We start from the raw sequence: 222016 nt of genomic DNA, 5'->3' as shown, positions 1-222016 counted from the left end.
GCGGGCGGGGGCGGCGGAGGCATCGGTATGCGCGGGGACATGGAGAGCAAGCCTAGAGGAGCAGCCGATGAGGGGACCTTCAGAGATAGTCCTCCAGGCGCGCCACCGTGAAGCCCTGTGCCTGGATGTGCCGCAGCAGGTTGGCCGTCATCTCGGTCATGGTCGTGCCCTTGAGCTCCGAGGGGCCGCGGAAGTGGGCCAGGATGATGTCGCCGGGGTGGAGCTTCCGGTCGCCGCGCTGGTACTGCATGTTCTTGATCTGCATGGACTCGCGCCAGAGCACGATCGCGTCGACCCCGCACTGCGCGGCGGCGGTCCTGGTGGCCTCGTTCCAGTTGCCGTAGGGCGGGCGGAAGAGCCGCGGGCGCTTGCCGTAGCGCTCGGTCAGGCGGTCCTGCTGGCCGCAGATCTCCTTGCGCTGGGCCTCCGGGGAGAGGGTGCGCAGGTTGGGGTGGGTGAGGGTGTGGTTGGCGAGGCCGTGCCCCTGGGCGACGAGCGGGGCGAAGTACGGGTAGTCGCCGCGGATGGCGGAGTCGGTGAGGAACATCGTCACCGGCACCTTCAGGTCCCGCAGCATCGCGACGAACTCGGGGTCCTTCTCCGCGCCGTCGTCGATCGTGAGGAAGACGACCTTGTCGGTGGTGGGGATGTCACTGACGACCGGGACGGGTTCGCCGGGCTTGCGCACGACCGGCTTGACCGCGGGCGGCGCCGGCGCCGGCGCGAAGGGCTTCAGGCCCCACCTGCCGTAGGCCGCGGCGCGCGCGTCCGGGGCGGCGGGCGCGTCGGGGGCCTTCTGCCCGGCGGACGGGGCCGCCTTCGTGGGCGCCGCGGTCGGGGGCGCCTCCTTCGGGACGGAGGTGTCGGCGTCACCGGCCGTGCAGCCGGTCGCGAACAGAGCCACGGCGGTCAGCGCCGCCCACAGCGCGAGGGTCTTCTTCACGCGCTGTGGGATGCCCGTTTCGAACGAAAGGTTGCCCCCGGTACGCCTATCCGACTGATTCGAAGCGCCAGCGGTGCACCGGACGGGTGATCAGCTCCGCGTCCGGCTCCGGCAGCTCGGGCAGCTCCGCGTCGAGCCCCGCCCCGTCCGCCGTGTCCCACCACGTCATCACCAGGACCCGGTCCTCGGGGGCGCGGAAGGTCTCGCGGCGCACCGGCTCGCCCGCCAGGACCCGCGTCCTCGCCCACTCCAGGAGCTCCGCGCCGCGGCCCCGGGCGGCGCGGGCCTCCCACATCAGGGTGATCCTCACGAGTAGAGGTTCTCCTTGCTGACCTCGTGCACGTGGTCGTGGTCGTGCGCGTGCGCCGCCCCCGGCACGTGCGACTCGGTCACCGGCAGCGAGGAGTCCGCCGACAGCTCCAGGTCGGACGCGGCCCGGCCGCGCGCGACCATCTCGGCGCCCAGGGCCGCCACCATGGCGCCGTTGTCGGTGCACAGGCCGGGCCGCGGCACCCGCAGCCGGATGCCGGCCCGCTCGCACCGCTCCTCGGCGAGCGCCCGCAGCCGCGAGTTGGCGGCCACGCCACCGCCGATCATCAGGTGGTCGACGCCCTCGTCCTTGCAGGCCCGGACGGCCTTGCGGGTGAGCACGTCGACGACGGCCTCCTGGAAGGACGCGGCGACGTCCCGTACGGGCACCTCCTCACCGGCCTTCCGCCTGGCCTCGATCCAGCGGGCCACGGCGGTCTTCAGGCCGGAGAAGGAGAAGTCGTACGCCGGGTCCTTCGAGCCGGTCAGGCCGCGCGGGAAGGCGATGGCCGCCGGGTCGCCCTCCTTGGCGAGCCGGTCGATCACCGGGCCGCCGGGGAAGCCGAGGTCGAGCACCCGGGCGATCTTGTCGAAGGCCTCGCCCGCGGCGTCGTCGATGGTCGCGCCCAGCGGACGGACGTCGCTGGTGATGTCGCTGGACAGCAGCAGCGAGGAGTGGCCGCCGGAGACGAGCAGGGCCATCGTCGGCTCGGGCAGCCGGCCGTGCTCCAGCTGGTCGACGCAGATGTGCGAGGCCAGGTGGTTGACGCCGTAGAGCGGCTTGCCGAGGGCGTACGCGTACGCCTTGGCGGCCGAGACGCCGACGAGCAGCGCGCCCGCGAGGCCGGGACCGGCGGTGACGGCGATGCCGTCGAGGTCCTTGGCCGACACCCCGGCCTGCTTCAGGGCGCGTTCGATGGTCGGGACCATCGCCTCCAGGTGGGCGCGGGAGGCGATCTCGGGCACGACGCCGCCGAAGCGGGCGTGGGTGTCGACGCTGGAGGCGACGGCGTCGGCGAGAAGGGTCGTTCCGTGGACGATGCCGACCCCGGTCTCGTCGCAGGAGGTCTCGATGCCGAGTACGAGCGGTTCGTCAGCAGCCATCTGAATCAGTCTCTGTTCCTTGAACGGTGTGTCGCATCACGAGCGCGTCCACGTTGCCGGGCTGGTAGTAGCCGCGGCGGAAGCCGATGGGCTCGAAGCCGAAGCGCTCGTAGAGCTTCTGGGCCCGGGTGTTGTCCACGCGCACCTCGAGGAGGACCTCGTCGCACTCGAAGGCGGTGGCGGCGTGGAGGAGTTCGGTGAGCAGCCGGGCGCCGAGGCCGGTGCCCCACTGGTCGCGGGCGACGGCGATGGTCTGGACGTCGCCGAGTCCGCCGGCGGCGGCGAGCCCCGCGTAACCGACGAGCCGCCCGTCGGCCGGGTCCTCGGCGACGACGTAGTGCCGGGTCGCGCGCGGGCCGCGGGCGTGGGCGAGCTCGGACCAGAACATGCCCTCCGACCAGGCGTCCTCGGGGAACAGCTCCGCTTCGAGCGCGAGCACCGGCTCGATGTCCCACCAGCGCATCCCGCGCAGCACGGCCTCGGTCACGGCGCCGCTCACGTCGGTGTGACCACCTTGTAGTTCTTGGGCACCTGCGCGTCGGGGCGGCGCAGGTACATCGGCAGCGGGTCGAGGAAGCCGTCGCCGCCCGCCGCCAGCTTCTCGGCCGCGAGGGCGGCGAGCGCGGCGGCCGACTGGTGCTCGGGGCCGCGGGCGTCCGGGAAGGCCTCGGGGTAGAGGCGGGCGCCGGCGCCGACGACGGGCAGCCCGGCGAGCTCCTCGGCGATGTCGGCCGGCCGGTCGACGGCCGCCTCCGTCACCCGCGTACGGGAGTCGTCGTACCGCGCCCAGTAGACCTCCTTGCGGCGCGCGTCGGTGGCGACGGCGAAGGGCTGGTCGATCCCGGAGGCGTACGCGAGTCCGTCGAGCGTGCACAGGCCGTGCACCGGGACGCCGAGCGCGGAGGCGAAGGTGGCGGCGGTGACGAGACCGACGCGCAGTCCGGTGTACGGGCCGGGGCCGACACCGACGACGAGTCCCGTCACGGCGTCGAGCTTCAGCCCCGCCTCGGCGAGGACCCGGTCGACGGCGGGCAGCAGCAGCTCCCCGTGGCGACGGGCGTCGACCTGGCTCGACTCGGCGACGACGGTCTCGCCGTCGTGGAGGGCGACGGTGACGGCGGGTGTGGCGGTATCCATGGCGAGCAAGAGCACGCGAACAGCCTACGGCGCCCGGCCGGGGGGTGCGGCGCCCCGCCTCCCGCTGCCTCGCGGCTGCTACCGTCGGGCCACCAATACATCCATGCCGTAGATACGACAGAGATACGACAGAAGGTGGGCGCACGGTGGCTAGGAGCAGCTCGGGATTCGTGGCCGGGCTCACCGCGGCGGCGCTCGCGGCGGTCGCCTTCCTCGCCTATCAGGCCTCGGCGGTGGCGCCGTCCCCGGCCGAGCTCGCGGAGCGGCCCGGCGCGCCGAGCGCGGTGCCGTCGGCGCCGGCCACGGGCGCGCCGCAGCAGCCGAGGAAGGACCCGCTGGCGCTGCCCGCGAACTCGGGCAAGGGTGAGCGCGTGGTGTACGGGCTGACCGACCGCCGGGTGTGGCTGGTCGACGGGCGGGACCGGGTGACCCACACCTTCTCCGTCATGCCGAGCACGGTGTCCCCGCCGCCCGGGACGTACGCGGTGACCTCGCGCTCCGGCGCGGTGCGCGGCTCGGACGGGGTGCAGATCGAGCACGTGGTGCGGTTCGCGACGGTCCAGGACGTGTCGATCGGCTTCAGCGCGGCGGTGGACGGCTCGACGCCGTCGCCGGATCCGTCGCGGAAGACCGGCGGGATCCGGATGAAGCGGGCGGACGGCGACGCGATGTGGCGGTTCGCGGTGATCGGCGAGAAGGTCGTCGTCGTCCCCTAGCGGGGCCCTGGCAAGGGTTGCGTACGGGCTCAGGCCGCCTCGTCGCGCACGACGGGTGCGCGTTCCTCGGCGGCCTCGGCCTCGGGGCCGGTCGCGCGCGGCGGCGTGGACACGGCGCTGGCCGCGACACAGGAAGCGAGCAGGTCCCTCATCGAGACGCGCTCCTCCGTACGGTCCGCCTGACCGGTGTGCTCCGGCGTCGCCATGCATGCCTCCCGTAGGTTAGGTACACCTAACCAGTTCGTGGTTCCATGTCACCACGCCCGGGAGTACGGACGCAACATTTTCCCGACACGTTGTCGGAACCTACGGACACGCGGCGGTCCGTCGCCCGCGTCCGGCTCAGTCCAGCCGCAGGTCCTCGTCCGCCCACCGGGCGCCGATCCCGTTGAGGACGACCGTGCGGCGGTCGTCGTCCGCGTCGGCCGTGTCGCCGACCACGCGGTGGATCAGCACGTGCAGCCGGTCGTCGGTCAGCTCCTCGACCTTGCCGTCGCCCCACTCGACCACCACGACCGAGTCGGGCAGCGAGACGTCGAGGTCCAGGTCCTCCATCTCCTCCAGACCGCCGCCGAGACGGTACGCGTCGACGTGGACCAGCGCCGGACCGTCGACCAGCGAGGGGTGGACGCGGGCGATCACGAAGGTCGGCGAGGTGACGGCGCCCCGGACGCCCAGACCCTCGCCGAGGCCGCGGGTCAGGGTGGTCTTGCCGGCGCCGAGTTCGCCGGTGAGCATCACGAGGTCGCCGGGGCGCAGGCGCTTCGCGAGGCGGCGGCCGAGCTCCTGCATCCGCTCGGGCGAGTCGACGGCGAGGGTGGCCTGGTTGTGCGGTGTGTCCATGCCCGCCAACCTACCGATTCGCCGGGCCCGCCATCCCCCCGCCTGTCCCTCGCCCTATCCCCCGGCCGGGCCCCCGGACCGTCCCCCGGACCGGACGGCCCCCGCCCGCACCAGGAGGTCCGCGATCCGGTCGGTGACCGCCTCCGGGTGCTCCAGCATCACCAGGTGGCCGGCGTCGGGCACGATCACCAGCTCCGCGTCGGGGAGCAGATCGGCGATGGCCTCGGTGTGCGAGCTGGGGGTGACCAGGTCGCGGTCGCCGGCGAGGGCGAGCACCGGCAGCGTGCCGAGGGCGGCCAGGGCCGCCGTCTTGTCGTGCTCGGCGAAGGCCGGATAGAACTCGGCGACCACGTCGATCGGCGTCGACTCGATCATCCGCTCGGCGAACCGGGCGACCGCCGGGTCCACGTCCTTCGACGAGAAGGAGTACTTCTTGATCAGCCCGGCGAACAGGTCGGCGGTGGCCCGCCGTCCCCGCTCGACCAGCTCGGCCCGCGCGCCGAGCGCCCTGAGCACCCCGGGCAGTACCCGGCGCACCGCGTTCACCCCGGCCGTCGGCAGCCCGTAGTTGACCTCCCCGAGCCGGCCCGCCGAGGTCCCCACGAAGGCGACGCCGGCCACCCGGTCCCGGATCAGCTCCGGGTACCGGTCGGCGAGCGCCATGATCGTCATCCCGCCCATCGAGTGCCCGACCAGGACCAGTGGGCCCTCGGGCGCGGCGGCGTCGAGGACGGTCTTCAGGTCGCGCCCCAGCCGGTCGATCGAGACCGGCACCCCGTCGGGACCGGCCTGGGCGGCGCCGCGCCCCGACCGGCCGTGGCTGCGCTGGTCCCAGTGGACGGTGCGGACGAGCCCGCGCAGCGCCGCCCGCTGGAAGTGCCAGGCGTCCTGGTTGAGGCAGTAGCCGTGGCTGAAGACGACGGTGACCGGGGCGGGCGCCTTGCGCCCGAAGAGCCTGCGCCGCCGCGTGGCCGAGGGATCCGCCTCGACCTCGTCCACCTCGTAGTAGAGCTCGGTGCCGTCGTCGGCGACCGCCCGCCCGGGCGTGCCGCGCAGGGCGCCGTACGGGCCCTCGGCGTCCAGCGCGAGCCGCGCCTTCTCCCGTACCGAACGGCCCACCGTGAGCCGCTCGACGGCGACCCCGGCCGCCGCGCCCGCGGCCAGCACGCCTATCGCGGCACCGGCCCAGCCGGCCCGCCGCCAGGTCTCGTCCCCCACGGCCGCCCCCTTCACTCCCCCACGTAGACGCGCGGCACGCGGGCGCCGATGCGGGTGACGATCTCGTACGCGATGGTGTCGGCGGCCTCCGCCCAGTCCTGGGCGGTCGGCTCGCCGCGGTCGCCGGGCCCGAAGAGCACCGCCTCGGTGCCGGGCTCGGGGGTGTCGCCGCCGAGGTCGACGACGAACTGGTCCATGGCGACCCGTCCGGCCACCGTACGGACCCGGTCGCCGACCAGGACGGGCCCGCGGCCCGAGGCGTGCCGGGGGACGCCGTCGGCGTATCCGAGGGGGATCAGGCCGAGGGTCGTCTCGCCCGGGGTGGTGTAGTGATGCCCGTACGAGACTCCGTGGCCGCCCGGCACGTGCTTGACCAGGGCGACGCTCGCCTTCAGCGACATCACCGGCCGCAGCCCCAGCTCGGCGGAGGTGCCGACCGCCGGGTCGGGCGACACGCCGTACAGGGCGATGCCGGGCCGGACCAGGTCGAAGTGGGCCTCGGGGAGGGTGAGGGTGGCCGGCGAGTTGGCGATGTGCCGCACCTCCGGCTCGACGCCGGCCTTCTCCGCGTAGTCGAGCATGGTGCGGAAGACGTCCAGCTGACCGGCGATGGACGGATGGCCCGGCTCGTCCGCGCACGCGAGGTGGGACCAGAGGCCGGTGATCTTCACCAGGCCCTGTGCCTCGGCCTTGAGGGCCTCGCCGACCAGCTCGGGCCAGTCGGCGGGCTGGCAGCCGTTGCGCCCGAGCCCGGTGTCGGCCTTCAGCTGGATCCTGGCCCGCCGCCCGGTTCGCCGCGCCGCCTCGAAAACCTCCTCCAGCGCCCACATCGCGCTGACGGACATGTCGAGCCCGGCCTCGATCCCCTCGGCCCACGGGTCGCCCGGCGTCCACAGCCAGCACATGATCCGCGCCTCGGTCAGCCCGGCGGCCCGCAGCGCGAGCGCCTCGTGCGGGGTAGCCGTGCCGAGCCAGGTCGCCCCCGCGTCCAGGGCGGCGCGGGCGCAGCGCACGGCACCGTGGCCGTACGCGTCGGCCTTGACCACGGCCATGAGCTGGACGTGGGGCGCGACGCGGGCGCGCAGCGTGCGGACGTTCGCACGCAGCGCACCGAGGTCGATCTCGGCGCGGGCTCGTCGGGGCTGTGGTGTCTGAGTCATCGCGCCCCAGTCTCTCAGGTCTCAGCTTTCGGGCCGCTTACCCCAGATGTAGACCCGGTCACCCTTGCGCAGCGCGTCCCACAGCTTCTTGGCGTTCGCGTACGAAAGGTTCACGCAGCCGCGGCTGCCGACGGGCGTGGCGATCTGGCCGTAGACGCCGTGGAAGGCCTGGCCGCCGTCGAAGAACTGGGAGAAGGGCATGGGGGTGTCGTAGATGGACGACCAGTGGTCCTTGTTCCGCCAGTAGACGGAGTGCCATCCGGTGCGGGTGCGGTATCCGGGCCGGCCGCTGCGGATGTTCACCACCGCGTACGTCACCCGGGTGCCCTTCTGCACCCACATCAGCTCGCGGTCGAGGTCGACGCACGCGACGACGTACGAGCGGACGGGGCACCGGCCGGCGGCGTTGGGGTTGGGGCGGGCGGCGAGGAGCTCGGCGCGGGACCAGGTGACGGGCCCGGCATAGCCGTTGGCGGGCTTGATGCCCTGCTTCGTCTGGAAGGCGCGGATGGCCTCGCAGTCGGCGCGGGACTGCTTGCCGTCGACCTTCAGCTTCAACAGCCGCTCGACGCGGCGCTGGTGGGGACCGGCCTTGGCGGTGCAGGCGGCCGCGGCGGCGCTGCGGGGCAGGTACTCGACGAGCTCCTCGACCTCACCGGCGGGCACGGGCACGGGCTCCCCGCCGCCCGACCGGTCGGGGGGCAGGACCTGGTCGGGCGTGTCCATCGGGTACTCGGCGCGGCCGGCGCCGGGGATGCCGGGGAGGAGGGGCTCGGGGGGCGTCGGGGCGTCGGCGAGGGCGGGGTGGGGCAGGGCGACGGTCAGGGCGAACAGCAGCGCGACGGCGCTGGAGCGGCGTGTTCTGATCACCCGCCCATCCCACGCCGCCCACCCACGGGGCGCCTGCGCTGGCCCACCTGCGGAGCAACGGGTTCCCTCATGCGGCCCACCGCGCGGCGGGGGCGGGGCGTGCGTGCGTGGCCGCCGTCCCCGCCCTGCCGGGCCCGGACCCCCCGCCCGTGCGGGCCGCCCCCTGCTGGGGCCGGTGCCCTGCCCGTGAGAGCCACGCCCCGCGTGGGCAATCGTCCCGCTTGGGGGTCCCCCCAGGGCGGAGCCCTAGGGGGAGGGACGGGTGGGCACACGGGACGGCGCCCATGCGGGCGCGTTCCGCACCTGCACCTGCCCGCACCACGACGGCCCCGCCCCCGCGGTGCGGGTCAGAGCAACAGGAGCCTAGGCCCGGCAAGGGGCGCCTTCCGTTGTGCCACCCGTTCCGCCTGGGGGCACCCCCGGACGAAGTCTGGGGGAGGAACGAATGCCCACAACGGGGGGGCGGGAGGGGCAACGCCCCAGCGCGGCGCAGCCCGCATGGGGCGCGCCGCGCCGGGGGGCGGGCGGGCGCCGGCCCGGCGGGGCCAGGTCCCGGAGGGGCGCCGGCCCGGCGGGGCGAAGCCCCGGGGGTCAGGAGGTGACGTCGCGCCAGGCCGCGGGGATCGCGTGGGAGACGTCGGTCGCCGTGATGGGGGTGCGGTCGTGGGAGGCGCGGCGGGCGGCCAGGCCGTGGAGGTAGGCGGCGGCGGAGCCGGCGTCCAGGGCGGTCAGACCCGCGGCGAGGAGCGAGCCGGCGAGGCCGGACAGGACGTCGCCGCTGCCGGCCGTGGCCAGCCAGGACGTACCGGTGGGGTTCACCCGGACCGGCCCCGCCCCACCCGCCCCGCACACCAGCGTCGTCGAGCCCTTGAGCAGCACCGTCGCACCGAAGCGCCCCGCCAGTTCGCGGACCGCCGCGAGCCGCCCGGCCTCCACCTCCTCCCGGGACGCGCCCAGGAGCGCCGCGGCCTCGCCCGCGTGCGGGGTGAGCAGCGTGGGGGCGGTGCGCGCCTTGACCGCCTCGGGGGAAAGGTCCCGCAGCCCGTCCGCGTCCACCAGGACCGGCACGTCGGACGCGAGGACCTCCGCCACCCCGGGCCCGTCGCCGAGGCCGGGCCCGACCACCCACGCCTGGACGCGGCCGGCCCTGGCCGGAGGCCCCGCGTGCACCAGGGTCTCGGGGTGGGCTGCGACGACCGCGTCGCCGGCGGGGCCGACGTACCGTACGGCGCCCGCACCGCCCCGCAGCGCGCCCTCGACCGCGAGGACGGCGGCGCCGGGATAGCGGGCGGAGCCGGCGACGACACCGACGACACCGCGCCGGTACTTGTCGCTCTCGGCTCCCGGCACCGGCAGCAGCCGGGCCACGTCCTCGTGCTGGAGCGCCTCCAGGTCCGGCACCGACGGCAGGGTGGCGCCGAGCCCGATGTCGACGAGGCGCAGCGCCCCGGCGTACTCCCGCGCCGGGTCGACGAGCAGCCCGGGCTTGTACGTGCCGAAGGTGACGGTCGCGTCGGCCCGCAGCGCCTCCCCCGCCACCTCACCGGTGTCGGCGTCCACGCCGCTCGGCAGGTCGACGGCGACGACGACCGCGTCGGAGCCGCGCGCGGCCCGGGCGACGGGCACCGCGCCGGGCCGCAGCCCGCTCCGCCCGCCGATGCCGGTGATCCCGTCGAGGACGAGATCGGCGCCGGCCAGCACCTCGTACGGATCGTCGTGCGGGCCGACCACCCGCCCGCCGGCGGCCCGCAGCGCCGCGAGGCCGCCCTCGTGCGTCCGCGAGCCGAGCGGCACGGCCGTGACCCCGGCCCCGCGCCGGGCGAGCCGGGCGCCGGCGTACAGCGCGTCGCCGCCGTTGTCGCCGGAGCCGACGAGGAGGACGACCCGCGCCCCGTACACCCGCCCCCGCCCGAGCAGCGAGACGCAGGCGGCGGCGAGCCCGGCCGCGGCCCGCTGCATCAGCGCGCCCTCGGGAAGGCGGGCCATCAGTTCGGCCTCTGCGGCCCGTACGGTCTCCACGCGGTAAGCGGTACGCATGCCCAGCAGTCTGCCGCAGTCCCCAGGGGCCCGCCCGGAGGTCCCCGCCCCCGGTCCCGTCGGCCCGGCCTCAGCCCTCCGCGATCACCACCGCCGACGCCACTCCCGCGTCATGGCTGAGGGACACGTGCCAGTTCCGTACGCCCAGCTCGGCGGCCCGGGCCGCGACCGTCCCCCGCACCCGCAGCCTTGGTCGGCCGCTGTCCTCCACGTACACCTCGGCGTCCGTCCAGTGCAGTCCGCCGGGCGCGCCCAGTGCCTTGGCCAGGGCCTCCTTGGCGGCGAAGCGCACCGCCAGGGAGGCGGGTCCGCGCCGCTCGCCGCTCGGCAGCAGCACCTCGCGCTCCACGAAGAGGCGGCCGATCAGCCCCGGCGTCCGTTCCAGCGACGCGGCGAAGCGGTCGATCTCCGCCACGTCGATCCCCACCCCGATGATCATCTGTTCACTCCACCGTCACGGATTTGGCCAGGTTGCGCGGCTGGTCGACCTCGTTGCCCCGCGCCGTCGCCAGTTCGCAGGCGAAGACCTGGAGCGGCACGGTGGAGACCAGCGGCTGGAGCAGCGTAGGCGTCGCGGGGATGCGGATGAGGTGGTCGGCGTACGGGACCACGGCCTCGTCGCCCTCCTCCGCGATGACGATCGTCCGCGCTCCCCGGGCCCGGATCTCCTGGATGTTGGAGACGATCTTGTCATGGAGGACGGAACGGCCCCGGGGCGAAGGCACCACCACGACGACCGGCAGGTCCTCCTCGATGAGGGCGATCGGCCCGTGCTTGAGCTCGCCGGCGGCGAAGCCCTCGGCGTGCATGTACGCCAGTTCCTTGAGTTTCAGCGCGCCTTCGAGGGCGACGGGGTGGCCGACGTGCCGCCCGAGGAACAGCACGGTGTTCTTGTCGGCGAGCGACCGGGCGAGGGCGCGCACCGGCTCCATGGTCTCCAGGACCCGCTCCACCTCGTCGGCGATCCGCGCCAGCTCGCGGATGACGGCGTGGATCTCGTCGCCCCACTTGGTGCCGCGCACCTGCCCCAGGTAGAGGGCGAGCAGATAGCAGGCGACGAGCTGGGTGAGGAAGGCCTTGGTGGAGGCGACGGCGACCTCGGGGCCGGCGTGGGTGTAGAGCACGGCGTCGGATTCGCGCGGGATCGTCGAGCCGTTGGTGTTGCACACGGCGAGGACCTTGGCGCCCTGTTCGCGGGCGTGCCGCAGGGCCATCAGGGTGTCCATGGTCTCGCCGGACTGGGAGATGGCGATGACCAGGGTGCGCTGGCCGAGGATGGGGTCCCGGTAGCGGAACTCGCTGGCCAGCTCGACCTCGCAGGGGATGCGGGTCCAGTGCTCGATGGCGTACTTGGCGATCAGTCCGGCGTGGAAGGCGGTGCCGCACGCGATGATGACGATCTTGTCGGCCTCGCGGAGCACGGCGTCGGGGATGCGCACCTCGTCGAGGCGCAGGTGTCCCCCGGCGTCGATCCGGCCGAGGAGGGTGTCGGCGACCGCCTTGGGCTGCTCGGCGATCTCCTTGAGCATGAAGTAGTCGTAGCCGCCCTTCTCGGCGGCGGAGGCGTCCCAGTCGATGTGGTACGCCCGGACGTCGGCGGGGGCCCCGTCGAAGTCGGTGACGGTGACGCCCTCGCGGGTGAGCTCGACGACCTGGTCCTGGCCGAGCTCGATGGCCGAGCGGGTGTGGGCGATGAAGGCGGAGACGTCGGAGGCGAGAAAGTTCTCGCCCTCGCCGACGCCGACGACGAGCGGGGAGTTGCGGCGGGCGCCGACGACGACGTCCGGCTGGTCGGCGTGGACGGCGACGAGGGTGAACGCCCCGTCGAGCCGCCGGCAGACCAGGCGCATGGCCTCGGCGAGGTCGCCGACGGAGGAGAACTCCTCGGCGAGCAGATGGGCCACGACCTCGGTGTCCGTCTCGGACAGCAGGTCGTGGCCCCGCTCGGTGAGCTCCGCGCGCAGGGCGGCGAAGTTCTCGATGATGCCGTTGTGGACGACGGCGACGCGGCCCGCGTTGTCGAGGTGCGGATGCGCGTTGGCGTCGGTGGGGCCGCCGTGGGTGGCCCACCGGGTGTGTCCGATGCCGGTGGACCCGCTCGACAGCGGGCGGTCCACCAGCTCCTTCTCCAGGTTGATCAGCTTCCCGGCTCTCTTGGCCGCGGCGAGCCCTCCGTCGGAGAGCACGGCGACTCCCGCCGAGTCGTAGCCGCGGTACTCGAGCCGCTTGAGGCCGGCGATCACCACATCGAGCGCCGACTGTCCGCCGACGTATCCCACGATTCCGCACATGGCGGCAGCCTACGGCTCGGCGGCCGCCGGGGCCCGGACTCAGCCCAGCTTGGCCGCCTGCGCGTCGACCACGGCCTTGGGAAGCTCCTTGACCTCACCGGCGAGGCTGATGGTGCTGAAGCCGGCGATGTTGTTGCCCTTGCGGAGGACGACGAGCTTGCTGACGAACGGCTTGCCCTCCATGTCGCTGGTGACGGTCCAGGCCAGGGCCTCCTCGCCGGCGGTCACGGTCTCCGGGGCGACCTTGGTGACCTTGGTCTTCTCGCCGGAGGCGATGATGGTGAAGCCGCCGGCGCAGTCGGACCCGGCGGTCTTGAGGGACGCCAGGGCCTGCTGGGCGCCCTCACCCGCGTACGAACCGAGCGTCACCGTGGTCGCGGGCGCCCCGAAGGCCCCCAGGATGTCCTCCGGGGAGTCGGCCTTCTTCTTCTTGACCTCGATCGCCTGGATCTGCGTGCTGGCGCCCGGGGTGCCCGGCGCGACCCCGGACATGGCCTCGGCGAGCGGCTCGCAGGCGGACTTGTCGGCGCTGACGTCACCGGGGTTCACCGCGGCCGTGGCCTCGGCCTTCTGCACCTTGTGGTTCTTGAGGTCGGCCTGCGCCACCAGCAGCTTCTCCAGCTCGGCGGCGGTCAGCGCCTTCACGTCGGGCTTGGCGGCGGCGGAGGCGGACGCGTCGGCCTTGCCGGTGTCCTCGGTCTTCTTCTCCTCGCCGCCGCAGGCGGTCAGGAGCAGGGCCAGCGAGGCGGCGGCGGTCGCGGCGGTCACGGTACGTACAGTCATGCGCATGACGGCATGATCAGGCCCGGGGCCGACGCCCCACAAGCGGATTCCCACGTGACCCACCCCACGGGCCCCGGTCACCCACGATCGGCCCGCACCCACGACAATGGCGGGGTGATCAGTTCGCCGCCACGAAGCCCCAACGGAAACGGCGCCGGCCCCCGGCGGGCCGCCGAGCCGACGCCGTACGTCGATCTCACGCGGGCCGAGTGGAGCGCACTGCGCGACAAGACTCCGCTGCCGCTCAGCGCCGACGAGGTCGAGCGGCTGCGCGGACTCGGGGACGTCATCGACCTCGACGAGGTGCGGGACATCTATCTGCCGCTGTCGCGGCTGCTCAACCTGTACGTGCAGGCCACCAGCGGGCTGCGCGGCGCCCTGAACACCTTCCTCGGGGAGCGCGGCGAGCAGCGCGGCACCCCGTTCGTCATAGGGGTGGCCGGCTCGGTCGCCGTCGGCAAGTCGACCGTGGCCCGCCTCCTGGAGGCCCTGCTGGCCCGCTGGCCCGAGCACCCGAGGGTGGAGCGGGTGACCACCGACGGCTTCCTCTACCCGATGGAGGAGCTGAAGGCGCGCGGGCTGATGTCCCGCAAGGGCTTCCCCGAGTCGTACGACCGCCGGGCCCTCACCCGCTTCGTCGCGGACGTCAAGGCGGGCAAGGACGAGGTCACCGCGCCCGTCTACTCCCACCTGATCTACGACCGGGTCCCGGACGAGCGGCTCGTGGTGCGCCGTCCGGACATCCTCATCGTGGAGGGCCTGAACGTCCTCCAGCCCGCCCTGCCCGGCAAGGACGGCCGCACCCGGGTCGGTCTGGCCGACTACTTCGACTTCTCCGTGTACGTGGACGCCCGGCCCGAGGACATCGAGGTCTGGTACCTCAACCGCTTCCGCAAGCTGCGCGAGACCGCGTTCCAGGACCCGTCCTCGTACTTCCGGCGCTGGACCCAGGTCTCCGAGGAGGAGGCCCTGGACTACGCCCGCACGATGTGGCGGACCGTCAACAAGGTCAACCTCCTGGAGAACGTGGCCCCGACGCGCGGTCGGGCGACGCTCGTGGTCCGCAAGGGACCGGATCACAAGGTGCAGCGACTGAGCCTCCGCAAGCTCTGAGCTCCGTAGGCTCCGGGCCTCCGTAAGCTCGGAGGATGCTGCATCTGCGACTGATCGTTCCGCCCGACCGCACCGAAGCGGCCGTCGACCTCATCGAGCGGACGGTCGGGACCACCCACGTGGTGGTCCTGCCGGGCGCCGCCCGCGACCCGGCCGGCGACCTCGTGCTGTGCGACGTGGCACGCGAGGCCGGACAGGAACTGCTCCACGGCATACGGGAGCTGAAGATCGACCAGGACGGGTCGATCGCCATCGAGAACATCGACCTCTCCCTCTCCCAGCGGGCCGAGGAGGCAGAGGAGGAGGCCCCCGGCGAGGCCGCGGACGCGGTGATCTGGGAACAGCTGACCGACGCCACCCACGAGGAGTCGACCCTCAGCATCACCTACAGCGCCTTCATGATGCTGGCGACGATGATCGCGGCCTGCGGTGTCGTCCTCGACAACGCGGTCCTGATCGTGGGCGCGATGGCGGTCGGCCCGGAGTTCGGCCCGCTCGCCGGCGTCTGTACGGGGATCGTGCGGCGCGCCCCGAGACTGGTGCTGCGCTCGCTCACCGCGCTGCTCGTCGGCTTCGCGGCGGCGATCTGCGCGACGACCGTGTTCAGCGTGTGCATGGACGGGCTCGACCTGTTCAGCCGCGATCTGCTGGACGGCGACCGCCCCAACACCGGCTTCATCTGGCAGCCGGACCCGTTCTCCTTCGTCGTCGCCCTGCTCGCCGGCGCGGCCGGCACGCTGTCGCTGACCTCGACGAAGTCCGGGGCGCTGATCGGCGTCGCGATCTCCGTGACGACGGTCCCGGCCGCCGCGAACGCGGCCGTGGCGCTCTCGTACGGCGAGTTCGGGCAGATGTGGGGCTCGGTCGAGCAGCTGCTGCTCAATCTGCTGGGCATCGTCCTCGCCGGCACCGTGACCCTCTTCGCCCAGAAGCTGCTGTGGCGCACCCAGCGCGGCCACTGGCTGCGGAGCAACCGCAAGGCGTGAGACGCCGTCGGCCCCCTTCCGCGAGGGAAGGGGGCCGACGGGTCGTCATCCGGCCCGCGCGCGCGTCAGCGCATCAGCCCGCCCCGGCCGCCCGGCCGCCCGGCGGAGACGCCGTCGGGGCTGGCCGCGTGTCAGCCGGTCTGTCCGAGCGCCGACTTCACGACGTCGGCGAGCTGCCCGGCCACCGACCGGGCCTGCTCGATGTCGGCCGCCTCGACCATGACCCGCACCAGCGGCTCGGTGCCCGAGGGGCGCAGCAGCACACGGCCCGTGGAGCCCAGCTCGCGCTCGGCCTCGGCGACGGCGTGGGCCAGCTCGGCGGAGGTGCCGACCCGGGACTTGTCCACGTCCGGCACGTTGACCAGGACCTGCGGCAGGCGCTCCATGACCGCGGCGAGCTCGGCGAGGGACCTGCCGGTGGCGGCGACCCGGGCCGCCAGCATCAGACCGGTCAGGGTGCCGTCGCCGGTGGTGGCGTGGTCGAGCACGATGACGTGGCCGGACTGCTCGCCGCCGAGGGCGTAGCCGTGCTCCTTCATGGACTCCAGGACGTAGCGGTCGCCGACCGCGGTCTGCACCAGCGAGAGCCCCTCGCGCTCCATCGCCAGCTTGAAACCGAGGTTCGACATGACGGTGGCGACGACCGTGTCGCCGCGCAGCGTCCCGGCCTCGCGCATGGCGAGGGCGAGCACCGCGAGGATCTGGTCGCCGTCGACCTCCTCGCCGCGGTGGTCCACGGCCAGGCAGCGGTCGGCGTCGCCGTCGTGGGCGATGCCGAAGTCGGCGCCGTGCTCGACGACGGCGGCCTTCAGCAGGCCGAGGTGGGTGGAGCCGCAGCCGTCGTTGATGTTGAGGCCGTCGGGCTGGGCGCCGATGGTGACGACCTGGGCGCCGGCCCGGGCGAAGGCCTCGGGCGAGACGCGGGCGGCGGCGCCGTGGGCCTCGTCGAGGACGATCTTCAGCCCGTCGAGCCGGTTGGGGAGGACGGCGATCAGATGGGCGACGTATTTGTCGAAGCCCTCGTCGTAGTCACGGACCCGGCCGACGCCCGCGCCGGTGGGCCGGTCCCAGGGGGCGCCGGTGCGGTGCTCCTCGTAGACGGCCTCGATGCGGTCCTCCAGCTCGTCGGCGAGCTTGTGGCCGCCGCGGGCGAAGAACTTGATCCCGTTGTCCGGCATGGCGTTGTGCGAGGCGGACAGCATCACGCCGAGGTCGGCGCCGAGCGCGCCGGTGAGGTACGCCACGGCCGGGGTGGGCAGCACGCCGACGCGCAGCACGTCCACACCGGCGCTGGCGAGGCCCGCCACGACGGCGGCTTCCAGGAACTCTCCCGAGGCGCGCGGGTCGCGCCCCACCACAGCGGTCGGCCGATGCCCTTCGAAGGTGCCCGCCTCGGCGAGCACGTGCGCGGCCGCGACCGACAGGCCGAGCGCCAGCTCCGCCGTCAGGTCCGCGTTGGCCACGCCGCGTACCCCGTCCGTGCCGAAGAGTCGTCCCACAGCTGTCCTCCGAGATTGCTCCGAAATGCGATCCCCTGCACGTGCGATGCCCGAGGGGACGTCCAGGGTGTGCTCAAGATTATGAAAGCAAGATGTGAAAAAGCCGTACGCCCCGGCAGCACGAGCAGTGCCGCCGGGGCGTACGGACCAAGCAGACCGAGCAGGCGATTAGCGCTTGCTGTACTGCGGGGCCTTGCGGGCCTTCTTGAGACCGGCCTTCTTGCGCTCGACCGCACGGTCGTCGCGGGAGAGGAAGCCGGCCTTCTTCAGCGGGCCGCGGTTGTTCTCCACGTCCGCCTCGTTGAGGGCGCGGGCCACGCCGAGGCGCAGGGCGCCGGCCTGGCCGGAGACGCCGCCACCCGCGATGCGGGCGATGACGTCGTAGCGGTTGTCGAGCTCGAGCACCTTGAAGGGCTCGTTGACTTCCTGCTGGTGCACCTTGTTCGGGAAGTAGTCCTCGAGGGTGCGACCGTTGATCTTCCACTTGCCGGTGCCCGGAACGATCCGGACGCGGGCGATGGCGTTCTTGCGACGGCCCAGGCCGGCGGCCGGCTGCGGGTCGCCGAAGCGGGACGCGAGGGACTCGGAGGTGTAGTCGCCCTCGACGGTCTCGGTCTCGGTGGTGTACTCCTCGACGCCCTCGAACTCGTCGACGGGGGTCTCGGGGGTGGTCTCGGCCACGATGCTCCTCAGATTTCTTTCGTTCTTAGGGGGTGGCCGGAATTACTGCGCGACCTGGGTGATCTCGAACGGGACCGGCTGCTGAGCAGCGTGCGGGTGGTTCTCACCCGCGTAGACCTTGAGCTTCGAGATCATCTGACGGCCCAGGGTGTTCTTCGGGAGCATGCCCTTGACGGCCTTCTCGACGGCCTTCTCGGGGTTCTTGTCCAGCAGCTCGTCGTAACGGACGGAGCGCAGACCACCCGGGTAGCCAGAGTGGCGGTAGGCCATCTTCTGGGTCTTCTTGTTGCCGGACAGGTGGACCTTGTCAGCGTTGATGATGATGACGAAGTCGCCCATGTCCATGTGCGGCGCGTAGACGGGCTTGTGCTTGCCTCGCAGGAGGTTCGCAGCCGTCGTCGCCAGACGGCCCAGGACGATGTCCCGCGCGTCGATGATGTGCCACTGGCGAGTGACATCGCCGGGCTTGGGGCTGTACGTACGCACTTCGTAGCCTTCGCTTCTTCAGTGGATGGAGTCCAGACACACCTGAAGCGATCATGCAGCTGGGGCCCACACTGCCGGGACACCGCCCGTATGCGAGCCACTGGTAACTGCTCCAGGGAACCTGCGTAGGGCCCCTTCGCGTGAGAACGACGAAGCCGATACGCATAACAAACGGCTACGGTACCCGCGCCACCCCCGGCCGGTCAAAATGCCGGGAGCCCTCGGGCCCCGGCCCCGGGCCTCAGACCCCAGGCCCCCGGCCCCAGGTCACCGCGCGCGCTCCACCCGCCGCTCGTCCCACACGGGCTCCGGCGTCTCCCGGACCACACCGTCCGAGCCGAAGACCAGGTAGCGGTCGAAGCTCTTCGCGAACCAGCGGTCGTGGGTGACGGCCAGGACCGTGCCGTCGTAGGACTCCAGGCCGTCCTGGAGGGCCTCCGCCGACTCCAGGTCCAGGTTGTCCGTCGGCTCGTCCAGGAGGAGGGCGGTCGTGCCGGCCAGCTCCAGGAGGAGGATCTGGAAGCGGGCCTGCTGGCCGCCGGAGAGCTTCTCGAAGGGCTGGTCGCCCTGGCGCTCCAGCTCGTAGCGCCGCAGCACCGACATCGCCCCGCCCCGGTCCTTGGCGTGCTCGGTCCACAGGATGTCCACCAGTGACCGGCCGAAGAGCTCGGGGTGGGCGTGGGTCTGGGCGAAGTGGCCGGGCACCACCCGGGCGCCCAGCTTCCACGTGCCCGTGTGGGCCACGCTCCCGTCGCCGGCCAGCAGCCGCAGGAAGTGCGACTTGCCGGACCCGTTCGAGCCGAGCACGGCCACCCGCTCCCCGTAGAAGATCTCCAGGGAGAACGGCTTCATCAGCCCAGTGAGCTCCAGGTTCTCGCAGGTCACCGCCCGGACCCCGGTCCGGCCGCCGCGCAGCCGCATCCGGATGTCCTGCTCGCGCGGCGGCTCCGGCGGCGGACCGGCCTCCTCGAACTTCCGCAGCCGGGTCTGCGCCGCCGCGTACCGCGAGGCCATCTCGTGGCTGACCGCGGCCGCCTGCCGCAGCGTGACCACCAGCTTCTTCAGCTGCGCGTGCTTCTCCTCCCAGCGACGCTTCAGCTCCTCGAAGCGGGCGAACCGCTCCCGCCGCGCCTCGTGGAAGGTGTCGAAGCCGCCGCCGTGGACCCACACGTCCGACCCGGCCGGGCCAGGCTCCACGGCCACGATCTTCTGCGCCGCACGGGCGAGCAGCTCCCGGTCGTGGGAGATGAACAGCACGGTCTTGCGGGTCTCCCGCAGCCGCTCCTCCAGCCACCGCTTGCCGGGCACGTCCAGATAGTTGTCCGGCTCGTCGAGCAGCAGCACCTCGTCGGTCCCGCGCAGCAGGTACTCCAGGACCAGCCGCTTCTGCTCGCCGCCGCTGAGCGTGCGCACCTGCCGGAACTGCGCCTTGTCGTACGGCACGCCCATCGCGGCCATGGTGCACATGTCCCACAGGGTCTCGAACTCGTACCCCTGCACCTCGGCCCAGTCGCTCAGCGCCTGCGCGTACGCCATCTGCGCGGCCTCGTCGTCGACCGTCATGATCCGGTGCTCGGCCTCGTCGACCGCCTTCGCGGCCTGGCGGATGCGCGCCGGGGCGACGGACACCAGCAGGTCACGGACGGTGGACTCGTCCCGCACCGAGCCGATGAACTGCGGCATCACGCCGAGGCCGCCGCTGACGGTGACGGTGCCGCCGTGCGGCTGGAGCTCCCCCGAGATCAGCCGGAGCAGGGTCGTCTTGCCCGCCCCGTTCGCGCCGACCAGGGCGACCACGGCGCCCTCGCCGACCCGGAAGGAGGCGTCGCCCAGGAGCACCCTCCCGTCCGGCAGGTAGTACTCGAGGTGCGCGGCTTCGACATGTCCCATGGAGGGCATTGTCACCGCCGCCGGCCCGGGATCCCAAGCGGATTAGGATGCGCGGCATGAGCTTTGGGGGACCGCAGCCGGGCGGCGAGCAGCAGGGACAGCAGGGGTACGGGTACGGCTACCCGCAGCAGCAGCCGTACGGATACGGGTATCCACCGCCGCAGCAGCCGGCGTACGGGCAGCAGCAGCCGGACCCGTTCCCGGGCGCCCAGGCCGCCCACACCCCCGACTGGGGCGCCCTCGCCGAGGCCTCCGAGGCCCGGGGCAAGCGCAAGCGCTGGCTGATGATCGGCGGCGCGGCCGTCGCCGCACTCGCCGTGGGAGCGGTCGTCGCCACCGCCGTCGTCGCCACCAACAAGAGCAACGACCAGGCGAAGAACGGCGGCCCCACCGCGACCGGCTCCGCCGCCCCGACCGACACCGCGAGCCCCGCGCCCACGTTCTCCTCGGTCGCCCCGCTGCCGCCGCCGGACCCGATGGACTTCATCTCCGACGCGAAGAAGGACAAGGCGCCGCTGAGCGCCGAGGGCCTCTTCCCGGGCAAGAAGCTGACCATGAACGGCCGCGCCTACCAGAAGGGCGCGACCTCCTCCACGAACAACTGCGCGGCGGTCTCCCAGGGCGGCCTCGGCCAGGTCCTGAAGAACAACGGCTGCACGCGGGTGATCCGCGCCACCTATGTGAAGGACGGCGTCGCCGTCACCGTCGGCATCGCCGTCTTCCCCACCGACGAGCAGGCCACGAAGGCGAAGAAGCAGGCGAGCGGCGGCATCGCACCGCTCGCCGGCGCGGGCGTCGGCGACTTCTGCCGCAAGACGGTGTGCCTGCGGCGCACCAACTCGATCGGCCGCTACGTGTACCTGACCCAGACCGGCTTCACCAATGGCAAGAAGGTCACCACGGCCGACCAGCCCGTCTTCCAGACCGCCGACGACCTCGGCACCTTCTCCTTCAACCAGATCTACGCCCGCGGCCGCGCCCAGGCCTCAACAGCAGCCGGCGCCCCCGGCGAGTGACCGCTTGTTGCGGGCCTCCCGGCTGCGGCGGCGGCAGGGCCACCGCCCGGCGGACGGAGTCCGCCGCAGCAGGCCGAAGCTTGTGAGGCGCCCAGGCGCCGAGCCCGCGAGGGCTGCGTCGAGAAGGACAGCCCAGATCTACGCCCGCGGCCGCGCCCAGGCCTCAACAGCAGCCGGCGCCCCCGGCGAGTGACCTCAGCAGCAGCCGGCGCTCCCGGGAAGTGACCGCTTGTTGCGGGCCTCGCGGCTGCGGGCGGCGAGCTGGTCGTCGGCGGGGTAGCCGACCTCCTCGAGGGTGAGGCCGTGCGGCCGGACGACGTGGACGGCCGAGTCCCGTACGCCCGCGGCCAGCACCTTGCCCGGCCACTCCACCGGCCGGTGGCCGTCGCCGACGAACAGCAGGGCGCCGACCAGCGAGCGGACCATGTTGTGGCAGAAGGCGTCGGCCTTGACCGTGGCCTCCAGGATGCCGTCGGGGCGGCGCCGCCAGCGCAGCTCCTGGAGGGTGCGGATGGTGGTGGCGCCGTCGCGCTTCTTGCAGTAGGCGGCGAAGTCGTGCTCGCCGACGAGCCGCTCGGCGGCGGCGTTCATGGCGTCCATGTCGAGCGCCCAGTCGTGCCACAGGACGTGTCCGCGCAGCAGCGGGTCCACCCCGCCGGGGTGGTCGGTGACCCGGTAGGCGTAGCGGCGCCAGATCGCCGAGAAACGGGCGTTGAAGCCCGCGGGCGCCTCGGCCACGCTCCACACCCGCACGTCGTGCGGGAGTCGCCCGGCGAGCCGCCTGAGCAGCTTCTCGCGGTGCTCCTCCCACAGGGTCACCGGCAGGTCGACGTGCGCGACCTGGCCGCGGGCGTGCACACCGGCGTCGGTGCGGCCGGCGACGGTCAGCTCGTACGTCTCCTGGGAGCGGGTGACGGTGCGCAGGGCGTCCTCGATCTCGCCCTGGACGGTCCGCTGCCCGCGGGCCTGCTTGGCCCAGCCGGAGAAGTCCTTGCCGTCGTACGACAGGTCGAGCCGTACGCGTACAAAGCCGGGCCGCACGTCGTCACGCTGGTCAGTCACGCCGTAAATCCTCTCAAACACACGGGAACGGGCCCGCACCCCTGGGGATGCGGGCCCGCACACGAGACGGGAACGTCAGAACGCTCAGGCGTCCTGCGCGTCCTCGGCCTTGGTCTCCTCGGCCTTGGGGGCCTCGTCGGCCTCCTTGACGGCGCGCTTGGTGGCGGCCTCGGCCTCGGCGACGGTCGCCTTCTTGGCGATCTCGCCCTCGACCAGCTCGATCACGGCCATCGGGGCGTTGTCGCCACGACGGTTGCCGATCTTGGTGATGCGGGTGTAGCCACCCGGACGCTCGGCGTAGCGCGGAGCGATCTCGGTGAAGAGCGTGTGGACGATGCCCTTGTCCGTGATCGTCTGCAGCACCAGGCGACGGTTGTGGATGTCGCCCTTCTTCGCCTTGGTGATCAGGCGCTCGGCGACCGGACGCAGGCGGCGGGCCTTGGCCTCGGTCGTGGTGATGCGGCCGTGCTCGAAGAGCGACTTCGCCAGGTTGGCGAGGAGCAGCTTCTCGTGCGCGGCGGAGCCGCCGAGGCGGGCGCCCTTAGCGGGACGCGGCATGGTGTTTCTCCTTGAGATCTGCACCGGCCGTATCAGGTACCGGTGTCAGGGCCCCGCAGGCGGATGCCTACGGGCAGCTATCAGTACTGCTCGGTCTCGACGAAGCCCGCGTCCGCGTCGTCGTCGGCGCCGAAGGCGTCGGCGGCGGCGGTCGGGTCGAATCCGGGCGGGCTGTCCTTGAGGGCCAGGCCCATGCCGGCCAGCTTCGCCTTGACCTCGTCGATCGACTTCGCACCGAAGTTGCGGATGTCGAGCAGGTCGGCCTCGGAGCGCGCCACGAGCTCACCCACGGAGTGGATGCCCTCACGCTTGAGGCAGTTGTAGGACCGAACGGTGAGCTCCAGCTCCTCGATCGGCAGCGCCAGGTCGGCGGCGAGGGCGGCGTCCGTCGGGGACGGGCCCATGTCGATGCCCTCGGCGTCGATGTTGAGCTCGCGGGCCAGACCGAACAGCTCGACCAGGGTCTTGCCGGCGGACGCCATGGCGTCACGCGGGCGCATGGCCTGCTTGGTCTCGACGTCGACGATCAGCTTGTCGAAGTCGGTGCGCTGCTCGACTCGGGTCGCCTCGACCTTGTAGGTGACCTTGAGAACCGGCGAGTAGATGGAGTCGACCGGGATACGGCCGATCTCCTGGCCCACCTGCTTGTTCTGCACGGCGGAGACGTAGCCGCGACCGCGCTCGACGGTCAGCTCCATCTCCAGCTTGCCCTTGCCGTTGAGCGTGGCGAGCACGAGGTCGGGGTTGTGCACCTCGACACCGGCCGGGGGCGCGATGTCGGCGGCGGTGACCAGACCCGGGCCCTGCTTGCGCAGGTACATCACGACCGGCTCGTCGTGCTCCGAGGAGACGACCAGCTGCTTGATGTTCAGGATGAGGTCGGTGACGTCCTCCTTGACGCCCGGCACGGTGGTGAACTCGTGCAGGACGCCGTCGATGCGGATGCTGGTGACAGCAGCGCCGGGGATCGACGACAGGAGGGTGCGGCGGAGGGAGTTGCCGAGGGTGTAGCCGAAGCCCGGCTCCAGCGGCTCGATGACGAACCGGGAGCGGAACTCGTCGACGACCTCTTCGGTCAGCGAAGGACGCTGAGCGATAAGCATGTCTGTGTTCCTTCAGTCGTGGACGCCCACTATTTGACGTCCTACAGGTACTGCAAGGGTACGGGCGGCACGGCCCCTTTCGGAGCCGTACCGCCCGGACACTCAAAGACGCACAGGCGTCGCTGCGTCAGACGCGGCGGCGCTTCGGCGGGCGGCAGCCGTTGTGCGGGGTGGGGGTGACGTCCTGGATCGAGCCGACCTCGAGGCCGGTGGCCTGGAGGGAGCGGATCGCGGTCTCACGGCCGGAGCCGGGACCCTTGACGAAGACGTCGACCTTGCGCATGCCGTGCTCCTGCGCGCGGCGGGCGGCCGACTCGGCGGCCATCTGCGCGGCGAAGGGGGTGGACTTGCGCGAGCCCTTGAAGCCGACGTGGCCGGCGGAGGCCCAGGAGATCACGTTGCCCGAGGGGTCCGTGATCGAGACGATCGTGTTGTTGAACGTGCTCTTGATGTGCGCGTGGCCGTGAGCGACGTTCTTCTTTTCCTTGCGGCGCACCTTCTTGACGGCGCCCTGACGTCCCTTGGGGGGCATCTATTTTCTCCTACGGGAGGTGGTCGGTCCTACAGCGAAGACCGTGGACAGGTGTCCGCTGTGGACTACTTCTTGCCCGGCTTCTTCTTGCCGGCGATGGCGCGACGCGGGCCCTTGCGGGTACGAGCGTTCGTGCTGGTGCGCTGACCGCGGACGGGCAGGCCACGACGGTGACGCAGACCCTGGTAGCAGCCGATCTCGACCTTGCGGCGGATGTCGGCCGCGATCTCGCGGCGGAGGTCACCCTCGGTCTGGAGGTTGGCGTCCACGTACTCGCGGATCTTGACGAGGTCGTCCTCGCCGAGGTCGCGGACACGGGTGGACGGGTTCACGCCGGTAGCGGCGAGGATCTCCTCGGACCGGGTGCGCCCGATACCGAAGACGTAGGTGAGTGCGACCACCACACGCTTTTCACGCGGGATGTCAACACCGGAAACGCGTGCCATTCAATGGCTCCTGTGTTCTCGGGGGTCTGCCGCAGAACCGCTCCCGACCGCCGTACGAGGTACGAATCGGGTCCCCGGCCCCCGCCGGAGGTGTCGCCGACCCTGAACGGGCTGGGCGGGTTCTGCGTATGTACGTATCGCTATGCGTCGCGCGAAGAAACTGCGAGATGCAGGTAGGTCGGCGTGCGTCAGCCCTGGCGCTGCTTGTGGCGCAGGTTGTCGCAGATGACCATGACCCGGCCGTGGCGGCGGATCACCTTGCACTTGTCGCAGATCTTCTTGACGCTCGGCTTGACCTTCATGGGATGTGAGGTTCTCCGGGTCAGTGCCACCACCCGCGCGCGGAGGCGGGGTGCGGGCAAGATCTACTTGTACCGGTAGACGATCCGGCCACGCGTCAGGTCGTACGGAGACAGCTCCACGACGACCCGGTCGTCCGGGAGGATACGGATGTAGTGCATCCGCATCTTGCCGGAGATGTGCGCGAGGACCTTGTGACCGTTCTGGAGCTCCACCTTGAACATGGCGTTCGGGAGGGACTCGATCACGGTGCCCTCGATTTCGATGGCACCTTGCTTCTTGGCCACGCTTCGCCTTTCGAATCGGCTACCTTGATCGACTCTCGCCACCGCATGCGGACACACGGGTACACGAGAGCCGACGCATCAGTCTACGTCAGGCACCTGGAAAAGACGAATCCGGGAAGTGTGCCCACCGAGGGAGATCGTTACGCCGCCGGGGCGCCCCGGGGCGAGCCGGCGGCGGGGCCTCCGCGGACCGGCCGCCGCGCCGGGGCGCCCCGCTACGCCAGCGGATCCGGGCCATCTACGCCAGCGGGTCCGGCGCCGCCTCGACGCCCAGCTCCGCGAGCTTCGCCTTGCCGCCGTCGACCGCCGTCAGGACCAGGGGGCCGGCCTCGGTGAGGGCGACGCTGTGTTCCCAGTGGGAGGACCAGGTGCCGTCGGTGGTGATGACGGTCCAGTCGTCGGCGAGGACCTCGGTCTTCGGGGTGCCGAGGGAGACCATGGGCTCGATGGCCAGGCAGAAGCCGGGGACCAGCTTCGGGCCCTTGCCGCGCTTGCGGGAGACGTAGTTCAGCAGGTGCGGGTCCATGTGCATCTCGGTGCCGATGCCGTGGCCGCCGTAGTCCTCGATGATCCCGTAGCGGCCCAGGCTGTGGTCACCGACCGCCGGGCGCGGCTGGCGCTTGATGTACGTCTCGATCGCCTTGGAGATGTCGACCAGGCGGTTGCCGAGCCGCATCGCCGCGATGCCGGCCCACATCGACTCCTCCGTCACCCGTGACAGCTCGACCAGCTCCGGCGCGTGGCCGGTGCCCACGAAGGCCGTGTACGCCGCGTCGCCGTGCCAGCCGTCGACGATGGCGCCGCAGTCAATGGAGATGATGTCGCCGTCCTTGAGGACGGTCTTCTCGTCCGGGATGCCGTGGACGACGACCTCGTTCACCGAGGTGCAGATGGTGGCGGGGAAGCCGCCGTACCCGAGGAAGTTCGACTTCGCGCCGTGGTCGGCGATCACCTTGCGGGCGACCTCGTCCAGATCCCGGGTGGTCGCCCCCGGCACCGCCGCCTCGCGCGTCGCCGCGTGGATGGCCGCGACGACCAGCCCCGCCTCGCGCATCTTCGCGATCTGCTCGGGGGTCTTGATCTGCACCATCGTGGCGAGGGCCTTTCCTTGCGTGTACGGGGTCAGAACAACGATACGGCCGCGGCGCCCTTCCCGGGCACCGCGGCCGTATCGCACCAACCGTGGGTTACTTCTTCAGCGCGGCCATCGCACGCGCCGTGACCTCGTCCACCTTGCCGAGCGCCGAGATCGTCACGACCAGGTTCTGCGCCCGGTAGTAGTCGATGATCGGCTCGGTCTGCGTGTGGTAGACCTCCAGGCGCCGGCGGACGGTCTCCTCGGAGTCGTCGTCGCGCTGGAACAGCTCGCCGCCGCAGACGTCGCAGACGCCCTCGGCCTTCGGAGCGTTGTACGTCACGTGGAACACGTGCGAGGAGTCGTTGCGGCAGATGCGGCGGCCCGCGATCCGCTTCACGACCTCGTCCTCGGGGACCTCCAGGTCCAGGACCGCGTCCAGCTGCATGTCCTCGGCCTTGAGGACCACATCCAGAGCCTCGGCCTGGGCCACGTTGCGCGGGAACCCGTCGAGCAGGAAGCCGTTGGCGGCGTCGTCCTGCTCCATGCGGTCCTTGGCCATCCCGATGGTCACCTCGTCCGGTACGAGGTCACCGGCGTCCATGAACGCCTTCGCCTTGCGCCCCAGCTCCGTGCCCTGCGAGATGTTGGCACGGAACAGGTCGCCCGTGGAGATGTGCGGGATGTCCAGGTTCTTGGCAAGGAACGCGGCCTGCGTTCCCTTGCCGGCCCCGGGCGGTCCGACGAGGACGATTCGCATCAGCGGAGGAACCCTTCGTAATTGCGCTGCTGGAGCTGGCTCTCGATCTGCTTCACGGTCTCGAGCCCCACGCCCACGATGATGAGGATGCTCGTCCCGCCGAACGGGAAGTTGGCATTGGCGCCACCGAAGCCTGCCAACGCCATCGTCGGCACAAGAGCGATCAGACCCAGATACAGCGAGCCCGGCCAAGTGATCCGGTTGAGCACGTAGCTCAGGTACTCGGCAGTAGGTCGACCAGCCCGGATACCCGGGATGAAGCCACCATACTTCTTCATGTTGTCGGCGACTTCCTCGGGGTTGAACGAGATCGCCACGTAGAAGAAGGCGAAGAACACGATCAGAAGGAAGTACGTGGCGATGTAGTAGGGGTGGTCACCCTTGACGAAGTGGGCTTCGATCCAGGTCTTCCAGCCGGAGGTGCTGTTCGAGAACTGCGAGATGAGTGCCGGGATGTAGAGCAGCGACGACGCGAAGATGACAGGAATCACACCTGCCTGGTTCACCTTCAACGGGATGTAAGTGGACGTACCGCCGTACGACCTGCGGCCGATCATCCGCTTCGCGTACTGCACCGGGATGCGGCGCTGGGCCTGCTCGACGAAGACGACGAGGGCCACCATGACGAAGCCGATGAGGATGACGGTGCCGAACTCGATCCAGCCCTTGGCGAGCTTGCCGCTCTCCTTGATGGCCCACAGGGCGCCGGGGAAGCCGGCGGCGATCGAGATGAACATGAGGATCGACATGCCCTGGCCGATGCCACGGTCGGTGATGAGCTCACCGAGCCACATGGTGACGGCGGTGCCCGCGGTCATGGTGATGACCATGGTGACGGTGACGAAGATCGACTGGTCCGGGACGACCTGGTTCGCGACCGTGCAGCCGCTGAAGAGCGCGCCGGTGCGGGCGGTGGCGACGAGGCCGGTGCCCTGGAGGATGGCGAGGGCGACCGTCAGATAACGCGTGTACTGCGTGATCTTGGCGGTGCCGGACTGCCCCTCCTTCTTCAGGGCTTCCAGGCGGGGGATCACGACGGTCAGCAGCTGCAGGATGATGCTCGCCGTGATGTACGGCATGATGCCGAGCGCGAAGATGGTGATCTGGAGCAGCGCCCCGCCACTGAACATGTTGACCAGGCCGAACAGGCTGTTGTTGCCCTGGCTCGCCTGATCCACACACTGCTGGACGGCCTCGTAGCTGACACCGGGGACGGGGATGTGTGCCCCGAGCCGGTACAGCACGATGATGCCGAGCGTGAAGAGCAGCTTCTTGCGCAGGTCGGGCGTCTTGAACGCCCGGGCGAACGCGGTGAGCACGGTGCCTCCTGCGACCCCCGCGCACGTGCGTCAGAGGTGACGGTCTTGAGGTTCGACGATGAGAGTTGCCGTCTCGAGCACCCGCGGGCATACCGCACGCACTCTAGACAGTGGACGCCACCTTACCGGCGACCATGGCCCCCTAGGAACGACCAACCGGGGATGCCCCTTTTGAGAGGCATCCCCGGTGGGATGTTCAGGCCATCGAGTCGTCTCAGACGAGCTCGGTGACGGTGCCGCCGGCGGCGGCGATCTTCTCCTTGGCGGAGCCGGAGACGGCGTCGACCGTCACCTGCAGCGCCACGGTGATCTCGCCCTGGCCCAGGACCTTGACGAGCTGGTTCTTGCGCACCGCGCCCTTGGCGACCAGATCGGCCACCGTGACCTCGCCACCCTGCGGGTAGAGCGCGGCCAGCTTGTCCAGGTTCACGACCTGGTACTCGGTGCGGAAGGGGTTCTTGAAGCCCTTCAGCTTCGGGAGGCGCATGTGGAGGGGCATCTGCCCACCCTCGAAGCGCTCCGGAACCTGGTAACGGGCCTTCGTGCCCTTCGTACCACGACCGGCCGTCTTACCCTTCGACGCCTCACCACGACCCACACGGGTCTTGGCGGTCTTGGCGCCCGGGGCGGGACGGAGGTTGTGGACCTTCAGCGGGTTGTTCTCCGCCATGTCAGTCGACCTCCTCGACCGTCACGAGGTGGCGGACGGTGTGCACCATTCCGCGGAACTCGGGGCGGTCCTCCTTGACGACCACGTCGTTCAGGCGCTTGAGCCCGAGCGAACGCAGCGTGTCGCGGTGGTTCTGCTTGCTGCCGATGTACGACTTCGTCTGCGTGATCTTGAGGCGAGCCATTACGCACCCGCCCCGGCACGCGCACGGAGCAGAGCCGCGGGGGCGACGTCCTCGAGGGGCAGACCGCGGCGGGCCGCGATCTCCTCGGGACGCTGCAGGCCCTTCAGGGCCTCCACGGTCGCGTGCACGATGTTGATCGCGTTGTCGGAGCCGAGCGACTTCGACAGGATGTCGTGAACGCCGGCGCACTCGAGCACGGCGCGCACCGGGCCACCGGCGATAACACCGGTACCGGGGGAAGCCGGCTTGAGCAGGACGACGCCCGCGGCCTTCTCACCCTGGATCGGGTGCGGGATGGTGCCCTGGATACGGGGGACCTTGAAGAAGTGCTTCTTGGCCTCCTCCACACCCTTGGCGATGGCGGCCGGCACCTCCTTGGCCTTGCCGTAACCGACACCCACGGTGCCGTCACCGTCGCCCACCACGACCAGCGCGGTGAAGCTGAAACGACGACCACCCTTGACAACCTTGGCGACGCGGTTGATCGCGACTACGCGCTCAACGTACGCGGTCTTCTCGGCGGCGGCAGCGCCACCGTCGCGGCCCTTCCGGTCCCGCCGCTCGCCGCCACCGGCACCGCTACCGCGGCGCTGGGGTCCAGCCATTGGAATACCTCTCTCTGTTACGTCCGTTAGTCCCGGAACCGGGGCTTAGAACTTCAGCCCGGCTTCGCGGGCGGCGTCAGCCAGAGCGGCAATGCGCCCGGCGTACCTGTTGCCACCACGGTCGAACACGACGGCCTCGACGCCGGCGGCCTTGGCGCGCTCGGCGACCAGGGCGCCGACCTGCTTGGCCTGCGAGGACTTGTCGCCCTCGCCACCGCGGATCGAAGCGTCCAGGTGGGACGCCGACGCCAGGGTGTGGCCCTTCAGGTCGTCGATGACCTGCGCGGTGATACCGCGGTTGGAGCGCGTCACGACGAGGCGCGGACGCTCCGCCGTACCCGAAACGCTCTTACGGATGCGCAGGTGACGGCGCGCCTTGGCAGCGCGCTTGTAAGCGTCGCCCTTGGCGATCTTCACACCGTATGCCATGGCTTACTTACCAGCCTTTCCGACCTTGCGGCGGATGACCTCGCCCGCGTACTTCACGCCCTTGGCCTTGTACGGGTCGGGCTTGCGAAGCTTGCGGATGTTCGCGGCGACCTCGCCGACCTTCTGCTTGTCGATGCCCTCGACCGAGAACTTGGTCGGCGACTCGACCTTGAAGGAGATCCCCTCGGGGGCCTCCACCAGGATCGGGTGGCTGTAGCCGAGCTGGAACTCCAGGTTGGAGCCCTTCGCGGCCACGCGGTAACCGACACCGCTGATCTCGAGCGCCTTCGTGTACCCCTGGGTCACACCGGTGATCATGTTGGCCACCAGCGTGCGGGACAGGCCGTGAAGGGCCTTGTTCTGACGCTCGTCGTTGGGGCGGGTGACGTTCAGAACGCCGTCCTCACCCTTGACGATCTCGATCGGCGCGGCGACGGTGTGGCTCAGGGTTCCCTTGGAACCCTTGACCGTGACCGTGCGGCCCTCGATGGTGACGTCCACGCCGGCGGGAACCGTGATGGGGAGCTTGCCGATACGCGACATTGGCTTTTCCTCCGTTCCCGACTACCAGACGTAGGCGAGGACTTCCCCACCCACGCCCTTCTTCTGAGCCTGCTGGCCGGTCAGGAGACCGTGGGACGTGGAGATGATCGCCACGCCCAGGCCGCCGAGGACCTTCGGCAGGTTGGTGGACTTCGCGTAAACCCGGAGGCCCGGCTTCGAGATCCGCTTGATGCCCGCGATGGAGCGCTCACGGTTCGGACCGAACTTGAGGTCGAGCACGAGGTTCTTGCCGACCTCGGCGTCCTCGACCTTCCAGCCCGTGATGAAGCCCTCCTGCTGGAGGATTTCCGCGATGTGGGACTTGATCTTGCTGTGCGGCATCGTCACGGAGTCGTGGTACGCCGAGTTCGCGTTACGCAGACGCGTGAGCATGTCTGCGATCGGATCAGTCATGGTCATGAATTGGCCTTCGGCCTCTCTCGCCGGGGTTTCCTGGTGCACCATCCCTCTCCCCGATCCGAGACGGGGCGGGTGCGGTGCGGTGGACCTACGGCGTAGTAAGTCGTACGGGCGGCGGACGCCCAACCCCACAAGCCTAAGCCATGCGGGGATGGGCCTCCGCCAACCCAATGCTTACCGAGAGACTCCTGTGGTTCCCTAACGCCCTACGGGCGAGGGGGAATTACCAGGAGCTCTTGGTCACGCCCGGCAGCTCGCCACGGTGAGCCATCTCACGAAGGCAGACGCGGCACAGGCCGAACTTGCGGTACACGGAGTGGGGGCGACCGCAGCGCTGGCAGCGGGTGTACGCACGCACACCGAACTTGGGCTTGCGGGCAGCCTTCGCGATGAGAGCCTTCTTCGCCATCTCGCTTACGCCTCCTTGAACGGGAAGCCGAGGTGACGCAGAAGGGCACGGCCCTCGTCGTCGTTGGTCGCCGTGGTGACCACGGTGATGTCCATACCCCGGACGCGGTCGATCTTGTCCTGGTCGATCTCGTGGAACATGACCTGCTCCGTGAGACCGAAGGTGTAGTTGCCACGGCCGTCGAACTGCTTCGGGGACAGGCCGCGGAAGTCGCGGATGCGCGGCAGCGCGAGCGACAGGGTGCGGTCCAGGAACTCCCACATGCGGTCGCCACGGAGCGTGACGTGGGCACCGATCGGCTGACCCTCACGCAGCTTGAACTGCGCGATGGACTTGCGGGCCTTGGTGACGGCCGGCTTCTGACCGGTGATCGTGGTGAGGTCGCGGATCGCGCCCTCGATCAGCTTCGAGTCACGGGCGGCGTCGCCGACACCCATGTTGACCACGATCTTCACGAGGCCGGGGATCTGCATGACGTTCTCGTACTTGAACTCGTCACGCAGCTTGCCCGCGATCTCCTCGCGGTACTTCGTCTTGAGACGCGGAGTGGTGGTAGCCATCAGATGTCCTCACCCGTCCGCTTGGCAACGCGGATCTTGTTGCCCTCGTCGTCGAAGCGGAAACCGACACGCGTGACGACCTTCTTGCCGTCCTTCTCCACGACCAGCTGGACGTTGGAGACGTGGACCGGAGCCTCGGTGGTCACGATGCCGCCGGCCTGGTTCGGGCCGGCCTTGGTGTGCTTCTTGACCCGGTTGACACCCTCGACCAGGACGCGGGACTCGGCGGGGAAGGCCGCGATGACCTTGCCCTGCTTGCCCTTGTCCTTGCCGGTGATGACCTGGACCAGGTCGCCCTTCTTGATCTTCATGCTTACAGCACCTCCGGCGCGAGCGAGATGATCTTCATGAACTTCTTCTCGCGCAGCTCACGGCCCACCGGGCCGAAGATACGGGTGCCGCGAGGGTCGCCGTCGTTCTTCAGAATGACGGCGGCGTTCTCGTCGAAGCGGATGTACGAGCCGTCCTGGCGGCGGCGCTCCTTCACGGTGCGAACGATGACCGCCTTGACGACGTCACCCTTCTTCACGTTGCCACCGGGGATCGCGTCCTTGACGGTGGCGACGATGACGTCACCGATGCCCGCGTAGCGGCGACCCGAGCCACCGAGCACACGGATGCAAAGGATTTCCTTCGCACCAGTGTTGTCGGCGACGCGAAGTCGCGACTCCTGCTGGATCACGTCTATCTCCTGATTGTCTGCCGGTTCCCGGTGGGGGACTCACGTACGCGAGTCCCCACACCGAGCCTGGCGGAACTGTTCCTAGGGGGTCCCCCTAGGAGGGATTACTTGGCCTTCTCGAGGATCTCGACGACGCGCCAGTGCTTCGTCGACGACAGCTTCCGGGTCTCCATCAGGAGGACGCGGTCGCCGACGCCGGCAGCGTTCTGCTCGTCGTGAGCCTTGAGCTTGTTCGTACGGCGGATGACCTTGCCGTACAGCGCGTGCTTGACGCGGTCCTCGACAGCGACGACGACGGTCTTGTCCATCTTGTCGCTGACGACGAGGCCCTCACGGACCTTGCGGGCGTTGCGCTCGGTCTTCTCAGTCACGTTGTTCTCGCTCATCAGGCGTTCTCCACCGTCTCGATGCCCAGCTCGCGCTCACGCATCAGGGTGTAGATCCGGGCGATGTCCTTACGGACGGACTTGAGCCGACCGTGGTTCTCGAGCTGGCCCGTCGCCGCCTGGAAGCGGAGGTTGAACAGCTCTTCCTTGGCCTCGCGGAGCTTGGCGACAAGCTCCTCGTTGCCCAGCTCGCGCAGCTCGGACGCCTTGGTACCGGCCGACATCACAGCTCACCTGCCTCGCGCTTAACGATCTTGCACTTCATCGGCAGCTTGTGAGCAGCACGAGTCAGAGCCTCACGCGCGATCTTCTCGTTCGGGTAGGACAGCTCGAACATCACCCGACCGGGCTTGACGTTCGCGATCCACCACTCCGGAGAACCCTTACCGGAACCCATGCGGGTCTCGGCAGGCTTCTTCGTGAGCGGGCGGTCCGGGTAGATGTTGATCCAGACCTTGCCGCCACGCTTGATGTGGCGGGTCATCGCGATACGCGCGGCCTCGATCTGGCGGTTGGTCACGTAGGCCGGGGTGAGGGCCTGAATGCCGTACTCGCCGAACGCAACCTGCGTGCCACCCTTGGACATACCGTTGCGCTTCGGGTGGTGCTGCTTGCGGTGCTTGACCCTACGGGGGATCAGCATTTCGGTCAGGCCTCCGTTCCGGTGCTCTCAGCAGCCGGAGCGGCGGCGGGAGCCTCGGCCTTGGGGGCCTCGGCAGCCTGAGCCTGCTGCGGCTTGCGACCGCGACCGCCACGCTCGCCACCGCGGCCACCACGGCCGGCCGGGCGGTCAGCGCCGCCACGGGCCGGGCGGTTGCCGGCGCGGGCAGCGGCGTTCTCGGCGCGGACCTCGGCGATGTTCTTGACGTCGCCCTTGTAGATCCAGACCTTCACGCCGATGCGGCCGAAGGTCGTCTTGGCCTCGAAGAAGCCGTACTCGACGTTCGCGCGGAGCGTGTGCAGCGGCACACGACCCTCGCGGTAGAACTCCGAGCGGGACATCTCGGCGCCGCCGAGACGGCCACCACACTGGATCTTGATGCCCTTGGCGCCGGCCTTCATGGCGGACTGCATGCTCTTGCGCATGGCCCGACGGAAGGAGACGCGGGAGGACAGCTGCTCGGCGACGGCCTGGGCCACCAGCTGAGCGTCGACCTCGGGGTTCTTGACCTCGAGGATGTTCAGCTGGACCTGCTTGCCGGTCAGCTTCTCGAGCTGGCCACGGATCTTGTCGGCCTCGGCGCCACGGCGACCGATGACAATGCCCGGGCGAGCGGTGTGGATGTCCACGCGGACACGGTCACGGGTGCGCTCGATCTCCACCTTCGAGATGCCGGCGCGCTCCATGCCGGACGTCAGCATCCGACGGATGGCGACGTCTTCCTTGACGTAGTCCTTGTACAGCTTGTCGGCGTACCAACGCGACTTGAAGTCGGTGGTGATGCCGAGCCGGAACCCGTGCGGGTTTACCTTCTGGCCCATTACCGGGTTCCTTCCTTGCTGCTGACGACCACGGTGATGTGGCTGGTCCGCTTGCGGATCCGGTAGGCACGGCCCTGAGCACGCGGACGGAACCGCTTCAGGGTCGGGCCCTCGTCGACGTACGCCTCGCTGATGAACAGCGAAGAGGCGTCCGTGTGGTCGTAGTTGTGCGCGGCGTTGGCGATGGCGCTGTCAAGCACCTTGCCGACCGGCACGGAGGCGGCCTGCGGGGCGAATCGCAGGACGGCCTGGGCCTCCGTGGCGTCCATGCCACGGATGAGGTCCACCACGCGGCGGGCCTTCATGGGCGTGACGCGGATGTACCGCGCCTGGGCCCTGGCTTCCATGGTTGTCCTTCCAGTTACTTACGTGTCTGTTGCGATCCGCGCCTTAGCGGCGCTTCGACTTCCGGTCTTCCTTGACGTGACCCCGGAAGGTGCGCGTCGGCGAGAACTCGCCGAGCTTGTGGCCGACCATCGACTCGGTGACGAACACCGGGACGTGGGTCTTGCCGTTGTGCACCGCGATCGTGTGGCCCAGCATGGCCGGGACGATCATCGAGCGACGGGACCAGGTCTTGATGACGTTCTTGGTGCCGGCTTCGTTCTGGGCGTCCACCTTCTTGATGAGGTGGTCGTCGACGAAGGGCCCCTTCTTGAGACTGCGCGGCATCTAAACCCGCTCCTAGCGCTTCTTGTTCGTCTTGCGGCGGCGGACGATGTACTTGTTCGACGCCTTCTTGGGCGAACGAGTACGGCCTTCCTTCTGGCCCCACGGGGACACCGGGTGGCGACCACCGGAGGTCTTGCCCTCACCACCACCGTGCGGGTGGTCAACCGGGTTCATCGCCACACCGCGAACGGTCGGGCGAACGCCCAGCCAGCGCTTACGGCCGGCCTTACCCCAGTTGATGTTCGACTGCTCGGCGTTGCCGACCTCACCGATGGTGGCGCGGCAGCGGGCGTCGACCAGGCGGATCTCGCCCGACGGCATGCGGAGGTGGGCCATCGAGCCCTCCTTCGCGAGCAGCTGCACGGAGGCACCTGCGGAGCGGGCGAACTTGGCGCCGCCGCCGGGACGGAGCTCGATCGCGTGGATCGTGGTACCGACCGGGATGTTGCGGAGGGCCAGGTTGTTGCCGGGCTTGATGTCGGCCGTGGGGCCGTTCTCCACCCGGTCACCCTGCGCCAGACCACGCGGGGCGATGATGTAGCGCTTCTCGCCGTCCGCGTAGTGGAGCAGCGCGATGCGCGCGGTGCGGTTGGGGTCGTACTCGATGTGAGCGACCTTGGCCGGCACGCCGTCCTTGTCGTGACGACGGAAGTCGATCACGCGGTAGGCACGCTTGTGGCCACCGCCCTGGTGACGGACGGTCACACGACCGGTGTTGTTACGGCCGCCCTTGCTGTGCAGGGGGCGGACCAGCGACTTCTCCGGCGTGGACCGCGTGATCTCGACGAAGTCGGCGACGGAGGAGCCACGGCGGCCCGGCGTCGTCGGCTTGTACTTGCGGATACCCATTTCTCAGTCCTCGTCCGATATCGGACGACTCGACCGCCGTCAGGCGGTCGGGCCGCCGAAGATGTCGATTCGGTTGCCCTCGGCAAGGGTCACGATGGCGCGCTTGGTGTTGGCGCGCTTGCCGAAACCGGTGCGGGTGCGCTTGCGCTTGCCCTGGCGGTTGATCGTGTTGACCCCGGTGACCTTGACCGAGAAGACCGCCTCGACGGCCTGCTTGATCTGGGTCTTGTTGGCGCCGGGCGCGACGATGAACGTGTACTTGTTCTCGTCAAGGAGTGCGTAGCTCTTCTCGGAGACAACCGGCTTGACGAGGACGTCGCGCGGGTCCGTGAAGGTCTTGCTGGTGATCGTGGCCTCGGACATCAGGCCTCGCTCCCTTCGGTCTCAACGGCCTTGGGGCCAGACACGAAGGACTCGAGGGCGGCCTGGGTGAAGACCACGTCGTCGGATCGCATCACGTCGTACGTGTTCAGCTGGCCCGGCTCCAGGATGTGCACCTGGGGCAGGTTGCGGGCGGACAGCCACGCGGCCTCGTCGGAGCGCTCGACGACCAGGAGCAGGTTCTTGCGCTCCGAGATCTTGCCGAACAGCGTCTTGGCGGCCTTGGTGGAGATGCCACCCTCGACCACGCCGGTGACGACGTGGATGCGGGAGTGGTTCGCCCGGTCGGAGAGGGCACCGCGGAGGGCGGCGGCCTTCATCTTCTTGGGGGTCCGCTGCGAGTAGTCACGCGGCACGGGACCGTGCACGACGCCACCACCGGCGAACTGCGGGGCGCGGGTCGAACCCTGACGGGCGCGGCCGGTGCCCTTCTGGCGGTACGGCTTCCGGCCACCACCGCGGACCTCGCCACGCGACTTGACCTTGTGCGTACCCTGACGGGCGGCGGCCAGCTGCGCGACGACGACCTGGTGGATCAGCGGGATGCTGACCTTGGCCTCGAAGATCTCGGCCGGGAGCTCGACGGTCCCGGTCTTGTCGCCGGAGGGCGACAGAATGTCAATGGTGCTCATATCCTCAGGCCCCCTTGGCCGCGGTGCGGACCAGGACGAGGCCGCCGTTCGGACCAGGAACCGCGCCCTTGATCAGGAGCAGGCCCTTCTCCGCGTCAACGGCGTGAACGGTCAGGTTCTGGGTGGTCACGCGCTCGTTGCCCATACGGCCGGCCATGCGCATGCCCTTGAAGACGCGGCCCGGGGTGGCGCAGCCACCGATCGAACCGGGCTTGCGGTGCACGCGGTGGGCACCGTGCGACGCCTTGCCACCACGGAAGTTGTGGCGCTTCATGGCACCGGCGAAGCCCTTGCCCTTGCTCTTGCCGGTGACGTCGACCTTCACGCCGGCCTCGAAGACCTCGGCGGTGATCTCCTGGCCGAGCGTGTACTCGGAGGCGTCAGCGGTGCGGAGCTCCACCAGGTGGCGGCGCGGGGTGACGTCGGCCTTGGCGAAGTGACCCTTGAGGGGCTTGTTCACCTTGCGCGGGTCGATCTCGCCGAAGGCGATCTGGACCGACTCGTAGCCGTCGATGTCGTTCGTACGCACCTGGGTCACGACATTCGGGCCGGCCTTGACGACGGTCACCGGGACGACCCGGTTGTTCTCGTCCCAGACCTGCGTCATGCCGAGCTTCTCGCCCAGGATGCCCTTGATGTTCTTAGCCATCTCGCGCGTCACCTCAGAGCTTGATCTCGATGTCGACGCCCGCCGGCAGGTCGAGGCGCATGAGCGAGTCAACCGTCTTCGGCGTGGGGTCGAGGATGTCGATGAGGCGCTTGTGCGTGCGCATCTCGAAGTGCTCGCGCGAGTCCTTGTACTTGTGCGGCGACTTGATGACGCAGTACACGTTCTTCTCAGTGGGCAGCGGCACCGGGCCCGCGACCGACGCACCAGTGCGCGTCACCGTCTCGACGATCTTCTTCGCCGAGGAGTCGATGACCTCGTGGTCGTAGGCCTTGAGCCGGATGCGGATCTTCTGTCCCGCCATGGCTACTCAGTAGTCCTGTCTCTCGTAACGCTCTGGAACCCGGGGGTTCTCTTGACTCCTCCTCCGACCCACGCGGTCGGGCGTGTCGCACTCCCTCTACGAAGAAGTCCCGAAGGATTTCCCAACCAAGGGGGTGCGGGCCCACAAACCCGCGAAGCCGGGGGCGGAACACCCACCGGGTGCCTGGTCGGCGCCCCGCTGACACTTCCCGGAAGATTCCCGTACGTCCGCCCCTGAGAAGGGACGACGAGTACTGTGGGACTCGCTTCCGGTCCTCCCGGCGGGAGGCGCGCAGCATCGGCACTCAACCGAGCAACCCCGACAGTCTGCCATACGGGACCTACCGGCCGCCAATCGGGGTCGAAGACTGTACCCCACGTCACGCGTGGGTACACACGGGGGCGCGCCCAGTGAGCGGCCGCGCCCCCCTCGACGGGCCGCGTGATCAGGTCCGGGACGAGGTGGTGCACTCCTGCGGCAGCTCGTCGATGCCCTTGCTCCGGTCGTACGGGTCGACGGCGGGACCGGTCGGCGAGGGTGCGTCGGGGTCCGCCATCAGGTCCGAGTCGAAGACGGGGTGGAGGAAGCCGTCCAGAGGCTCGTCGCAGTCGTCGTTGCCGACGTTCGCCTGCCACTCGTACAGGAACAGCCTGCCCCTGGTCGCCACGTACCTGGCCGGGTCGGCTATCGCGAACGTGACCTGGCGGCGGACGATCGTACGGGCCACCTCGTCGGCGCCCGGGCGGGCCTTCACCACGGGGTAGACGAAGGTGTAGTCGGCGCGGATCAGCACCAGGCCGGCGTCCTCGCCCCTGCCGTTCTCCACGGTCATCCGGCCCCGGGTCTTCACCACGGTGCCGACCTGCCGCACGTCGTGCGGGCTGAACCGGGTGAACAGCGCCGTGGGGTCGTTCTCCTCCGTCGGAAGCTCCAGGGACCGCTCCAGCTCCTCCCGGGTGTCCGGGTCCTTCGGGTCGAGCAGCCCCAGCGCCGCTGCGGGCTTTCCGCCCTTGATCACCGCCGGGTCCAGGTTGGCCGCGACCAGGAACCGCTTGGACTTCTTCAGCGCCTCGGCGACCTGCGCCTTCGACATCCAGCCGGTCGCCTTCGCCGCGGGCGGTTCGATCCCCGCCGCGCCGTCCGCCCAGCGCAGCGCCGGGGAGCCCTTGAACGGCTCCCGGAGCGTCGGCCGGTCCGGGAAGGTCTCCTCCGACGGCGCGACGGACGGCCGCTCGGTCTCGACGGCGAGCGGACTCGTGTCCCCGGCGTCCCGCCACGGCATCAGCTCGGGCCGCAGCACCAGGATCGCGAGGCCCACGGCCACGACGATCCCGAGGGCCCCGGAGGCCATCCGGGCGCCGGGGCTCTGTCTCTGTCCCCCGGCGCCGTAGCCGTCGTAGTCCCACCCCATGTACGTACTCCTGCTCGTCGTTCTGTGCTGCGGCTCAGGTACGGGTGACCGTGTGGCACGCCTTCGCCTCTTCGTCGAGATCCCGGCTCCGGTCGTACGGATCGACGTGGGGCCCGCTCCGGGGCGCCTGGGTGGCCCAGTCCTCGCTGAACTCCGGATGCAGGAACCCGGTGGCGCGCCGGGAGCAGGCGTCGTTGCCCACGGACGCGTCCCAACGGAGCACGTAGAGCTTGCCCGGGGTCGCCTGGATCCTGGTCGGGTCGTACAGGGCGAAGGTCATCTGCCGGCGCACGATGGAGCGCGCCACCTCGTCGGATCCCGGGCGGGTCTTCACCACCGGGTACACGAAGGTGTAGTCGGCCCGGACGAGCACCTCCCCCGGCCGCTTCCCCTCGGCCAGCGTCATGTGGCCGCGCGTCTTGACCACGTCGCCGACCATCCGCACCTCGGCGGAATCGAAGCGGCTGAACAGCCAGATCGGATTGTGCTTCTCGCTCGGCGCGGCGAGCATGCGGTCGACGCTCCCCCGGACGTCCTCCTGCCTCGGATCGAGCAGGGCGATCGCCTTGACCGGTCGCTTCCCGCTCAGCACCGCCGGATCCAGGTTCGCCGCCACCAGGAAGTCCTTGGAGCGCTTCAGCGCGGCCTCGACCTGCGACTTCGACATCCAGCCGGTCGCCTTCGCCGCCGGCGGCACGATTCCCGCGGCCCCGTCGGCCCAGCGCAGGGCCGGGGAGCCGCGGAAGGGCTCCTTCAGGGTCGGGCGGTCGGGGTCGACGTACTCCGGGGCCGCCGTCGGAGCGGCCGTCTCGGCGGCGAGGGGCGTGGTGTCCTCGGGGCGGTCGGTCCAGCTCGACGGCAGGGCCGAGGTGGCGCTGTCCGGGAGGAGGCCGGTGACCAGCTGGGGCCGTACGGCGACCAGGGCGAGCGCGGCCGCCAGCGAGACGCCGAGGATCGCCTTGACCCGGCGCCGACGGGTCGCGCGGCCGTTCATCTCCTGCCAGGCGGGGCCGGTGCGCCAGCCCGCCGGCTCCTGCCGCTTCGGCGCCTTGGGCCGCTTCGGCGGCTTCGGCGGCTTCGGTCGCTTCGGCGGCCGGGCCTTGCGCAGCGCCCGATCCTGCTCCTCGGTGCCGAGGCCCTGCTCGCGCGCGGCCTCGACGAACGCGGCCCATTCCGCGTCGGAGACCGACGGCTTGTCCGACGGCTTGTCGTCCATGTTCCCCACCCCTGTGCTGCACGTTGCGATCCGGACGTTCTCATGCCGCCCGACGGGCGGAAGAGGCAGGCCAGGGCTCTTGATCTGTTCGTGACCGATCCGTTCGTGACCGGCGGGGCCCGGGCAGAGGCGGGGCATGCGCACCAGCGACGAGATCTACCACCGGGTGCTGTGGGACCCGCGCCTCGACGCCGAGCGCTTCGTCATGGGCATCGCCGAGCGCGGAACGGACCGGCCGACCCGGATCGACCTGGTGGACTTCGTGCCCGGCGGGGACATCCCCTGGCACCGCGTACTCTTCTTCGAGGCCGACGGCGAGCTCCTCTGGGACCGGACGAGCGGGCTCGACCGGCTCGACGCGTCACCCGCGGGCCGGGTCCACGCCGATGTGCTGGCCGTCGCACCCACCTATCGGACGGCCCTGGCATGGCTGCCGCCTCCCGGCCTGTGGGAGCCGATCCAGAGCATCCGGCGCGTCCACGACCGGCAGATCCGGCGCTGGCCGCCGCACGTCAACGTCGTCTACGGGTTCGTGGCCGAGGCCGACTTCCTGCGGGCGATCCCGGTGGTCGCGGCCGCCCTGCGGACCGTCCCGCCGTTCCGGGCCCGCCTCCAGGGGGTGCGCTGGTTCCGGCACCGTACGGACGCCACCGTCTGGCTCGACCCGGCGGCGGCCGGCCCCGAGCCGTGGCAGCGGATGCGGGAGGCACTGGAGGAGCGGTTCCCGCTGTGCGTCGACGACCGCGGTTTCACCCCGCACCTGTCGCTCGGCCGCAGCCGTGAGCCCGCCGCCCTGGCGGCACGGTGCGAGGAGCTGCTGGGGACGATGAGCGTCCGGGTCGAGGAGCTGGTGCTGCTGGCCCGGCGCGGCGACGGGCCCATGCGGGTGAGGGCGACCGTCCCGCTCGGCGGTACCGCCGCGTCCGCGTGAACCCCGGTCACCGAAAATCCGTCTAGCCAGACGCACGGACACACGACACGCACACGAGCTGCGCACACGCACGGGGGATCGACGACCGGTGGACAACAGAAGAGTGGCGCGGCGCACCGTTCTCGCCGGATCGGTCGCCGTCGCCGCGGCCGTCGCCGGCTGCACCGTACCCGCGCCACCGAGCAGCGCGGCCACCGCCGACCCGGCGCCCGGCCGCCCGATAGCGCACAGCGCCGGCCGGGCGCTGCTCATGCAGTTCGCCGCGCACCCGGACGACGACCTGTACTTCATGAACCCCGACACCCAGCGGCTGCTCGACGCCGGGGTCCCGCTCGTCTCCGTGTACGTCACCGCGGGCGAGCACACCGGCAAGAACTGGATCAAGGGCATGCCGGAGACACCGCCCGACAAGGCCGCGTACTCCTCCGCCCGGCACCAGGGGCTGCGGCAGGCGTACGCGGAAGCGCTCGGCGCGGAGAAGTTCGCGCCCTGGCACAAGCGGGTGGTCTCCCTGGCCGGCGGGCGGCACGGCGAGGTCGACACCCTCGTCCACGGCGGGCGCCGGGTCGAGCTGGTCTTCCTCGGCCTGCCCATGCACACCACCCGCCGCTACATGGCGCTGCCCGCCCTGTGGGAGGACCGGGCCCTCGAACTGCGCACCCATCTGTCCGCCGACTCCCCGGTCACCCGCGCCTCCACCTACGACCACGGTCAGCTGATCGAGGTCCTCGCCGGTCTCCTCGCCCGCTACCGGCCCACCGTCGTGCACACGCTCGACCCCGATCCCGACATCCAGATCAGCGACGAGGCCACCCGCAAGCGGGACAGCGAGCAGCCCGGCTACTCCGACCACGGCGATCACACCGCCGTCGCCTGCTTCACCTGGGCCGCGCTGCTGCGCCGGGTCGCCGACGCCACCGCCGCCGGCGACCCGGTGCCGTCCTTCACCACCACCGCCTTCCGCGGCTACTACAACCGCCACTGGCCCAAGAACCTCCCGCCCCAGGCCCTCGCCGAGAAGGCCGCCCACCTCGTCCCGTACGGCGGCGACCCGTCCTGGGACTGCGGCAACCCCTCCGGCTGCGGCGACTACGGCGTCGGCGGCGACCGGCCGCTCACCAACAAGAAGGGATGGGTGCGGTCCACCCACTATCGCTGGCCCGCCGCCGGCCCGGCCGTCGCCGAGGAGCCGGGCGGGCGGCTCGCCGCGTACGGCGTGCTCGGGCTGCGCGCGGTCCGCTGGCGCGAGGTCTCCCCCGGCTCCGGCCGGTTCGCCGAGCCCGAGGATCTGGGCGGCGGCCCGCTGGCGCCCGCGCTCGCCACGGCGTCCCTCGCCGACGGCCGGGTGCTGCTCTTCGGGGTGCGCTTCGCGGCCCTCTCCGGCCGTGGCGGCGCCAACCGGCGCGAGCTCGTCCTCCTGGAGCAGCGCTCCCCCGGCGGCCCGTTCCTCGCCTGGCGGGGCCTCGGCAATCCCGAGCGCGGTGACGACCGCGGGCGGCGGATCGGCGCGCCGGTGGCCGTCACCGCCCCCGACGGACGGGTCCATCTCTTCGTACGGAACGCGGACAAGGGCGTCTCGACGCGGGTACGGGCGGCCGACGGCACCTGGGGCCCGTGGCGGGCGCTGCCCGCCCAGGAGGAGGTCCAGGACGGCCTGACGGCGCTGGTCGACGCCTCGGGCCGGGTGCACGTGCTGGCGGCGGGCGGCACGGCCGTACGGCACTGGGTCGACGGCGCCCCCGAGGAGCCGCTGCCCCTGGCCGGCGACCCGGTCGCGGCGGTCCCCTCCCCCGGCCCGGCCGGCATCCAGGTGTTCTCCCGCGCGCCTGCCGAGGCCGCCCTCCGGGCCACGCCCGGCACGGCGCCCGCCTTCGACGGCTACGGCCTGCTCACCGCCGCCCCCGGCGCCACGGGCCCCGTCCTCCTGGGCCGCGACCAGCGCCACCGGGTCCAGCTGCACCGCGACGGCCGGCTCCACACCCGTACGCAAGGGGCCGTCCCGGCCGGCGATCCGGTCCTGCACCGGGGCGCGGTCGCGGTCGGCATGGGCGCGGACGCGCGCCCGTGGGTGTGGCGGCCCTGACCGTGCCGGGTCGTGCCGGGTCGTGCCGGGGCATGCGAAGGGCCCGCCTCCCGGAAGGGAGGCGGGCCCGAACGCGCCCTGGAATCAGGTCACATGACTACTTCACGAAGTAGCCGGTGATGTCCGCGAGCAGGTCGACCGAACCGGCGTGGTTGTAGAAGCTGACCTTGCCGTCCGCGCTGACCGGGACGACCACCAGGTTCGGGATCGTCAGTCCGGCGGTGAAGTTCAGGTTCGACACCGGCGGCCGGACCTGGTCGCTCGGGTAGACCGACACCCAGCCGGAGCTGGTCGGGTTGGTCGCCGTCACGTTGATCACGACCGCCGTGACACCGCTGGCGGGGATGCCGTTGGCGCCGGTGACCTGGAGGGTCACGGCCTGCTGCGCACCGACCTTGGCCTTCGGCACGCCGAGACCGGCCATCGTGTTCAGCAGTCGCTTCGGACCGTGGTTGACGTGCTTCGCCTGGGTGGTGTCCGTGGTGAAGTAACCGGTGACATCACCGAGCAGTTCGACCGTGCCGGCGTGGTTGTAGAAGCTGACCTTGCCGTCCGCACCGACCGGGACGATCACCAGGTTGGGGATCGACTGGCCCGCCTTGAAGTTCAGGTTCGAGGTGCTGGGCCGGGGGGTCCCGCTGGGGAAGACCGAGACGTAGCCGTTGTTGGTCGGCTTGGTCGCCGTCACGTTCATGACGACGGCGGCGGCGTTGGCCGGGATCCCCGCGACGCCCGTGACCTGGAGGGAGGCCGTGGCGGCCGGGCCGAGCTTCGTCGGCACACCCAGTCCCGCCATGGTGTTCATGATCCGGGAGGGCCCGGTGGTGACGAACGTCGAGCCGGCGGCGTCCTTGCTGTAGTAGCCGGTGACGTCGGCGAGCAGGTCGACGGAGCCGGCGTGGTTGTAGAACCGCACCTTGCCGTCGACGACCGGGACGACCACGAGGTTCGGGATCGACACCCCGGCCTTGAAGTTCAGGTTCGACGTGGCCGGACGGGGCATCCCGTTCGGGTACACCGACACGTAGCCGGTCGTGGTCGGGTTGGTCACCGTCACGTTGAGCGCGACCGCCCCGACACCGGTGACCGGGATGCCCTGCACGCCGGCGACCTGAAGGACGACCTCCTGACCGGGACCGACCTTGGCCTTCGGCACGCCGACACCCGCGAGGGTGTTCATGAGGCGCTTGGGCGCCACGGGGTAGAAGGTCTTGTTACCGGCGGCGGTGACGCTGACCGCGGGGGAGACGGTGGTGCTGCCGGTCTTGTACGTCGAGCGAACGGCGACCGTGTGGGCGGCGGTGCCGCTGACGTTGATCTCCGTGCTGCGCACGTGGCCGTAGGTCGTCACGGCGGGCTGACCGTCGACCAGCACCTCGAACTTGCTGATGGAGGTGCTCGGCGTGGTGGTCGACCAGTTCACGGTGACCGGCCCGGTCGCCTCGTACGCCGTGCCGTTCTTGACCGCGCCGCCGAGGGAGTCGATCTTGAGGTTGGCGTTGAAGCCCGTGGCCAGGGAACGGATGGTCGGCAGCTGCGGGTAGAGCTTGGTGCCGGGGCAGGCCGTGTTGAAGCCGTCGCGGTGACCGGAGACGGCGTTGAACGAGTACGACTGGCCGGACGTGTAGCTGATGCCCGTTCCGCTCGTCTGCGTCGCGCCCGCGACCAGCGTGGTCTTGCCCGCGGGGTTCACGCCGTACTGGCCGAGCTTGTACGCGATGACCTTCGCGGCCGACGTGAGCGCGGCGCTCGACGCCGACTGCTCCATGTAGTTGCCGATGATCGCGACGCCGGTCGACTCCGAGTTGAAGCCGTAGGTGTGCGCGCCCAGGACCGGCTGGTCGATGCCGCCCTCGCGGCCCTCGAAGATCGTGCCGCACTTGTCGACGAGGAAGTTGTAGCCGATGTCGCGCCACGGCGGGTTCTGACCCGTGACGTGGTAGACGAGGATGCTGCGGACGATGGCCGCCGATTCCGAGCAGTCGTAGTCGGCGCTCGTCGTGTGGTGCACGAAGGCGGCCTTGATCTTGCCGCCGGGCAGGTAGACGGGCTCCTCGGGGGTGGCGACCGCGGTGTCCGCTCCCCACTGCTCGCGCGTGACGACGCTCGGCCGGGGAGCGGTCGACGGCGGGCCGGGAACGCTCGGCGGCACTTCGGCGACGAAGGCGACAGGCTCGGCGTTCAGTTCGCCGTTCTCCTTGGCCTCCGCGCCGGCACCGTTCGGGTCCACCATGACCAGCTGCAGGCCGTCGGGCAGCGTGCCCGCGGCGGCGCCGTCACTGACGCGCACCTCGGCACCGTCGGAGGCACCCACCCAGATGGGCTCGGTGGCACCGCCCGCGCCGGGACGCTTGCCGTCCATGCCGACCGGGTACGGCTCGAGGTCGACCCACTCGGACCACTCGCCGGTCTCGACGCTGCGGGTCCGGGCCTCGATCGTGCCCTTGATCTTCGCGTTCGCTTCCGTCCAGGTCACGCCGAGCAGGCCGAAGGGCTCCGTCGCCCGCTTGGACAGGACCGCTTCGCCCTTGCCCTTGTCGGTGAGGGCCAGCTTGTGCAGCTCGGTCTTGCCCGACGGGCGCTCGCCGGCTTCCGCGCTGTACGGGCTGGGCTTCTCACCCTGCCCGTTGTCGTCCTCGGTCCCGAAGACCGCACCGTTCGCCGCGGCCTGGAAGGCGAGGACGGTGACGCCCGCGAGGGCGGCGCCTATCGCCGTACGACGTATTCGCGTACTCGTCTTACGACGTGCTCGACGTCCCGATCTCAAGTTGTCTCCACCCCTAATGGTCATGACACAACTGACCGGCGCACTCTACGGGACATCAGGTTTGCGTCTGCCACCGGGGGGTAAAGCAGAGGACCCCGCACCGCCGAAGCGGTGCGGGGTCCTCGTGGAGCTCTGTCGAGCTACCAGGTCAAACCACCGAAGTTCGGAAGAACTTACTTGGTGATCTTGACGACCTGGCCGGCGCCGACGGTCCGGCCACCCTCACGGATGGCGAACTTGAGGCCCTCCTCCATGGCGACCGGCTGGATCAGCTGGACGGACATGGAGGTGTTGTCGCCCGGCATGACCATCTCGGTGCCCTCGGGGAGGGTCACGACGCCGGTCACGTCCGTGGTACGGAAGTAGAACTGCGGGCGGTAGTTGTTGAAGAACGGGGTGTGACGGCCGCCCTCGTCCTTCGACAGGATGTAGGCCTGGGCCTCGAACTCGGTGTGCGGCGTGACCGAACCGGGCTTGATGATGACCTGGCCGCGCTCGACGTCCTCGCGCTTGATGCCACGGAGGAGCAGACCGACGTTCTCACCGGCCTGGCCCTCGTCGAGCAGCTTGCGGAACATCTCGATGCCGGTGACCGTGGTGGTGGTCTTCTCGGTCTTGATGCCGATGATGTCGACGGTCTCGTTGACCTTGAGGACACCACGCTCGATACGACCGGTGACGACGGTGCCACGACCGGTGATCGTGAAGACGTCCTCGATCGGCATCAGGAACGGCTTGTCGACGTCACGCTCGGGCTGCGGGATGGACTCGTCCACGGCCTTCATGAGGCCGAGGAGCTTCTCGCCCCACTCCTTGTCGCCCTCGAGCGCCTTGAGCGCCGAGACGCGGACGACCGGCAGGTCGTCGCCCGGGAACTCGTACTCGGTGAGGAGCTCACGGACCTCGAGCTCGACGAGCTCCAGGATCTCCTCGTCGTCCACCATGTCGGCCTTGTTCAGGGCGACGACGATGTACGGAACGCCGACCTGGCGGGCCAGGAGCACGTGCTCCTTGGTCTGCGGCATCGGGCCGTCGGTGGCGGCGACCACGAGGATGGCGCCGTCCATCTGCGCCGCACCCGTGATCATGTTCTTGATGTAGTCCGCGTGACCGGGGCAGTCGACGTGGGCGTAGTGACGCGACTCGGTCTGGTACTCGACGTGCGCGATGGAGATGGTGATACCGCGCTGGCGCTCCTCAGGAGCCTTGTCGATCTGGTCGAAGGCCGAGGCCTCGTTCAGGTCCGGGTACGCGTCGTGCAGCACCTTGGTAATGGCGGCCGTGAGGGTCGTCTTACCGTGGTCGATGTGACCGATGGTGCCGATGTTGACGTGCGGCTTAGTCCGCTCGAACTTCGCCTTCGCCACTGGGGTCCTCCTGGAGTGGTTCTGAACGCCTTGCTTCATCGGCGCCAGGTGATCTTTGCTGGGATGCCAGGCGCCGGGGCCCGATCCCTCGGGTTTCGGGGGGCTGAGCCCCGGCGACTGGTGTCAAGCCTAAAGCGTGAACTCGGGAGAGTTACTCGCCCTTGGCCTTCGCGATGATCTCCTCGGCGACGTTCCGCGGAACCTCGGCGTAGGAGTCGAACTGCATCGAGTAGCTTGCGCGACCCGAGGTCTTGCTGCGGAGGTCGCCGACGTAGCCGAACATCTCCGAAAGGGGCACGAGGCCCTTCACGATGCGGGCACCGTGACGCTCCTCCATGGCCTGGATCTGGCCACGGCGGGAGTTGATGTCGCCGATGACCTCACCCATGTAGTCCTCGGGCGTGGTGACCTCGACGGCCATCATCGGCTCGAGCAGCACGGGCGAAGCCTTGCGCGCGGCCTCCTTGAAGGCCTGCGAGCCGGCGATCTTGAAGGCGAGCTCGGAGGAGTCGACCTCGTGGTACGCACCGTCGTGCAGGATCACGCGAACGCCGGTCATCTCGTAGCCGGCGAGGATGCCGAACTGCATGGCCTCCTGCGCACCCGCGTCGACCGAAGGGATGTACTCCTTCGGGATGCGGCCACCGGTGACCTTGTTCACGAACTCGTACGAGGACTCGCCGCCCTCGATCGGCTCGATGCCGATCTGGACCTTGGCGAACTGACCCGTACCACCGGTCTGCTTCTTGTGCGTGTAGTCCACGCGCTCGACGGCCTTGCGGATCGTCTCGCGGTAGGCCACCTGCGGCTTGCCGACGTTGGCCTCGACCTTGAACTCACGGCGCATGCGGTCGACCAGCACCTCGAGGTGCAGCTCGCCCATACCGCCGATGATGGTCTGGCCGGTCTCCTCGTCCGAGTGGACCTGGAAGGAGGGGTCCTCCTCCGCGAGACGCTGGATGGCGACACCCAGCTTCTCCTGGTCGCCCTTGGACTTGGGCTCGATGGCGACCTGGATGACCGGGGCCGGGAAGTCCATGGACTCCAGGATGACCGGGGCCTTGTCGTCACAGAGCGTCTCACCGGTGGTGGTCTGCTTGAGACCCATCACGGCGATGATGTCGCCGGCGCCCACCGAGTCGATCTCCTCACGCTTGTTCGCGTGCATGCGGTAGATCTTGCCGATGCGCTCCTTCTTGCCCTTCACGGAGTTCAGGACAGAAGAACCGGAGTCCAGGCGACCGGAGTACACGCGGACGAAGGTGAGCTTACCGAGGTGCGGGTCGCTCATGATCTTGAACGCGAGGGCCGACAGCGGCTCGTCGTCGGACGGCTTGCGCTTGACGACCTCCTCCGGGTCCTTGACGTCGTGGCCCTCGATGGCCTCGACGTCGAGCGGGGAGGGGAGGTAGCGCACGACCGCGTCGAGCAGGGGCTGAACACCCTTGTTCTTGAACGCGGTACCGCAGAACACCGGGGTGACCGTGGTGTCCTTGGACTTGCCGGAGGCGATCGTGATGCGGCGGACGGCCGCGTACAGCTGCTCCTCGGTGGGCTCTTCGCCCTCGAGGTAGAGCTCCATGATCGCTTCGTCGTTCTCGGCGACGGCCTCGATCAGCTTGCCGCGGTACTCCTCGGCGAGCTCGGTGTGCGAAGCCGGGATGTCGACGATGTCGTACATCTCGCCCTTGGTGGCCTCGGCGGACCAGACAAGAGCCTTCATGCGGACGAGGTCGACGACGCCCTGGAAGTCGGCCTCGGCACCGATCGGGAGCTGCATGACGATCGGCTGGGCGCCGAGGCGGTCCTCGATCATGCCGACGCAGCGGAAGAACTCGGCACCGGTCCGGTCGAGCTTGTTGACGAAGCAGATACGCGGAACGCCGTAGCGGTCCGCCTGACGCCACACGGTCTCGGACTGGGGCTCGACGCCGGCCACGCCGTCGAACACGGTCACGGCACCGTCGAGCACGCGCAGGGAACGCTCCACCTCGACGGTGAAGTCGACGTGGCCCGGCGTGTCGATGATGTTGATCGTGTGGTCGACGTCCTCGAGCGGCCAGTGGCAGGTGGTGGCAGCAGAGGTGATCGTGATGCCACGCTCCTGCTCCTGCTCCATCCAGTCCATCGTGGCGGCGCCGTCGTGGACCTCACCGATCTTGTACGAAACGCCGGTGTAGAACAGGATCCGCTCGGTGGTGGTCGTCTTGCCCGCGTCGATGTGGGCCATGATGCCGATGTTGCGCACCTTGGCCAGGTCAAGCGAAGTGGTAGCCATAAGGCTTCAGTCTTCTCTCGGTCTCGATGTGGGTTGCGACTACCAGCGGTAGTGCGCGAAGGCCTTGTTGGACTCGGCCATCTTGTGCGTGTCCTCACGCTTCTTGACCGAAGCACCGAGGCCGTTCGAGGCGTCCAGGAGCTCGTTCATGAGGCGCTCGGTCATGGTCTTCTCGCGACGGGCGCGGGAGTAGCCGACCAGCCAGCGCAGCGCGAGGGTGGAGGCGCGACCGGGCTTGACCTCGATCGGCACCTGGTAGGTGGCGCCACCGACACGACGGGACTTGACCTCGAGGGACGGCTTGACGTTCTCGAGAGCGCGCTTCAGCGTGATGACCGGGTCCTGGCCGGTCTTCTCGCGAAGACCCTCCATGGCGCCGTACACGATGCGCTCGGCGGTGGAACGCTTGCCGTCAAGCAGGATCTTGTTGATCAGCGAGGTGACAAGAGGAGAGCTGTAGACCGGGTCGATGATGACCGGGCGCTTCGGGGCGGGGCCCTTACGAGGCATTCTTACTTCTCCTTCTTGGCGCCGTAGCGGCTGCGAGCCTGCTTACGGTTCTTGACGCCCTGCGTGTCGAGGGAACCGCGGATGATCTTGTAACGAACACCCGGCAGGTCCTTCACACGGCCACCGCGCACGAGCACGATGGAGTGCTCCTGCAGGTTGTGACCCTCACCCGGGATGTAGGCCGTGACCTCGATGCCGGAGGTCAGACGCACACGCGCGACCTTACGGAGGGCCGAGTTCGGCTTCTTCGGGGTGGTCGTGAACACACGCGTGCAGACGCCGCGGCGCTGAGGGGAACCCTCGAGTGCGGGCGTCTTGTTCTTCTCGACCTTGTCCTGCCGGCCCTTGCGGACCAGCTGCTGGATCGTAGGCACTACTTCTCCGGTTTCTGTGTGCCGTCGGTAAAACTAACCTGGAACGTCGCCGACCCACGCGGTCGGGTGTGTCGAATCGCGCGGACCTCCGCCGTGGGCGGAGAAGGGCGCGGATTGCGGTGGCCGGTCTCGGACTCAGCGTGCGGTTGAGGACACGCACACGACTCCGGGCACACCCCAGGCACAAGGCATGAGCGTACCTATCGCATGGACTCCGGTCAAAACAAATGCCCACGCGCAAGGCAGCCCGGTCGACGTGGGAGAACGCCGCCGCGAGCGGTCGGGGCGCTGCGGTGGCGGCGGGGCCGTGGCGGTGGTACGCGGCGGGGCACGCGGCCGGTGGTGACGGCGGGACCCGACGCGGCGGATTCGGTCGGTCGGGGTCGGGCCGGCGGTGGCGTCGATTGCCGGGCAGGGCCGGTCACGGCCGGCCGTCGATGGCGTCGGGGCGCGGTCGGCCCGCGGGCCGGGGCCGGGGCCGGGCAGCGGTCGGTTCGGCGACCGGGCCGGGGCCGGGCAGCCGTCGGTTCGCCCGCCGGGCCGGGGCCGGGCAGCGGTCGGTTCCGCGCTCGAGCCGGGGTCGGTCGCGGCCGGGCCGGCGATGGCGACGGGCGCGGTCGGTCCGCCGGCCTGGCCGGGGGCCGGGCATGGTGGAGCCGGTGGCCGGCCGGCCACGGTCGGCGCGGGACCTGGGGGTGTCACGCCGACGTGGCCCGGGGTGCGTGGCCGGTGCGGTCCCGGACGGATCCGGGACCGCACTCAGTCCTGTGCCGCGCGGCGGGACTCGCCCGTGACCCGGACGTCGCCGTCCTCGGGCTCGGGCTCCAGGAACTGCGTGACGACCTTGACGAAGACGTCCATCCGCTCGTCCGGGACACCGAGCCAGCGCGCGAAGTCCTCCATGGTCGGCTGCCAGTCGCCCGGCGGCAGCAGATCCGCCGCGAGCGGCAGCTCCTCCGGCGTCACGCGCCCGGACCGAATGAGCATGTCGCGGACGGAGACCCCGAGAAGCGGGGCGATCCTGCGCATGGTCTCCAGGTCGGGCATGCTCTGCCGCTGCAGCAGCCGGGTCACGGCGGCGCGATGGACGCCGGCCTCGTCCGCGATCCGGGACTTCCCTCCACCGCGGGGGCTGTCGATGTCGTAGCCACGGGCCCGCATCAGGCCTTCGACCCATCCCGCGAACTCGTCGAGCCCTTGAGTGCTCATGTGAATACCGCTCCCTCTAATTCCCCCACCCATCGGGCCCCTTACTTTAGCGTGCTTGCGCGCACGGAATTACGTGCTTTCGGGCACGCAATCGTGTCGAATCGGTGAAGGCATCTCCACCGGCACCCCAGAAGATAGTTGCGAGCTCGCACGCAACATGTCTATCTTGCTCATCGCCGCACTCGTCGGCCTCCTGAGTCCCAAGGGCCCCACACGCCCCATGGGCCCCGGGGCCCCGGAACGTGGAGACCCACCTTGCACCTGTCCGACACCTCCCCCTGGCAAGCCGCCGCCGCGTGCGCCGGCCTCTCGCCGACCGTTGTCTTCTCCCGTCGGGGCAAGGAGGCGGCCCCGGCCCTGCGGGCCTGCGCCGTCTGCCCCGTCAGCCGCGAGTGCGAGGCGGCCGTGGCCCCCGCCGAGAGCTGGTTCGACGGAGTCTGCGCGGGCCGCCTGTGGCGCAACGGCCGCCCGGTGAAGCCGCGCCGCCGTCCTGGCGAGGCCGCCGCGGAGGCCGCGCGAGCGACCGAGGCCGCGGAGCTGGCGGCCGCCCTGGACGCGGCCGACCTGGCGACCGACGCCACGGCCCTGACCGCGGCTCCGTCCACGGAACCGATGCGTACCGAGGCCACCGGTCCGCGGGACCTGACCGGCCTGGCCGACCTGAACGACCTGAACGACCTGGCCGAGGCGCTCGACGCCGCCGGCACCGGCGACCGCGCCCTCGCCGGCGCCGGTGCCGTTCTCACCGGAGGCCCCCGTGGCTGAGCGCCTGCCGGAGTCCGCCGACCACTCCGGAACCGCCGCGGCCGCCGCGGGCAACGGGGCCGCCGACGAGCGGGTCCTGCGGGACATCACGCTCTGGGCCGCCTCCCTCGTACGACAGTTCCCGGAGCTCGCCGAGGAGCTCGCGCCCGGTCGGCGGGCGCCGGCGGGCAGCGCGCCGACCGCGCCGCACCCGGGGCGCGACGAGCTGATCCGCGCCGAGCGGCGCGAGGCGCTGCTGCTCGAACAGCGGCACGGCCTGGTCGTGCCCGGCCACGGCGCCGCGCCGATCCGGCTGCACATCTCCGACGCCATCCGGGACATCACCGACGGCGTGGTGGAGCTGGAGGAGGCGGTCTGCGCACGGCTCGGACTGCCGCGGCCCCGCCGGGCCGGGGTGGTGGAGCGGCTGCGCCGGGTGGTCGGCCTGCTGGACGCGATCGCCGGTCACGCCGTGCTCGCCCGGCACGTACGGGACGAGATCCGCCGCATGGCGCGCCGCTGCGCGCGGACCCTGGGCGAGGCGGAGACGGTCGTACGGGTGTCGGGGCGCTGCCCCTGGTGCGACTCGGTGTCGCTGCGGGCCTTCCCCGACCGGCGCGCGGTGCTGTGCGTGAACCCGGCGTGCGTGTGCACGGACGCGGCGTGCGGCTGCCAGGACGATCCGTCCTACCGGCACCTGTGGCCGGAGGAGGAGTGGGCCGAGCTCGCGGACGCGTCGGGGGCGCGTACGGAGGAGATCGAAGCGGCGATGGACGACACCAAGGAGACCTCATGCTGAGCTCGACCGCCCTGCCGCTGTCCCTGCCGGCCCTGATCCCGGGCCCGCTCGCCGCCGAGGAGGCGGGAGTCGCCCCGGCGACCATCCGCAAGTGGGTCCAGCTGGGCCACCTGCGGGCGGCGGGCAAGGCGGGCCGGGCGCAGCTGTTCCGCCTGGAGGACGTCTTCGCTGCGGAGCGGGCGGCCCGCCGAAGGCCCCGTACCGCCTGAACCACCCGTTCGAACGATTCGAACCGAGCGCCCCGTGCCTCTCCTCGAGAGACACGGGGCGCTTCGTCATGCCTGCAGGAAGTCGTGGAGGGAGCGGGTCATCTCCGCGACGAATCGGTCCCTGACCTCCTCCGCCACCCGGTCGAGCGACAGATATGGGTTGAGGTCCTCCAGCTCGACCAGGAGCAGCTCGCCGTCGGGGGTGCGGCAGGCGTCGACCCGCTGGATGCCGTGGTCGAGGGTGTTCCAGTCGACGAAGCGGCGGGCGAAGGCGAGGTCCGCCTCGGTGGCGTCGTACGGCTCCAGGACCCAGCGGCGCTCGGGGTCGGGGGCGTGGAGGGCGTACTGGAAGCGGTCGTCGACGAAGTAGAAGGACACCTCGTAGCGGAAGTCGATCCGCGGCTGGACGAGGATCCCGCCGTACGAGAGCCCCGCGAGACGCTCGTACGGCACGAACTCCAGCCCTATGGAGTCGGCGCCCGCCTTGGGCTTGACGACGTATTCCGCCGCCTCGGGGAGCTGCCCCAGGTCGGCGGCGCGGTCGACGGTGGGGATGACGGGGAGGCCGGCGGCGGTGAGGTCGAGCAGGTACTGCTTGCCGGCCATGTCGCCGCGGCCGTGGAGCGGGTTGTAGACGCGGGTGCCGAGGGCGGTCGCCTTGGCGCGGAAGGCGTCGTAGGTCTCCTGGTAGTGCAGGACGGGTCCGCTGTTGCGGACGACGACGGCGTCGAAGCCGTCCATGAGGGCGGCGGCGTCGCGCGGGTGGCAGAGGGCGAGGTCGAAGTCGGTGCGCAGGCGCGCGGTGAGGTCGATGTCCTCGTCGCAGTAGCGGCGCCCGCGGGCGGGGTAGGCGAGGTCGGTGACATAGAGGAGACGGGGTCGGGGGCGGGCTGCGGCGGGCACGGGCGGCTCCTCTGGTTCGGGTGCGCCCAACCTACCTGGCTCCCATTTCATGGAAATCCCCAGGTCAGAGGGCCTGCGTCTCCCTCACCCGGGAGGAAAAACGAAACCGATCACCGAACTAGTTGCGTGCGCGCACGCTCTCTGTCACAGTTGGTGCAGCGGCGGAGCTGTGCCCGCGAGACGGGCCGCAGGCTCCGCCGTTCGCCGTCCGGGAGCGCTCCGCGCCCCTTCCCCCTTCGCCCGCGTCGAGCGCCCCGGACGGCCCCCGCGCCACCCGCACCGCCCGCACCACCCCGTCCCGCCCTCCCCCTCCACCGAGGAGATCCGTCATGACCACTCCCCCGAGTGCTTTCCCAGACGTCGAGAAGCTGGTCGTCGACGTCCTCAAGGCCGACCCGGCCCTGGCCGGCGTCACGGTCGCCGTCCAGGCGCCGGCCGGCTTCGACGGCACGCAGAACGCCGTCCTGGTGAACCGCCGCGGCGGCGCCTGGATCGGCGACCTGCACGTCGACAAGCCGCTGATCGAGTTCGAGGTGTACGGCCCGACCAAGAACGCGGCCCACATCACCGCCAACGCCGCCCGGCGCGCCCTGCTCGCCACCATCGGCAAGAAGATCGGCGTGAACTTCGTCAGCGACGTCGAGGAGCAGGACGGGCCCCGCTGGCTGCCCGACTACCTCTACCGGGGCGCCAACCGCTACCTCTGCGTCATCCAGCTCTCCCTGAACGTCTTCTAGACGCTCCCGGAGCGCTCCCCCGGCGTCGTCCTCGGACGCCGCCCCCACAGACCAGGCCTCGCCGTCCGGCGGGGCCTTTGCCGTACCCGGACCCGGAATTCCTCCGGCCGGGACGGCGCCCTCACCCCCTCATCAAGGAGAAACCCCACCATGGCAGGAAACAACTCCGCCGAGATCCGCGTCGCCGGCGTCGGCAAGCTCTTCGTCGCCAAGGTCGGCACCGCCGCCCCCGGCTTCGGCGCCGACTCCGCCACCGACTGGGCGTCCTGGACGAACCTCGGCTTCACCACCGGTGACGGCGTCACGTTCTCGAAGAAGGACAAGCTGGAGGCCATCGACTCGTGGCAGTCGGTGTCCCCCGTCCACTACATCTACTCGGCCCGCGACCTGTCGCTGAAGTTCTCGATGCTGCAGTTCAACGAGGACACGCTGCCGTTCTTCATGGGCGGTGGCAAGGTCGAGGCGGAGCCGGCCCCGGCCGTCGACACCTACAAGTACGAGATCGCCGAGCGTCCGTTCGCGGACGTCCGTGCCCTCGGCCTGGAGTTCACCGACGTCAAGGCCGGTGGCACCACCGCGGTGACGTACCGCTTCATCATCCCGCGCGGTCAGGTCACCGCCTCCGACGACATCAAGCTGTCCCGTAAGGGTGCCGCCCAGCTGGGCATCACCTTCAGCGCGATGTCGGCGGGCGACGGCAAGCCGCTGGCCACCTTCATCATGAAGGACAACCAGTACTCCGCGTCCGTCTGATCCAGCACCACCCGGGGCGGGACGGCCCATCGCCGTCCCGCCCCGCCCCCTCTCCTCATTCACCCACGCGAACCACGCGAACAAGGAGTACGCACACCATGGCCCGTTTCGACGTCAACGCCGCTCGCGCCCAGCGACTGGAGGCCCACGGCCGCACCTGGTCCTTCGAGCTGGACGGCGAGTCCTTCACGCTTCCCACCGAGCTGTCCCGCAAGACCGCGAAGGCGCTGCGCAAGCTCGACGACAACGACGTGGACGGTCTGCTCGCGCTCCTGATGGGTGAGGAGCAGTTCGCCCGCTTCGAAGAGCACGACATCACGATGCAGGACATCGCCGCGATCCTCGAGGCCTACGGCAAGGAGACCGGGCTCGGCCTGGGGGAAGACTGAGCCTCGTCGAGTTCGTCGACGAACACGCCGAGGCCCTTGAAGCGGATCTCCTCCGCTATTACAGCGTCGACCTCCTCGACTGGTACCGGGGCAAGCTGTCCAGCCGTCGGCTGTCGACACTGATCACACATCTGCCGCAGGACAGCTCCGTCCAGCGGGAGTTGCACGGAGACACCGCGGAGTGGTCGCTCACCGACCACCTCCTCGCGGCGGTGGTGGACCATCTGGCCGTGTCCAACTGGATGTTCCAGTGCGTCAACACGGGCGAGGACGACGAGCAGCCCGAGTATCCGAAACCCGTCCCACGTCCGGGGAATGACGACGAGGACGAAGACGACGGCGACTCGGAGGCCGACGGCTCGACGGAGAGCATGGGCGAGGCGATCAGCCCCTCCACCCTCGCCCGGTTCTTCGGCTGACGGCCCGACCGCGCCGAAGACGCACCTAAGCCACATCCCCGCAGCCCCCGGAGCCCGTTCCCGTCAGGGAGCGGGCTCCGGGGGCTCTTCCTGTGCTCGCTCGGCGGCCAGGTCCTGTTCCAGGGCCCTGGCTCGATCGGAGAGCCGGCGCCCACGCGCGCCCGCGCGCGCGTCCGACTCTCCGGACTCGGCGCCGCGCCGGTCGGGCCCCGTTCCGGCCTGACCGGGTACGCCGGCGAGCGGCGGCACGATCGGACGGCCGCCCTTGCGGCGGACGACCTTTCGCACCGGCTGGGCGTTCCTTCGGGCGCGGCTCTCCTGGGCCGTCAGCAGGACGTCCGGTTCGGGATCGGGGGCAGCCGGTTCGGGATCGGACTCGTGCACCGGCTCGGGATCGGGATCGGCTCGGCGTTCCGGCCCGGACTCGGACTCAGGCGGCGAATCCGACTCGTACGCGGGCCCGGGATCGGGCTCGGAGCGCTGGTCGAAGAGCTCGCGCTCCCGGCGGACCCGTTCCTCGGCCTCGACGACCACGGCCGGCGGTTCGAGCAGCCGGGCGAAGGGCAGCGGGATGACCCGGGCACCCTCGAAGTTTGCATTCGCGTCCGTACGCCGCTGGGGGCGCCGGATTCCACGCGCGTCACCCTGTCCTTGAGCGTAGGCGTCGGCGACGCGCTTCTCGTACTCACGGCGGATGCGCGGGAGTTCGTCGGAAACGGCCTCGGCCCAGCCGGCGGTGAAGGCGGCCGTCTCACGGCGGTCCACCTCGGAGCGGGGCATGACCACCAGGTCCTCGGGGGAGTACCCGTGGACGTGGACCAGCTCCGCGAGGCGCGCGAAGAGATGGGGCAGGTCCGGGTGGGACTCGAGCCAGTCGGTGACTCGCTCCCGCCGGTTAGCGCCCGGCTCCGATTCCATGCGTCCGCACTGCCTTCCAACCCCCTGGGGTCCCCACGCGCCCCTCGCGCCCCTCGCCCCCCGACTGTGTCAGGTCCGGGAACGCGTCCTCCAGAGTACCCCGGTCGAACACACGCACCGTGCGTGGACCAACCCACACGGCATATGGCCGAGAAGACACGCCGTCAGAGGTTTCCGACTCGACAAAGCTCGAACTTTTGTTCGACAATGCTTCGCACGCACGTTCGATCGCCGGAAGGCAGGGCACCATGACGTCTCAGACCGGGGAAAGCCACACCGGGAGCACGCTCCACGATCGCCTCAACGCGTTGCTCCAAGGCCCCGGTCCCCTCGACAAGCGCGCACTGCTCGCCACCCTCGACGCAGAGGTCGCGGCTCGCGAGACCCGCGCGTACACGGCGGGGTGGAATGACGCCCTCGCCGAACTACGCCGCCGCCGCTGACCTCCCGACACACACGCGCCACGCCGGCGGGTCGAACCCCGCCGCCCGCGCACACGAGCCGCCTGCACCCCCTCGGGGCAGGCGGCTCCTGCGTTTCCGGGTGCGCTGCGGCACGACATCTCCGAATGGAGTACAGCCATGTCAGTCGTTCCCGATCCGGTACAAGAACTCTCCGCGACCCTGGTCAAACTGCCCCCGTGGGTTGCCCTGGCGAAGCAATACGACGAGACCAAGGTGGTGGTCTCGAACCTGTCGAGCACCATCTCCGGCATCAAGGGTGACATCACCCTCATGAAGTTCGAGATGGCCGGCCTCTTCGCCGCTTCGGTCGGCCTCTTCAAGGTCGACTACACCTGGTTCAAGATCGACGACAAGGGCATCACGATCAACGGCCGCCAGCGTCTGGGCTGGCCGTGGGCCGACAAGGCCAAGGCCTTCCAGGTGCGTGTCGAGAACAAGCAGCGGGATCTCTACGCCAAGCAGAACCGGCTGAAGCGGAAGCTCACCCGTCTCACCGACCGTCAGGACGAGCTGACACGCGCGCAAGCCCGTCTGCGGCACCAGGAGAGTGCTCAGCGGGCCGCCCAGGACCGCCTCGACGCAGGACGTGGGTCCCAGGCAGCCGTCGACCGACACGCGGCGAAAGTGAAGGAGACCAGGGACCAGATCGCGGACCTGCAGAAGAAGCTCGACCGCGCGAAGAAGTCGGCGCGACGAACTTCCAAGAGCGCAGCCAAGCTGGTGACCAAGATCAACGACCTGAGCGCCAAGGAAACGGCCGCCAAGAACCTGTGGAAGGGCAACGCCGCAACGGCGGTCGCCGACCTCAACTCCCTGCGCACCGCCCTCGGGCAGACGACGGTCGCGCTCGCCTCGACCTCCTGACCACGCGTCGCCGCGCTCGCCACCCGGCCTCGCTCCCCTCCACGAAACCAGGTGATCATGTCTCTCGCCAAAGCACTCGGCAGCGCCTCGGGGGCGCTGAGAAAGCTCAAGACCGACGCTCAGCAGAGCGCCCAGGCCGTCACCCGTGTCGGCACCGGCAGCAACTCCGCCTCCAACGGGGTCAAGCAGCTGAAGTCCTCGGCACAGTCCACCACGTCCCAGCTCAAGAGCCTCAAGACGGCGACGGACCAGGCCGAACGGTCCATGACCAAGGCGGGTCAGACCGGCCAGTCCGCCGGAACCAAGCTCGGCAAGTACGAGTCCGGCGCCGGCAAGGCCGCCAAGGGCCAGGACAAGCTCAACAAGTCCATGAAGGGCAACTTCCTCGCCCGCCTGATCGAGCTGTTCATGCCGCTCATCGAGAAGGTCGTCGAGATGGCGACGCGCTCGAAGACCATGCAGACGATCATGAAGAAGGCCTTCAGCGCCATCAAGACCGTGATCAGCTCGGTCATGAAGGCCATCGGCCCGATCATGAAGAAGGCCGGCCAGCTGATCAAGACGGTCTGGAACGGCATCAAGAAGGCCATCTCCACCGTCGTGAAGGCGGTCGCCACCGTCATCAAGACCTACGTGAAGATCTGGAAGACGGTCATCACCACGGTCATGAAGGCGATCAAGACGGTCATCAGCGCCGTCTGGAACGGCATCAAGGCAGTCATCACCCCCGTGGTCAACTGGATCAAGACCGCGATCCCGAACGCCTTCCGGGCCGTCAAGGACAAGATGTCGTCCATCTGGAACGGCCTCAAGGACATCGCGTCCCGCGCGTTCAACGGCATCAAGAGCGGTGTGTCCGGCCCGATCAACGCCGTCATCGGCCTCATCAACCGGATGATCGGCAGCCTGAACCGCGTCAAGGTCAGCGTCCCCGGCTGGGTACCGCTCGTCGGAGGCAAGACCTTCGGCGTCAACATCCCGACCATCCCGATGCTCGCCACCGGTGGTGTCGTCATGCCACGCGCCGGCGGTGTCCCGGCGATCCTCGCCGAGGCCGGCGAGGCCGAGGCCGTCCTGCCGCTGTCCAAGCTGGACCGGCTGCTCGCCCTCACGGCCCGCCGCGCCCGCATGGCGGCGCACGCCCAGGGCGGTAACGGAAAGGGCGTCGGGCTGCACATCGAGCACTATCACGCGGCCCGTGGCAGCGACCCGCAGTCCACGGCGGACGCGCTGATGTACCTGGCGAAGGCACGCGGATGATCGCGGTCGCGCCGTCGGTCGTCTTCAGCCACCGGCTGCTCGCCGGTGCGCCCGAAGCCTTCCGCAACTTCAGCCGGAGCATACGGCCGACCACGACCACGTTGCAGGCGCTGACCCGAGTCCTGCGCGACACCGCAGGCAAGACCGACCGATTCGCCCGTGAAGTGCGGGGCGCGACCTCCTCGGTGGCCCGGATCCGCGCCGACGCCACCTCCGCCTCCGGCTCCGTCACTAAACTCGGCCGCTCCACTGCCCACCGCGGCGTCAAGTCCTTCGGCGACAAGGCGGGCAAGTCCAAGGGCACACTCGGGAAGCTCGCCCAAGGCGTCGGCGGCATCCTCACCCTCCTGCTCCCGCTGCTGCCTGTCACCGACATCCTCACCAAGCTGATGGAGAACTTCGGCACCGTCATGGCCATCGCCGCCGTCGCCATGACCGGCATCAACCTCGCCATGCGCGCCAACCCGATCGGCTTCCTCATCGGCATCCTGCTGCCGGTCGCGGCCTGGCTCATCGAGTTCGCCATGAACAGCGAGACCGGGCAGAAGATCATGAAGCAGGTCTTCGACCAAGCCCTCAAGGGCTTCCAGTCGGTCTGGAAGTTCCTCCAGCCGATCATCACGCTCATCGGTCAGGCCGTCGGGACCTACTTCAAGGGTTACATCGCCCTGTTCACCGCCGCACTCAAGATCATCGGTTCAGGGATCAGCGGATTCTCCAACGTCCGCTCCTCCGTGACCTCCGCCTCCAACGCGCTGCGCGGCATCGCCTCCAGCACCATCGGCGGCATCCGGAACAGCATCCAGCCGCTCCTGTCCTTCTTCACCAGCACGGTTCCCGGCTTCTTCCGCACCGCCAAGGACGCCTTCAGTGGTGCCCTGCGCGGCATCGGCGACCTCATCAAGGGCGCACTGAGCACGGTGATCGGCGTCGTCAAGGGCCCCATCAACGGTCTCATCGCCTTCGCCAACTGGATCATCGACGGCCTCAACGAGCTGAGCTTCGAACTACTCGGCAAGAAGTTCGGCGTCGACCTCGACAAGATCCCGATGCTCGCCGAGGGCGGTGTCGTCTTCCCCGGCTCCACCGAGGGCTGGCGCATCGACCCGCTCACCGTGCTCGAGAACCGTCGCGTCCCGGCCGTCACCGAGGCTCCCCGACAGCCCCGCCGCATCCGAGAGTTCCACGAAAAGCAGGGCGCCGGACCGCGGTCGACCGCCGAGGACCTGCTCTTCCTCGCCGGCGCCCACTGCTGAAGCCCGTACCGCTCCAGCCGCCCACCCTGACACCCCCTCAGAAGTGAGGTGACGGCCCCATGGCCGAGACCACAACCGCATACGCCGGAAGCAACAGCTACATCGCCGACCTCGCGCCCGGCTCGCTCATCACCCAGGACGGGCAGATGCAGTGGGCCGGGCTTCTCATCGGCCCCGGTACGCCGTTCAACGTCGACCGCTCCGGCCTGTCCGGCTGGGAGGACCTGCCGGAGTACGACTCCTCCGACGCCGAACGGCCCACCTCGCACGGCGCCTGGCCCGGCTCGCGCTTCGCCAAGCCGCGCAAGATCGGCGGCACCATCGTCCTGATGCCGGAGTACGGCGCGGCCGCCGAGGCCATCCGCGCGCTGCGCCAGGCCCTCGCGCTGCTCGACGAGGAGCGCTGGCTCACCGTCCGGCTGCACGGCGAGATGCTCACCGTCCGCGCCCGGATCGCCCAGCGGGTCGTCCCGGCCGACCAGGGCTTCGCCACCCAGGGCAGCTCGAAGATGTCCGTCCAGTGGCTGGCCGCCGACCCGCGCCGCTACGGCGTCGAGGAGCAGACCACCACGACCACGGCTCCGCAGCCGGAGTCCGGTCTGAACTGGCTGCCGAACGGGCTGACCTGGCCCCTCGACTGGGGCCAGGCCACGTCCACCGGCGACGCCGTCGTCGAGAACACCGGCTCGGCGGCCACCCACCCGCTGATCACCTTCCGCGGCCCGTGCTCCATGCCCACCGTCACCGAGCGGGGAAGCAGGCGCCGGCTGCGGTACGCGATCGACCTGGCCGCCGGTGACGAGCTCGTCGTCGACACCGCCAACGGCACGGTGACGCTCAACAACTCCGCCTCCCGCCGCCACACCGCCATGGCGGACTCCACCCCGGAGGAGCTGTTCCTCCTGGATCCGGGCCGCAGGGAGCTGGCGTTCCGGCCCGACGAGGCGACCCCGGAGGCCCAGATGACGGTCCGCTGGCGCAGCGCCGAGTGGTGACCGCGGCCGGCTGACGTCCCCCACCCGACCCGCTTCTCCCACGAAGAGGTGAACCCATGACCGTACGGGCCGCCTGGCTCCACTCCAACGGCCAGACACGCGAGGACACCCGGATCACCCTGTCCGCTCTCCTCACCCCCAACGGGCAGAGCGCCGACGAGACCCCGCTGCGCTCGCGCCCCGGCATCGTGCCCGGCGGCCTCGGCCTGACCAGCGCCGGTGCGATGCAGTGCACGATCGGCACCGGCCGGGCCGTCATCCAGGGCAACGACACCGCCCAGGGCGCCTACATGATCGCGGTGACCTCCCCCGAGACGCTCACCGTCACCGACGGCGACGCGCAGTACGACCGGATCGACCTCGTCGAACTGGCCGTCCTCGACGACGCGTACGACAAGAGCGGGGCGACCGAGGCCGTGATCCGGCTCGTCAAGGGCGCGCCCGATGCCACCCCGGTCGCCCCCGCCTCCGGGCCGGGCAGCGCCTTCCCGCTCTACTCGATCCGGGTGCCGGCCGGCACCTCGGCCGGCACCGGCGGCATCAACTGGCAGACCGCCGTCACCACCCTGCACTACCCGATGACGGCGCTCGGCGGCATCATCCCGACCAGCGGCTTCAAGGGCGCCTATGTCGGCCAGTACCGCGATGTGGTGGGCCTTCTCCAGCGCTGGGACGGCACGACCTGGGTCTCGTACCCGAAGCCGATCGGCGGCATCGCCCCGCACGGGACCACGACGACCGGCTCGTACACCGGCCAGTACCGCGACAACGCCGGCGTCCTCCAGCGCTGGGACGGCGCGGCCTGGCAGTACGCCGAGGGCAAGGCGACCGTCCTCTTCAGCGCCTCGCAGACGGCGATGCAGAGCGTGCCGGCCGGCGCCTGGACGCCGATCACCCTCCAGACCGTGGACACCGACGACTTCAACGGCTGGAACGGCACCAACAGCTACGTCGTCCCGCGCACCGGCTGGTGGCGGGTCTCCGGCCATGTCGCCTGGTACGGCGACTCCAACACCGGTCTGCGCGGCGCCCGCATCCACCTCGGCGGCGTCGGCGTGCCCCGGATGACCTGGATGAACCAGGCGTCCAGCGGCGCCGTCACCGTCGGCGGCGAAGGCCTGATCAAGCTGACCGCCGGCAATGTGCTCCAGCTCGCCGGCTACCACAACCACACCGCCGCCATTCGCACCCTCGGCGGGTCCGGCTACTCCTGCAACCTCTCCGCCCAGTGGATCCGGTCCTGACGCCGTCCTTTTCGTAACCCCGATTGGAGAAACCTCATGAACCTGCGCAGCAGCTGGGTCGCCGAGACCGGCCAGACCCGCGAGGACACCCGTCTCACTCAGATGGGCGCGACGAACGCGCTCAACCCCGTCCAGGTCCGTTCCGGCATCCTGCCCGGCTCCTACGAGGGCAAGTACCGGCTCTCCGGCTTCTGGATGACGAACTCCTCCGCCATGTCGGCGGTCGTCTCCGAGGGCCGGGCCGTCATCCAGGGCGACATCTCCCAGGGTGCCTACCCGGTGACCCTGCCGGCCTCCGAGGTCGTCACCTTCTCGCCGGGCAACGCCCAGTACGACCGGATCGACCTGGTCGTGCTGCGGATCCGCGACAAGCTGTACGGGGACGACCGCAACGAGGCCGTCATCGAGGTCATCGAGGGCGTTCCCGAGGCGGCACCGAAGGCGCAGCCGGCCCCGGCGCGCAGCCTCCCGCTGTACGAGGTGCGGGTCCCGGTCGGTGTCAGCGCGGGCACCGGCGGCATCCCGTGGGCCACGGCCCTGAAGGACCTGCGGACCAGCATCGTCTCCGCCGGCGGCATCCTCCCGGTCGAGGGAGCGGTCCTGCCCGGCGCCTACCCGGGCCAGTACCAGGACACCCCGGACGCGCAGCTGCAGCGCTGGGACGGCGGCAAGTGGGTGGCGTACCCGCAGGCCATCGGCGGCGTCGTGCCGAGCACCGTCGGCTCTGCGATCCCGGGCAGCTACACCGGCCAGTACCGGGACGGCCTGGGCGGCCGGCTCGAGCGCTGGAACGGCACGGCGTGGGCGCCGGCCTTCCCCGGCCCGTACTTCAACGACTCGCTGTACGACGGCTACACCACCTCGACGACCTGGGTGAACACGCTCTCGGGCAACCGGGCCACCGCGCTGTCGCTCACCTTCGTCGCCCCCGGCTCCCGCCAGGCCATCCTCACCTTCGGTTCGCGGATCCAGCTCGTCGGCACGGGCTCCGGCGTCGGCTTCATGGGCGTGCGGATCATGCAGGGCACGACCCTCTACCGGGACAACAACGACTCGTACGCGGTGGTCTGCCAGAGCCCCGGCAACATCTCGGTGTCCACCACCCAGCGACTGCACACCCTGACCGCGGGCGCCACCTACACGGTCACGGCCTACTACCGGACGTCCAACACCGCCCTGCAGGCCTGGTTCGACAACACGTTCCTGCAGGTCGACCCGCAGCACTGAGTCCAGCGCCGCCGCACCGCCGCCGCCCGACCGTCCTTCATTCCCAGGAGAACTCATGCCCGTACGCTCCGGCTGGCTGCTGCCCACCGGGCAGACCCGCCAGAACACCCGTATCACCAACATCGGCGCCACCGTCCCCGTCAACCCGCTGGGCGTGCGCTCCGGCATCCTGCCCGGAACGTTCGACGGCAAGTACCGGGTCGGCGGCCTGTGGATGAGCAACACCGGGCCGATGACGGCCACCATCTACGCCGGCAAGGCCGTCGTCCAGGGCGGCACCTCCGACGGCGCCTACCCCGTCGCCCTCGACCAGGACATGACCATCACCTTCGGCGACGGCGACGCCCTCAACCCGCGCATCGACCTCGTCGTGCTGCGGGTGTGGGACGCCGACGCCGACCAGCAGGGCCGGTACGAGGCCGTCGTCGAGATCGTGAAGGGCGAGCCGAAGGCCGTCCCCGTGGCACCGCAGGTCCCGGCCCGGGCACTGGCCCTGTTCAGCGTCAAGGTGAAGGCAGGCGCCTCCGCGGGCAACGGCGGCATCGACTGGTCGGGCACGGGCACGGTCACCGATCTGCGCACCACGACCGTCGCGGTCGGCGGCATCCTGCCGGTCTACAACAACGCCGGTGTGGCCGGGTCCTACCCGGGCCAGTACCAGGACAACGACAGCACCCACTACCTCCAGCGGTGGGACGGCAGCGGCTGGATCCCCTACCCGAAGGAGATCGGCGGCATCGCTCCCAGCGGCGCGGTGTCCACGGGCAGCTACCCGGGCCAGTTCCGCGAGAACTCCGGGGTGCTCCAGCGCTGGAACGGCAACACCTGGGTGAACTACCAGCCGCCGGTCGAGGTGGAAAGCACCACGACCGGGGCCACCGCCCTCGCCAACTGGACCGTGGTGGCCTTCGAAGCCCGCCGGAACAAGGCCGGCCTGTGCACCATGGCCGTCACCGTCACCCGCACCTCCCGGGTCGACGTGGACAGCGCCGGCAATCTGGCCGACGAACCGCTGTGCACCCTGCCCGCGGGCTGGCGCCCGGCCATCAGCGTCGAGGCCCCCGCCTGTGACGGCTACGGCAGCGGCGGGGCGAATGTGACCACCTCCGGTCAGATCACCCTGCGCACCTGGGACTACCCGGGCGCACTCGTCCCCGGCCGCAACATCCGTGTCAGCGCCACCTACATCCTTCCGTGAGGTCCGCCGCATGAGTCTCGACACGCCCTACCGGGCGATCTTCTGCGATCTGCTCTCCGATCAGACCCTGGACATCCTGCCCCTGCGGGACGTCTCCTTCGACGACTACATAGGCAAGGCCGGCTCCCTCTCCGGCACGATCCCGATCCCCAACACGGACATCGCCCAGCGCGTCAAGCAGGTCCGGGAAGGCCGCACGGCGGTCTACCTGGAGCGCGGCGGCGACCTGTGGTGGGGCGGCATCGTGTGGACCACCACCCTGCAGTCCAGCGGCCGCGGGGTGCTGACCCTCGGCATCCAGGCCGCCACCTTCGACTCGTACGCGGGCCGCCGGCGCATCCGCGAGGACATCGAGTACGCCACCCCGACCCCTCAGCTGGAGATCGCGCGCCGGCTGTGGGCCGAGCTCGACGTCCAGACCTACCCGAACGCCCCCGAGAACCGGGAGCCGAAGCGGCTCGGCATCAGCTTCGGCGACGAGGATTCCAAGGTCCTCCGCACCGTCTCGTGGCGCGACGGCGACGAGGTCGTCTACCTCGACGCGCTCAATCAGATCGCGTCCATGAAGGACGGCTTCGAGCACCAGATCATGATCTACCGCGACCCGATCTCCGGGCAGCGGATCCGGCAGCTGCGGCTCGGCGAACCGAAGATCGTCAACGGCGCCACGGACCTGCTGTTCGACCGGCCCGGCGCGATCCTGTCGTACTCCTTCCCGTACGACGCCACCCGTGGCGGCACCACCGCCGTGGCCCGTGGTGCTTCGGTGAACTCGAACGCGGGCACCGAGTCCCACCCGCTGGTCGGCGAACAGCGGTTCGACGAACCGCTGCTCCTGGACGACTGGCCACTGATCGACCTGTCCTCGGACCACAACGAGGTCACGGACGCGCTGACCCTGAGCGCGCTGGCCGCCGCCGAACTGGCCCAGGCCCGCGGCGCCGTGGTGATCCCGGCGATCACGATCCACCTGGGCGGCATGGTCCCGCCCGCTCTCATCGGACGCATGGCCCGCATCCGAATCCACGACGAGTGGTTCTCGCAGGGCCTCGACGCCCGCTACCGCATCATCGGTGTCAAGGTCACTCCCCCGGAGCGCGGCCGCCCCGACACCGCCGAGCTCTACCTTGAGGAGGCCTGATGCCCCAGCTGCCCGAGGACATCATCGACCGGCTCAACAAGATGGAACGCCGGTTGAAGGCGCTGTCCACGGCCGTCAACACCCGGCCGGCGGTCAGCGAGATCCGCCCGAAGCCGCAGACCGACGGCGTCACCATCAGTCGGCCGCTGTTCCGGATCTTCGACGGCTACAGCCACGAGATCTTCGCCGACGACATCATGACCGGCGGTCTCGCCCGGCCGTGGCTGCAGCTGATGCCGCCGCTGCCCGTCGACGTGACCAAGTGGCCGTCGACCACCAACACCTCCTTCACCACCATCGCCCGCTGCCACAACCCCGTCTGGCAGCCGAAGATGCGGCTCAGCATCCGCACGAGCGGCGCCGGCAATGTGCGGGTCCTCGTCGACAACGTGCAGTTCGGCCCCACGGTCGCCGCGCCCGGGGACTTCGACCACCTCGGTCTGATCCCCGGGGACATGAAGACCAAGTTCGGCCAGACCATGGACATCCAGATCCAGGCCCAGGCCACCAGCGGCACGGTCTACGCCCAGCCGGTGCTCATCCACGGCGCCCAGACCTGATGTGACCTGACCGCCCCCGCCCCTGCCTCCGGGCAACAAAGCCGTACGAGGAGCACACCATGAACATCGACCCCACCCAGCCCTGGGGCGTGGCCATCGACTACGCGGGCCGCACCGTCGTCACCGAGAACGGCCACACCCTCAACATCCGCGTCTACGACAACAGCCTCGGCTACACGCTGGAGCGCGACCCGATCACCGGCCAGTACCCGTCGGTGTACGTCACCGCCGAGTTCTCCGAGAAGGGGGCCGGCGACGCGTCCCTGCGCGGCTCCGGCACGGTGACGGTGGTTGCCAAGGACGGCGCTCCCGCCGTGCCCGACGCGACCGCCGTCCAGCAGGCCGTGACCGACGCCCTCGCCGACTTCGAGACCCGCCGTGCCGCCTACGCCGCGCTCTGCGCGAGCTGGGCCCCGGCCCCCGCTCCGGAAACGCCGCGAACCCCGGAGAGCCCGGAGACGCCCGCCGAGCCGGCCCCGGCCCAGCCCGCCCCGGAGACCCCGGTCACCGAGCCCGCCGCGTAACCGGAGCCCCCGCCCCACCCCGTACGCCCCCGTACGCCCGCCCCGTGCCGACGACCCGGCCGGGGTTTTCTCATGCCCGGAATCCATGCCCCGGAGGACACAGATGGCAGCCCCCCTCTCCGCGGACCGGCTCGTGGCCGCGCTCCGCGCCGAAGGCGTCACCGTCGTCGAGCACGACGGCTGGCGCACCCACCACCGCAACCAGACCGGCTCCTGGGGGCCCGTGGTCGGCGTGATGATCCACCACACCGTCTCCAGCGGCACCGCGCACACCGTCGAGCTCTGCTACAACGGCTACGAGGGTCTGCCCGGCCCGCTGTGCCACGGCGTCATCGCCAAGGACGGCACCGTCCACCTCGTCGGCAACGGCCGCGCCAACCACGCGGGCGGCGGCGACCCGTCCGTCCTCCAGGCCGTGATCAGCGAGACGTACGGGGTCCGCCCGCCCGTCCCGCGCGAGCACCAGGGCAGCCGCGGCGCCGTCGACGGCAACTCCCGCTTCTACGGCTTCGAGTGCATCAACCTCGGCAACGGCACCGACCCCTGGCCGGCCGCCCAGCTCGACGCCATCGAGCGGGTCTCGGCGGCGCTCTGCCGGGCGCACGACTGGGGCGCCAGGTCCGTCATCGGCCACTCCGAGTGGTCCGACTGGAAGAGCGACCCGCGCGGCTTCGGCATGCCGGGCATGCGCGACCGCGTCCAGAAGCGGCTCGGCAAGGCCCCCGCCCCGAAGCCGACCACCCCCGCCAAGCCCGCGACCCCGCGCTACCAGCCCTTCCCCGGGACCGCGTTCTTCAAGACCACCCCGAGCTCCCCCGTCGTCACCGCGATGGGCCGCCGGCTGGTCGCCGAGGGCTGCGGCCGCTACAAGGTCGGGCCCGGCCCGCGCTGGTCCGAGGCGGACCGCCAGTCGTACGCCGCCTGGCAGCGCAAGCTCGGCTTCTCCGGCTCCGACGCCGACGGCTGGCCGGGCCGCAGCTCCTGGAACGCGCTGAAGGTCCCGTACGTGCAGTAGCCCCCACCTTCGCCACAGCTCCCCCACGCAAGGAGAACCACCCATGTCCGAAGCCGCCAAGCGCACGATCCGCACGATCGTGCAGACCGCCGTCGGCATCGCCGTCGTGCTGCCGGCGCTCGTCGACGCCTCCGGGATCCCCGCCACCCTCCCCTGGGTCGCCGGGGCGCTCGCCGTCGCCGGTGCCCTCACCCGGGTCATGGCCGTCCCGGCCTTCCAGGTCCTGCTGCCGTCCTGGCTCCGCACCACCCCGGAGGATGGGGCCGATGACCGAGCCTGACCCGAACGACCCGGTCGCCGTCGCCCTCGAACTGGAGCGGCTGCGCGGCACCCTGGAGGCCGGCTTCGCCCGCGTCGACGGCTCCCTCGCGCTGCTCGTCCAGCGCAGTGACCAGACCGACAAGCAGCTCGCCGACCACGAGGCACGGCTCGACGCCCTGGAACGGGCGCGCTGGCCGGTGGCCTCGGTCGCCGCGCTGACGGCCACCGCCGGCCTCGGGCTCGCCCTGTGGGAGCTGGCCGGCCGCTAGCGGGCCCCGGACGCGCCGAAGGGCGGCACCCCTCGCGGGGTGCCGCCCTTCTTCGCTTTCACCGCACTACTTACTGGTTGTACGGACCGTAGTCGTAGTCCTCCAGCGGAACGGCCTGGCCGGAGCCGGTGCCGAACGGCGAGTAGTCGATGTCGTCGTAGCCGACGGCCGAGTACATCGCGGCCTTGGCCTCCTCGGTCGGCTCGACCCGGATGTTGCGGTAGCGGGACAGACCCGTACCGGCCGGGATGAGCTTACCGATGATGACGTTCTCCTTGAGGCCGATCAGGGAGTCCGACTTGGCGTTGATCGCCGCGTCGGTCAGGACCCTGGTCGTCTCCTGGAAGGACGCCGCCGACAGCCACGACTCGGTGGCGAGCGAGGCCTTGGTGATACCCATCAGCTGCGGACGGCCGGAGGCCGGGTGGCCGCCTTCCTGGACCACACGACGGTTCTCCTGCTCGAAGCGCGAGCGCTCCACGAGCTCACCCGGCAGCAGCTCCGCGTCGCCGGACTCGATGATCGTCACACGGCGCAGCATCTGCCGGATGATGATCTCGATGTGCTTGTCGTGGATCGACACACCCTGCGAGTTGTAGACCTTCTGGACCTCGCCGACCAGGTGGACCTGGACCGCGCGCTGACCGAGGATCCGCAGCACGTCGTGCGGGTTGGTGGCACCCACGGTGAGCTTCTGGCCCACCTCGACGTGGTCGCCCTCGCCCACCAGCAGACGGGCACGCTTCGAGATCGGGAACGCCGTCTCGTCGCTGCCGTCGTCCGGGGTGACGACGATCTTCTTGGTCTTCTCGGTCTCCTCGATGCGGACGCGACCGGCCGCCTCGGAGATCGGGGCGACACCCTTGGGCTGACGGGCCTCGAAGAGCTCGACGACACGCGGCAGACCCTGGGTGATGTCGTCACCGGCCACACCACCGGTGTGGAAGGTACGCATCGTCAGCTGGGTACCGGGCTCACCGATGGACTGGGCGGCGATGATGCCGACCGCCTCACCGATGTCGACCAGCTTGCCGGTGGCCAGCGAACGGCCGTAGCACATGGCGCAGGTGCCGACGGCGGACTCACAGGTCAGGACCGAGCGGGTCTTGACCTCCTCGACGCCCGCGTTGACGAGCTGCTCGATGAGCACGTCACCGAGGTCGACACCGGCCGGGGCCAGCACCTTGCCGTCGACGACGACGTCCTCGGCGAGGCAGCGCGCGTACACGCTGGTCTCGACGTCCTCGGCCTTGCGCAGCACGCCGGCCTCGTCCTTGGAGGCGATCCGCAGCTTCAGACCGCGCTCGGTGCCACAGTCCTCCTCGCGGATGATCACGTCCTGCGAGACGTCCACCAGACGACGGGTCAGGTAACCCGAGTCGGCGGTACGCAGGGCGGTGTCGGCGAGACCCTTACGGGCACCGTGGGTCGAGATGAAGTACTCGAGCACGGAGAGGCCCTCGCGGAAGGACGCCTTGATGGGACGCGGGATCGTCTCGTTCTTGGCGTTCGACACCAGACCACGCATACCGGCGATCTGCCGCATCTGCATCATGTTTCCTCGGGCACCCGAGTCAACCATCATGAAGATGGGGTTCGTCTTGGGGAAGTTCTCGTTCATGGCCTCGGCAACCTCGTTGGTCGCCTTGGTCCAGATCGCGATGAGCTCCTGAGTGCGCTCTTCCTTGGTGATCAGACCGCGCTCATACTGCTTCTGGACCTTCTCGTCCAGAGCCTCGTAGCCCGCGACGATCGCCTTCTTCGCCTCGGGGACGACGACGTCGGAGATGGCCACGGTGACACCGGAACGGGTCGCCCAGTAGAAGCCCGCCGCCTTCAGGTTGTCGAGCGTCGCCGCCACGATGACCTTGGGGTAGCGCTCGGCGAGGTCGTTGACGATCTCGGAGAGCTGCTTCTTGCCGACGGAGTAGTCGACGAACGGGTAGTCCTCGGGCAGCAGCTCGTTGAAGAGCGCACGGCCCAGGGTCGTCCGCAGGCGGAACGAGTCACCCTGCTGCCACTCCGGCTCGCCCTCCTCCGCGACCGGGGGAACCCAGCCGCGCGGCGGAACGGTGCCGATCGGGAAGCGGATGTCGATCTGCGACTGCAGCGACAGCTCGCCGGCGTCGAAGGCCATGATCGCCTCGGCCGTGGAGCCGAACGCGCGGCCCTCGCCCTTGACGTCACGCAGCTCGCCGTCGGTGGTGAGGAAGAACAGACCGAGGACCATGTCCTGGGTCGGCATCGTCACCGGACGGCCGTCGGCGGGCTTGAGGATGTTGTTCGAGGACAGCATCAGGATGCGGGCCTCGGCCTGCGCCTCCGCGGAGAGCGGCAGGTGGACGGCCATCTGGTCACCGTCGAAGTCCGCGTTGAACGCGGTGCAGACGAGCGGGTGGATCTGGATGGCCTTGCCCTCGACCAGCTGCGGCTCGAAGGCCTGGATGCCGAGGCGGTGCAGCGTGGGCGCACGGTTCAGCAGAACCGGGTGCTCGGCGATGACCTCTTCGAGGACGTCGTACACGACCGTGCGGCCGCGCTCGACCATCCGCTTGGCCGACTTGATGTTCTGCGCGTGGTTCAGGTCGACCAGGCGCTTCATCACGAACGGCTTGAAGAGCTCCAGCGCCATGGCCTTCGGCAGACCGCACTGGTGCAGCTTGAGCTGCGGGCCGACGACGATGACGGAACGCGCGGAGTAGTCCACACGCTTGCCGAGCAGGTTCTGACGGAATCGACCCTGCTTGCCCTTCAGCATGTCGCTGAGGGACTTCAGCGGACGGTTGCCGGGGCCCGTGACCGGGCGACCGCGACGGCCGTTGTCGAAGAGGGCGTCGACCGCCTCCTGGAGCATGCGCTTCTCGTTGTTCACGATGATCTCGGGCGCACCGAGGTCGAGAAGGCGCTTCAGACGGTTGTTGCGGTTGATCACACGGCGGTACAGGTCGTTCAGGTCGGAGGTCGCGAAGCGGCCACCGTCCAGCTGCACCATCGGACGCAGGTCCGGCGGGATGACCGGCACGCAGTCGAGAACCATGCCCTTGGGGCTGTTCGCGGTCTGCAGGAACGCGGAGACGACCTTGAGGCGCTTGAGCGCACGGGTCTTCTTCTGGCCCTTGCCGGTACGGATGATCTCGCGGAGCTTCTCCGCCTCCTCCTCCAGGTCGAAGGACTCGAGGCGCTTCTGCAGCGCCGCGGCACCCATCGAGCCGTCGAAGTACGTGCCGAAGCGGTCACGCAGCTCGCGGTAGAGGAGCTCGTCGCCCTCCAGGTCCTGGACCTTGAGGTTCTTGAAGCGGTTCCAGACCTCGTCGAGGCGGTCGATCTCGCGCTGCGCGCGGTCGCGCAGCTGCTTCATCTCACGCTCGGCGCCCTCGCGCACCTTGCGGCGCACGTCGGCCTTGGCGCCCTCGGCCTCCAGCTCGGCCAGGTCGGTCTCGAGCTTCTTGGCACGGGCCTCGAGGTCGGCGTCGCGGCGGTTCTCGATCTGCTGACGCTCGACGGAGACGTGGGCCTCCAGCGACGGCAGGTCACGCGTACGGCGCTCGTCGTCGACGTACGTGATCATGTACGCCGCGAAGTAGATGACCTTCTCCAGGTCCTTCGGGGCGAGGTCGAGCAGGTAGCCCAGACGCGACGGAACGCCCTTGAAGTACCAGATGTGGGTGACGGGAGCGGCGAGCTCGATGTGGCCCATCCGCTCACGGCGCACCTTGGCACGGGTGACCTCGACGCCACACCGCTCACAGATGATGCCCTTGAAGCGGACGCGCTTGTACTTGCCGCAGTAGCACTCCCAGTCCCGGGTCGGACCGAAGATCTTCTCGCAGAAGAGTCCGTCCTTCTCGGGCTTGAGCGTGCGGTAGTTGATGGTCTCCGGCTTCTTGACCTCGCCGTGGCTCCACTGACGGATGTCGTCAGCGGTGGCCAGACCGATCCGGAGCTCGTCGAAGAAGTTGACGTCGAGCACTATGCGTCAATCCCTCTCAGGGTTGTAAGGCTGTGGGTCTGATACGGGGGTCCTGGGGCCGGCCGGGGACTCAGGGGTTCGCCTGAGTCCCCGTACCGGACTCCCGTCAGACCTCTTCGACGCTGCTCGGCTCGCGCCGGGACAGGTCGATACCGAGCTCCTCCGCAGCGCGGAAGACGTCCTCGTCGGTGTCGCGCATCTCGATGGACATGCCGTCCGAGGACAGCACCTCCACGTTGAGGCACAGGGACTGCATCTCCTTGATGAGCACCTTGAAGGACTCGGGGATGCCGGGCTCAGGGATGTTCTCGCCCTTGACGATGGCCTCGTAGACCTTCACGCGGCCGGTCACGTCGTCGGACTTGATCGTCAGCAGCTCCTGGAGGGCGTACGCGGCGCCGTAAGCCTCCAGCGCCCACACCTCCATCTCACCGAAGCGCTGGCCACCGAACTGGGCCTTACCACCCAGCGGCTGCTGGGTGATCATCGAGTACGGGCCGGTCGAACGGGCGTGCAGCTTGTCGTCGACCAGGTGGTGGAGCTTGAGGATGTACATGTACCCGACCGAGATCGGGTCCGGGAACGGCTCGCCGGAGCGGCCGTCGAACAGACGCGCCTTGCCGGAGGGGAGCACCATGCGCTCGCCGTCGCGGTTCGGGATGGTGTGCTGGAGCAGACCCGCGAGCTCGTCCTCACGCGCACCGTCGAAGACCGGGGTGGCGACGTTGGTGCCGGGGGCGACCTGGTCGGCACCGATGGCCTGGAGGCGCTGCGCCCACTCGTCGGCGAGGCCGGAGACGTCCCAGCCGCGGCTGGCGAGCCAGCCGAGGTGGATCTCCAGGACCTGTCCCGGGTTCATTCGGGACGGGACGCCGAGCGGGTTGAGGATGATGTCGACCGGAGTTCCGTCCTCGAGGAACGGCATGTCCTCGATCGGAAGGATCTTCGAGATGACACCCTTGTTGCCGTGACGGCCGGCGAGCTTGTCACCGTCGGTGATCTTGCGCTTCTGGGCGACGTAGACGCGGACCAGCTGGTTCACGCCCGGGGGAAGCTCGTCGCCCTCCTCGCGGTCGAAGACGCGGACGCCGATGACCTTGCCGGTCTCGCCGTGCGGGACCTTCAGCGAGGTGTCACGGACCTCACGGGCCTTCTCACCGAAGATCGCGCGGAGCAGGCGCTCCTCCGGGGTCAGCTCGGTCTCACCCTTCGGGGTGACCTTGCCGACCAGGATGTCGCCGGCGACGACCTCGGCACCGATGCGGATGATGCCGCGCTCGTCGAGGTCGGCGAGGACCTCCTCGGAGACGTTCGGGATGTCCCGGGTGATCTCCTCGGGGCCGAGCTTGGTGTCACGGGCGTCGACCTCGTGCTCCTCGATGTGGATCGAGGAGAGGACGTCGTCCTGCACGAGGCGCTGCGACAGGATGATCGCGTCCTCGTAGTTGTGACCCTCCCACGGCATGAACGCGACGAGCAGGTTCTTGCCGAGCGCCATCTCACCGTTCTCGGTGGCGGGGCCGTCGGCGAGGACCTGGCCCTCGATCACGCGGTCGCCCTCGGAGACGACGACCTTCTGGTTGACCGAGGTGCCCTGGTTGGAGCGGGAGAACTTGGCCAGGCGGTACGTGATGTAGGTGCCGTCGTCGTTGGCCACGGTGATGTAGTCCGCGGACAGCTCCTGGATCACACCGTCCTTCTCGGCCTTGAGCACGTCGCCGGCGTCGGTGGCGCAGCGGTACTCCATGCCGGTGCCGACGAGCGGGGCCTCCGACTTAATCAGCGGGACGGCCTGACGCATCATGTTCGCGCCCATGAGGGCACGGTTGGCGTCGTCGTGCTCGAGGAACGGGATCATGGCGGTCGCGACCGACACCATCTGGCGCGGCGAGACGTCCATGTAGTCCACGTCCGTCGGCGGGACGTAGTCGACCTCGCCACCACGGCGGCGGACCAGAACGCGCGGCTCGGTGAACTGGAGCTCGTCGTTCAGGGTCGCGTTCGCCTGGGCGATGACGAAGCGGTCCTCCTCGTCGGCGGTCAGGTAGTCGACCTCGTCGGTGACCTGGCCCTCGACGACCTTGCGGTACGGCGTCTCGACGAAGCCGAACGCGTTGACGCGGCCGTACGAGGCGAGCGAACCGATCAGACCGATGTTCGGGCCTTCGGGGGTCTCGATCGGGCACATGCGTCCGTAGTGGGACGGGTGCACGTCTCGGACCTCGAAGCCGGCCCGCTCACGGGAGAGACCACCCGGGCCAAGAGCCGACAGACGGCGCTTGTGGGTGAGACCCGACAGCGGGTTGTTCTGGTCCATGAACTGCGACAGCTGGCTGGTGCCGAAGAACTCCTTGATGGAGGCGACGACCGGCCGGATGTTGATCAGGGTCTGCGGCGTGATCGCCTCGACGTCCTGGGTGGTCATGCGCTCGCGGACGACGCGCTCCATGCGCGCCAGACCGGTGCGGACCTGGTTCTGGATCAGCTCGCCGACGTTGCGCAGACGACGGTTGCCGAAGTGGTCGATGTCGTCGGTCTCGACGACGATCTGGTTGCCGTTCTCGCCGACCGTCTCGGTCTCGCCGGCGTGCAGCTTCACCAGGTACTTGATGGTCGCGATGATGTCGTCGGTGGTGAGGACACCGGCGTCCAGCGGCTCGTCGGCCCCGAGCTTCTTGTTGACCTTGTAGCGGCCGACCTTCGCGAGGTCGTAGCGCTTCGGGTTGAAGTACAGGTTCTCGAGCAGCGTCTGGGCGGCCTCGCGCGTCGGCGGCTCGCCCGGACGGAGCTTGCGGTAGATGTCGAGCAGCGCGTCGTCCTGGCCCTGGGTGTGGTCCTTCTCCAGGGTGGCGCGCATGGACTCGTACTCGCCGAACTCCTGCAGGATCTGCTCGGTGGTCCAGCCGAGCGCCTTGAGGAGGACGGTGACGGACTGCTTGCGCTTGCGGTCGATGCGGACGCCGACCATGTCGCGCTTGTCGATCTCCATCTCCAGCCAGGCACCCCGGGACGGGATGATCTTGGCGGAGAAGATGTCCTTGTCGGACGTCTTGTCGATGGAGGAGTCGAAGTAGACACCGGGCGAACGGACCAGCTGCGACACCACGACACGCTCGGTGCCGTTGATGACGAAGGTGCCCTTGTTCGTCATGAGCGGGAAGTCGCCCATGAAGACCGTCTGGGACTTGATCTCGCCGGTCTCGTTGTTGGTGAACTCGGCGGTGACGAAGAGCGGGGCACCGTAGGTGAAGTCACGGTCCTTGCACTCGTCGATCGAGTTCTTCGGCGGCTCGAAGCGGTGGTCGCGGAAGGTCAGCGACATCGACCCGGAGAAGTCCTCGATCGGGGAGATCTCCTCGAAGATCTCCTCCAGACCGGACTTCGTGGGGACGTCCTGTCCCGACTCAAGGGCGGCCTCGACGCGAGCCTTCCACGCGGCGTTGCCGAGCAGCCAGTCGAAGCTCTCGGTCTGGAGCGCGAGGAGGTTCGGAACCTCGAGGGGCTCCTTGATCTTTGCAAAGGAGATGCGCAGCGGGGCGGTGCTGGCGCCGTTGTTCGTATTGGTCGAGGCGTTGCGCGAGGCGGCCAAGAGGGGGTCCTTCCGAGGGCTCGGACTCACTACGCGCGTACCGGTCCCTAGCGGAGCCCCCTGGGCGAAGAACCCTGAAACGGCTGGAAGGCCAGGTCAGGGGCTATGGGCCCAGGACGCGGATGCGAGGGGATGCCCCTGGTGACGGGCAGGGGGCAGCTAACAGGCAGCGCAAAGGGTCAGTGTAGCCACTTGGCCCACTGATGTCCAGGGCGAGTAATTCGCGACCCTCGTTGTTCTCAACTCCGCGCTACCTCGCGCCGTGCGGCGCACCTCGATACTGCCCGTTCGGTCGTCGATCCATGCCTCGGAAACGGATCGTTGTGACGACGCGTCCTGAGAATTGCGCGCTGCGTGCGGTTCGTCAAGGCCCCTGCCTCTGCGCGGCGCACGGCGAAGATCACCATACTCCGCTTCCACGGGCCCGTACGACCGCCGCCACGCGGGTCCCCGGGAACGCCGAAGGGCGACCACCCAGATGGATGATCGCCCTTCGGTGCTCCCGCGTTACACGGGGGCAGGAGTCAGCTTCAGCGACTCGAAACGGCCTTACTTGACCGTGACGGAGGCGCCGGCGGCCTTGAGGGACTCGGCAGCCTTCTCGGCGGCCTCCTTCGCGACCTTCTCGAGGACCGGCTTCGGGGTGCCGTCGACGAGGTCCTTGGCCTCCTTGAGGCCCAGGGAGGTGAGCTCGCGCACGACCTTGATGACCTGGATCTTCTTGTCGCCGGCACCCTCGAGGATGACGTCGAACTCGTCCTGCTCGGCCTCGGCCTCGGCCGGGGCACCGGCGGCGGCCGGGCCGGCAACGGCGACGGCGGCAGCGGCGGTGACGTCGAACTTCTCCTCGAAGGCCTTCACGAACTCGGAGAGCTCGATGAGGGTCATCTCCTCGAACTGGGCGAGGAGGTCGTCCTGAGAGAGCTTCGCCATGATGGGCGATCCTTCCACTAATTCGGCAGGTGCCGGATGTTCATGTGAGGCGGGCGTACAGTCGGCCCGCTGCGACCCGCCGCGCCGTGCAGGCGCCGCGGATCAATGCGCGAGCCGAATTACTCGGCACCGCCCTGCTCGGCCTGCTTGGCACGGAGCGCGTCCACGGTGCGGACGAGCTTCGAGGGCAGCGCCTGGAAGAGCTGAGCAGCCTGAGACTGCTTGCCCTTGAAGGCACCGGCCAGCTTGCTGAGCAGAACCTCGCGGGACTCGAGGTCCGCAAGCTTCTTGATGTCGTCGGCGGAGAGAGCCTTACCGTCAAGGACACCGGCCTTGATGATGAGGTTCGGGTTCTCCTTGGCGAAGTCACGCAGGGCCTTCGCCGACTCCACCGGGTCACCGGTGACGAAGGCGACCGCGGTCGGACCAGCGAAGTGCTCGTCCAGTGCGGTGATCCCGGCCTCGTTGGCCGCAATCTTGGTCAGCGTGTTCTTCACCACGGCGTACTGGGCGTTCTCACCGAGCGAACGACGCAGCGTCTTGAGCTGCGCGACGGTGAGACCCCGGTACTCGGTCAGCACGGCGGCGTTGGAGCTCTGGAACGCGTCCTTGAGCTCGGCCACCGATGCAGCCTTGTTGGGCGTCGGCATAGTGCGTCAGCCTCCTTCCGGGTGATGAGGACCGCTCAGAAGGGGCTGAACAAACGAAAACGCCCCGGGCGCAGGCGCACGGGGCTCAGCTCGACCGAATCGAGAACGATCCGGGAACTCATCCACAGTCACCTGCGCGGGTCGCTCGCATCTCTCAGCGAATCCTTCGGCCTCCGCACCCTTACGGGCACAGCGACGACCAGCGGTCTTTGGCTTCTGTGGAAGAGTACGCGACGGGGTCGCCCAGGAGCAAATCAGCCCTCCCCGGCCCCCTGCCCGGCCTGCTCCAGCATCGCGAACAGGTCGACGGTGTCCGCGGCGCGCGGCGCCTGGACGGCGTCCCGGGCGCCGTAGTCGCCTTAGTCGGCGGTGACGGTGGTCATGCCCCGGGTCCTTGTCCCCGCTCCGCCAGGAGGGTCGCATCGGGCACCGACGGTCCCGCCAGGAAACAAAACCGCCCCCCGCACCTCGGAGGGTGCGGGGGGCGGTTTCAGGACGCTGGAGCCGCGAGGGGCTCCTGAGCCTTCAGAGGGCTCAGACCGCGGCCGGGTCCTCCTCGACGAGGAGGTTGCGGGTGCGGTTCGGGTCGACCGGAATGCCGGGGCCCATCGTGGTGGCGATGGCGGCCTTCTTGATGTAGCGACCCTTGGCGGCGGACGGCTTCAGACGGAGGATCTCCTCCAGCGCGGCGCCGTAGTTCTCCACCAGCTTGGTCTCGTCGAAGGAGACCTTGCCGATGATGAAGTGCAGGTTCGAGTGCTTGTCGACGCGGAACTCGATCTTGCCGCCCTTGATGTCGTTGACAGCCTTGGCGACATCGGGGGTGACGGTGCCGGTCTTCGGGTTCGGCATGAGACCACGCGGGCCGAGGACGCGGCCGAGGCGGCCGACCTTGCCCATGAGGTCCGGGGTGGCCACCACGGCGTCGAACTCGTTCAGGCGGTTGCCCTTGGAGATCTCGTCGATGAGCTCGTCGGAGCCGACGATGTCGGCGCCCGCGGCGATCGCGGCCTCGGCACGGTCACCGGTCGCGAAGACCAGGACCCGGGCGGTCTTACCGGTGCCGTGCGGAAGGTTCACGGTGCCACGGACCATCTGGTCGGCCTTGCGCGGGTCGACACCCAGGCGGAAGGCGACCTCGACGGTGCCGTCGAACTTCGTGGTGGAGGTCTCCTTGGCCAGACGCACGGCCTCGAGCGGGGCGTAGAGCTTCTCCCGGTCGATCTTCGCGTCGGCAGCGCGGAGAGACTTGCTGCGCTTCACTTCTGCTCCTGTGTTCGTTTCAGGTGTGGAGTCGTGGTGCGGGCCAGCGCTGGCCCTGCCACTGAGGTCTTACGGGGAGCTGATCAGCCCTCGACCGTGATGCCCATGGAACGGGCGGTGCCGGCGATGATCTTCTCGGCGGCGTCCAGGTCGTTGGCGTTCAGGTCGGGCAGCTTGACCGTGGCGATCTCGCGGACCTGGGCGCTCGTGAGCTTGGCGACCTTGGTCTTGTGCGGCTCGCCGGAGCCCTTGTCCACACCCGCGGCCTTGAGGATCAGCTTGGCGGCCGGCGGAGTCTTGGTGATGAAGGTGAAGGAACGGTCCTCGTAGACCGTGATCTCCACCGGCACGACCATGCCACGCTGCGACTCGGTCGCGGCGTTGTAGGCCTTGCAGAACTCCATGATGTTGACGCCGTGCTGACCGAGCGCGGGGCCGACCGGCGGGGCCGGGTTGGCCGCACCGGCGTTGATCTGGAGCTTGATAAGCCCCGTGACCTTCTTCTTCTTGGGAGGCATAGCTCTCTCCGGGTCCTAGTGAGAGTTTTCAGCCGGTCCATCCGGTCATCCGGATGGAGGCATACCGCACAACGATAACGGGTATAGCTGCGCGGCCAAAAACCGAGCAGGTCAGAGCGGCTCTGAGAGCCACTCTGACCTGTCCGGAAACCTGTGGTGTCAGTTCTTCTGGATCTGGTCGAAGCTGAGCTCGACCGGGGTCTCGCGACCGAAGATCTCGACGAGGCCCTTGACCTTCTTCGAGTCGGCGTTGATCTCGTTGATCGTGGCCTGGAGGGTGGCGAAGGGACCGTCGGTGACGGTGACCGAGTCGCCGACCTCGAAGTCGAGCACCTGGACCTCGACCTTGCGGGCCGGAGCCGGCTTGCCCTCGGCCTCGGCGGCCTCGCGGGCGGCCTTCTCCTCGGCCTCCGGGGCGAGCATCTTGACGATCTCGTCCAGGGTCAGCGGGTACGGGTCGTAGGCGTTGCCCACGAAGCCGGTGACGCCCGGCGTGTTGCGGACGACGCCCCAGGACTCGTTCGTCAGGTCCATGCGGACGAGCACGTAACCGGGCAGCTTGTTCTGCCGGACGTTCTTGCGCTCGCCGTTCTTGATCTGGACGATCTCTTCCTCGGGGACCTCGGCCTGGTAGATGAAGTCCTCGACGTTCAGCGAGACGGCGCGCTGCTCCAGGTTGGCCTTCACGCGCTTCTCGTAGCCCGCGTAGGTGTGGATCACGTACCACTCGCCGGGCAGACCGCGCAGCTCGTCACGGAGCGCGGCGACGGGGTCGACCGGAGCGGCGGGCTCGACGGCCTCCTCCGCTTCCTCGGTCTCCTCGGCCTCGCCGGACTCCTCGGCCTCGCCGGACTCCTCGGCCTCGGCCTCTTCCTCGGCGGCCTCGACGTCGGCCGTCTCGGTGCCGTCGTCCTCGGTGTCCTCGACCTCGACCTCGTCGGCCTCGACCTCGTCGGCCTCGACGTCCGCAGCCTCGGCCTGGTCCTCGTCGGCCGCCTCGACGATGTCGAGCTCGTCCTCGACGGACTCGGACTCGAAGGCGTCGTTCAGGTTCGCGTCAGACACGGTGGCTGCTTCTTCCTGCGATACAGATGGGGTGGAACAAAAAGTCAGCCGAAGACGTACTTGACTGCTTCCTGGAAGCCATAGTCAATCACGGTCACGAGGCCGATCATGATGACAACGAAGACAATCACCACGGTGGTGTACGTCGTCAGCTGGCCTCGCGTGGGCCAGACGACCTTGCGGAGTTCCGCGACGACCTGGCGGTAGAACAGCGCGAGGCGCCCCAGAGGGCCCTTCTTTCCGCGCTTGCCGCCCTTGCGGGACTTCTTCTTCGAGTCCGGGGAGGCGTCTTCGGCATCAGGCATGTCGATGGAGCCTACGGCGTCCGTCACGATCTCTCACCTGATTCCGGGTCGTGGCCGTGCCGCGCCCGGGGTGGAGCCGCACGGCGGTGCAATGAAGTACGTACATGCGCACACAACCTGGCGGTGTGTGTAGCAGGGCCGGAGGGACTTGAACCCCCAACCGCCGGTTTTGGAGACCGGTGCTCTACCAATTGAGCTACGACCCTTTGTGGCTTCCCCAACCTACCGCATCGTGAGATGTGGTCGGTGCGGGCCAACGAGCAGTGAGTGTACGTGGTCATGGGCCCTCACGTCGAACAGAAACGGCTCCGACCTGCTCCAGGGCGCGCGTACGACCGGGAATGACCGGTCCTGTCCGCTCCGTGAAACCTGTGTGCCGGGCCAGGACGGGGTCTGGGACGATGGGCCGCATGAGCGCTGCTACCCCTCCCACCGAGCGCCGGGTCTCCGCCCGGATCGGTGCGATCTCCGAGTCCGCGACCCTCGCCGTCGACGCCAAGGCCAAGGCCCTCAAGGCCGCCGGGCGCCCGGTGATCGGTTTCGGCGCGGGTGAGCCCGACTTCCCGACGCCGGACTACATCGTCGAGGCGGCCGTAGAGGCCTGCAAGAACCCGAAGTACCACCGCTACACGCCGGCCGGCGGTCTGCCCGAGCTCAAGGCCGCCATCGCCGCCAAGACGCTGCGCGACTCCGGCTACGAGATCGACGCCTCCCAGGTACTGGTCACCAACGGCGGCAAGCAGGCCATCTACGAGGCGTTCGCCGCGATCCTCGACCCGGGCGACGAGGTCATCGTCCCGGCCCCGTACTGGACCACGTACCCGGAGTCGATCCGCCTGGCCGGCGGTGTGCCGGTCGAGGTCGTGGCCGACGAGACGACCGGCTACCGCGTGTCGGTGGAGCAGCTGGAGGCGGCGCGCACGGAGCGGACCAAGGTCGTCCTCTTCGTCTCCCCCTCGAACCCGACCGGCGCCGTCTACAGCGAGGCCGAGACCGAGGCGATCGGCCGCTGGGCCGTCGAGCACGGCCTGTGGGTGCTGACCGACGAGATCTACGAGCACCTGGTCTACGGCGGTGCCTCCGCCGTGTCCCTGCCGTCGGTCCTGCCGGAGCTGCGCGACAAGTGCATCGTGGTCAACGGCGTGGCGAAGACGTACGCCATGACGGGCTGGCGGGTGGGCTGGATCATCGGCCCGAAGGACGTCGTGAAGGCCGCGACCAACCTGCAGTCCCACGCCACCTCCAACGTCAGCAACGTGGCGCAGGTCGCGGCGCTGGCCGCCGTGTCGGGCGACCTGGACGCGGTCGCGGAGATGGGCCGCGCCTTCGACCGCCGCCGCCAGACGATCGTGCGGATGCTCAACGAGATCGAGGGCGTGTACTGCCCGACGCCGGAGGGCGCGTTCTACGTGTACCCGTCGGTGAAGGAGCTGCTCGGCAAGGAGATCCGCGGCAAGCGCCCGCAGAGCTCGGTCGAGCTGGCCGCGCTGATCCTGGACGAGGCCGAGGTCGCGGTCGTCCCGGGCGAGGCCTTCGGTACGCCGGGCTACCTGCGCCTGTCGTACGCGCTGGGTGACGAGGACCTGGTGGAGGGCGTGTCCCGGATGCAGAAGCTGCTCGCCGAGGCTCGGGACTGAGCACTCGGACCACCGAGTGACGTCGCTCGGTGGTGCGGGCCCCCGGTTCTCCGGAACCGGGGGCCCGTTTTTGCGTTCTAGCGAGGTCCCGATCGGGGAAACGGGCTGTATTCGGCCGTTCGGGTGCGGCAAGATCGGCCGATGGAGCACCGTTACCGCGACCTCGCCACTCTCCCCAAGGCCCATCTGCACCTGCACTTCACCGGTTCGATGCGGCCCTCGACCCTGCTCGAACTGGCCGACAAGTACGGAGTGCACCTCCCCGAGGCGTTGAGCAGCGGTACTCCGCCGAAGCTGCGGGCCACGGACGAGCGCGGCTGGTTCCGCTTCCAGCGGCTCTACGACATCGCCCGGTCCTGCCTGCGCGAGCCGGAGGACATCCGGCGGCTCGTGCGGGAAGCGGCCGAGGAGGACGTCAGGGACGGCTCCGGCTGGCTGGAGATCCAGGTCGACCCGACCTCGTACGCGCCGCTGCTCGGCGGTCTGATCCCGGCGATGGAGATCATCCTGGACGCGGTCGACGCGGCCGCGAGGGAGACCGGGCTCGGGATGCGGGTGCTGGTGGCGGCGAACCGGATGAAGCACCCCCTGGAGGCGCGCACCCTGGCCCGGCTCGCGGTGCGCTACGCGGACCGGGGCGTGGTCGGCTTCGGGCTCTCCAACGACGAGCGGCGCGGCCTCGCCCGTGACTTCGACCGGGCCTTCGCGATCGCCCGTGACGGCGGTCTGCTCGCGGCGCCGCACGGCGGCGAGCTGACCGGCCCCTCGTCCGTGCGGGACTGCCTGGACGACCTGCGGGCGTCCCGCGTCGGGCACGGCGTACGGGCGGCGGAGGATCCGCGGCTGCTGCGGAAGCTGGCGGAGCGCGAGGTGACCTGCGAGGTGTGCCCGTCGTCCAACGTGGCGCTTGGGGTGTACGAGAAGCCGGAGGACGTGCCGCTGCGCACCCTCTTCGACGCGGGGGTGCCGATGGCGCTCGGCGCGGACGACCCGCTGCTCTTCGGCTCCCGGCTCGCGGCGCAGTACGAGATCGCCCGCGAGCACCACGGCTTCACGGACGCGGAGCTGGCGGAGCTGGCCCGGCAGTCCGTGCGGGGCTCGGCGGCCCCGGAGGACGTACGGCGAAAGCTCCTGGCGGGGATCGACGACTGGCTGGCGGTGCCAGGGGAAGCGGCTAGCCGAGTCCGCCCATGAGGGTGCGGGCGATCGCGGCGGCGAACTCGTCCACGGGCGGCTTGAGCCCGGGCGCCGTCTCGTAGGCGAAGGCCCGCTGGGCGCAGGCGCCGAGGAGGAGCGAGGCGGCGGCGAGGGTGTCGGCGTCGGCGCGGATGCGACCGTGCGCCCGTTCGGCGCGCAGATAGGCGTCGACGCCCTCGATCGGCTTGTGGGGGCCGGCGCCGAGTTCGCGGACGGCCTCCTCGTGGCGTGCCTTGAGCTGGGGGTCGGCGTAGAGGGAGGCGACCATCGGGAAGGTCTGGTCGTAGAAGTGCGCGGCCCGGCGGGCGATCTCCGTGAGGTTCTCCTCGACTCCGCGGCCCCGGGGGTCGACGGCGAGGCTGCCGAGGAGGTCGCCGAGCGGTGGCAGCCGTTCGCCGAGGACGGTGACGAAGAGCTCCTCCTTGCTCGGGAAGTACTTGTAGAGCGCCGCCTCCGAGCAGCCGGCGGCCTTGGCGATCTCCTTGGTGGTGGTGCGGGCCAGGCCGGCCGTGCGCATGAGGTCGCGGGCGGCATCGACGATCCGGGTCCGGGTCGGCTTCTGATCCACAGGAACTCCCGATAAGGGCTTGACGGGTGAGTGAGTGCCCACCCACTCTAGAGCGAGCAGGGGTGAGTGAGTACTCACTTACCTCACGATCCCGAGAGAAACCTGGAGCGTGCGACATGAAGCTCACCGTCTTCGGTGCGACCGGCGGCATCGGCCAGGAGATCGTCCGGCAGGCCCTGGCCGCCGGACACCACGTGACGGCGGTCGTACGGGACCCGGCACGGTTCGCGGTCGACGGCGAGCGGCTGGAGGTCTTCCGCGCCGATCTCACCGACCCCGCGGCCCTGCGCGCCGCGGTGGCCGGCCGGGACGCCGTCCTGTCTGGCCTGGGCGCCCGCAACAAGGCGGACGCGGCGACGGGTCTGGCGGCCCGGCTGACGCGCTCGGTGCTCGCGGCGATGGACGCCGAGGGCACGCGGCGGCTCCTGGTGGTCAGCGCGGCCCCCGTGGGGCCCCACGCGGAGGGCGACGGCCTGCTGGACAAGGCCGTCCTCGCGGTGATCGGCAACGTCCTCAAGGACGTCTACGCCGATCTGCGCGTGATGGAGTCCGAGCTCGCCGCGAGCGCCACCGACTGGACCTCGGTCCGGCCGCCGAAGCTGACCGACAAGCCGGTCACCGGCCGGTACCGCAAGGTCGTCGGCGGCAACCCGCCCAAGGGCCGCACCCTGGCCCGCGCGGACGTGGCCCACGCGATGCTGGCCATGATCGACGACCGGGCGACGGTGAAGCAGGGTGTGGGAGTGGCGTACTGAGCGCCGGGCGCCGGGGCCGCGGCGCCCGAAGCCGGGGCCGGGGCCTGGGCCTGGGCCTGGGCTTGAGCCTGGGCTTGAGCCTCGGCCCTCAGAGCCCGACGCCTACCATCACGGGCTCGTTGACGAGGGTGATCCCGAAGGCGGCCTCGACCCCGGCGACGACCTCGCGGGCGAGCGCGAGCAGGTCCTCGGTGGTCGCCTCGCCCCGGTTGGTGAGGGCGAGGGTGTGCTTGGTGGAGATCCGGGCGGGCCCGGAGCCGTACCCCTTCACGAAGCCGGCCTTGTCGATCAGCCAGGCCGCGGAGGTCTTGACCGAGCCGTCCTCGCCCGCCGGATAGGCGGGCGGGGCGACCTCGGGGCCGAGCCGGTCGGCGACGCGCGCGAGGAAGGCGGCATGCTGCTCCGGCGTCAGGATCGGGTTGGTGAAGAACGACCCCGCCGACCACGTGTCGTGGTCCTCCGGGTCGAGGACCATGCCCTTGCCGGCCCGCAGCTTCAGGACGGTCTCCCGCGCCCGCTCCAGCGGCACCCGGTCGCCGGCCTCGACACCGAGGGCACGGGCCGTCTCGGGGTACGCGAGGGGCGCGGACAGCCCGCCCGCGTCCTCCAGCTCGAAGCGGACCCGGAGGACCACATAGCGGTCGGGGTCCTGCTTGAAGCGGCTGTGCCGGTACGAGAAGGCGCACTCGGCGTTGGTGAGGGTGACCGTCTCCTCGGCCCGGCGGTCGTAGACGACGACCTCGGTGATGGTGGCGGAGACGTCCTGGCCGTAGGCGCCGACGTTCTGGATGGGGGTCGCGCCGGCGGAGCCGGGGATGCCGGCCAGGCATTCGATCCCGGCGAGCCCGGCCTCGACGGTCCGCGCCACGGCGTCCGTCCAGACCTCGCCGGCGGCGAGCTCCAGACGGGTCCCGTCGAGGGCGAAGCCGCGGGTGGCGATGTGCAGGGCCGTGCCGTCGAAGCCCTTGTCGCCGATCACCAGGTTGGAACCGCCGCCGACGACCAGCAGCGGAGTCCCGGCGGCGTCGGCCTCGCGGACCGCGGCGATCACCTCGTCGTCCGTGGTGGCGGTGACGAGCCGGGTGGCGGGCCCGCCGAGCCGGAAGGTGGTCAGGGGGGCGAGGGGGGCGTCGTGGAGGAGCTGCACGGGCACAAGAGTACGGGCCCCTCCCGTACGGAAGGGGCCCGTGGCGCTCTCGGCGTCAGGCGAGGCGGACCACGGCCCGGCTCATGCCCAGCACCTTCTGCCCGGCGCTGGTCGCCGTGAGGTCGACCCGCACCCGCTGGTCGTCCAGCTTGGCGGCCACCTTCGCGGAGACCTCGATCACGGCGCCCTCGTCGTCGTTGGGGACGACGACCGGCTTGGTGAAGCGGACGCCGTACTCGACGACGGCGGCCGGGTCGCCGGCCCAGTCCGTCACGACGCGGATCGCCTGGGCCATGGTGAACATGCCGTGGGCGATGACGTCGGGCAGGCCGACCTCGCGGGCGAACTTCTCGTTCCAGTGGATCGGGTTGAAGTCACCGGAGGCACCCGCGTAGCGGACGAGCGTGGCGCGGGTCACGGGAAAGGTCTGCGCGGGCAGCTCGGTGCCGACCTCGACCTCGGCGTAGGCGATCTTCGCGGTCACGGTCAGGCCTCCTCGGGGGCGCGGGACACGAGCTTGGTCCAGGCGGTCACGACGTGCTCGCCGCTCTCGTCGTGGACCTCGCCGCGGATGTCCAGGATGTCGTTGCCGGCGAGCGACTTGATGGCCTCGATGGTGCTGGTCACGGAGAGGCGGTCGCCGGCGCGCACCGGGCGGGTGTAGGCGAACTTCTGGTCGCCGTGGACCACTCGGCTGTAGTCCAGGCCCAGCTGGGGGTCCTCGACGACCTGGCCCGCGGCCTTGAAGGTGATCGCGAACACGAAGGTCGGCGGGGCGACGACGTCGGGGTGGCCGAGGGTCTTGGCCGCCTCCTGGTCGGTGTACGCGGGGTTGGCGTCACCGATCGCCTCGGCGAATTCGCGGATCTTCTCGCGGCCGACCTCGTAGGGCGCGGTGGGCGGATAGGTCCGGCCCACGAAGGACTGGTCGAGCGCCATGGACTCGATACCTCCTGCTGGTCCTGCTGGATGTGGTGCGAAATTCTGTTGCGGCACAACGACGCGAGGCCGCCCCCGGCTGGGGACGGCCTCGTGTACGAGCCTGTTTAGCGCGTCTCGCGGTGCGCGGTGTGCGAGTTGCAGCGAGGGCAGTGCTTCTTCATCTCAAGACGGTCCGGGTTGTTACGCCGGTTCTTCTTGGTGATGTAGTTCCGCTCCTTGCACTCCACGCAGGCCAGCGTGATCTTCGGGCGGACGTCGGTGGCAGCCACGTGAGTGCTCCTTGACGGACGGATGGACGGATGAACGCAGAAAAGAGTAGCCGATCGTAGGACCGACCCCACAATCGGCTACTGAGGGTAGCGGTGACCGGACTTGAACCGGTGACACAGCGATTATGAGCCGCTTGCTCTACCGACTGAGCTACACCGCTTTGATGATCCGGTCCCGCCCGAAGGCGGGTCCTTCTCACCAGAGCCCCAATACGGAATCGAACCGTAGACCTTCTCCTTACCATGGAGACGCTCTGCCGACTGAGCTATTGGGGCGAGCAGGGAAGACATTACACGGTCCTCGGCCCATCGCCCAAATCCGTTTCCCCGGGCACCCGCGGGCCCCCGCGCGCACGCGTCCCCACCGCCTCCTAGGCCACTCGTGCGCTGACCAGTACGACTATTTCGCTCCTCCTCGAAGGCGGGTGTGGGCGCCCCTAGGCTCGGGCCCACGCTGCGTGATCTTGATCTTGGCGAGCCCGTGAGGAGCCCGATGTCAGCCGACAGCAAGCAGCCCCAGCCGCCGCCCGACGACCGGGCCGCGGCCACCGCCGCGGACGCCACGTCGCTGTTGCTCTCCAACGCGCGGCTCGCCGACGGGCGCACCGTCGACGTGCGGCTCGTCGGCGGCCGGATCGAGGCCGTCGGCACCGCGGGCAGCCTCACCGCCGTCGCCGCCCGCGTCGACCTCTCCGGCTATCTCCTGCTGCCCGCCCCCGCCGAGCCCCACGCGCACGCCGACACCGCGCTCACCGCCGACTCCCCCGGCCCCGTCTCGTACACCGCCGAGGAGGTCCAGCGCCGGGCCACCGAGGCGGCGCTGCTCCAGCTCGGACACGGGGCGACCGCGCTGCGCGCCCAGGTGCGGATCGGTGACGTGCACGGCCTCGGACCGCTGGAAGCCGTCCTGCAGGCCCGGCGCTCGCTGCGCGGCCTCGCCGACCTGACGGCCGTGGCGGTGCCCCGGCTGCTCACCGGCGCGGCGGGCGCCGACGGGCTCGCGATGCTGCGGGACGCGGTGAAGATGGGCGCCGGGGTGGTCGGCGGCCGCCCCGACCTGGACCCGGACCCGACGGGTTACGTGGAGGCGGTCCTGGACGTGGCCGCCGAGCACGGCTGCCCGGTGGACCTTCACCTCGACGGCGACGACCCGGCCCGGCTCACTCGGCTGGCCGCGATGGCCGGCGGGCTGCGGCCCGGGGTGACCATCGGGCCCTGCGCCGGGCTCGGCCGGCTGCCGGCCGACCAGGCACGGCGGGCGGCGGACCAGCTGGCGGCGGCCGGCGTGACCGTGGTGTGCCTGCCCCAGGGCGGCTGCGGGGGCACCGAACTGCGCGGCGCGGCCCCGGTGCGGCTGCTGCGGGCCGCCGGGGTGCGGGTCGCGGCGGGCGGCGGGGCGCTGCGCGACCTCTCCAACCCGGTGGGGCGGGGCGATCCGCTGGAGGCGGCCTACCTGCTGGCCTCGCTGGGCGGGCTGCCGCCCCAGGAGGCGTACGGGGCGGTGAGCACGGGCGCGCGGGCGGCGATGGGCCTTGCCGAGGTACGGGTGGAGGCGGGCTTCCCGGCGGAGCTGCTCGCGGTGCGGGGCGAGCGGCTCGCGGGCGTGCTCTCCCTCGCGTACAGCCGGATCGTGGTGCACCGGGGGCGGGTGGTGGCCAGGACCAGCGCGGTGCGGGAGTACTGCGACTCGGCGGCGGCGCTCGACCTGCCGCGGCAGGCGCGGCCGGACTCGGGAGGCCCGGCCGGGCCGGGGGCCGTACGGTCGTGAGTATGCGCGTAGTCATCGCTGGAGGACACGGAAAGATCGCCCTGCGTCTGGAGCGGCTGCTCACCGCGGGCGGACACGAACCGGTGGGGATCATCCGCCGCCCCGACCAGGCCGACGACCTGCGGGAGGCGGGCGCCGAACCGGCCCTCATGGACCTGGAGTCGGCCTCCGTGGAGGAGGTCGCGGGCATCCTCCAGGGCGCCGACGCGGCCGTCTTCGCCGCCGGCGCGGGCCCGGGCAGCGACGCGGCCCGCAAGGAGACCGTGGACCGGGGCGCGTGCGTCCTGCTCGCCGACGCGGCGGAACGCGCGGGCGTACGCCGTTTCCTCGTCGTCTCCTCGATGGGCGCCCAGGCCGGCCACGAGGGGGACGCGGTCTTCGACGCCTACCTGCGCGCCAAGGGCGCCGCGGACGACGACGTCCGCGCCCGCCCGGGGCTGGACTGGACGATCCTGCGCCCCGGCATGCTCACCGACGACGCCGGCACGGGCCTCGTCCGCCTGGAGGCCCACACCGGCCGCGGCCCGATCCCCCGCGACGACGTCGCCGCGGTCCTCGCCGAACTCCTCGACACTCCCGCGACGGCGGGCCTCACCCTGGAACTGGTCTCCGGCTCCACCCCGGTGGCGGTCGCGGTCCGGGACGTCGCGGGCAACTGAGCGACGGGCGACGGAAACGAGCGAACGCAAGGCTCGTGACGCGACTGGTCCGGTCAGCTAGCCGAACACGAGGTCGCCCAGTTCCTCCAGCCAGTACCGCACCCGGTGCCACCTGCTGCAGAAACGCTTGGGGCGCCCCCACCGGCGCTCATCGAGCGGGCGGTGGCACTGCTTGCACCGCCTCGTACGCCTCGCCTGTTCCCCCATGGCCGCGACTCTAGCCGCCCCTGCCCGACCGGCGAGAAGGGACCGTCACGACCCGGTCGCAAGTGCTGCCGCGGCCTCGGGCACGAAGCGGAGCCGACGGCGCCCGTCATCCGGTCCCGCCCTGTCCGACTATCACAACAAAACGGCCCCTGCTCTGCGTTTCCGCAGTTCAGGGGCCGTTCTCATCGCGTGGCGGCGCCAGGATTCGAACCTGGGTAGGCTAAGCCGACGGATTTACAGACTTCTGGTCGTCATTGCGCGAGACGTGTTCTGACCTGCCACGCAGCACCAAGTGCGCCACTAGTGCCAGCCTTTCGTCCAGAGGTCGTCCACAGGCCCATGGCACCCCGCCTAGGCGTTCCTGCCTTGCGGGCATCCGCAGGCGTGTGGGTGACCGCCCAAGGGGTTCGCGTCTGACACAGCCGCAGGCGCGGCGTGAGGCTCGCGCGCGAGGAGCTTCGGAACCGTCTGGAGGCTACAGCTCTCTACGCGGCTGCGGAACGATGCTTTGTAGTTGCTGGAGACCGTGCATCGCAGCATGGAACGCTGCCGCGATGTCACGAGCTTTCTCCTCGGTCTTGATCGGCCACATCGAGATGTAGTCAGCGCCGATGTTGGCTTGCGCCACGAGGCCATCCACGACCAACGCTTCGGCTGCGGCCTTAAGAACCGTCATCGCCTGGTCCGATACAAAGGGCTTGCGGCTGGCCATGGCGTCGAGCTCAACCTTCCAGCGCTGCCCATGGCGTGCGATGCACACAAAGATCGCATCGCTGGCCTTGGCTTTTCTATAGGCAGCGCGGTGAGCTTCCGGCTTGGTGCAGTCTGGGATCAGGGCAGCTTGGAGAGGCATTCCAGGCGTCGACATGCCTACATCGTCGCAGGCACTGGCGCCGTTGATCAGGCGATTGCCGAGGATCAGTCCCCACGTCAAGACCTGATGTCAGCTCAGGCAGATCAGGTGACTGTCACCCTGCGAGCGGACCGTGGGGCGCCCGCGGCATCCAAAGCATCAAGCACTCGCGCGGCAGACCCGGCCCCACGCCCAGCGCGGCCCGCGCCTGTCCCGTGAGTCCGTTGCGACGCCATCGGTTCGGGACCCGGGGCAGAAATCTGATCACTTCGCGCCCCGGCCGGCGCTCGTCGAGGGCTACCCGGCGTTGGGCCAGCCTGAGGGCGGACCGCCAATAGGGCTGGTGGGCCAACCTGTGGGACGGTAGGTTCCTAGTCATAATCGATCGCATGTTCGGTTCACCTGGAAGCAGCATCGCGAGCTTCTGGTTTATTTCTGCGCGGCACTTACTGGATTGGAGTACAGTCATGCAGCATGAGCGAACAGCAGGATGCGCTTGAGGATCTTGAGTCCAGTGGTGTTCTCGCGGCCCTGTCATGGGCTAACGCGTCGGCCTATCGGCGCACCATGGACGACTTCGACCCCGACACGGGGCATGATCAGGGCTGGGTTGGGTCCACCGCTCACAGGCTCTTCGTGGACCGACTGCATCGGGTGTTCTCCACGGGTAAGCACGGTGTGGATTCACCTGAGTCCGCCTCCGCCGGCTTGGACCTCGTGGCCGCCGGACTGGCTCCCGGCGAGCATCGCAAGATGCCGCTCATCACCCCGGGCGTGGTCGTGTGGTCCCCTCTCAACCAGTCGCCGGGTTGGCGGTGCGGTGATTGGCGCTTCCTGCTCACGTCGTTCATCTACGGCGAGAGCAGCCGTATCCCCTGGCCGCAGAAGAGCCCCACCAAGCAGCGCGTCGCGTCACAGGGCCGGCCGACTGGGTGGCAGGACCCTTACCCCACCCTCTTCGACGAGGAGTCCGATTCTCTTACCGCCGCCATCGAAGCACTGAGGGAAGAAGGCGCGGAACTCAACGCGACAACACTCATCGTCGCCCACAGTATTGAACGAGAGCTTGGCATCCGAGAACTCTACTTGGGACGCTCTCGCCTGAACCGTGGGGGCGGAGATGCCTGGTACTGGAAGCATGATCTACTTGCTGCCACCCCAGGAGCTCCCACTGGTAAACCGATTCCTACGTCTCCCGGCCCTCTTCCTGGAGCGCCCGACGTCCAGGACGCACCCGTTCGCCTTCGCCGCCAGCCGTCGGAAGGGAGCGGAGAGCACCACCAGGCGTAGGTAGAGAACGACAAGTAATGAAACGAGTGGATGGTCATGAATTCCCCACGCCGCACAGAGGTGCAGGTCGGTGACGCCTCTCGCCTTTTCGACGGAAGACGTTTGACGCTCGCGCGTCAACTGATCGGCTTGAGGAAGAATGCCCTCGCAGTAAAGATCGACAAAAGTCCCACTGCGGTGGCGGCGTACGAAAACAACACGAAGCGTCCAGCTCCCGCTACGGTTGCGCAGCTATGCCTGACGCTTGGCGTGGAGCCCGGTTTCTTTCTTCCCGGCCCCCATCAGTCGACATCCCGGGACGCTGTACCGCACTTCCGGTCGCTGCGTTCGACGACGCAGTTGGCGCGCGACCAAGCCTTTGCCTACGGGGTGATTTCTGGAGATGTAGGCGCAGCCCTCGAACGGCACGTCGAGTTTCCGGAACCCGATCTTCCGCGCCTAAGTGTCGATGTGGAAGATGAGTCGAGCGCCCTTCCGGAGGAGGCGGCTCGCCTCCTCCGGAAGCACTGGAGCATCGGATCTGGGCCGGTCGGTCACCTGGTTCGCCTGGCTGAAAACCACGGCGTTGTGGTGGTTTTCAGCCCTGCTCAGACCGCTGCCGTTGACGCGTACTCCTTTGACGATGGGTATAGGCCCACGGTGGTACTTAACCCGACTAAGGAAGATTACTATCGACAGCGCTTCGACGTTGCCCACGAAATTGGGCACCTCGTCATGCACGTGGATGCCGAACCGGGAAGCAAGGTAGTCGAAAATCAGGCTCACCGCTTCGCGGCCGAACTCCTCCTTCCAGAAGATGAGTTGCGTGACCTCCTGCCGAGCAAGGCGGACTGGAGAGTCCTCGCAAAATTGAAAGAGACCTACGGCGTGAGTCTTCAGGCTCTGCTGTACCGATCCAGAGCCCTGGGCGTGATGGGTGACGTCACATATCGCAATGCCGTAGCCTATCTATCCTCCAAGGGATGGCGTCGCCGAGAACCAGGTGAGATGCCTGCTGTGGAGCAGCCGTCACTTTACCCAAAGGCTGTAGAGATCCTGTCAGGCGTAGGGATTGACGAGCTTTCATTGGCGAAGGAATCTCGGGTGACTCCAGGAATCTTCCGAACAGTGACAGCCAGGTCTCCCGTGCGCGAGGACCTGTTCCTTGAGGATCAAGAAGTGGAAGCCATGGACGGAGTAATTCCTCTATTTCGGCGCAAGGATGATGAGCCCGGGGCTTAAGCTCCGGGCTTGATCAATTCCGCTTATCTGCCGTAGACCCCGTGGAGACATCGCCGAATAGCGCACTCCTACGCGGCGGCGAGGGCCCGAGCGATGTCGTTCATGTCGTCGGTGACGGCGCCGGCTGCGCCGAGGGCTTCTGCCTTGCCCGGCTTGTTGGCGAACCCGATGCTGGCCGCTGCGGCTGCCCGGGCCGCTTCGACGTCGGAGAGGGAGTCACCGATAAGGGCGGTTCGCTCGGGCGCGACACCGAGGTGTGCCGCCGCCGCAAGTAGCGGGTGAGGCGACGGCTTCATGAGGTCAGGACGCAGAGCAGGGCGGCCGACCACCGTTTCCACAACGTCGGAGAGCCCCTGGGCGTTCAGGTAGACGTGGACGCACTCAGCCGAGTTGTTGCTGACGACGGCGACGCGTCGGCCGGACGCACGGGCCGCTTTCAGCGCGTCTACCGCACCGGGGGTGGGCGGCCCTGCTACCCCGACCGCCTTCACTTCTGCTTCGGTCAGGGCCGCCTCGACGGCGGCGAGCACTTCGCTTCCGCCTCGACGAGAGAGTTGGTGCACAACCATCGGGTCGTCGGTCGAGCACGCGTCTTCGCTGAGGGCCGGGGCGAGACTAGCGAGCAGCGTGGAGAGCTCCTGGGCAACGCGTGGGGCCGGAAGCCCCTCGAATACGTGGCAGATGGGGCCGTCGAAGTCGAAGAGCACGGCGTCACAACGCAAGAGAAGGCTGGCCAGTGCGTCAGAGTGCATCCTGGTTGTAGTCCCTTCCGATCGTCTCCCACACACTGTCGAACCACATCTGCGCCTGCTCTACCTGCTGAGCACCGCTGGACGAGTCGCCGTCGTTGACGGAGTGGTGGAACAAGATCGTGTCCTTGCCCACCAGGTCGTAGATCTCGATGGCTTCCCCCTGCGCGACCACCTTGTTCGGACGGATCGGGTAGTAGCCGAAGAACGCGTCCTCCTTGTTGACGACGTACAGCTTGAAGAACTGCGTGCCACTGTGGACCCGCACGCTCACGCTGCCCTCCTGGACGAGTCCTAGGTGTTCCAGCTCGCTGATTGAGTCGGTGATGCTGCGGGTGTAGCCGAGCATGATGCCGTGCATCCGGGCCCGCAGCCGCGGGTCATCGGCGCAGTCCTCACGGCGTACGGGAGCCGCCTGAGGGACCGCCATGTCGGGGACGAGGATCCGGATTCGGATGCCCGCGGGCGTAAGTCGTCCGGTGCGGATCTTGTCGAGCGGCTCTTGCAGCGCCCCATGGAGTGTCTCGCTGGAGAATCCGGCGAAATCGATCGTCACGTTCCGGCTGGCGAATGCTTGCTCGACGTACGGGCGCAGGCCCGCCGGCCGCTCGGTCCGATGCCGGACAAACACGCCGCTGCCCTTGCGGGAAACGACGAGTCCTTCGTCCTCCAGGTCGCGCAACGCGCGCTGGATCGTGGCGCGAGCGAATCCGTAGTGCTCCGTCAGCTTCGCGTGCGAAGGCAGCTTCTCTCCAGGACCGAGCTTTCTGGTGCGGATCGCCGCACCCAAGCTGCGGGCTACCTGCTCATACGGCGGTCGGTCGTCGTCCGGGTCCAGCGGCTCAAGCTCGAAGGTCATGCCCCCGATGCTACGGCGAACCTGACTATTTGGACAGCATGGCTAGCCATCTCTTGACGTGACTAGCCATGCTGGCTACGTTGCTCTCATGCCCACCGGGCTAGCCAGGTAAGTCAGGCTTCCCGTGGCGAGCTGTGTCCTCCAGGGGTGCAGGTCAGGGGCGCTCTTCGCCCGGAGGGGCCCGTGAAACGGCTCCAAAGGAAGCGGTAGGTGCTTGAGAACTGAACAGCGTGATGAGGGTTCGCCGTCTGTCCTCAGGCACAACTAGGCGGCCGGCGCGGCACAGGTCCGCGCGCTCAACCCATCCGCAGCTGCTCGGCTGCGGCCGGTTGCCTCCTCCGCCCGTCCGGTCCCCTCGCGGGGCCGTACGGGCGGGGCTGAGGGGAACCGGAGATTCCTGGTTCCAACGGCGAGAACCCCCGGAGTTGCACCTCCGGGGGTTCGGTTCGGGCCGTTCCTGTCTGAGAGGAACACACCCAATGAAGTCCATCGCTGCACTTCAGACGGCCGTTACGGCCGTGGCGTTCGACGCCGAGCCGTCGGGCGCCGAGCTGGACGCGATCGAGCAGGAGATGCCGCTGATCCTGGCGGAGGTCGACCTGCTCGACGCGCAGATCATGACCATCGACCGTCCGGCCACGGAGCTGGACGAGCGGCGTATCCGCCGGGCCCGGAACCGGGTCATGGCCGAGCGTCGCAACCTCACGAACCGCGCCGGCCTGGCGCAGGCGGGCGGTGCCGCGTGAGCGAGCAGACGGAACCCATCACGGCGGTCATGGACCTGGTGGCCGCGATCGTCGAGGCGCTGGACGTGCCCTTGCCGTCGCTCGCGCCGGCCGACGAGCACACGCACTACCGGCTGCTCGACAACCGCACGGCGGGGCTTCGAGCGACGCTCACGGGCGTGCTGAAGCACCCCGGCCCGCTCGACGACACGGCGGACATCATCCGCCGGCAGATGGCCGAGCTTCCCGTCACCTACACCCCGTTCACGTTCGACGAGCAGGGCGGTGAGGAATGAACCGCCTCACCTTCTGGCTCTTGTTGTCGCTGTGCGTCGCGGTGGAGGTTCTGGGGCTGTTCATCGGCCGGCGGGACGTCCACTACGCGGGTGTCATCGCCGCCGTGGGTGTGATCGCCGTCGCGCGGATCCTGTGGCTGGCCCGCCGGGACGGGGGCGAGTCGTGAACACCACCGGTAAGCCCCTGAGTCGAGTGCAGAAGGTCGTGCTCGGTCTCGCATTCGTGCCGATGCTCGCCACCGGCGGCGCCGGCGCCTATGGCACCTTCACCAACATCAAGACGGCTTACGGCTCCGGGACGGCGGTCGGTGCGGTCGCGGCCGGTGAGGGCGCAACCGCGGTCCTCGCGGTCGTGCTGCTCGGGCTGACGCTGCTGGGTCAGTCGGCTCCGGTGGTGATCCGGGCGGGGCTGTGGGCTCTTCCGGCCGCCGCGTCCGCCATGTCGGCCATGGCCGCCAAAAGTGCCGGTGAGATCGTCATCTACGCGCTCACTCCGCTCGGCATGACCGCCTCGGCTGAGGGTGCCGCGTTCCTGGCACGGCGGATCGTGGTCTACCGCGACGGCCGTGACGCCGAAGCCGAGCGCCGCGCCGCCGAGGTCGTCCAGGCCCTCGCCTACCACCGGGCCATGGCAACCGGCCACCCCGACGAGAAGGTCCGGCGCGAGTCGGAGCTGAAGTCCTGGAAGCTGGCCAAGCGGGTCGGAGCGGGTGACCTCGCCCTCGGCGAGAAGCTGCTCGATGTTCAGCGTGACCAGCTCACCACCGGTGCCGAGCAGGCGCTTGCCGCCATGTTCGGCGCGACGATCGCCGCCCCGAACATCACTGGATCGGTCGACGCGTCGGACACGGCGACGGTGGAGCTGGAGGTCGACCGGTCTACCCGACCGATCACCCCCACAAATGGGAATGAATCGACCCAGACCGATATGAAACGGTCTACCTCTGAGCAGGCCGTACCCGCACTGGAGCCCGCTCCCATCGACTACAGCCGCTCGCACGACCTGTTCGAGCCGGAAGAGTCCACCCCGCCGCCCGTGGTGGCGCCGGTGGAGTCGACCGAACCGGCCGCGGTCCGTGCGGTCGCCGCCGAGCAGTCGACCCCGCGCCGGGTCACCCGCCGCGTGCCCGAGGCGGCGAAGTCGCCGCAGCCGCGCCGCACGAAGAACGAACTACTCGCTGAGGCACGGCAGTTCACGGAGTCGTGGCCGGTCGAGCATCTGACGGCCGACCGGATCCGTAAGGCGCTGCGCACGTCGCCGGAGAAGGGTCGGTGGCTGCGCGACACCCTCAAGACGGAGCGAGGGGCGGCGTGAGTGGTATCCCGACGTACCGGTGGCGTCTCGCGCCGGACGGGTTGGCGACGTTCCGGCAGCTCCGGGCGCAGGGTCTGCGCCCGGGTGGTCAGGACGTCGCCGCCCAGGTGGAGCGGCCCCGCCGGCGGCGCGGGCCGCTCGTCGCCTACCTCTACCGCCTGGACCTGGCCAAGCCGTCCGGCCCATGACCCCCGCCAAGCGGGCCGCCCTCGACAGGGCGAACGCCGCCCGCCGCATCTGCCCGCAGTGCGGCCGGGACGTGGGGTACCGCATCCCGGTCTCGCTCGGCATGTGCTCCCCCTGTGCCTACCCCGACACCACGAGCGCCGCGTGAGCGGCACCGAGGAGACGACCGTGAACAACCGGAGCAACGACCCGCTGTTCATCGGCTACATGCGCGCCTTCGCGAAGTCCGTCAAGCACATCGGTATCTGCCTGCACTGCCAGGACGAGAAGCCGTGCGCCGAGGGCGACCCCATCCACTCCGAGTTCAACACCCTCCAGAACGCCTGGACGGAGAAGGTCCGAGCCGAAGGGAAGAAGCTGTGACCAACCTCCCCGAACCGGTCCGGGTGGTGCAGCTCCCGGACGGCACCTACACCTACGCCGACCACCTGCCCGCGACGTTCCAGCCGGGCGCCGCGCCGCAGATCGTTCACCAGCACATCCACCAGGCGCCGCCCGACCGCACCGTGCAGCGCATCGCGCTCGGCTCGGGCATCGGCGCCGGCACCGTCGCGGCCGGGGTCTACTTCGGCCCGCTGCTCGTCGGCGCCCTGACCGCGATCGCCGCCAACCTCGCGCTGCTCGCGTTCCTCGCCGTCGCCCTCTCCTGGGGCGTCCACACCGTCGTGAAGTCCATCGGCGGCCCCGACGGTCGAGCCGCCGCCAAGACCCTCACCCGTGCCCGTAGGAAGGGGAAGTAGCCATGGGCCTGTTCAGCCGCAAGTCGTCCACCGCGTCCGAGCCGCGCATGCCCGCGGTTGAGGAGATCGCCGCCGCCGGTCGCGCGCTCGCCAGGGGCAACAGCAAGCCCGCCGACCGGCTCGTCGCCGAAGCCGGGGACAACGGCCGGTCCGTCGCCATGCAGATCCTGGCCGACTCCGTCGACTACACCCCGCAGGACTGACGCCTGCCTGTCCGCCCCCGGCACGGCCCGGGGGCGGGCGGGGAGTCGGGACAGCCCCGGCCCCGGAAAGGGGGGCCCGTCGTGGCCAGCAAGAACAACGAGCAGCCGGACCCGAACTACCCCCAGCTCACCGCCGGTGAGCACGCCCGGATCGCGTTGAACGTCGCCCGCATGGCCAAGCGCTGCCTGGCCGGCGAGAACGCCGACCGCTCCGACCTGGAGCGCAACGTCGACCGCATCCTCGACCGCGCGCACAAGCGCGCCGAGAAGCACACCCGGAAGTAGCGGTGCCCCGGGGCGGCCGACAGCCGCCAAGCATCACCGGCCGCCCCGGGCCCTTGCCCCTCCTGCAGAGAGGAAGCACTTCAGTGAAGCACCCCGACGACGACAACGAACTGTTCGACCGCCTCGAAGCCGAGATGGCCGCCGACGGTGGAGCCGAGGTGGTCGACCTGGACAAGGCCCGCGCCGCCCGCGACACCACCCCGACCACCACCGCGGTCGACCCGACTGAGCCCGAGGGTGAGCGGCAGGTGGTCGATCTGCCGACGCCGGTGGCGACCGGCCCGGGCTACCTGGGTCGACTGGCCGGAGCCAAGCGCCGGGACGTGATTCCGGTCTGGCTGCGGTCGACCTCTGAGCTGCGCACCGCCGCCGGGTGGGTGGCCCGCCACTACACCCACACCGTCGGCTACCACGCTCTGCGCGCCCCGATCTACGCCGCCCGTCTCGCGCTTCAGTCGCCCGTCGGTGCGGCGAAGTTCGTCGGGGGTGTGATGCGGTGGGTGGCCGACCGCGAGGGTGAACCGGTCCGCGCAGCCGCCGTTCGGCGGGAGGACGCGGCCGAGTACCTGCGGCTGTCCGCGCAGCGCGACAGTCGGGTCCGGCTGCGGACGATGGTCGCCGCGCTCGCCATGTTCGTCGGACTGGTCGCCGCGCTCGCCATCTACGTCCTCGCGCCCGGGTGGGTCCAGGCCGTCTCGGTCGGCACGCTGGTGCTCGCCCTCGGCGCCGCCGGCCGTAAGGCCGACAACCCCGTCGTCCACCGCGCGGTCGAGCTGCCGAAGGCGACCAAGCTCACCAGTGACATCGTGCTCCGCGCGCTCGGCGCCCTCGGTATCCCCGCGATCAACCAGGCGCAGGGCAAGGGCCGGGACGGGTTCGAGTTCACCGCCCCGATCACCCGCGACGGCCCGGGCTGGCGCGCCGAGGGCAACCTCCCCTTCGGCGTGACGGTCACGGACATCATCGAGCGCCGCGAACGTCTCGCCTCGGGTCTGCGCCGACCGCTGGGCTGCGTGTGGCCCGAGGCCGTGCCGAACGAGCACACCGGACGACTGGTGCTGTGGGTGGGCGACCAGGACATGAACCAGGCTAAGAAGCCCGCCTGGCCGCTGGCCAAGACGGGCTCGGTCGACCTGTTCAAGCCCGTCGCCTACGGCACCGACCAGCGCGGACGCTGGGTCGAGGTCACCCTCATGTACATCGCCGGGGTGATCGGCGCGATCCCCCGCATGGGCAAGACCTTCCTGCTCCGCCTGCTGCTCCTCATCGCCGCGCTCGACCCGCGGGCCGAGGTCCACACCTACGACATGAAAGGCACCGGCGACCTCGACCCCGTCGGCAACGCCGTCTCCCACCGGCACGCCGCCGGCGACGACGACGAGTCCATCCAGTACGCGCTCGCCGACTTCCGCGAACTGCGCGAGGAACTGCGCCGCCGCACCAAGGTGATCCGGGGCCTGCCCCGCGACATCTGCCCCGAGTCCAAGGTCACCTCCCAGCTCGCCGACAAACGGTCGCTCGGGCTGCACCCGATCGTCGTCGGGGTGGACGAGTGCCAGGTTCTCTTCGAGCATCCCGAGCACGGCAAGGAGTTCGAGGAGATCGCCACCGACCTCGTCAAGCGCGGCCCCGCCACCGGGATCGTGCTGCTGCTCGCCACCCAGCGCCCCGACGCCAAGTCGCTCCCGACGGGTATCTCGGCGAACGCCGGCGCCCGCTGGTGCCTGAAGGTCATGGGCCAGACCGAGAACGACATGGTCCTCGGCACCTCCGCCTACAAGCGCGGCGTACGGGCCACCATGTTCGCCTGGGGAGACAAGGGCATCCACTACTTCGTCGGCGAAGGCTCCGACGCCCGGATCGTCTCCTCCGTCTACGTCGACGCCCCCGGCGCCGAAGCCATCGGCGCCCGCGCCCGCGCCGCCCGCGAAAAGGCCGGCCTCCTCACCGGCTACGCCATGGGCGAGGCCCCCGAGGTCGTGACCGGCCCCGCCTACGACCTGCTCGCCGACATCCTCGCCGTCGTACCCGCCGCCGAGGAACGGGTGTGGAACGAGCGAATCGCCGCCCGGCTCGCCGAGCTCCGCCCGGACGTCTACGGCGGCTGGAAGGGCGAGAACGTCACCAGCGCACTCAAGCCCCACGGCATCAAGACACGCGACGTGGCCGGCACCACCGATGAGGGAAACCGCACGACCCGCCGCGGCATCGTCCGCGCCGACCTCACCAAGACGGTTGCGGAGCGTGACAAGAAGCCCGGAGCTGCATAGCCCCGATCCGGTGCTACCGGTAGCACCCACACCTGCTACCGGTAGCACCCCCGCTAGCACCCAAACCCGGCAACGACCTGCGATCTAGCGCGTAGCACTCTTCCTGCGAAAACCTCTGGAAACCGCCTGGGAGGGCCCGTCATGACCCCCGCCCTGCTCGCTATCGCCTGCCTGCTCGCCATCACCCTCGGTTACATCGCGAAGTGTGCGGCGTCGCCGTTCGGGACCTGCCGCAAGTGCCACGGCCTGGGCCACGCGCTCAAGACCGACCGCAACGGACGCCCCAAGCGCGGCAAGGACTGCCGCCGCTGCCAGACCACCGGCAAGCGCATACGCGTCGGCCGCTGGCTCTACAACCGCGCCACCGCCACCTACCGCGCCGGCACCCGCTGACCCCGACCACCGTCCACACACCCGAAGGAGGTTCCGGCATGGCCGTGACCGTCTCCCTGGTCGCCCTGTTCGGACTCGTCCTGTTCTTCCTCCTGCGCTCCAACACCGTCGGCTACGGCTCCGCGTTCATCGCCGCCGGCTTCGGCTTCTTCCTCGCCTCCACCGGCGCCGCCACCCCCATCAACAACCTCGCCAACGCGGTCCTCGACGCCATCCCCAACCTGTGAACGCCGAGGGCGGTCCCCGTCTCGCCAAAGTCCGGGACCGCCCTCATCCACCAGTTCCAACTCAACAGTGGAGGTCACCAGCATGACCCATCTCCTCCCGATCCGGCGAGAGCACGGCGCCCGGCCGCTGCTGCTGGATCTGTTCTGCTGCGCCGGCGGCGCCGCCATGGGCTACCGGCGCGCCGGGCTCGACATCGTCGGCGTCGACATCCGCCCCCGCCCGAACTACCCCTTCACCTTCGTCCAGGCCGATGCCCTGGAGTACCTGGCCGCCCTGATCGCGTCCGGGGAGATCAAGCGGTTCGCGTTCGTCCACTCCTCGCCGCCGTGCCAGGCCGGGTGCGCGCTCACCGTCGGCACCAACCGGTCCAAGGGCTGGGGCGGCACGCACGTAGACCTCGTCCCGCCGACCCGCGAGCTCCTCGACGCCTCGGGCCTGCCGTACGTCATCGAGCAGCCCAACGGCCGCGCGGAGATCCGCAAGGACCTGACCCTGTGCGGCGAGATGTTCTCCCTCGGCGTCCTGCGGCACCGGAACTTCGAGTTGGGCCGCTGGTCGGTCACCCGTCCCGCCCACCCGAAGCATCGGGGGCGGGTGCGTGGGTGGCGGCACGGCGAGTTCTTCGACGGCCCGTACGTCGCCGCCTACGGCGCTGGCGGCGGCAAACCGTCCGTGCCGGAGCTTCAGATCGCGATGGGCATCACGTGGACCGACGTCCGGGAGGAACTGACCGAAGCCATCCCCCCTGCCTACTCGCAGTGGATCGGCACCCAGTTCCTCACCCCGGCCCGGCTGGAGGTGGCGGCATGACCTCGCCCCTCCCCCTTCAGCGAGACGCCCGGACCGGCTACCTCCCGCTGGCGCTGTGGCTGGCCGCCCGCGGCGTGCCGGTCCTGCCGCTTCAGGGCCAGAAGATTCCGTTCGGCAACTGCCCGGCCTGCCACCAGAACGCCTGTGGCGGCCGGCCGAACATGAAGACCCCCGGACCGTGCATGTGCCCGTCGACCTGCCACGCGTGGGCAGCCGCCACCACCGACCCCGCCGTCCTGTCGTCTCCGCCGTGGGCGGCCGGGTGGCGGACCGCATCGGAGGTCGCCTACCACCCCGGCGGCGCGGGGCTGACCGTGGTCGACCTGGACGACGCCGACGCCATGGCGTGGGCCCGAGCCACCCTGCCCCCGACGCGCGTCGTCCCGACCGACCGGGGCGAGCACTGGCTCTACCGGGGAACGATGCGCTCCGCCAACCACGTCCGGGACGGGGTCGACATCAAGTCCCGCATGTCCTACGCCCGGTGGCTCGGCACCGGCACCGGCACCCTCGCGCCCGTGCCGCTGGCCGTCCTCGCGCTGGTCGAGAGGGAAGAGACCACCAGGCCCCGCGCGGGGGTGGACTCTTCCTCCCTGGCGCGCGCCCGGTGGGACCGGAGCGTTGCCACCGGCTGCCGCCACACCGACACTTACGTCCGCGCCGGCCTGAAGCGCGGCGTCGACCACGTCCAGGCGCACCCCGACAAGGGTGCGGGGACGGCCGCGTACGGCGCTGCTGCGTTCCTGGCCAAGCAGCACACCGGCTGCCCCGGGCCGTGCGGTCTGGAGGCCATGGGCGAGGACATCGTGGACGCCGCCGTCGCGGTCGGCGTGCCGGAGTCGTATGCCCGCCGCTGCGTCGCCAACGGTCTCCACGCCGTCCTGGGAGCGGTCGCGTGAGGGCCGCCAACCGGCCCGCGCCCGAGCGGCCGGTGGGCGCCCCGAAGGGCGTCGCCGAAGGCGTCCTTTCTGCTTCTGGCCCGTGCCCGGCCGCCGGGCCTCGGGTCGTCGGGGTGCTCCGGATCGCCGCGCCTGCTCGCCGGGACGGCACGCCGAGCGCGGAGTCGTTCTGCTCGTGCGGCCGGTACGAGACCGCCCGCGGCGAACGCGCCGTCGCCGCGCTGGTCGCCGACCACACCCTCCACCGCACCCTCTGCCCGCTCCAGGCCGAAGGGAGGGCCGCCGCATGACCGAGGAACTTCCCTCTCCCTCCAACCCCATGGCTGTGGCACGGCGAATCGTGCCCGACTGGCACACCGAGGACGGCCGGCTGCGGCTGCGCCGCTGGCACGGGATGTGGATGCGGTGGACCGGAACCTGCTGGCGCGAGTACGACGAAGCTGAGATGCGTGCCGGGCTCTACCGGCGCCTGGAGCACGCCACATTCGTGGCCGGGGAGGACAAGAACGGCTTCCCCGAGGTTCGGGAGTGGGCCCCGACCAAGACGAAGATCAGCAACCTGCTCGACGCGCTCTACGGCATCACTCTGCTGTCCAGCGACGTCGACGCCCCGGCCTGGATCGACGGCGAGCGCGGCCGGCACGACGCCAGTCCGATCGTCGCGTGCCGCAACGGGCTGCTGCGGATCCGAGACCGGGAGCTGCTGCCGCACAACCCCAGCTTCTTCAACCTCGCCGCCGTCCCGTTCGACTACGACCCGACCGCCACCGCCCCGGAGTGGGAGGCGTTCCTGCGGGACATCTGGCCGGACGACCCCCAGCCGATCGCCGCTCTGCAGGAGTGGTTCGGCTACGTGCTATCCGGCCGGACCGACCAGCAGAAGATCCTGCTCATGAAGGGCCCGTCCCGCTCCGGCAAGGGCACGATCGCCCGGGTACTGAAGGAGCTGGTCAGCAAGGAGAACCTGGCCGGGCCCACCCTCGCCGGTCTCGGCACGAACTTCGGGCTCTCCACGCTAATCGGCAAGCCGCTCGCGATCATCTCCGACGCCCGGCTCGCCAACGAGAACAACGTGGCCGTGGTCGAGCGGCTGCTGACCATCTCCGGCGAGGACACCATCGACATCGACCGGAAGTACCGCGAGCCCTGGACCGGCAAGCTCCCGACCCGGCTGATGATCCTGACCAACGAGCTGCCGAACTTCGGCGACTCCTCCGGGGTCATCGCCAACCGGTTCATCGTGCTCAACACGACCCGCTCGTGGCTCGGCAAGGAAGACCCCACCCTGCTCGACCGGCTGATCGCCGAGATGCCCGGCATCATCAACTGGGCCCTCGACGGTCTCGCCCGCCTGGAACGCACCGGCCGCATCACCGCGCCGGCATCCTCCCGGGACGCGGTCACGATCATGCAGGACACCGCGAGCCCCACCAGCGCGTTCGTCCGTGAGCGCTGCACCACCGGCCCCACCTGCGAGGTCCCCGTGGACGTCCTATGGGCTGCCTGGCGGGAGTGGGCCGAGGACAACGGCATGAAGTCCCTGGGCACCAAGCAGGTCTTCGGCCGCAACCTGCTCTCCGTCGTCCCCCAGCTCCGCCGCTACCGGCCCCGCGACGCCTACGGACAGCAGGTCGCCACCTACGCCGGAATCACGCTCAACACCTCAGCACCACATTCCTGAGAGTCGCGACTCACCGCGACTCAAGACGCCTCACACCCGCTCTGAGTCGCGATGAGTCGCGACTCAGAGCAATGTCCTGCCAACTTTTCTCTCCCCAAGGAGGGGACCCGATGGCCCGCACCACCCGCCGCCGTCAGCCCGCCGACGAGTGGCTCCCCCTTACCGACGTCCTCGCCGAGATCGGCATCACCCGAGCCACCTATTACCGCTGGCGCAACCGCGGCTACGGCCCCGAGGTCAAGCGCCTGCCCAACGGGCACCTGCGCGTCCGCCGCAGCGCCCTGGACACCTTCCTGAACGAACTGGAGACCGCGTGACCGACTGGAGCTACACCGTACGGATCTGGAGCATCCGGAAGCGTCCTTACCGCAAGCCGTACCAGCTCCGCTGGCAGGTCGGTACGAAGCCGTTCTCCGAGTCCTTCCTGACGCTCGGGCTCGCCGAGAGTCGACGGGCGCAGTTCATCACCGCGACCCGCGAGGGCGAGCCCTGGGACGCGGAGAGCGGTCTGCCGAAGTCCATGGTCCAGAAGGCCAAGGACATCTCCTGGTACCAGCACGCCAGGAACTACGTGGAGATGAAGTGGGACCACTCCCCCGCTTCCACGCGCCGCAACCTCGCCGAGGCGATGGCCACGGTGACCCTGGCACTGGTGAAGGACACGAAGGGGATGCCCGACCCGAAGGCCGTGCGCCGCGCGCTCTACGCCTGGGGCTTCAACGTGAACCGCTGGAAGGAGGACACCCCGGAGAACGTGGCCACGCTCCTCGCCTGGGTGGAGCGGAAGTCCGTCCCCACCTCGACCCTGTCTGACCGGATGCTCGTACGTCGTGCCCTGGACGCCTGCGCCCGCCGGCTGGACGGAAAGACGTCGTCCGGGTCGGTCATCGCCCGGAAACGCGCCATCTTCCACCAGGCTCTCGGGCTCGCCGTGGACGCCGAGCTGCTGGCCGAGAACCCGATGGCGGCGATCAAGTGGAAGGCCCCCGAGAAGGTCGAGGAGGAGGTGGACCCGGAGGCCGTCCCGGACCCCGAGCAGGCCGCCGCGCTCCTCGCGGCCGTGCGGAAGCAGGGTGACCGGGGGCGCCACCTGGAGGCGTTCTTCGGCTGCATCTACTACTCGGCCGCCCGTCCGGGTGAGCTGGTCGGAATCCGGCTCCAGGACTTCGACCTGCCCCGGCGGGGCTGGGGGGCCGTCCGGCTCCGCGAGAGTCGCGCCCGCTCCGGGAGCTCCTGGACGGACACGGGCGAGGCCCATGACCGCCGGGGCCTGAAGCACCGGACGCGGAAGACCGTCCGGCACGTGCCGATCCCGCCCGAGCTGGTCGCGATGCTCCGGTGGCACGTCACGCTGTACGGCACGCACGCCGACGGCCGGCTCTTCCGGACCGCCCGCGGCGGCATGGTGCAAGAGAGCGGGTACGGCGAGGTCTGGGCGAATGCCCGCGGGGCCACGCTGACCCCGTCCGAACAGGAATCGAAGCTGGCCAAGCGGCCGTATGACCTTCGTCACGCCGCCGTCTCCACCTGGCTGAGCTCCGGAGTGGAGCCCCAGATCGTCGCCCAGCGGGCCGGTCACTCGGTCGGCGTCCTCTTCCGGGTGTATGCGAAGTTCCTCAAGGGCGGCGACGACGCCGCGAACGCGAAGATCTCCGCCCGCCTGAACCAGCACCGCGCCGGCGCCTCCACCACGCCGTGAAGCGGGCGCCCGACCGTCACCGCAGGTAGGGCCGGGAAATCCCGTCCACGTCTCGTCCAGACACCCTGGTAGAACCCGGGATTCGGCGGGATACAGCGAGACAGTGTTGCCCTGTCTCACTTACACAGCAGAACGGCCCCTGCTCTGCGTTTCCGCAGTTCAGGGGCCTTTCTCATCGCGTGGCGGCGCCAGGATTCGAACCTGGGTAGGCTAAGCCGACGGATTTACAGTCCGCTCCCATTGGCCACTCGGGCACACCGCCATGGGATTGCTGCCTCGGAGCCGCTTTTCGGCGGTGCTCCCTGGCAACGACGTAAACAATACCTGATCCCCAGGGGTGCTTCGCCACCGGATTGATCACGGGTTCGCGGCGGTGCGGGTGGCTACGCTTTGTGCCGTACCCGAACGCATCCGAGCAAGGAGCCTCACCTCATGGCCGACTCCAGTTTCGACATCGTCTCCAAGGTCGAGCGGCAGGAGGTCGACAACGCCCTCAACCAGGCCGCGAAGGAGATCTCGCAGCGTTACGACTTCAAGGGCACCAACGCCACGATCTCCTGGTCGGGCGAGAAGATCCTGATGCAGGCGAACGGCGAGGAGCGGGTCAAGGCGATCCTCGACATCTTCCAGTCCAAGCTGATCAAGCGGGGGATCTCGCTGAAGTCGCTGGACGTGGAGGGCGAGCCGCAGCTGTCCGGCAAGGAGTACAAGCTCTTCGCGTCCATCCAGGAGGGCATCTCCCAGGAGAACGCCAAGAAGGTGTCCAAGATCATCCGCGACGAGGGCCCCAAGGGCGTCAAGGCTCAGGTGCAGGGCGACGAGCTGCGGGTCAGCTCGAAGAGCCGGGACGACCTGCAGGCCGTGCAGCAGCTCCTCAAGGGCAAGGACCTCGACTTCGCGATCCAGTTCGTGAACTACCGCTAGGACCGACAGGACCCGGCCGGACCCGAGGGTCGCGTCCGAAAACCGCCAGCCGACACCCGCGGCGGGCTCGCACACTGGACTCATGACGACGACGATGAGCACTCTCCACACCCACGTCGACGGCCCCCTCGGCCCGATGCTCCTGGTGGGGCACCCGGCCGACGGCGGCCGGGTCGTGCTGCGGTCGCTGTCGCTGGAGGGGCAGAAGGGCGGCGTCGTCGTCGAGGACGGCTGGACGCACGCCCCGGAGGCGTTCGAGGAGGTCGCCGGGCAGCTCGCCGAGTACTTCGCCGGGCGCCGGGACCACTTCGACCTCCCCTGTGCGCAGAGCGGGACGGAGTTCCAGCGGCGCGTCTGGCGGGCCCTGGAGGAGATCCCGTACGGGACGACCGTCTCGTACGGGGAGATCGCCCGGCAGGTCGGTGCCACGGGCGCCGGGGTGCGGGCCGTGGGCACCGCGATCGGGCGGAACCCGCTGCTCGTGGTGCGGCCCTGCCACCGGGTGATCGGGGCCGACGGGTCGCTGCGCGGCTACGCGGCCGGCCTGGAGCGCAAGGAGCGGCTGCTCGGGCTCGAAGGCGCCCTGGTGGCCCCCGGCCGCTGATGGAGGGCCTCTTCCCGCGCGAGCGGGCCGAGCCGGCGCCCGGGGCGGTGCACGTGCCGGGCTGGCTGCCGTTCGACCGCCAGCGGGAACTGGTGGCGGCCTGCCGGGATTTCGGGCGCGGCCCGGTCGCGTACCGGCGGACCGAGCTGCCCGGCGGCGGGGTGATGTCGGTGCGTTCGCTCTGCCTCGGCCGGCGCTGGGAGCCGTACCGCTACCTCGGGCCCGACCGGAACCTCCTCGAACTGCCCGACTGGCTGGTCGCCCTGGGGCGTGCGGCGCTGGTCGAGGCGTACGGCTCGCACGACGGTTTCGCGCCCGACACCGCGCTCGTCAACTTCTACGCGGACGGCGCCCGGATGGGCATGCACCAGGACAAGGAGGAGCGGTCCGGTGCTCCCGTGGTGTCGCTGAGCCTGGGCGACACCTGTGTCTTCCGGCTCGGGAACACCGAGGACCGCGGGCGGCCCTACACCGACGTGGAGTTGGCGTCCGGGGACCTCTTCGTCTTCGGCGGGCCGTCCCGCTTCGCGTACCACGGGGTGCCGAAGGTGTACGCGGGCACCGCCGATCCCGCTCTCGGCCTCGCCGGGCGGCTGAACATCACCCTGCGCGAGACCGGTCTCTGAGCGGGAGAAACGGCGAACCGGCGAACCCGTCGCACCGGCTTCAACGCTCCCTGGAATGGCCGAAAAAGATGCGGTACGCGATCAGCAGCACCAGAGAGCCGCCGATCGCCGACAGCCAGGTGGCCCCGTCGTAGAAGTCCGTGGTGATCGGACGGTCCAGGAAGCGGGCCGACAGCCAGCCGCCGAGGAACGCGCCGACGATGCCGATGATCGTCGTACCGATCACGCCACCCGGGTCACGGCCCGGCAGCAGGACCTTCGCGATGACACCGGCGAGCAGGCCGAGAACTATCCAGCTGATGATGCTCATGCCTTGGAGGACGCCCGCCGGTCCCGGCCGGTTGCCGCACCCCCTAGTGTGCGGGTCATGACACCAGAACTGCGCCGTACGCTCGGCGTCTTCGACGCCGTCGTCGTCGGGCTCGGCGCGATGGTCGGCGCCGGGATCTTCGTGGCGCTCGGACCGGCCGCCGGCGCGGCGGGCGCGGGACTGCTCCCGGCGCTCGGGGTCGCCGCCGTGGTCGCGTATTGCAACGCCATGGCGTCCGCACGGCTCGCCGCCCGCTATCCGGCCTCCGGCGGCACCTATGTGTACGGGCGGGAGCGCCTGGGCCCGTTCTGGGGCTATCTGGCGGGCTGGGCCTTCGTCGTCGGCAAGACGGCGTCCTGCGCGGCGATGGCGCTGACCGTCGGGGCGTACGTGTGGCCGGAACACGCGCACGCGGTGGCGGTCGCCGCCGTCGTCGCGCTGACGGCCGTGAACTACCGGGGCGTGCAGAAATCGGCGCTCCTGACGCGGGTGATCGTGGCCGTCGTGCTCGCCGTCCTGGCCGCCGTCGTCACGGCGAGCGCCGGGGCGGGGCGGGCCGGGCGGCTCGGGCTCGACGGGGACGTCGCGGCCGGCGGGGTGCTCCAGGCCGCGGGCCTGCTGTTCTTCGCGTTCGCCGGGTACGCGCGGCTCGCGACCCTCGGCGAGGAGGTGCGCGATCCGGAGCGGACCATCCCGCGGGCCGTGCCGATCGCCCTCGGCATCGCGCTCGCCGTCTACGCGGCCGTCGCCGTGTGCGTGCTCGCCGTCCTCGGTGCGGAGGGTCTCGCCGCCTCCGGCGCCCCGCTCGCGGACGCGGCGCGGGCGGCGGACGCGGACTGGCTGGTGCCGGTGGTCACCGTGGGGGCGGCGGTCGCCGCGCTGGGCTCGCTGCTCTCGCTGATCCTCGGGGTGTCGAGGACGACCCTCGCCATGGCCAGGGACGGCCATCTGCCGGCCACCCTCGCGGCCGTGCACCCGCGTTTCCGGGTGCCGCACCACGCGGAGCTCGCGGTGGGCGCCGTCGTGGCCCTGGTGGCGGCGACGGCGGACGTGCGGGGCGCGATCGGCTTCTCGTCGTTCTGCGTGCTGGTCTACTACGGGGTCGCCAACGCCTCCGCCTGGACGCTGGGCCGCCGTGAGCGGCCGCTGGCCGCGCTGGGCCTGGTGGGCTGCGGGGCGCTGGCGTTCGCGCTGCCGCCGACCGCCGTGCTCGCCGGGGTGGGGGTCCTGGCGGTCGGCGTGGTCGCGTACGCGGTCAGTCGAGGACGACCCGCACACCCTCGCCCCTGAGGCCGTCGACGAGCTCCTGGAACGTGGGCGGGCGGCGGTCCGCCAGCGGCAGGACGCCCAGACAGGCGCGGGCGATGTCGGCGTGGTGCCAGACGAGGGTGGTGCCGGACAGATCCTGGTCGACCAGACGGTGGCCCGGGCCGAGCACGGCCTCGCCCAGCGCGCACGCGTACGCGTCCTCGTCGACGAGACCACGGCCGTCGAGGTGGTACGTGGCTCCGGGGACGACCTGCGGAGCCCGGGACCGGCGCCGGGCGGCCTGACGCAGCCACTCGGCGCGGTCCCCGCCGGTGAAGCGGCGCCAGGTGCCGGGCTCGGCGGGCCCGTCGTGCCAGCCGCGTCCGCCCTGTCCGCCGTGGCCGCCCTGTCCGCCGTGGCCGGAGAAGAGGTCCCATATCTCGCGGCGCGGCGGCGGTATCAGGCCCGTCCGGGGAAAGGCCACGGTGAGGTCGAGCAGGCCGCGATGGCGGGCGGAGGCGTCCCAGGAGGTGACCCGGCCCGCCTCGGCCTCGTGGAGCGCGTTACCCACCCGGTCGAGGACCTGGTAGCGGACCGCGTCGAACCCCTCCCCGCCGGCGGCGAGCGCGTCGCGCAGCGCCCCGCGCGGGGAGCAGCCGAGGAAGGTGACCTCGGTGTGGGCGTTGTGGGCGTTGTGGGCGTTTTCCTCGGGCTCGGGCGGCGGGACGCGGACCAGGTTGCCGCAGGAGACGGCGTCGTCCGAGGCCGTGTCGTCGGCGGCGGAGGCGTCGGCGGCCGCCGCGTACCAGCGGCGTGGGCCGCCGTCCGACTCGACGGTCACGACGTCGCCGCGGGCGCCCAGGACCCGTACCGCGGTGAAGGACCAGGTGTGGCCGTCGGGGGTGCGGACGCGCAGGGTGCCCAGCGGGGCGGTGCCCTCAACCACGGCCTCGGTGACGGCCCGGGCGAGCGTCCCGCGCGGCTCGCAGCCGCGCAGCTCGTGGACGACGCGGGGCTGCGGGGCGGGCTCCCCGTACAGGCCGTCGACGTCCTGGCAGAGGGCCGTCACGTACGCGCCGGAGAGCAGCGCGTACCGGGGAGTGTCCACGGGCCTCGGCCTAGCGCGGCTGGTAGCCGTACGCGCCGTACGCCTCGTCCGTGGGGACGATCTCCTTGCCCAGCGGCAGCAGCGAGACCGGGATCATCTTGAAGTTCGCGACGCCGAGCGGGATGCCGATGATCGTGACGCACAGCACGATGCCGGTGGTGATGTGGCCGAGCGCCAGCCACCAGCCGGCGAGGATCAGCCACAGCACGTTGCCGACGCAGGACGGCGCACCCGCGTCACGGCGGTCGACGACCGTGTGCCCGAAGGGCCACAGGGCGTAGAGGCCGATGCGGAAGGCGGCGAGCCCGAAGGGGATGCCGATGATCGTGATGCAGAGCAGGACGCCGGCGGCCAGATAGCCGAGGAACATCCAGAATCCGCAGAGGATCAGCCATATGACGTTGAGGATCGTCTTCACGGGCGGTGACCTGCCATCTGCTCGAGCCGGGCGATGCGTTCGGCCATCGGCGGGTGGGTGGAGAACATCTTGGAGAGCCCCTGTCCGGGACGGAAGGGGTTCGCGATCATCATGTGGCTCGCGGTCTCGATCTTCGGCTCCGGGGGCAGCGGCAGCTGCCTGGTGCCCGCCTCCAGCTTGCGCAGGGCGCTGGCGAGGGCGAGCGGGTCGCCGGTGAGCTGGGCGCCGGAGGCGTCCGCCTCGTACTCACGGGAGCGGGAGATGGCCAGCTGGATGATCGATGCGGCGACCGGCCCCAGAATCAGGATGAGCAGGAAGCCGAGGAGGCCGGGGCCGTCGTCGTCGCTGGAGCGGCCGACCGGGATCAGCCAGGCGAAGTTCACCAGGAACATGATCACGGAGGCGAGGGCTCCGGCGACCGAGGAGATCAGGATGTCCCGGTTGTAGACGTGGCTCAGCTCGTGGCCGATGACCCCGCGCAGCTCGCGCTCGTCGAGGAGCGCGAGGATGCCCTCGGTGCAGCAGACGGCCGCGTTGCGCGGGTTGCGTCCGGTCGCAAAGGCGTTGGGCGCCTGGGTGGGCGAGATGTAGAGCCGTGGCATGGGCTGGCGGGCCTGGGTGGAGAGCTCGCGGACCATCCGGTACAGGGCCGGGGCCTCGAACTCGCTCACGGGCCGGGCCCGCATGGCGCGCAGCGCCAGCTTGTCGCTGTTCCAGTACGCGTACGCGTTGGTGCCGAGCGCCACGAGGAGCGCGACGATCAGACCCGTACGTCCGAAGAAGCTGCCGATGACGATGATGAGGGCGGAGAGCCCTCCGAGGAGTACGGCGGTCCTCAGGCCGTTGTGCCGGCGGTGCACGGTACGCCCTCCAAGTGGTGCGGCAGGGGAACCCTTCTGTCCAGTGGACCCTCCCTCACTGGTCAACGCCACGCGGGAGGTACGGGTTCCCCGGCCGCGCCGGGGGGTGCTGCGGGCCGTACGGGTGAGCGGTGCCGGTACGGGTGAGCGGTGCCGGTACGGGTGATCAGCGCTGGGCGGGCATGGGGGCCAGGTCCAGGGCGGCCTTCGCCGGGTCGACCTTCTCCAGGCCGGCCTTCTCCAGTGCGGCGGGGACCGGCTCGACCTCGCTGGTGCAGTGGCCGCAGCGGGAGGCGATGGCCGGGATCTCGGTGAAGCAGCGGGGGCAGTCGCGCTTCTCCGACTTCGGGTCGGCCGCCTCCTCCCGGGCGAACCGCTCCTGGAGCTTCGCCATGGGGACCACGATCAGGAAGTAGAGGACGGCGGCGGTGATGACGAACGCGATGGCGGCCGCGATCGCCAGACCGTAGGGGAAGACGGTCCTGCCGACCGTGAAGTGCGCCTCGCTGAAGTCGCCGACCGATCCGGTGGCGAGACCGATGAGCGGGGTGATGAAGGCCTTGCTGAAGCCGGTGACGACCGCCGTGAACGCCGATCCGACGGCCAGGCCGATGGCCATGGAGACGACGTTCCCGCGAAGTATGAAGTCCTTGAAGCCGCTCAGCACGGGGTCCCGCTCCTTGGTGTTTCTCGTGAGTGTCGTGAGTGTGGGGGTCGGTGGATCAGAAGAGGCTGTTCGCCGCGAAGCGGAGGGCGAACTGCGGATAGCCCGACAGCACGACACCCGCGACGGCGGCGAGGGCGATCGCGAGGGTGACCGGCGCCGTGGCCCGCTGCGGCACGGTCACCCCCTCCGGCGCGCGGAAGAGCAGCGCCGTCCACCGCAGGTAGTAGTAGAGGGCGATCACGACGTTGACGCCCATGATCACGGCGAGCCAGCCGAGGCCCGCGTCGACGGCCGCCGAGAAGACGGTCACCTTTGCGAAGAGGCCGATGATACCCGGAGGCAGGCCGGCCAGGTTCAGCAGGAAGAAACCCATGGCCAGGGCGGCGGCCGGGCTCCCCGCGTACAGGCCCCGGTAATCGGAGATCCGGTTCTCCGGGTTCGCGCGTGCGACCAGCGCGACGACCGCGAAGGCGCCGAGGTTCACCACCGCGTACATCAGGGCGTACGCGACGGTCGCGCCGATCTGGTCGTCGCTGGAGTACGCGGCGGCGGCGATCGGCACCAGGAGGTAGCCGGCCTGGGCGACGGAGGACCAGGCGAGCAGCCGGACCGCGCTCCACGCGCGCGTGGAGACCTGGCGGAGGGCGGCCACGTTGCCGAGGGTCATGGTGAGCGCGGCGAGGACGGCGAGCGCCGGACCCCACACGTCGGCGTAGCCGGGGAAGGCGACGACGGTGACCAGGATGAGGCCGGTGAAGCCGACGGCCTTGCCGACCACGGACAGGTAGGCGGCGACGGGCAGCGGGGCGCCGACATAGGTGTCGGGCACCCAGAAGTGGAAGGGGACGGCCGCCGTCTTGAAGGCGAAGCCGACGAGGGTGAGCGCCACACCCGCCTGGGCGAGGGTCTGCAGCTGGTCCGGCACGTCGCCGAGGCGCTGGGCGACCTCGGTGAGGTGGAGGGTTCCGGTGGCCGCGTAGACGAAGCTGACGCCGAGCAGGGTGACGGCGGTGGCGGTCACGGATGAGAGGAAGAACTTCAGCGCGGACTCGCCGGACATGCGGTCGCCGCGCTTGAGGCCGACCAGCGCGAACGCGGGCAGCGAGGCCACTTCGAGTGCGACGACGAGGGTCGCCAGGTCGCGGGAGGCGGGCAGCAGGGCGGCGCCGGCCGCGGAGGACAGCAGCAGGAACCAGAACTCGCCGGCCGGCAGCTTCTCGCGGGTGTCGGCGAGCGACAGCAGGGCGGTGAGGAGGGCGCCGCCGAGCACCAGGAACTGGATGACCAGGGTGAAGTGGTCGGCGGTGTAGCTGCAGGCCCGGAGCTGGGTGTCGGCGGTCAGGCAGAAGGTCGAGCGGTCGCCGGCGCGCAGCGGGACGAGCAGGGCGAGCGAGGCGGCCAGGCCGGCGATCGAGGCCCAGCCGAGGAGCTGCTTGCGTCCGGCCGGGACGAAGAGGTCGGCGACGAGGACGGCGAGGGCGACCACCGCGGCGAGGGTGGGCGGCGCGATCGCGAGCCAGTCGACGGACTGGACGAGGTCCGCGGACCGGGCGAGATCGGCGGACCGGGCCAGGTCGACGGACCCGGCGAGGTCGGCGGACCGGGCAAGGTCGGCGGACCGGGCAAGGTCGGTGTGCTGGGCCGGGTCGACGTGCTGGGCCGGGTCGGCGGCGACGGCGGTCACTGGGCTCACTGGGTGCCTCCGGCGAGGAGCTGCTGGACGGCCGGGTCGGTGAGGCCGAGGAGGACCGCGGGCCAGAGTCCGGCGAGGACGGTGAGGGCGACGAGCGGGGACCAGGCGGCGAGCTCGTAGCCCTGGACGTCGGCGATGGCGGCCTCGTCGGCCGGGCGGGGGCCGCCCATGCAGACGCGGCGGACGACGACGAGGAGGTAGGCGGCCGTGAGGAGGGTGCCGAAAGCGCCGATCGCCGTGAAGGTGAGGAAGGCGGGGCGGCTGAGGCCCTCGGCCGGGTCGAAGGCGCCGAACAGCGCCAGCATCTCGCCCCAGAAGCCGGCCAGGCCGGGCAGGCCGAGCGAGGCGACCGCGGCGAAGGCGAGCAGGGCGCCGAGGCGGGGGGCGCGGCCGTAGAGGGCGGCGCCGGTGGCCCCGGCGAGGGTGTCGAGGTCGGCGGTGCCGTAGCGGTCCTTGATCGCGCCGACGAGGAAGAAGAGCAGGCCGGTGATCAGGCCGTGGGCGATGTTGGCGAAGAGGGCGCCGTTGACCCCGGTGGGGGTCATGGTCGCGATGCCGAGCAGGACGAAGCCCATGTGGCCGACGGAGGAGTACGCGATCAGGCGCTTGAGGTCGCCCTTGTTGCCGCGCCGTGTGAGGGCGAGGCAGGCGAGCGATCCGTAGATGATCCCGGCGACGGCGAAGGCGGCGAGGTACGGGGCGAAGGTCCGCATCCCGTCGGGGGCGATCGGCAGCACGATCCGCACGAACCCGTACGTGCCCATCTTCAGCAGCACGCCGGCGAGGAGGACCGAGCCGACGGTCGGGGCGGCGGTGTGGGCGTCCGGCAGCCAGCTGTGCAGGGGCCACATCGGGGTCTTCACGGCGAGCCCGATGCCGATCGCGAGAACGGCGATGACCTGCACGGACGCGGTCAGGCCGCGGCCGTTGTCAGTGGCGAGTGCCACCATGTCGAACGTGCCCGCCTTCACGCCGACGAGGAGGAGACCGAGCAGCATGACGACGGAGCCGAGCAGCGTGTAGAGGACGAACTTCCAGGCGGCGGCCTGCCTGCCCTCGCCGCCCCAGCGGGCGATGAGGAAGTACATCGGGATGAGGACCATCTCGAAGGCCAGGAAGAACAGGACGAGGTCGAGGACGGCGAAGGTCGCCAGGGTGCCGGACTCGAGGACGAGGAGCAGGGCGACGAAAGCCTTCGGGGAGGGGCCCGACGGCCGCTTGAAGTAGCTGTACAGCGCGCAGAGGAAGGTCAGCAGCGCGGTCAGGAGCAGGAGGGGGAGGGAGATGCCGTCGACACCGAGGTGGATGCGCACGTCGAGTGCCCTGATCCAGCTGATGTCGGTCGTGGCCTGCATCGTCGAGGGGTGGTCGTGGTCGAAGCCGAGCGCGAGGACGATCGCGGCCAGCAGGATCACACCGGTGACGACCACGCCGTGGCGGAGCACGGCCTGGTCGGGTGACGATCCCTTCAGCCCGGGCGGGGCGGGCAGGAGGGCGGCGACGGCGCCGACGAGCGGGCCGCCGACGATCAACGCGAGAAGGAACTGCATCACGGATTCGCTGATATCGATCACGGCTCACGCTCCGGCGGCGACGTTGGCGAGGACGACGGCGACGATCGCCAGGACGACGGAGCCGGCGAGCAGGGCGCTGAGGTAGGTCTGCACGTTGCCGGTCTGGGCGCGGCGGACGAGCCATCCGAGACCCCTGGCGCTGTCGCCCGCGCCGCGTACGTAGGTGTCGACGACCTCGCGGTCCAGGAAGCGGACCAGGGAGGCGGCGGCGAGGACGGGGCGGACGAACAGCGTCCGGTAGACCGCGTCCAGGTGGAAGCCGGCGGCCGCGGGGCGGTGCAGCGGGCCCAGCAGGGCGCGGCCGGGGTCGGCCGGGTCGGGGGCGGAGGCGACGTCGCCGTAGGCGGGGGCGTGGCTCGCGATGGCCTCGGCCTCGACGAGACCGGCGTCGCCCTCGGAGTGGGCGGCCACGGCGCCGAGCGGGGTGCGGGCCGCGAGGGCACGGGTGCGCTGCCAGGCCGCGTAGGTGACGGCGGCGCCGACGACGGCGAGACCGGTGCCGAGGACGGCCGTGGTGACGGTCGGGGTGAGGGGGTGGCCGTCGAACCAGTCGTCGAGATGGCCGGCGGTCAGCCCGAAGCCGAGGGAGGGGACGGCGAGCACCCACAGGACGGTCGTCATGGTGACGGGCTGCCGTCCGTGGTCCGGGGCTTCGGCGCCGCGGCCCCGGAAGGCGAGCAGCCACAGCCGTGACGCGTACGCGGCGGTGAGCAGCGCCGTGAGGAGCCCGGCGACGAGGACGATCCAGCCGGCTCCGGCGGGGGCGACGGTCCGGTCGCCGACGGCGGTGTGCTCGGCGGCGACGAGGACGGCTTCCTTGGAGAAGAAGCCGGCGAAGGGCGGGATCGCGGCGAGCGCGAGCAGGCCGACGGTCATCGTCCAGTAGGCGTCCGGGACGCGCTTGGTCAGTCCGCTCATCCGGGACATGGCCGTCAGCGAGTTGGTGCCGGCGGCGTGGATGACGGCGCCGGCGGCGAGGAACAGCAGCGCCTTGAAGGCGCCGTGCGACAGGAGGTGGAAGACGGCGGCGCCGCGGTCGCCGACGGCGAGGGCGCCCGCCATGTAACCGAGCTGGCCGATCGTCGAGTAGGCGAGGACCCGCTTGATGTCGTCCTGGGCGAGCGCGGCGAGCGCCGAGCCGACCATGGTGACGGCGGCCATCACGGCGAGCACGGTCAGCGCGGCGCCGGAGGCGGCGAAGACCGGCAGCAGCCTGGCCACGAAGTAGACGCCGGCGGCGACCATCGTCGCCGCGTGGATCAGCGCGGAGACGGGGGTGGGGCCGGCCATGGCGTCGGGGAGCCAGGTGTGCAGCGGGAACTGGGCGGACTTGCCCGCCACGCCCGCGAGGAGCAGCAGCGCGATCAGGGTGGGGTGGTCGAGGCCACCGCTCGCGACCGCGCCGAGCACGCCGGTGATGCGGAAGGTGCCCGCGTCGGCAGCGAGCGCGAACAGTCCGATCAGGAAGGGGACGTCGCCGAGCTTGGTGACGAGGAAGGCCTTCAGGGAGGCCGAGCGGGCCTCGGGGGTCTCCCAGTAGTGCCCGACGAGGAAGTACGAGCAGATGCCCATGATCTCCCAGCCGACCAGGAGCACCATCAGGTCGCCGGAGTAGGCGACGAGCAGCATCGCGGAGGTGAAGAGGGAGACCAGCGCGGCGTACGAGGGGTAGCGCGGGTCGTGGCGGAGATAGCCGGTCGAGTAGACCTGCACGCAGGTGGCGACCACCCCGACCAGGACGGCGACGACGGCGGCGAAGCCGTCGATGTGCAGGGCCAGGTCGATGGGGACCGAGCCGGTGGGGGTCAGCTGGGTGGCGGCGTCGATGGCCTTCTCCCCGCCCTGCCGGATCGCGACGAGCACGGCGAGGACCGCCGCGGCGAGCGTCGGGAGCACGGCGAGCGGGCGCACGAAGCCGGGGGCGGTGCGGCCGAGGAGCAGGCCGGCGGCGGAGCCGAGGAAGGGAAGGAGGGGGACGAGGACGGCGAGGGTCGTGGTGGTCACGCGGTGGCCTCGGCCTTCTCGTCTGCGGACGGCGTTTCCTCGGTGCCGCGGGGCTCCGCCGTGTCGCGGAGGCGGTCGACGTCGGCGGTGCCGCGGTTGCGGTGGACCATGAGGACGATCGCGAGACCGATGCCGATCTCCGCGGCGGCGATGGCGATGGTGAAGAGGGTGAGGGCCTGGCCCGCGTGCAGGGTGTCGCGGAGCCAGACGTCGAAGGCGACCAGGTTGAGGTTGACGGCGTTGAGCATGAGCTCGACGGACATCAGGACCAGGATCGCGTTGCGGCGGGCGAGGACGCCGTACAGGCCGACGGAGAAGAGCAGCGCGGCGAGGACGGCCGGGTAGGCGAGGTGCATCAGCCTTCCTCTCCGTTCTTCTTCCGGGACAGGACGATCGCGCCGACGAGAGCGGCGAGCAGCAGCACCGACAGCGCCTCGAAGGGCAGCACCCAGTGCCGGAAGAGGATCTCGCCGGACACCCTGGTGGAGCCCTGGGCGGGCCCGTCGAGGTCGATCCAGGTGGTGCGGAACGCGTCCACGACCACCCACACCAGGGCGGCCGCGGCGGCCAGCGCCACGGCGAGGGCGACCGGCCGGTTGCCCGAGTCGGAGTCCGGGGAGCGGCCGATGGGGGCCTTGGTGAGCATGAGACCGAAGAGGAGGAGGACGACGACGGAACCGACGTAGATCAGCACCTGCACCCAGGCGATGAACTCGGCGGTCAGCAGCAGGTACTCGACGGCGAGGCCGCCGAGGGCCACGACCAGCCACAGGGCGGCGTGGACGAGCTGCTTGGTGGTGACGGTGACGAGGGCCGCGCCGAGGGTGACGAGGCCGACGAGGAGGAAGGCGATCTCGACGCCGGTGGGCGAGAGGAAGCCGTGCTGTGCTGCCAGGGTCACGGGGGTCACTGCGGGCCCTCCTGCTGCTGGGCCTGTGCTTCCGCCTGGGCGGCCTCGGCCTGCGCGGCGGCTGCGGCCGCGGCCGCGGCGGCCTTCTCCGCCGCCTTGCGGGCCGCGGCGATCTCCTTCGGCTCCTCGGCGCGCGGGTCGAGCGCGGGCGGCTCCGGCACCGTCCACATCCACTCGCGGAGCTTGTCGCGCTCGTGGGTCAGTTCGTGGATGTCGGTCTCCGCGTACTCGAACTCGGGCGACCAGAACAGCGCGTCGAAGGGGCACACCTCGATGCAGATGCCGCAGTACATGCAGAGCGAGAAGTCGATCGCGAAGCGGTCGAGGACGTTGCGGCTGCGCTCGCGGCCGCCGGGGGCGGCCGGCGGGACCGTCTCCTTGTGGGAGTCGATGTAGATGCACCAGTCGGGGCACTCGCGGGCGCACAGCATGCACACCGTGCAGTTCTCCTCGAACAGCCCGATGACCCCGCGGGTGCGGGGCGGCAGCTCGGGCTGGGTGTCCGGGTACTGCGCGGTGACGGATTTGCGCGTCATCGTGCGGAGGGTGACGGCGAGGCCCTTGGCGAGGCCGGAGCCGGGAATGGGCATTACTGGATCGCCACCTTCACGATGCCGGTGAGCGCGATCTGCGCGAGGGCGAGCGGGACGAGGGTCGTCCAGGCCAGCTTCTGGAGCTGGTCCTCGCGGAGCCGGGGGTAGGAGACCCGGAGCCAGATCACGACGAAGGCCAGGACGGCCGTCTTGAGCAGGGTCCAGAACAGGCCCCAGCCGAGGCTGTCGGCGCCGAAGGGGCCGTGCCAGCCGCCGAGGAAGAGGACGGTGGTGAGGCCGCACAGGACGACGATGCCGGCGTACTCGGCGAGCAGGAACAGCGCGAAGCGGAGACCGGTGTACTCGGTGTACGCGCCGAAGATGATCTCCGAGTCGGCGACGGGCATGTCGAACGGCGGGCGCTGGAGCTCGGCGAGGCCGGCGGTGAAGAACACGAGCGCGCCGACGATCTGCCAGGGCAGCCACCACCACTCGAAGGCGTTCAGGATGCCGGGGAGGGACACGGTGCCGGCCGCCATCGCGACGGACGCGGCGGCGAGCAGCATCGGCAGCTCGTACGCGAGCAGCTGCGCGGCGGTACGGAGGGCTCCGAGCAGCGAGAACTTGTTGGCCGACGCCCAGCCGGCCATGAGGCTCCCGAGCACCCCGACGCCCATCACGGCCAGGACGAAGAAGATGCCGGCGTCGACGACCTGCCCGACGGCGCCCTCGCTGGGGCCGATGGGGATCGCGACGAGCACGAGGAGGTACGGGAGCAGGGCCACGGCCGGCGCGAGCTGGAAGATCCGCCGGTCGGCGTTGGCCGGGACGACGTCCTCCTTCTGCGCGAACTTCACCCCGTCGGCGACGAGCTGCGCCCACCCGTGGAACCCACCGGCGTACATGGGCCCGAGCCGGCCCTGCATGTGGGCCATGACCTTGTGCTCGGTCTGCCCGACGACGAGCGGCAGCACGAGGAACACGGCGAAGACGACGATCAGCCGGAGGGCGACGTCGAGTACGTCGTTCACGCGGGATCGCCTCCGGCGGGGTGAGTGGTGGGCGGGGTGTCGGCGTCGCCCGGGGCGGGCGGGGCGTCCGCACCGTCGGCTTCCGGGCCTGCGGGCGGGGCGGGCGGCGCGTCGACGCCGTCGGCCGGGGCGGGCCTGGCGTCGGTGTCGCCTGAGGCGGTCGGGGCGTTGACTCCGTCTTGCACGGGCGGGCCCTTCGGGCCTCCGGCCGGGGTCGCTTCGCTTGCGCCGGCGTCGGCGGCCGAATTCGCCTCCGACGCGGCGGAGACCTCGACATCCGGGCCCGCGCCCGGCCCCTGTTCGGCCGGGGCGGCCCCGGCCTCGGAGCTGGTGCTGGGGGTCTCTGCGCCAGGGGTACGGGGCGTCGTGGCCTTGCCCGGGGCGGCCGGGGTCTCGAGGACAGCCCCCGAGGCCTCGGGCTCCTCGTCGAACGCGGGTCGGGCGTGATGCCACGGGGCGTCAGAGCTGCGCGTACGAGGCGCGGGCGCCGGTCGCTGTGGCGCCCCGGCCCGCTGGCTCGCCGAGCCGGCACTCGCGCTGCGGTTCCGGCGCGGGCCGGAAGGGGCCGCGCCGGGGGCCGCCTCAGCGGACTGGTCCCCCGAAGGCGCAGATGCCTCCACGTCGCCGGACTCAGCCGCCGAACCCTCGGCCGCGCCGGGCGACGCCTCGACCGACTGGTCCGCCGAAGGCGCAGACGCCTCCGCACGCTGACTCGCGGAACCCGCGCTCGCGCTGCGGGCACGGCGGGGGCCGGAAGGGGCCGCGCCAGGGGTCGCCTCGGCGGACGGGGTCGCCGAATCCTCGGTCGCGCCGAGGATCGCCCCGGTGGACTGGTGCGCGGGGGCAGGCGCGTCCGCACCGGCCTCAGGCGCCTCCGCACGCTGGCTCGCGGAACCCGTGCCCGCGCTGCGGGCGCGGCGCGGGCCGGCAGGCACAGCACCGGCGGGCGCCTCAGGTGCCGGTGCGTCCGCACCAGCCACCGGCGTATCAGGCGCCGCAGGCACCTCCGCACGCTGGCTCGCGGAACCCGCGCTCGCGCTGCGGGCGCGGCGCGGGCCGGCAGGCACAGCACCGGCGGGCGCCTCAGGTGCCGGTGCGTCCGCACCAGCCACCGGCGTGCCAGGCGCCACGGGCGCCTCCGCGTCAGGGGTGGTCTCAGGCGCCGCAGGCACCTCCGCACGCTGGCTCGCCGAGCCGGCGCTCGCGCTGCGGGCGCGGCGCGGGCCGGCAGGGGTGGCCGACTGGTCCTCCGTGCCGGCCACGGGCGTGCCAGGGGCCTGGGTCGCCGAGCCCTCGGAGGCGCTGCGGGTGCGGCGGGCCGGGCGGTCGGTGGCGGTGGCACGGGCCGGGCGGTCGGTGGCCGCGGCGCGGGTGGGGCGGGTGGGGGCGGGGGGGAGCTGGCCCTTGAGGGGGCCCCATTCGTTGGGGTCCGGGACGCCCGGGGGGAGCATCTGGCGGCGCTTGGGGGCGTTGGGGTCGTGGGACTCGCCCGGTTCCTTCGCGCCCGGCCAGGCCTTGGCCACGCGGGCGGCGAGGACGAAGTCCTTGCGCAGCGGGTGGCCCTCGAAGTTCTCCGGGAGGAGGAGGTGGACCAGGTGCGGGTGGTCCGTGAAGGTCACGCCGAACATCTCGTACGTCTCGCGCTCGTGCCACGCCGCCCCGGCGTAGACGGACACGGCGGACGGCAGGGAGGGCGAGCCGTGCGGGACCGTCGTGCGCAGGAGGAGGCGGCGGACCCGCCCCGACTCCAGCGCCGCCACGTGCGCGCACACGCGGAAGCCCGTGCCCGGCTCGTCGACCGCGCTCAGCCAGTCGAAGTACGTGCAGCCCAGCTTGTCCCGCGCGATCTCCAGCGCCGCGATCCACGAGCCGGTCGGGACGTCGACCGTGAGCAGGTCGTACGCCCGCTCCGCCGTCGCCTCCTCGCCGAAGACCTCCTGGACCGCGTCCGGGAGGGTGTCGTAGAGGTTCACCGGTCCCCACCTCCCGGCTTCGGGGGCTCCACCAGGCCGCTGGTCAGCTGGGACACCGACGGCGCCCCCGCCCCGTAACGCTCGCCGAGGCTCTCCCGCGCGATCTTCTCCTGGAGCTTGAGGATGCCCTGGAGCAGCGCCTCGGGCCGCGGCGGGCAGCCCGGCACGTACACGTCGACGGGGATGATCTGGTCGACGCCCTTGGTGACCGAGTACGAGTCCCAGTACGGGCCGCCGCAGTTCGAGCAGGCGCCGAAGGAGATGACGTACTTCGGCTCGGGCATCTGCTCGTACAGCCGCTTCACCGCCGGCGCCATCTTGTCCGTCACCGTGCCGGACACGATCATCAGGTCGGCCTGGCGCGGGCCCGGCGCGAAGGGGATCACGCCGAGCCGGATGAAGTCGTGGCGGGCCATCGACGCGGCGATGAACTCGATCGCGCAGCAGGCGAGGCCGAAGTTGAATACCCACAGGCTGTAGCGGCGGCCCCAGTTCAGGACCACCTTCATCGGCTCGGGGGCCAGCCGCGCGAGCGGGCCGAGCTTGGGAGCCGGGAGCGGGGCGGGGAGCGGGGTCACGTCCATGTCAGGACGCCCTTCTTGTACGCGTAGAGCAGTCCCACGGCCAGGAAGCCGAGGAAGACGAACATCTCGACGAGCGTCGTCGCCCCGTACCCGGGCGCGGCGAAGACCGTCGCCCAGGGGAAGAGGAAGATCGAGTCGACGGCGAAGATCACGTAGAGGAAGGCGTAGACGTAGTAGCGGACCTGGGTGTGCGCCCAGCCCTCCCCCACCGGGTCGACGCCGCACTCGTAGGTGAGGAGCTTCTCGTGGGTCGGCACGACGGGGCGCAGCAGGCGCCCGGCGCCGAAGGCGACCGCGACGAACAGCACGCCGAGGACGGCGAGCAGTCCGACGACGGAGTACGTCTGGAAGTAGTCCGCCGCGTGGTCCGCCGCGTAACCCGTCGCGTGGTCCGCCGCGACAACGGTCGGTTCCCGCACGTCCGCCCCTCGGTCTCGGTGTCTCATTCTTCTTCTACGGACGCGAGTCTAGGCCCTGCTAAAGGGAGCGTAAGCAGTCGCGGTGGGGTTATCCCCCCTCCGCTCCCGGCCACCTTCCCCATGGCGTGTCCGCCCCCGCTACCGGCAGTCTTGCGGTCATGAGCGACCAGCGCACCGACACCCCGCCGCCGCCCGCACGACTCGCCTACGGCCGGCACACCTGGAAGGAGGTCGCCCACCTCCTCGCCGACCTCCCGTGCGCACTCGCCGGTTTCCTCTACTCCGTGGTGACCGTGGCCCTGGGCGTGGGCCTGGCGGTCACGGTGATCGGTCTGCCGCTGCTGGCGCTCGGCCTCTCCGGCGCGCGCGGCATGGCGCGGGCGGAGCGGGCGCGGGCGCGCGGGCTGCTGGGCGTCCACGTGGACAACCCGAGCCGGCTGCCGCGCGGGGACGGCTTCTTCTCCTGGCTGTGGTCGCAGCTGAAGGACCCGGTGGGGTGGCGCAGCCAGCTCTACGGGTTCATCCGTCTGCCGTGGGGCGTGGTGACCTTCACGGTGACGCTGGTGTCGCTGCTCGTGCTGTGGCCGGTGCTGCCGTTCGTGGTGCGGGGGCTCGCCAACGTCGACCGGGCCATGGTCCGCGGGCTGCTCTCGCCCTCGGACGAGCTGGAGCGGCGGATCGCGGAGCTGGAGTCGGACCGGGGCGTGGTCGTCGACACCGCCGCCGCCGACCTGCGGCGCATCGAGCGCGACCTGCACGACGGGGCCCAGGCCCGGCTGGTCGCCCTCGCGATGGGGCTCGGTCTGGCGAAGGAGAAGCTGCTCGACGACCCGGAGGCGGCCGCGGCGATGGTCGACGAGGCGCACGGCGAGGTGAAGCTCGCCCTCCAGGAACTGCGCGACCTCGCCCGCGGCATCCACCCGGCCGTCCTCACCGACCGCGGCCTCGACGCCGCCCTCTCCGCGGTCTCCGCCCGCTGCACCGTGCCCGTGAAGGTCTCGGTCGACCTGGCCGAGCGGCCCGCGGAGGCGATCGAGGGCATCGCCTACTTCACCGTGTCGGAGCTGCTCCAGAACGTCTCCAAGCACGCCCGGGCCCGTTCCGCCTCGGTGGAGGTGTGGCGGGCCAAGGACCGGCTGATGCTCCAGGTCCGCGACGACGGCGTGGGCGGGGCGCGGCTCGACGGCGGCGGTACGGGGATGGCGGGGCTCGCGGAGCGGCTGGGCGCGGTCGACGGCGTCTTCGTCGTGGACTCGCCCGCGGGCGGGCCGACGGTCGTCACGGCGGAGCTGCCCTGGCGGGACCGCACGCCGCCGGCCGCCGGGGCGCGCCGGTAGCAGTCCACCGGTAGCAGTCCACCGGTGGCAGTCCACGGGCAGCTCGCGGGCGGAGCCCGTCCCCCGCGGGGCAGGCAGTCGGAAGCCCGCGCCCCGGGGGAACGCGCCGGTGGGCCTGCGCCCGCCCCGAACGCCCGCCCCGAACGCCCGCCCGCCGGAGCGCCGGTAGGGAAAACCCCCCGTCGCAGACGCCCACCTTCCTCATGGTCCCGGCCCCCTCCGCCCCGGGAGGGTGGAGGACGACCGACCCCGGATGAGAAACGGACTCCCGATGGCCTCCCTCCGTCCCCCCGCCGCCGTCCGCGCGCCCTTCGAAGGGCGCTCCTGGCGAGAGTTCGGCTACGTCCTGACCGGGCTGCCGCTGAGCGTCCTGTCCTTCTGCCTCGCCGTCACCCTCGTCTCGGCCGGTGCCGGGCTGCTCGTGACCTTCCTCGGCATCCCGGTCCTGGCCGCCGCGCTCACCGTGTGCCGGGGCTTCGGCGCGGTGGAGCGGGCGCGGGCGCGCGGGCTGCTCGGACTGGACGTACGGGCGCCGGAGCCGGCCCGGGGGCGGACCGGCGGGCCCCTGTCGTGGATGGGCGCGACGCTGAGGAGCGGGGCGTCCTGGCGGCACCTGCTGTACGCGGTCCTGCACTTCCCCTGGGCGGTCTTCACCTTCTCCGTGACGCTGGCGCTGTGGGCGTGGGGCTGGAGCCTGTTCACGTATCCGCTGTGGCAGTGGGTGTTCCCCCTGTACGCGGGTCAGGACGGGCTCCAGGTGTACGGGGACGAGACGCGCGCCCTCTACCTCGACTCGCCCTTCGAGATCGCCGTCACGTCGCTCGTGGGTCTGGTCTTCGTGCTCGCCTGGCCGTGGGTCACGCGGGGCCTGGTGGCGGTCGACCGGCTGATGGTGTCGGGGCTGCTCGGCCCGTCCCGGCTGGCCACCCGGGTCACGGAGCTGGAGTCGGACCGGGGCGTGGTCGTGGACACCGCCGCGGCCGACCTGCGGCGCATCGAGCGGGACCTGCACGACGGCGCCCAGGCCCGGCTGGTGTCCCTGGCGATGGATCTGGGGCTGGCGAAGGAGAAGCTGGCGCAGGACCCGCTGGCCGCGGCGGCGATGGTCGACGAGGCGCACGGCGAGGTGAAGCTCGCCCTCCAGGAGCTGCGGGACCTGGCCCGCGGCATCCACCCGGCCGTCCTCACCGACCGCGGCCTCGACGCCGCCCTCTCCGCGGTCTCCGCCCGCTGCACCGTCCCGGTGTCGGTGGAGGTGGACCTGCCGGGCCGGCCGGCCGCGGCGATCGAGGGCATCGCCTACTTCACCGTGTCGGAGCTGCTCCAGAACGTCTCCAAGCACGCGCGGGCCCGGCGGGCGTGGGTGGACGTGTGGCGGACCGAAGGCCGGCTGATGCTCCAGGTGCGGGACGACGGGGTGGGCGGCGCGGATCCGGTGGCGGGCCGCGGCCTCGCGGGGCTGGCGGAACGGCTCGACGCGGTCGACGGCGTCCTGGCGGTCGACTCGCCGGCGGGCGGCCCGACGACGGTGACGGCGGAACTGCCCTGGCGGTCCTGAGCGCCCCGCCGCCCGGGCGGTCCTGAGCCCCCGGCTCCCCACCCGGGCGGCCCTGAGCCCCCGGCTCCCCACCCGGGCGGCCCTGAGCCCCCGGCTCCCCCGCCCGGGCGGTCCTGAGCCCCCGGCTCCCCCGTCCGGGCCGCAGGGCCGCCGCCCCTCCCCGTGACGCCGACTCCCCCGCCCGTGACGCCGCCCCCTCCCCCGTAACCCCACCCCTCTCTCCGTTGAACCAGTTCAGGGCCCACCGCGTCCCTTCTGCTGCGATGCTGGGGATCACTCAGCTCGATCAAGAAAGGCAGGGGCCGTGACGGACTTGGGGCCGGACGGGGGCGTGCGGGTGGTCATCGCCGAGGACTCGGTGCTGCTGCGCGAGGGGCTGACCAGGCTGCTCACCGATCTGGGGCACGAGGTGGTCGCCGGGGTCGGGGACGGCGAGGCGCTGGTGAAGACCGTGTCCGAGCTCGCGGACGAGGGAGCGCTGCCGGACGTGGTCGTGGCCGACGTGCGGATGCCGCCGACGCACACGGACGAGGGGGTCCGGGCGGCGGTGCGGCTGCGGAAGGAGCATCCGGGGCTCGGGGTGCTCGTGCTGTCGCAGTACGTGGAGGAGCAGTACGCGACGGAGCTGCTCGCCGGGTCCAGCACCGGCGTGGGCTATCTCCTGAAGGACCGGGTCGCCGAGGTCCGGGAGTTCGTGGACGCGGTGGTGCGGGTGGCCCGGGGCGGTACGGCGCTGGATCCGGAGGTGGTGGCGCAGCTGCTGGGCCGGAGCCGGAAGCAGGACGTGCTGGCGGCGCTGACCCCGCGGGAGCGGGAGGTCCTGGGGCTGATGGCGGAGGGGCGTACGAATTCGGCCATCGCCAGGCAGCTGGTGGTGAGCGACGGGGCCGTGGAGAAGCACATCGGCAACATCTTCCTGAAGCTGGGGCTGTCGCCGAGTGACGGGGATCACCGCCGGGTACTCGCGGTGTTGACCTATCTGAACTCCTGATGGGCTGACACCCTGTCAGACACGGGGCGGGGTGGAATGAGCGCGCGATCCCGCTCCGTGTCCAAGAATGAGCGGAGCGCGATCCTCCGGTGGACTCGGGGGCTCACGGAGAGCGACAATTGACGACAAAAGGGCGTGTCGGGCGTCTCAAAACGAGGTCCACGATGCGAGAAGTCCCGGGAGGGGCCACCTGACGGACGTAGGGTGGGCCACGGGACGGCCGGTCCACCGGTCGTCTCCCGAGCCTTCTCCGCGGGTGACGTCTCGACGGAGAGAACCCTTTCCGCGAGGGAGGTCCAGTTCAGTGACCAGCCAGGTCAGCAGCGAGGCCGGTGAGGCCCTGGTCGGGGAGCAGCGCACAGCCCCGGCGACGGCGGATCACGGCTCCGCGAAGGAAGTCCGCCGGCTCGACCGCGTGATCATCCGCTTCGCGGGCGACTCCGGTGACGGCATGCAGCTCACGGGTGACCGCTTCACCTCGGAGACGGCGTCCTTCGGGAACGACCTCTCCACGCTGCCGAACTTCCCGGCCGAGATCCGGGCGCCCGCGGGCACCCTGCCGGGCGTGTCCTCGTTCCAGCTGCACTTCGCCGACCACGACATCCTGACCCCGGGCGACGCGCCGAACGTCCTGGTCGCGATGAACCCGGCCGCGCTGAAGGCCAACATCGGGGACGTGCCGCGCGGCGGCGAGATCATCGTCAACACCGACGAGTTCGCCAAGCGCGCCATGGCGAAGGTCGGCTACGAGACCTCGCCCCTGGAGGACGGCTCGCTGGACGGGTACCAGGTCCACCCGGTGCCGCTGACCACCCTGACGGTCGAGGCCCTGAAGGACTTCGGGCTCTCCCGCAAGGAGGCCGAGCGCTCCAAGAACATGTTCGCGCTCGGACTGCTCTCCTGGATGTACCACCGGCCCACCGAGGCCACCGAGACCTTCCTGCGCCAGAAGTTCGCGAAGAAGCCCGAGATCGCCGAGGCGAACGTGGCCGCGTTCCGGGCGGGCTGGAACTTCGGCGAGACCACCGAGGACTTCGCGGTCTCCTACGAGGTGGCCCCGGCGACCCGGGCCTTCCCCACCGGCACGTACCGCAACATCTCCGGGAACCTGGCCCTCTCCTACGGCCTGGTCGCCGCCGCCCGCCAGGCGGACCTGCCGCTCTACCTCGGCTCGTACCCGATCACCCCGGCCTCGGACATCCTGCACGAGCTGAGCAAGCACAAGAACTTCGGCGTGCGCACCTTCCAGGCGGAGGACGAGATCGCCGGCATCGGCGCCGCGCTCGGCGCCGCCTTCGGCGGCTCGCTCGCCGTCACCACCACCAGCGGCCCCGGCGTCGCGCTCAAGTCGGAGACCATCGGTCTCGCCGTCTCGCTCGAACTGCCGCTGCTCATCGTCGACATCCAGCGCGGCGGCCCGTCCACCGGCCTGCCCACCAAGACCGAGCAGGCCGACCTCCTCCAGGCCATGTACGGACGCAACGGCGAGGCCCCGGTGCCCGTCGTGGCCCCGCGCACGCCCGCCGACTGCTTCGACGCGGCGCTCGACGCGGCCAGGATCGCCCTCACCTACCGCACGCCGGTCCTGCTGCTCTCCGACGGCTACCTCGCCAACGGATCCGAACCCTGGCGGATCCCGGAGGTCGACGAACTACCGGACCTCACCACGCCGTTCGCCATCGGCCCGAACCACACCCTCGCCGACGGCACCGAGGTCTTCTGGCCGTACAAGCGCGACCCGGAGACCCTCGCCCGGCCCTGGGCACTGCCCGGCACCCCCGGCCTCGAACACCGCATCGGCGGCATCGAGAAGCAGGACGGCAGCGGCAACATCAGCTACGACCCGGCCAACCACGACTTCATGGTCCGCACCCGGCAGGCCAAGATCGACGGCATCGAGGTGCCCGACGTCGAGGTCGACGACCCGGACGGCGCGAAGACCCTGGTCCTCGGCTGGGGCTCCACCTACGGGCCCATCACGGCGGCCGTACGCCGGCTCCGCCGCGAGGGAGCGCCCATCGCACAGGCCCACCTGCGCCACCTCAACCCCTTCCCGAAGAACCTCGGCGACGTGCTGAGGCGCTACGACAAGGTGATCGTGCCCGAGATGAACCTGGGCCAGCTCGCCACCCTCGTCCGGGCGAAGTACCTCGTGGACGCCCGCAGCCACAACCAGGTCAACGGCATGCCGTTCAAGGCCGAGCAGCTCGCGGCCGCTCTCAAGGAGGCCATCGATGAGTGAGTCGCTCCTGCACCTGGTGCCCAAGGCAGAGGCCGCCCAGTCGATGAAGGACTTCAAGTCCGACCAGGAGGTCCGCTGGTGCCCCGGCTGCGGCGACTACGCCGTCCTCGCCGCCGTCCAGGGCTTCCTGCCCGAGCTCGGACTGGCGAAGGAGAACATCGTCTTCGTCTCCGGCATCGGCTGCTCCTCCCGCTTCCCGTACTACATGAACACCTACGGGATGCACTCCATCCACGGCCGCGCGCCCGCCATCGCCACCGGACTCGCGACCTCCCGCCGCGACCTGTCGGTGTGGGTCGTCACCGGTGACGGCGACGCGCTGTCCATCGGCGGCAACCACCTCATCCACGCGCTGCGCCGCAACGTCAACCTGAAGATCCTGCTGTTCAACAACCGGATCTACGGCCTCACCAAGGGCCAGTACAGCCCCACGTCCGAACTCGGCAAGATCACCAAGTCGACCCCGATGGGCTCGCTCGACGCGCCCTTCAACCCGGTGTCCCTGGCCCTCGGCGCGGAGGCGTCCTTCGTGGCCCGGACCGTGGACTCCGACCGCAAGCACCTCACCGAGGTGCTGCGCCAGGCCGCCGACCACAACGGCACCGCCCTGGTGGAGATCTACCAGAACTGCAACATCTTCAACGACGGCGCCTTCGAGGTCCTCAAGGACAACGAGCAGGCCAAGGAGGCCGTCATCCGCCTGGAGCACGGGCAGCCGATCCGCTTCGGCGCCGGGCTCGACAAGGGCGTCGTCCGCGACCCGGCCACCGGCGACCTGAAGGTCGTCGCCGTGACGGCGGAGAACGAGGACCGGATCCTGGTCCACGACGCCCACGCCACCTCCCCCACCACCGCCTTCGCCCTCTCCCGCCTCGCCGACCCCGACACGCTGCACCAGACGCCCATCGGGGTGTTCCGGTCCGTGGAGCGGCCGGTGTACGACACGCTGATGGCGGAGCAGCTGGAGAAGGCGGTGGAGCAGCAGGGCAAGGGGGACCTGGGGCAGCTGCTGGCGGGGAAGGACACCTGGACGGTGGTGGGCTGACCCAGGGCCCGACCCGGTCAGTCGCGCTTCGCTGCCTCGGCGAAAGGGCCGAGGCAGCGGGGCGTTCCGGCCCGGATCTGCCAGAGGGCCAGGCCCTGGAGGGCGGACCGCGAGTCGATGTTGGCCCTGGCGTCGTAGGTCCTGGCCACGCCCTGGAACGACACGTCGTCGTTCATGAGGGCGTTCGCGATCGCCGGGCCCTTGAGCTGGGCTTTCCTTCCGACGGCGGTACGCAGTGCCTGCGCCGTCCAGTGCAGGGCGTCGTACGACTCCACCGCGTACCGTTCGATCCGCTCCGAGGCCGGGAGCCGCCAGCGCCTGCGGTACGCGGCCGAGAACTCCTTCGCGGAGGGGACCGTCTCGGGGTCGGTGTAGCCGGTGCCGAAGTACCAGCCCTCGGCCGCCGGCCCCGCCACGGCGAGGAACTCCGGCCCGAGCGCGGACTCGACACTTCCGCACGGGCCCTCGTAGCCCTGGTCGCGCAGGGCCCTGGCGCACAGCGCGGCCCTGCGGGGCGAGGTGCCCGCGTACATCACGCCCAGCGGGGAGGTGGCCAGCGCGGCCCGCACGGCGGGGCCGAAGTCCTCGCTGTCCGCCGCCACCTGGTGCACGGTGACCGTGCCGCCGGCGGGGGGCGAGTTCTTCATGCTCCTGGCGGCGGACCAGCTGTAGGTGCCGGCCGCCCGGTCCTCGACGACGGCGGTGCGGCCCCGGTCGTGCTCCGAGAGGTAGCGGGCGAAGGGCACGATCATCGTGTCGGGGACGGGCCGCAGCTCGAAGTACGTGCGGCTCTCCGGCGTCTGGGCCCGGATCACGCCCGTCGGGACGAACGCCGCCACGCTCAACAACGGCACCTTCGTGTCGACGAGGACGTCCGCCGCCGCCACGGCCGTCTCCGTGGTCGTCGGGCCGAGGGCGGCGACCAGGCGGGGCTCGCTGAGCAGGGCACGGGCCCCCGCTGCGGCCCGCTGGGGGTCTCCCCCGTCGTCGATCACCGTGAGGGCCAGGTCGAAGGGCCGGTCCCGGCGGGCGTTGAAGGTCTCCAGGGCGAGCCGCAGCCCGCGTTCCTGAGCGCGGCCGTCCGCCTTGCCCGGGCCGCTCAGATCCGTCAGGACCCCGAGCACGTACGTCGCTCTCGGGCCCTCCGTACCGCCGCCGGTCCCGCCGGCGGAGGCACCGGCGGGGTCACGGGCGAGCAGCCAGGCGGTGACACCACCGGCCGCCGCGACGGTCCCGGCCGAGCCGAGGGCGAGGAGCCGTCGGCGCGAAAGGCCCACCGGCCGCGCCGAGTCGATCATCGTGGGGTCGGCCACCGGCAGGTCGAGGACCCGGGACGAGCGCTCGGCGATCAGCGCGGGCAGGCCGGGCGGCAGCCAGTCCCCCGCCGGGCCGTCGGCCGGCCCCAGGGCCGCCCGTACCCCGTCGGCGGTGGGCCGGTCGGCGGCGTCCTTGGCGAGACAGGCCGTGACCAGCGGCAGCAGGGCCTCCGGCACGCCGTCGAGGTCGGGTTCCTCGTGGACGGTGCGGTAGACGACCGCGGCGACCCCGCCCGTACCGAAGGGGCGGCGGCCGGTCAGCGCGTACGCGAGGACGCAGCCGAGCGAGAACACGTCGCTGGCCGGGCCGACCTCGCCCGCCCCGACGACGCGAGCCTGTTCGGGGGCGAGGAAGCCGGGGGTGCCGATCATCGCGTCGGTCGCGGTGAGCGCGGTCGCCCCGGCGGTGCGGGCGATGCCGAAGTCGATCAGCCGGGGGCCGTCGAGGGCGAGCAGGACGTTGCCGGGCTTGACGTCGCGGTGGACGAGCCCGGCCCCGTGCATGTCGTGGAGCGCGTCGGCGAGCCGGGCACCCAGCGCCCGTACGGTCGGCTCGGGGAGGGCTCCGTGCGTGCGTACGGCCTCGACGGCCTCGACCAGGGAGGGGCCGGGGACGAACTCGGTGGCGAGCCAGGGCTCTCGGGCCTCCGGGTCGGCGCCGAGGACGCGTACGACCCAGCGGCCGGTGATCCGCCCGGCGGCGCTCGCCTCGCGGCGGAACCGTTCGCGGAACCCGGGATCGGCGGCGTGCTCGGCCCGGATCAGCTTCACGGCGGCGAGCGCGCCGCCGGCGGAACGGGCGAGGTAGACCACGCCCATGCCGCCGGCGCCGAGCCGACCCAGGAGCCGGTAGCCGGCGATCGTGGACGGGTCCGCCTTCCTGAGGGGTTGCACCGTCAGCTCTTCCCGGCCTTCTCGGGGGCGGCCGGGGCGGCGCCGATGTACTTGTAAGCCCCGTTCTGCACGGCGTAGACGAAGGTGCCGACGCCGGCGAGCTCCCCGGTCTCACCGAACGCGTACCCGCCCATCGCGCCGGTGTACTGCTGCTCGCGCAGGGCCTGCCACAGGCCCTTGCGGCTCAGCGGCCCCTTGGCGGCGTTCTTGGAGAGCCAGGCCAGGACCATGCCGACCACGTCGTAGGCCTCACCTGTGTAGAAGGCCGGGTCGGTGCCGTAGCGCTTGCGGTGGGCGGTGAGGAAGCCCTGGGTGAGCTTGCGGTTCTCCGGCTCCTGCTTCTCGTCGGCGGCCCGCTGGACGGCGTCGGCGACGGGCGCGCAGACGAACCAGCCCTCGGCGTCCGTCCCCGCCTCCTTCAGGAAGGCCTCGCCGAAGACGTGCTGGCCGGTGAACCGGGGGCCGGTGAAGCCGAGTTCGGTCAGGGCGCGGGCGGCGAGCACGGCCGTGGAGCGGACGCCGCAGTGGACGTAAGCGTCGATGCCGGCGTCGATCATCTCGCCGAGGACCCTGCGGTAGTCGACGGCCCGGCCGGGGACCACGCGGAAGTGCGGGGTGATACCGGCCTGCTGGAACCCGAAGCGGACGCCACCGGTGTACTGCCAGCCGTACTGGTCGTCGGTGCGGTCCTGGAGCACTCCCGGGCGGCGGATCCGCGGCAGCAGCGTGGCGGCCCAGGCGAGGTAGGTGCCCGCCATGATGTGGTTCGGGATGGCGCGCAGCACCGTCTTGTTGGGCGGGCTGGACGCCGCCCGCAGGGTGAGCAGGTTGTAGCCCGCCGAGACGGTGAGGAGCGGCACGCCGGCCTCCTCGAAGGCGGGGAGCGCGGCCTGGCCGGTGTCGTCCGAGGTGGGGCCGAGTACGGCGACCACGGAGGGGTTGGTGGTGAGCCTGCGGGCGGCCGCGAGCGCGCCTGCCCGGTCCCCTCGGTCGTCGGAGACCTTGAGTTCCAGGAGGAAGGGATCGCCCTTGTGCCGGGCGTTGAACTGCTCGACGGCGAGGCGCGCGCCGCGTTCCTGGGCCTGCCCGATGCTCTTCGCGGGTCCCGAGAGGTCGGCGAGGAGGCCGACGGCCCAGGTGGGGCGGCGGTCGGGAGCGGGCTTGCCGCGACCGTCGGTGCCTTCGCCCTCGCCGCGCAGGGCCGCCCAGGCGGTGAGGCCACCACCGGCGGCGAGGACGGCGGCGCCGGCGCCGAGCAGCAGGAGGCGTCGGCGGCCGGGGCCCGCCGGGGGCCCGGGCGGGGTGCCGGCCGCGGTCGGGTCGATGGCGGGCAGGGCGAGCATGCGCGCCGAGCGTTCGGCGATGGTGCGGACGACGGGAGCGGGCAGCCAGTCGGAGGCGGTGCCGGGTGTGTCCTCGGTGAGCCGGTCGGCGAGGGCGGCGGCGCTGGGCCGGGCGGCGGGGGCCTTGGCAAGGCACTGTCGTACGAGGTCGAGGAGTGCGGCCGGTACGCCGTCGAGGTCGGGCTCGTCGTGGACGGTGCGGTACAGCAGGGCGTCCAGGGTGCCGGTGCCGAACGGCGGGCGTCCGGTGGCCGCGAAGGCGAGGAGGCAGCCGAGGGCGAAGACGTCGGACGCGGGGCCGATGTCGGCGGCGCGGGCCTCGGCCTGTTCGGGGGCGAGGAAGCCGGGGGTGCCGACCACCATGTCGGCGGAGGTGAGGGCGGTCTCGTCGGTGACGCGCGCGATGCCGAAGTCGATGAGCCGGGGTCCGTCGACGGCGAGCAGGACGTTGCCGGGCTTCACGTCGCGGTGGACGAGCCCGGCGGCGTGGACGGCGGCCAAGGCGCGGGCGATCGCGCCGCCGAGGATCCGTACGCTCCGCTCGGGCAGCGGGCCGTGGCCGCGGACCGCCTCGCCGAGGGAGGGGCCGGGCACGAAGGCGGTGGCCATCCACGGCTCGGGGGCATCGGGGTCGGCGCCGAGCACGGGCACCGCCCAGGGGCTGACGACCCGGCGGGCCGCCTGGACCTCACGGCGGAAGCGGGCCCGGAAGTCGGCCTGGTCGGCCTGGTCGGCGAGGGTGACCTTGACGGCGGCGAGCTCACCGGTGTCGGTGCGGCCGAGGTAGACGACGCCCATGCCTCCGGCGCCGAGCCGGCCGAGGAGGCGGTAGCCGCCGATCGAGGACGGATCGGCGGGGAGCAGCGGCTGGAGGGCGCCGGGGTCGGGGGCTCGGGAAGATCCGGGGCGGGGCGTTCCGGAGGATCCGGGGCCGGGCGCGGGGGCCGGAGGAGGCGTCTGGCTCACGACTGGGCTCCCAACTCGGCCTTGATGCGTTCCTGCATGGTGACGTTGGCCCGGACCTGGGCCGGGTTGGTGTCCGTCTCGGTGTAGCCGGGGGCTCCCTTGACGACGGTGGCGACGGTGACCTGGCCGATGCGGGACTGGAACCAGCTGTAGAACTGCCGTCCCTTGAAGGCGTCGGCGAGGTACGTGCCGCGCTCGGTGAGGGAGTCGGTCGAGGTGGTGTTGCCGCCGACGCCGTACGGGCTGCCGAGGGACATGAGGTCGGTGACGCGCTCGCCCTGGCGCAGCCGCTGGGCGGGGCAGCGCAGCGCCTCCTCCAGGGTCTCGGCCATCTCCCAGTCGGCGTCGGACTCCGTGCGGTGCACGGTGACGGTCGCGGCGACGCGGAGCGCGCCCCTGCCTCCGGCCGCGGGGATCTCGCTGTACGCGGTGACGCTGGACAGGACGGTACGGGGGCGGGGGCCGCTGCCCCACGTGCAGTTCGCGTCGAGCACCGGCCAGGTGCCGGGATCGCTGAGGAAGGGGGTGCGCTTGACGTAGTCCGGGCCCCAGGCGTCGGGGCCGGCGACGATCGCGAGGGCAAGGCGTCCGGCGTCGGCCGTGGTCCTGGGCGCGCGCGAGGGGTCCGGGGTGAAGTCGGGACCGGTGGGGGCGGCGCTCGCGGTCGGGGTGGTCGGTGTCTGGCTCGTGCCGGGGCTCGGGTTCTCGTTCGGGCTCGTGTGCGGTGGCGCCGACGTGCCGCTGGTCGGTCCGGCCTTGCCGCCTGCGCCTCCTCCGCCGTCGGGTCTCTCCCCGTCGCTCCCCGAGCACCCCGCCAGGAGCAACGCCCCGCCCGCCGCCAGCGCGCCGCATGCGCGCAGCAGTCTTCGGCTCACGTCCGCCACGATTCCCCCCACGTATGGTCACTGATTCCCCACGATGGTGGGGAGATCGTACGGCGGGCCGCGCCAAGTCGCCCTGCTTACAACATCATTGGGACGAAGTGCGGACGGAGTCGTAGCGCTCGCGGGCCTCCTGCACGGTGGCGAGGCGGCGTTCGCTCCAGCGGGCGAGTTCCCAGACCTGTTGGGCGGCCTCACGCCCGAGGTCGGTGAGGCGGTAGTCGACACGGGGCGGGATGACGGGCTTGGCGTCGCGGTGGACGAAGCCGTCGCGCTCCAGGGTCCGGAGGGTCTGGGCGAGCATCTTCTCGGTGACGCCGCCGATGGCGCGGCGCAGCTCGCTGAAGCGGTAGGAGCGCTCGAGCAGGGCTGCGAGGATCAGCACGCCCCAGCGGCTGGTGACGTGCTCCAGGACGACACGCGAGGGGCACATCGCGTCGTTCACGCGAGGTTCCTCCGACTTCGCACCCGCCTTGTCGCTTACTCCCATGGAAGTACCTTACTTCAAAGTGTGTACTTACGAAAGGTTAGCGCCCCCCGTACGGTGAGTGCATTGCCCGCCGATCCCCTCCGCACCAGAAACGGGAGCAGCACCATGAGCATCGTCGTCACCGGAGCCACCGGCCGCCTCGGCCGCCTCGTCATCGACGCCCTCCTCGCCTCAGAGCCCGCCGCGTCCGTCGCCGCCGTCGTCCGCGACAAGGCCAGGGCCGCCGACCTCGCCGAGCGGGGCGTCGAGCTGCGGGTCGCCGACTACGACCGGCCCGAGACCCTGGCCGACGCCTTCGCCGCCGGTGACCGCGTGCTGCTGATCTCCGGGAACGAGGTCGGGCGGCGACTGCCCCAGCACACGGCGGTCGTCACCGCCGCCAAGGCCGCCGGGGTCGCCCAGCTCGCGTACACCGGAATCCTCGGCGGGCCCGAGGCCGACTTCGTCCTCGCCGAGGAGCACAAGGCGACCGAGCGGGCGATCCTCGACTCCGGCCTGCCGCACACCTTCCTCCGCAACGGCTGGTACACCGAGAACTACACCGACAACCTCGCCCCCGTGCTCGCCCACGGCGCCGTCGTCTCCAACGCCGGCGACGGCCGGATCGCCTCCGCCGCCCGCGCCGACTACGCCGCCGCGGCCGCGGCCGTGCTGACCGGCCCGCTCGACGAGCACCTGGGACGGGCGTACGAGCTGAGCGGTGACGTGTCGTGGTCCCTCGCGGAGTACGCGGCCGAGGTGGCCCGCCGGTCCGGCCGCGCGATCGTCTTCTCGAACGTGTCGGCCGCGACCCACCTGGACATCCTGGTCGGCGCCGGCGTGCCGCGGCCCTTCGCCGAGATCCTGGTCGACGTCGACGAGGCCGTCTCGCGCGGCGCGCTCGCGACCCGGGGCGACGACCTGTCCCGGCTGATCGGCCGCCCGACGACCCCCGTCGCGGAGACGATCGAGACCGCCCTCGCCGCTTCCTGACACCCCTTCCCCGACCGCCCACCTCTTCGTCAGGACCGTATTGCGATACGGGCATGACATACGGCCCTGTCCGGCGCTACCTTCGACAGGACGACGCGCGGCGCAGGGCCGGCAGGGCAGGAGGTCCGGTGAAGACGGAGAACGAGGCAAGAGCAGGGCTGATCTACGGGATAGCCGCCTACGGCATCTGGGGCCTCTTCCCCCTCTACTGGCCGCTCCTCGAACCGGCCGGCGCCGTCGAGATCCTCGCCCACCGCATGGTCTGGTCGCTGGTCGTGGTCGGCCTCGCCCTGCTCGCGCTGCGGCGCTGGGCCTGGGTGCGCGAGCTGCTTCGCGACCCGCGCCGGCTCGGCCTGATCACCCTCGCGGCGGCCCTGATCACGGTCAACTGGGGCGTCTACATCTGGGCCGTCAACGCCGGCCACGTCGTGGAGGCCTCGCTCGGCTACTTCATCAACCCGCTCGTCAGCATCGCCCTCGGCGTGCTCGTCCTCAAGGAGCGGCTGCGGCCCGCGCAGTGGGCGGCGGTCGGGATCGCGGTCGCGGCGGTGGTCGTGCTCGCCGTCGGCTACGGGCGGCTGCCGTGGATCTCGCTGGTGCTCGCCTGCACCTTCGGCACGTACGGACTGGTGAAGAAGAAGGTCAACATCGGCGGCCTGGAGTCGCTGGCCGCCGAGACCGCCGTCCAGTTCCTGCCGGCCTTCGGCTACCTGGTCTGGCTCGGCGCCCAGGGCGAGTCCACCTTCACCTCCGAGGGCGTCGGCCACACCGCCCTGCTCGCGGCGACCGGCCTGGTGACGGCGCTGCCGCTGGTCTGCTTCGGGGCGGCGGCGATCCGGGTCCCGCTGTCGACCATCGGGCTGCTCCAGTACCTGGCCCCGGTCTTCCAGTTCCTCCTGGGCGTCCTCTACTTCCACGAGGCGATGCCGCCGGAGCGCTGGGCGGGCTTCTCGCTGGTGTGGCTGGCCCTGACGGTCCTCACCTGGGACGCCCTGCGCACGGCCCGCCGCAGCCGGGCGGCCCTGGCCGCGGCGACGGCCGGGGCGACGGCCGGGGCGGCGGAGGCGGGAGCGCCGGTCAGCCCGGCCGAGGTCGAGGCCGAGGCCGACGCGGAGGCCGAGGCGAAGGCGGCGGAGGCCGAGGCGGCGGCGCTTTCCACTCCATCGGCCCAGCCCGGCCGCTGACCGCGCGCGACGTTCACCGGGGCGGTGTTACGCAGGGAGTCCAGGGGCTCGCTCCCCGTGCGGGCCCGCCCCTCCTCCCGAGATGAGTGAACGCGCCATGTCGCAGTCCCTCGCCCTCTCGGTCGACTTCGGCAAGGGCTTCACGGACGCCTGGTCCGCGGTCGCCGAGTTCGTACCGAAATTCATCGGCTTCCTCGCGATCCTGCTCGTCGGCTGGTTCGTGGCGAAGCTCATCGCCCGGGTCGCCGACCGCCTGCTGCGGCGGGTCGGCTTCGAGCGGATGGCCGAACGCAGCGGTACCGCGAACGCCCTGAAGGGCTCGAAGTACGACGCCACCGGCATCATCGCCAAGATCCTCTACTACGCGGTGCTGCTGATCGCGCTCCAGCTGGCCTTCGGCGTCTTCGGCCCCAACCCGGTCAGCGCCATGATCAACGGCATCGTCGCCTGGCTGCCCCGGGCGATCGTCGCCTGCGTCATCGTCGTCGTGGCCATGGCCATCGCCCGCGCCGTCCGGGACATCGTGACGGGCGCGCTCGGTCAGATGTCGTACGGCAAGGTCGTCGCGACGGCGGCCTGGGCCTTCATCGTCGCCCTCGGCGTGATCGCCGCGCTCGGCCAGGCGGGCATCGCCACCGCGATCACCGGCCCGGTCCTGACGGCCGTCCTCGCCACCATCGCCGGTGTCGTGATCGTCGGTGTCGGCGGCGGACTGGTCACGCCGATGCGGTCCCGCTGGGAACGCTGGCTGGCGGTCGCCGAGTCGGAGACCGGCCGCGCCAAGGAGCAGATCTCGGCCTACCAGCGCGGGCGCGAGGACGCGAGGAGCGGGATGCCGGCGCCGCAGGAGCGAATGGAGCGCCGCCCCGGACAGCAGCAGATGCCGGGCCAGGAGCCGCTTCCGGGCGGGGAGCCTCCGGTGGACCCGATGTGAGGGACCCGGCGGTACGGTCCGAGGTGAGGGCCCTGACGCGAGGGACCCGGTGAGGGCCCTGACGCGAGGGACCCGGTGAGGCTGAAGCCGACGTGACGGCCCCGGCCCGGCGCGGGGTCGGCGCGACCGCTCACGCCGCCAGCAGGTCGTACTCCCGGATCAGCCAGCAGACGGCGGTCAGACGCAGGGTCGCGAAGTCGTGTCCCACGGGCTCGGTCCAGTCGACCTCGGTGAGCCAGTCCGTGAAGCCGAGCACATAGTCGGCGAGTTCCTCGCGGCGCACGGTCCGGGCCCCGGGGATCCGGTCGCGCGGGCCGCGCTGGGCGGGGATGAGCGCGTCGCACACGGCCGCCGCGTGCTGATCGACGGCGGCCACCAGCCCCGGCTCGAAGGAGAACTCCGAGAGCCGGGGCATGTACGTGGCGGCGACACCGACCAGGGGGCAGTCGGGCGAATCGTTCATCCCTCCACATTAGGCGCGACATCGGGCGCGGCGGGCGCCCTTCAGACCGTGACCTTGGTCGCAGATCCTGGAAGCTCGGTCCCGGCGTCCGAAGACGGCGGCCGAGGAGGCCCCGGCGCGGGAGACGGCCGCGCGCGAGGCCACAACACGGGGGGCACGGGCCGGCCGCGGGGCCGGGGCGGGGGCTGGAGCCGGAGCGGGGGCCGGAGCGGGGTTGCTGCGAGCCTGACGGCACTGCGGAGGTCCCGGCCCCGGCCGCTCCGGCCGCTGCGTACGTGCCTCGGTCACGGCCTTCCGAACACCTCCTTGAGGAGGCTCTGCGTCGCCTTCTGGAACGGCGCGGCCAGGGACATCCCGGCGTCGTCCACGTAGTTCAGCGTGGCGGTGAGGGTCGTGGCGCCGTCGGGCGTGCCGTACATCAGCGCGGCGTGCCCGGCGATGCCGCCGTTGTGGGTGATGAGGGTGCCCCCGTCCTCCGTCTCCTGGACGAACAGGCCCAGGCCGTAACCCGCCTTGGGATGCGGCGTGCACATCTCGGCGAGCAGCGGGGCCGGCAGGAGGCGGCCGCCCAGGAGCGCGGAGAGGAAGGCGTGGAGGTCCCGGGTGGTGGAGATCATGTCGCCGCCGCCGGAGATCCAGGACGGGTTCTGACGGGTGACGTCGACGGTCCTCTCCCGGCCGTCCTCCTCGTACCGGTAGTAGGCGTGGGCGTGCGGCCCGGGGATCTCCGGCGAGGTCTCCGGCACGACGGTGCCGGACAGGCCGAGCGGTCGGAGGATCAGCCGGTGCATCTCCTCGGCGTAGGGGCGGCCGGTGACCTGCTCGACCAGCAGTCGGGCGAGGACGTAGTTGGTGTTGGAGTAGCTCCAGTCCGCGCCCGGGGCGAAACGCGCCGGCTTGGAGAGCGCGAGGCGTACGAGCTCCTCGGGCCGGTGGGTGGCGAAGCGGTTCTCCACCCACGCACGGCCTTGCCACGGGATGCCCGGGGTCGTCGTGCCGTCCTCGTGGTGCTCCCCCGTGAAGTTGAAGATGCCGCTGGTGTGTTGGAGCAGCATCCGCACGGTGATGTTCCGGTCCAGGTCGAACGCGGGCAGGTGACCGGCCACCGGGTCGTCCAGCGCGATCGCGCCGTCGGCCACCAGGCGCAGCACCAGCGCCGCGATGAAGGTCTTGGTGTTGCTGCCGATGCGGTGGAGTCCGTCGACCGGCGGCCGGGCGCTCTCGCCGAGCGCGGCCAGGCCGGCGCTACCGACCCATGCGCCGCGCCGGTCGTTCACGCGCAGCGTCACTCCGGTGAATCCGGAGTCGACGATCTCCTGGATGGCCTTCCGCAGCTCCGGGCGGTCCTGCCGGGCACTGGTGAGGGACATGACGGTGTGCTCCTTGGAGTCGTGAGCGGCGGGGCGGGGCGGGGCCCCGGGAGGGACGGCGGTGCTCAGAGGCTGCGGGCGGTGATGTCGCCGTACGAGGTGGTCGCACGGAGGGTCAGGCCGGCGGTGCCGTCGTTCTTCAGGGCGTTGCTGACGCGGCCGTAGTCGGTGCCGGCGTCCAGGGAGGCGGAGACGCCGGCGGCGGCGCCGACGGTGATGTCGCCCTTGTCGGTGCGCAGGGTGACCGCGCCGCGCAGGGCCTCGGTGACGCGGATGTCGCCGCGTGCGGTGGCGATCTCCGCCGGGCCGCCCAGCCGGCCGATCTCGATGTCGCCGTCGAGCGCCGTCAGCCGGAGGCTCGCGGCCTCGTCGATCTTGATGCGGTGGTACGCGCCCTCGAAGGCCACGTCACCGAGCCGTCCGACGCCGCGGAGCTCGGCGGCGGCCGCCCTGCCCTCGACGCTGGACCCCGCGGGCAGCTGGACGGTGACCTCGACGGCCCCGGAGTTGCCGACGAGGCGGTTCTTCGCCTCCGGGACCGCGATCCGCAGGACGCCGTCGGCGTAGGTGACCTCGGTCTGCTCGGCCGCCTTCACGTCCCGGCCCTTCGAGGCGTCGGCGGGCAGGACCTCGACGGTGGTGTCGGCCCGGTCGGCGGCGATGAACCGCACCCGCCCCGCGGGGACGGCCAGGACGGCGGCGATCGGGGCGAGGGTCTGGAACTTCTGCATGATGCTGCTCTCCTGCGAGTGAGTGCGACTTCGTTTCGAACAATGGAAACGCTACGTTGCATTCGAGTTTCCGACAACACTGTCGTTGCGCACGAAAAGCATTCACGCAGGCCACAGCCACAAAATCGTTGCAACGTCCTCGGGCATAACGCAACAACGAGGACTCAACGAATTGCAATGAACTGAACGTGAACGCTATGCTGCGGGCGTACCCGAGCAACCACGAACCACGAAGCGAAGGCGAAGGAGACCGCGATGCCGGGAGGCAGACTCACCCAGCACGAGCGCCAGCAGATCGCGCTGGGACTGGCCGACGGGCTCGCCTACGCGGAGATCGCCCGCCGCCTCGACCGTCCGACCTCGACGGTCACGCGCGAGGTGATGCGCAACGGAGGCCCGACCGGCTACCGCGCCGACCTCGCCCACCGCGCCACCGAACGCCGCGCCCAGCGGCGCAGGCAGGCCGCGCCCCGGGGGACCGAGGCGCCGCCGCAGGCCCATGGGCGCGACCCCGAAGCCATGCGCGAGTACGAGGAGTTGTTCACCACCGTCATGATGGCCTCGGGCATGCCGAAGATGATGGCCCGGGTGATGGCCTGCCTCACCCTCACCGACTCGGGCAGCCTCACCGCGGCCGAACTCGTGGGGCGCCTCCAGGTCAGCCCGGCGTCCGTCTCCAAGGCGGTCGCGTTCCTCGACGGCCAGGGCATGGTCCGCCGGGAGCGCGACGAACGCCGCCGCGAGCGCTACATCGTGGACGACGACATCTGGTACCGGTCGATGATGGCCAGCGCGAAGGCGATCGCCCAGGTCGTCGAGACGGCCCGGCAGGGCGTCGGGGTCCTCGGCGCCGGCACCCCGGCCGCCGTCCGCATGGAGAGCATCGCCCGCTTCCTCGACTTCGTCTCCGAGAGCACCGCCCGCGCCGCGGAGCAGGCCCGCGAGGTGCTGCACACGAAGGCGGCGACGCCTTCGGAGGACTGAGTCGAGGAGACGGCAGACCAGGTGGCGGCGGCCGGGGACCGGCCCCGGGCTCAGGTGGTGGCGGCTGCGACCGGCCCCGGGCGCAGGTGGCGGCGGCCGGGGCCGGCCCCTGGCACCGACAGCGGCTCGGCCCGCGCCCCCCTCAGCCGGCCGTCTCCCCGGCGCCGTCCCCCGGCCGCGGCGTACGCGCCCGGTGGGCCCGCACCTTGTGGCGGTTGCCGCACCGTTCCATGGAGCACCAGCGGCGGCGGCCGGGGCGCGAGGTGTCGGCGAAGAGCAGGGCGCAGTTCTCGGCGCCGCAGACGCGGATCCGGTCGGCGTACGGGCCGGTGAACAGCTCGACGGCGTCCCGGGCGACCGTCCCGAGCAGCCCGGTGCCGGTGGCGCCCGGTGCCCACGCGCGGGTGCCGTCCGGGGCGATCCGGGCCGCCAAAGGGGGCAGGGCGGCAGCCCCGTTGACGACGGCGAGGTCCTCGGCGGCGAGTGCGTCGCCGGCGGCACGGGCCAGGCCGAGCCGCCACAGGGCGTCGCGGGTGTCCCGTACGGCCGCGAGCTCGGCCGGAGTGACGGCGAGCTCGCGGTCGAGGCCGCGCGGTGCGAGCCGGCAGTCCCGCACCCAGGCGAGCAGGCCCTCGACCCGGTCGAGCACCTCGTACCGCGCGGCGACGGGACCGGGTCCGCCCGTCAGCAGCAGCTCGAGACACAGGGCGCCGGCGTCGAACGAGAAGACATGGCCGTCGAGATGATGCAGAGTCATGGGCTTTCCGGTCACGTAACCAGTATAAAGAGTTACATGACCGCACTGCACTGGAAGCTCGTCATCGACGCCGCCGACCCGCACGCCCAGGCCGCCTTCTGGGCCGCCGCCCTCGGCTACCGGCAGGAGGACCACAGCGCCTTCATCGGCCGCCTCCTCGACGCGGGCGCCGCCCCGCCCGAGGCGACCCTCACCGTCGACGGCCGGCTCGCCTGGCGCGACCTGGCCGCCGTCCGGCACCCGGACGAGCCTCATGACCCGGACAGCGACGCCGGCCTGGGCCACCGCATCCTCTTCCAGCGCGTCCCCGAGCCGAAGACCGTCAAGAACCGCGTCCACCTCGACGTCCACGCGGCCCCCGGCACCCGCGACGCCGAGGTCGCCCGCCTGGAGGGGCTGGGCGCGACGGTCCTGCGAGAGGTCGCCGAACAGGGCGGTGCGTGGACGGTCATGGCCGACCCCGAGGGCAACGAGTTCTGCGTGCAGTGAGCGGGCGCGCGTACGGGAGCGGGCCGGCCCGGGCACGGGCGGTGAGCGGCCGTAGCATCGGGCCGCATGGCCACCTTCGTGCACCTCACTCCCGCCGCCCACGCCGCCCGGATACGCCGGACCGGCATACGGGCCGGGAGCGGCCGGAGCGGGCGCGGGGTGTACCTGTTCCCGGTGCTCCCCTCGTACACCCTCACCCACCAGTGGCTGCGGGAGCTCGCGCGACGGCCGGGCCCCCGGGGGCTCGTCGCCGTGCACGTACGCCTGCCGGACGGAGAGCCGGTGACCGTCGGGCGCTACGGCGAGCGCGAACCGGCCCGCGCGGCGGCGGCCGAGGCGGTCCGGCGGATCGGGGCGCTGGAGGACGCCCGCGGCTGGGAGGTGTTCCTGCCGCGGGCGGTCACGCGGGCCGAGGTACGGCAGGTCCGGGCGGTCCGTCAGGTCAACGGCTGGCGGTACTTCCCCGACGCGCACGGGGTCGTGCCCTGCACCTGCGAGGGCTGCCGGGTGCGCGGCGAATACGGCTCGCGCCGGCTGCGGGCACGCCGACCGCACCCGCTGGACGGCCCACCGCCCCCGCCCCGGGTCCTGCTCGACCGGCTGGACGGGGCCGCGGCCCGCGACGACACCGCCGCCCTGCGCGAGACCCTCGCCCTCTACGCCCTGTGCCGCCGCGGCCCGCTCCCCCGCCTCGCCGCCCTGGCCACCCACCCCGACCCCACCGTCCGCACCGCGCTCGCGGGCGCGGTGGCGCACTGGTCGACCCCCGGAGTGGACACCGTGCTGGGCGAGTTGGCCCGCGCCCCGGAACCCGCCGTACGCCGGTCGGCGGCCGAAGCCCTCGCGTACCGCCCGACCCCCGAGGCGACCGCCCTCCTCGTCGCCCTCGCCGCCGACCCCGCCCCGGCCGTCCGGGAGACCGTCGCCGAGGGCCTCACCCACCGCGAAACCCCCGAAACCGCCGCCCTGCTGGACCGGTTGGCGTCCGACCCGGACCCGGACGTGCGCGAGGCGGTCACCATGCTGCGCGACTAGACAGGGCCCGGCTCGCGTACGGCGCCCTCACCCGGGGCGGCGGACCTCGTAGTGGAAGCAGCCGTATTCCACGGCGCGAACGTGCACCAGGGCGACCGCCGGGTCGGCGAAGGCCGCGGCGAACGCCTGGTCGAAGCCCTCGGTCGGCGGGTCGGGGATCTCCAGGAGGCGGCCGCCGACGATGCGGCCCTCCGCGTCGTAGCGGCGGAGGGTGCGCAGAGCGCCCGGTCGGGCGAAGGGGTACGTGTGGGGGGCGGGGGTGGCCTCCGGGCCTTCGCACGCGTCGGCGTGGATGAAGACCGGGCCCTGCTCGTCGTACGCGCCGGGATCGGCCCCGGTCTCCGCCGCCCAGCGCCGCAGCGGCGCGTACGAGACGAGCGCGATCCGCTCCCCCGCCGCCACGGGCCGCAGGCAGCAGCGCAGGGGGTTGCCGGCGCCGTCCGCCTCCGTCGCGGTGTACGGGACGGCGGTCCGGCCCGCGTCGTCGGTCCGGCGCAGTTCGGCGAGGGCGGCGGGCGGGATGGGGCGCGCGGTGTAGGTGGGGGTCATGCGGCCAGCCTCGCGCGGGCGCGGGGCCGGTACCGGCGGCATTCGGACACCGCGCTCGCCCGTCGTGGGCCCCTTCACCCCATCCTGCGGACCACCTGCGCCTCGGCCCGCTCCACCGAGGCGCGGCCGTGGACGTGGACGAGGGCGAGGTGGAACAGGGAGGGGGCGACGGGAGCCCACTGATGCAGGCGTTCGGGGTCGAGCAGGAAGCGGGTGACGTCGGCCGTGCGGAAGGGCACGTACGCGATGTCCTGGTGCTCCCAGCGGTCCGCGACGCCCCGGCTCATCCGCTCGCGCAGGCCGTCGCCGGTCAGTTCCTTCAGCCGGGCGTAGAAGTGGGCGCACCACTGGCGCCGTTCGACGTCCAGGGCGAAGGCGAGCAACTCCAGGGTGTACTCGTGCGGTTCGAGCGAGAGTTCCTCGCGCATGCCGCGCCGGGCGACGGCGTGCAGGTCGGGGGCGTTGCGGCCGGCCGAGTCGATGTGCCGGGCGAGGCCCTCGTTCACGGAGGAGTTCCACACTCCGGAGCCCGTCCGCACCCGGTTGCTGCGGCGGGTGACCACCAGGAGGTGGTCGGCGGTGACGACGGCGACGTTGGCACCGAAGCTGCACTGGAGGAAGGCGGGCGCGACCAGCGGGTCGGCCGGATCGAGGTAGCGGCTGCGGGGTGTGGAGCCGTCGGGGAAGCGGCGGTCGAGCTGCTGGGCGGCGAGGAAGGTGAAGTAGTCGGTGGGGCGCAGCCGCAGGTGGACCTCGGGCCGCTCGTCGAGGGCGGTGCGGGAGACCTCGACGGACTCGACGGCGTAGCGCGGTCCGTTCCACACGGGGGCCCGCTCCCCGGTCTCGGCGGCCCGGCTCTCCTCCGCCTCGATCTCGGCGCGCCAGGGCTCCATGTCCTCGGGCAGCCGTACGGCGTCGTCGAGCACCTGGACGTGAACGGAGTCGGGGGCGATCGCGCGGTCGCCGTCGCCCTCGACGATCAGCGCGGAGGTGTGCAACGGCCCGAGCGAGAAGGTCGACCAGGCGACCGGGCCGCCGTCCTGGCCGCGGCGGTAGGTGATGCTGCGCACCACACCGGCCGAGCGGCGCCGGATCCGGAACCACACGTCCTGGGTCCACTGCTGGAACAGGGTCGCGAACACCACTCCCAGGATCGCGCCGACGATGCCGTTGCCGAGGTCTATTTCCACGCGGAGCAGCGTAAGTCACCCGTGCCGCCCGCAAGTTGCCGACGGATATAGCGTTCACCACCATTCTGTTGCAACGCACCTCGACTCCGCGTTGCATTGACGGGCAGTTCGATTGCAACGAAATTGACCATCTGAGCTGCAATAACGGGGATTCAACAGGGAAGGGTTGTTGCCAGCTCCCTGAATGCAACGTAGCGTTTCCATCACAAGAAACACCGACGAACACACACCACGAACGCACAGGAGAACGCCATGCAGCAGTTCGCCACCACCGCCCCGGTCGCCGCCGTCCTCGACATCCCCGCCGGTCGCATCCACCTCGTCGCCGGCGACCGCGCCGACACCACCGTCGAGGTCCTTCCCGCGAACGCCGCCAAGAGCCGCGACATCGAGGCGGCCGAGCGGATCCAGGTCACCTACGGCGAGGGCGTGTTGCGGATCGAGGCCCCCGAGGCGAAGAACCGGTTCCTCGGGGACTCCGGCTCCGTCGACATCACCGTCCACCTCCCCGCCGGGTCCCGCCTCGACGCGAAGGCCGCCGCCGCCGAGCTCCGCGGCACCGGGCGCCTCGGCGACGTCAGCTTCGAGGCCGCGCAGGCCACCGTCGAGCTGGAGGAGACCGGAAGCGCCCGGCTCACCCTCCAGGACGGCGACATCACCCTCGGCCGCCTCGGCGGGCCCGCCCGGATCACCACCCGGAAGGGAGACCTGAACATCGCCGAAGCCACGCACGGCACCGTCACCCTGCGCACCGAGCACGGCGACATCACCGCCCGCAGCATCTGACCACCCGGCACCACCCGACACCGCCCGCACCGGCCCCACAGACCGCTCACCGAAGGACACCCCTCATGAACAAGAACACCGACGGCTTCTCCGAGACCGCACTCCGCAGGATCCGTGAGGTGCTGGCGCGGCACGTCGAGTCCGGGAAGATCCCGGGGCTCGTCGCCCTGGTCGGCAGCGGGAACGAGACGCACGTCGAGGCGCTGGGGACGATGCGCCACGACGGCGGCCCGCCGATGCGCCGGGACACGATCTTCCGGATGGCCTCGACCTCCAAGCCGGTCGGCGTCGCGGCGGCGATGATCCTGCTCGACGAGTGCCGGCTGCGCCTGGACGACCCGGTGGGCCCGTGGCTGCCCGAACTCGCGGACCGGCAGGTCCTGAAGCGGGTCGACGGCCCGCTGGACGACACCGTCCCGGCGCGGCGGCCGATCACCGTACGGGACGTGCTGACCTCCACGTTCGGACTCGGCATGGACCTGACCTCGCTGGGGACCCCGATCATGAACGCGGTCTTCGAGCAGGGCCTCACCCCCAACCTGCCGGAGCCGATGCCCGAGCCGGACGAGTGGATGCGCCGCCTCGGCACGCTGCCCCTGATGCACCAGCCCGGCGAGCGCTGGCAGTACCACATCGCCAGCGACCTGCTCGGCGTCCTCGTCGCCAGGGTCTCCGGCCAGTCGTACGAATCGTTCCTGCGCGAGCGCCTCTTCGAGCCCCTGGGCATGAAGGACACCGGTTTCCACGTCCCGGACGACAAGATCGACCGGCTCCCTCCCCTCTACGCGCCCGACCCCCTCACCGGCGAGTTCCACGTCTGGGACGAGGCCGAGGGCGGCCGCCACAGCGCGCCCCCGGCGTTCCAGGGCGGAGGCGGCGGGCTGGTCTCCACCGCCGACGACTACCACGCCTACTTCCGGATGCTCCTGAACGAGGGCATGCACGGCACCGAGCGGATCCTGTCCCGGCCCGCCGTCCGGCTGATGACCACCAACCGCCTCTCCCCGGAGCAGCAGGCCGCCCGGCACGCCATGGCCGTCGACAACGTCCACATCTCCTTCGGGCAGGGTCAGCACGGAGGCTGGGGCTTCGGGATGGCGGTGCGCACCTACCTCGGCGACTACGCGCCCCTCGGCCAGTTCGGCTGGGACGGCGGCAGCGGCACCTCGACCTACGCCGACCCGGCCAACGGACTCACCGGCATCCTGCTCACCCAGGTCGGCACGTCCGTCCCGGATCCGGCGCGGCTCATCCACGACTTCTGGACCACGGTCTACCAGTCCCTCGACGACTGAAGACGACCGAAGGCGCCGGGAGGCGACGGAAGACAGCGGAAGACAGCGGAAGGCGCCGGAAGGCGACTGGCATCGCCGCCCGTTCGGTCAGGAGCGTTCGCTCAGCGAACACTCCTGACCGGATTTTGCTCTTGACGCCAAGTCAAACTCTCACTGAACATTCGTCACACAAAGCGCAGCCATTCGGCCGCGTTCGCACAGCTCCAACGCCTCGCGCCACCCACGACGCGAGGCGCTCGCACGTTCCGTCCCATCCCCAGTTCGGAATCCGGAGCCCCCACATGAAACTCTCCGCGAGACTGTCCGCCCTGGCCGGCGCCTCGGCCCTCGTACTCGGTGCCTTCGCGGGCGCCGCACCGGCCACCGCCGCCCCGGGCACCGTCACCGCCGCGCCCGACATCTCCCTGACCAACGTCAAGCAGCACCTGACCGACCTCCAGTCGATCGCCACCGCCAACGGCGGCAACCGCGCCCACGGCCGGCCCGGCTACAAGGCGTCCATCGACTTCGTGAAGGCAAAGCTGGACGCCGCCGGATACACCACCGCGGTCCAGCAGTTCACGTACAACGGCACCACCGGCTACAACCTGATCGCCGACTGGCCGGGCGGCGACCCGAACCAGGTGATCATGGCCGGCTCGCACCTCGACTCGGTCAGCTCGGGCCCCGGCATCAACGACAACGGATCCGGCTCGGCCGCGATACTCGAGACGGCCCTCGCCGTCTCCCGGGCCGGGTACCAGCCCACCAAGCACCTGCGCTTCGGCTGGTGGGGCGCGGAGGAGCTCGGTCTCGTCGGCTCCAAGCACTACGTCAACAACCTGCCGACCACGGAGCGTTCGAAGCTCAAGGGCTATCTGAACTTCGACATGATCGGCTCGCCCAACCCGGGCTACTTCGTCTACGACGACGACCCGACGATCGAGAAGACCTTCAAGGACTACTTCGCCGGGCTCGGTGTGCCGACCGAGATCGAGACCGAGGGCGACGGCCGCTCCGACCACGCCTCGTTCAAGAACGTGGGCATCCCCGTCGGCGGCCTGTTCACCGGCGCCAGCCGGACGAAGACCTCCGCACAGGTGCAGAAGTGGGGCGGCACCACCACCGCCTTCGACCGCTGCTACCACTCGTCCTGCGACACCACGTCGAACGTCAACGACACCGCCCTCGACCGCAACAGCGACGCCATCGCCCACGCGGTCTGGAACCTGTCGTCCGGTACGACTCCTCCGCCCGGCAAGGTCTTCGAGAACACCGCGGACGTCTCCATCCCGGACAACGGGGCCGCGGTGACCTCCTCGGTGACGGTCTCCGGCATCGCCGGCAACGCGCCGAGCAGCCTCTCCGTCGGCGTGGACATCGTCCACCCCTACAAGGGCGACCTGGTGGTCGACCTGATCGCCCCCGACGGCTCGGTCTACAACCTGCACAACCGCTCCGGCGGCAGCGCGGACAACATCGTCCAGACCTTCACGGTCAACGCCTCCACCGAGGTCGCCAACGGCACCTGGCAGCTGCGCGCCCAGGACCGGGCCTCGGCCGACGTCGGCTACATCAGCGGCTTCAAGCTGACCTTCCCGTAGGCGTCGGCCCGCACAAGCTCCCGGGCGGGTCGGTGACGTTCGCCCCGACCCGCCCGGGGTCCCAACCTCCGCTACACCGAGGTCACTTGCCGGAGTCGGCCGCCTTCACGAGCGCGTCCGGCGTCACCGCGCCGACGTAGACCTTGCCGTCGTCCGTCATGAGCGCGTTCACCAGCTTGGTCTTGAAGACGGTGCCGGTGCCGAACTTCCCGCTGACCTTGTCGCCGAAGGAGTCCAGGAAGCCCTGAACCTCCTTCGGCGCCTCGTCGGTCTTGGGCGCAGGAGCGCCGGTGTCCAGCTTGGCGACGGCCGTCCAGCCCTCACCGATGACGTTCAGGCCCTCGCCGCCCTTGCCGTCCTTGCCGCCGAACAGCCCTTCCAGGCCCTCCAGGCCCTCGGGCAGCTCGTCGTGCTTCCCGGCCTCCTTCTCCGCCGCGCCCTCCGTCACCTTCGCGCCCTTCGGCGCCTTGAAGTCGAAGGTCGAGGCGGCAGGCCTGCCGAAGTCCACCTTGGTGAAGCCCGCGTCGACGACCGGCTTGCCGCCGCTGGTCGAGTCCAGGGTGAACTTCAGCGGGGTGCCGGTCGCCGCGTCCACCGCGATCTTGACCGACTCGACCGTCGAACCGGACTGCTTCGGCTTGATCACCAGCTGGTACGCGTCCCGGCCGGCCACCTTCGCCGTGCCGCCGACGGTGATCGAGGTGGTGTCGCCCGCCGCCTTCAGGACCTCGTCCGCGAGCTCCTTCGGGGTGCCCGGGAGCTCCTTCTCGGGCGGGCCGGCCGGACCGTCCGCCTTCTCGTGGAAGACCTCGTTCGACTTGCTGTCGTACGCCCAGACGTCGGCGCCGTTGTGGATCAGGCTGTACTCGTCGGAGCCGTCGAGCACCGTCAGCTTCTGCCGGTCCGGGCCGTCGGCCGCCACCCGCAGCGTGTGCGTGCCGGAAGCCAGCTCGGTCAGCCTGGCCGAGGGGTCGGCGGAGGCCGACGAGGAGTCCGACGGGATGAGGCCCGCGAAGGACGGCAGGCCGAGGTCCGTGCTGATCTTGAACGTGCCGGACAGCGTCTGCGTGTCCGAGGCGGCGATCTTCTCGATGAGCTGCTGCGCGGTGATCTCCGGCAGATCCGGGTCACCGGCCGCCGCCAGCGCCGGGACGAGTCCGATGGTGGCCGCGGCGACGCCCGCCACCGCGACGGGGACGACGTAACGGCTCGCCTTGCGACGCGTTTCGTTCGTTGCCATGGTCTGCGCTACCTCCGTGGACGCTGCTTGATGGATCCATCTCACCAAGCCGACGGCGCGGAATCGTCAGTCCCCGGGATCAACCTGTCGTACGCCTACGGGATGACACACCCTTAGGGCCCGTAGCCCGCCCGGGGGGTCATGGCCCGCACGGGGGTCCTAGCCCGCGCGGTGCACCACCGCGTCGCACAGTTCCTCCAGGGCCGCTTTCGGGTAGCCCTCGGGCAGCGGGGCCAGCATGGCGCGGGCCTCTTCCGCGTAGCGGAGGGTGTCGCGGCGGGCCTGCTCCAGGGCCGGGTGGACGCGGAGGCGGCGCAGGGCGTCGGCGTGGCGGGCGTCGTCGGTGAGGTCGCCGTCGATCAGGGCGAGGAGCTCGAGGTCCTCGGGGCGGCCGTGGGCGGCCGCGGCGGCCCGCAGGTAGAGCACGGGCAGGGTGGGGACGCCCTCGCGGAGGTCGGTGCCCGGGGTCTTGCCGGACTCGTGGGAGTCGGAGGCGATGTCGAGGACGTCGTCGGCGAGCTGGAAGGCGACCCCGAGCCGCTCCCCGTACTGGGTGAGGATGTCGACGACGCTCTCGTCCGCGCCGGCCATCATCGCGCCGAAGCGGCAGGACACGGCGACGAGCGAGCCGGTCTTGCCGGCGAGGACGTCGAGGTAGTGGGCGACCGGGTCGCGGCCCTCCTGCGGACCGGCGGTCTCCAGGATCTGGCCGGTCACGAGCCGCTCGAACGCCTCCGACTGGATGCGTACGGCCTCGGGTCCGAGGTCCGCCAGCGTGTGCGAGGCGCGGGCGAAGAGGAAGTCACCCGTGAGGACGGCGAGCGAGTTGCCCCAGCGGGTGTTGGCGCTGGGCACCCCGCGCCGCACGGCGGCCTCGTCCATGACGTCGTCGTGGTACAGCGTGGCGAGGTGGGTGAGCTCGACGACCACGGCCGAGGGCACGACACCCGGCGCGTAGGGGTCGCCGAACTGGGCGGCGAGCATCACGAGCAGCGGCCGGAACCGCTTGCCACCCGCGAGCACCAGGTGCTGCGCGGCCTCCGTGATGAACGGCACGTCGCTCTTGGTGGCGTCGAGGAGGCCGGCCTCCACGGCGGCCAAACCGGTCTGGACATCGGCTTCGAGAGCCTGGTCCCGCACGCTAAGACCGAACGGCCCGACGACGGTCACGAGGGGATCTCCTGTCTGCTGACGCCTGCTGACGCTGTCTGACGCTGCCGGACCACACACCGATCACTCGGATTGTCGATGTGTCGGTCCATTCACTCAAGCCAGCGTATCCGGTCACGTTTCGATCACCGTGGGCGCCTTCCCGTCACCCCCGGTATGTTCGTGATCAGCTCATACGATCAGGAGTGGGCGGTTTGTCCCGAACAGCGATCGACGAGGTGGCCAGCGAGGTGACCCGATGCCGAGGATCCGGACCGCGTTCCCGTACGAGACCCGCCACGAGGACCTCCGTGTCCCCGTGCCGGACGGGACGAGACTGTACGCGCGGGTCTGGCGGCCGCTGACCGACGAGCCCGTACCCGCCCTCCTGGAGTACCTCCCCCACCGTCTCACCGACGGGACGGCCGCCCGCGACGGGCAGCGCCACCCCTGGTACGCGGGCCACGGCTACGCCTCCGTACGGGTCGATGTGCGCGGCCACGGCAACAGCGAGGGCCTGCCGGGCGACCCGCACGACGCGACCGAGCTCGCCGACGGCGTGGCCGTCGTGCACTGGCTGGCCGCGCAGCCCTGGTGCACGGGCCGGGTCGGCATGTTCGGCATCGGCTGGGGCGGCGTGAACGCGCTGCGGATCGCCGCGCTCGCCCCCGAGCCGCTGAAGGCGGTCGTCACCGTCTGCTCGACCGACGACCGCCACGACGGCGAGGTCCCCTCCCTGGACGGCTGCGTCCTCGCCGCCGGCCCGCACTCCTGGGCCGCGGCCCAGCTCGCCTCCACCTCCCGGCCGCCTGACCCCCGGTACGCGGGCGAGAGGTGGCGCGAGATGTGGCTGGAGCGCCTGGAGGCCCTGGAGCCGTTCGTCCACAGCCGGCTCGCCCGCCAGAACCGTGACGACCAGACCCGTGACGACTCGGGTCCGCGGGGCGGCGTCCGCGAGGACCACTCCGCGATCGAGGCCGCCGTCCTCGCCGTGGGCGGCTGGCACGACCCCTACCGGGACACCGTGCTCCGGCTCGTCGAGGACCTCCCCCGGGACCGGGTGCGGGGCGTCATCGGGCCCTGGTCGCACCAGTACCCGGACCGGGGGCTGCCGCCCGGTCCGGCGATCGGCTTCCTCCAGGAGACCCTGCGCTGGTGGGACCACCACCTGAGGGGCGCCGAGAACGACGTGATGGCCGAACCGCTGCTGCGCTCCTGGATCAGCACGTCGCACCCGCCGGCCACCGTGTACGAGGAGCTGCCGGGCCGCTGGGTCGCCGACCCGACCTGGCCGTCCCCGCACGTCACGCCCGTCGCGTACGGCCTCGGGGGCGACCCGCTGGTCGTCACCTCGCCCCAGTGGACCGGCCTGGACGCGGGCGCCCTCGTCCCGCGCGGCAACGACACCGATCTGCCACCGGACCAGCGCGCCGAGGACGCCCACGCGGCCTGCTTCGACTTCACCGTCCCGGCGGACGGTCCGGCGATCGAGATCCTGGGCCGGCCCTCCGCGCACCTCCGCCTGATGCCGCACGCCCCGACCGGCCAGGTGATCGCCCGTCTCTGCGACATCGCCCCGGACGGCGCCTCCACCCTCGTCACCCGGGGGGCGCTCGACCTCTCAGGGGCCGTGCGGACCGGCGAGACCGCGTCGTACGACATCGAGTCGTACGACATCGAGCTGACCGGCATCGGCCACGCCTTCGCGCCCGGCCACCGCGTCCGGCTCGCCGTCTCCTCCACGTACTGGCCCTGGATCTGGCCCGGGCCCGACGCCGCCGGCTTCACGCTCGACCCGGCCGGCTCCTCCCTCACCCTGCCGGTCCGCGCCCCCACCGACGACGCCGTCGCCTTCGAGGGACCCGAGCAGTCCGAGCCGCTCGGCGTCAGCATCCCGCGCACCCTGGAGGAGCCGCGCCCGGAGCGGCTGGTGGTGCGGGACGTGGCGAAGGGTGAGTGGCGCCTGGAGGTGGACCCGCGCCCCGGCGGCACGCGGGTCTTCCCGGACGGCCTGGAGTACACGGAGGACGCCCTGGAGACGTACGCGATCGACGCGTCGGGCCCGCTGTCCGCCCGTACGCGTGCGGAATGGACGATCCGGCTGCACCGCCCGGAAATGGCCTGGGACGTGAAGATCGACACGAGATCGGAGATCTCGTGCGATGCGAACGCCTTCCACACCTCGGACGAGGTGATCTGCACGGAGGGCGGGGAGATCGTCTTCCACCGGACCTGGGAGAAACGCATTCCGCGTGCGGCAGGGTGAATTCCGCGCGGCCGGGCGGATGTACGCAAAGCGAACGGGCCCGCATTCCGTCACGGAATGCGGGCCCTTTAGTGCGCTGCGTTATCAGGCGTCCGCGCCGGCCTTACGGCGACGCACGACGACCATCGCACCGGCACCGAGCACCACGGCGGCGCCGGCCGCGAGGGCGATCGGCATCGTCGAGGAGTTCGAACCGGTGTTGGCCAGGTTGCCGCCGGTGGTCGAGCCGGTGTTGCCACCGCTCACCGGGGTGGTGGACTGGCCGCCCTGCTGGGAGGTGTTGCCGTTGCCACCGGTGGAACCGGTGCCGGGCTTGCCGGGCTTGGCGGCCTTGACGATGCCGAACTCCGCGACGGAGCCCTCCTCGAGCCAGCCGCAGGAGCCGTCCTTGTTCTCGTAGCCAGCGCTGCCGGCCAGGAAGCCGTCACCCGCGGGGGTCTTGGCGTCGACAGTGACCTTCAGCTTGAAGTCGAAGGACTTGCCCGGCTTGAGGGAGGAGAGGCTGGAGAAGTAGTCCTCCTCGCCGAGCGCCTGCCACTTCGGGCTGGTGGCGGAGGACCAGCTCAGCTTGAGGCCGTCTTCGTCGAGGGTGAACGCCTCGGCCCAGCCGCCGACCTCGCCGAGCTCGACCTGGCCCTTGTTGGTCACCTTGAAGGTGAAGACGCCGCTGGAGCCTGCGGCGATCTTCTTCGGACCGGTGAGGGTCGCGACAAAGCTCTTGTCGACCTTGCAGTCATCCTCGCCCGGCTCCTCCTCCAGAGCCTCGTCGAGGGCCTTCTTGGCGGCGTCGAGCTCCGCGGCGGCCTTCTTCTTGGCCGTCTGCGCCTCACTGATCTTGCGGGCGGCGGCGACCATCGCGTCGTCCCAGGCGGTGTCCGTGCGGTCGGCCTCGGCGGCCTTGGCCTCGGCGGTGGTCTTCGCCGTGTCGGCGACCGTCTGGGCGGCGGTGACGTCCTGCTGGGCCTTGGTCTTCTGGTCCTCGGTGGCGTCGGCCGGCAGCTCGGCCAGGGCCTTCTTGGCCTTCTCCAGCGCCTCGTCGGCGGTCTTCTTGGCGGCGGCGGCCTCGTCGGCGGCGAGCTTCGCGGCGTCGCGGGCGGCCTTCAGAGGGTGTTCGGGCTTCTGCAGGTCCTCGAACGCCTTCTCGGCGTTCGCCTGGGCGACGACGGCCGCGTCGTACGCGGCCTGCGCCTTGGTGAGCGCGCGGCGCAGGTCCTCGATGGACTGGTCCTGGTCCTGCGTCTGCGCGGGAGCGGCCGGCTTCGTGTCGGCGAACGCCGGCGCGGCGGAAAGGAGGACGACCGGCGTGGTCACGGCGGCGGCCACGGCGGTCGCGAGAATACGACGGATCTTCAAGGTGGACCTTTTCTGGTCGGACGAAGATGGGAAACGAAAAACAGGTGTGGGGGGCCACGCCAGCGGAAACCACACGCGGCGCGGCGTCCACGCGATCGTATGACCGGGATAAGGACCCGGAAGAGCCGAATTGACGAGTCCACCTCAGCCGCTCACCCACACAGCGCCTTCACAGCCGTCACAAAACCCGTGAAGCCGGACAGTTGCCCACGGAGGCCGCACTTTCTGTGTGACACATGTCATCCGCGCCTCGGCGGGCGACCCGTAACGTGTCCCCCACACACCTGGAAAGCGAGGCAAGCACCGATGCCCGAGCAGAGCAGCCCGCTCGACCTGCCCGAGGGCGACCCCTTCGGCCCGCACAACCTTCCGTACGGCGTCTTCTCCACCGCCGACGAGCCCGACCGGCGCCGGCTGGGCGTCCGGATCGGCGGGCACGTGCTCGACGCGGGGGCCGCGGCGCACGCGCTCGGGTCGCCGTACGCGGCGCTGCTCGCGCAGCCCAGCCTCAACCCGCTGCTCGCGGCCGGCCGCACCGCGTGGCGCGATGTCCGGCGGGCGCTCACCGGCTGGCTGACCGTGCCCGCGCACCGGCCGGTCGTGGAGCCGCTGCTGCACCCGCTGGACGCGGTGACCCTGCACCTGCCGTACGAGGTCGCCGACTACGTCGACTTCTACGCGAGCGAGCACCACGCCACCAACGTCGGCCACATCTTCCGCCCGGACGGCGAGCCGCTCACCCCGAACTGGAAGCACCTGCCGATCGGCTACCACGGCCGCTCCGGCACCGTCGTGGTCTCCGGCACCGACGTCGTCCGCCCGGCCGGGCAGCGCAAGGCGCCCACCGACCCGGCGCCGGTCTTCGGGCCCTCGGTCAAGCTGGACATCGAGGCCGAGGTCGGCTTCCTGGTCGGCACCCCGTCCGAGCTCGGCCGGCCGGTCCCGCTCGGCGACTTCCGCGAGCACGTCTTCGGGCTGACCCTGCTCAACGACTGGTCGGCGCGGGACATCCAGGCCTGGGAGTACGTGCCGCTCGGCCCGTTCCTCGGCAAGTCGTTCCAGACCTCCGTGTCGGCCTGGGTGACCCCGCTGGAGGCCCTGGACGCGGCCCGGGTCGCGCCGCCCGCCCGTGACTTCCCGCTGCTGCCGTACCTGGACGACTCCGCCGAGGAGGAGCCCGGCGGCTTCGACCTGCGGATCACCGTCACCATCAACGGCGAGGTGGTGGCCGAGCCGCCGTTCTCCACCATGTACTGGACGGCCGCCCAGCAGCTCGCCCACATGACCGTCAACGGCGCCTCCCTGCGCACCGGCGACCTGTACGGCTCCGGTACGGTCTCCGGCCCCGAGGTCGGCCAGCGCGGCTCGCTGCTCGAACTCACCTGGAACGGCCGGGACGCGCTCGAACTGACCGCGGGCAAGCGGACGTTCCTGGAGGACGGCGACGAGGTCACCCTGACCGCCTGGGCTCCGGGCCCGGACGGCACCCGGGTCGCCCTCGGCGAGGTCACCGGCCGGATCGCGCCGAACGCCGCCGCCTAGAGCTCAGACCGCCCGTCTCAGACCGCCCGCCACAGGGCGGGGACCGACGGCGGCTCCCAGCCGGGCTGGGCCGTGTGCGCCTGGAGGCACACATAGCCCCGTCCGGCGTGGGTGACCGCGTCCCCCGCCCGGTAGGCGGTACCGGCGGCCCACGTGCCCCCGGGTGCCGTCTGCGTAGGCGTCGGGGTCGGCGTCGGGGTCGGTCCCGGGTCCTGGGGGACGTCGAGGACGAAGTCGAAGGCCGCCTCCTTGGCCCCGCCCCCGTCCCGCACGCTCATCAGCAGCCGCGCGTCGAAGATCGGGTCGGTGTTGTTGCGGGGCTCGCCCGGGAAGTACAGCTGGGTGGTGAGGACCGGCCGGCCCGGCGCCTGCACCTTGACGTGCAGGTGGCGGGTGCGGCCCGGATAGAGGCCCGGCACGATCGTGTCGAGCCGGAAGGCGCCGTCGGCGCCGGTGAACTGGTGGCCGCGGAAGCGGAACCCGGTGTTGTCGTAGGCGCCGTTGACGTCCGCCTGCCAGAAGTCGAGCAGCACGCCGGCGATCGGCCGGCAGGCCGCCCCGAAGACCCAGCCGCTGACGGAGAGCCGCGTCCCGGGCGTGCCCGGCTCCACCAGGCTGGTGCGGCGCGGCGAGCGGGGCTTGAAGTACGGGCCCTCCGTCTGCGGCGGCGTGGGATCGTCGCCGTCGTCGCACGCCGGGGTGAGCGCGGGCGCGCCCGTGCCGTCGGTGAGGGTACGGGCGAGCGCGGGGACGCCCATGAGCACCGCGGGTGCGGCCATGCCGGCCGCGAGCGCGGCGCGCAGGACCGCCTTGCGGGTGAGGTGTCCGGTGCTGGTCTCGCTGTCCATGCCTGCTCCTCGTGTGGGGGGCTGGGTGCGAGCAGAAACCTAGGCCGGTCCGGCTTCCGCTTCGATGGACGCAGCACGGCGGTCGTGGTGTTTTGAGCGGTGCTTCGAGCGGTGCTTCGCGTGCTGCTCCGCGCCGTGCTCCGTGTGGTGCTTTCGGAAGTGCCCGGGGCTCATCCCGGTCTCCCGGCGGAAGAAGCGGCAGAAGTACGCGGGGTCGTCGAAGCCGGTCCGGAGGGCGACCTGCCGGACGGACAGGTCCGTCCGGGCCAGGAGCCGTTGGGCCTCCTGGGTGCGGGCCTCGCGGAGCAGGCTGCCGGGGGTGCGGCCGAGGGCCGCCCGTACGGCCTCGGTGAGATAGCCGGGGGTGACCCCGATCCACTCGGCGCACTCCCGCACCGACCGCGGGCACTCGGCCGCGCCGTCCTTTCCGGTACGGGCGAGCAGCCGGGCGAAGGCGTCCGCGACGGCCGTGTGGCGCCCCTGCGGCGGCTGCTCACGGCCCGGGCCCTCCGGTGCACCGAGCCGTGCCGTGCGGACGAGGAGGACGTGCAGCAGGGAGCGGAGCACGGTGGCGAATCCGGCGTCCCCATGGCCGTACTCCTCGGTGAGTTCGGCGATCAGACGGGCGGTGCGGGCGTGCGCGGCCGGGTCGAGCCGGAGCCAGGGGTGATCGCCGATGCGGCGCAGCAACTCCTGGTCGCCGGGGTGGTCGACCAGGAACTCGGGGGTGAACAGGACGACGGAGCCGTCGAGTCCCTGGGCGTTCTCCCAGTGGTGGAGCTGCCCGGGCAGGATCAGGCCGAGGTGCGGCGGGCTGAGCTCCCAGCGGGTCAGGTCGACGACATGGGTGCCGCTGCCGCGGGTGACGTGGACGATCTCGTAGAAGGTGTGCCGGTGCGGGAAGTCGGCCCGGGACAGGGGGCCGATGCCGTCGAAGGTGCCGACGGCGAACGGCACGTCGTCCGGCAGCCGTATCTCCAGGCGGTGCACCGGGGGTTGGCCGTTGCTGGGTGTGACGCACGGGGTCCCCGGTAAGACGGTGGTGCCGCGCATCGCGCCGCCCCCTCTCTCCTCGACTGGTACAGACCATTTGGCTCACGATGCCACGCTCGGGGCCGCCGGGGCACCCCCAATGGCTCACCCGGCGTGCGGCGGTCCCGCACCGAGGGTGACGCTGCTGGAGGTGGCGGGCGTGGGGAGAGCCCGCCGACGCCCGGCGCCCCGCACAGGGCGCGCCCACCCTCCCGAGGAGCAGACACACATGTCCGCACGACTCCGCCCCCTCATAGCCGCCCTGGCGCTGGCCGCCGTCGCCTCGCTGACCCTGGGCGCCGCCCCGGCCGCCACGGCCGCTCCCGCCCCGAAGCCGGCGGGCGACGACTTCCCGCACCCGGACCTCCGGCTGACCTACGACGCCACGGTGAGGTACAGGTCGGAGCAGGCGGCCATCGCGGACGGCTATCAGCGCACCGACGAGTGCGTGGAGGACCCGCAGCTCGGCGGCATGGGCTACCACTACGTCAAGCCCGCCCACATCGGCTCGACGGACCCGACGCGTCCGGCCGCGATCCTGTACGAGGAGGACCACAAGACCGGCAAGCGCGAGCTCGTCGCCGTCGAGTGGGTCGTTCCCAACACCGGCCAGTCCTGGCCGGTGCTCTTCGGCCAGCCCTTCGACGGGCCGTTCGACTTCGAGCCGGTGGGGCCGCACTACTCCCTGCACGCCTGGATCTTCAAGAAGAACCCGTCGGGCGTCTTCTCGCCGTACAACCCGCGCGTGCACTGCGGCCCGTGCCCCGAGGGCCATGCGCATCCGTAGGCGTACGACGAAGGGCCCGGCCCCCGCACGCGGAGACCGGGCCCTCACTCGTGCCGGCTAACGCACGAACACGCTCGCCTGGTTCGCCAGGTCCAGGAAGTACTGCGGCGCGAAGCCGAGCGCCAGCGTGACCACCACTCCGGCGGTGATGGCCACCGAGGTGAGGCCCGACGGCACGGCGACCGTGGGTCCGTCCGCCTTCGGCTCGCTGAAGAACATCAGCACGATCACCCGGACGTAGAAGAACGCGGCGATCGCCGACGAGATCACGCCGACCACGACCAGCGCACCCGCGCCGCCGTCCGCCGCCGCCTTGAAGACCGCGAACTTCCCGGAGAATCCGGAGGTCAGCGGGATGCCGGCGAAGGCGAGCAGGAAGACCGCGAAGACCGCCGCGACGAGCGGCGAACGACGGCCGAGGCCCGCCCACTTGGACAGGTGGGTGGCCTCGCCGCCCGCGTCCCGCACCAGCGTGACCACGGCGAAGGCGCCGATCGTCACGAAGGAGTAGGCGCCCAGGTAGAACAGCACGGACGAGACGCCGCTGGGCGTGGCCGCGATGACACCGGCCAGGATGAACCCGGCGTGGGCGATCGACGAGTAGGCGAGCAGCCGCTTGATGTCGGTCTGGGTGATCGCGACGATCGCACCGCCCAGCATGGTGACGATGGCGACCGCCCACATGACCGGCCGCCAGTCCCAGGTCAGGCCCGGCAGCACCACGTACAGCAGGCGCAGCATCGCGCCGAACGCGGCGACCTTCGTCGCGGCGGCCATGAAGCCGGTGACGGGGGTCGGGGCGCCCTGGTAGACGTCCGGGGTCCACATGTGGAACGGGACGGCGCCGACCTTGAACAGCAGGCCCATCAGCACCATGGCGAAGCCGATGAGCAGCAGCACGTCGTTGCCCATGGTGGCGGCGAGCGCCGGGTCGATCGCGGTGACGTCGCCGCTGACGACGTCGGCGATCGTCGCGTACGAGACGGAGCCCGCGTAGCCGTAGAGCAGGGCGATCCCGAAGAGCAGGAACGCCGAGGAGAAGGCGCCGAGCAGGAAGTACTTGACCGCGGCCTCCTGCGACATGAGCCGCTTGCGGCGGGCGACGGCGCAGAGCAGGTAGAGCGGGAGCGAGAAGACTTCCAGGGCGATGAAGAGGGTCAGCAGGTCGTTGGCGGCCGGGAAGACCAGCATGCCGGCGACCGCGAACAGGGCCAGCGGGAAGACCTCGGTGGTGGTGAAGCCGGCCTTCACGGCCGCCTTCTCGTGGTCGCTGCCGGGGACGGCGGCGGCCTCGGCGGCGAAGGAGTCGACCTTGTGGCCGTGGTGGGCCGGGTCGAGCCTGCGCTCGGCGAAGGTGAAGATCGCGACGATCGAGGCGAGCAGGATGGTGCCCTGGAGGAACAGCGCGGGCCCGTCGACGGCGATGGCGCCCATGGCCGCGATGTGGGCCTTGGTGGAGCCGTAGCCTCCGGCGGCCAGGCCGACGACCGCCGCGAAGGCGGCGGCCAGGGCCAGGACGCTCAGGAACACCTGGGTGTAGTGGCGTCCCCTGCGCGGCACGAAGGCCTCGGCGAGGACGCTGAGGACGGCCGCGCCGACCACGATGAGCACGGGCGACAGCTGGACGTACTCGATGTGGGGCGCCGGGATCTTCTGGATCGGCTCGGCGGCCGTCGTCCACAGGGTGTGGACGGCGGGTGCGACGGCGGATGCGCTCACTTGGCCGCCTCCACTTCGGGGCTCGGGTCCTTCTGCTGGACATCGGACATGGTGTGCCGCACCGCCGGGTTGACGACGTCCGTCAGCGGCTTCGGGAAGACCCCGAGGAAGATCAGCACCGCGATCAGCGGGGCGACCACCGCGAGCTCCCGCGCCCGCAGGTCCGGCATGGAGCGGTTCTCCTCCTTCACCGGGCCGGTCATCGTCCGCTGGTAGAGGACGAGGACGTAGAGCGCGGCGAGGACGATGCCGGTGGTGGCGATGATCCCGGCCACCGGGTAGCGGGAGAAGGTGCCGACGAGGACCAGGAACTCGCTGACGAAGGGGGCGAGTCCGGGCAGCGACAGGGTGGCGAGGCCGCCGATCAGGAAGGTGCCGGCGAGCACCGGGGCGACCTTCTGCACGCCTCCGTAGTCGGCGATGAGCCGCGAGCCGCGCCGGGAGATCAGGAAGCCGGCGACCAGCATCAGCGCGGCCGTCGAGATGCCGTGGTTGACCATGTAGAGCGTGGCGCCGGACTGGCCCTGGCTGGTCATCGCGAAGATGCCCATGATGATGAAGCCGAAGTGGGAGATCGACGCGTAGGCCACCAGACGCTTGATGTCCCGCTGGCCGACGGCGAGCAGCGCCCCGTAGACGATGCTGATCAGCGCGAGGGCGATGACCACCGGGGTGGCCCACTTCGACGCCTCGGGGAAGAGCCCGAGACAGAAGCGGAGCATCGCGAAGGTGCCGACCTTGTCGACGACGGCGGTGATGAGGACGGCGACCGGGGCGGTGGCCTCCCCCATCGCGTTGGGCAGCCAGGTGTGCAGCGGCCACAGCGGCGCCTTCACCGCGAAGGCGAAGAAGAAGCCGAGGAACAGCCACCGCTCGGTGCTGGTCGCCATTTCCAGCGAGCCGTTGGCCCGCGCCTCGGCGATCTCGGTGAGCGAGAAGTTGCCGGCGACGACGTAGAGCCCGATGACCGCGGCCAGCATGATCAGGCCGCCGACCAGGTTGTAGAGCAGGAACTTGACCGCCGCGTAGGAGCGCTGGGCCGCCGCGTTCTCGTCGGAGCCGGAGTGCGCGCGGTCGCCGAAGCCGCCGATGAGGAAGTACATCGGGATGAGCATGGCTTCGAACAGGATGTAGAAGAGGAAGACGTCGGTGGCCTCGAAGGAGAGGATCACCATCGCCTCGACCATGAGGATCAGGGCGAAGAAGCCCTGGGTCGGCCGCCACCTCTTGGAGGAGGTCTCCAGGGGGTCGGCGTCGTGCCAGCCGGCCAGGATGATGAACGGGATGAGCAGCGCCGTGAGGGCGATCAGCGCCACCCCGATGCCGTCCACGCCGAGCTCGTAGCGGACGCCGAAGTCCTTGATCCAGGCGTGCGATTCGGTGAGCTGGTAGCGGTCGCCGCCGGGCTCGAACCGTACGAAGACGAGGGCGGCGAGCACGAGGGTGGCCAGCGAGACGAGCAGCGCCAGCCACTTGGCGGCGGTGCGGCGGGCCGCGGGGACCGCGGCGGTCAGGATCGCACCGACCGCCGGCACCGCTGCCGTCACCGTAAGGAGCGGGAAGGACATGGGAGTTACACCGCCCTCATCAGCAGGGTCGCGGCGATGAGCACCGCCGTACCTCCGAACATGGAGACCGCGTACGACCGGGCGTAGCCGTTCTGGAACATGCGCAGTCGGCCGGAGAGGCCGCCGACCGAGGCCGCGGTGCCGTTGACCACCCCGTCGACGAGGCTGTGGTCGACGTAGACGAGGGAGCGGGTCAGGTGGGTGCCGCCGCGGACGAAGACGACGTGGTTGAAGTCGTCCTGGAGCAGGTCGCGGCGGGCGGCCCGGGTGAGCAGCGAGCCGCGCGGGGCGACCACCGGCACCGGGCGGCGCCCGTACTGGAGGTAGGCGACGCCGACGCCGAGGAGCATGACGGCGACGGTGGAGGCGGTGATCGCCCCGGCGCCGATCGGCGGGTGTCCGTGCTCGAAGCCGGTGACCGGCTCCAGCCACTTCACGAAGCGGTCGCCGATGCCGAAGAAGCCGCCGGCGAAGACCGAGCCGAAGGCGAGCAGGATCATCGGGATCGTCATGGACTTCGGCGACTCGTGCGGGTGGGGCATCGCCCCGGCCGCGTGCTCGGCGGCCGGTTCGGCGCCGGGCACCTTGTCGGCGTCCGGGGCGGGCTGCCAGCGCTTCTCGCCGAAGAAGGTCAGGATCATCACGCGGGTCATGTAGTACGCGGTGATGGCGGCGCCGAGGAGGGCGCAGCCGCCGAGGATCCAGCCCTCGGTGCCGCCCTTGGCGAAGGCCGCCTCGATGATCTTGTCCTTGGAGAAGAAGCCGGACAGGCCCGGGAAGCCGATGATCGCGAGGTAGCCGAGGCCGAAGGTGGCGAAGGTGACCGGCATGTACTTCCTGAGGCCGCCGTACTTGCGCATGTCGACCTCGTCGTTCATGCCGTGCATGACGGAGCCGGCGCCGAGGAAGAGCCCGGCCTTGAAGAAGCCGTGGGTCACCAGGTGCATGATCGCGAAGGCGTAGCCGATGGGGCCGAGGCCGGCCGCGAGGACCATGTAGCCGATCTGCGACATCGTCGAACCGGCCAGCGCCTTCTTGATGTCGTCCTTCGCGCAACCGACGATCGCACCGAAGAGGAGCGTGACGGCGCCGACGACGGTGACGACGAGCTGGGCGTCGGGGGCGGCGTTGAAGATGTCGGCGGAGCGGACGATCAGATAGACACCGGCGGTGACCATGGTGGCGGCGTGGATGAGGGCGGAGACCGGTGTCGGGCCCTCCATCGCGTCGCCGAGCCAGGACTGCAGCGGGACCTGGGCGGACTTGCCGCAGGCCGCGAGGAGCAGCATCAGACCGATCGCGGTCAGCATGCCCTCGGAGGTCTCTCCGGCCGACTCCAGGACCGGCCCGAAGGCGAAGGTCCCGAAGGTGGTGAACATCAGCATGATCGCGATGGACAGGCCCATGTCGCCGACCCGGTTGACCAGGAAGGCCTTCTTCGCGGCGGTGGCCGCGGTGGGCTTGTGCTGCCAGAAGCCGATCAGGAGGTACGAGGCGAGGCCGACGCCCTCCCAGCCGAAGTACAGCAGCAGGTAGTTGTCGGCGAGGACGAGGAGCAGCATCGCCGCGACGAACAGGTTGAGGTAGCCGAAGAAGCGGCGGCGGCGCTCGTCGTGCTCCATGTACCCGATCGAGTACACGTGGATGAGCGTGCCCACGCCGGTGATCAGCAGCACGAAGGTCATCGACAGCTGGTCGAGCTGGAAGGCGATGTCCGCCTGGAAGCCCTCGACGGGGATCCAGCTGAACAGCCGCTGGTGCAGGGCCCGGTCTTCGGCGCTCCGGGAGAGCATGTCGGCGAACAGGACCAGGCCGATGCCGAAGGAGACGGCGGCGAGCAGGGTGCCGAGCCAGTGCCCGGCCTTGTCGAGCCGCCGCCCGCCGCACAGCAGGACGGCCGCTCCGAGCAGGGGCGCCGCGACGAGCAGCGCAATGAGGTTGTCCACGGTCAGCCCCTCACAGCTTCATCAGGCTGGCGTCGTCGACCGAGGCCGAGTGACGGGCACGGAAGACGGACACGATGATCGCGAGTCCGACGACGACCTCCGCGGCGGCCACGACCATCGTGAAGAAGGCGATGATCTGGCCGTCGAGGTTGCCGTGCATACGGGAGAAGGCGACGAACGCGAGGTTGCAGGCGTTGAGCATCAGCTCGACGCACATGAAGACGACGATCGCGTTCCGCCGGATCAGCACCCCGGCCGCACCGATGGTGAACAGCAGGGCGGCGAGATACAGGTAGTTGACGGGATTCACCGGGTGGCCTCCTCTTCGTCCCGGGCCGAGCCCCGATCCGAGTCCCGGACCTGGTCCCGGATGTCGCGGACGTCCTCCCGGTCCCGGCCGAGGCGCTCCTCGGAGCGCTGCTCCAGGGCCTTGAGGTCGGCGAGCGCCTCCGTCGACACGTCACGGACCTGGCCGCGCTTGCGCAGCGTGGAGATGACGGTGAGCTCGGCCGGGGTGCCGTCGGGCAGCAGACCGGCGATGTCCACCGCGTTGTGCCGGGCGTAGACGCCGGGCGCCGGGAGCGGCGGGAGGTGCTTGCCTTCCCGCACGCGCTGCTCGGACAGCTCGCGCTGGGTGCGGGCGCGTTCGGTGCGCTCGCGGTGGGTGAGGACCATGGCGCCGACGGCCGCGGTGATCAGCAGGGCGCCGGTGATCTCGAAGGCGAACACGTACTTGGTGAAGACGAGGGCGGCGATGCCCTCGACGTTCCCCCCGTGGGCGGTGTTCGCCGCGCCGAGGCCGTTGAACTCGGTGAGCGAGGCGCGGCCGATGCCGGCGATCAGCAGGACGCCGAAGCCGAGCCCGCAGGCCGCGGCCCACCAGCGCTGCCCCTTGAGGGTCTCCTTCAGCGAGTCGGCGGCGGTGACGCCGACCAGCATGACCACGAAGAGGAACAGCATCATGATCGCGCCGGTGTAGACGACGATCTGGACGACGCCGAGGAAGTACGCGCCGTTGGCGAGGTAGAAGACCGCCAGGACGATCATGGTGCCGGCGAGGCAGAGCGCGGAGTGGACGGCCTTCCTCATGAGGATCGTGCACAGCGCGCCGACGACGGCGACGGTGCCGAGGACCCAGAACTGGACGGCCTCGCCGGTGGAGGTGGCGGAGGCGGCGAGGGTCGCGCTCATCGGCCGACCACCTTCCCCGACGCCGGTTCGGACTCGCCGAAGGTGGACTCGCCCTCCTGCACCACCTCGCCCTTGGAGACGGCGACCTGGGGGACGGTGCCGGGCGCGGCCTCGGTGACCAGTCCCCGGTAGTAGTCCTGCTCGTCGGTGCCGGGGTAGATGGCGTGCGGGGTGTCGACCATGCCCTCCTCGAGACCCGCGAGCAGCTGCTCCTTGGTGTAGATCAGGTTCTCGCGGGAGGAGTCGGCCAGTTCGAACTCGTTGGTCATCGTCAGGGCCCGCGTGGGGCACGCCTCGATGCACAGTCCGCACAGGATGCAGCGGGCGTAGTTGATCTGGTAGACGCGGCCGTACCGCTCGCCCGGGGAGTAGCGCTCCTCGTCGGTGTTGTCGGCGCCCTCCACGTAGATGGCGTCGGCGGGGCAGGCCCAGGCGCACAGCTCGCAGCCGACGCACTTCTCCAGGCCGTCGGGGTGACGGTTGAGCTGGTGCCGGCCGTGGAAGCGGGGCGCCGTCGTCTTCTGCTGCTCCGGGTACTGCTCGGTCAGCCGCTTCTTGAACATGGCCTTGAAGGTCACGCCGAAGCCGGCCACCGGATTCTGGAAATCAGACACCGTCCGTCTCCTTTCCATCACTCTCAGTAGCAGTATCGGGGCCACCACTGACAATCAGCTCCCGCTCGTGGCGGGGCCGACGCCGCGGTACGGGCGGCAGGGACTGTCCGGGCTTGGGCGGTACGGGGAAGCCGCCGGCCATCGGGTCGAACGCGCGGGTGTCCTCGGGTGCCGGCGCCCCGCCCTTCGCCTTCCGGTCGCGGAAGACGTCGGCGACGAAGGAGAGCAGCAGCACCGCGAGGACCGCGCCGGCGACGTAGAGCACGATCGTCTGGAAGTCGTAGTTCGCGTTGCGCAGCGCCCGGACGGTGGCGACCAGCATCAGCCAGACCAGCGAGACCGGGATGAGGACCTTCCAGCCGAGCTTCATCAGCTGGTCGTAGCGGACGCGGGGCAGGGTGCCGCGCAGCCAGATGAAGAAGAACAGCAGCAGCTGCACCTTGAGGACGAACCAGAGCATCGGCCACCAGCCGTGGTTCGCGCCCTCCCAGAAGGTGGAGATCGGGTACGGGGCCCGCCAGCCGCCCAGGAACAGGGTCACGGACACGGCCGAGACGGTCACCATGTTCACGTACTCGGCGAGCATGAACATCGCGAACTTGATGGACGAGTACTCGGTGTTGAAGCCGCCGACGAGGTCGCCCTCGGACTCCGGCATGTCGAAGGGGGCGCGGTTGGTCTCGCCCACCATGGTGACGATGTAGATGATGAAGGAGACCGGCAGCAGGACGACGAACCAGCGGTCGGCCTGCGCCTCGACGATCGCCGAGGTCGACATCGACCCGGAGTAGAGGAAGACCGAGGCGAACGCGGCGCCCATGGCGATCTCGTAGGAGATCATCTGCGCGCAGGAGCGCAGTCCGCCGAGCAGCGGGTACGTGGAGCCGGAGGACCAGCCGGCCAGGACGATGCCGTAGATGCCGACGGAGGCGACCGCGAGGACGTACAGCATCGCGATCGGCAGGTCGGTCAGCTGCATCGCCGTGCGGTGCCCGAAGATCGACACCTCGTTGCCGGCCGGGCCGAACGGGATCACCGCGATCGCCATGAAGGCCGGGATGGCGGCGACGATCGGGGCCAGGACATAGACGACCTTGTCGGCCCGGCGGACGATCACGTCCTCCTTCAGCATCAGCTTGATGCCGTCGGCGAGCGACTGGAGCATGCCCCAGGGGCCGTGCCGGTTGGGCCCGACGCGCAGCTGCATCCAGGCGACGACCTTGCGCTCCCACACGATGGAGAAGAGCACGGTCACCATCAGGAACGCGAAGCAGAAGACCGCCTTGATCGCGACGAGCCACCAGGGGTCGGTGCCGAACATCGACAGGTCCTCGGCGGCGAGGACGCTGCGCTGTGCGGCGTCGAGTGCAGCGAGGGCGGTCATGCGCGCACCTCCGGTACGGGGAGGGCCGGGCCTGCGGCCGGCCGGACGACGTGGGCGCCGGAGCCGCGCGAGCCCGTCGCGCGGTCCGCGGCGGCCGGGGCGACCCCCGACCGGAGGCCGCCACCCGCTCGCGGCGCCGCCGCGACGAGCAGCCGGACGCCGGACCCGGCGGGCTGCGCCGCCAAAGGCCCGCGTGCGCTGGAGCCCTCGGCCCGCAGGGCGGGTCGGCGGAGCCGTGCCAAGGGCTCGCGCACGATGCGGACCTCTCCCGGCAGGGCGGGGCGGTGGGGCGCGGAGCTGGTCACGTCGCCACCTCCTTCGAGGTGGCCGGGCCGATGCGGACCAGGTCGCCGGGGTGGGCGCCGGTGTCGGTGAGGACGCCGTGGCCGGTGGAGTTCAGCGGGAGCCAGACCACGCGGTCGGGCATCTCGGTGACCGCCAGGGGGAGTTCGGTGCTGCCGGACGGGCCGGTGACGGCGAGGAGGTCGCCGTCCTTGACGCCGGTGGCGGCGGCGGTGGCGGCCGAGAGGCGGGCGACGGCGGCGTGCCGGGTGCCGGCCAGGGCCTCGTCGCCCTCCTGGAGGCGGCCCAGGTCGAGCAGCAGCCGGTGTCCGGCGAGGACGGCCTCGCCGTCGGCGGGGCGCGCCGCGGCCTGGCCGGGCTCGGTCGGCTCGGTGGCCCGCTCGCCGGTCCAGCCGCCGAGCCGGTCCAGCTCGCGCCGCACCGACCGCAGGTCGGGCAGCGCCAGATGGGCGTCGAGCGCGTCGGCCAGCATGTGCAGGACACGGGCGTCGCTCGGGGGAAGCGGCCGGGTCATCTGCTCCGGCTTGAGCGCGGCCTCGAACATCCGGGCCCTGCCCTCCCAGTTGAGGAAGGTGCCGGGCTTCTCGGCGACCGCGGCGACCGGCAGGACCACGTCGGCCCGCTCGGTGACCGCGCCGGGGCGCAGCTCCAGGGAGACGACGAAGGCCGCGTCGAGGGCCTCGCGGGCGCGGGCCGGGTCCGGCAGGTCGTCGACGTCGACGCCGCCGACGAGCAGCGCGGCCAGCTCGCCGGTCGCGGCCGCCTCGACGATCTGGCCGGTGTCGCGGCCGTAGCCGTGCGGGAGTTCGCGCACGCCCCAGACGGCGGCGACCTCCTCGCGGGCCCTCGGGTCGGTCGCGGGCCGGCCGCCGGGCAGCAGCGCGGGGATGGCGCCCGCCTCGACGGCGCCGCGCTCTCCGGCCCGGCGCGGGATCCACACCAGCCGCGCGCCGGTGGCGGTCGCGGCCCGTACGGCGGCGGTCAGCGCGCCCGGCACTCCGGCGAGCCGCTCGCCGACGACGATCACCGCGCCGTCCTGGCGCAGCGCCTCGGCGGCGGCGAGGCCGTCCCCGGACAGCCCGGTCCGGGAGGTCAGCGCGTCGAGCCACTCGGTCTCGGTGCCGGGAGCGGCGGCGAGCAGGGTGCCGCCGGTCTTCTCCAGGCCGCGGGTGGCGTAGGCGGCGACCGCGTAGGTCCTCTGCCCCTTCTTCCGCCAGGCCTTGCGCAGCCGCAGGAAGACGCCGGGCGCCTCCTCCTCGGACTCCAGGCCGACGAGGAGCACCGCGGGCGCCGCCTCCAGCGAGGTGTACGTGACCCCGGCACCGTCCAGGTCCCGGCCGCGCCCGGCGACGACGGAGGCGAGGAAGTCGGCCTCCTCGCCGGAGTGGACGCGGGCCCGGAAGTCGACGTCGTTGGTGTCGAGGGCGACCCGCGCGAACTTGGCGTACGCGTAGGAGTCCTCGACGGTCAGCCGGCCGCCGGCCAGGACGCCGGTGCGCCCGCGGACCAGGCCGCGGGCGGCGGCCTCCAGGGCCTCCGGCCAGGACGCGGCTTCGAGCACGCCGAGCTCGTTGCGGACGAGCGGGGTGGTGAGCCGGTCACGCTGCTGCGCGTAACGGAACCCGAACCGCCCCTTGTCGCAGATCCACTCCTCGTTGACCTCGGGGTCCTCGGCGGCGAGCCGTCGCATGACCTTGCCGCGCCGGTGGTCGGTGCGGGTCGCGCAGCCGCCCGCGCAGTGCTCGCAGACGCTCGGCGACGACACCAGGTCGAAGGGCCGGGAGCGGAAGCGGTAGGCGGCCGAGGTGAGCGCGCCGACCGGGCAGATCTGGATGGTGTTGCCGGAGAAGTACGACTCGAAGGGGTCGCCCTCGCCGGTGCCGACCTGCTGGAGCGCGCCGCGCTCGACCAGCTCGATCATCGGGTCGCCGGCGACCTGGTTGGAGAAGCGGGTGCAGCGCGCGCACAGCACGCACCGCTCGCGGTCCAGGAGCACCTGCGTGGAGATCGGGACCGGCTTCTCGTACGTCCGCTTGCGGCCCTCGAAGCGGGACTCGGCCTGCCCGTGGGACATCGCCTGGTTCTGCAGCGGGCACTCGCCGCCCTTGTCGCAGACGGGGCAGTCCAGCGGGTGGTTGATGAGCAGCAGCTCCATCACACCGTGCTGGGCCTTCTCGGCGACGGGGCTGGTCAGCTGTGACTTGACGACCATGCCGTCGGTGCAGGTGATGGTGCAGGAGGCCATCGGCTTGCGCTGGCCCTCGACCTCGACGATGCACTGGCGGCAGGCGCCGGCCGGGTCGAGCAGCGGGTGGTCGCAGAACCGGGGGATCTCGATGCCGAGCTGCTCGGCGGCGCGGATCACCAGGGTCCCCTTGGGGACGGAGACCTCGATGCCGTCGATCGTCAGCGTGACGAGATCCTCCGGCGGCACCGCCGGGCTGCCGCCGCCGGCCGGGTTCGACGTGGTGACGGTCATGCGTTCACCTCCCGGTGCTTGTCCGCCCAGGCCGTCGACTTGGCGGGGTCGAAGGGGCAGCCCTTGCCCGTGATGTGCTGCTCGTACTCGTCGCGGAAGTACTTCAGCGAGGAGAAGATCGGCGAGGCGGCGCCGTCGCCGAGGGCGCAGAACGACTTGCCGTTGATGTTGTCGGCGATGTCGTTCAGCTTGTCGAGGTCGGACATGACGCCCTTGCCCGCCTCGATGTCGCGGAGCAACTGGACCAGCCAGTAGGTGCCCTCGCGGCAGGGCGTGCACTTGCCGCAGGACTCGTGGGCGTAGAACTCGGTCCAGCGGGTGACGGCCCGGACCACGCAGGTGGTCTCGTCGAAGCACTGCAGCGCCTTGGTGCCGAGCATGGAACCGGCGGCGCCGACGCCCTCGTAGTCGAGCGGGACGTCGAGGTGCTCCTCGGTGAACATCGGGGTGGAGGAGCCGCCGGGGGTCCAGAACTTGAGCCGGTGGCCGGGCCGCATCCCGCCGCTCATGTCGAGGAGCTGGCGCAGGGTGATGCCGAGCGGGGCCTCGTACTGGCCGGGCGAGGCGACGTGGCCGCTGAGCGAGTAGAGCGTGAAGCCCGGGGACTTCTCGCTGCCCATGGACGTGAACCAGTCCTTGCCCTTGTGGAGGATCGCGGGAACCGAGGCGATGGACTCGACGTTGTTCACCACGGTGGGGCAGGCGTACAGACCGGCGACCGCGGGGAAGGGGGGACGCAGCCGGGGCTGGCCGCGCCGTCCTTCGAGCGAGTCGAGCAGGGCGGTCTCCTCGCCGCAGATGTACGCGCCGGCGCCGGCGTGCACGGTGAGCTCGACGTCGAGCCCGCTGCCGAGGATGTTCCGGCCGAGGTATCCGGCGTCGTAGGCCTCCTTCACCGCGTGGTGCAGGCGGCGCAGGACGGGGACGACCTCGCCGCGCAGATAGATGAAGGCGTGGCTGGAGCGGATCGCGTAGCAGGCGATCACGATGCCCTCGATGAGCGAGTGCGGGTTGGCGAAGAGGAGCGGGATGTCCTTGCAGGTGCCGGGCTCGGACTCGTCGGCGTTGACGACGAGGTAGTGCGGCTTGCCGTCGCCCTGGGGAATGAACTGCCACTTCATCCCGGTGGGGAAGCCCGCGCCGCCGCGGCCGCGCAGGCCGGACTCCTTGACGTACGCGATGAGTTCGTCGGGCGACATCGCGAGGGCCCTGCGCAGGCCCTCGTAGCCGTCGTGGCGCCGGTAGGTCTCCAGGGTCCAGGAGTCCGGCTGGTCCCAGAAGGCGGACAGGACGGGTGCGAGCAGCTTCTCGGGGCTGCTGTTGTTGATCTCGGCTGCCAAGGTCATCACTCCCCCTCCCCACTGGCCGATTCGCCGCGCGGGTGGACGATCTTGTGGTGCGGGGTCTCGCCCTTGGCCAGCCGCAACCCGACGAGCGAGGCCGGGCCGGCCCCTCCGGTGGCCTCGACGGCCCCCTCGCGCTCGTCGGGGAAGCCCGCCAGGATGCGGGCGGTCTCCTTGAAGGTGCACAGCGGCGCGCCGCGGGTGGGTGCGACGGGACGGCCGGCCCGCAGGTCGTCGACGATCTGCTTGGCGGACTCGGGCGTCTGGTTGTCGAAGAACTCCCAGTTGACCATCACGACCGGGGCGAAGTCGCAGGCCGCGTTGCACTCGATGTGCTCCAGGGTGACCTTGCCGTCCGGGGTGGTCTCGTTGTTGCCGACGCCCAGGTGCTCCTTGAGCTCCTCGAAGATGGCGTCGCCGCCCATGACCGCGCACAGCGTGTTGGTGCAGACGCCGACCTGGTAGTCCCCGGAGGGCCGGCGGCGGTACATGCTGTAGAAGGTGGCGACGGCGGTGACCTCGGCGGTGGTCAGGCCGAGCATGTCGGCGCAGAACCGCATGCCGGTACGGGTGACGTGGCCCTCCTCCGACTGCACGAGGTGCAGCAGCGGCAGGAGCGCGGAGCGGGACCCCGGGTAGCGGTCGATGATCGCCCGCGCGTCCGCCTCCAGCCGGGCGCGGACCTCGGCCGGGTAGTCGGGTGCGGGCAGCTGGGGCATCCCGAGACTGGTGTGTCCGTCCGTCATCGGTCGACGCCTCCCATCACGGGGTCGATGGACGCGACGGCGACGATGACGTCGGCGACCTGGCCGCCTTCGCACATCGCGGCCATGGCCTGGAGGTTGGTGAAGGACGGGTCGCGGAAGTGGACCCGGTAGGGGCGGGTGCCGCCGTCGGAGACGACGTGGACGCCGAGTTCGCCCTTGGGCGACTCGACGGCCGTGTAGGCCTGTCCGGCGGGGACCCGGAAGCCCTCGGTGACCAGCTTGAAGTGGTGGATCAGGGCCTCCATGGAGGTGCCCATGATCTTCTTGATGTGATCGAGGGAGTTGCCGAGGCCGTCGGGGCCGAGGGCGAGCTGGGCGGGCCAGGCGATCTTCTTGTCGCCGACCATGACCGGTCCGGGCTCCAGGCGGTCGAGGCACTGCTCGACGATCCGCAGCGACTGGCGCATCTCCTCCAGGCGGACGAGGAAGCGGCCGTAGGCGTCGCAGCTGTCGGCGGTGGGGACCTCGAAGTCGTAGGTCTCGTAGCCGCAGTACGGGTCGGTCTTGCGCAGGTCGTGCGGGAGGCCGGCCGAGCGCAGGATGGGGCCGGTGGCGCCCAGCGCCATGCAGCCGGTCAGGTCGAGGTAGCCGACGTCCTGCATGCGGGCCTTGAAGATGGGGTTGCCGGTGGCGAGCTTGTCGTACTCCGGCAGGTTCTTCTTCATGGTCTTCACGAACTCGCGCACGGCGTCGACGGCGCCGGGCGGGAGGTCCTGGGCGAGGCCGCCGGGGCGGATGAACGCGTGGTTCATGCGCAGGCCGGTGATCAGCTCGTACAGGTCCAGGATCATCTCGCGGTCCCGGAAGCCGTAGATCATGATCGTGGTGGCGCCGAGCTCCATGCCGCCGGTGGCGATGCAGACCAGGTGCGAGGAGAGCCGGTTGAGCTCCATCAGCAGGACGCGGATGACGCTCGCCCGGTCCGGGATCTGGTCGGTGATGCCGAGCAGCTTCTCCACGCCGAGGCAGTACGCCGTCTCGTTGTAGAACGAGGTGAGGTAGTCCATGCGCGTGACGAAGGTGGTGCCCTGCGTCCAGGTCCGGTATTCGAGGTTCTTCTCGATGCCGGTGTGGAGGTAGCCGATGCCGCAGCGGGCCTCGGTGACGGTCTCGCCGTCGATCTCCAGGATGAGCCGGAGCACGCCGTGGGTGGAGGGGTGCTGGGGGCCCATGTTGACGACGATGCGCTCGTCGTCGGCCTTGGCGGCGGACCGGACGACCTCGTCCCAGTCGCCGCCGGTGACCGTGTAGACGGTGCCTTCGGTCGTCTCACGCGCGCTTGCAGAAGGGGTGGTCACGAGTACGACCTCCGCTGGTCCGGAGCCGGGATCTGGGCGCCCTTGTACTCGACGGCGATGCCGCCGAGGGGGTAGTCCTTGCGCTGCGGGTGGCCCTGCCAGTCGTCCGGCATCATGATCCGGGTGAGGGCGGGGTGGCCGTCGAAGACGAGGCCGAAGAAGTCGTAGGTCTCGCGCTCGTGCCAGTCGTTGGTCGGATAGACCGCGACGAGCGACGGGACGTGCGGGTCGGCGTCGGGGGCCGAGACCTCCAGGCGGATCAGCCGGCCGTGGGTGAGCGAGCGCAGGTGGTAGACGGCGTGCAGCTCGCGGCCCTTGTCGCCCGGGTAGTGGACGCCGGAGACGCCCGTACAGAGCTCGAAGCGCAGGGCGGGGTCGTCGCGCAGGGTGCGGGCGACCCGGACGAGGTGCTCGCGCTCGACGTGGAAGGTGAGTTCGCCGCGGTCGACGACCGTCTTCTCGATCGCGTTCCCGGGGACCAGGCCCTGTTCCTCCAGGGCGCCCTCGAGCTCGTCGGCGACCTCGTCGAACCAGCCGCCGTAGGGGCGGGTGGCGGGCCCGGGGAGCCGGATCGAGCGGACGAGGCCGCCGTAGCCGGAGGTGTCGCCGCCGTCGTCGGCGCCGAACATGCCGCGCTGGACGCGGACCTCCTCACCGTGCTCGCCGCGCTGCCCCGGCAGGTTCTGCGCGCTGAGGTCCTTCTCGGGGTTGGGCGTCTCGTCGCTCAACGGAGCAGCCCCTTCATCTCGATCGTCGGCAGCGCCTTGAGCGCCGCCTCCTCCGCCTCGCGGGCCGCTTCCTTGGCGTTCACGCCGAGCTTGGAGCCCTGGATCTTCTGGTGGAGCTTGAGGATCGCGTCCATCAGCATCTCCGGGCGCGGCGGACAACCCGGCAAATAGATGTCAACCGGAACAATGTGATCAACACCCTGCACAATCGCGTAATTGTTGAACATTCCGCCCGAAGACGCGCACACCCCCATGGAGATGACCCACTTGGGGTTCGGCATCTGGTCGTAGACCTGCCGCAGGACGGGCGCCATCTTCTGGCTGACGCGGCCGGCCACGATCATCAGGTCGGCCTGGCGCGGCGAGCCCCGGAAGACCTCCATGCCGAAGCGGGCCAGGTCGTAGCGGCCGGCTCCGGTGGTCATCATCTCGATGGCGCAGCAGGCGAGGCCGAAGGTCGCGGGGAAGACGGAGGCCTTCCGGACCCAGCCCGCGGCCTGTTCGACGGTCGTCAGCAGAAAACCGCTCGGCAGCTTCTCTTCGAGTCCCATGGGTGCTCCTCAGCCCCTCAGTCCCATTCCAGGCCGCCGCGCCGCCACACGTACGCGTAGGCGACGAAGACGGTGAGCACGAAGAGCAGCATCTCCACGAGCCCGAAAAGCCCCAGGGCGTCGAAGCTGACGGCCCAGGGGTAGAGGAAGACGATCTCGATGTCGAAGACGATGAAGAGCATCGCCGTCAGGTAGTACTTGATCGGGAAGCGACCGCCCCCGGCAGGCGTCGGCGTGGGCTCGATGCCGCACTCGTACGCCTCGAGTTTCGCCCTGTTGTACCGCTTTGGCCCGATGAGCGTGGCCATGACCACGGAGAAGATCGCAAACCCCGCTCCCAGGGCACCGAGCACGAGGATGGGCGCGTACGCATTCACGCTCCTCGCTCCTTCCAGTCGTCCTTGACCGTTGGACCGCACTGTCGGCTTCTCGCGTCGTCTCACCCGGGGCACCGAAGATCGCCACATGTGAGGCAGTTCACAAGCCCGACTGCCGCGTATCTTAAGCCCGCCCCTCTGTGATCTGCGACACGGGGTACGCCAAGGACTTTGTGATCTCCACCACCTGACGAAGGATCATGAAGTCGGATGAGCGGTGATCTTGCCACTCGAAGCGCCCAGGTGATCACCAGATGTGACATCCGTACCGGAAATCGCTGGTCGGAGGGGGTGTTGCACTATCAAGAGTTGGCAGCTACAGGCAAATTGGCAGTGGGACGCGTGCAGGTGATAAGGAAACCGGCCGTCGCCCGGTCGGGGGTCCGGAGGTACGACGGTGGACGTGTGCACGCGTTCACGAGCCCGGGTGTGACCTGCGCCACAGGTGGGGGGTGCCCGGAAGAACGGGGCTTGGCCATCCACGTGAAGAGGTGGTAAGCGACGGGCAATTCGGGCTTTTCATTGAAAACACATGTTCAAGGCCCCATTGAGCCGTGCCCGTTTTGCCCGTTACGGCGTCAATAAGGGCGCCAGGAAAGCGGATTCGAAGGTTCCGAACGTAACTGTGGCGCAACCCACGTTTCTTGAAGGGAACCGTGAAGCCCTGATAGCGGTTGTACTCATGTCCCAGACCGCTCACATACCCAGCCACCGGAAGCCCCGCCGCGGCGCCTCGAAGCTCGCGTTCCGGGCCGGAGTTGCCGGTGGCGTCTTCAGCACCATCGCGGTGGCCGGTGCCGCCGCTCCGGCGAACGCCGAGCCGGTGACCGAGACGACCCTCGAGATGCCCACGCTGGGCTCCCTCGACGCCGACCTCGCCAGCGCCGTCTCCGCCTCCGCCGAGGCGAGCCAGCAGGAAGCCCTGGACCAGAGCCTCGCGGCCCAGGAGAAGGCCGCCCTGGAGAAGGCCGCCAAGGACGCCAAGAAGGCCAAGGCCGAGGCCGACCGCAAGGCCGAGGCCGAGAAGGCCGAGAAGGCCCGCGCCGAGGCCCGCGAGCGCGCCTCCCGCACCTCGGAGCGCACCTCGCTCTCCGCGTCCTCCTACAGCGCCTCGGACAGCGGCTCGTCCTCCGGGGACACCCAGGTCGCCACCGGCTCGGCCGCCGCCATCGTGGCCTTCGCCCGCGCCCAGGTCGGCGACGCCTACGTCTCCGGCGGCACCGGCCCCAACTCCTGGGACTGCTCCGGCCTCGTCCAGGCCGCCTACCGCCAGGCCGGCATCGACCTGCCGCGCGTCTCCAGCTCGCAGTCGAGCATGGGCACCTCCGTCTCCCTGAGCAACCTCCAGCCGGGCGACATCCTGTACTGGGGCAGCCGCAGCGGCTCGTACCACGTCGCCATCTACGTCGGCGGCGGCATGTACGTCGGCGCGCAGAACCCGTCGACCGGTGTCGTCGAGCGTTCCCTGGACTGGGACACGCCGTCGGGCGCCGTCCGGATCCTCTGATCCGTCCGCGGAACACGCACGAAGGGCCGTCACTCCTCGGGGGAGCGACGGCCCTTCGTCACGTACGCCCTACTTCGCCCGGAACGCCTCGATGATCCGGGCGTAGCTGTCCCCGCCGTGCCCGGCGTCGACGGCGCCGCGCATCAGCTCCAGGTGCAGCTCCGGGAGCCGGTTGTCGATGCCGCGCGCCTCCGCCGCGTGCAGCAGGTGCCCGATCGCCGCCACCTGCACGTCGATCGTGGCGTCGTCGCCCGGGTATTCCCCGGCGTCGATCTGCCCGGCGTACCCCGTCATGAACCAGGAGACCGTGCCCAGCCAGCGGGTGGCGATCGCGGTGAAGTCCCGGGCCGGGACCCCGTCCGCGCCCGCGAGGGCGGCGGCGTGCAGCCAGCCGCCGAAGACCGACCACATGAGCCCCAGCAGCCCCGCGTCGTAGAGCGAGGCGAGTCCGGCGTCCGGGCCGAGGTCGACCGGGTCGCCGAGCACCCGGAGCGCCTCCCGGTGGGCGGCGAGCAGCTCCGGCGATCCCGCGTAGAGGATCATGTTGGCACTGTCGCCGATCCCCGGCGGGGTCGTCATGATGCCGCCGTCCAGGTAGCCGACGCCGTGCTCCGCCGCCCAGCGGGCCTGCGCACGGGCCTGCTCGGGAGATCCGCTGGTGAGGTTGACCAGCACCCGGCCGCGGAGCACGTCGGCGACCGGTACGAGGAGTTCGCGCACGGCCGCGTCGTCGAGGACACAGACCACGACGAGTTCGCTCGCGCGGGCGGCCTCGGCGACGCTGGCGGCGCGGGTGGCGCCCCGGGCGACCAGGGCGTCGGCCCTGCCCGGCGTACGGTTCCAGACGGTGGTGGGGTGGCCGGCGGCGAGGAAGGCGTCGGCCAGGGCGGTGCCCATCTGCCCGAGGCCGATGACGGTGACGCTCTGCTTGTTCATGGCTCCACGCTCGCAGCGGCGGAAACCGGCCGACAGGGGAAGAACCGACCGCCTCCGCACGGTTCCTGCCATAGGCTCGTGATCATGAACGCTGGAGTGGTCGCCGTCGCCCTCGTATCCGACGAGGGGCCTGGCGAGGGGCCCGGGATCTCCCCCTGGGACCTCTACGAACTCTCCGTCGCCACCATGGTCTTCGGGATCCCGCACAAGGACCTGGCCGACCCCTGGTACGCGCTGCGCGTCTGCGGCGGCCCCGCCCCGCACCGCACCCACGGACTCGACGGGCTCGCGGGCGCGGACACCGTCATCGTGCCGTCGGTGCCGGACGGCGTCGTCGAGGGCGGCGTCACCCTGCCCGGCGATCTCGTCGAGGCCCTGCGGGCGGCGGCGGAGGGCGGGGCGCGGATGGTCTCCATGTGCAGCGGCGCCTTCGCGCTCGCCGCCGCCGGACTGCTCGACGGCCGACGGGCCACCCTCCACCGGGAGTACGCGCCCGAACTCGCCGCCCGGCACCCCCGGGTCGACGTCGACGCCTCGGTCCTGTTCACCGACGAGGACACCGTGCTCACCAGCGCGGGCGCCGCCGCCGGCCTGGACCTGTGCCTGCATCTCGTACGCAAGGACCTGGGCGCCGCCGTCGCGGGCGCCCTCGCCCAGCGCCTGGTCGTCCCGGCCCTCCGGGCGGGCGACCGCCCCCAGTTCGTCGAGGCGCCGCTGCCGCCGGGCGAACGGGACCTGCTCGGCCCCGCCCTCCAGTGGGCCCAGGAGCACCTGCACGAGCCCCTGAGCGTCGATGACCTGGCCCGCCGGGCCCGCATGAGCCCGCGCACCTTCCACCGCCGGGTCCGCGAGGCCCACGGCACCACGCCGCTGCAGTGGCTGCTGCAGCAGCGGGTCGCCCGGGCACAGACGCTCCTGGAGTCCACCGACCTGCCGGTGGAGCGCGTCGGCGAGCACAGCGGTCTGGGCACGGCGGCGAACCTCCGCCGCCACTTCACCCGGGCGCTCGGCCTCTCGCCGACGGCCTACCGGCGTGCGGTCACGCCTTCGGGGCCACCTTCGACAGGCCGTTGATGATGCGGTCCATCGCGTCGCCGCCGGTCGGGTCGGTGAGGTTGGCCAGCATCTTCAGCGTGAACTTCATCAGCACCGGGTGGGTCAGACCGCGCTGGGTCGCGATCTTCATGACCTTCGGGTTGCCGATGAGCTTCACGAAGGCGCGGCCCAGCGTGTAGTAGCCGCCGTAGGTGTCCTTCAGGATCCGCGGGTAGTTGCGCAGCGCCAGCTCCCGCTGGGCGGGGGTGGAGCGGGCGTGGGCCTGCACGATGACGTCGGCGGCGATCTGGCCGGACTCCATCGCGTAGGCGATGCCCTCGCCGTTGAACGGGTTGACCAGGCCGCCCGCGTCGCCGACGAGCAGCAGCCCCTTGGTGTAGTGCGGCTGGCGGTTGAAGGCCATCGGCAGGGCGGCGCCGCGGATCGGCGTCGTCATGTTCTCCGGGGTGAAGCCCCAGTCCTCCGGCATGGAGGCGCACCAGGCCTTCAGGACCTCACGCCAGTCGAGCTCCTTGAAGGCGGAGGAGGAGTCGAGGATGCCGAGGCCGACGTTGGAGGTGCCGTCGCCCATGCCGAAGATCCAGCCGTAGCCGGGCAGCAGCCGGTCCTGCGGGCCGCGCCGGTCCCACAGCTCCAGCCAGGACTCCAGGTAGTCGTCCTCGTGGCGGGGGGTCGTGAAGTACGTCCGGACGGCGACGCCCATCGGACGGTCCTCGCGGCGGTGCAGGCCCATCGCCAGCGACAGCCGGGTGGAGTTGCCGTCGGCGGCGACGACCAGCGGCGCGTGGAAGGTGACCTCGCGCTTCTCCTCGCCGAGCTTGGCGCGCACGCCGGTGATCCGGCCGGTGCGGTCGTCGATCAGCGGCGACTGGACGTTGCAGCGCTCGTACAGCCGCGCCCCGGCCTTCTGCGCCTGACGGGCCAGCGTCTCGTCGAAGTCGTCGCGCTTGCGCACGAGTCCGTAGTCCGGGTACGAGGCGAGATCCGGCCAGTCGAGCTGGAGCCGCACGCCGCCGCCGATGATCCGCAGGCCCTTGTTGCGCAGCCAGCCCGCCTCCTCGGAGATGTCGATGCCCATGGCGACGAGCTGCTTGGTGGCGCGCGGGGTGAGCCCGTCGCCGCAGACCTTCTCGCGCGGGAACGCGGTCTTCTCCAGGAGCAGGACGTCGAGTCCCGCCTTGGCCAGGTAGTACGCGGTGGTCGAGCCCGCCGGGCCCGCCCCGACGACGATCACATCTGCGCTGTGCTCGGAGAGGGGCTGCTCGGTCACGGCGGGGTCTCCCGAAGACTAGGTCGGTAGGGGGCGGTACGGACGTACGGACGTACCCCGGCAGTCTATGGGGCCCGTGTCGGACCTTCCGGAGGGCCACCCGGAAGGGAAAGATCGTCATATGACGATCATGCGAAGACATGGAGAACTCACCCGGCGGCGGGGCGCGCTGATCACCGCGTTCCTCGCCCTCATCTGCTCGGCGTTCCTCGCCCTGCCGTCGAACGCCGGCGCCGCCGCCTTCGACGACTGCCCGGCGAACACCCTGTGCCTCTACAGCGGCCCCGACGGCACCGGCGAGCGGCGGGACTTCACCGACCGGCAGAGCCTGGAGAGCTACGACGCGACCTGGGACGACAAGACGCTCTCCGCCAAGAACAACACGAAGCTGTGGGCCTGCGTCTACGTCGACGCCGGCTACGGCGGCCTGCTCCAGACCGTCATGCCGGACCGCTTCGACGAATACTCCGACGGCGACGCCCGCTGGGTGAAGACCATCAGCTCCCACAAGCTGGTGCCCTCCCGGGCCCACTGCTTCACCGGCTACGAGCGCTGCCCCGACGACCGGATCTGCACCTTCGCCCAGGAGCGCGGCCGCGGCGCGATGACCGTGCACACGGCCACGACCGACCCGGCCACCGGGAACGTCGGCAGCAGCTACGGCACCGGCGCCGCGCCCAAGTCGGTCTGGAACCGCACCGCCAAGCACGTCTGCTTCTACCCCGAGCCCACCTTCACCGGCACCTGGACCGACACCGCGGCCGGGCACACGTACGGCGCCTATGTCGTGCTGCGCGGTGACAGCACCACCGTGCCGGCCCCCTTCGCCGGCACCTTCCGCTCGCACGAGCTCGTCGACCGAACGGCGGACTGCCAGTGACCAGGAACCGCCGCCGTACGTTCGCGGCCCTCGCCGCCACCGTCGCCGCCCTCAGCCTGGCCACCTCGGCCGGCGCGGCACCCGCCGTCGAGGAGCCGTCGAGCCCACTGGGCACCAACTGGACGGCGGGCGCGCCGGTCGTCCTCGCCCCCGGCGTCACCCACACCACCTGGACGGAGACCAAGCTCGACAACCGGCTCAAGGCGCGCGTCCTCCAGGTCGTCGAGATCGATCCCGCCGCCGGGGCGGTGACCCTGGAGAGCGTCATCGGCGCGAGCGACGCCGCCGCCGAGACGGTCCTCGACCAGCTGGGCACCGTCACCACCGTGGCCTCCCGGAAGCCCTACGCGGGCGTCAACGGCGGCCTGTTCCAGCGGGAGCCGCTGCCGTCCGGCGCCGACGGGAACGTCGTGCACACGAGCGCCGCCGTCACCGACGGCGTCCTGCACAGCGCCGCCTGCTGGAACGGCGGGCAGGGCGGCAACGGGGCGGTGATCCAGTACGGCATCCCGTACGTCACCAAGCTCGGTACGGAGCTGAAGCTCAGCGCGTCGCCCACCGCGAGCGTGCGCGTCGACGACGTCAACCGGACCCCCGGCCGCATCCCGCACTGCGCGCGGGACGCCGAGGACCGGAAGGTGAGCGACTCGCCCCGCGTCTACGCGGACCCCGACGAGATCGTGGTGTTCACCGACGACTACGGGACCACCACCCCCGCCCTCACCGAGGGTTACGAGGTCGTCCTCGGCGCCAACGGCCTGGTCACCGCCGTCCACGAGAACCGCGGCGGCACCGCCGTCCCGGCCGGCGGCCGGATCCTCCAGGGCATCGGCACCGGGGCGGAGTGGCTGCGCACCCACCTGCCGGTCGGCAGCAGGCCGGTCGTGGAGACGAAGCTCCACGACCGGACCCTGGGCCGGGAGATCCCGCTCGACGAGTCCGTCGACGTGGTCAGCTCCTTCCACCGGCTCCTCGAGGACGGCGTGGTGCCCTCCCTCGACGTCCTGCCCAACTCCTGCACCGCGACCGGCGAGGAGCCCGGCAAGACCGACAGCCGGCTCAAGATCTGCACCGACTCGCGCACCGCGCTGGGCGTCGACCTCCAGGGCCACCCCCTGCTGATCACCCTCACCGGCCAGGACAACGAGGACGGCGACTATCTGCACGACTTCGCCACGCTCCTGGACTCCGAGGAGCTCGGTCTGATCGACGCGCTCAACCTCGACGGCGGCGGCTCCACCACACTGGTGACCGGCATGAAGACGCGTACGCCGCCGACCGACACCGACGACGCCACCGGCGCGAAGGTGCACCGGAAGGTGGCCGACGCCGTCTACACCGGCGTCGGCGGCTACGGCATGTACGCGAAGTAGCCCGGTGGGCGCGGTGACCCGGCCGCGCCCTACTCCGCCTTGAACCCGCGGTGCATGGCCACGATGCCGCCCGTGAGGTTGCGCCAGGCGACCCTGGACCAGCCGGCCTTCCGCAGCATCCCCGCGAGGGCCGGCTGGTCGGGCCAGGAACGGATCGACTCGGCGAGGTAGACGTACGCGTCGGGGTTCGAGGAGACGGCGCGCGCGACCGGCGGCAGCGCGCGCATCAGGTACTCCTCGTAGACCGTGCGGAACGGCGCCCACGTGGGGTGGGAGAACTCGCAGATGACGACGCGGCCGCCGGGCTTCGTCACCCGGTGGAGCTCGCGCAGCGCCTGGTCGGTGTCCTGGATGTTGCGCAGTCCGAAGGAGATGGTGACGGCGTCGAAGACGTCGTCCCTGAACGGCAGCTTCGTGCCGTCGCCCGCGGTGAACGGCATCCACGGGTGCTTCTGCTTGCCCACCCGGAGCATGCCGAGGGAGAAGTCGCACGGCACGACGTACGCCCCGGCGCGGGCGAACGGCTGCGAGGAGGTCGCGGTCCCGGCCGCGAGGTCCAGGATCTTCTGCGCGGGCCGCGCGTCGACCGCCTTGGCGACCTCCTTGCGCCACCGCCGGTCCTGACCCAGGGACAGGACGTCGTTGGTGAGGTCGTAGTTCGCCGCCACGTCGTCGAACATGGAGGCGACTTCGTGCGGCTGCTTGTCCAGGTTGGCTCGGGTCACGCTCCCCATTCAAGCAGCCGCCGGAATCTCTCCTCGTACCGCTTCAACCTTTCGGGCGCGGGCGTGCTCAAGGACGGTCGAGCACAGCACGCGACGGCGAGGAGAGCAGGAGTGCGATGGCAGTGTCGATCGAAGTGAGACCCGAGGCGGTGCGGGGCGTGGACGCGGGGCCGGCCGCCGGGTTCGAGGAGTTCGCCCGCGCCTCCCAGCAGCGGCTGTACCGGACGGCGTATCTGCTCAGCGGGGACGCGGAGACCGCCCGGGACCTGACCCAGACCACGCTGGCCAAGCTCTACCAGCACTGGCGGCGGGCGGGGGCCGCCGAGCATCCGCACGCGTATGCCAAGACGGTGCTGACGCGGACGTTCCTGGCGGAACGCCGGCGGCGGCTGCGCGACCTCCTCGCCCTCACCCGGACCGGCGGCACCGTCCCCGAGCCTGCCGCCGACCACGCCGACCTGCGCGTCACGCTGCTCGCGGCGCTCGCCGAGCTGCCGCCGAGGGCCCGGGCGATGGTCGTGCTGCGCTACTGGGACGACCAGAGCGTGGCCTCCGTCGCGGCGCTGCTGCGGTGCAGCGAGGCCACCGTCAAGAGCCAGTGCTCGCGCTCGCTCGCCCGACTCCGCGTACGCCTGGCCGACGCCGGGCTCTCGATCACGGAAAGCTGAGGTTCCCCGTGGACAAGACCGTTCCGCTCCGCGACGCCCTGGACCGCACGGCGGAGGACCTTCCGCCGCTGCCCGACCTCGCCCCGCTCGCCGTGCGGCAGGGCCGCAAGCGGCGGGCCAGGGCCCGCCTCGCCGTCGTGACGGCCGCCTTCGGCGCGGTCACCGCGGGAGCCCTCGGGCTCACCCTGCTGCCGGGGACGGACCCCGCGCCCGCGATGCCGGCCGTCGTGCCCTCGTCGGCCGTCGGGAGCGGGAGCCCCGGCGCGAGCCATCCCCCGGTGGTCGTGGAGGAGACGCCCGGTGTCACCCCGCCCGACAACCCCGACGGCCTGAGCCCGGCCGAGCGCGAGCGGCGTGCGGAGCACCAGCAGCGGGTGGCGGCGCTCCTCGACGAGCTGCTGCCCCCCACGGTCACCGCGATCCGGCCGGTGAAGGACGAGGTGGCCGTCTACCGGATCACGGCCGGCGGCACGTCCTTCCGCATGACCGTCTCGGTGCGGCCGACCGACGACCGGGCTCTGAAGCCCTGCCCGGACGTGGCGGGCGGGAAGATCGTCTGCGAGGCGGTCGGCTTCGACGGGGACCGCGAGGCGCACCTGCTCTCGATGCCGGTCGACGAGGCGGACACCCTGGGCTCGTACGTGAACTTCCTGTACGGCAAGAGCCGTGTGCTGCTCTCCGTCGACCCCCAGGGCGCGTCGGCGCCGGTGACCCCGCGCCAGCTGCTCGCCGTGGCCGAGGACCCGCGCTTCCTCGACCTGGTCCGGCAGGCGGACGCGAGTCCGATGGAGACGAAGGCGCCGCCGACCGTCAAGGGCGGGTGAGCGGTCCTCCCGGGCGGTCCGGCGATCCCGGGGCGTCCCGGGCGGTCCCGTCAGCGGGCGCGGTAGACGAGGCGGCCGTCGAGGACGGTGGCCACGCAGGTCGACGCCCCCCGGCGCACCAGGGTCGCCGTGTCGGGGACGTCGAAGACGGCGAAGCGCGCCGGGCCGCCCGCGGTCAGGCGCGGGAGCAGCACCAGCGGCACCGGGGACAGCGACGGCGGGCCGGGGAGCACCTCGGGCCGCCGGCCGACCGCGAGTCCGGCGCGGCGCACCGCGTCCTGGGCGGCCCGGGAACGGAGCTCGCCGGCGACGGCGACCGTCCCGTGGGCGAGGAGGCGCTGCACCCCGCGCCGGGCACTGGCGCCGAGCCGGGCCGGGTCGGCGCGGAAGAGGGCCCGGGCGCGCTCCCCCGTGATCGGCTCGGTGCCGTACTCGTCGGCCTCGCGCGGGTCCGGGTGGTAGGTCTGCTCCAGCAGCTCGGGGCCGTACGGATTGAGCAGGCCGGGCAGCAGGAGGCCGGGCCAGCGGCGCAGCCGGGCGTCCTGGTGGGCGGCCGCCAGCTCCTCGTACGGGCCGACGGCCGCGATCCGGCCGCCGTCGACGAGGACGGCGGTCTCCGGCGACGCCTCGGCGGCGTGCAGGGTCAGCAACGGGGCCTCAGTTCGCGTCCAGCAGCTTCAGCTCGGGGTGGGCCGTGCCGCCCTCGATCGCGATCGACGAGATGTGCGAGGCGACGCGCTCGTCGACCGGGTCGTTCGCCGGGTCGTCGTGGACGACGAGGTGCTCGTACGTCGTCGAGCGCTGGGCGGGTACGCGGCCGGCCTTACGGATCAGGTCGATGATCTCCAGCCGGTTCGAGCGGTGCTTCGCGCCCGCCGAGGAGACCACGTTCTCCTCCAGCATGATCGAGCCCAGGTCGTCCGCCCCGTAGTGCAGGGACAGCTGGCCGACCTCCTTGCCGGTGGTGAGCCAGGACCCCTGGATGTGCGCCACGTTGTCGAGGAAGAGCCGCGCGACGGCGATGATGCGCAGGTACTCGAAGAGGGTGGCCTGGGTGCGGCCCTTCAGGTGGTTGTTCTCGGGCTGGTACGTGTAGGGGATGAAGGCCCGGAAGCCGCCCGTCCGGTCCTGCACGTCACGGATCATCCGCAGGTGCTCGATGCGCTCGGCGTTGGTCTCGCCGGTCCCCATCAGCATGGTGGAGGTGGACTCGACGCCCAGCTTGTGGGCGATCTCCATGATCTCCAGCCAGCGCTCGCCGCTCTCCTTGAGCGGCGCGATGGCCTTGCGCGGACGCGCGGGGAGCAGCTCGGCCCCGGCGCCGGCGAAGGAGTCGAGGCCGGCCTCGTGGATGCGGGTGATGGCCTCCTCGACGGAGACGCCGGAGATGCGGGCCATGTGCTCGACCTCGGACGCCCCGAGGGAGTGGATGACCAGCTGCGGGAAGTCCTTCTTGATGGCGGCGAAGTGCTTCTCGTAGTACTCGACGCCGAAGTCCGGGTGGTGACCGCCCTGGAACATGATCTGGGTGCCGCCGAGCTCCACGGTCTCCGCGCAGCGGCGGAGGATGTCCTCGAGGTCGCGGGTCCAGCCGTTCTTGGTGTCCTTCGGCGGGGCGTAGAAGGCGCAGAACTTGCACGCCGTCACACAGACGTTCGTGTAGTTGATGTTGCGCTCGATGATGTACGTCGCGATGTGCTCGGTCCCCGCGTACCGGCGGCGGCGCACGGCGTCCGCGGCGGCGCCCAGGGCGTGCAGCGGCGCCGAGCGGTACAGGTCGAGCGCCTCCTCGGGAGTGATCCGGCCACCCGCGGCGGCGCGGTCGAGAACGGACTGGAGCACGGCCTTCTCGGTCACCGGATGTGTCCCTTTCGGAGGGGTACTGAACGGACCGAGCCAGCCTACGCCAGGGCCTCCGCACGGATTCGTCCCGGTCCCGAGCCAACCGATCGGGCGCGGGAGCCCTCTCCTTCTCCGGAATCCGCCGTATCACCCGAAACGCCCCACGCACCGCATCACACAGCACCGGAGACCCTTCATGACTCGTCGCCGCCCGATTCGCGCCCTCGCGGCAGCCCTCGCCCTCGGCACCACCCTGGCCGTGGTGACCGGCTGCTCGGACGAGGGCGACCCGGTCTCCTTCGACACGCCGAAGAGCGACACGTCCGCCCAGCGCCAGGCCGTCCAGCACCACAAGCCGAAGCCCGGCGCCCCCGTGCCGGAGACGGTCTTCCCGACCGGCCCCAAGGCGGACTTCCGCACCGCCAACACGGTCGAGGACGGCACCAAGATCGGCGTGACGGAACTCCGCGGCGAGAAGTCCGGCTTCACGGGCAAGGTGTGGGTGTGGGCCCCGAAGCAGTATTTCGATCCGAAGTATGCCGAGAGCGGCTTCCCCGTCCTCATCGCCCTGCCCGGGGGCCTCGGCTATCCGACGAATTACTGGATGGGCACCGACCTGAAACTGCAGTCGAGCATCGCCCGGTGGTCGGAGGAGGGAAAGAGCCTTCCGTTCATCGTCGTGATGCCCGTTCTCAACCCGGACGACAAGGCGTACTACGACGGCAGTGATATCCCCGGCCGGCCGAGAATGGGCACCTGGCTGACCGAGGACGTGCCGGATTTCGTCCGGGCGAATTTCCGTACGTTCAAGTCCCGCGACGGCTGGGCCTTCATGGGGTCCTCGTCGGGCGGCTTCGTCGGCCTGAAGTCCGTGCTCCAGAAGCCGGACAAGTTCAAGGCGGTCATCGCGTCGGGGCCGGACCTCGTGCCCGACTCGCCGCTGTGGAAGGGCCACGAGAAGGAGCGGCAGGCGAACAACCCGGAACGGCTCGCCAAGGCGCTCGGCGCGAAGCCGGACACCGGGCCGAACCAGGTCTATCTGGCGTTCCAGATGGGAACGAAGGAGACCTGGATGGCCCCGCGCCTGAACGCCTTCATCAAGACCTACACCAAGGGCCCGGTGAAGTCGCGGCTGCAGATCATCCCGGGCGGCACGCACAACGCCAAGAGCTACGTGCGAGGAATGGACATGGGTTCGATCGCCTGGATCAGCAGGCACCTCCAGGCGCCGATCCCGTCCTCCTGAGCCTCAGGCACGCCGGGGGCCCAGGAGCGCCTGGGCCTCAGGGGCGCAGGGCTTCGAGCAGCTCCACCCGTACGTCCGCGGGGAAACCGGTCGTCGGACCGGTCCGGCGGGCGAACTCGCGCACGCCGGCGAGCTGCTCGGGCCCGAAGCGGAAGTCGAGGGTACGGAAGTACCGCTCCAGGAGCTCCGCGTCGAAGGCCTCCCAGCGGGCCGCCTGCTCGGCGACCTTGGCGACCTCCTCCAGGGACAGGTCCCGGGAGGCCAGGAAGGCCCGGTGCACGTCGTGGACGGTCTCCGGCTCGCGGGCCAGGAAGTCCTTGCGGACCGCCCACACCGCGAAGACGAACGGGAGCTCCGTCCACTCCTTCCACATCAGCCCCAGGTCGTGGACCTTCAGCCCCAGCCGGGGCGCGTCGTGCAGCGAGGCCCGCAGCGCCGCGTCGCCGATCAGCACCGCCGCGTCCGCCTCCTGCATCATCAGGCCGAGGTCGGGCGGGCACGTGTAGTAGTCGGGCGCCACGCCGTACCGCTCGGCGAGCAGCAGCTGCGCCAGGCGCACGGAGGTGCGGGAGGTGGAGCCGAGCGCCACCCGCGCGCCGTCCAGCTCGTCCAGCGGCAGCTGGGAGACGATCACGCACGACATGACCGGCCCGTCGCAGCCGACGGCGATGTCGGGCAGCGCGACCAGGTCGTCGGCGTGCCGGAGGTATTCGACGAGGGTGACGGGACCGATGTCGAGATCGCCCCGGACGAGCCGCTCGCTGAGCTTCTCCGGGGTGTCCTTCGTGAGCTCGAGATCGAGAAGCGTTCCGGTCCGGGCCAGGCCCCAGTAGAGGGGGAGGCAGTTCAGGAACTGGATGTGTCCGACGCGGGGCCGGCTGCGCTGGTGGTCATCGGTTGCATTGTCCACATCGCGAGGCTAGACCCGTCTCGTACGGTGGACATCGCCGGGGCCGCGTGTCAGCACCCACGCGCGGATCAAACATGCGGGTGACGTGATCTTTACCTCTACCGCTCCGCGCACGCTGCGTGCTACGCTCAACGCAAGTTGCAGTTTGGTTTCCCTTGCAGTACAGAGCCTGCGGAGCATGTGACCCGCAGGCTTTTGTAGTTTTCAGACTTGTTTGCAGGTTCTGGAGCAGGGCGACCCTTTGGCCCATAGGAGGGCTCATGGCTACCGGAACCGTGAAGTGGTTCAACGCTGAAAAGGGCTTCGGCTTCATTGCCCAGGAAGGCGGCGGCCCGGATGTCTTCGTCCACTACTCCGCGATCAACGCGTCTGGTTTCCGCTCCCTCGAGGAGAACCAGCAGGTGACCTTCGACGTCACCCAGGGCCCGAAGGGTCCGCAGGCGGAGAACGTCACCCCGGCCTAAGGCGCCCGGGTCGACTATCGCGATCTTCGAGAAGCAGTACCCAAGGAGCCCCGCTCCGTGCACGACTGTGTACGAGCGGGGCTCCTGCCGTCTCCCTGACCGGCCCCTGACCGGCTCCGTACGAATGCGGACGCCGGCGGAACCCAAGGCCCCTCCCCCGCCGTCCACTTGACGCGTACTCATCTACGCTGAGCGCGTTCGACCGACCACGGGGCAGGGACGACCAGGGGGATCAGACCGGCATGAGCGGCGAGAACGGCAAAGGGAAGAAGAGGGACGGCGGCAGCGGGATGGAACCGCTCGCGCCCGGCGACCCGCGCCTGATCGGCCCGTACCGGCTGCTCGGACGCCTCGGGTCCGGCGGCATGGGGCGGGTGTTCCTGGCCCGCTCCGAGAGCGGGCGCACGGTGGCCGTCAAGGTCGTGCACGAGGAGCACGCGCAGGACCCGCAGTTCCGGGCGCGGTTCCGCCGGGAGATCGACTCGGTCCGGAAGGTCGGCGAGCACTACACCGCACCCGTCCTGGACGCCGACCCCGAGGCGGACCGGCCCTGGGTCGTCACCGGCTTCGTGCCCGGGCCGTCCCTGGAGCAGGTCGTGCGCGAGCACGGCCCGCTGCCCGCCGACTCGATCCTCGCCCTCGCCCTCGGGCTGCTCCGGGCCCTCCAGGGCATCCACGGGGCCGGGATCCTGCACCGGGACCTCAAGCCGTCGAACGTGATGCTCACCGTCGAAGGCCCCCGGGTGATCGACTTCGGCATCGCGCGGGCCCTGGAGCCCTCGGTCGAGTCGCTGCTCACCAGCACCGGCATGGTGGTCGGCTCACCCGGCTTCATGGCCCCCGAGCAGGTGCGCGGCGAGACCCTCGGTCCGGCGGCCGACGTCTTCGCGCTCGGCTGCGTCCTGATGTACGCGGCGACCGGCCGGCTGCCCTTCGGACACGGGGCCAGCAACCAGCACGCGATCATGTTCCAGATCGTCGAGGCCGAGCCCGAGCTCGACCGGATCGAGTCCGAGGAGCTGCGCGGCTTCGTCGCCCGCTGCCTCACCAAGGACCCCCAGCAGCGGCCCGCCATCGAGGCCCTGCTGGCCGACCCCGCCCTGCCCGGCGAGGAGACCGGCCGCGGCGCCGCCACGGGGGCCTGGCTGCCGCCCGAGCTGGTGGCACGGCTCGCCCGCCAGGCTGCCCGGCTGCTCGACGCGGAGGCCCTGTCCGAGGAGCTGGAGCGGGAGGCGGCCGACCGGACCGCCGGGGCGAGCGGCCCCTCTACGCCCGGCACGGGCTCCGGCACCGGCGCGGCCGGACCGCTCTCCAAGGACGGCGTGACACCCGGGACGCCCGGAACCGGACCGGCCGGAGCGGCTGCCGCGTCCGTCACTCCCGTCACCGCCGGCACCGGCCGCCGCGAGCCGCGCCGCGCCTCTCGTGTCTGGGCGGTCGTGGCCGCCGTCTTCGTCGTCCTCGGCGTCAGCGGCACCGTCGTCAAGCTCATCGACGACGGCGCACGCGAACGCGACCTCCAGGCCTCCCCCGGCACGTCCGCCACCACCGCCCCGCCCGCCACCGGCACCGGCCCCACGTCGGCTCCCCCGCCCGGCACGCCCACCAAGCCCGGCCAGGCCCCGACGACCGTCGCCCCGCCGCCCGGCGGCCCGGGCGGAGCGGTCGGCGGCGCCTCCGGCGGGTCCGGCGGCGGCCTGCCGGCCAGCGGCGGCGGTACGGCCTCGAGCGGCGGCTCGGCGACCACCACGTCCGGCGGCTCCTCGGTGACCGGCGGCTCCTCGGGCGGCTCGGTGAGCGGCGGCTCCTCCGGCGGCACCACCACCCGGCCGCCCGCCACCACCGCCCCGAAGCCGCCCGCCACCAACGACAACCGGGTCCCGTCGGCCTTCGTCGGCACCTGGAAGTACACGGCGGACTACAACATCAGCCAGCCCGAGACGGTCTACATCTACAGGGTGGCCCCGGGCCAGATCGCCGCCCGGATGATCACCAACATCAACGGGGCGCACTGCGAGTACGTGGCCAAACTGGTCTCCATCACCGACGGCGGCAAGCGCATCAACCTGGGCACCACCACCGTCGACCAGGCCAAGTCCGGCGGCTACCCCTACTGCACCAACGGCGACACCTCCGCGTTCAAGCTCGCCGTGCCGAGCGGCATCCTCCGCGACGTGGGCCCCTCCCACGGCGAGGGCTACCACTACCACCGGGTCTGAGGCGGGCACGGAACGCGGTACGGACCGAGGAACGGAAGAGGCGGGCCACCGGTACGCGTCGTACGGTGGCCCCATGAAGAGCGCCGAGCTTCTCCTTGACGCCTTCGGCCGGGTCCAGGAGGCCGTGCACGAAGCCGTCGAGGGCCTGTCCGATGACGACCTGGCCGTACGGGTCGATCCCGACGCCAACTCGATCGCGTGGCTGGTCTGGCACCTCACCCGCATCCAGGACGACCACGTCGCCGACGCGTTCGGCACCGAACAGGTGTGGACGGCCGATGGCTGGTCCGGCCGCTTCGGCCTGCCCTTCCCCGAGGACGCCACCGGCTTCGGCCAGAGCAGCGAGCAGGTCGCGGCCGTCCGCGCCCCGGCCGACCTGCTCCTCGGCTACTACGACGCCGTCCACGCCCGCACCCTCGACCACGTCGGCTCCCTCACCGACGGCGACCTGGACCGGGTCGTCGACACCCGTTGGACGCCGCACGTCACCCTGGGCGTCCGCCTGATCAGCGTGATCGCCGAGGACAACCAGCACGCGGGCCAGGCGGCGTACGTACGCGGGGTCGTCGAGCGCCGCTGATCGGCGAAGAGGGCGGGCGTGCCCCCCGATCACACCTCCGCCCGCTCGGGCGCCCCCCGGTGCCGGGCGATGTTCCGCTCAAGGAGCCGGGTCGAGGCGGCGACGCCGACCCCGCTGCCGGGATCGACGGCCGACAGCCGGCCGTCCGCCCGCCTCAGCTCGGCCAGCGCCGCGTCCATCGCCTCATGGGCGGCGAAGAGGCACGGCGTGCTGTAGATCGCCACGTCCACGCCGAGATCGGTCAGCTCGGACAGGGAGAGCCGGGGCGACTTGCCGCCCGCGATCTGGTTGAAGAGCAGCGGCTTGCCGTCCACGACCTTCCGGATCCGGCGGACCCATTCCACGCTCCGAACACCGTCCACCAGGACGGCGTCGGCGTCGGTGGCCGCCAGGCACTCGGCCCGCCGCAGGATGTCGTCCTCGTCCGTCGCGTCCGTACGGGCCACGACCACCAGGTCCCGGCGGGTGGCGAGCACCATCTCCAGCTTGGTCAGGTACTCCTCCAACGGCAGCACCTGCTTCCCGTCCGCGTGCCCGCACCGCCGCGGCCGCTTCTGGTCCTCCAGGATCACCCCGGAGGCCCCGATGCGCTCCAGGCTCTCCACGACGTGGCAGGCGACCTCGGGGTCGACGTACCCGTCGTCGATGTCGACGAGCAGGTCGTGCCGGGGGAACGCCCCGCGCAGCCGCTGCACGAAGGCCAGCATGTCCGGCCACGCGATGAAGCCGATGTCCGGCAGCCCGTAGTACGAGGCCGCGAAGCCGAACCCCGACACGAACATCCCGTCGTAGTGCCCGGCGGCGACGGACGCCGAGTACATGTCGAACACCCCGACCAGGGGCGTCGTCCCCGGTGCGGTGATCCGGTCGCGCAACGCGTTGCCGTAACTGGTGTGGCCCACTGCCTGACTCCTCGTCCTCGCGCAGCGCGCCGACGCGCTGCCGACACGATGGTTGGCGGCGCACGCCCGCGACATCCCCGGGACGGGCGCGCCCTCACCCGCCAGGCGGACGGCTTTCACCTGCAGAAACGTCACTGGAGAAAGCGGAGGCGACACCTCCGTCGCGCCGCGTCGGCCGAGCGACCGGGACGGGACGGGACGGGCCGGGACGGGACGCGTCATCCCACCGCCACCGTCACCGGCACCGCCGCCCAGACCGTCTTGCCGACGCAGCGGCTCTTCACCCCCCAGGCGGTGGCGAGCGCGGCGACGAGCGGAAGGCCGTAGCCGTTCTCGTCCGGATACGGGTTGGGCTCGGGTTCGCGCTCGGCGCGGGTGTCGGAGACCTCGACCCGCAGGTGGTCCTCGGCAAGCAGGAGCCGGACCTCGAAGTCCCGGCCGGGCACCCGACCGTGCGTGACCGCGTTGTTGGCCAGCTCGGCCACCACCAGCTCGGCGGCATCGGTGTCCGACAGCCCCCAGTCCCGCATCTGCTGCACGGCGAGGAGGCGCGCGAGCCGCGCGCCCCGGCGCGTCGAAGAGAGCCGTTGCGCGAACACGCTCCCGGACGCGCCGCCGGACTCACTGGTGAGGGTGGTCATTTCCGTCTTCATGGCCCCGAGACTGGAGCCCCGGCCGTAACCTGACCAGGGGCGACACCACGACGCTGAGTAGCGGTACGAGCACGCCAAGAGGGCGGTACGGATGTCGGGAAACGAGGAGGAGCGGCCGGAACGGCCGTCCGAAGTCGACGGTACGGCGCATCTGTTCAGGGCGCTGGGGAAAATCATCAAGGTCCTGCGCAAGAACGCGGGCCTGAGCCAGGCGGAGCTCGCGGACGCCACGCACTGTAGCGAGGACCTGGTCTCCTCGGTAGAGCGCGGCGTCCGCACCCCGCAACCCGACTTCCTGATCCGGGCGGATCCGGTGCTGCGGGCGGACGGGGTGCTGATCGCGTCGGTGGACGACGTGAGGGAGGCGCTGGCGCGGGCGCGGGTGCGGCATCCGGACTGGTTCAGGAGCTTCGCGAAGGAGGAAGCAGAGGCCGTCGCATTGCACTACTACGCGGTGCAGGCCGTGCCGGGCATTCTCCAGACTCGGACCTACGCGGAGGCCGTCTTCCGACATCGTCGTCCGCTGTACGACGAGGAGACGCTCGAGAAGCGGATCGCGGACCGCATCTCGCGGCAGGCCATCCTCGACAAGTGGCCCGCGCCGACGCTCAGCTTCGTCATCGAGGAGGCCGTACTACGCCGCCCGCTGTGCGGCGCGGAAGCCTTCCGGGAGCAGTTGCGGCGCCTCATCGAGGTCGCCCAACGGCGCACCGTACACCTACAGATCCTGCCCTTCGACTGCACGGAACACCCGGGCCTGGAAGGCGCGTTCACCCTTCTCACGCCCAAGGGAAGGCGGGAGGTCGCCTACATCGAGAGCTACAGTCACGCTCGGCTAATCACCGACCCGGAAGAGGTGCGCACGTACACCGAGCGCTATGGGATCATCCGCGCACAGGCACTCACGTCCCACGAGTCCCTGGACTTGATCGAGAAGATGCTGGGAGAGCTATGAGCACTGCGGATCTGGCCTGGTTCAAGAGCAGCTACAGCGGCGGCGAAGGTGGCGAGTGCCTCGAAGTCGCATACCACTGGCTCAAGTCCAGCTACAGCAGCAGCGAAGGCGGCAACTGCGTCGAGGTCGCCGCGCACCCCACCACCGTCCACGTCCGCGACTCCAAGAACCCCGACGGGCCCCAGCTCGCCCTGGCGCCCGCCGTGTGGTCGTCGTTCGTGTCGTACGCGCGCGTCTGACCGCCGGAAGCAGCGGTCAGAACACGAAGACGGGGGCCGTCGCCGCTTCCATCTCGCACGCGTTCCCGAAGGTCTTCGTCCAGGAGACGGGGGCCTCGTTGAACGTGCCCTCCGCCTTCGCCGTGACCGGGTCGTGCTGCTGCGTGCAGGCCCTCAGCTCGCCCTTCAGCTTGTCGAAGTCGCCGCCGGAGTCGTGGAGGGCGTCGCAGGCCAGGTCCGCCTTCGGGTGGTTGCCGCCGTTCGGGCGACAGCCGAGGAAGACGTCCTTCGCGACACCGGCCGAGTCCGTGACGGTCAGGTGCAGGCGGGTGGGCGGCTTCGGCGCCCACTCGGTGGCGGCGGGGCCTTCCGGTCCGGAGACGGGGACGGGCACGGGGCCGGCCGTGGCCGTGCCGGAGAGGCCGAGGCCGAGGGCGGCGGCGCAGGTGGCGGCGGCAAAGGCGTAGGCAAGGTTTCGTTTCATGTCTACGATCTCCCCCCTATGACCAGCACCTTCATCCTCTTCGACGTCGACGGCACCCTGATGGACGCAGTCGAGAACCAGCGGCGTGTCTGGCACGCCTGGGCTGCTCACCACGGGCTGGACGGGGACGAGGTGTACGCCGTCGCGCTGCGGACGCGGCCGGTGGAGACGTTCGCGACCGTCGCGCCCGGGGCCGATCCCGACGAGTGCCTCGCCCTCCTGCACGCGCTGGAGGACGAGGACGTGCGGACGGGTACGTACAGCGCCTTCGAGGGCGCGGCCGAGCTCCTGAACGCCCTGCCCGCCGACCGGTGGGCGCTGGTGACGTCGAACTACGAGCACCGGGTACGGGGGCGGTTCGAGCGGACCGGGCTGCCGCTGCCCGGCCTGATCGTGGACGCGGCCTGCGTCAGCGAGGGCAAGCCCTCGCCCGTGCCGTACCTGATGGCCGCCGAGAAGCTGGGCGCGGACCCGGCCGACTGTCTGGTGATCGAGGACGCGCCTTCGGGCGTACGGTCGGGGCGGGCGGCCGGAATGACGGTCTGGACCGTCAACACGGCTGTCCCGCCGGAGGGTTCGCACCGGCACTTCGCCACACTGGCGGAGGCCGTACCGGAGATACTGGCGAGCGTCAGGGCCTCGTGACGGCCGCCGAGGCGGTGTCGATGAACTCGTCCAGGACGTCACGGGAGCGGAGGAGATCGACGATCAGGCGGTCGATGCGCTCGCGTTCCTCGATGAGTTCGTCGACCAGCCGGCCGGTGGTGAGCTCGGTCGGGCCGGCGTCGACGTCCTGCATGCAGGGAAGGATGCGGGCGATCTTCTTGCTGTTCAGGCCCGCCGCGTAGAGCGACTGGATGCGGATGACGCGGTCGACTGCCCAGTCGCCGTACTCCCGGTGGCCGCCGGGGGTGCGGTCGGAGCGGAGCAGGCCCTGCTGTTCGTAGTAGCGCAGGGAACGCTCGGTCACTCCGCTGCGACGGGCGAGTTCGCCGATGCGCATGTCCACCCCATCACTTGAATCTGACACCGGTGTCAACTTCTACGGTACCGGCATGACGAACGACAGCGCGGGCGCTTCCCGCCTCTTCGAGACCACGACCCTCGGCCCCCTCGCCCTGCCGCTGCCCAACCGGCTGGTGATGGCCCCGATGACCCGTAACCGCGCCGCCGCCGACGGCACGCCCGGGCCGCTCATGGCGACGTACTACGCGCAGCGCGCCTCGGCCGGGCTGATCATCGCCGAGGCCACGACGCCGAACGCCGTGGGACAGACCTACGCCGACATTCCCGCGCTCTACTCCGATGCTCACGTGGCAGGGTGGCGGGGAGTCACCGACGCCGTACGGGAAGCGGGCGGGCGGATGTTCGTACAGCTCCAGCACGGGGGGCGGGTCGGCCACCCGGACAACAGCGGCTTGGTGCCGGTGGCGCCGTCGGCGGTGGCGTTGCCGGAGGAGATCCACACGCCGGGCGGGCGGCGGCCGGCCGTCGTCCCGCGAGAGATGACCCACGACGACATAGGGACGACCGTCGCCGACTTCGCCGCCGCCGCGCGGCGGGCCGTCGAGGCGGGCTTCGAGGGCGTCGAGGTGCACGCCGCCAACGGCTACCTCCTCCACCAGTTCCTGGCGAAGAACACGAACCTGCGGGACGACGAGTACGGCGGCCCGGTCGAGCACCGGATCCGCTTCGTGGTGGAGGTCGTGCGGGCGGTCGCGGAGGCGATCGGGCCGGAGCGGGTGGGGGTGCGGATCTCTCCCGGAGTCGCCGTCAACGGCGTCGAGGAGGGTGACACGGAGGCCATCTACCCGGCGCTGGTCTCGGCGCTCGGCGGGTCGGGTGGGGGCCTCGGCGGGGGCCTCGCCTACTTGCACGTGGTGTTCGCGGACCCGGAGCAGCCGCTGTTCCAGGAGATCCGGAGGATCTGGCCCGGCACGCTGATCGCCAACCCCGTCCTCGGCTGGGGCGGCCCGCTCCCCGCCGACGGCGGCCGCCAGGCCGGCGAACGCCTCCTCGCCGCCGGCGCCGACCTCATCTCCCTGGGCCGCGCCTTCCTGGCCAACCCGGACCTGGTCGAACGACTGCGGGCGGGTGCGCCGCTCAACGCGGTACGGATGGAGGGGCTGATGTACGGGGGTGGGGCGACGGGTTACACGGACTACCCGACGACTCGGGAGGGTGCGGGGGCGCTCGTGGGGTAGCCGGGGCTCTCGGCGCAAACCCGCACCCGCGCCCGCCTCGTCACTGGCGCGCTTCGTCCGTGGCTCCGAGAAGGCGCAGGGCCGTGACGCGTAGCGCCGCCTTCGCCTCGGCGTGGGTCATGCGGCCGGATGTCGCCTCGGCGCCGGCCGCGTGGCCGACGGCGACGAGCGCGGAGACCAGCCAGCGGGACGAGGGTCCGGGTGCGAACTCGCCGGTGCGGCGGCCGCGTTCGATGAGGCGGACGAGACGTTCGGTGACGAGCCCATGGCGGTCGGAATCCCGCCCGTCCTCGCCCCCGTCCTCGCCCCCTCCCCCGGCCTCGGCCTCGGCCAGGAGGAGCGGTGCGTTGCCCTCGAACGACTGCCATGACGCATCGAGGAACCGCAGCAAGGCGGCTCCGGCCGGTCCCTCGTCGAGCTCGGCAGCGTCCAGGGCCGCGACGGCGTCCGACGTGATCCGGTCGACGGCGGCCGCCAGCAGCCCGTCCCGCGAGGAGAAGTGGGCGTAGACGGTCTGCCGGGTCACCCCGGCCGCCTTCGCGATGGCCTCCATCCCGGCGTCGGGACGCTGCCGCAGCAGGCGGACGGCGGCGTCGAGGACAAGAGCCCTGCTGCGCTCGGCGTCCGCGCGGCGGCGGTGACCGGGCTCCCCGGAGGCCGTCATCTCTTACACCCTTGTCAAAGTTAGTGGATCACTCGTACCTTTACAGCCGTGTAAGAAATTGTAGGCCGCCCTGCCCCGCACGATGCCCTCGTCCGCCCGAGCCCCGGGGGAAGCCATGCCACCCTCCACCGAATCCGAGCCTGCCCCCGACTCCGACCCCGCACGGTTCGTCACCGCGTTCTTCGAATCCCTCACCGCGGCCACCGTCGGCGGCACCCCACCGGAGGACGTGATGGAGCGCCACTTCACACCGGACATCGTGCAGATCAGTGACGGCATCCGGCTCGATCACGACCGGCTCCTCGCCCATCTGCGACCGGTGCGCAGGAACGTGACCGCATACCGGTTCGAGGTGCACGAAGCCCTCGCCCAGGGCACCCACATCGCCGCCCGCCTCACCGTCCACGCCCGCACACGTCAGGGCGGAGCCACCACCACCGACGTGCACCTCTTCGCCGACTTCACGGACGACGGCCGGATGCGCCGCGCGCACCAGCTCACCCGCGCCGTGTCCCGCTGACCATCCAAGGAGCCCACACCATGCGCGTCCGACTCGCACTCGGGATCTCTCTGCTCGCCACCGGTCTGCTCGCCGGCGCCTTCGGCTACGGCGCCGCCAACCTCGTGCCGACCTTCGACGCCGTGCCGCAGGACATGCGGTTCGCGTTCCACGCCGAGCTGATGAAGATCAATGGAATCACCGTCCAGGGCACGATGGTCGTCTCCTTCCTCAGCGCGGCCGTTCTCGCCTTCCTCGCCCACGGCCGCGCCCGGGCCATGGCCGCGGCGGCGAGCGCGCTCACCTTCGCGTCCTTCCTGATCACCCGCTTCGGGAACGTGCCGATCAACGGAAGGATCAAGCGGTGGGCCGTCGAGGGGCCCGAGCCCGACACCGCCGAGCTCCTGGGGCGCTGGGAGCTCTTCAACGACGCCCGTACGATCAGCGCCGTCGCCGCCTTCGCCCTGCTCTGCCTCCTCGCGCTCCGGTCGAGCGGCGAACGGGCCCAGTCCGGGCGGGCCTCGTCCGAGCTGACCCAGTCCGGAACGGCCTAGTCAGGGCCGCTCCAGTCGAACGGGAAGTGTTTGCTCGACCGGCCGCTGCGGTCCCAGCTGAAGCCGTACGCGTCCGCCCGGTCCACGGTCGACCGGCCCCAGGTCGCGACCTGGCCGGGGCCGACCTCCGAGCCCGGGGTGTTGTGGACCTGGACCCGGGCGCCCTCCGGGGTCGTCGGGCCGGTGAGGGCCTCCGCGCCCGCCCGTACCTTGCCGGGGACCTCCGCGCTCCAGGACGCCAGGTCGGCGGCCACGGTCACCTCGATCGGAGCGAATTCCATCCCCCGCATCTCGGCGCCGAACATCTCGCCGAACTGCGCCGGCCAGCCGCCCGCCTCCCCGCCGAAGATCGCCCCCAGCGCCGCCCGCTGCCGCTCGTCGGCGCGCTCGTCGACGAAGACGGCGGCGAAGGGGTCGGTGTGCTCGCCCGTCCACGGGTTGCCGGTGAAGGACCCCAGCATGACGACGTTGAGGCCGTCGAGGCGTACGTCTCCGTAGGTGCCCTCTCTGATGTGCCAGACCAGCACGCCTTCGCAGTCGCCGAAGGTCGGTGGCTGGGCGAAGGTGCAGGGGCACGGGATCGTGCATTTACAGGTGTCGAACCAGTCGCCGACGAGATGCCATCGGGTGTCGGTGCCGGTGTCGGCTCCGGTTTCGGTTTCGGTAGGAGTGGTCATCCTGCTCGCCTCCTACCTTCCAGCATGACGCCGTCGACGGTCTGCAGCCCGTCGACCGCGCATGATCCCCCCGAGGCGTCCGGCCGCCAGTCGTCAGCCGCCAGCCGTCAGCTCAGCCGGGCATCCGCATAGACAGCCATCGCAGCACGCTGATACTCGGCCAGGCCGTCGGCGATCCGGTCGAAGTTCTCACGAAACCGCGGGTCCTCCGCGTACGTGGCGGCCAGGCCCCGGTACGCCTCCGCGTTCGGCGTCCAGAAGCGGCACACGCCCTTGTAGTGGGCGTCCACCTCGGACTGGACCGCCGGGTCGTCGACGGGGGTGCCGGCGGCCATGTGCTCGGCGAAGCGGATCATCTGCGCGGTGACCTCGCGCTGCCACTCCTCGCCGGCCTCCGGGGTCAGGGATTCTGCCGCCTTCCGGGACTCCGTCGGCGATCGACCAGGCCATGGCGGTGCCCTTCCCTCGCCGGGGCCGGTCGGTCCGGCCCCGTACGAAGACCGTAGGAGTTGCCGCGGTGTCAACCGCAAGTGCCGCCGGCCCGCCCCCCGCCGCCCCGCCGCACCCGACCGTTCCGGGCACGGCTTGTCGGGTCCTGGGAGGGTGGTCCTTCCTACGGTGAAGGCACCAGAAGGAAGGACGCACAGGCGTGCTGGAGGAGCTGAACCGGGCCCTTGACCACATGGAGCGCCGTCTCGACCGCGAGGTGGACGTCGCCGAGGCCGCCCGGATCGCGATGACGTCGGAGTACCACTTCCGGCGGCTGTTCTCGGCGCTCGCCGGGATGCCGCTCTCCGTGTACGTACGGCGCCGGCGCATGACGCTGGCCGGGGCCGAGGTGCTGGCCGGGGAGCGGACGCTGCTCGACATCGCGGTGCGGTACGGCTACGGCTCGGGCGAGGCGTTCGCCCGGGCGTTCCGTTCGGTGCACGGGGTGGGGCCGGGCGAGGTCCGGCGTACGGGAGCGGTGCTCACGTCCCAGCCGCGGATGTCCTTCCGTGTCGTCGTCGAAGGGAGTAGCACCATGCGGTACCGGATCGTCGAGAAGGACGCCTTCCGGATCGTCGGCAGGAAGGCCCGGGTCCCGCTCGTCCACGAGGGGGTGAACGCGGCCGCCGCGGCGCACGTGGAGAACCTGGGCGAGCAGGCGATCGTACGGATGAAGGCGCTGTCCGACCGGGACCCGGAAGGGGTCCTGTCGGCGGTGGAGCACCTGAGCGACAGCCGTGAGGAGGGCGCCGAGGTGGACTACTGGATCGGTGTGGCGACCGGTCCGGGAACGTCCGCGGAGGAGCTGGACGTCCTGGACGTGCCGGCCGGGACGTGGGCGGTCTTCGACAACCACGGGCCCTATCCGAGCGCCCTCCAGGAGTTGTGGCGGGACGTCTTCACGCAGTGGTTCCCCTCGAACCCGTACGCGAGCCGCCCGGGTCCGGAGCTGTTGAAGACCCAGCCGGTGGAGATCGGCGCGGAGACGGACTCGCAGCTGTGGGTCCCGGTCGAGCGGGTCGCCGGCTAGCGGGACCCGGGCCGGCGGGTCACGGACCCGCGGGTCACAGACTCGCGGGGCACGGGCGCCGGGGCGTGAAGACCGGCACGTGGAGGTCGCCCTCCGGGCGGAAGGCGACCTCCAGGTCCATGCCGATGCGCAGCTCGTGCTCCGGGCAGTCGACGATCTCGGTCATCATCCGCGGGCCCTCCGCGAGGTCGACCACCGCCGCCACGTAGGGGACGCGGTCGCCGAAGGGCGGGAGGTCGTTGCGGTGGACGACGGACCAGGTGTAGAGCACGGCGCGGCCGCTCGCGCGCCGCCAGGCGACGGCGTCGCTCCAGCAGTGGGGGCAGAACTCGCGGGGGTAGTGGTGAGTGCGGTCGCAGTCGGCGCAGTGGCGCAGGAGGAGGCGGCCTTCGGCGGCGGCGTCCCAGTAGGGGCGGGTGAAGGCGTCGACGTCGGGGAGGCTGGCGGGGCGGGCGGTCATCAGAAGAGTCCGATCGCGTGGTCGAGGGACCAGGTCTGCCAGGACATGGCGAAGAGGGCGACGAGGGAGATCAGCGCCATCATCGCGTTCTGCCCCTGCTCGGCCCAGTCGTGGATCATCAGCATGAGGTAGAGGAGGTTGAGGAGCAGGCCGCCGACGAGGGCGACGGGGGTGAGGAGGCCGGTGATCAGGCCGAGGCCGAGGGCGAGTTCGGCGTTGACGACCACGTACGCCATGAGCTTGGGACGGGGGGCGACGACGGCGTCGAAGCCCTTCTTCACGGCGGGCCACTTGTGCCGGGCGGCGACGTCGGCGGCCCAGGCGATGCCGGTGCCGCGCTCGAACCAGCCCTTCCTGTCCTTGTGGCGCCAGCTCTCCAGCCACCACAGGCCGAGGCCGATGCGGAGGACGGCGAGCCATTCGGCGCCGGTGAGCCAGACGGTCTGCATGCGCGAGCCTCCCGGGGAAACGGATCTGACGGTACGTCAGTTCAGCGCAGGAGCACTCCGGACACAAGGGGGAGCGGGGAGGCGAGGTGGGCGGCGAGGGAGGGGGACGGGTCCGCGTGACCGATTCGCAACCGAAATCCCTCTTGACCGAGACCCACAGCGTGTACACGTCATTACGCTCAGAATTCATGGTCACCACCCCCCAAGCACCGCCCCCACAGGTCGTCCACCCGGTGTACGTCATCGGCGGCGGCCCCGGCGGACTCGCGGTCGCCGCCACCCTGCGCGCCCGCGGCGTCCGGGCCGTCGTCCTGGAGAAGTCCGACGCCGTCGGCGCCTCCTGGCGCGAGCACTACGACCGGCTGCGCCTGCACACCACCAGGCGCCTGTCCGCACTGCCCGGCCTCAAGATCCCGCGCTCCTACGGGCGCTGGGTGGCGCGGGCGGACGTGGTCCGCTACCTGGAGGCGTACGCGGAGAAGCACGAGCTGGAGATCGTCACCGGGGTCGAGGTCTTCCGCGTCGAGCGGGACGGCACCGAATGGGTGCTGTACGCGACCGGCGGGCGGCGGCTCGTCGGCAGCGCCGTGGTCGTGGCCACCGGCTACAACCACACCCCGCGGCTGCCGGCATGGCCCGGACGCGAGACGTACGAGGGCGAGCTCGCGCACGCGCGGGAGTACCGCGCGCCGGGGCCGTACGAGGGCAAGGACGTCCTCGTCGTGGGCGTCGGCAACACCGGTGCGGAGATCGCCGCGGACCTGGCGGAGGGCGGGGCCGCCCGGGTGCGGCTGGCGGTGCGGACGGTCCCGCACATCGTGCGCCGCACGACCCTCGGCTGGCCCGCCCAGCGCAGCGGCATCCTGGTCCGGCGGCTGCCGGTGGCGCTGGTCGACCTGCTCGGCCGGGCCCTGAGCCGCTTCGCGTCGCCGGACCTGACGGCGTACGGCCTGCCCCGCCCGGACACGGGCCTCGCGACCCGCACCCGCGCGGGAGCGGTGCCGGTGCAGGACGTGGGGCTCGTCGACGCCATCCGGTCCGGCAAGGTCGAGGTCGTCGCGGCCGTCGAGGCGCTGGACGGGCGCGAGGTCGTCCTCGCGGACGGCAACCGGATCACCCCGGACGCGATCATCGCCGCCACGGGCTACCACCGCGCCCTGGAACCCCTCCTCGGCCACCTGGACGTCCTGGACCCCCAGGGCCGACCCCTGACCCGCGGCCCCCGCTGCCCGCGCACCGCCCCGGGGCTCTACTTCACCGGGTTCACCAACCCGATCAGCGGCATGCTGCGCGAACTCGCCCGCGACGCGGAGCGGATCGCCCGCCGGATCGCCCGCAGCGGCGCGGGCACCCAGGCGGCCGGAGCCGGTCCGGAGAGCGGGCCCGCGAGCCGGAGCTAGCCGCCCGCGCGGCCGATGGCCGGCGTGGCGGTCGCAGGCTCGCGCGCGTCGTGGGTCGTACGTTGCGGTGCAACCGCCCTCGCGGGCGGGGGCGTCACCTCCTGCGTCTCGTTCGTATCAACGAAAGGCACCGAAACGTGCGACCCGACCGTCGTTCGATCCTCGCCGCAGGCACCGGCGCGGCCCTTGCCGCCGTGGCGCTGCCGCTGACCCCTGCCCATGCCGCGCCCGGAGGGGCGCGGCGGCGTTTACGCGCGCTGGAGCGGGAGCACGGCGCCCGCCTCGGGGCGTACGCGTACGACACCGGGAGCGGCCGCCTGGTCACGTACCGCGCGGACGAACGCTTCCCGATGTGTTCGCTGTTCAAGACGCTGGGTTCGGCGGGGGTGCTGCGGGACCTGGACCGCGACGGCGAGTTCCTCGCCCGGCGCGTTCACTACACGCAGGAGTACGTGGAGCGCTCGGGCTGGTCGCCGGTCACGAGCAAGCGCGTCGAGGGCGGCATGACGGTCGCCGAGCTGTGCGAGTGCTCCATCACCCACAGCGACAACACCGCCGCCAACCTGCTGCTGCGCGAGCTCGGCGGCCCGACGGCCATCACCCGCTTCGCCCGGTCCATCGGCGACGAGGTGACCCGGCTCGACCGCTGGGAGCCGGAGCTGAACTCGGCGGAGCCGTGGCGCGAGACGGACACGACGACCCCGCGCGCGATCGCCCGTTCCTACGCCCGGCTCGTCCTGGGCGGTGCCCTCGCGACCGGCGACCGGCGCCGGCTGACCGGCTGGATGCTGGCCAACACGACCAGCCTCGAGCGCTTCCGCAAGGGGCTGCCGGCCGACTGGACGCTGGCCGACAAGACCGGCGGCGGCCGGTACGGCGGGAACAACGACGCCGGGATCGCCTGGCCGCCCGGCCGGCCGCCGGTCGTCCTGGCCGTCATGACCACCAAGCCGGCGGAGGACGCCGAGGCCGACAACGTGCTGGTGGCCAGGGCGGCCGAGGTGCTCGCGGACGCCGTGACCACGTAGTCCGCCCGCCCCCTCCCCGTACGACTCCCCGCACGACTCCCGAACGACCTATTCCTGACTGACCGTCAGTTGAGTAATCTGACTGTGCGTCAGGTCAAGCCGGGGCGGCTCCGGTCTTCGGGATGGGCGGTGCGGAACGATGCTGGGATCGACTCACGGGACCTTCACCACCGACCTCCGGGCCCGGGTGGACGCCTGCGGCGAACAGCCGGCCCGGACGGTCGTGCACGGCATCGCCGCAGTCGAGGGCGACACCGACGTCAGCGGGCGCCCGCTGTACGCGCCCGTGCCCGACCTCGACCGGTTCTTCCGGCCCCGGGTGGTCGCCGTCGTCGGCGCCTCCGACACCGAGGGGCGGCCCAACACCGGGATCACCCGGCAGCTGCTCGACTGGGCCGGGCGGGTCGGCGCGCGGGTGGTGCCCGTGCATCCGACCCGTACCAGCGTCTTCGGCATCGACTGCGTGCCCTCCGTCGAGGAACTCGACACCCTCGGGGACCTCGGCGCGCCCGTCGACCTCGCCGTGCTGCTGGTCGCCGACCCGCTGCCCGTCATCGAGCGGCTCGCCGGGTCCAAGGTGCGGTTCGCCGTCGCCTTCGCCTCCGGCTTCGCCGAGACCGGGGAGGAGGGCGCGCGGGCGCAGGAGCGGCTGGCGGCGGCGGTCGGGCGGTCCGGGACGAGGCTCCTCGGCCCCAACACCAACCTCAACGCCTTCGAGCGCTTCCGCGAGGACCTGGAGGGACCGGCGATCGCGCTGATCACCCAGTCCGGCCACCAGGGCAGGCCCCTGTTCACGATGCAGGAGCTCGGCATACGGCTCTCGCACTGGGCGCCCACCGGCAACGAGGCCGACCTGGAGACCGCCGACTTCATCTCGTACTTCGCACACCGGCCCGAGGTCGGGGCCATCGCCTGTTACGTGGAGGGGCTCAAGGACGGCCGCTCCTTCCTGCTCGCCGCCGACCAGGCCGCCCGCCGTCAGGTGCCCGTCGTCGCCGTGAAGGTCGGCCGCACGGAGGCCGGGGCCCGGATGGCCGCCTCGCACACCGGCAAGCTCACCGGCGCCGACCAGGTCGTCGACGCGGCCATGCGGCAGTTCGGGGTGATCCGGGTCGACGGGCTCGACCAGCTCCAGGACACCGCGGCGCTGCTCGCCCGCGCCCGCCGTCCGGTCGCCGAGGGCGTCGTCGTCTACTCCATCTCCGGCGGCACCGGCGCCCACTTCTCCGACCTGGCGACCGCGGCGGGCCTCACCCTGCCCACCCTGTCGGTCACCAAGCAGGACGAGCTCCACCAGTGGATACCGGAGTACCTGAGCGTGGCCAACCCCGTCGACAACGGCGGGCACCCGGTCGGCGACTGGCGCGGCCGGAAGATCATCGACGCGATCCTCGCCGACCCGTCCGTCGGGGTGCTGATCTGCCCCATCACCGGCCCCTTCCCGCCGATGAGCGACCGGCTCGCGCGGGACCTGGTGGACGCGGCCGAGGAGACGGACAAGCTGATCTGCGTGGTGTGGGGCTCGCCGGTCGGCACCGAGGACGCCTACCGCACGACCCTGCTCGGCTCCTCGCGGGTCGCCACCTTCCGCACGTTCGGCAACTGCATCGGCGCGGTCAAGGCGTACCTCGACCACCACCGCTTCACCACCGGCTACCGCTCCCCCTTCGACGAGGCCCCGCGCACCCCGTCCCCCTCCCTCCGCAAGGCCCGGGCCCTGCTCCGGCCCGGCCACCGGCTGAGCGAGCACGCGGCGAAGCAGCTGCTGCGGGCGTACGGGATACGGGTGCCCCGCGAGCAGCTGGTGACCAGCGCCGCCGCGGCCGTACGGGCGGCGGGACTGGTGGGGTATCCGGTGGTCATGAAGGCGTCGGGCGCGCGGCTCGCGCACAAGACGGAGCTCGGGCTCGTGAAGGTCGGACTGACGTCGGCGAGCCAGGTCCGGGACGCCTACCGGGAGTTGACCGACATCGCCCGCTACGAGGAGCTCGACCTGGACGGCATCCTGGTCTGCCAGATGGTCGGGCGGGGGGTGGAGATGGTGGTGGGCGTGACCCATGACTCCCTGTTCGGGCCGACGGTCACGGTCGGGCTCGGCGGGGTCCTGGTGGAGGTCCTGAACGACACGGCCGTGCGCGTGCCGCCGTTCGGGGAGCGGGAGGCCCGGGACATGCTGGGCGAGTTGCGCGGACGGGCGCTGCTCGACGGGGTGCGGGGGGCGCCGCCGGCGGACGTGGACGCGCTGGTGGAGGTCGTGCTGCGGGTGCAGCGCATGGCCCTCGAACTCGACGGGGAGCTTTCCGAGTTGGACATCAACCCGCTGATGGTGCTGCCGCGGGGGCAGGGCGCGGTGGCCCTGGACGCGCTCGCGGTGTGCCGCTGAGGAGGCGTACGCACGTGGAGGACGTCCTGCACGCCGTCGAGAACGGCGTCTCGTGGATCACGCTCAACCGGCCGGAGGCGATGAACGCGGTCACCTGGGAGCAGCGGGAGCGGATCGTCGCGCTGCTCGACGAGGCCTCGGCCGACCCGGAGGTCCGGGCGGTGGTCGTGACCGCGACGGGGCGGGGCTTCTGCGCGGGGGCGGACCTGCGCGGCGGGCCGTCCGCCGCCGGGGAGCGGGTGCAGGGGGACGTGGCCCGGATGATCCGGCGCGGCGCGCAGCGCTTCGTCGGGGCCGTGCTGGACTGCGAGAAGCCGGTGATCGCGGCGGTGAACGGGACGGCGGCCGGGATCGGGGCGCATCTGGCGTTCGCGTGCGACCTGGTGATCGCGGCGGAGTCGGCGCGGTTCGTGGAGGTGTTCGTCCGGCGCGGGATCGTGCCGGACGGCGGCGGGGCGTATCTGCTGCCGCGGCTGGTGGGGCCGCAGCGGGCGAAGGAGCTGATGTTCTTCGGCGACGCCGTGCCGGCGGCCGAGGCGCGGGCGATGGGGCTGGTGAACCGGCTGGTCCCGGCGGAGGAGCTGGAGAAGACGGCCCGCGAGTGGGCCGAGCGGCTCGCCCAGGGGCCCACCCGCGCCCTCGCGCTCACCAAGCAGCTGGTCAACGCGTCCCTGGACGCCGACCGGGCCGCCGCCTTCGCGGCGGAGGCGGCGGCCCAGGAGCTCTGCATGACGACGCGGGACGCGCGGGAGGGCGTGGCGGCGTTCGTGGAGCGGCGGGCGGCGCGGTTCGAGGGGCGGTAGGGGCGGGGGCCGAGGCGTCACGGGGGTTCTCATCTGACGAACCGTCAGCTTCAATGGGGGTGTGATGGGACACGCTGGGATGGCCGTCGCCGCCGTCCGATACCTCAGGTCGGCCGGTGCGCCCACGGCCGCGGAACCCCTTCCCCGCATGCCGCGCCGTCCCGCACTGCGGGCGGTGCGGGAGGACGAAAGGCTGCCGGTCGATCCCGCCGAGTTCCGGCGGGTGCTGGGAAACTTCGCGAGCGGGGTCACGATCGTCACCGCCCTCGACGAGGAAGGCCCGGCCGGCTTCGCCTGCCAGTCCTTCGCCTCGCTCTCCCTGGACCCGCCGCTGGTCGCCTTCATGGTCGCCCGCACCTCGACGACCTGGCCCCGGATCGCCCGGGCGGGCCGCTTCTGCGTCAACGTCCTGGGCGCCGGACAGGGCGCGCTCTGCCGGGCGTTCGCGGTGAGCGGCGCGGACAAGTTCGCCGGCGTGGACTGGACCCCCGCCCCGGCCACCGGCTCCCCCCGGCTCCCGGACGCGCCCGCCTGGATCGACTGCGTGATCGCCACCGTCCACACGGGCGGCGACCACCTGATCGTGGTGGGCCGGGTGGAGGCCCTGGGCGCGACGGAGGACGGCGAGCCGCTGCTGTTCCACCGGGGGCAGTTCGGGCGGTTCGGGCGGTTGGAGGGCTGACCGGCTGACGTCAGTCCCCGATGACGCCCGTCCACAGTCCGAGGCCGCAGAGCCCGAACACGGCGAGGACCGCGAGCGTGCCCCACACGAGCACCATGACGAAGTAGCCCTGCCGCGCGTACCGCGCCACGAGCGCCGCCACGCCCAGGCACACCCAGGCCGCCAGCCAGGCCCGCCAGCCGCCGATCGGCCACAGGAGCGCGCCCCCGACCCCCGCGAGGAGCAGCTGCCAGCCGAGCACCGGCCCCCCGGCGCGCCGCCCGGCGACCTCGCCGAGCAGTACGGAGGGCACCACGACCGCCGCCGACGCCACGGTCGTGGCGATCAGCGCGAACATCACGAGGAACGGCATGAACACCAGGGTCCACGCGCTGACCGACTCCTCCCCCGGCTCGGGCTCCCGGCTCTCCCCGAACACGAGCCCCAAGACCAGCGCGAGCGCCGCCTCCAGGAACAGCACCAGCATCGACACCATCAGCATCCGCCGGAACGTGCGCCCTTCCGTGGCCGTCGCACCCGGGTCGCTGCCCGCCAGTCGTTCTGAACGCATTCAAATCCCCTCCTGGCCCGCATCCTCCTCCATGCGGGCCGAGGCCGTGCGGCCGGGGTGCCCCTGCGTCGTCGCGCTAGAGCGCCGGAAGGGGCTCGGCGGGACGGGGGCGCCTGATCACCAGGGCCATCAGGGCCGCCGCCGCGCAGAGGGCGCCGGAGGCGTACCAGACGACGTCGTAGGAGCCGAAGAGGTCGCGGGCGACGCCGCCGGCGAAGGCGATGACGGCGGCGCCGACCTGGTGGGAGGCGAGGACCCAGCCGAAGACGATGGCGCTGTCGTCGCCGTAGTGCTCGCGGCACAGGGCGAGGGTGGGCGGCACCGTGGCGACCCAGTCGAGGCCGTAGAAGACGATGAAGAAGAGCATCGGCGGGTGCACCGCCGGGGCCAGCAGGATCGGCAGGAAGAGCAGGGAGACGCCGCGCAGCGCGTAGTAGACGGCGAGGAGGCGTCGGGCCTCGAAGCGGTCGGTGAACCAGCCGGAGGCGATCGTGCCGACCACGTCGAAGACGCCGATGACGGCGAGGAGCCCGGCGGCCGCCGTGACCGGCATGCCGTGGTCGTGGGCGGCGGGCACGAAGTGGGTCCGCACCAGGCCGTTCGTCGAGGCGCCGCAGATCGCGAACGTGCCCGCGAGCAGCCAGAAGGGGCCGGTGCGGGCCGCCTTGAACAGGACGGTCACCGCACGGCGGGCGGCGCCCGGGACGGGGGCGGGCTTCTCGGCGTACTCACCGCCGTACGGGGCGAGGCCCACGTCCGCCGGGTGGTCGCGCAGCAGCAGCCAGACGAACGGCACGACGGCGAGCGCGGACAGGGCGACGGTCACGGCGGCCGGGCGCCAGCCGTGGTCGTCCACCAGCCAGGCCAGCAGCGGCAGGAAGATCAGCTGCCCTGAGGCACCGGCGGCGGTGAGGATGCCGGTGACCAGACCGCGCCGGGCGACGAACCACCGGTTGGTGACGGTCGCGGCGAACGCGAGGGCCATCGAACCGCTGCCCAGGCCGACGAGGACGCCCCAGTAGAGGACGAACTGCCAGGGCGCCGTCATCCACACCGTCAGCAGCGAGCCGAGCGCGATCACGCTCAGCGCCGCCGCGACGACGCGGCGGATGCCGAACCGGTCCATGAGCGCGGCGGCGAACGGCGCCGTCAGGCCGTACAGCGCGAGGTTCACCGACACCGCGAAGCCGATGGTGCCGCGCGACCAGTGGAGGCCGGAGTGCAGCGGCTCGATCAGCAGGCCGGGCAGCGACGCGAAGGCGGCCGCGCCGATGATCGTGACGAAGGTGACGGCCGCGACGAACCACGCGCGGTGGATCCGGCGGCCGCGCGGCCGGTACGAGGTGGGGGCGGGAGTGTCGGTTGTCTGGGTCACGTCACCCAGCATCGAGCCGGAGCCCCCACCGGACCATTGGCCCGGATGCCAGCTTTCCAACGGATCGGGCCAACAGACCGGGCCAACGAATCGGGCCAACGAATCGGGCCAACAGACCGGGCCAAGGGAGCGGACCAAGGGAGCGGACCAACAGACCGGGCATCACGGGCTCCATGCCGTCACGCCCGCGGCAGCGTCCTGATCGGCCGCACGACCAGCAGCGCCGCCACCACGAGGACCGCGATCCCCGCCCCCGCCAGCAGCACCCGCTCCGTACCGAAGACGGAGGCCACCGGCCCCGAGAGGGTCCGTCCGACGCCCATCATCAGCAGCGATCCGGCCACGTCGTAGGCGTGCATGCGGTTCAGGGCGTCCTGCGGCACATGGGTCTGCACCGCCGTCGACCACATCACCAGCCAGAAGGCGAAGGCCGCGCCGCCGACGAACTGGCCCGCGTGCAGCAGCGGCACGGGCGCGCCGGTGCCGAGCAGCAGCAGGTTCACCGGCAGGCCGAGCAGCGCGACGGCGCCGGCGGCCAGCGGGCGGACCGGGCGCAGGCGCAGGGCGAGCAGACCGCCGACCGCGCTGCCGGCGCCGCCCGCGGCCATCAGCACGCCGTAGGTGGCCGAGCCGTGCTGCCCGGTCACCAGGTCCGCGGTCAGCGGCACCATCGGTCCGGCGACGGTCAGCCCGTACACCGTCCAGATGGCGATGACGCCCCACAGCCAGCTCCTCGCCTGGAACTCCCGCCAGCCGATGGCCATTTCGGTGCCGAGCGAGCCGCGCCTGACCCCGTCCGACGGGATCGGGGCCAGCCGCAGCAGCAGGAAGCAGACGGCGCTGACGGCGAAGGTCGCCGCGTTGACGGCGAAGGCGGCGCCCGCGTTCCACAGGGCGACGAGCAGACCGGCGAGGGCCGGGCCCGCCATGACCATGAGGGCCTCGACGACCCGCAGGACCGCGTTGGCGCGCTGCACGTCGGGCGCGATGCGCGGGATCGTGGACGCGACGCCCGGCTGGAACAGGGCGGCGCCGACGCCGGCGACGGTGGACAGCGCGTACACCGCCCACAGCGGCGGGCTGCCGAACGCGAAGGTGACGCCGAGGAGCAGGGCGCCGGGCAGCCGGAGCAGATCGGCGAGGATCATCATCCGCCGGGCCGTGAAGCGGTCGGCGAGGACGCCGCCGAAGAGGACGAAGACGGCGAAGGCGGCCGTCCACAGGCCGAGCGCGTAGCCGACGGTGGAGCCGGGGTGCCCGGCGCCGAGGAGTCCGGCGGCGAAGGCGACCGGGACCATGCCCTCGCCGAGGACGGCGACCGCGCGGGCGACGAAGAAGAGCCGGAAGTTACGGTTCCACAGGGTGGGCGGCTCGGTGGGCGAGGGGCTCGGCCCGGCCGGCGCGGGAATCCGTTCGGCGGCCTCAGACTTGTACGTGTTGTCCGTCACGAAGAGCACAGGTACCAGCAAGTGGTCTGGACCACCACTGGTTATCGGAAGGGAGTACGCCGTGCCGCCGTCGCACCGGCCCCATCGCGTCGCCGTCCTGGCCCTGCCCGGCCTGCTCCCCTTCGAACTGGGCATCCCGCACCGGATCTTCGGCCGCGCCAAGGACCCGGAGGGCCGGCCGCTGTACGAGATCGTGACGTGCGCGCCGGTCGCGGGACCGGTCGAGACCGACGCCGACTTCGCCGTCCACGTCGAGCACGGCCCGGAGGCCCTGGCGACCGCCGACACGGTGGTGGTGCCCGCCTCCTACGAGCTGGGCCCGGTGTACGAGGAGGGCAGGCTCACCGAGCCGCTGGCCTCGGCGCTCGCCCGCATACGGCCCGGGACGCGGCTGGTGTCGATCTGCACCGGCGGGTACGTGCTGGCCGCGGCCGGCTACCTCGACGGGCGCCCGGCGACCACCCACTGGGCCTCCGCCGACCACTTCCAGCGGCTCTTCCCCCGGGTGCGGGTGGACGCGGACGTGCTCTTCGTGGACGACGGCGACGTGCTGACCTCCGCCGGGGTGGCCGCGGGGATCGACCTGTGCCTGCACATCGTCCGCCGCGACCACGGCACGGCCGTCGCCAACGAGGTGGCCCGGCGCACCGTCGTGCCCCCGCACCGGGACGGCGGGCAGGCCCAGTACATCGCCCGCCCGGTGCCCGACCCGGCGGCCTCCACCACGACGGCGGCCCGCGCCTGGGCGCTCGCCCACCTCCACGAGCCGATCCAGCTGCGGGACCTGGCGGTGCGGGAGTCGATGAGCGTACGGACCTTCACCCGCCGGTTCCGCGACGAGGTCGGCGTCAGCCCGGGCCAGTGGCTCACCCAGCAGCGCGTGGAGCGGGCCCGCCATCTCCTGGAGACCACCGATCTGCCGGTCGACCAGGTCGCCCACGACTCGGGCTTCGGAACCGCCCAGTCCCTGCGGGTGCACCTGCAGAGCGCGATCGGGGTGACCCCGACCGCCTACCGCCGCACCTTCCGCGCCGCCGGTGCCGCCGACGCCGCCGACCCCGCCGGCTCCTCGGTCTGAGCCGCCGGGACGAAGATCCGGCGCTCGCCCCGGAGTCCGAGGGGGGTGAGCGCCGGTGTCAGGGCGACATGCCCCCTGACGGGAGGGACGTACGCCGGCGCGCCCCGGCCGGTTTCCCTGCCGGGTCCGTGTCAGAAGGCGTCAGAAGGTGAGGACGCCCCGTGCGACCTTGCCGCGCTCGGCGTCCTCGACCGCGCGGGCGAAGTCCTCCACGGGGTAGGTGGCGGTGACGAGTTCGTCGAGGAGGAGGCGGCCGGTGCGGTAGAGCTCGGCGTAGAGCGGGATGTCCTTCTGGGGGCGGGAGGAGCCGTAGCGGCAGCCGAGGATCGACTTGTCGAGGAACATCGCGGCGGGCAGGAACGTCGCCTCCGCCTTCGGCGCGGTCATGCCGAGCAGGACCGCCTGTCCGTGCCGGTCGAGGAGGTCGATGGCGGTGCGGACGAGCCCGGTGTGGCCGACGCACTCGAAGACGTGGTCGGCGCCCGTGGGAAGGATCTTGCGGACGCCGTCGGTCGAGGTCAGGAAGTGGGTGGCGCCGAAGCGGAGGGCGGTCGGTTCCTTCGCCGGGTTGGTGTCCACGGCGACGACGGTGCCGGCGCCGGCGATCCGGGCGCCCTGGAGGACGTTGAGCCCGATGCCGCCGGTGCCGATGACGACGACGCTCTCGCCGCGGTCGACCCGGGCGCGGTTGAGGACGGCTCCGACGCCCGTGAGGACGCCGCAGCCGATGAGGGCGGCGGAGGTCAGCGGGACGGTGTCGGGGATCTTCACGGCCTGGACGGCCTTGACGACGGTCCGTTCGGCGAAGGAGGAGTTGGAGGCGAACTGGAACAGCGGCTCCCCGCCCCGCGAGAACGGGCGGCCCGGCATTCCGATGGCCTTGCGGCACATGGTGGGCCGGCCCCGGTCGCAGTCGGGGCAGGCACCGCAGTTGGCGAGGGTGGACAGGGCGACGTGGTCGCCGGGGGTGACGTGGGTGACGCCGGGGCCGACGGCCTCGACGACTCCGGCGCCCTCGTGACCGAGCACGACGGGGACGGGGAAGGGGATCGTGCCGTCCACGACCGACAGGTCGCTGTGGCAGAGCCCGGCGGCGACGACGTCCACGAGCACCTCACCGGGCCCGGGCGCCCGCACGTCCAGGTCGTCGACGACCCGGACCTGCTTGCCGTCGAAAACGACACCTCTCATGACGGCTGCCCCTCACGGGAGTTGGGACGGTCCCCGGCGGCCGCTGCCCGGGACATCTCCTCCAGTCGGTGGAGCAGCGGCATCGGGTCCGTCCCCACCGTCCCCGGGAGGAAGTCGGCGATCCGCTCCGGGGTCCACGCCCCGCCCTCCGCGTAGCCCGCCCGCAGTTCCCTCGGCTGGGCCCAGACCGCGATCTTGGGGCCGGCGATCGTGTAGACCTGGCCGGTGATCTTCTCGGCCCGGGCGCGGTCGGAGAGGAGGTAGACGACGAGCGCGGCCACGTCCTCCGGCTCGCCGATCTCCTTGAGTTCCATCGGCACGTTGGCCGACATCCGGGTGCGGGCCACCGGGGCGACGGCGTTCGCCGTGACGCCGTACTTGTGGAGGCCGAGGGCGGCGCTGCGGACGAGGGAGATGATGCCGCCCTTGGCCGCCGCGTAGTTGGCCTGGGCGACGGAGCCCTGGTGGTTGCCGCTGGTGAAGCCGATGAGGCTGCCGGAGCCCTGCTTCCGCATGACGGCGGCGGCGGCGCGGAAGACGGTGAAGGTGCCCTTGAGGTGGGTGGCGACGACGGGGTCCCACTCCTCCTCGGTCATGTTGAAGAGCATCCGCTCGCGCAGGATGCCGGCCACGCACACGACCCCGTCGATCCGCCCGTACTCCCCGAGCGCCGTGTCCACGACCCGCTGTCCCCCCGCCATCGTCGAGATGTCGTCGGCGACGGCGACCGCCGCCCCGCCCGCCGCCTCGATCTCCTTGACCACGGCCTCGGCGATCTCGCTGGTCGGTTCGGCGCCCTCGATGGAGACCCCGTAGTCGTTGACGACGACCTGCGCGCCCTCGGCCGCGCAGGCGAGGGCGACCGCGCGGCCGATCCCCCGGCCCGCGCCCGTGACGGCGATGACCTTTCCTGCCAAGAAGTTCCCCACGCCCGGCCCCTTCCCGCATTTTCTGACGGTCCGTTAGATTCGTTCGTCGGCAGGATTCTACGGCCCGTCAGATAGCAGAGAACAAGACCCCGGAGGCGCCCGATGTCCCTTCCCGTCGAGTTCCACGACATCGCCAAGCGCCTGAACAACTGGGGGCGTTGGGGCCGGGACGACGAGATCGGCACGCTCAACCTGGTCACCGACGAGGTCGTACGGGAGGCCGCCGCCACCGTCCGCACCGGCCTGCGCATACCGCTGGCCGTCGACCTGAAGCAGGACGGCGTGCAGACCGGGATGATCCCCGGCCGGGTCAACCCGCTCCATGTCATGGTCCAGATCAACCAGGAGCTCTTCGGCCCCGGAACGGTCGCCACCAGCGACGACGCCGTGACCCTCGGGCTCCAGGCGGGCACCCACTGGGACGCCCTCACCCATGTCTCCCACTCGGGCCGGATCTACAACGGCCGCCCCGCCGCCACCGTCACCGCGCACGGCCGCTCCGAGTTCAGCGGCATCCACACCGCGCGCCACATCGTCTCGCGCGGCGTCCTGCTCGACGTGGCGGCGGCCAAGGGCGTCGGCCGGCTGCCCGGCGACCACGCCGTCACGCCGGAGGACCTCGACGAGGCGGCGGACTTCGGCGGCGTCACCGTACGGGCCGGGGACATCGTGCTCGTACGGACCGGGCAGATCCAGGCGTATCTCGCCGGCGACCGGCACGGTTACGCCTTCCCGTCGCCCGGCCTGTCCGTGCGGACGCCCGAGTGGTTCCACGCCCGGGACGTGGCGGCGGTCGCCAACGACACGCTCACCTTCGAGATCTTCCCGCCGGAGATCGAGAACCTGTGGCTGCCGGTGCACGCCCTCGATCTGGTCGAGATGGGGATGCTCCAGGGCCAGAACTGGAATCTGGAGGCCCTGTCCACAGCCTGTGCACAAGAACGGCGCTACGCGTTCCTGCTCTCCGCGATGCCCGAGCCGTTCGTCGGCGGAACGGGCACACCGGTGGCACCAGTGGCCGTGCTGTAGAGGATTTCTCGCGGGTGGCGGCGCACTCGCGCGCGCCCCGAGCACGGCACGACAGCCGCCACCCGTCACGACCCGCGCGCGCCGAGGGGCCACGCCCCTCGACTCCCCTCGCAGAGCGAATCGCTCACCCAAGGGTGATCAATGCACCACCAACCGTCAACAGCGCACCCGAGAGGGTGACGACACCTGCGCACCCCGGTCAGCGCCCCGCTCCACGAGCGGAGCCGCGACCTGCCCGGCGACCTGCCCGGTGATCGAAGCCACCACGTGGCCCGCCACGGGAATCGCCACCGGCGCCACGGCCCGGTCCGCGGCCGGGGCCCGGTCCACCTCGCACCAGATGCTCTTCCCCGCGCCCTCGCGCTGCCAGCCCCACCGGTCCGCCAGGCCGTCCACCAGCTCCAGGCCGCGCCCGTTGGTGTCGTCACCGTCCGCGTGCCGGGGCCGCGGCGGGCGGTCGCTCGTGTCGGCGACCTCGACCCGCACCCCGCCCCCGCCGAAGAGCATTCTCAGCACGGCCGGACAGCCCGTGTGGACCACCGCGTTGGTGACGAGCTCGGAGATGAGCAGCACCAGCGTGTCCGCCAGCGGCTCGTCGTCCCCTATGCCCGACCCGGCCAGCCGCGAACGCGCCCAGCGACGAGCGCGCCCCACCTCCGCCGGGTCCGGCCCGACCTCCAACTGAACCTGAAGCACCTGCACCGTTCACACCATCCGAACCGGCGTCCTCGACGACCTAACGGAACGTGATTCCCTTGTGAGACAGCATGGTTGACGTACAGTCACCGCAACAAGCGCTTCGGGCATATTCCAGCGCGAAGGAGTACGCATGGTCCATACTGTGCGACGCACGTTCCGGTGAGTCGAACAGGGGCGCCCGATGCGCCTCCACGGGGCACGAGCGGCGGGCATTCCCGATCCCGGAGCCGCCGGAGGGGCGGCACCGGTGCGATCCGGGCCCACAAGCACTCGCATCCCACGGAGGGTACCGGAGGCGGAGGCCGACTCCGGCCCGTGACGACCCCGCCGAAGGACACAACCCGATATCGACACTGCGTGACCCGCCCGCGACCGGCGGACCGCCGGAGCCGGGCGGCGCAACGCCTAGGCCGTGTCCGTAAAGTCCCGCCTGGCCCGCGACCCCTGGCACGCACGCTCGCTGCGTTGTCGGGATCACCCACGTACGCC

Annotated in this window: 237 protein-coding genes, 4 tRNA genes and 2 pseudogenes (1 of these 243 cut by a window edge); 97 read left to right on the top strand and 146 right to left on the bottom strand. The window is 71.2% G+C overall.

The window, feature by feature from the left end; all coding sequences use genetic code 11:
* The 6 genes in view from ACFY7C_RS30450 to tsaB are tightly spaced (at most 46 nt apart) and all read right to left on the bottom strand, a layout consistent with a single transcriptional unit that may run on beyond the window.
* Window positions 1–41 carry the 5' end (the start) of a hypothetical protein gene (locus ACFY7C_RS30450; protein WP_389656491.1) on the bottom strand. The gene continues 649 nt to the left of window position 1, outside the view, so the window shows 41 of its 690 coding nt (coding positions 1–41); the start codon lies at window positions 39–41; its stop codon lies off the left edge, out of view.
* 38 nt (window positions 42–79) lie between these two features.
* Window positions 80–943: a polysaccharide deacetylase family protein gene (locus ACFY7C_RS30445; protein ID WP_389656488.1), complete on the bottom strand. Its 864-nt coding sequence runs from the start codon at window positions 941–943 to the stop codon at window positions 80–82.
* 46 nt (window positions 944–989) lie between these two features.
* On the bottom strand, window positions 990–1253 hold the full coding sequence (locus ACFY7C_RS30440; protein WP_389656485.1) for a hypothetical protein: 264 nt from the start codon (window positions 1251–1253) through the stop codon (window positions 990–992).
* Window positions 1250–2356, bottom strand: a complete 1107-nt coding sequence (tsaD, locus tag ACFY7C_RS30435; protein WP_389656482.1) for a tRNA (adenosine(37)-N6)-threonylcarbamoyltransferase complex transferase subunit TsaD — start codon at window positions 2354–2356, stop codon at window positions 1250–1252. Before tsaD ends, ACFY7C_RS30440 begins: the two co-directional genes overlap by 4 nt.
* Window positions 2346–2819, bottom strand: a complete 474-nt coding sequence (gene rimI / locus ACFY7C_RS30430) for a ribosomal protein S18-alanine N-acetyltransferase (RefSeq protein WP_389656943.1) — start codon at window positions 2817–2819, stop codon at window positions 2346–2348. The genes tsaD and rimI overlap by 11 nt, the downstream gene beginning before the upstream one ends.
* A gap of 32 nt (window positions 2820–2851) precedes the next feature.
* Complete coding sequence (gene tsaB / locus ACFY7C_RS30425; RefSeq protein ID WP_389656479.1) at window positions 2852–3508, bottom strand: tRNA (adenosine(37)-N6)-threonylcarbamoyltransferase complex dimerization subunit type 1 TsaB; 657 nt, start codon at window positions 3506–3508, stop codon at window positions 2852–2854.
* Window positions 3509–3639: 131 nt separating this feature from the next.
* Between tsaB and ACFY7C_RS30420 the strand changes: the two genes are divergently transcribed.
* A complete protein-coding gene (locus ACFY7C_RS30420) occupies window positions 3640–4209 on the top strand; it encodes a L,D-transpeptidase (RefSeq protein WP_389656476.1) in 570 nt (189 codons plus the stop codon).
* Window positions 4210–4238: 29 nt separating this feature from the next.
* On the opposite strand, the gene ACFY7C_RS30415 is transcribed toward ACFY7C_RS30420, so the two are convergent.
* The 9 genes from ACFY7C_RS30415 to ACFY7C_RS30375 all read right to left on the bottom strand — a co-directional run bounded on the left by ACFY7C_RS30415 (window position 4239) and on the right by ACFY7C_RS30375 (window position 13411).
* Complete coding sequence (locus ACFY7C_RS30415; RefSeq protein ID WP_389656473.1) at window positions 4239–4415, bottom strand: hypothetical protein; 177 nt, start codon at window positions 4413–4415, stop codon at window positions 4239–4241.
* 136 nt (window positions 4416–4551) lie between these two features.
* Window positions 4552–5052 (bottom strand): tRNA (adenosine(37)-N6)-threonylcarbamoyltransferase complex ATPase subunit type 1 TsaE, encoded by a 501-nt coding sequence (tsaE, locus tag ACFY7C_RS30410; RefSeq protein ID WP_389656470.1) that lies wholly within the window; start codon window positions 5050–5052, stop codon window positions 4552–4554.
* A gap of 54 nt (window positions 5053–5106) precedes the next feature.
* A complete protein-coding gene (locus ACFY7C_RS30405) occupies window positions 5107–6270 on the bottom strand; it encodes an alpha/beta fold hydrolase (RefSeq protein WP_389656467.1) in 1164 nt (387 codons plus the stop codon).
* Between the two features lie 11 nt (window positions 6271–6281).
* A complete protein-coding gene (alr, locus tag ACFY7C_RS30400) occupies window positions 6282–7430 on the bottom strand; it encodes an alanine racemase (protein WP_389656464.1) in 1149 nt (382 codons plus the stop codon).
* Between the two features lie 21 nt (window positions 7431–7451).
* Complete coding sequence (locus ACFY7C_RS30395) at window positions 7452–8300, bottom strand: L,D-transpeptidase family protein (protein ID WP_389656461.1); 849 nt, start codon at window positions 8298–8300, stop codon at window positions 7452–7454.
* A gap of 591 nt (window positions 8301–8891) precedes the next feature.
* Entirely contained in the window at window positions 8892–10337 is a 1446-nt protein-coding gene (locus tag ACFY7C_RS30390) for an NAD(P)H-hydrate dehydratase (RefSeq protein WP_389656458.1), read from the bottom strand.
* Between the two features lie 70 nt (window positions 10338–10407).
* On the bottom strand, window positions 10408–10776 hold the full coding sequence (locus tag ACFY7C_RS30385) for a holo-ACP synthase (RefSeq protein ID WP_389656455.1): 369 nt from the start codon (window positions 10774–10776) through the stop codon (window positions 10408–10410).
* 4 nt (window positions 10777–10780) lie between these two features.
* Window positions 10781–12628, bottom strand: a complete 1848-nt coding sequence (gene glmS / locus ACFY7C_RS30380; protein ID WP_389656452.1) for a glutamine--fructose-6-phosphate transaminase (isomerizing) — start codon at window positions 12626–12628, stop codon at window positions 10781–10783.
* Between the two features lie 39 nt (window positions 12629–12667).
* Complete coding sequence (locus tag ACFY7C_RS30375; protein WP_389656449.1) at window positions 12668–13411, bottom strand: hypothetical protein; 744 nt, start codon at window positions 13409–13411, stop codon at window positions 12668–12670.
* A gap of 114 nt (window positions 13412–13525) precedes the next feature.
* On the opposite strand from ACFY7C_RS30375, the gene coaA reads away from it, so the two are divergent.
* Complete coding sequence (coaA, locus tag ACFY7C_RS30370) at window positions 13526–14524, top strand: type I pantothenate kinase (protein WP_389656446.1); 999 nt, start codon at window positions 13526–13528, stop codon at window positions 14522–14524.
* Window positions 14525–14559: 35 nt separating this feature from the next.
* Complete coding sequence (locus ACFY7C_RS30365; RefSeq protein WP_389656443.1) at window positions 14560–15510, top strand: DUF389 domain-containing protein; 951 nt, start codon at window positions 14560–14562, stop codon at window positions 15508–15510.
* Between the two features lie 131 nt (window positions 15511–15641).
* Here the strand turns inward: ACFY7C_RS30365 and glmM are convergent, their stop codons facing one another.
* From glmM to ACFY7C_RS30345, 4 genes are all read right to left on the bottom strand, one after another.
* Window positions 15642–17009, bottom strand: coding sequence for a phosphoglucosamine mutase (gene glmM / locus ACFY7C_RS30360; protein ID WP_389656440.1), 1368 nt, complete (start codon window positions 17007–17009; stop codon window positions 15642–15644).
* A 168-nt stretch (window positions 17010–17177) separates the two neighbouring features.
* Entirely contained in the window at window positions 17178–17690 is a 513-nt protein-coding gene (gene rpsI / locus ACFY7C_RS30355; protein WP_389656437.1) for a 30S ribosomal protein S9, read from the bottom strand.
* 42 nt (window positions 17691–17732) lie between these two features.
* A complete protein-coding gene (gene rplM, locus ACFY7C_RS30350) occupies window positions 17733–18176 on the bottom strand; it encodes a 50S ribosomal protein L13 (RefSeq protein WP_389656434.1) in 444 nt (147 codons plus the stop codon).
* A gap of 267 nt (window positions 18177–18443) precedes the next feature.
* Window positions 18444–20066 carry an ABC-F family ATP-binding cassette domain-containing protein gene (locus tag ACFY7C_RS30345; protein ID WP_389656431.1) on the bottom strand — a complete coding sequence of 541 codons (1623 nt, stop codon included), beginning with the start codon at window positions 20064–20066 and terminating at the stop codon, window positions 18444–18446.
* Between the two features lie 56 nt (window positions 20067–20122).
* Between ACFY7C_RS30345 and ACFY7C_RS30340 the strand changes: the two genes are divergently transcribed.
* Window positions 20123–21082 carry a hypothetical protein gene (locus tag ACFY7C_RS30340; RefSeq protein WP_389656428.1) on the top strand — a complete coding sequence of 320 codons (960 nt, stop codon included), beginning with the start codon at window positions 20123–20125 and terminating at the stop codon, window positions 21080–21082.
* A gap of 195 nt (window positions 21083–21277) precedes the next feature.
* Here the strand turns inward: ACFY7C_RS30340 and truA are convergent, their stop codons facing one another.
* The 33 genes from truA to ACFY7C_RS30175 all read right to left on the bottom strand — a co-directional run bounded on the left by truA (window position 21278) and on the right by ACFY7C_RS30175 (window position 41026).
* A complete protein-coding gene (truA, locus tag ACFY7C_RS30335; protein ID WP_389656425.1) occupies window positions 21278–22144 on the bottom strand; it encodes a tRNA pseudouridine(38-40) synthase TruA in 867 nt (288 codons plus the stop codon).
* An 84-nt stretch (window positions 22145–22228) separates the two neighbouring features.
* Window positions 22229–22702, bottom strand: coding sequence for a 50S ribosomal protein L17 (gene rplQ / locus ACFY7C_RS30330; RefSeq protein WP_389656422.1), 474 nt, complete (start codon window positions 22700–22702; stop codon window positions 22229–22231).
* An 80-nt stretch (window positions 22703–22782) separates the two neighbouring features.
* Complete coding sequence (locus ACFY7C_RS30325) at window positions 22783–23805, bottom strand: DNA-directed RNA polymerase subunit alpha (RefSeq protein ID WP_003966937.1); 1023 nt, start codon at window positions 23803–23805, stop codon at window positions 22783–22785.
* Between the two features lie 127 nt (window positions 23806–23932).
* Window positions 23933–24337 carry a 30S ribosomal protein S11 gene (gene rpsK / locus ACFY7C_RS30320; protein WP_017949643.1) on the bottom strand — a complete coding sequence of 135 codons (405 nt, stop codon included), beginning with the start codon at window positions 24335–24337 and terminating at the stop codon, window positions 23933–23935.
* Window positions 24338–24402: 65 nt separating this feature from the next.
* Window positions 24403–24783 (bottom strand): 30S ribosomal protein S13, encoded by a 381-nt coding sequence (gene rpsM / locus ACFY7C_RS30315; RefSeq protein WP_389656419.1) that lies wholly within the window; start codon window positions 24781–24783, stop codon window positions 24403–24405.
* A gap of 188 nt (window positions 24784–24971) precedes the next feature.
* Window positions 24972–25085, bottom strand: a complete 114-nt coding sequence (gene rpmJ, locus ACFY7C_RS30310) for a 50S ribosomal protein L36 (RefSeq protein ID WP_003956441.1) — start codon at window positions 25083–25085, stop codon at window positions 24972–24974.
* 63 nt (window positions 25086–25148) lie between these two features.
* Complete coding sequence (infA, locus tag ACFY7C_RS30305) at window positions 25149–25370, bottom strand: translation initiation factor IF-1 (protein ID WP_003956442.1); 222 nt, start codon at window positions 25368–25370, stop codon at window positions 25149–25151.
* A gap of 238 nt (window positions 25371–25608) precedes the next feature.
* Complete coding sequence (gene map / locus ACFY7C_RS30300) at window positions 25609–26460, bottom strand: type I methionyl aminopeptidase (protein ID WP_389656416.1); 852 nt, start codon at window positions 26458–26460, stop codon at window positions 25609–25611.
* Between the two features lie 97 nt (window positions 26461–26557).
* Window positions 26558–27205, bottom strand: a complete 648-nt coding sequence (locus ACFY7C_RS30295; RefSeq protein ID WP_389656413.1) for an adenylate kinase — start codon at window positions 27203–27205, stop codon at window positions 26558–26560.
* On the bottom strand, window positions 27205–28524 hold the full coding sequence (gene secY / locus ACFY7C_RS30290) for a preprotein translocase subunit SecY (protein WP_389656410.1): 1320 nt from the start codon (window positions 28522–28524) through the stop codon (window positions 27205–27207). The genes ACFY7C_RS30295 and secY overlap by 1 nt, the downstream gene beginning before the upstream one ends.
* A gap of 214 nt (window positions 28525–28738) precedes the next feature.
* A complete protein-coding gene (gene rplO, locus ACFY7C_RS30285) occupies window positions 28739–29194 on the bottom strand; it encodes a 50S ribosomal protein L15 (protein ID WP_389656407.1) in 456 nt (151 codons plus the stop codon).
* Window position 29195: 1 nt separating this feature from the next.
* Window positions 29196–29378, bottom strand: a complete 183-nt coding sequence (rpmD, locus tag ACFY7C_RS30280) for a 50S ribosomal protein L30 (RefSeq protein ID WP_005313525.1) — start codon at window positions 29376–29378, stop codon at window positions 29196–29198.
* Complete coding sequence (rpsE, locus tag ACFY7C_RS30275; RefSeq protein WP_030201551.1) at window positions 29378–29983, bottom strand: 30S ribosomal protein S5; 606 nt, start codon at window positions 29981–29983, stop codon at window positions 29378–29380. Before rpsE ends, rpmD begins: the two co-directional genes overlap by 1 nt.
* Window positions 29984–30028: 45 nt before the next feature.
* Entirely contained in the window at window positions 30029–30412 is a 384-nt protein-coding gene (gene rplR / locus ACFY7C_RS30270) for a 50S ribosomal protein L18 (protein WP_386863972.1), read from the bottom strand.
* 3 nt (window positions 30413–30415) lie between these two features.
* Window positions 30416–30955, bottom strand: a complete 540-nt coding sequence (rplF, locus tag ACFY7C_RS30265) for a 50S ribosomal protein L6 (RefSeq protein ID WP_064069946.1) — start codon at window positions 30953–30955, stop codon at window positions 30416–30418.
* Window positions 30956–30976: 21 nt separating this feature from the next.
* The gene (gene rpsH, locus ACFY7C_RS30260; protein ID WP_041130779.1) at window positions 30977–31375 is read right to left on the bottom strand and encodes a 30S ribosomal protein S8; all 399 of its coding nucleotides are present in this window, start codon (window positions 31373–31375) and stop codon (window positions 30977–30979) included.
* Window positions 31376–31598: 223 nt separating this feature from the next.
* A complete protein-coding gene (locus ACFY7C_RS30255; RefSeq protein ID WP_003956452.1) occupies window positions 31599–31784 on the bottom strand; it encodes a type Z 30S ribosomal protein S14 in 186 nt (61 codons plus the stop codon).
* A gap of 5 nt (window positions 31785–31789) precedes the next feature.
* Window positions 31790–32347, bottom strand: coding sequence for a 50S ribosomal protein L5 (gene rplE, locus ACFY7C_RS30250; RefSeq protein WP_265864084.1), 558 nt, complete (start codon window positions 32345–32347; stop codon window positions 31790–31792).
* Entirely contained in the window at window positions 32344–32655 is a 312-nt protein-coding gene (rplX, locus tag ACFY7C_RS30245) for a 50S ribosomal protein L24 (RefSeq protein WP_389656402.1), read from the bottom strand. The genes rplE and rplX overlap by 4 nt, the downstream gene beginning before the upstream one ends.
* 2 nt (window positions 32656–32657) lie before the next feature.
* A complete protein-coding gene (gene rplN, locus ACFY7C_RS30240; protein WP_003956455.1) occupies window positions 32658–33026 on the bottom strand; it encodes a 50S ribosomal protein L14 in 369 nt (122 codons plus the stop codon).
* A 104-nt stretch (window positions 33027–33130) separates the two neighbouring features.
* Entirely contained in the window at window positions 33131–33412 is a 282-nt protein-coding gene (rpsQ, locus tag ACFY7C_RS30235; protein WP_362362156.1) for a 30S ribosomal protein S17, read from the bottom strand.
* Window positions 33412–33636 carry a 50S ribosomal protein L29 gene (rpmC, locus tag ACFY7C_RS30230; protein WP_128985131.1) on the bottom strand — a complete coding sequence of 75 codons (225 nt, stop codon included), beginning with the start codon at window positions 33634–33636 and terminating at the stop codon, window positions 33412–33414. Before rpmC ends, rpsQ begins: the two co-directional genes overlap by 1 nt.
* Window positions 33636–34055: a 50S ribosomal protein L16 gene (rplP, locus tag ACFY7C_RS30225; RefSeq protein WP_030494257.1), complete on the bottom strand. Its 420-nt coding sequence runs from the start codon at window positions 34053–34055 to the stop codon at window positions 33636–33638. The genes rpmC and rplP overlap by 1 nt, the downstream gene beginning before the upstream one ends.
* 5 nt (window positions 34056–34060) lie before the next feature.
* The gene (gene rpsC, locus ACFY7C_RS30220; RefSeq protein WP_362523674.1) at window positions 34061–34894 is read right to left on the bottom strand and encodes a 30S ribosomal protein S3; all 834 of its coding nucleotides are present in this window, start codon (window positions 34892–34894) and stop codon (window positions 34061–34063) included.
* Window positions 34894–35241, bottom strand: a complete 348-nt coding sequence (gene rplV, locus ACFY7C_RS30215) for a 50S ribosomal protein L22 (RefSeq protein ID WP_009327087.1) — start codon at window positions 35239–35241, stop codon at window positions 34894–34896. Before rplV ends, rpsC begins: the two co-directional genes overlap by 1 nt.
* 43 nt (window positions 35242–35284) lie before the next feature.
* The gene (gene rpsS, locus ACFY7C_RS30210) at window positions 35285–35566 is read right to left on the bottom strand and encodes a 30S ribosomal protein S19 (RefSeq protein WP_282694361.1); all 282 of its coding nucleotides are present in this window, start codon (window positions 35564–35566) and stop codon (window positions 35285–35287) included.
* Between the two features lie 12 nt (window positions 35567–35578).
* Window positions 35579–36415, bottom strand: a complete 837-nt coding sequence (gene rplB / locus ACFY7C_RS30205) for a 50S ribosomal protein L2 (RefSeq protein WP_352079964.1) — start codon at window positions 36413–36415, stop codon at window positions 35579–35581.
* 39 nt (window positions 36416–36454) lie between these two features.
* Entirely contained in the window at window positions 36455–36778 is a 324-nt protein-coding gene (gene rplW / locus ACFY7C_RS30200; protein WP_265864044.1) for a 50S ribosomal protein L23, read from the bottom strand.
* Window positions 36778–37428 carry a 50S ribosomal protein L4 gene (gene rplD, locus ACFY7C_RS30195; protein WP_389656395.1) on the bottom strand — a complete coding sequence of 217 codons (651 nt, stop codon included), beginning with the start codon at window positions 37426–37428 and terminating at the stop codon, window positions 36778–36780. Before rplD ends, rplW begins: the two co-directional genes overlap by 1 nt.
* A 4-nt stretch (window positions 37429–37432) precedes the next feature.
* Window positions 37433–38077, bottom strand: a complete 645-nt coding sequence (rplC, locus tag ACFY7C_RS30190) for a 50S ribosomal protein L3 (RefSeq protein WP_389656392.1) — start codon at window positions 38075–38077, stop codon at window positions 37433–37435.
* A gap of 13 nt (window positions 38078–38090) precedes the next feature.
* On the bottom strand, window positions 38091–38399 hold the full coding sequence (gene rpsJ, locus ACFY7C_RS30185; RefSeq protein ID WP_003948644.1) for a 30S ribosomal protein S10: 309 nt from the start codon (window positions 38397–38399) through the stop codon (window positions 38091–38093).
* A gap of 445 nt (window positions 38400–38844) precedes the next feature.
* Window positions 38845–39810 carry a hypothetical protein gene (locus ACFY7C_RS30180; protein ID WP_389656389.1) on the bottom strand — a complete coding sequence of 322 codons (966 nt, stop codon included), beginning with the start codon at window positions 39808–39810 and terminating at the stop codon, window positions 38845–38847.
* 34 nt (window positions 39811–39844) lie between these two features.
* Window positions 39845–41026 (bottom strand): hypothetical protein, encoded by a 1182-nt coding sequence (locus tag ACFY7C_RS30175; RefSeq protein WP_389656386.1) that lies wholly within the window; start codon window positions 41024–41026, stop codon window positions 39845–39847.
* A 136-nt stretch (window positions 41027–41162) separates the two neighbouring features.
* Between ACFY7C_RS30175 and ACFY7C_RS30170 the strand changes: the two genes are divergently transcribed.
* Together ACFY7C_RS30170 and ACFY7C_RS30165 are read left to right on the top strand one after the other, a co-directional pair.
* The gene (locus tag ACFY7C_RS30170; RefSeq protein WP_389656383.1) at window positions 41163–41957 is read left to right on the top strand and encodes an RNA repair domain-containing protein; all 795 of its coding nucleotides are present in this window, start codon (window positions 41163–41165) and stop codon (window positions 41955–41957) included.
* 88 nt (window positions 41958–42045) lie between these two features.
* The gene (locus ACFY7C_RS30165; RefSeq protein ID WP_389656381.1) at window positions 42046–44040 is read left to right on the top strand and encodes a PIG-L family deacetylase; all 1995 of its coding nucleotides are present in this window, start codon (window positions 42046–42048) and stop codon (window positions 44038–44040) included.
* 97 nt (window positions 44041–44137) lie between these two features.
* On the opposite strand, the gene ACFY7C_RS30160 is transcribed toward ACFY7C_RS30165, so the two are convergent.
* The 6 genes from ACFY7C_RS30160 to ACFY7C_RS30135 form a co-directional block, all read right to left on the bottom strand.
* Window positions 44138–46807: an N-acetylmuramoyl-L-alanine amidase gene (locus tag ACFY7C_RS30160; protein ID WP_389656378.1), complete on the bottom strand. Its 2670-nt coding sequence runs from the start codon at window positions 46805–46807 to the stop codon at window positions 44138–44140.
* A gap of 173 nt (window positions 46808–46980) precedes the next feature.
* Window positions 46981–48174 carry an elongation factor Tu gene (gene tuf, locus ACFY7C_RS30155; protein WP_389656375.1) on the bottom strand — a complete coding sequence of 398 codons (1194 nt, stop codon included), beginning with the start codon at window positions 48172–48174 and terminating at the stop codon, window positions 46981–46983.
* Window positions 48175–48325: 151 nt separating this feature from the next.
* Complete coding sequence (gene fusA / locus ACFY7C_RS30150) at window positions 48326–50452, bottom strand: elongation factor G (RefSeq protein WP_389656372.1); 2127 nt, start codon at window positions 50450–50452, stop codon at window positions 48326–48328.
* A gap of 39 nt (window positions 50453–50491) precedes the next feature.
* Complete coding sequence (gene rpsG, locus ACFY7C_RS30145; protein ID WP_345486254.1) at window positions 50492–50962, bottom strand: 30S ribosomal protein S7; 471 nt, start codon at window positions 50960–50962, stop codon at window positions 50492–50494.
* Between the two features lie 2 nt (window positions 50963–50964).
* Window positions 50965–51336, bottom strand: coding sequence for a 30S ribosomal protein S12 (rpsL, locus tag ACFY7C_RS30140; RefSeq protein ID WP_003948652.1), 372 nt, complete (start codon window positions 51334–51336; stop codon window positions 50965–50967).
* Window positions 51337–52095: 759 nt separating this feature from the next.
* Complete coding sequence (locus ACFY7C_RS30135) at window positions 52096–52545, bottom strand: helix-turn-helix domain-containing protein (RefSeq protein ID WP_389656369.1); 450 nt, start codon at window positions 52543–52545, stop codon at window positions 52096–52098.
* A 255-nt stretch (window positions 52546–52800) separates the two neighbouring features.
* On the opposite strand from ACFY7C_RS30135, the gene ACFY7C_RS30130 reads away from it, so the two are divergent.
* From ACFY7C_RS30130 to ACFY7C_RS30120, 3 genes are read left to right on the top strand one after another with little or no spacing between them, the layout of a single operon-like run.
* Window positions 52801–53310 (top strand): WhiB family transcriptional regulator, encoded by a 510-nt coding sequence (locus ACFY7C_RS30130; RefSeq protein ID WP_389656366.1) that lies wholly within the window; start codon window positions 52801–52803, stop codon window positions 53308–53310.
* Window positions 53303–54088 carry a hypothetical protein gene (locus ACFY7C_RS30125; protein WP_389656363.1) on the top strand — a complete coding sequence of 262 codons (786 nt, stop codon included), beginning with the start codon at window positions 53303–53305 and terminating at the stop codon, window positions 54086–54088. The genes ACFY7C_RS30130 and ACFY7C_RS30125 overlap by 8 nt, the downstream gene beginning before the upstream one ends.
* Window positions 54082–54297: a hypothetical protein gene (locus ACFY7C_RS30120; protein WP_362523646.1), complete on the top strand. Its 216-nt coding sequence runs from the start codon at window positions 54082–54084 to the stop codon at window positions 54295–54297. Before ACFY7C_RS30125 ends, ACFY7C_RS30120 begins: the two co-directional genes overlap by 7 nt.
* Window positions 54298–54363: 66 nt before the next feature.
* Here ACFY7C_RS30120 and ACFY7C_RS30115 read toward each other — a convergent pair whose 3' ends face one another.
* On the bottom strand, window positions 54364–55200 hold the full coding sequence (locus tag ACFY7C_RS30115; protein WP_389656360.1) for a hypothetical protein: 837 nt from the start codon (window positions 55198–55200) through the stop codon (window positions 54364–54366).
* A gap of 329 nt (window positions 55201–55529) precedes the next feature.
* Here ACFY7C_RS30115 and ACFY7C_RS30110 point away from each other — a divergent pair, with 329 nt between their 5' ends.
* The 4 genes from ACFY7C_RS30110 to ACFY7C_RS30095 all read left to right on the top strand — a co-directional run bounded on the left by ACFY7C_RS30110 (window position 55530) and on the right by ACFY7C_RS30095 (window position 57498).
* The gene (locus ACFY7C_RS30110) at window positions 55530–55937 is read left to right on the top strand and encodes a hypothetical protein (protein WP_389656357.1); all 408 of its coding nucleotides are present in this window, start codon (window positions 55530–55532) and stop codon (window positions 55935–55937) included.
* A gap of 150 nt (window positions 55938–56087) precedes the next feature.
* A complete protein-coding gene (locus ACFY7C_RS30105; protein WP_389656354.1) occupies window positions 56088–56690 on the top strand; it encodes a phage tail protein in 603 nt (200 codons plus the stop codon).
* A 98-nt stretch (window positions 56691–56788) separates the two neighbouring features.
* Window positions 56789–57079, top strand: coding sequence for a hypothetical protein (locus ACFY7C_RS30100; protein WP_345486262.1), 291 nt, complete (start codon window positions 56789–56791; stop codon window positions 57077–57079).
* A 161-nt stretch (window positions 57080–57240) separates the two neighbouring features.
* The gene (locus ACFY7C_RS30095; RefSeq protein ID WP_389656350.1) at window positions 57241–57498 is read left to right on the top strand and encodes a hypothetical protein; all 258 of its coding nucleotides are present in this window, start codon (window positions 57241–57243) and stop codon (window positions 57496–57498) included.
* Window positions 57499–57561: 63 nt separating this feature from the next.
* Here the strand turns inward: ACFY7C_RS30095 and ACFY7C_RS30090 are convergent, their stop codons facing one another.
* Window positions 57562–58416, bottom strand: a complete 855-nt coding sequence (locus ACFY7C_RS30090; RefSeq protein ID WP_389656347.1) for a hypothetical protein — start codon at window positions 58414–58416, stop codon at window positions 57562–57564.
* A gap of 248 nt (window positions 58417–58664) precedes the next feature.
* Here ACFY7C_RS30090 and ACFY7C_RS30085 point away from each other — a divergent pair, with 248 nt between their 5' ends.
* The 14 genes from ACFY7C_RS30085 to ACFY7C_RS30020 all read left to right on the top strand — a co-directional run bounded on the left by ACFY7C_RS30085 (window position 58665) and on the right by ACFY7C_RS30020 (window position 70694).
* Window positions 58665–58859 (top strand): hypothetical protein, encoded by a 195-nt coding sequence (locus ACFY7C_RS30085; RefSeq protein ID WP_389656344.1) that lies wholly within the window; start codon window positions 58665–58667, stop codon window positions 58857–58859.
* A gap of 138 nt (window positions 58860–58997) precedes the next feature.
* Window positions 58998–59744: a hypothetical protein gene (locus ACFY7C_RS30080; protein WP_389656341.1), complete on the top strand. Its 747-nt coding sequence runs from the start codon at window positions 58998–59000 to the stop codon at window positions 59742–59744.
* A gap of 57 nt (window positions 59745–59801) precedes the next feature.
* Entirely contained in the window at window positions 59802–61004 is a 1203-nt protein-coding gene (locus ACFY7C_RS30075; RefSeq protein WP_389656338.1) for a phage tail protein, read from the top strand.
* On the top strand, window positions 61001–62260 hold the full coding sequence (locus ACFY7C_RS30070; RefSeq protein WP_389656335.1) for a tape-measure protein: 1260 nt from the start codon (window positions 61001–61003) through the stop codon (window positions 62258–62260). The genes ACFY7C_RS30075 and ACFY7C_RS30070 overlap by 4 nt, the downstream gene beginning before the upstream one ends.
* A 59-nt stretch (window positions 62261–62319) precedes the next feature.
* Window positions 62320–63255, top strand: coding sequence for a phage distal tail protein (locus ACFY7C_RS30065; RefSeq protein ID WP_389656332.1), 936 nt, complete (start codon window positions 62320–62322; stop codon window positions 63253–63255).
* 56 nt (window positions 63256–63311) lie between these two features.
* Window positions 63312–64499: a hypothetical protein gene (locus ACFY7C_RS30060; RefSeq protein ID WP_389656329.1), complete on the top strand. Its 1188-nt coding sequence runs from the start codon at window positions 63312–63314 to the stop codon at window positions 64497–64499.
* A 36-nt stretch (window positions 64500–64535) separates the two neighbouring features.
* Window positions 64536–65726 (top strand): hypothetical protein, encoded by a 1191-nt coding sequence (locus ACFY7C_RS30055; protein ID WP_389656326.1) that lies wholly within the window; start codon window positions 64536–64538, stop codon window positions 65724–65726.
* Window positions 65727–65781: 55 nt separating this feature from the next.
* On the top strand, window positions 65782–66924 hold the full coding sequence (locus ACFY7C_RS30050; protein ID WP_389656323.1) for a hypothetical protein: 1143 nt from the start codon (window positions 65782–65784) through the stop codon (window positions 66922–66924).
* Window positions 66925–66934: 10 nt separating this feature from the next.
* On the top strand, window positions 66935–68065 hold the full coding sequence (locus ACFY7C_RS30045; RefSeq protein WP_389656320.1) for a hypothetical protein: 1131 nt from the start codon (window positions 66935–66937) through the stop codon (window positions 68063–68065).
* Window positions 68065–68625, top strand: a complete 561-nt coding sequence (locus ACFY7C_RS30040; protein WP_389656317.1) for a hypothetical protein — start codon at window positions 68065–68067, stop codon at window positions 68623–68625. Before ACFY7C_RS30045 ends, ACFY7C_RS30040 begins: the two co-directional genes overlap by 1 nt.
* A 59-nt stretch (window positions 68626–68684) precedes the next feature.
* A complete protein-coding gene (locus tag ACFY7C_RS30035) occupies window positions 68685–69149 on the top strand; it encodes an ATP-binding protein (RefSeq protein ID WP_389656314.1) in 465 nt (154 codons plus the stop codon).
* 103 nt (window positions 69150–69252) lie between these two features.
* Window positions 69253–70164 (top strand): peptidoglycan-binding protein, encoded by a 912-nt coding sequence (locus ACFY7C_RS30030; RefSeq protein WP_389656311.1) that lies wholly within the window; start codon window positions 69253–69255, stop codon window positions 70162–70164.
* 43 nt (window positions 70165–70207) lie between these two features.
* Window positions 70208–70444, top strand: coding sequence for a hypothetical protein (locus tag ACFY7C_RS30025; RefSeq protein ID WP_389656308.1), 237 nt, complete (start codon window positions 70208–70210; stop codon window positions 70442–70444).
* Complete coding sequence (locus ACFY7C_RS30020; RefSeq protein ID WP_389656305.1) at window positions 70431–70694, top strand: hypothetical protein; 264 nt, start codon at window positions 70431–70433, stop codon at window positions 70692–70694. Before ACFY7C_RS30025 ends, ACFY7C_RS30020 begins: the two co-directional genes overlap by 14 nt.
* Window positions 70695–70764: 70 nt before the next feature.
* Here ACFY7C_RS30020 and ACFY7C_RS30015 read toward each other — a convergent pair whose 3' ends face one another.
* The 9 genes from ACFY7C_RS30015 to ACFY7C_RS29975 all read right to left on the bottom strand — a co-directional run bounded on the left by ACFY7C_RS30015 (window position 70765) and on the right by ACFY7C_RS29975 (window position 83193).
* Window positions 70765–74664: a DNA-directed RNA polymerase subunit beta' gene (locus tag ACFY7C_RS30015; protein WP_389656302.1), complete on the bottom strand. Its 3900-nt coding sequence runs from the start codon at window positions 74662–74664 to the stop codon at window positions 70765–70767.
* A 106-nt stretch (window positions 74665–74770) separates the two neighbouring features.
* Window positions 74771–78253, bottom strand: a complete 3483-nt coding sequence (gene rpoB / locus ACFY7C_RS30010) for a DNA-directed RNA polymerase subunit beta (RefSeq protein ID WP_389656299.1) — start codon at window positions 78251–78253, stop codon at window positions 74771–74773.
* 549 nt (window positions 78254–78802) lie between these two features.
* On the bottom strand, window positions 78803–79186 hold the full coding sequence (gene rplL, locus ACFY7C_RS30005; protein WP_093874561.1) for a 50S ribosomal protein L7/L12: 384 nt from the start codon (window positions 79184–79186) through the stop codon (window positions 78803–78805).
* 119 nt (window positions 79187–79305) lie between these two features.
* The gene (gene rplJ, locus ACFY7C_RS30000; protein ID WP_030757401.1) at window positions 79306–79836 is read right to left on the bottom strand and encodes a 50S ribosomal protein L10; all 531 of its coding nucleotides are present in this window, start codon (window positions 79834–79836) and stop codon (window positions 79306–79308) included.
* 534 nt (window positions 79837–80370) lie between these two features.
* Window positions 80371–81099: a 50S ribosomal protein L1 gene (gene rplA, locus ACFY7C_RS29995; protein WP_309054882.1), complete on the bottom strand. Its 729-nt coding sequence runs from the start codon at window positions 81097–81099 to the stop codon at window positions 80371–80373.
* 83 nt (window positions 81100–81182) lie between these two features.
* Window positions 81183–81617 carry a 50S ribosomal protein L11 gene (rplK, locus tag ACFY7C_RS29990; protein WP_309054883.1) on the bottom strand — a complete coding sequence of 145 codons (435 nt, stop codon included), beginning with the start codon at window positions 81615–81617 and terminating at the stop codon, window positions 81183–81185.
* 159 nt (window positions 81618–81776) lie between these two features.
* Entirely contained in the window at window positions 81777–82682 is a 906-nt protein-coding gene (gene nusG, locus ACFY7C_RS29985; RefSeq protein ID WP_389656296.1) for a transcription termination/antitermination protein NusG, read from the bottom strand.
* A 44-nt stretch (window positions 82683–82726) separates the two neighbouring features.
* A complete protein-coding gene (secE, locus tag ACFY7C_RS29980) occupies window positions 82727–83014 on the bottom strand; it encodes a preprotein translocase subunit SecE (RefSeq protein WP_389656293.1) in 288 nt (95 codons plus the stop codon).
* A 106-nt stretch (window positions 83015–83120) separates the two neighbouring features.
* Window positions 83121–83193: transfer RNA gene (locus tag ACFY7C_RS29975), tRNA-Trp, on the bottom strand.
* Window positions 83194–83397: 204 nt separating this feature from the next.
* Between ACFY7C_RS29975 and ACFY7C_RS29970 the strand changes: the two genes are divergently transcribed.
* A complete protein-coding gene (locus ACFY7C_RS29970) occupies window positions 83398–84624 on the top strand; it encodes a pyridoxal phosphate-dependent aminotransferase (RefSeq protein WP_389656290.1) in 1227 nt (408 codons plus the stop codon).
* 141 nt (window positions 84625–84765) lie between these two features.
* On the top strand, window positions 84766–85818 hold the full coding sequence (locus ACFY7C_RS29965) for an adenosine deaminase (protein ID WP_389656287.1): 1053 nt from the start codon (window positions 84766–84768) through the stop codon (window positions 85816–85818).
* Here ACFY7C_RS29965 and ACFY7C_RS29960 read toward each other — a convergent pair.
* On the bottom strand, window positions 85799–86389 hold the full coding sequence (locus ACFY7C_RS29960) for a TetR/AcrR family transcriptional regulator (RefSeq protein WP_389656284.1): 591 nt from the start codon (window positions 86387–86389) through the stop codon (window positions 85799–85801). The genes ACFY7C_RS29965 and ACFY7C_RS29960 overlap by 20 nt on opposite strands.
* A gap of 116 nt (window positions 86390–86505) precedes the next feature.
* Here ACFY7C_RS29960 and ACFY7C_RS29955 point away from each other — a divergent pair, with 116 nt between their 5' ends.
* Window positions 86506–87144 carry an NAD(P)-dependent oxidoreductase gene (locus tag ACFY7C_RS29955; RefSeq protein ID WP_389656281.1) on the top strand — a complete coding sequence of 213 codons (639 nt, stop codon included), beginning with the start codon at window positions 86506–86508 and terminating at the stop codon, window positions 87142–87144.
* An 88-nt stretch (window positions 87145–87232) separates the two neighbouring features.
* On the opposite strand, the gene ACFY7C_RS29950 is transcribed toward ACFY7C_RS29955, so the two are convergent.
* From ACFY7C_RS29950 to ACFY7C_RS29925, 6 genes are all read right to left on the bottom strand, one after another.
* A complete protein-coding gene (locus ACFY7C_RS29950; RefSeq protein ID WP_389656278.1) occupies window positions 87233–88297 on the bottom strand; it encodes a UDP-N-acetylmuramate dehydrogenase in 1065 nt (354 codons plus the stop codon).
* 49 nt (window positions 88298–88346) lie between these two features.
* Window positions 88347–88775, bottom strand: a complete 429-nt coding sequence (locus tag ACFY7C_RS29945; RefSeq protein ID WP_389656275.1) for a MaoC family dehydratase — start codon at window positions 88773–88775, stop codon at window positions 88347–88349.
* Between the two features lie 2 nt (window positions 88776–88777).
* Window positions 88778–89230 (bottom strand): MaoC family dehydratase N-terminal domain-containing protein, encoded by a 453-nt coding sequence (locus tag ACFY7C_RS29940; RefSeq protein WP_389656272.1) that lies wholly within the window; start codon window positions 89228–89230, stop codon window positions 88778–88780.
* Between the two features lie 107 nt (window positions 89231–89337).
* Window positions 89338–89502 carry a 50S ribosomal protein L33 gene (gene rpmG, locus ACFY7C_RS29935; protein ID WP_003956487.1) on the bottom strand — a complete coding sequence of 55 codons (165 nt, stop codon included), beginning with the start codon at window positions 89500–89502 and terminating at the stop codon, window positions 89338–89340.
* Between the two features lie 88 nt (window positions 89503–89590).
* Window positions 89591–89663, bottom strand: a tRNA-Met gene (locus ACFY7C_RS29930).
* Between the two features lie 42 nt (window positions 89664–89705).
* Window positions 89706–89778 (bottom strand) — tRNA-Thr (locus tag ACFY7C_RS29925).
* Window positions 89779–89995: 217 nt separating this feature from the next.
* On the opposite strand from ACFY7C_RS29925, the gene ACFY7C_RS29920 reads away from it, so the two are divergent.
* Together ACFY7C_RS29920 and ACFY7C_RS29915 are read left to right on the top strand one after the other, a co-directional pair.
* Complete coding sequence (locus tag ACFY7C_RS29920) at window positions 89996–91270, top strand: amidohydrolase family protein (protein ID WP_389656269.1); 1275 nt, start codon at window positions 89996–89998, stop codon at window positions 91268–91270.
* A 2-nt stretch (window positions 91271–91272) separates the two neighbouring features.
* Complete coding sequence (locus ACFY7C_RS29915) at window positions 91273–91929, top strand: SDR family oxidoreductase (protein ID WP_389656266.1); 657 nt, start codon at window positions 91273–91275, stop codon at window positions 91927–91929.
* Between the two features lie 682 nt (window positions 91930–92611).
* On the opposite strand, the gene ACFY7C_RS29910 is transcribed toward ACFY7C_RS29915, so the two are convergent.
* A complete protein-coding gene (locus ACFY7C_RS29910; RefSeq protein ID WP_389656263.1) occupies window positions 92612–93070 on the bottom strand; it encodes a hypothetical protein in 459 nt (152 codons plus the stop codon).
* A 393-nt stretch (window positions 93071–93463) separates the two neighbouring features.
* Here ACFY7C_RS29910 and ACFY7C_RS29905 point away from each other — a divergent pair, with 393 nt between their 5' ends.
* Together ACFY7C_RS29905 and ACFY7C_RS29900 are read left to right on the top strand one after the other, a co-directional pair.
* A complete protein-coding gene (locus tag ACFY7C_RS29905; RefSeq protein ID WP_389656260.1) occupies window positions 93464–94279 on the top strand; it encodes a hypothetical protein in 816 nt (271 codons plus the stop codon).
* Between the two features lie 30 nt (window positions 94280–94309).
* Window positions 94310–95500, top strand: coding sequence for a helix-turn-helix domain-containing protein (locus ACFY7C_RS29900; RefSeq protein ID WP_389656257.1), 1191 nt, complete (start codon window positions 94310–94312; stop codon window positions 95498–95500).
* A gap of 68 nt (window positions 95501–95568) precedes the next feature.
* Here the strand turns inward: ACFY7C_RS29900 and ACFY7C_RS29895 are convergent, their stop codons facing one another.
* Complete coding sequence (locus ACFY7C_RS29895; RefSeq protein ID WP_389656254.1) at window positions 95569–96252, bottom strand: HAD family hydrolase; 684 nt, start codon at window positions 96250–96252, stop codon at window positions 95569–95571.
* Complete coding sequence (locus ACFY7C_RS29890) at window positions 96242–97108, bottom strand: winged helix-turn-helix domain-containing protein (RefSeq protein WP_389656251.1); 867 nt, start codon at window positions 97106–97108, stop codon at window positions 96242–96244. Before ACFY7C_RS29890 ends, ACFY7C_RS29895 begins: the two co-directional genes overlap by 11 nt.
* A 479-nt stretch (window positions 97109–97587) precedes the next feature.
* On the opposite strand from ACFY7C_RS29890, the gene ACFY7C_RS29885 reads away from it, so the two are divergent.
* From ACFY7C_RS29885 to ACFY7C_RS29800, 18 genes and pseudogenes are all read left to right on the top strand, one after another.
* On the top strand, window positions 97588–97854 hold the full coding sequence (locus tag ACFY7C_RS29885) for a DUF6284 family protein (RefSeq protein WP_389656248.1): 267 nt from the start codon (window positions 97588–97590) through the stop codon (window positions 97852–97854).
* Window positions 97851–98129, top strand: a complete 279-nt coding sequence (locus ACFY7C_RS29880) for a hypothetical protein (RefSeq protein WP_389656245.1) — start codon at window positions 97851–97853, stop codon at window positions 98127–98129. Before ACFY7C_RS29885 ends, ACFY7C_RS29880 begins: the two co-directional genes overlap by 4 nt.
* The gene (locus tag ACFY7C_RS29875) at window positions 98126–98296 is read left to right on the top strand and encodes a hypothetical protein (RefSeq protein WP_389656242.1); all 171 of its coding nucleotides are present in this window, start codon (window positions 98126–98128) and stop codon (window positions 98294–98296) included. The genes ACFY7C_RS29880 and ACFY7C_RS29875 overlap by 4 nt, the downstream gene beginning before the upstream one ends.
* Entirely contained in the window at window positions 98293–99444 is a 1152-nt protein-coding gene (locus tag ACFY7C_RS29870; RefSeq protein ID WP_389656239.1) for a conjugal transfer protein, read from the top strand. The genes ACFY7C_RS29875 and ACFY7C_RS29870 overlap by 4 nt, the downstream gene beginning before the upstream one ends.
* Window positions 99441–99778: pseudogene (locus tag ACFY7C_RS29865) on the top strand (RRQRL motif-containing zinc-binding protein). Before ACFY7C_RS29870 ends, ACFY7C_RS29865 begins: the two are co-directional and overlap by 4 nt.
* Complete coding sequence (locus tag ACFY7C_RS29860) at window positions 99775–99993, top strand: hypothetical protein (protein WP_389656236.1); 219 nt, start codon at window positions 99775–99777, stop codon at window positions 99991–99993. Before ACFY7C_RS29865 ends, ACFY7C_RS29860 begins: the two are co-directional and overlap by 4 nt.
* Window positions 99990–100370, top strand: a complete 381-nt coding sequence (locus tag ACFY7C_RS29855) for a DUF6251 family protein (RefSeq protein WP_389656233.1) — start codon at window positions 99990–99992, stop codon at window positions 100368–100370. The genes ACFY7C_RS29860 and ACFY7C_RS29855 overlap by 4 nt, the downstream gene beginning before the upstream one ends.
* A gap of 2 nt (window positions 100371–100372) precedes the next feature.
* Window positions 100373–100573, top strand: a complete 201-nt coding sequence (locus ACFY7C_RS29850; RefSeq protein WP_389656230.1) for a hypothetical protein — start codon at window positions 100373–100375, stop codon at window positions 100571–100573.
* 81 nt (window positions 100574–100654) lie between these two features.
* Window positions 100655–100858, top strand: coding sequence for a DUF6257 family protein (locus ACFY7C_RS29845; RefSeq protein ID WP_389656228.1), 204 nt, complete (start codon window positions 100655–100657; stop codon window positions 100856–100858).
* Between the two features lie 83 nt (window positions 100859–100941).
* Complete coding sequence (locus ACFY7C_RS29840; protein ID WP_389656225.1) at window positions 100942–103128, top strand: cell division protein FtsK; 2187 nt, start codon at window positions 100942–100944, stop codon at window positions 103126–103128.
* A gap of 141 nt (window positions 103129–103269) precedes the next feature.
* A complete protein-coding gene (locus ACFY7C_RS29835; protein ID WP_389656222.1) occupies window positions 103270–103521 on the top strand; it encodes a hypothetical protein in 252 nt (83 codons plus the stop codon).
* Window positions 103522–103559: 38 nt separating this feature from the next.
* A complete protein-coding gene (locus tag ACFY7C_RS29830; protein WP_389656219.1) occupies window positions 103560–103748 on the top strand; it encodes a hypothetical protein in 189 nt (62 codons plus the stop codon).
* An 82-nt stretch (window positions 103749–103830) separates the two neighbouring features.
* A complete protein-coding gene (locus ACFY7C_RS29825) occupies window positions 103831–104559 on the top strand; it encodes a DNA methylase (RefSeq protein ID WP_389656216.1) in 729 nt (242 codons plus the stop codon).
* Entirely contained in the window at window positions 104556–105458 is a 903-nt protein-coding gene (locus tag ACFY7C_RS29820; RefSeq protein WP_389656213.1) for a bifunctional DNA primase/polymerase, read from the top strand. The genes ACFY7C_RS29825 and ACFY7C_RS29820 overlap by 4 nt, the downstream gene beginning before the upstream one ends.
* Window positions 105455–105748 (top strand): hypothetical protein, encoded by a 294-nt coding sequence (locus ACFY7C_RS29815; protein WP_389656210.1) that lies wholly within the window; start codon window positions 105455–105457, stop codon window positions 105746–105748. Before ACFY7C_RS29820 ends, ACFY7C_RS29815 begins: the two co-directional genes overlap by 4 nt.
* Complete coding sequence (locus tag ACFY7C_RS29810; RefSeq protein WP_389656207.1) at window positions 105745–107139, top strand: phage/plasmid primase, P4 family; 1395 nt, start codon at window positions 105745–105747, stop codon at window positions 107137–107139. The genes ACFY7C_RS29815 and ACFY7C_RS29810 overlap by 4 nt, the downstream gene beginning before the upstream one ends.
* A 110-nt stretch (window positions 107140–107249) precedes the next feature.
* Window positions 107250–107456 (top strand): helix-turn-helix transcriptional regulator, encoded by a 207-nt coding sequence (locus ACFY7C_RS29805; protein ID WP_389656204.1) that lies wholly within the window; start codon window positions 107250–107252, stop codon window positions 107454–107456.
* Entirely contained in the window at window positions 107453–108838 is a 1386-nt protein-coding gene (locus ACFY7C_RS29800; RefSeq protein ID WP_389656201.1) for a tyrosine-type recombinase/integrase, read from the top strand. The genes ACFY7C_RS29805 and ACFY7C_RS29800 overlap by 4 nt, the downstream gene beginning before the upstream one ends.
* 180 nt (window positions 108839–109018) lie before the next feature.
* On the opposite strand, the gene ACFY7C_RS29795 is transcribed toward ACFY7C_RS29800, so the two are convergent.
* Window positions 109019–109100, bottom strand: a tRNA-Tyr gene (locus ACFY7C_RS29795).
* Window positions 109101–109270: 170 nt separating this feature from the next.
* Between ACFY7C_RS29795 and ACFY7C_RS29790 the strand changes: the two genes are divergently transcribed.
* The 3 genes from ACFY7C_RS29790 (at window position 109271) to ACFY7C_RS29780 (ending at window position 110992) form a co-directional block, all read left to right on the top strand.
* Window positions 109271–109762, top strand: a complete 492-nt coding sequence (locus tag ACFY7C_RS29790; protein WP_356690832.1) for a YajQ family cyclic di-GMP-binding protein — start codon at window positions 109271–109273, stop codon at window positions 109760–109762.
* An 82-nt stretch (window positions 109763–109844) separates the two neighbouring features.
* Window positions 109845–110366, top strand: a complete 522-nt coding sequence (locus tag ACFY7C_RS29785) for a methylated-DNA--[protein]-cysteine S-methyltransferase (RefSeq protein WP_389656198.1) — start codon at window positions 109845–109847, stop codon at window positions 110364–110366.
* Window positions 110363–110992, top strand: a complete 630-nt coding sequence (locus ACFY7C_RS29780; RefSeq protein WP_389656940.1) for an alpha-ketoglutarate-dependent dioxygenase AlkB family protein — start codon at window positions 110363–110365, stop codon at window positions 110990–110992. Before ACFY7C_RS29785 ends, ACFY7C_RS29780 begins: the two co-directional genes overlap by 4 nt.
* A 40-nt stretch (window positions 110993–111032) precedes the next feature.
* On the opposite strand, the gene ACFY7C_RS29775 is transcribed toward ACFY7C_RS29780, so the two are convergent.
* Window positions 111033–111302, bottom strand: coding sequence for a GlsB/YeaQ/YmgE family stress response membrane protein (locus ACFY7C_RS29775; protein WP_389656195.1), 270 nt, complete (start codon window positions 111300–111302; stop codon window positions 111033–111035).
* Window positions 111303–111359: 57 nt separating this feature from the next.
* Here ACFY7C_RS29775 and ACFY7C_RS29770 point away from each other — a divergent pair, with 57 nt between their 5' ends.
* On the top strand, window positions 111360–112592 hold the full coding sequence (locus ACFY7C_RS29770; protein ID WP_389656192.1) for an APC family permease: 1233 nt from the start codon (window positions 111360–111362) through the stop codon (window positions 112590–112592).
* On the opposite strand, the gene ACFY7C_RS29765 is transcribed toward ACFY7C_RS29770, so the two are convergent.
* The 14 genes from ACFY7C_RS29765 to ACFY7C_RS29700 all read right to left on the bottom strand — a co-directional run bounded on the left by ACFY7C_RS29765 (window position 112558) and on the right by ACFY7C_RS29700 (window position 126324).
* On the bottom strand, window positions 112558–113658 hold the full coding sequence (locus ACFY7C_RS29765; RefSeq protein ID WP_389656189.1) for a hypothetical protein: 1101 nt from the start codon (window positions 113656–113658) through the stop codon (window positions 112558–112560). The two genes, ACFY7C_RS29770 and ACFY7C_RS29765, sit on opposite strands and share 35 nt — an antisense overlap.
* 10 nt (window positions 113659–113668) lie before the next feature.
* Window positions 113669–114076, bottom strand: a complete 408-nt coding sequence (locus ACFY7C_RS29760; RefSeq protein WP_389656186.1) for a YccF domain-containing protein — start codon at window positions 114074–114076, stop codon at window positions 113669–113671.
* On the bottom strand, window positions 114073–114936 hold the full coding sequence (htpX, locus tag ACFY7C_RS29755; protein WP_389656183.1) for a zinc metalloprotease HtpX: 864 nt from the start codon (window positions 114934–114936) through the stop codon (window positions 114073–114075). Before htpX ends, ACFY7C_RS29760 begins: the two co-directional genes overlap by 4 nt.
* A gap of 166 nt (window positions 114937–115102) precedes the next feature.
* Window positions 115103–115603, bottom strand: coding sequence for a large conductance mechanosensitive channel protein MscL (gene mscL / locus ACFY7C_RS29750; protein WP_389656180.1), 501 nt, complete (start codon window positions 115601–115603; stop codon window positions 115103–115105).
* A gap of 55 nt (window positions 115604–115658) precedes the next feature.
* Complete coding sequence (locus ACFY7C_RS29745; protein WP_389656937.1) at window positions 115659–117176, bottom strand: NADH-quinone oxidoreductase subunit N; 1518 nt, start codon at window positions 117174–117176, stop codon at window positions 115659–115661.
* A 116-nt stretch (window positions 117177–117292) separates the two neighbouring features.
* The gene (locus tag ACFY7C_RS29740; protein WP_389656934.1) at window positions 117293–118846 is read right to left on the bottom strand and encodes a NuoM family protein; all 1554 of its coding nucleotides are present in this window, start codon (window positions 118844–118846) and stop codon (window positions 117293–117295) included.
* Window positions 118847–118873: 27 nt separating this feature from the next.
* Window positions 118874–120874, bottom strand: coding sequence for an NADH-quinone oxidoreductase subunit L (locus ACFY7C_RS29735; RefSeq protein ID WP_389656176.1), 2001 nt, complete (start codon window positions 120872–120874; stop codon window positions 118874–118876).
* Window positions 120871–121230, bottom strand: a complete 360-nt coding sequence (gene nuoK / locus ACFY7C_RS29730; protein ID WP_356690820.1) for an NADH-quinone oxidoreductase subunit NuoK — start codon at window positions 121228–121230, stop codon at window positions 120871–120873. The genes ACFY7C_RS29735 and nuoK (ACFY7C_RS29730) overlap by 4 nt, the downstream gene beginning before the upstream one ends.
* Window positions 121230–121784 carry an NADH-quinone oxidoreductase subunit J gene (locus tag ACFY7C_RS29725; protein ID WP_389656172.1) on the bottom strand — a complete coding sequence of 185 codons (555 nt, stop codon included), beginning with the start codon at window positions 121782–121784 and terminating at the stop codon, window positions 121230–121232. The genes nuoK (ACFY7C_RS29730) and ACFY7C_RS29725 overlap by 1 nt, the downstream gene beginning before the upstream one ends.
* Window positions 121781–122374: a NuoI/complex I 23 kDa subunit family protein gene (locus tag ACFY7C_RS29720; RefSeq protein WP_389656169.1), complete on the bottom strand. Its 594-nt coding sequence runs from the start codon at window positions 122372–122374 to the stop codon at window positions 121781–121783. Before ACFY7C_RS29720 ends, ACFY7C_RS29725 begins: the two co-directional genes overlap by 4 nt.
* Window positions 122374–123348 (bottom strand): NADH-quinone oxidoreductase subunit H, encoded by a 975-nt coding sequence (locus tag ACFY7C_RS29715; protein ID WP_389656166.1) that lies wholly within the window; start codon window positions 123346–123348, stop codon window positions 122374–122376. The genes ACFY7C_RS29720 and ACFY7C_RS29715 overlap by 1 nt, the downstream gene beginning before the upstream one ends.
* Complete coding sequence (locus ACFY7C_RS29710) at window positions 123345–125321, bottom strand: NADH-quinone oxidoreductase subunit C (protein WP_389656163.1); 1977 nt, start codon at window positions 125319–125321, stop codon at window positions 123345–123347. The genes ACFY7C_RS29715 and ACFY7C_RS29710 overlap by 4 nt, the downstream gene beginning before the upstream one ends.
* Entirely contained in the window at window positions 125318–125905 is a 588-nt protein-coding gene (locus ACFY7C_RS29705; protein WP_389656160.1) for an NADH-quinone oxidoreductase subunit B, read from the bottom strand. Before ACFY7C_RS29705 ends, ACFY7C_RS29710 begins: the two co-directional genes overlap by 4 nt.
* Complete coding sequence (locus ACFY7C_RS29700) at window positions 125896–126324, bottom strand: NADH-quinone oxidoreductase subunit A (RefSeq protein ID WP_389656157.1); 429 nt, start codon at window positions 126322–126324, stop codon at window positions 125896–125898. The genes ACFY7C_RS29705 and ACFY7C_RS29700 overlap by 10 nt, the downstream gene beginning before the upstream one ends.
* 158 nt (window positions 126325–126482) lie before the next feature.
* Here ACFY7C_RS29700 and ACFY7C_RS29695 point away from each other — a divergent pair, with 158 nt between their 5' ends.
* The 5 genes from ACFY7C_RS29695 (at window position 126483) to ACFY7C_RS29675 (ending at window position 133497) form a co-directional block, all read left to right on the top strand.
* Entirely contained in the window at window positions 126483–127661 is a 1179-nt protein-coding gene (locus ACFY7C_RS29695) for a sensor histidine kinase (RefSeq protein WP_389656154.1), read from the top strand.
* Window positions 127662–127914: 253 nt separating this feature from the next.
* Window positions 127915–129219: a sensor histidine kinase gene (locus ACFY7C_RS29690; RefSeq protein ID WP_389656151.1), complete on the top strand. Its 1305-nt coding sequence runs from the start codon at window positions 127915–127917 to the stop codon at window positions 129217–129219.
* 331 nt (window positions 129220–129550) lie between these two features.
* Entirely contained in the window at window positions 129551–130210 is a 660-nt protein-coding gene (locus ACFY7C_RS29685) for a LuxR C-terminal-related transcriptional regulator (RefSeq protein WP_389656931.1), read from the top strand.
* A 304-nt stretch (window positions 130211–130514) separates the two neighbouring features.
* Window positions 130515–132452 (top strand): 2-oxoacid:acceptor oxidoreductase subunit alpha, encoded by a 1938-nt coding sequence (locus tag ACFY7C_RS29680; protein WP_389656148.1) that lies wholly within the window; start codon window positions 130515–130517, stop codon window positions 132450–132452.
* Window positions 132445–133497 carry a 2-oxoacid:ferredoxin oxidoreductase subunit beta gene (locus ACFY7C_RS29675; RefSeq protein ID WP_389656146.1) on the top strand — a complete coding sequence of 351 codons (1053 nt, stop codon included), beginning with the start codon at window positions 132445–132447 and terminating at the stop codon, window positions 133495–133497. Before ACFY7C_RS29680 ends, ACFY7C_RS29675 begins: the two co-directional genes overlap by 8 nt.
* A 17-nt stretch (window positions 133498–133514) precedes the next feature.
* Here the strand turns inward: ACFY7C_RS29675 and ACFY7C_RS29670 are convergent, their stop codons facing one another.
* The 4 genes from ACFY7C_RS29670 to ACFY7C_RS29655 all read right to left on the bottom strand — a co-directional run bounded on the left by ACFY7C_RS29670 (window position 133515) and on the right by ACFY7C_RS29655 (window position 139387).
* Window positions 133515–135707, bottom strand: coding sequence for a bifunctional serine/threonine-protein kinase/ABC transporter substrate-binding protein (locus ACFY7C_RS29670; protein WP_389656143.1), 2193 nt, complete (start codon window positions 135705–135707; stop codon window positions 133515–133517).
* Between the two features lie 2 nt (window positions 135708–135709).
* Entirely contained in the window at window positions 135710–137914 is a 2205-nt protein-coding gene (locus ACFY7C_RS29665) for a bifunctional serine/threonine-protein kinase/ABC transporter substrate-binding protein (RefSeq protein ID WP_389656928.1), read from the bottom strand.
* Window positions 137915–138012: 98 nt separating this feature from the next.
* Entirely contained in the window at window positions 138013–138891 is an 879-nt protein-coding gene (locus ACFY7C_RS29660; RefSeq protein ID WP_389656140.1) for a hypothetical protein, read from the bottom strand.
* Between the two features lie 94 nt (window positions 138892–138985).
* Window positions 138986–139387: a winged helix-turn-helix transcriptional regulator gene (locus ACFY7C_RS29655; RefSeq protein ID WP_389656137.1), complete on the bottom strand. Its 402-nt coding sequence runs from the start codon at window positions 139385–139387 to the stop codon at window positions 138986–138988.
* Between the two features lie 105 nt (window positions 139388–139492).
* Here ACFY7C_RS29655 and ACFY7C_RS29650 point away from each other — a divergent pair, with 105 nt between their 5' ends.
* The 3 genes from ACFY7C_RS29650 (at window position 139493) to ACFY7C_RS29640 (ending at window position 142477) form a co-directional block, all read left to right on the top strand.
* The gene (locus tag ACFY7C_RS29650; RefSeq protein WP_389656133.1) at window positions 139493–140359 is read left to right on the top strand and encodes an NmrA family NAD(P)-binding protein; all 867 of its coding nucleotides are present in this window, start codon (window positions 139493–139495) and stop codon (window positions 140357–140359) included.
* A 128-nt stretch (window positions 140360–140487) separates the two neighbouring features.
* On the top strand, window positions 140488–141543 hold the full coding sequence (rarD, locus tag ACFY7C_RS29645) for an EamA family transporter RarD (protein WP_389656130.1): 1056 nt from the start codon (window positions 140488–140490) through the stop codon (window positions 141541–141543).
* A gap of 97 nt (window positions 141544–141640) precedes the next feature.
* Window positions 141641–142477: a hypothetical protein gene (locus tag ACFY7C_RS29640; protein ID WP_389656926.1), complete on the top strand. Its 837-nt coding sequence runs from the start codon at window positions 141641–141643 to the stop codon at window positions 142475–142477.
* Window positions 142478–142607: 130 nt separating this feature from the next.
* On the opposite strand, the gene ACFY7C_RS29635 is transcribed toward ACFY7C_RS29640, so the two are convergent.
* From ACFY7C_RS29635 to ACFY7C_RS29625, 3 genes are all read right to left on the bottom strand, one after another.
* Window positions 142608–142940: a DUF6401 family natural product biosynthesis protein gene (locus ACFY7C_RS29635; protein WP_389656127.1), complete on the bottom strand. Its 333-nt coding sequence runs from the start codon at window positions 142938–142940 to the stop codon at window positions 142608–142610.
* Window positions 142941–143224: 284 nt separating this feature from the next.
* Window positions 143225–144310, bottom strand: coding sequence for a serine hydrolase domain-containing protein (locus tag ACFY7C_RS29630; protein ID WP_389656124.1), 1086 nt, complete (start codon window positions 144308–144310; stop codon window positions 143225–143227).
* Window positions 144311–144375: 65 nt separating this feature from the next.
* Window positions 144376–145041 (bottom strand): DUF4097 family beta strand repeat-containing protein, encoded by a 666-nt coding sequence (locus ACFY7C_RS29625; RefSeq protein WP_389656121.1) that lies wholly within the window; start codon window positions 145039–145041, stop codon window positions 144376–144378.
* Between the two features lie 255 nt (window positions 145042–145296).
* Between ACFY7C_RS29625 and ACFY7C_RS29620 the strand changes: the two genes are divergently transcribed.
* Window positions 145297–146025, top strand: a complete 729-nt coding sequence (locus ACFY7C_RS29620) for a helix-turn-helix domain-containing protein (protein ID WP_389656118.1) — start codon at window positions 145297–145299, stop codon at window positions 146023–146025.
* A 142-nt stretch (window positions 146026–146167) separates the two neighbouring features.
* Here the strand turns inward: ACFY7C_RS29620 and ACFY7C_RS29615 are convergent, their stop codons facing one another.
* Entirely contained in the window at window positions 146168–146782 is a 615-nt protein-coding gene (locus tag ACFY7C_RS29615; protein WP_389656115.1) for a CGNR zinc finger domain-containing protein, read from the bottom strand.
* Window positions 146783–146818: 36 nt separating this feature from the next.
* Here ACFY7C_RS29615 and ACFY7C_RS29610 point away from each other — a divergent pair, with 36 nt between their 5' ends.
* Together ACFY7C_RS29610 and ACFY7C_RS29605 are read left to right on the top strand one after the other, a co-directional pair.
* Entirely contained in the window at window positions 146819–147271 is a 453-nt protein-coding gene (locus ACFY7C_RS29610; protein ID WP_389656112.1) for a VOC family protein, read from the top strand.
* Between the two features lie 66 nt (window positions 147272–147337).
* Window positions 147338–148306 (top strand): HEAT repeat domain-containing protein, encoded by a 969-nt coding sequence (locus ACFY7C_RS29605; RefSeq protein WP_389656109.1) that lies wholly within the window; start codon window positions 147338–147340, stop codon window positions 148304–148306.
* Window positions 148307–148333: 27 nt separating this feature from the next.
* Here the strand turns inward: ACFY7C_RS29605 and ACFY7C_RS29600 are convergent, their stop codons facing one another.
* A complete protein-coding gene (locus ACFY7C_RS29600) occupies window positions 148334–148855 on the bottom strand; it encodes a DUF1203 domain-containing protein (protein ID WP_389656106.1) in 522 nt (173 codons plus the stop codon).
* Window positions 148856–148929: 74 nt separating this feature from the next.
* Entirely contained in the window at window positions 148930–150045 is a 1116-nt protein-coding gene (locus tag ACFY7C_RS29595) for a hypothetical protein (RefSeq protein WP_389656103.1), read from the bottom strand.
* A gap of 252 nt (window positions 150046–150297) precedes the next feature.
* On the opposite strand from ACFY7C_RS29595, the pseudogene ACFY7C_RS29590 reads away from it, so the two are divergent.
* The 3 genes and pseudogenes from ACFY7C_RS29590 to ACFY7C_RS29580 all read left to right on the top strand — a co-directional run.
* Window positions 150298–150816 (top strand): annotated as a pseudogene (locus ACFY7C_RS29590) (DUF4097 family beta strand repeat-containing protein); the annotation flags it as partial.
* Window positions 150817–150896: 80 nt separating this feature from the next.
* On the top strand, window positions 150897–152126 hold the full coding sequence (locus tag ACFY7C_RS29585) for a serine hydrolase domain-containing protein (protein ID WP_389656101.1): 1230 nt from the start codon (window positions 150897–150899) through the stop codon (window positions 152124–152126).
* Between the two features lie 281 nt (window positions 152127–152407).
* The gene (locus ACFY7C_RS29580) at window positions 152408–153709 is read left to right on the top strand and encodes a M28 family metallopeptidase (RefSeq protein WP_389656098.1); all 1302 of its coding nucleotides are present in this window, start codon (window positions 152408–152410) and stop codon (window positions 153707–153709) included.
* A gap of 82 nt (window positions 153710–153791) precedes the next feature.
* On the opposite strand, the gene ACFY7C_RS29575 is transcribed toward ACFY7C_RS29580, so the two are convergent.
* Both ACFY7C_RS29575 and ACFY7C_RS29570 read right to left on the bottom strand, forming a co-directional pair.
* Entirely contained in the window at window positions 153792–154949 is a 1158-nt protein-coding gene (locus ACFY7C_RS29575) for an outer membrane lipoprotein carrier protein LolA (RefSeq protein WP_389656095.1), read from the bottom strand.
* Between the two features lie 159 nt (window positions 154950–155108).
* Window positions 155109–156119 (bottom strand): polyprenyl synthetase family protein, encoded by a 1011-nt coding sequence (locus ACFY7C_RS29570; RefSeq protein WP_389656092.1) that lies wholly within the window; start codon window positions 156117–156119, stop codon window positions 155109–155111.
* A gap of 238 nt (window positions 156120–156357) precedes the next feature.
* Between ACFY7C_RS29570 and ACFY7C_RS29565 the strand changes: the two genes are divergently transcribed.
* On the top strand, window positions 156358–158364 hold the full coding sequence (locus tag ACFY7C_RS29565) for a CocE/NonD family hydrolase (RefSeq protein WP_389656089.1): 2007 nt from the start codon (window positions 156358–156360) through the stop codon (window positions 158362–158364).
* 84 nt (window positions 158365–158448) lie between these two features.
* Here the strand turns inward: ACFY7C_RS29565 and ACFY7C_RS29560 are convergent, their stop codons facing one another.
* A complete protein-coding gene (locus ACFY7C_RS29560; protein WP_389656086.1) occupies window positions 158449–159717 on the bottom strand; it encodes an LAETG motif-containing sortase-dependent surface protein in 1269 nt (422 codons plus the stop codon).
* A 306-nt stretch (window positions 159718–160023) separates the two neighbouring features.
* On the opposite strand from ACFY7C_RS29560, the gene fahA reads away from it, so the two are divergent.
* A complete protein-coding gene (gene fahA / locus ACFY7C_RS29555; RefSeq protein WP_389656083.1) occupies window positions 160024–161259 on the top strand; it encodes a fumarylacetoacetase in 1236 nt (411 codons plus the stop codon).
* Between the two features lie 17 nt (window positions 161260–161276).
* Here fahA and ACFY7C_RS29550 read toward each other — a convergent pair whose 3' ends face one another.
* Window positions 161277–162107 (bottom strand): carbohydrate-binding protein, encoded by an 831-nt coding sequence (locus ACFY7C_RS29550; RefSeq protein ID WP_389656080.1) that lies wholly within the window; start codon window positions 162105–162107, stop codon window positions 161277–161279.
* Window positions 162108–162146: 39 nt separating this feature from the next.
* Window positions 162147–163160, bottom strand: coding sequence for an AraC family transcriptional regulator (locus ACFY7C_RS29545; RefSeq protein WP_389656077.1), 1014 nt, complete (start codon window positions 163158–163160; stop codon window positions 162147–162149).
* A 208-nt stretch (window positions 163161–163368) separates the two neighbouring features.
* Between ACFY7C_RS29545 and ACFY7C_RS29540 the strand changes: the two genes are divergently transcribed.
* Complete coding sequence (locus ACFY7C_RS29540) at window positions 163369–163926, top strand: hypothetical protein (protein ID WP_389656074.1); 558 nt, start codon at window positions 163369–163371, stop codon at window positions 163924–163926.
* A 57-nt stretch (window positions 163927–163983) separates the two neighbouring features.
* Here the strand turns inward: ACFY7C_RS29540 and nuoN are convergent, their stop codons facing one another.
* Genes nuoN through ACFY7C_RS29465 form a run of 15 tightly spaced genes read right to left on the bottom strand, consistent with a single transcriptional unit; the run spans window position 163984 to window position 180194 of the window.
* Window positions 163984–165645, bottom strand: coding sequence for an NADH-quinone oxidoreductase subunit NuoN (gene nuoN, locus ACFY7C_RS29535; RefSeq protein ID WP_389656072.1), 1662 nt, complete (start codon window positions 165643–165645; stop codon window positions 163984–163986).
* Window positions 165642–167213 (bottom strand): NADH-quinone oxidoreductase subunit M, encoded by a 1572-nt coding sequence (locus tag ACFY7C_RS29530; RefSeq protein WP_389656069.1) that lies wholly within the window; start codon window positions 167211–167213, stop codon window positions 165642–165644. The genes nuoN and ACFY7C_RS29530 overlap by 4 nt, the downstream gene beginning before the upstream one ends.
* 5 nt (window positions 167214–167218) lie before the next feature.
* Window positions 167219–169159 carry an NADH-quinone oxidoreductase subunit L gene (nuoL, locus tag ACFY7C_RS29525; protein WP_389656066.1) on the bottom strand — a complete coding sequence of 647 codons (1941 nt, stop codon included), beginning with the start codon at window positions 169157–169159 and terminating at the stop codon, window positions 167219–167221.
* 10 nt (window positions 169160–169169) lie between these two features.
* A complete protein-coding gene (gene nuoK / locus ACFY7C_RS29520; RefSeq protein WP_030214504.1) occupies window positions 169170–169469 on the bottom strand; it encodes an NADH-quinone oxidoreductase subunit NuoK in 300 nt (99 codons plus the stop codon).
* A complete protein-coding gene (locus ACFY7C_RS29515; protein ID WP_389656063.1) occupies window positions 169466–170350 on the bottom strand; it encodes an NADH-quinone oxidoreductase subunit J in 885 nt (294 codons plus the stop codon). Before ACFY7C_RS29515 ends, nuoK (ACFY7C_RS29520) begins: the two co-directional genes overlap by 4 nt.
* Window positions 170347–170964, bottom strand: coding sequence for an NADH-quinone oxidoreductase subunit NuoI (gene nuoI, locus ACFY7C_RS29510; protein WP_389656060.1), 618 nt, complete (start codon window positions 170962–170964; stop codon window positions 170347–170349). Before nuoI ends, ACFY7C_RS29515 begins: the two co-directional genes overlap by 4 nt.
* Window positions 170957–172348 carry an NADH-quinone oxidoreductase subunit NuoH gene (nuoH, locus tag ACFY7C_RS29505; protein ID WP_389656057.1) on the bottom strand — a complete coding sequence of 464 codons (1392 nt, stop codon included), beginning with the start codon at window positions 172346–172348 and terminating at the stop codon, window positions 170957–170959. The genes nuoI and nuoH overlap by 8 nt, the downstream gene beginning before the upstream one ends.
* Window positions 172345–172653 (bottom strand): hypothetical protein, encoded by a 309-nt coding sequence (locus ACFY7C_RS29500; protein ID WP_389656054.1) that lies wholly within the window; start codon window positions 172651–172653, stop codon window positions 172345–172347. Before ACFY7C_RS29500 ends, nuoH begins: the two co-directional genes overlap by 4 nt.
* Entirely contained in the window at window positions 172650–175130 is a 2481-nt protein-coding gene (locus ACFY7C_RS29495; RefSeq protein WP_389656051.1) for an NADH-quinone oxidoreductase subunit G, read from the bottom strand. Before ACFY7C_RS29495 ends, ACFY7C_RS29500 begins: the two co-directional genes overlap by 4 nt.
* Window positions 175127–176476, bottom strand: coding sequence for an NADH-quinone oxidoreductase subunit NuoF (gene nuoF, locus ACFY7C_RS29490; RefSeq protein WP_389656048.1), 1350 nt, complete (start codon window positions 176474–176476; stop codon window positions 175127–175129). Before nuoF ends, ACFY7C_RS29495 begins: the two co-directional genes overlap by 4 nt.
* Entirely contained in the window at window positions 176476–177219 is a 744-nt protein-coding gene (gene nuoE, locus ACFY7C_RS29485; protein WP_389656045.1) for an NADH-quinone oxidoreductase subunit NuoE, read from the bottom strand. Before nuoE ends, nuoF begins: the two co-directional genes overlap by 1 nt.
* Window positions 177216–178538: an NADH-quinone oxidoreductase subunit D gene (locus ACFY7C_RS29480; RefSeq protein ID WP_389656042.1), complete on the bottom strand. Its 1323-nt coding sequence runs from the start codon at window positions 178536–178538 to the stop codon at window positions 177216–177218. The genes nuoE and ACFY7C_RS29480 overlap by 4 nt, the downstream gene beginning before the upstream one ends.
* A complete protein-coding gene (locus tag ACFY7C_RS29475) occupies window positions 178535–179266 on the bottom strand; it encodes an NADH-quinone oxidoreductase subunit C (protein WP_389656039.1) in 732 nt (243 codons plus the stop codon). The genes ACFY7C_RS29480 and ACFY7C_RS29475 overlap by 4 nt, the downstream gene beginning before the upstream one ends.
* The gene (locus tag ACFY7C_RS29470) at window positions 179263–179817 is read right to left on the bottom strand and encodes an NADH-quinone oxidoreductase subunit B family protein (RefSeq protein WP_265863904.1); all 555 of its coding nucleotides are present in this window, start codon (window positions 179815–179817) and stop codon (window positions 179263–179265) included. Before ACFY7C_RS29470 ends, ACFY7C_RS29475 begins: the two co-directional genes overlap by 4 nt.
* A 17-nt stretch (window positions 179818–179834) precedes the next feature.
* A complete protein-coding gene (locus ACFY7C_RS29465; RefSeq protein WP_003956195.1) occupies window positions 179835–180194 on the bottom strand; it encodes an NADH-quinone oxidoreductase subunit A in 360 nt (119 codons plus the stop codon).
* A 682-nt stretch (window positions 180195–180876) separates the two neighbouring features.
* Here ACFY7C_RS29465 and ACFY7C_RS29460 point away from each other — a divergent pair.
* A complete protein-coding gene (locus ACFY7C_RS29460) occupies window positions 180877–181701 on the top strand; it encodes a C40 family peptidase (protein WP_389656036.1) in 825 nt (274 codons plus the stop codon).
* Window positions 181702–181770: 69 nt separating this feature from the next.
* Here the strand turns inward: ACFY7C_RS29460 and ACFY7C_RS29455 are convergent, their stop codons facing one another.
* The gene (locus ACFY7C_RS29455; protein WP_389656034.1) at window positions 181771–182637 is read right to left on the bottom strand and encodes an NAD(P)-dependent oxidoreductase; all 867 of its coding nucleotides are present in this window, start codon (window positions 182635–182637) and stop codon (window positions 181771–181773) included.
* Window positions 182638–182721: 84 nt separating this feature from the next.
* Here ACFY7C_RS29455 and ACFY7C_RS29450 point away from each other — a divergent pair, with 84 nt between their 5' ends.
* Window positions 182722–183711, top strand: a complete 990-nt coding sequence (locus ACFY7C_RS29450) for a helix-turn-helix domain-containing protein (RefSeq protein ID WP_389656032.1) — start codon at window positions 182722–182724, stop codon at window positions 183709–183711.
* Here ACFY7C_RS29450 and ACFY7C_RS29445 read toward each other — a convergent pair.
* Window positions 183677–184963, bottom strand: a complete 1287-nt coding sequence (locus tag ACFY7C_RS29445; protein ID WP_389656030.1) for a geranylgeranyl reductase family protein — start codon at window positions 184961–184963, stop codon at window positions 183677–183679. The two genes, ACFY7C_RS29450 and ACFY7C_RS29445, sit on opposite strands and share 35 nt — an antisense overlap.
* 121 nt (window positions 184964–185084) lie before the next feature.
* On the opposite strand from ACFY7C_RS29445, the gene ACFY7C_RS29440 reads away from it, so the two are divergent.
* Complete coding sequence (locus ACFY7C_RS29440; RefSeq protein ID WP_389656028.1) at window positions 185085–185843, top strand: peptidase inhibitor family I36 protein; 759 nt, start codon at window positions 185085–185087, stop codon at window positions 185841–185843.
* Window positions 185840–187216 (top strand): phosphodiester glycosidase family protein, encoded by a 1377-nt coding sequence (locus tag ACFY7C_RS29435; RefSeq protein ID WP_389656026.1) that lies wholly within the window; start codon window positions 185840–185842, stop codon window positions 187214–187216. Before ACFY7C_RS29440 ends, ACFY7C_RS29435 begins: the two co-directional genes overlap by 4 nt.
* Before the next feature lie 29 nt (window positions 187217–187245).
* On the opposite strand, the gene ACFY7C_RS29430 is transcribed toward ACFY7C_RS29435, so the two are convergent.
* Window positions 187246–187941, bottom strand: a complete 696-nt coding sequence (locus ACFY7C_RS29430) for a demethylmenaquinone methyltransferase (RefSeq protein WP_389656024.1) — start codon at window positions 187939–187941, stop codon at window positions 187246–187248.
* A gap of 158 nt (window positions 187942–188099) precedes the next feature.
* On the opposite strand from ACFY7C_RS29430, the gene ACFY7C_RS29425 reads away from it, so the two are divergent.
* Both ACFY7C_RS29425 and ACFY7C_RS29420 read left to right on the top strand, forming a co-directional pair.
* Window positions 188100–188609, top strand: a complete 510-nt coding sequence (locus ACFY7C_RS29425; RefSeq protein ID WP_389656923.1) for a SigE family RNA polymerase sigma factor — start codon at window positions 188100–188102, stop codon at window positions 188607–188609.
* Between the two features lie 8 nt (window positions 188610–188617).
* Entirely contained in the window at window positions 188618–189433 is an 816-nt protein-coding gene (locus ACFY7C_RS29420) for a hypothetical protein (protein WP_389656022.1), read from the top strand.
* Between the two features lie 50 nt (window positions 189434–189483).
* On the opposite strand, the gene ACFY7C_RS29415 is transcribed toward ACFY7C_RS29420, so the two are convergent.
* Window positions 189484–190083, bottom strand: a complete 600-nt coding sequence (locus ACFY7C_RS29415) for a hypothetical protein (protein WP_389656020.1) — start codon at window positions 190081–190083, stop codon at window positions 189484–189486.
* A gap of 7 nt (window positions 190084–190090) precedes the next feature.
* Window positions 190091–191290 (bottom strand): cyclic dehypoxanthinyl futalosine synthase, encoded by a 1200-nt coding sequence (gene mqnC, locus ACFY7C_RS29410; RefSeq protein WP_389656018.1) that lies wholly within the window; start codon window positions 191288–191290, stop codon window positions 190091–190093.
* Between the two features lie 181 nt (window positions 191291–191471).
* Between mqnC and ACFY7C_RS29405 the strand changes: the two genes are divergently transcribed.
* The gene (locus ACFY7C_RS29405; protein WP_389656016.1) at window positions 191472–192521 is read left to right on the top strand and encodes an alpha/beta hydrolase; all 1050 of its coding nucleotides are present in this window, start codon (window positions 191472–191474) and stop codon (window positions 192519–192521) included.
* A gap of 37 nt (window positions 192522–192558) precedes the next feature.
* Here the strand turns inward: ACFY7C_RS29405 and ACFY7C_RS29400 are convergent, their stop codons facing one another.
* Window positions 192559–193431, bottom strand: a complete 873-nt coding sequence (locus ACFY7C_RS29400) for a menaquinone biosynthetic enzyme MqnA/MqnD family protein (RefSeq protein ID WP_389656014.1) — start codon at window positions 193429–193431, stop codon at window positions 192559–192561.
* Window positions 193432–193691: 260 nt separating this feature from the next.
* On the opposite strand from ACFY7C_RS29400, the gene ACFY7C_RS29395 reads away from it, so the two are divergent.
* The 3 genes from ACFY7C_RS29395 (at window position 193692) to ACFY7C_RS29385 (ending at window position 196694) form a co-directional block, all read left to right on the top strand.
* Complete coding sequence (locus ACFY7C_RS29395; protein ID WP_345486399.1) at window positions 193692–193895, top strand: cold-shock protein; 204 nt, start codon at window positions 193692–193694, stop codon at window positions 193893–193895.
* A gap of 242 nt (window positions 193896–194137) precedes the next feature.
* The gene (locus ACFY7C_RS29390; protein ID WP_389656011.1) at window positions 194138–196114 is read left to right on the top strand and encodes a serine/threonine-protein kinase; all 1977 of its coding nucleotides are present in this window, start codon (window positions 194138–194140) and stop codon (window positions 196112–196114) included.
* 73 nt (window positions 196115–196187) lie between these two features.
* Window positions 196188–196694 (top strand): DUF664 domain-containing protein, encoded by a 507-nt coding sequence (locus tag ACFY7C_RS29385; RefSeq protein ID WP_389656009.1) that lies wholly within the window; start codon window positions 196188–196190, stop codon window positions 196692–196694.
* 29 nt (window positions 196695–196723) lie between these two features.
* Here ACFY7C_RS29385 and ACFY7C_RS29380 read toward each other — a convergent pair whose 3' ends face one another.
* Window positions 196724–197596, bottom strand: coding sequence for an oxaloacetate decarboxylase (locus tag ACFY7C_RS29380; protein WP_389656007.1), 873 nt, complete (start codon window positions 197594–197596; stop codon window positions 196724–196726).
* 218 nt (window positions 197597–197814) lie between these two features.
* Window positions 197815–198249 carry an ATP-binding protein gene (locus tag ACFY7C_RS29375; protein ID WP_389656005.1) on the bottom strand — a complete coding sequence of 145 codons (435 nt, stop codon included), beginning with the start codon at window positions 198247–198249 and terminating at the stop codon, window positions 197815–197817.
* Between the two features lie 91 nt (window positions 198250–198340).
* On the opposite strand from ACFY7C_RS29375, the gene ACFY7C_RS29370 reads away from it, so the two are divergent.
* Complete coding sequence (locus tag ACFY7C_RS29370) at window positions 198341–199204, top strand: helix-turn-helix domain-containing protein (protein WP_389656004.1); 864 nt, start codon at window positions 198341–198343, stop codon at window positions 199202–199204.
* Entirely contained in the window at window positions 199201–199443 is a 243-nt protein-coding gene (locus ACFY7C_RS29365; RefSeq protein WP_389656002.1) for a DUF397 domain-containing protein, read from the top strand. Before ACFY7C_RS29370 ends, ACFY7C_RS29365 begins: the two co-directional genes overlap by 4 nt.
* 16 nt (window positions 199444–199459) lie before the next feature.
* Here the strand turns inward: ACFY7C_RS29365 and ACFY7C_RS29360 are convergent, their stop codons facing one another.
* Entirely contained in the window at window positions 199460–199906 is a 447-nt protein-coding gene (locus ACFY7C_RS29360) for an SSI family serine proteinase inhibitor (RefSeq protein WP_389656001.1), read from the bottom strand.
* Window positions 199907–199924: 18 nt separating this feature from the next.
* Here ACFY7C_RS29360 and ACFY7C_RS29355 point away from each other — a divergent pair, with 18 nt between their 5' ends.
* Window positions 199925–200551: an HAD family hydrolase gene (locus tag ACFY7C_RS29355; protein WP_389655999.1), complete on the top strand. Its 627-nt coding sequence runs from the start codon at window positions 199925–199927 to the stop codon at window positions 200549–200551.
* On the opposite strand, the gene ACFY7C_RS29350 is transcribed toward ACFY7C_RS29355, so the two are convergent.
* Window positions 200538–200909 (bottom strand): MerR family transcriptional regulator, encoded by a 372-nt coding sequence (locus ACFY7C_RS29350; protein WP_389655998.1) that lies wholly within the window; start codon window positions 200907–200909, stop codon window positions 200538–200540. The two genes, ACFY7C_RS29355 and ACFY7C_RS29350, sit on opposite strands and share 14 nt — an antisense overlap.
* Window positions 200910–200961: 52 nt before the next feature.
* Here ACFY7C_RS29350 and ACFY7C_RS29345 point away from each other — a divergent pair, with 52 nt between their 5' ends.
* Window positions 200962–202110, top strand: a complete 1149-nt coding sequence (locus ACFY7C_RS29345; RefSeq protein ID WP_389655997.1) for an alkene reductase — start codon at window positions 200962–200964, stop codon at window positions 202108–202110.
* Between the two features lie 40 nt (window positions 202111–202150).
* Here ACFY7C_RS29345 and ACFY7C_RS29340 read toward each other — a convergent pair whose 3' ends face one another.
* Window positions 202151–202774, bottom strand: a complete 624-nt coding sequence (locus ACFY7C_RS29340; RefSeq protein ID WP_389655995.1) for a TetR/AcrR family transcriptional regulator — start codon at window positions 202772–202774, stop codon at window positions 202151–202153.
* Between the two features lie 115 nt (window positions 202775–202889).
* On the opposite strand from ACFY7C_RS29340, the gene ACFY7C_RS29335 reads away from it, so the two are divergent.
* Both ACFY7C_RS29335 and ACFY7C_RS29330 read left to right on the top strand, forming a co-directional pair.
* On the top strand, window positions 202890–203294 hold the full coding sequence (locus tag ACFY7C_RS29335) for a nuclear transport factor 2 family protein (protein WP_389655993.1): 405 nt from the start codon (window positions 202890–202892) through the stop codon (window positions 203292–203294).
* Between the two features lie 20 nt (window positions 203295–203314).
* The gene (locus tag ACFY7C_RS29330; RefSeq protein ID WP_389655992.1) at window positions 203315–203827 is read left to right on the top strand and encodes an anthrone oxygenase family protein; all 513 of its coding nucleotides are present in this window, start codon (window positions 203315–203317) and stop codon (window positions 203825–203827) included.
* On the opposite strand, the gene ACFY7C_RS29325 is transcribed toward ACFY7C_RS29330, so the two are convergent.
* Together ACFY7C_RS29325 and ACFY7C_RS29320 are read right to left on the bottom strand one after the other, a co-directional pair.
* The gene (locus tag ACFY7C_RS29325) at window positions 203824–204504 is read right to left on the bottom strand and encodes a DUF1326 domain-containing protein (RefSeq protein ID WP_389655990.1); all 681 of its coding nucleotides are present in this window, start codon (window positions 204502–204504) and stop codon (window positions 203824–203826) included. The two genes, ACFY7C_RS29330 and ACFY7C_RS29325, sit on opposite strands and share 4 nt — an antisense overlap.
* Before the next feature lie 107 nt (window positions 204505–204611).
* Window positions 204612–205028, bottom strand: coding sequence for a TipAS antibiotic-recognition domain-containing protein (locus ACFY7C_RS29320; RefSeq protein ID WP_389656920.1), 417 nt, complete (start codon window positions 205026–205028; stop codon window positions 204612–204614).
* 125 nt (window positions 205029–205153) lie between these two features.
* Here ACFY7C_RS29320 and ACFY7C_RS29315 point away from each other — a divergent pair, with 125 nt between their 5' ends.
* Complete coding sequence (locus ACFY7C_RS29315) at window positions 205154–206023, top strand: GyrI-like domain-containing protein (protein ID WP_389655988.1); 870 nt, start codon at window positions 205154–205156, stop codon at window positions 206021–206023.
* Between the two features lie 34 nt (window positions 206024–206057).
* Here the strand turns inward: ACFY7C_RS29315 and ACFY7C_RS29310 are convergent, their stop codons facing one another.
* On the bottom strand, window positions 206058–206483 hold the full coding sequence (locus ACFY7C_RS29310; RefSeq protein WP_389655986.1) for a Zn-ribbon domain-containing OB-fold protein: 426 nt from the start codon (window positions 206481–206483) through the stop codon (window positions 206058–206060).
* Window positions 206483–206932, bottom strand: a complete 450-nt coding sequence (locus tag ACFY7C_RS29305; protein WP_389655984.1) for a DoxX family protein — start codon at window positions 206930–206932, stop codon at window positions 206483–206485. The genes ACFY7C_RS29310 and ACFY7C_RS29305 overlap by 1 nt, the downstream gene beginning before the upstream one ends.
* Window positions 206933–207120: 188 nt before the next feature.
* Between ACFY7C_RS29305 and ACFY7C_RS29300 the strand changes: the two genes are divergently transcribed.
* From ACFY7C_RS29300 to ACFY7C_RS29280, 5 genes are all read left to right on the top strand, one after another.
* Window positions 207121–208332: a flavin-containing monooxygenase gene (locus ACFY7C_RS29300; RefSeq protein WP_389655982.1), complete on the top strand. Its 1212-nt coding sequence runs from the start codon at window positions 207121–207123 to the stop codon at window positions 208330–208332.
* 137 nt (window positions 208333–208469) lie between these two features.
* The gene (bla, locus tag ACFY7C_RS29295; RefSeq protein ID WP_389655980.1) at window positions 208470–209360 is read left to right on the top strand and encodes a class A beta-lactamase; all 891 of its coding nucleotides are present in this window, start codon (window positions 208470–208472) and stop codon (window positions 209358–209360) included.
* 139 nt (window positions 209361–209499) lie between these two features.
* The gene (locus tag ACFY7C_RS29290; protein ID WP_389655978.1) at window positions 209500–211743 is read left to right on the top strand and encodes an acetate--CoA ligase family protein; all 2244 of its coding nucleotides are present in this window, start codon (window positions 209500–209502) and stop codon (window positions 211741–211743) included.
* A 14-nt stretch (window positions 211744–211757) separates the two neighbouring features.
* Window positions 211758–212546: an enoyl-CoA hydratase/isomerase family protein gene (locus tag ACFY7C_RS29285; protein ID WP_389655976.1), complete on the top strand. Its 789-nt coding sequence runs from the start codon at window positions 211758–211760 to the stop codon at window positions 212544–212546.
* 79 nt (window positions 212547–212625) lie between these two features.
* Window positions 212626–213228 carry a flavin reductase family protein gene (locus ACFY7C_RS29280; RefSeq protein WP_389656917.1) on the top strand — a complete coding sequence of 201 codons (603 nt, stop codon included), beginning with the start codon at window positions 212626–212628 and terminating at the stop codon, window positions 213226–213228.
* Between the two features lie 10 nt (window positions 213229–213238).
* Here the strand turns inward: ACFY7C_RS29280 and ACFY7C_RS29275 are convergent, their stop codons facing one another.
* From ACFY7C_RS29275 to ACFY7C_RS29265, 3 genes are all read right to left on the bottom strand, one after another.
* Window positions 213239–213778, bottom strand: coding sequence for a hypothetical protein (locus tag ACFY7C_RS29275; protein ID WP_389655974.1), 540 nt, complete (start codon window positions 213776–213778; stop codon window positions 213239–213241).
* Window positions 213779–213854: 76 nt separating this feature from the next.
* The gene (locus ACFY7C_RS29270) at window positions 213855–215165 is read right to left on the bottom strand and encodes an MFS transporter (protein WP_389655972.1); all 1311 of its coding nucleotides are present in this window, start codon (window positions 215163–215165) and stop codon (window positions 213855–213857) included.
* A 167-nt stretch (window positions 215166–215332) separates the two neighbouring features.
* Window positions 215333–216601, bottom strand: coding sequence for an MFS transporter (locus ACFY7C_RS29265; protein ID WP_389656914.1), 1269 nt, complete (start codon window positions 216599–216601; stop codon window positions 215333–215335).
* A 61-nt stretch (window positions 216602–216662) separates the two neighbouring features.
* Here ACFY7C_RS29265 and ACFY7C_RS29260 point away from each other — a divergent pair, with 61 nt between their 5' ends.
* Complete coding sequence (locus ACFY7C_RS29260) at window positions 216663–217679, top strand: GlxA family transcriptional regulator (RefSeq protein ID WP_389655970.1); 1017 nt, start codon at window positions 216663–216665, stop codon at window positions 217677–217679.
* 141 nt (window positions 217680–217820) lie between these two features.
* On the opposite strand, the gene ACFY7C_RS29255 is transcribed toward ACFY7C_RS29260, so the two are convergent.
* Together ACFY7C_RS29255 and ACFY7C_RS29250 are read right to left on the bottom strand one after the other, a co-directional pair.
* The gene (locus ACFY7C_RS29255; RefSeq protein ID WP_389655968.1) at window positions 217821–218870 is read right to left on the bottom strand and encodes a Zn-dependent alcohol dehydrogenase; all 1050 of its coding nucleotides are present in this window, start codon (window positions 218868–218870) and stop codon (window positions 217821–217823) included.
* On the bottom strand, window positions 218867–219799 hold the full coding sequence (locus ACFY7C_RS29250; RefSeq protein ID WP_389655966.1) for an SDR family oxidoreductase: 933 nt from the start codon (window positions 219797–219799) through the stop codon (window positions 218867–218869). The genes ACFY7C_RS29255 and ACFY7C_RS29250 overlap by 4 nt, the downstream gene beginning before the upstream one ends.
* Before the next feature lie 102 nt (window positions 219800–219901).
* Between ACFY7C_RS29250 and ACFY7C_RS29245 the strand changes: the two genes are divergently transcribed.
* Window positions 219902–220828, top strand: a complete 927-nt coding sequence (locus ACFY7C_RS29245) for a cyclase family protein (protein ID WP_389655964.1) — start codon at window positions 219902–219904, stop codon at window positions 220826–220828.
* Between the two features lie 156 nt (window positions 220829–220984).
* On the opposite strand, the gene ACFY7C_RS29240 is transcribed toward ACFY7C_RS29245, so the two are convergent.
* The gene (locus ACFY7C_RS29240; protein WP_389655962.1) at window positions 220985–221530 is read right to left on the bottom strand and encodes an ATP-binding protein; all 546 of its coding nucleotides are present in this window, start codon (window positions 221528–221530) and stop codon (window positions 220985–220987) included.
* Window positions 221531–222016: the final 486 nt, after the last annotated feature.

Origin of the sequence: Streptomyces sp. NPDC012769, from assembly GCF_042901205.1 — a bacterium.
Lineage (GTDB): Bacteria > Actinomycetota > Actinomycetes > Streptomycetales > Streptomycetaceae > Streptomyces.
Note: the sequence above shows the minus strand (reverse complement) of the source record. Positions and strands in the feature narration are given on the sequence as shown.

Excerpts from the sequence above, each read along its gene's own strand:
- rplJ (WP_030757401.1), bottom strand. The coding sequence starts at position 79,836 with ATGCCGACGCCCAACAAGGCTGCATCGGTGGCCGAGCTCAAGGACGCG.
- rplP (WP_030494257.1), bottom strand. The coding sequence starts at position 34,055 with ATGCTGATCCCCCGTAGGGTCAAGCACCGCAAGCAGCACCACCCGAAG.
- ACFY7C_RS29615 (WP_389656115.1), bottom strand. The coding sequence starts at position 146,782 with ATGACTCTGCATCATCTCGACGGCCATGTCTTCTCGTTCGACGCCGGC.
- alr (WP_389656464.1), bottom strand. The coding sequence starts at position 7,430 with ATGACTCAGACACCACAGCCCCGACGAGCCCGCGCCGAGATCGACCTC.
- ACFY7C_RS30070 (WP_389656335.1), top strand. The coding sequence starts at position 61,001 with ATGATCGCGGTCGCGCCGTCGGTCGTCTTCAGCCACCGGCTGCTCGCC.
- ACFY7C_RS30295 (WP_389656413.1), bottom strand. The coding sequence starts at position 27,205 with ATGCGAATCGTCCTCGTCGGACCGCCCGGGGCCGGCAAGGGAACGCAG.
- ACFY7C_RS30025 (WP_389656308.1), top strand. The coding sequence starts at position 70,208 with ATGTCCGAAGCCGCCAAGCGCACGATCCGCACGATCGTGCAGACCGCC.
- ACFY7C_RS29630 (WP_389656124.1), bottom strand. The coding sequence starts at position 144,310 with ATGTCCCTCACCAGTGCCCGGCAGGACCGCCCGGAGCTGCGGAAGGCC.
- rplD (WP_389656395.1), bottom strand. The coding sequence starts at position 37,428 with ATGAGCACCATTGACATTCTGTCGCCCTCCGGCGACAAGACCGGGACC.
- ACFY7C_RS29245 (WP_389655964.1), top strand. The coding sequence starts at position 219,902 with ATGTCCCTTCCCGTCGAGTTCCACGACATCGCCAAGCGCCTGAACAAC.
- ACFY7C_RS29310 (WP_389655986.1), bottom strand. The coding sequence starts at position 206,483 with ATGACCGCCCGCCCCGCCAGCCTCCCCGACGTCGACGCCTTCACCCGC.
- ACFY7C_RS29740 (WP_389656934.1), bottom strand. The coding sequence starts at position 118,846 with ATGCAGTTCCTTCTCGCGTTGATCGTCGGCGGCCCGCTCGTCGGCGCC.
- ACFY7C_RS29635 (WP_389656127.1), bottom strand. The coding sequence starts at position 142,940 with ATGAACGATTCGCCCGACTGCCCCCTGGTCGGTGTCGCCGCCACGTAC.
- ACFY7C_RS29365 (WP_389656002.1), top strand. The coding sequence starts at position 199,201 with ATGAGCACTGCGGATCTGGCCTGGTTCAAGAGCAGCTACAGCGGCGGC.
- rpsG (WP_345486254.1), bottom strand. The coding sequence starts at position 50,962 with ATGCCTCGTAAGGGCCCCGCCCCGAAGCGCCCGGTCATCATCGACCCG.
- ACFY7C_RS30255 (WP_003956452.1), bottom strand. The coding sequence starts at position 31,784 with ATGGCGAAGAAGGCTCTCATCGCGAAGGCTGCCCGCAAGCCCAAGTTC.
- ACFY7C_RS29850 (WP_389656230.1), top strand. The coding sequence starts at position 100,373 with ATGGGCCTGTTCAGCCGCAAGTCGTCCACCGCGTCCGAGCCGCGCATG.
- rpsJ (WP_003948644.1), bottom strand. The coding sequence starts at position 38,399 with ATGGCGGGACAGAAGATCCGCATCCGGCTCAAGGCCTACGACCACGAG.
- ACFY7C_RS29575 (WP_389656095.1), bottom strand. The coding sequence starts at position 154,949 with ATGGCAACGAACGAAACGCGTCGCAAGGCGAGCCGTTACGTCGTCCCC.
- ACFY7C_RS29790 (WP_356690832.1), top strand. The coding sequence starts at position 109,271 with ATGGCCGACTCCAGTTTCGACATCGTCTCCAAGGTCGAGCGGCAGGAG.
- ACFY7C_RS29330 (WP_389655992.1), top strand. The coding sequence starts at position 203,315 with ATGCGCGTCCGACTCGCACTCGGGATCTCTCTGCTCGCCACCGGTCTG.
- ACFY7C_RS30020 (WP_389656305.1), top strand. The coding sequence starts at position 70,431 with ATGACCGAGCCTGACCCGAACGACCCGGTCGCCGTCGCCCTCGAACTG.
- ACFY7C_RS29650 (WP_389656133.1), top strand. The coding sequence starts at position 139,493 with ATGAGCATCGTCGTCACCGGAGCCACCGGCCGCCTCGGCCGCCTCGTC.
- ACFY7C_RS30090 (WP_389656347.1), bottom strand. The coding sequence starts at position 58,416 with ATGGAATCGGAGCCGGGCGCTAACCGGCGGGAGCGAGTCACCGACTGG.
- ACFY7C_RS29885 (WP_389656248.1), top strand. The coding sequence starts at position 97,588 with ATGAAGTCCATCGCTGCACTTCAGACGGCCGTTACGGCCGTGGCGTTC.
- rplC (WP_389656392.1), bottom strand. The coding sequence starts at position 38,077 with ATGGCTAAGAACATCAAGGGCATCCTGGGCGAGAAGCTCGGCATGACG.
- ACFY7C_RS29340 (WP_389655995.1), bottom strand. The coding sequence starts at position 202,774 with ATGACGGCCTCCGGGGAGCCCGGTCACCGCCGCCGCGCGGACGCCGAG.
- ACFY7C_RS29335 (WP_389655993.1), top strand. The coding sequence starts at position 202,890 with ATGCCACCCTCCACCGAATCCGAGCCTGCCCCCGACTCCGACCCCGCA.
- ACFY7C_RS30050 (WP_389656323.1), top strand. The coding sequence starts at position 65,782 with ATGCCCGTACGCTCCGGCTGGCTGCTGCCCACCGGGCAGACCCGCCAG.
- ACFY7C_RS29550 (WP_389656080.1), bottom strand. The coding sequence starts at position 162,107 with ATGGACAGCGAGACCAGCACCGGACACCTCACCCGCAAGGCGGTCCTG.
- nuoH (WP_389656057.1), bottom strand. The coding sequence starts at position 172,348 with ATGACCGCCCTCGCTGCACTCGACGCCGCACAGCGCAGCGTCCTCGCC.
- ACFY7C_RS29825 (WP_389656216.1), top strand. The coding sequence starts at position 103,831 with ATGACCCATCTCCTCCCGATCCGGCGAGAGCACGGCGCCCGGCCGCTG.
- ACFY7C_RS29275 (WP_389655974.1), bottom strand. The coding sequence starts at position 213,778 with ATGCGTTCAGAACGACTGGCGGGCAGCGACCCGGGTGCGACGGCCACG.
- ACFY7C_RS30120 (WP_362523646.1), top strand. The coding sequence starts at position 54,082 with ATGCTGAGCTCGACCGCCCTGCCGCTGTCCCTGCCGGCCCTGATCCCG.
- ACFY7C_RS29355 (WP_389655999.1), top strand. The coding sequence starts at position 199,925 with ATGACCAGCACCTTCATCCTCTTCGACGTCGACGGCACCCTGATGGAC.
- ACFY7C_RS30080 (WP_389656341.1), top strand. The coding sequence starts at position 58,998 with ATGTCAGTCGTTCCCGATCCGGTACAAGAACTCTCCGCGACCCTGGTC.
- ACFY7C_RS29965 (WP_389656287.1), top strand. The coding sequence starts at position 84,766 with ATGGAGCACCGTTACCGCGACCTCGCCACTCTCCCCAAGGCCCATCTG.
- rpsS (WP_282694361.1), bottom strand. The coding sequence starts at position 35,566 with ATGCCGCGCAGTCTCAAGAAGGGGCCCTTCGTCGACGACCACCTCATC.
- ACFY7C_RS30085 (WP_389656344.1), top strand. The coding sequence starts at position 58,665 with ATGACGTCTCAGACCGGGGAAAGCCACACCGGGAGCACGCTCCACGAT.
- ACFY7C_RS30040 (WP_389656317.1), top strand. The coding sequence starts at position 68,065 with ATGCCCCAGCTGCCCGAGGACATCATCGACCGGCTCAACAAGATGGAA.
- ACFY7C_RS29495 (WP_389656051.1), bottom strand. The coding sequence starts at position 175,130 with ATGACCGTCACCACGTCGAACCCGGCCGGCGGCGGCAGCCCGGCGGTG.
- ACFY7C_RS29900 (WP_389656257.1), top strand. The coding sequence starts at position 94,310 with ATGGTCATGAATTCCCCACGCCGCACAGAGGTGCAGGTCGGTGACGCC.
- ACFY7C_RS29605 (WP_389656109.1), top strand. The coding sequence starts at position 147,338 with ATGGCCACCTTCGTGCACCTCACTCCCGCCGCCCACGCCGCCCGGATA.
- rpsK (WP_017949643.1), bottom strand. The coding sequence starts at position 24,337 with ATGCCCCCCAAGGGACGTCAGGGCGCCGTCAAGAAGGTGCGCCGCAAG.
- ACFY7C_RS30065 (WP_389656332.1), top strand. The coding sequence starts at position 62,320 with ATGGCCGAGACCACAACCGCATACGCCGGAAGCAACAGCTACATCGCC.
- ACFY7C_RS29440 (WP_389656028.1), top strand. The coding sequence starts at position 185,085 with ATGACGATCATGCGAAGACATGGAGAACTCACCCGGCGGCGGGGCGCG.
- ACFY7C_RS29695 (WP_389656154.1), top strand. The coding sequence starts at position 126,483 with ATGAGCGACCAGCGCACCGACACCCCGCCGCCGCCCGCACGACTCGCC.
- ACFY7C_RS29805 (WP_389656204.1), top strand. The coding sequence starts at position 107,250 with ATGGCCCGCACCACCCGCCGCCGTCAGCCCGCCGACGAGTGGCTCCCC.
- rplV (WP_009327087.1), bottom strand. The coding sequence starts at position 35,241 with ATGGAAGCCAGGGCCCAGGCGCGGTACATCCGCGTCACGCCCATGAAG.
- ACFY7C_RS29625 (WP_389656121.1), bottom strand. The coding sequence starts at position 145,041 with ATGCAGAAGTTCCAGACCCTCGCCCCGATCGCCGCCGTCCTGGCCGTC.
- ACFY7C_RS29915 (WP_389656266.1), top strand. The coding sequence starts at position 91,273 with ATGCGCGTAGTCATCGCTGGAGGACACGGAAAGATCGCCCTGCGTCTG.
- ACFY7C_RS30325 (WP_003966937.1), bottom strand. The coding sequence starts at position 23,805 with ATGCTTATCGCTCAGCGTCCTTCGCTGACCGAAGAGGTCGTCGACGAG.
- rplW (WP_265864044.1), bottom strand. The coding sequence starts at position 36,778 with ATGTCCGAGGCCACGATCACCAGCAAGACCTTCACGGACCCGCGCGAC.
- ACFY7C_RS29620 (WP_389656118.1), top strand. The coding sequence starts at position 145,297 with ATGCCGGGAGGCAGACTCACCCAGCACGAGCGCCAGCAGATCGCGCTG.
- ACFY7C_RS30180 (WP_389656389.1), bottom strand. The coding sequence starts at position 39,810 with ATGGGGTGGGACTACGACGGCTACGGCGCCGGGGGACAGAGACAGAGC.
- fahA (WP_389656083.1), top strand. The coding sequence starts at position 160,024 with ATGCCCGAGCAGAGCAGCCCGCTCGACCTGCCCGAGGGCGACCCCTTC.
- ACFY7C_RS29580 (WP_389656098.1), top strand. The coding sequence starts at position 152,408 with ATGAAACTCTCCGCGAGACTGTCCGCCCTGGCCGGCGCCTCGGCCCTC.
- map (WP_389656416.1), bottom strand. The coding sequence starts at position 26,460 with ATGGTGCAGATCAAGACCCCCGAGCAGATCGCGAAGATGCGCGAGGCG.
- ACFY7C_RS30075 (WP_389656338.1), top strand. The coding sequence starts at position 59,802 with ATGTCTCTCGCCAAAGCACTCGGCAGCGCCTCGGGGGCGCTGAGAAAG.
- ACFY7C_RS29835 (WP_389656222.1), top strand. The coding sequence starts at position 103,270 with ATGACCCCCGCCCTGCTCGCTATCGCCTGCCTGCTCGCCATCACCCTC.
- rpmJ (WP_003956441.1), bottom strand. The coding sequence starts at position 25,085 with ATGAAGGTCAAGCCGAGCGTCAAGAAGATCTGCGACAAGTGCAAGGTG.
- rplX (WP_389656402.1), bottom strand. The coding sequence starts at position 32,655 with ATGAAGATCAAGAAGGGCGACCTGGTCCAGGTCATCACCGGCAAGGAC.
- rplO (WP_389656407.1), bottom strand. The coding sequence starts at position 29,194 with ATGGCGGAGAACAACCCGCTGAAGGTCCACAACCTCCGTCCCGCCCCG.
- rplB (WP_352079964.1), bottom strand. The coding sequence starts at position 36,415 with ATGGGTATCCGCAAGTACAAGCCGACGACGCCGGGCCGCCGTGGCTCC.
- ACFY7C_RS29720 (WP_389656169.1), bottom strand. The coding sequence starts at position 122,374 with ATGCCCATTCCCGGCTCCGGCCTCGCCAAGGGCCTCGCCGTCACCCTC.
- ACFY7C_RS29455 (WP_389656034.1), bottom strand. The coding sequence starts at position 182,637 with ATGAACAAGCAGAGCGTCACCGTCATCGGCCTCGGGCAGATGGGCACC.
- ACFY7C_RS30045 (WP_389656320.1), top strand. The coding sequence starts at position 66,935 with ATGAGTCTCGACACGCCCTACCGGGCGATCTTCTGCGATCTGCTCTCC.
- ACFY7C_RS29370 (WP_389656004.1), top strand. The coding sequence starts at position 198,341 with ATGTCGGGAAACGAGGAGGAGCGGCCGGAACGGCCGTCCGAAGTCGAC.
- ACFY7C_RS29350 (WP_389655998.1), bottom strand. The coding sequence starts at position 200,909 with ATGCGCATCGGCGAACTCGCCCGTCGCAGCGGAGTGACCGAGCGTTCC.
- rplL (WP_093874561.1), bottom strand. The coding sequence starts at position 79,186 with ATGGCGAAGCTCTCTCAGGACGACCTCCTCGCCCAGTTCGAGGAGATG.
- rpsE (WP_030201551.1), bottom strand. The coding sequence starts at position 29,983 with ATGGCTGGACCCCAGCGCCGCGGTAGCGGTGCCGGTGGCGGCGAGCGG.
- ACFY7C_RS30110 (WP_389656357.1), top strand. The coding sequence starts at position 55,530 with ATGACCACTCCCCCGAGTGCTTTCCCAGACGTCGAGAAGCTGGTCGTC.
- rpsM (WP_389656419.1), bottom strand. The coding sequence starts at position 24,783 with ATGGCACGCGTTTCCGGTGTTGACATCCCGCGTGAAAAGCGTGTGGTG.
- ACFY7C_RS29585 (WP_389656101.1), top strand. The coding sequence starts at position 150,897 with ATGAACAAGAACACCGACGGCTTCTCCGAGACCGCACTCCGCAGGATC.
- ACFY7C_RS29820 (WP_389656213.1), top strand. The coding sequence starts at position 104,556 with ATGACCTCGCCCCTCCCCCTTCAGCGAGACGCCCGGACCGGCTACCTC.
- ACFY7C_RS29515 (WP_389656063.1), bottom strand. The coding sequence starts at position 170,350 with ATGAGCGCGACCCTCGCCGCCTCCGCCACCTCCACCGGCGAGGCCGTC.
- ACFY7C_RS29385 (WP_389656009.1), top strand. The coding sequence starts at position 196,188 with ATGAAGAGCGCCGAGCTTCTCCTTGACGCCTTCGGCCGGGTCCAGGAG.
- ACFY7C_RS29610 (WP_389656112.1), top strand. The coding sequence starts at position 146,819 with ATGACCGCACTGCACTGGAAGCTCGTCATCGACGCCGCCGACCCGCAC.
- ACFY7C_RS29345 (WP_389655997.1), top strand. The coding sequence starts at position 200,962 with ATGACGAACGACAGCGCGGGCGCTTCCCGCCTCTTCGAGACCACGACC.
- ACFY7C_RS29785 (WP_389656198.1), top strand. The coding sequence starts at position 109,845 with ATGACGACGACGATGAGCACTCTCCACACCCACGTCGACGGCCCCCTC.
- ACFY7C_RS29460 (WP_389656036.1), top strand. The coding sequence starts at position 180,877 with ATGTCCCAGACCGCTCACATACCCAGCCACCGGAAGCCCCGCCGCGGC.
- rpmD (WP_005313525.1), bottom strand. The coding sequence starts at position 29,378 with ATGGCTCGCCTCAAGATCACGCAGACGAAGTCGTACATCGGCAGCAAG.
- ACFY7C_RS29955 (WP_389656281.1), top strand. The coding sequence starts at position 86,506 with ATGAAGCTCACCGTCTTCGGTGCGACCGGCGGCATCGGCCAGGAGATC.
- ACFY7C_RS30390 (WP_389656458.1), bottom strand. The coding sequence starts at position 10,337 with ATGCGTACCGCTTACCGCGTGGAGACCGTACGGGCCGCAGAGGCCGAA.
- ACFY7C_RS30365 (WP_389656443.1), top strand. The coding sequence starts at position 14,560 with ATGCTGCATCTGCGACTGATCGTTCCGCCCGACCGCACCGAAGCGGCC.
- ACFY7C_RS29405 (WP_389656016.1), top strand. The coding sequence starts at position 191,472 with ATGACTCGTCGCCGCCCGATTCGCGCCCTCGCGGCAGCCCTCGCCCTC.
- ACFY7C_RS29940 (WP_389656272.1), bottom strand. The coding sequence starts at position 89,230 with ATGGCGCTCGACCAGTCCTTCGTGGGCCGGACCTATCCGCCCACCGCG.
- ACFY7C_RS29375 (WP_389656005.1), bottom strand. The coding sequence starts at position 198,249 with ATGAAGACGGAAATGACCACCCTCACCAGTGAGTCCGGCGGCGCGTCC.
- ACFY7C_RS29280 (WP_389656917.1), top strand. The coding sequence starts at position 212,626 with ATGGCCGTCGCCGCCGTCCGATACCTCAGGTCGGCCGGTGCGCCCACG.
- ACFY7C_RS29530 (WP_389656069.1), bottom strand. The coding sequence starts at position 167,213 with ATGTCCTTCCCGCTCCTTACGGTGACGGCAGCGGTGCCGGCGGTCGGT.
- ACFY7C_RS29270 (WP_389655972.1), bottom strand. The coding sequence starts at position 215,165 with ATGCTGGGTGACGTGACCCAGACAACCGACACTCCCGCCCCCACCTCG.
- ACFY7C_RS29810 (WP_389656207.1), top strand. The coding sequence starts at position 105,745 with ATGACCGAGGAACTTCCCTCTCCCTCCAACCCCATGGCTGTGGCACGG.
- ACFY7C_RS29640 (WP_389656926.1), top strand. The coding sequence starts at position 141,641 with ATGTCGCAGTCCCTCGCCCTCTCGGTCGACTTCGGCAAGGGCTTCACG.
- nuoF (WP_389656048.1), bottom strand. The coding sequence starts at position 176,476 with ATGACCTTGGCAGCCGAGATCAACAACAGCAGCCCCGAGAAGCTGCTC.
- ACFY7C_RS29390 (WP_389656011.1), top strand. The coding sequence starts at position 194,138 with ATGAGCGGCGAGAACGGCAAAGGGAAGAAGAGGGACGGCGGCAGCGGG.
- ACFY7C_RS29470 (WP_265863904.1), bottom strand. The coding sequence starts at position 179,817 with ATGGGACTCGAAGAGAAGCTGCCGAGCGGTTTTCTGCTGACGACCGTC.
- ACFY7C_RS29905 (WP_389656260.1), top strand. The coding sequence starts at position 93,464 with ATGAGCGAACAGCAGGATGCGCTTGAGGATCTTGAGTCCAGTGGTGTT.
- rpsQ (WP_362362156.1), bottom strand. The coding sequence starts at position 33,412 with ATGAGCGAGAACAACGTGACTGAGAAGACCGAGCGCAACGCCCGCAAG.
- ACFY7C_RS29875 (WP_389656242.1), top strand. The coding sequence starts at position 98,126 with ATGAACCGCCTCACCTTCTGGCTCTTGTTGTCGCTGTGCGTCGCGGTG.
- ACFY7C_RS29600 (WP_389656106.1), bottom strand. The coding sequence starts at position 148,855 with ATGACCCCCACCTACACCGCGCGCCCCATCCCGCCCGCCGCCCTCGCC.
- ACFY7C_RS29395 (WP_345486399.1), top strand. The coding sequence starts at position 193,692 with ATGGCTACCGGAACCGTGAAGTGGTTCAACGCTGAAAAGGGCTTCGGC.
- ACFY7C_RS29770 (WP_389656192.1), top strand. The coding sequence starts at position 111,360 with ATGACACCAGAACTGCGCCGTACGCTCGGCGTCTTCGACGCCGTCGTC.
- ACFY7C_RS29690 (WP_389656151.1), top strand. The coding sequence starts at position 127,915 with ATGAGAAACGGACTCCCGATGGCCTCCCTCCGTCCCCCCGCCGCCGTC.
- ACFY7C_RS29305 (WP_389655984.1), bottom strand. The coding sequence starts at position 206,932 with ATGCAGACCGTCTGGCTCACCGGCGCCGAATGGCTCGCCGTCCTCCGC.
- ACFY7C_RS30055 (WP_389656326.1), top strand. The coding sequence starts at position 64,536 with ATGAACCTGCGCAGCAGCTGGGTCGCCGAGACCGGCCAGACCCGCGAG.
- ACFY7C_RS29920 (WP_389656269.1), top strand. The coding sequence starts at position 89,996 with ATGTCAGCCGACAGCAAGCAGCCCCAGCCGCCGCCCGACGACCGGGCC.
- ACFY7C_RS29775 (WP_389656195.1), bottom strand. The coding sequence starts at position 111,302 with ATGAGCATCATCAGCTGGATAGTTCTCGGCCTGCTCGCCGGTGTCATC.
- glmS (WP_389656452.1), bottom strand. The coding sequence starts at position 12,628 with ATGTGCGGAATCGTGGGATACGTCGGCGGACAGTCGGCGCTCGATGTG.
- rpsC (WP_362523674.1), bottom strand. The coding sequence starts at position 34,894 with ATGGGCCAGAAGGTAAACCCGCACGGGTTCCGGCTCGGCATCACCACC.
- ACFY7C_RS29325 (WP_389655990.1), bottom strand. The coding sequence starts at position 204,504 with ATGACCACTCCTACCGAAACCGAAACCGGAGCCGACACCGGCACCGAC.
- ACFY7C_RS29300 (WP_389655982.1), top strand. The coding sequence starts at position 207,121 with ATGGTCACCACCCCCCAAGCACCGCCCCCACAGGTCGTCCACCCGGTG.
- ACFY7C_RS29360 (WP_389656001.1), bottom strand. The coding sequence starts at position 199,906 with ATGAAACGAAACCTTGCCTACGCCTTTGCCGCCGCCACCTGCGCCGCC.
- ACFY7C_RS29970 (WP_389656290.1), top strand. The coding sequence starts at position 83,398 with ATGAGCGCTGCTACCCCTCCCACCGAGCGCCGGGTCTCCGCCCGGATC.
- rplR (WP_386863972.1), bottom strand. The coding sequence starts at position 30,412 with ATGGCATACGGTGTGAAGATCGCCAAGGGCGACGCTTACAAGCGCGCT.
- ACFY7C_RS30175 (WP_389656386.1), bottom strand. The coding sequence starts at position 41,026 with ATGGACGACAAGCCGTCGGACAAGCCGTCGGTCTCCGACGCGGAATGG.
- ACFY7C_RS30035 (WP_389656314.1), top strand. The coding sequence starts at position 68,685 with ATGAACATCGACCCCACCCAGCCCTGGGGCGTGGCCATCGACTACGCG.
- rplK (WP_309054883.1), bottom strand. The coding sequence starts at position 81,617 with ATGCCTCCCAAGAAGAAGAAGGTCACGGGGCTTATCAAGCTCCAGATC.
- rpmC (WP_128985131.1), bottom strand. The coding sequence starts at position 33,636 with ATGTCGGCCGGTACCAAGGCGTCCGAGCTGCGCGAGCTGGGCAACGAG.
- ACFY7C_RS29655 (WP_389656137.1), bottom strand. The coding sequence starts at position 139,387 with ATGGGAGTAAGCGACAAGGCGGGTGCGAAGTCGGAGGAACCTCGCGTG.
- fusA (WP_389656372.1), bottom strand. The coding sequence starts at position 50,452 with ATGGCTACCACTTCGCTTGACCTGGCCAAGGTGCGCAACATCGGCATC.
- ACFY7C_RS29705 (WP_389656160.1), bottom strand. The coding sequence starts at position 125,905 with ATGGACGTGACCCCGCTCCCCGCCCCGCTCCCGGCTCCCAAGCTCGGC.
- ACFY7C_RS30345 (WP_389656431.1), bottom strand. The coding sequence starts at position 20,066 with ATGGGACATGTCGAAGCCGCGCACCTCGAGTACTACCTGCCGGACGGG.
- ACFY7C_RS29565 (WP_389656089.1), top strand. The coding sequence starts at position 156,358 with ATGCCGAGGATCCGGACCGCGTTCCCGTACGAGACCCGCCACGAGGAC.
- ACFY7C_RS29290 (WP_389655978.1), top strand. The coding sequence starts at position 209,500 with ATGCTGGGATCGACTCACGGGACCTTCACCACCGACCTCCGGGCCCGG.
- rplQ (WP_389656422.1), bottom strand. The coding sequence starts at position 22,702 with ATGCCGCGTCCCGCTAAGGGCGCCCGCCTCGGCGGCTCCGCCGCGCAC.
- rimI (WP_389656943.1), bottom strand. The coding sequence starts at position 2,819 with ATGCGCTGGTGGGACATCGAGCCGGTGCTCGCGCTCGAAGCGGAGCTG.
- ACFY7C_RS30060 (WP_389656329.1), top strand. The coding sequence starts at position 63,312 with ATGACCGTACGGGCCGCCTGGCTCCACTCCAACGGCCAGACACGCGAG.
- ACFY7C_RS29255 (WP_389655968.1), bottom strand. The coding sequence starts at position 218,870 with ATGAGAGGTGTCGTTTTCGACGGCAAGCAGGTCCGGGTCGTCGACGAC.
- nuoK (WP_356690820.1), bottom strand. The coding sequence starts at position 121,230 with ATGCACCTCGCCTACCCGGCCGTCCTCGCCGCGCTGCTCTTCTCCGTC.
- ACFY7C_RS30135 (WP_389656369.1), bottom strand. The coding sequence starts at position 52,545 with ATGAGCACTCAAGGGCTCGACGAGTTCGCGGGATGGGTCGAAGGCCTG.
- ACFY7C_RS30340 (WP_389656428.1), top strand. The coding sequence starts at position 20,123 with ATGAGCTTTGGGGGACCGCAGCCGGGCGGCGAGCAGCAGGGACAGCAG.
- ACFY7C_RS30170 (WP_389656383.1), top strand. The coding sequence starts at position 41,163 with ATGCGCACCAGCGACGAGATCTACCACCGGGTGCTGTGGGACCCGCGC.
- rpsH (WP_041130779.1), bottom strand. The coding sequence starts at position 31,375 with ATGACCATGACTGATCCGATCGCAGACATGCTCACGCGTCTGCGTAAC.
- ACFY7C_RS30100 (WP_345486262.1), top strand. The coding sequence starts at position 56,789 with ATGGCCCGTTTCGACGTCAACGCCGCTCGCGCCCAGCGACTGGAGGCC.
- ACFY7C_RS30415 (WP_389656473.1), bottom strand. The coding sequence starts at position 4,415 with ATGGCGACGCCGGAGCACACCGGTCAGGCGGACCGTACGGAGGAGCGC.
- ACFY7C_RS29545 (WP_389656077.1), bottom strand. The coding sequence starts at position 163,160 with ATGCGCGGCACCACCGTCTTACCGGGGACCCCGTGCGTCACACCCAGC.
- tsaD (WP_389656482.1), bottom strand. The coding sequence starts at position 2,356 with ATGGCTGCTGACGAACCGCTCGTACTCGGCATCGAGACCTCCTGCGAC.
- nuoE (WP_389656045.1), bottom strand. The coding sequence starts at position 177,219 with ATGACGGACGGACACACCAGTCTCGGGATGCCCCAGCTGCCCGCACCC.
- ACFY7C_RS29450 (WP_389656032.1), top strand. The coding sequence starts at position 182,722 with ATGAACGCTGGAGTGGTCGCCGTCGCCCTCGTATCCGACGAGGGGCCT.
- tsaE (WP_389656470.1), bottom strand. The coding sequence starts at position 5,052 with ATGGACACACCGCACAACCAGGCCACCCTCGCCGTCGACTCGCCCGAG.
- ACFY7C_RS30375 (WP_389656449.1), bottom strand. The coding sequence starts at position 13,411 with ATGACTGTACGTACCGTGACCGCCGCGACCGCCGCCGCCTCGCTGGCC.
- ACFY7C_RS29890 (WP_389656251.1), bottom strand. The coding sequence starts at position 97,108 with ATGACCTTCGAGCTTGAGCCGCTGGACCCGGACGACGACCGACCGCCG.
- rplF (WP_064069946.1), bottom strand. The coding sequence starts at position 30,955 with ATGTCGCGTATCGGCAAGCTCCCCATCACGGTTCCCGCCGGCGTGGAC.
- ACFY7C_RS29895 (WP_389656254.1), bottom strand. The coding sequence starts at position 96,252 with ATGCACTCTGACGCACTGGCCAGCCTTCTCTTGCGTTGTGACGCCGTG.
- ACFY7C_RS29540 (WP_389656074.1), top strand. The coding sequence starts at position 163,369 with ATGTCCGCACGACTCCGCCCCCTCATAGCCGCCCTGGCGCTGGCCGCC.
- ACFY7C_RS30030 (WP_389656311.1), top strand. The coding sequence starts at position 69,253 with ATGGCAGCCCCCCTCTCCGCGGACCGGCTCGTGGCCGCGCTCCGCGCC.
- ACFY7C_RS29830 (WP_389656219.1), top strand. The coding sequence starts at position 103,560 with ATGGCCGTGACCGTCTCCCTGGTCGCCCTGTTCGGACTCGTCCTGTTC.
- ACFY7C_RS30105 (WP_389656354.1), top strand. The coding sequence starts at position 56,088 with ATGGCAGGAAACAACTCCGCCGAGATCCGCGTCGCCGGCGTCGGCAAG.
- ACFY7C_RS29675 (WP_389656146.1), top strand. The coding sequence starts at position 132,445 with ATGAGTGAGTCGCTCCTGCACCTGGTGCCCAAGGCAGAGGCCGCCCAG.
- ACFY7C_RS30385 (WP_389656455.1), bottom strand. The coding sequence starts at position 10,776 with ATGATCATCGGGGTGGGGATCGACGTGGCGGAGATCGACCGCTTCGCC.